This window comes from Clostridium sp. AF35-15 (genome assembly GCF_003477745.1).
In the GTDB taxonomy this organism is placed as follows: Bacteria; Bacillota; Clostridia; order Lachnospirales; family Lachnospiraceae; genus Otoolea; species Otoolea fessa.
The window spans coordinates 227,915-458,600 of sequence record NZ_QUDY01000001.1 but is presented as its reverse complement, the minus strand read 5'-3'; the positions used below and the strand labels follow the sequence as shown (position 1 = coordinate 458,600).

The window sequence follows — 230,686 nt, the reverse complement described above, 5'->3', positions numbered from 1 at the left end:
GGCTTCGCCCTGAAAGAGGACTACGCAGACGTTAAGAAACATGCGAACATGTTTGGCGCTGGTACTTCCTACATCAAGGATGTTCCGGATGATATCAACCTGATTCATATTGATGGCGCTATCTCTGATGGTCCGTTCGGTTCTTCAGGTGCTTCTGAGGCATTCCAGGCATCTGGCCACTGTGCAGTTCTGAATGGTATCTACAATGCCTGCGGCGTACGTATCCATGAGATCCCGGCACTTCCGGAGAAGGTAAAAGCTGGTCTGGATGCAATCGCAAAGGGCGAGAAACCGTACGAGCCGAAGAAATACTTCCTTGGTTCCGATATGTATGAGGAACTGGAGAACATCAAAGAGAATCCGGTACAGGTAGGAACCCAGAGCTTCTACGTATCCTTGGATGATCCGACAGCTGAGCGTCCGTTCTAATCCGATTCGGAAGAGGAATGCGTGGCTGCACATGAAGCGGGCAGCTGCGGCAAGGCGTATCGCGTGATTGTAAATAAGAATTAAATAAAAGCTGCTGCGAACCTGCAGAATCTATGTTTAGAGAGGTAGGTTTTGCAGCGGCTTTTTTGTGTAATAGGAAATTCCTTGGAATTCCCTATTACGCAAAAAGGCACTAACGTGCCGATGATGCGCACTCGCGCGAAGATGTAGGTTGTCGCAAGCGACCGCGCTCGGCGCGAGAATGTGCCAAGACATATTCTTTGGTTATGGTGTATAATAAAAAGTATTAAAATTGGCTCCTGGAATTTTTACTTATTGATGGAGGACGGGATAAATGATTCTGGGAGAGGATAAATGGTTACTGTTCACGGGTAGGCACTTTTGGAACCGAAAGTGCCGTAAGAAAACGTGGTGGCAGCAGGAATTTGTGGTATTTAAATGCGAAGCCACGGCAAATTCCGTTACTGGGCACGTATGCGTGAACAGTAACGATAAATGCAGGAGAAAAGAAGGGAGGTCCGCCCTGTGAGCTATTTGGAAGATTTTGAGAAGACGCTGGCGGAGAAATGCCATCAGAACGAGCCGCCGTTCTGCCAGGCAGCCTGTCCGTTCCGGCTGGATATCAAGGGGCTGGAAGAAAAGTGGAAAAAGGGACGTTTCAACGCGGCGTACCGGACCTATCAGAATACGGTGGGATTTCCGGATATTGTGTCGAAGCTGTGCAGCCATCCGTGCGAGAAGGCATGTCTGCGTGCGAAGCTGGACGGGGGGATCGCGATGGGGCTTTTAGAGCGGGCGACTGTCGAGTACGCGAAGCGGAAAGCACCGAATGCGTATAACCTGCCGTCGAAAGGAAAAAAGATCGCGATCGTCGGAGGCGGTCTTTCGGGGCTTGGCTGTGCACTGCGTCTCTGCAATAAAAAGTACGAGGTAACGGTTTATGAGCGGGAAATGGTTCTGGGCGGTCAGGCGAGAAACCAGATGGATCCGGCGGAATTTGATGCGGAGATCGAGGCACAGTTCCAGTTTGAGGAATTTTCACGCCATCTCGGTGAAACGGTAACGGATCTGGAGGCACTCCGGGCGGACTATGATGCCGTGTATGTGGCAACTGGGGCAGATGGCGCGGACTTTGGTCTGGAAATGGACCCGGACGGCGCATTTGCAACCCGGACACCGGGCGTTTTCATTGGAGGTTCCCTGACAGGCGGCGACAGCATGAAGGCGCTGGCAGATGGGCTGGCGGTTTCGCTTGCGATCGAACGGTATCTGAAAACGGGCGGTATGAATGAGCCATTTCGAAAGGAAGGGACACTTTTAAATCTTCAAACGAATGGGATCGAGCGTGCCGATCGGGTGGTTCCGGCAAACGGGGAATCGTATACGGAGGAAGAGGCGATACAGGAGATCACGCGCTGCCAGAAGTGTTCGTGTGATGCTTGTATGCGTGCCTGTGATCTGATGCGCCTGCATGAGAAAACACCGCGCCGTTTGTATGAAGAAGTTTACATAACAATCCATCCCGGTACGTTATCGCGCGATGGTACGTGGGCGACCAGACTGATCAGCACCTGCGACCACTGCGGGCTTTGCAAGGAAGTCTGTCCGCAGCATATCGATTTCAGCCAGTTTCTGCTTGACAGTATGCGGGCAATGCAAAAAAAAGGCGCGATGCCGTGGCCATTCCACGATTTCTGGCTGCGCGACATGGCGTATGCCTCCGGAAAAGCGGGGCTTACGCGGAAACCGGAGAATGTTAAGAAGAGTTCCTATGCATTCTTTCCGGGATGCCAGCTCGCCGGTTCGGATCCGCGCTATGTGACGCGGACGTATGAGTGGCTGCGTTCCAAAAAGCCGGATGCGGCGATCTGGATGACCTGCTGCGGTGCGCCTGCCGAGTGGGCAGGCGAAGTGGACATCCACGCGGCACATCTGGAGGAAATGCGGCGGCAGTGGAGAGAGCTTGGCGAACCGACAGTGGTTTTAGCATGCCCGAACTGCCGGAAGATGTTTGAAGAATACCTGCCGGAGCTTCCGGTTGTCTTTCTGGCGGAAGTGATGGAAGAGTGGGGCGTGGAGAAAGATGCTGCTTTGGAACCGGACAATGCTGAAAAGGGTGAAATGGAAGCAGGAAGTACCCAGCAAGCGCAGTCGTATGCCTTGTTTGATCCCTGCGCCAGCCGCTATTACCCGGAATTGCAGGAGAGTGTACGCCATCTGGCGGATGCGGCGGGGATTACGTGGGAAAATCTGCCGTATGACGGGAAAAAGGCGCGCTGCTGCGGATACGGCGGACATATCGGGATTGCTTCTCCGAGCCACACAAGCTATATGACAACTTCCCGTGCAAAAGAGGAGGAACTGCCGTATGTGACCTACTGCGTCAACTGCCGGGAGTCCTTTGCCGGACAGGGCAAGGAGGCGGTTCATATCCTCGATCTGTTGTTTGGGTTAAATGGCGCGGGGCGCCCGGCGGCGACGGTGACGGAGCGCTGGCACAACCGCCTGGCGGCGAAACGGGAACTGCTTAAGACGTACTGGAATGAGACGATCGAAGAGGAAACACATATGAAATTAGAAGTTGAGAAGGAGCTGGAACGCAAATTGTCAGCGGGTCAGATTTTGATCGAAGATATGGAGCAGGTCATTGAACACTGTGAGCGGGAAGACCGCGGTATTATCGACCCGGAGACGGGACATCGGATCGGGCATCTGAAGATCCAGCATATGACCTACTGGGCAGAGTACGAGGTGCTGCCGGACGGCGGTTATAAGCTCTGGAATGGCTACAGCCACCGCATGAATCTGGAAGGAGAGTGATGAGTATGCCGACGATCGATGGAGGCGGAAGAGATCAGCGGATCAAAGAGGCGTTGGAGAAAAAAGTCATCTGCCGCCGGTGTCAGGTGGAGATGGTGCCGAAATCCACATTTTTTGACTATCTGGGGCACAATTTCCACACCGAGATCCTGTGCTGCCCGAAGTGCGGCGAGGTATATCTGCCGGAAGCGCTGGTAAAAGGGCGTATGGCGGATGTGGAGAGAGAGCTGGAAGATAAGTAGATATAAGTATGATTCATGAGAGATGCTTTTGGATCTGAAAAGGATAGGTGAGACAGGCTGGCTGCGGGGATTTGCCATGTGTGAACATGAGAACACAGCCCATCTGCGGCTGGCTTCATCATGGGAGAATTGCAATGAATTGAGATAAGGGGATGAAGGACGATGGTAATGAACTTACAGGACAGAGCCCTCCTGCCAGAAGAAATGCGCCATACATACAGTGTCTGTCCGGTCTGTTTAAAACGCATTCCGGCAAAGCGGGAAGAGCGGGACGGGCAGATATATCTGGTAAAAACCTGCCCGGATCACGGGACATTTTCCAGTATAATCTGGAGAAATAAGCGCAAGTTTGCCGACTGGCGCGGGGAACGTCCGGCGGTGGGAGAAAATGAAAATCTAAATTGCCCGGCGGGCTGCGGTTTGTGTGCGGAGCACAGACGCGCCACCTGCTGTACCTTGCTGGAGATCACAGCGCGGTGCAATATGAACTGTACCTTCTGTTTTGCGGAGCCGGACGGGACCAAGGATCCGTCCTTAGACATGGTAAAACGCTGGATCGACGACCTGACGGATCCGGGAAAGACACTTTTGCAGCTTTCCGGCGGGGAACCGACAGTGCGGGACGACCTGCCGGAGATCGTGGCGTATGCGAAGCAGGCGGGCTGTAAATATGTGCAGTTAAACAGCAACGGTCTGCGCCTGGCGGAGGACGAAGCATTTGTAAAGCGTCTGGCGGATGCGGGACTTTCGTTTGTATTTATGCAGTTTGACGGCGTGGACGATGCCGTATATGAAAAACTGCGGCGCCGCCCGATGCTGGAAGTGAAAAAACGGGCGATCGAGCAGTGCGGCCGGTATGGAATCGGCGTGACGCTTGTTCCGGTCATTGTTCCGGGCGTCAATACGGAGCAGATCGGGGACATCATCCGGTTTGCCATTCAGCGGTCGCCGTATGTGCGCGGCGTGCATTTCCAGCCGGTCAGCTATTTTGGACGTATCCCGGAGCTTCCGGCGGATGATGACCGCTATACGCTGGATGAGCTTCTGGAGGCGGTTGTCAGCCAGAGCGGCGGGCTTATCAAAGAGGAACAGATCGCGCCATCCTGCTGCGATCACCCGATGTGTGGGTTCCACGGGGATTTCATCGTGATGCCTGGGGATAAATTGATGCCGCTGACAAATTATAGTGGAAAAACCGAGACAGAACCGGAGGGCGAAGGCTGCTGCTGCGGTCCGGATCCGGCGGAGAAGAACCGTGAATTTGTCGGACGGCGCTGGGAACGGCGCGATCTGGAAGAGACGTGCTGTTGTGGAGAAAGTCAGCCGGAAAAAGAAAGCTGCTGCTGTGGCGGAACCCAGCCAGAACCAGAAAGCTGCTGCTGTGGCGGAACTCAGCCCGAACCAGAAAGCTGCTGCTGTGGCGAAACTCAACCAGAACCAGGAAACTGCGGTTGTGGCGGAACTCAGCCCGAACCAGAATCCTGCTGCTGTGGAGAGGAGTCGGTTGACATAACAAATATGGAGGACTTCTTAAAGCGTGCAAAAAGCCACGGCTTCACGATCACATCCATGGTGTTTCAGGATGCCGGAAATCTCGATATCGAGCGCCTGCGCCAGTGCAGCCTGCATGTGTATAAAGATGGGAAGAAGATTCCGTTCTGTGCATACTACTTGTCTCCGATGGAAAGAGGCAGATAATAGAAGCGCAGAAAGGAGAGGTGCAAAAAATGGATACAAATGAGAGCAGTCTCTGCCGGCCGGGCGGATTTGCGCTGACGAGGCAGATGTTCCAGTTTGCGGGAATTGAGATACCGGAGGCGGGAGCGGCAGAGACGGAGTCTACAGATCCTGCAGTGCCGTTTCGCGTCATCGACATCGGCTGCGGAACCGGCGGCACGATGCGATGGCTTTCTGAGCATTTCCCGGGCTGGCAGATTTCCGGATTGGATAAGAATCCGGATGTGCATGAACCTGGCTGGATAGAGACTGGATGTGCGGAGAAACTGCCATATCCAGATCAGACGGCAGATATCATTCTGATGGAATGCAGTTGTTCCAAAGCTGCGGAACCGGCGGCGGCGCTCCAGGAGGCGTACCGGGTGTTAAAGCCGGAGGGATGGCTTTTGATGAGCGATATGTATGCCCGGAAAAAAGAGCTTTTCTTAGACGGGATGCTGGGACGGCTGGAGTCCGCTAAAACAATCCGTGACCGGATAGCGGGTGCGGGTTTTGCACTTGCAAATATGCAGGATGTGTCTGGGACACTGGCGGAGTGGATTGGGCAGCAGATCTTTGATGGAAATCTGGAATCCGTCTGCGCGGCGCTGGGGGCGGAACGGAAGATTTTAAAAGAAGCGGGCTGCGGTTATTTTATTGCAGCGGCGCAGCCGTCCGGGTTATGGCGGACACTTTCGTATGTAAAGGAGAAAAGCCCATTTTATCAGAAGAAATTTACATCCGTCTGGGGACAGCTTGGGGAAATGGCAGGTTCCGATGTACGGCTTGCGCCGGATTCGTTTTCATGGGAGGATTTCCGGACACTGCCCCTCACAACCCCGGAGGAACTGAAAGCGGAGCCGGAAACATTTTTATGTGTTCCAGCCAAGGAGATCGCGCGGATCATCACGCTGAAAACCTCCGGCAGTACAGGGGCACCGAAGCGCCTGTTTTTTACCGAAGACGATCTGATGCAGACGGCGGATTTCTTTGAAACAGGGATGCAGTACATGGTAAAGCCGGGCGATCGGGTCACGGTTTATATGGAAGGACCGGGATTTTTTTCGATTGGAGGACTTTTAAAAGAAGGATTGGGGCGCATTCAGGTGGAGACGAAGGTTCATGGACTGATTCACGATATGGAAGCGGCAGCGCGGGACGGCGAGGGGGCAGACTGCCTGATCGGTGTCCCAAGCCAGATGTATGCGCTGGCAGCCCATGCGCCGGGACTTGGCCCGAAAACAGTGCTTTTAAGTGCTGATTATGTGCCGGTCAGCGTGCAGCGTTTTTTGGAAAAAACATGGAACTGCCGGGTCTTTACACACTGGGGGATGACGGAAACTGGTTACGGCGGCGGCGTACAGTGTGGGGCGCGCGCGGGTTACCATCTGCGGGACCGGGACCTTTTGATTGAGATTCTGGATCCGGAGACGGGACAGCCGGTTCCGGAAGGGCAATACGGCGAGCTGGTTCTGACAACGCTTCGGCGGCGGGGAATGCCGCTTGTGCGCTATCGGACCGGCGATCTGGGGCGGATGATTGCAGAACCGTGTGCCTGCGGATGTTTAAAGCCCAGACTTGATAAGGTTGAGGGACGGCTGGATGACAGCGTCCGGCTGTCCGGCGGAAAAGTACTTTCCATGCACATATTAGATGAGCTTTTATTTGCCCTGGATGAGGTGGAAGATTTTCAGGCATCTTACAATGCGGCGCAGAAGCATCTGACGGTGGCTGTTATGAAGAAAGCGGGTTATGCAGATGCGGTAGGAAGCAGAGTGAAAAATGTCAAAGCAGCATTAACGGAATACTTTGGGAACTGCCTGACCGTCTCAGTGATAGAAAAAGAAATTTCCCCCTATATCGGTTCGGGAAAAAGGCGGCTGATCATCGAGGAAAAATGAAAAATGAGTGGTAAAATTCAATATCATGAAAAACTTGACGATAAGTTTTAATTGCAGTATCATAAAATTAAAAATAATCGAGAAATTTTGAAAAAAATTAGTAAAATTTGACAAGAACAAGGAGAAGAAAATGAACATAGCGATTGCATCAGAGACAGAGGAGATCGACGGACTGGTACCGGCGACTTTTAAGGAGAGTCCGTTTTTGATGATTATTGACGCGGACAAGAACCAGATTTTCCATGTCTATGGAAAACAGGATCCGGACAATCTGGTATTTGCGAAGAAGGTGGTAGAACATGACTGTGAGGCAGTCATCTGCGGACCGATCGAGAAAGAGCCGTTTGAGATACTGGTAAAGGCGGGCGTGACCCGTTATCTGGGAAGCGGGCATACGGTTCAGAAGGCATATAGCTATATGAACCGTTATAAACTGGAGCTGATCCGCGACTACATCGGCGGACCGGGACCATTTGGACACAGCCATGATTTCAGCTGCGAGTGTGGGGAAGAAGAGGAGCACGAGCACTAGGAAAGGACAGAATGCGGACGATTTATTTGATCCGGCATGGAAAGCCGGAATTTCCAGATGAACAGAAATACTGCATCGGACGGACAGATTTGCCGCTTTCAGAAGAAGGGCGGACACAGATTCGGGCGCTGGGGGAGACATTTGCGGGACGCAGAATTGAAAAAATTTATACCAGCCCGTTAAAGCGCTGCCGGGAGTCAGCTGCGATCCTGCAGGAAGTGATTGACAGAAGTATTCCGATCGAGGTCATGGATGGACTGGCGGAGATCGACATGGGGGAATGGGATGGTCACTCCTTCGATGAAATCCGGGAACAGTTTCCGGCGGAGTATGCGGCACGTGGGGCAGATATGTACGATTTCCGACCGCCGCAGGGAGAGAGCTTTGCGGACTGTGCAAGGCGCGCCAGGACAACCTGGAATGAACTCCGGATGAAGAGCCGGGGCGATATTCTGGTGATCGGGCACGCGGGCTGGTTCCGGACATTGATCTGCGGCTGGGAGAAGCGGAAAAAGGCAGAACTTCTGCAGATTCCCTTTGGCTACGGACAGGTGTATGAAAAAAAGGATTTTGTATTTGATGCTCTGATCTCGGCGGCGGGGCGATCCTCGCGGATGGGGGATTTCAAACCGCTCATGAAGCTTGGCACTCAGACGGTCCTGGAACGTGAGATACAGACGCTGAGGGCGTGCGGTGTACATGAAATCACGATCATTACCGGACGCCGGGCGGAAGATATACGCGCGGCGGCTGTGGGAACGGGAATCCATTTCATCCACAATCCGGCGTATGCGGAGACGAAAATGTTTGATTCCGTCTGTCTGGGGCTTTCCTATTATAAGGAAAAGCGGAAAACGGCAGGAAAAGAGACGCTGGATGGCATTTTCTTTTTCCCGGTGGATGTGCCACTGTTTACGCCATTTACGCTGGAATATGAAAAATACCGGTTCGCGGAGGGCGATGGGGATGTCTATCTCCCGGAATATGAGAAAACACCGGGGCATCCGCTTCTGATCCGTGCAGATGTGATCGAAAAACTGCTGCAGCATGACGGAACGATGGGGCTTAAAGGCGCCTGTGAACAGCCGGAAATCCGCCGGATTCCCCTGGATGTGCCGGATCCGGGCTGTGCGTTTGATGCGGATACACAGGAAGAGTTTCAGAAATTGCGTGATTGGGAGAGAAAACGTCCTATCCCGGACAGAGAGGAGTGTGAACGTCTGCTTGCATGGTTTCACACGCCGGAGGCGACGGTGCGCCATAGCCGGGCGGTTGCGGAGCTGGCCGTGGAATTGGCAGATAGAGTTCTAAAGCATAGGTCGGAAACGTATGTGGAGATGACATACAAAAGTCCTCCAATCGATAAACACAAAATCTACGCGGCGGCGCTTCTTCATGACATCGCCAAAGCATACCCCGAACATCCAGAGACAGGGGCGGGATGGCTGCGGCTTCTGGGACATACCGGGATCGCGGATATTGTTGCGGATCATATGGATCTGCCGGAAGAAAAGCTGGGATATCTGAACGAAAGCCTGATCGTGTACCTGGCGGACAAGCAGGTACAGGGAGAACGGCGTGTAACGATCGAAGAACGGTTTGCGGCAAAACGGGAGAAATTTAAGGATAATCCGGAGGCGCTGGCGGGTGTGGAACGGCGGTATCAGCTGGCAAAGCGTGCGGAGGCATTACTGTAAAAAGGAAAAGAGGAAAATCATATGAAATTAATGAAAACAACCGAGGCAGTCGGACAGGTACTCTGCCATGACATGACGCAGATTATTCCGGACGTGACGAAGGACGCCGTATTCCGCAAGGGACATATCGTGCGTGAGGAGGACATCCCGGTACTGCTTTCGATTGGAAAAGATCATATTTATGTCTGGGAAAAGGACGATACAAAATATCATGAGGATGAGGCGGCGGACATTCTGCGCGGCATCTGCCAGAATGAGTATATGCGTGCAACCGATCCGAAGGAAGGCAAGATTGAGCTGATTGCGGAGTCGGACGGTCTGTTTCAGGTCGATGAAGAACGCCTCTTAAAGGTCAACAGCCTGCCGGAGATGATGATCGCGACCCGCCGGACGAATTTCCCGGTAAAAAAAGGTGATAAGTTAGCCGGAACCCGTGTGATCCCGCTGGTAATTGAAAAAGAAAAAATGAAAGAGGCGAAGAAGGTAGCGGGTTCAGAGCCGCTGTTAAAGCTGCTTCCGTATAAAAATAAGAAAGCAGGCATTGTGACGACCGGAAATGAAGTGTTCTATGGACGGATTGAGGATAAATTTGGCCCGGTCATCCGGGAAAAGCTTCAGGAATTTGGTGTGGAAGTTCTGGGACAGAAGATTATAGGGGACAATCCGGATAAAATCACGGAGGCAATCCAGGAATGGCTGGATCAGGGCGCCGATTTTGTTGTCTGTACCGGCGGCATGAGCGTCGATCCGGATGATACGACACCGAGCGCGATCAAGCAGACCGGAGCGGAGGTTGTCTCCTACGGCGCGCCGGTACTTCCGGGAGCGATGTTCTTGTTGGCATATACGAAGGACGGAAAGCCGATCATGGGACTTCCGGGCTGCGTGATGTATGCGAAGAGGACCATCTTTGATCTGGTGCTGCCGCGTGTGATGGCAGATGTGCCAGTGACAAAAGCGGATCTGGCGAAAATGGGCGCAGGTGGTCTGTGCTTAAATTGTCCAACCTGTATTTTCCCGAACTGCGGTTTTGGTAAATAATCGAGCCAGAGAGAGGCGATGAGGAAGCAACCGCGATGGCACAACTGCGAAATGAGAAATGGATGGCTCATGCAGTATAAAAGAGAGGAAGTGCGTGATATGAATCTGTATGGGGAGATTCTGAAAAAACTGGAAGGGACGCCGTGTCTGGCGCTCGAGAGAAGCTTTGTGGGAGAAGAGGGAAATCTCACAGATATGCGCTGTGAACTGAAAGAAGGCGCAGAGGCGTCGGAGATTGGAAAAGAAGCCCTGACACAGGGGCAGCCGGTCTGTGGGCGCGCCGGAAGCAGTTGGAATGTGGCGGAACCATTTTTCCCGAAAGAGCGCCTGATTATTCTCGGAGGCGGCCATGTGGCTCTTCCAGTGGCAGAATTTGGCGCGCGCGTCGGATTCCTGGTAACTGTGGTGGACGACCGCCTTTCCTTCGCGAATCCGGGACGATTCCCGATGGCAGAGAAGGTGATTTGTGATGACTTTGGGCATGCGATCAAAGAACTCAAGATTCAGGAGAGCGACTATATCTGTATCGTTACGCGCGGACACCGCCACGATGCGGACTGCCTGCGGATGATTGGAAAAGGAAAAGAACCGGCGTATCTCGGCATGATTGGTTCGAGACGCCGCGTCGGTATCGTGAAACAGGAGCTTCTGGAAGAAGGTTACGATCCAGAGCGGATGAGCCGTTTAAAGAGCCCGATCGGTTTAAAGATCGGCGGTGTGACACCGGAGGAGATCGCGATCTCGATTCTGGCGGAGATCATACAGGTAAAGCGCATGGATCGGGAAGACAAACGTGTGAAAAACCGTTCCGATCTGGATTTTGATGTGCTGAAACGCCTGGCAGAGGAGCCGGATGAGCCGAAAGCAGTGGTCACGGTGATTGAATCAAAGGGTTCCTCCCCGCGCGGGGCAGGCGCGAAGATGATTGTCTACCGGGACGGACGGATTCTCGGCAGCATCGGCGGCGGCTGCAGCGAGGCGGCCGTGCTGGGCGAGGCACGTTCTCTGATCGGAAGCGGCAGGTACAAAGTAGTTCATGTAGATCTGACCGGCGAGGCGGCGGAAGATGAAGGAATGGTCTGCGGCGGCATTATGGATGTGCTGGTGGAAGACTTTGCCACGGATCGGGAACCGTGTGACCGGTAAGGAAACCGAAGCACCGGTGTATTTGGATACAAAATTTCAAATAAATGAAAAATAAAAAGATAAAAATAAAATATATGAAAAATCATCATAATAATTTCACGAAAATAGACGGAAGGGTTTGGAAAGAACAACTGGAAAATTCATAAGAATAAAGGGAAAATGCAGAAAAAAGCCACGTTATTTTTTGGTGCACATAATGACCATGTGCATTCAATAAGAATCATTGTAAAGATTGACAAAAAAAGTGCCACGTGCTACTATTTGATTAGCAAATATCATTATAATTTTTCAAAAATAACGGAAGGGTAAAAACCACATTGCTATGGCGTAAGGAATCGAAACGAGGAGGATGCCGGAAACATGTGCGTGAAATGAGGGAGAAACCAAGATATGAGAAAAACGTGGGCACTTGTAATGGCAGCAGCGATGGCGGCAGCATCCCTGACCGCATGTTCATCCAGCAAACCGGCTGAGACAGCAGCACCGGAAACGGAGGCAGAGGCAGCTGAGACAGAAGAGACCGAAGCAGAAGCAGAGGCAACCGGCGACCAGCAGGAGATTCTGGTAGCGGCAGCAGCCAGCCTTCAGTACGTTATGGAAGACAAGATTCAGCCGGCATTTGAGAAAGAGAATCCGGACATCAAGCTGAGCTTTACCTTTGACAGTTCAGGAAAGCTGCAGACCCAGATCGAAGAGGGCGCGGATGCAGACGTATTCTTCTCCGCAGCGATGAAGCAGATGAACGCGCTGGAGGACGAGGGACTGGTTGATGCAGATTCTGTCGTAGAGCTTCTGGAAAATAAGATCGCCCTGATCGTTCCGAAGGATTCCACACTGGGAATTACCGGTTTTGAGGATATCACAAAGGCAGAGAAGATTGCACTCGGCGATCCGGAGAGTGTTCCGGTTGGACAGTACGCCAAGGAAGCCTTTGAGAACCTGGGTATGTGGGATGATGTAGAGGCTAAGACAAGCTTTGGTACCAACGTAACCGAGGTTTTAAGCTGGGTAGCAGCCGGAAGCGCAGATGCAGGTATCGTATACCTGACCGATGCAACCACCAGCGATCAGTTTGACCAGGTAAAGGTTATCGGATATGCACCGGAAGGAAGCGTATCGAAGGTTATCTATCCGGTTGGTGTTGTAAGCGCAAGCACAAAGAAAGATGCAGCACAGAAGTTTGTAGATTATCTGGGAACCGATGATGCGCTCTCCTTCTTTGCGGAGTATGGCTTCACAGCAAATAAATAAGCCGGGAGCGATGACTGTCTGGGATATGCAGCTGACTGGGTGAATAGAAAGCAGGACAGCGAAGGACAGACAGTGAACCATGTATGGAATAAAATCCGCCGCAGAATGCAGGGTCCGTTGAAAACCAGGTGTTCTGCGGCAGTTTTTATCTCAGTCGAGAAGACTCCCACCTCTTTAGGTGGCGAATAATAGCAAATTTGTCTCAGTGGGAGTTGGGTCTCACGGACGTTCGACTTGATTCATAGGAAAGGAGGGGAAGAAAGATGGACTGGTCTCCGATATGGATATCGATGAAAACAGCAACGCTGTCGATCATTAGTACGTTTTTTCTGGGAGTCTGGATGGCGCGGCTGGTGGTATCGGCACGCTCTGAGAAAGTGAAAATGGTGCTGGACGGCATCCTGACGCTTCCGATGGTCCTGCCGCCGACGGTAGCAGGCTTCTTCCTGCTGATGATTTTTGGTGTAAAACGACCGCTCGGACAGCTGTTTCTGGAATTGTTTGGCGTCAAGATTGTATTTTCATGGGTGGCAACGGTGATCGCGGCGGTGGCGATCTCATTTCCGCTTATGTACCGGGCAGCGCGCGGCGCGTTTGAACAGGTCGATGTGACGATTATCTATGCGGCTCGGACGCTGGGATTTTCCGAAAGCCGTATTTTCTGGAAGGTGATTCTGCCGTCGGCGATGCCGGGCGTCCTCAGCGGCGCGATCCTTGCCTTTGCGAGAGGACTGGGCGAGTTCGGTGCGACCGCGATGCTGGCGGGCAATATCGCCGGAAAGACGCAGACACTGCCGCTTGCCATCTATTCACAGGTGGCGGCTGGAAAAATGTCGATGGCATACCAGTATGTGTGGATCATCGTGGTGATTTCCTTCCTGGTCGTCGTGCTGATGAATGTGCTGTCGCGGCGGGATATGCGCGGACGCAGCAATCATAAAAAGAAAGATAACAGTGTGGAAGCGGGCGGTCAGGATGCAAAGGTTTCGGTGGAACTGTTTGCGGACGGGGAAGCGGATGCACAGAAGGGAGGCGCGCGATGAGCCTGCAGGCGGCAATCAAAAAGAGATTTTCCGGCTTTTCGCTGGACGTATCGCTTAATACCGATGGCGGCGTCATGGGCATTCTCGGCGCTTCCGGAAGCGGCAAGAGCATGACGCTCAAGTGTATCGCCGGAATTGAGACGCCGGACGAAGGGCGGATCGTGTTAAACGGCAGGGTGCTCTTTGATTCGGAAAAGCACATCAACCTGCCGCCGCAGAAGCGGAAAGTCGGTTATTTATTCCAAAATTATGCATTGTTTCCGAATATGACCGTAGAAACCAACATTGCAGCGGGGCTTTCGGGCAGCAAGGAGGAAAAACAGGAGGCAGTTGCCCGCATGATCCGTCTCTTTAAATTAGAAGGGCTTGAAAAAAGGTATCCGTCCCAGCTTTCCGGCGGACAGCAGCAGCGTGTGGCGCTGGCGCGCATTCTCGTCTATGAGCCGGATGTGATCATGCTGGATGAACCATTTTCGGCGCTTGATTATTATCTGAAGGAACAACTGCAGTTCCAGGTGCGCGAGGTACTCCGCGGGTACACGGGCGATGTGCTGATGGTCAGCCACAGCCGGGACGAGGTCTATCGGTTCTGCGAGAAGAGCATCATCTTAAACCGCGGACAGGTGGCGATGAAGGGAGAGACGCGGGCGATTTTCCAGAAACCGGAAAATGTCACTGCGGCACGCCTGACAGGCTGTAAAAACTTTAGCCGGATCCGGCGGATCGGCGAATATGAGGTGGAGGCGCTCGACTGGGGACTCACGTTTCAGACCGAAGAAGCGGTTGCCGCGGAGCATGCCTATATCGGCATCCGGGCGCATCAGTTTTATCCGGCGCGCGGCAGTGCGAATGAATTTACGTGCGAGTGGGGGGACACACTCTGCCAGCCATTTGAGTGGGATGTTTTGCTGCGTCCGGTGGAAAATGCAGGGGCAGCGGGTGACAAAGAAAATGCACTGGAACGCGAGGTGATCTGGTGGAAGGTAGACTATAAGCAGAGTGATTCACTAAACCAGTATCAGCGCGGAGACCGCGTCCGGCTGGGAATTGCACCGGGAGATATCATGCTTTTAAAAGAAGGCTAGAATGATAGAAAAGGGGATATGTATGGCAGATGGGAAAACAGGCGCGATCATCCTGGCGGCAGGGCGGTCGGCGCACATGGAAGAATTAAAGCCGATGCTCCGGATGGGGCAGACCACGATGATACAGAGGGAGATCGACACGATCCGGCAGGCGGGGATCTCGCCGATCGTCGTCGTGACCGGGTATCAGGCAGATGTGCTGGAACGTCATATTTCACACCGTGGTGCGGTCTGTATCCGAAACAAGCGGTATGAGACATCGCAGATGTACGGCTCAATCTGCATGGGACTGCGCCATATCCAGAAAAAAGCCGATCGGGTGCTGTTGTTCCCTGCCGACGTGCCGATGATCACGGCGGACACAATCGAGAAGATGGCGCAGGCGCCCGGAAGCATGGCAGTACCGGTCTGTCAGGGAAAAAAAGGACACCCGGTCATGCTGTCGAAGGAAGTGTTTGGACATATCTTAACGTACCGGGGTGGAAAAGGACTCCGCGGCGCAATGGATGCGTGGGGCGAAGGTGTCCGGGAGATCGAGGTTGAAGATCCGGGTGTTTTACTGGACACCAACACGAAAATGGACTACGAATCGCTGCTTGCCTACGAAAAAGACAGGCAGAAGCGCGGGGAGCTGGCATTTCGGGCGTCGATTTCGCTGAGCCGCGAGGAAGAATGCTTCAGCGCGCTGACGGCGGATTTTCTGGAGGCAGTTGCTGAGAGTGGTTCAATGCTCGGTGCCTGTCAGATCCGGGATATTTCTTACAGCAAGGGCTGGAAAATGCTCAAGATCGCGGAGGCGCAGCTGGGAATCCAGTTTTTAGAGCGCCAGATGGGCGGAAGCAAGGGCGGATTTTCTGTGCTGACGCCGGAGGGAAAGGTGTTTTTAGAAAAATTCCGCCGGATGGAAGCAGCAGTGCAGGCGGCAGCAGAAGCAGCGTTTGAGAAAATCTTTCTGGAGCCGGAAGAAGAGGAAAAGGAGGATACAGATGGAAGAGAAATTAACGCATTTTGATGAAAAGGGAAATGCGATCATGGTAGATGTAACCGAAAAGAAGATTACCAGCCGGACGGCGACGGCATCTGGCAAGATTCACGTCAATGAAGCAGTCATGAAGGCGGTTCTGGAGGGAACGGTTGCCAAGGGCGATGTGCTGGGGGTGGCGCGTGTGGCGGGAATCATGGCGGTGAAGCAGACCGCGCATCTGATCCCGATGTGCCACACACTTCTCATCACGAAATGCAGCGTGGATTTTGAGGTAGATGAAAAAGAGCTGACGATCAAGGCATTTTGTACTGCGAAGCTGGAAGGAAAGACCGGCGTCGAGATGGAGGCGCTGACCGGCGTCAGCGTGGCGCTTCTGACCATTTATGATATGTGCAAGGCGATCGACAAGCGGATGGAGATCGGAGAGATACATCTCGATGCAAAATCGGGAGGAAAGAGCGGGGAATTTGTGCGATGATAGACGGATACGGCAGAACGATCGACTACGTACGGATCTCCGTGACCGACCGATGCAACCTGCGCTGTGTGTACTGTATGCCGGAGGAAGGCGTCAGCAGCATTTCCCATGAAGAGATCCTGCGGTTTGGTGAGATCGAGCGGGTCTGCCAGATTCTGGCAGAGAACGGCATTCAGAAAATCAAGCTGACCGGCGGCGAACCGCTGGTGCGCCGGAGACTGCCGGAGTTAGCAGCAGCGTTAAAACAGATTCCGGGAATCAAGAGCCTGACGATCACGACGAACGGTGTTTTATTAGAAGAAATGTACGATGCGCTGGCGGATGCAGGGGTTGATTCAGTCACGATCAGCCTGGATACACTGGATGCGTCGGTGTACCGACAGCTCACACGCCGGGATGAGATCGAAGCGGTCAGACGCGGTCTTTGGACGGCGATCCAGAAAGGCAGGATGCAGATCAAGATAAACTGTGTGCCGGTGCTTGGGATCGAGGAGCAAAAGCTTTTAGAGGTGGCGGAACTGGCGAAAAACCATAATGTGCACGTGCGTTTCATCGAAATGATGCCGATCGGCATGGGGACGCAGTTTGCCTTTGTGAAAGAAGATGCGTTGAAGCATGCGCTGGAAGAGGCATTTGGAACCTTTACCCCGTGCGGGGACGTGGCAGGAAATGGCCCGTGCCATTATTTCGCAGTCCCTGGCTTTCAGGGACGGATCGGTTTTATCAGCGCGGTCAGCCATAAATTCTGTTCCGAATGCAATCGGATCCGGCTGACCTCAGAAGGATTCTTAAAGACCTGTCTCCAGTATGACAATGGGGTAGAATTAAAGACCATTCTGCGCGGCGGCGGTACCGATGAAGACCTGCGCCGGGCGATCGGACAGGCGCTTGCGGAAAAGCCGAAGGGACATAGTTTTGAGAAAAAGACGGAATTTACGGATCGGGAACACCGGGGAATGTCCCAGATAGGCGGATAAGCAGGGTGTTTGTGAGGATTATGATTATGGTTTCTGCGGTGAAAGTGTGAGCCGGCGGAATGTTACAAGTGAAATATCGTATATGAAATATGAAATCGGAAAATTTATGGATAAAGAAAAGGGGAAACAATCATGGGAAAAGTAATCGCAACGTGTACCAGTGAAATCAAAGGTGTTCAGAAGAAAAATGTCCATCAGGTCTGTCTTATCGAGGACTATGGAATCGAGGGTGACGCCCATGCGGGCAAATGGCACCGTCAGGTCAGCCTTCTTTCATATGACCGGATTCAGGAATTCCGCGCGCGCGGTGCAAAGGTCGAGGACGGCGCATTCGGCGAAAATCTGGTCGTGGAAGGAATCGATTTCAAGACGCTCCCGATCGGGACAAAATTTAAATGCAACGATGTCGTGCTGGAATTGACACAGATCGGAAAAGAATGCCACCATGGGTGTGCGATCTTCCAGGCGATGGGCGACTGCATCATGCCGCGCGAGGGCGTATTTACAAAGGTGCTGCACGGCGGCGTGATCAAAGAGGGAGATAATCTGGAGATTCTGGAAGAAGCGTAGGAAAGAGATCAAAGAGAGGTGGGAAAACAATGAGAGCAGCAATTATTACATCCAGTGACTCCGGGTACGCGGGAAAACGGGAGGACGTGAGTGGTCCGGTAATCGCAGAAATGGTGAGAGAGGCTGGTTATGAGGTGGTCTGGCAGAAGGTGCTGCCGGACGACCAGGCGATGTTGGAAGAGGCGATGAAGGAGATCTGCGATGAGGGAAAGGCCGATCTGCTCTTAACAACGGGCGGAACGGGATTTTCTCCGCGCGACGTGATGCCGGAGGCGACGCTGGCGGTCGCGGAACGGATGGTTCCGGGTATCCCGGAGGCGATGCGGGCATACAGCTTACAATTTACAAAGCGGACGATGTTAAGCCGGGCGGCAAGTGGGATCCGTAAACGCACGCTGATCGTCAACCTGCCGGGCAGTCCGAAGGCAGTGCGGGAGTGTCTGGAGTACATTCTGCCGCAGCTGGATCATGGATTAAAAATCCTTTTGGGGCTTGATGGGGAGTGTGCTAGAAAGTAGGGAAAGCAGCAAAAACGAAGATGGAAAAACAGATATAATATATAAGACGATGTATGCTAATAGCGAGGACTTTCAAGTCCTCGCTATTTCAACGATGGTCAGCTTATTTGGGGCAGAATGGAATGACCACAAGAAATCTACTCCATTCAGTCATGAATGTTCCGTTCAGGAATTACTTACTCGATGCGGAGCATCCGATAGCCGATTCCGATGTGTGTTTGTATGTATTGCTGCCCGTCTTTTCCGCGTTCCAGCTTTTTGCGCAGGGTCGCCATGAACACCCGCAGAGAAGCGATATCGTTTTCCCAACTGCTGCCCCAAATCTGCTGCGTGATATAGGTGTGTGTCAGAACCTTACCAACATTTTTGGAGAGCAGGCACAGCAGCTTGTATTCGATGGGTGTCAGGTGCAGCTCTGTGCCGTCAAGATATGCGCAGCCTGCCGCATAGTCGATTTTCAGCGCACCATTCGTAAAAATCGGAGAATCCTGCACGGAGTCTGTTTTCATCATCGACAGTCTCCGCTGCGTCACCCGCAGTCGTGCCAACAGTTCGTCCACGGAAAAAGGCTTCGTTAGATAATCATCCGCCCCAGCATCCAGTGCCCCGATTTTATCGGAATCCTCTGTTCTGGCGCTGATCACAATGATCGGCATATTCGACCACGACCGGATTTTTTGGATGACTTCTACGCCGTCCATATCCGGCAGCCCCAGATCAAGCAGTACAATGTCCGGGTTGTGAGACAGCGCTTCCATCACGGCACTTGCGCCGTTTTGCGCCGAAAGATACCTATATTCGTGAGTTTTTAGTGTCATCGTTATTAAATTTCGCACCGGGGTATCATCTTCTACAACGAGGATGAGCGGCTTATTCATTTAAGTTCACCTCACTAAGTGGTATTGTAAAGGAAAAGATGCAGCCATGCGGCGAATTGTCTTTCAACGTCATTTCACCATGATGTGCATGGACAATAGTTTGACAGAGCGTAAGTCCAAGTCCAAGACTTCGGCGGCTGTCGCCAATTGGATTGCCCCCAGTAAAGAACATTTCAAAAACACGTTCCTTCAGTTCATTCGGAATACCGGGACCGTTATCGCTGACACATATTTCAGCCATATTTTCTCGCGGGATTGCCGTGATCCGGATGTTCGAGCCAACTGGAGTATATTTGACTGCGTTATTCACCAGATTGATGAGCACCTGCATGATGAGTCCTGCGTCCATCCGTGCCAGCAACAGTACGTCTCCGCAATCTACTGCGATGTGATGTTCTGCCGCTCTTCGGTCAATATGCCTGAGTGCTTCCGATATGATGTCATCCACGACCTGATCAGAAAGGTGCAGCTTTACGCTGCCGTCTACAATTTTCGTAATGGAAAGCAAGTTCTCAACCAGCCCCGTCAGCCATTGTGCATCGTCATAAATGTCCGTAAAAATCTGTTTCCGTGTCTGCTCATCCAACACGTCATAGCTGTGCAGCAGCGTATCTGCGTTGCCGGAAATCGAGGTCAGTGGTGTCCTGAGATCATGAGAAATCGAACGCAAAAGATTGGCGCGAAGCTGTTCGTTCTTTGCAAGAACGGCAGCTTCTTCCTTTTCTCTGGCATTTCGCAGGTTATCCAGCGCCAGAGAGCACTCGCCGAGGATGGAGAACAGAACGCTGGATGTAAATGCGTCAGGCTGCGTTTGCTTTTCCATCGGAATCCCGACAACACCGTAAATCTGCTGCCCGGTACGGATGGCAAGATACAGCCGTTTTGCTTTTGGAAAGTTTTGCGTCGTTGCTCCGGCGCGCTTGCGGTTTTGCCAGACCCATTGAACCACGTTCTGTTCCCGGTCGGTATCTGGGATGCTGTATGGACTACTTCCGTCAGCCGGATAAATGTTCCCATCCAGCAGAGCGTTGCCCTGTGCCGGGTAAATCAGAACGTCTCGCTGCATGAGCTTTTGTATCTGCGTCGCGGTCATCCGATAGACCTCCTCCGGCGTTTCCGCTTTTTGGAGCTGTCTGTTCATATCAAAAAGGAGCTTCGTGCGATAAGCGTCCCGTGCGGATAGCTGTGCGTGGGCTTTGAGCTTGGCCGCAAGTGTACTTGTCAAAAGTGCAGCCGCGAACATGACGGCAAAGGTTATCGGGTATTTGCTGCCATAGGCTGCCAAAGACAGCCGGGGTTCCGTCAGAAAATAATTGAACAGGAGGACACTCAAAAAAGCGGACAGCACACCGCAGGTATATCCGCTGGTAAAAGTGGAAGTCAGAAGCACACCCAGCAGGTAAACCATGATGATATTGTCATTTGCAAAGCTGAGCCGCAGAAAGATCCATCCGATGACCGTCGTAACTGCCAGAATTCCGATGGTCAGAAGTAGTTCCCGGGCGGTCGGAAACGCCGGGCGGATAGTAAGCGGCTGATTTCTGCGGCAGTTCTTATAGGCTTCCACATCCGGAATAATATAAATATCTACCTCTGGTGCAAGCGTAATGAGCTGTTCTGTCAGCGTCGATTCGCTCCAGAAATGCAGCCGCTGTACGCCGCTTCGCCCAATCACAATTTTGGTCACATCAGAGAGCCGCACATATTCCGCGATCTGTGTCGCCACATCTTCACCATGCGTTGTGACAATTTCTGCGCCAAGCTGCTGCCCCAGACGCATATTCGCCTGCAAACGGACGGTATCTTCCGCGTTCATATCAGCGTCTCCGGGGGTCTGCACGTAGAGTGCGGTAAGACTGGCGCAAAATGCCTGTGCCATTTTCCCCGCCATTCGTACAATGCGTTCATTGGATGGAGACGAGGACAGGCACACAAGAATATGTTCTTTTGGTATTTCGCTTCCTTTATTCTGCACATTTTCACCCCCTCTTAAACAATATTATAGCACCAAAATGTGGAGGTTTCTACTGCGCCCAATCGGATTCGTTGTCCGGAAAAGAAATTTGCTCTGAATCATAGATCACGATTTCTACATGGGCATGACTATTGCGAAACTGAGAAAATGTTTCCTCAAGTTCGTCAGGAGAAATATTTCCGACCAGATGCACGCACGGTTCAGCCTGCTGTTGTTCAGACGATTCTTTGATGCGCTTCTGATTTTCGTCCAGAAAGCGATCCAGCCGTTTCATCAAAACCCAGCCGAACAGGAACATTAGCGCCGTCCCAGCGATCAAAACGCTATCTTCCATATACCCTCACCGTCCATTCAGATTCGGAAGCACTTTTGCAGCGCTTTGTATTCGCCCAACGCTAAAATCGTTATTTCCCCGGACAGCACCGTATCCGGCGTAATGGAAGCGTCGATTTTTCCTGAATGTTTGATGCCGAGAATGTTAATGCCATACTTTCTGCGAATATCCAGTTCACCAACACTTTTGCCGATCCACCCGGCCGGAACTTCTACTTCAAAAATGGCGTGCTGCTCGTCGATCTCTATGTAGTCGAAAATATGGTCGGCAGTGTATCGGATCGCTGCCCATTTTGCCACCTGTTTTTCCGGGTAGACTACCTGGTCGGCACCGTTGCGAAGCAGAAACTTTGCCTGCACATCACGCTCGGCACGCGACACCACGCACTTCGCCCCCAGCTCTTTCAGCAGCGAGGTGGTTTCCAGCGAGTTCTGAAAGTTACCGCTGATGGTTACGATGCAGACATCAAAATTTCCGATGCCAAGAGAGCGAAGAAACTCCGCGTTTGTACTGTCGCCAATTTGTGCATTGGTGACATATGGCAGCACATCATTGATTCGTTCCTCGTTTGTATCGACCGCCATGACCTGATGCCCCAGCTGAGAAAGCTGTACTGCAATATGCCGTCCGAAGCGGCCTGTGCCAATCAATAGAATGTTTTTCATGTGAAAAGACTCCTTATCCAATCGTGATTTTTTCCTGCGGCAGCTTTGCATTCCCCACTTTTTTGCTGGAAAATGTCGCATAAATAAGGGTAAGACCGCCGACTCTGCCCAGATACATGAGCGTGATCAACACCATTTGCGATGGAATGTGCAGCTGCGGTGTAATACCAAGTGTCAATCCCACCGTCCCGACCGCCGATGCCGTTTCATACAGGCAGGCAGACAGCGGAAGATTCTCATATGCGCTGATAAAGACAGCACCGCCAAAGAACAGCATCAAGTACATTGTCAGAATGGTCGCGGCGGTCTTGACGGCGCTGCAATCGACTCTGCGTCCGAAAAATCGGGCACTATCGCGCTGGCGGAAGGTTGCAGTGGCATTGGCAAGCAGAACCGCCAGTGTCGTTGTTTTCATACCGCCTGCTGTAGAACCTGGAGAACCGCCGATCAGCATCAAAAGGATCATTACGCCCTGTGATGCACCGGACATCGTGGAAAGATTTACCGTGTTGAAGCCCGCTGTCCTCGGCGTGACAGACTGAAAAAAGGATGCCAGCAGCCGGTTTCCGGCGGGAAGCGCGGAAAAGTCTGAAAAGAAGAAAAACATAGCAGGCAGAAAAATTAAAAAACCTGTCGTGACCAGAATCACCTTGCTCTGCATTCGGTAGCGATGAAACCGCCACTTGTTTTCAAAGATGTCATCCCACGTCAGAAATCCAATACCGCCGATCACGATCAGCAGCATAATCGTGATATTGATTACCGGGCTGTCCGCGTAGCCGGTAAGAGATGGATAGTGGTTGCTTTCTGTCCCAAGAATGTCAAACCCGGCGTTGCAAAAAGCGGATATGGAATGAAATACCGCCATCCAGATGCCGCGCCATCCATAGTCCCGGCAGAATACCGGCAGCACGGCAAGCGCTCCCAGAAGCTCAATCAGAAACGTCCCTCGCAGGATGAAGCGTGTCAGACGGACGATTCCGCCGACCTTTGGTGCTGAAATTGCATCCTGCATGGTGCTGCGCTGCATCAGAGAAATTTTTCGCCCGGACAACAGCGCAAACGATGCTGCTACGGTTACGACACCAAGACCACCAATTTGGATCAGTGCCAGAATAACCGCCTGCCCAAAGGTTGACCAGTAGCAGCCTGTATCCTGTACTACAAGCCCTGTCACGCAGACGGCAGAGGTCGCAGTAAACAGCGTTTCATTGAATGGAGTAATATTCTCTCCAGTCGTGGAGATCGGCAGCATCAGCAGTAGCGCTCCGAGTAGAATGACCCCGGCAAACCCTAATGTGATAATTTGAAAAGACGAAAGGCGGCGCTTTCGACGAATAATCTCTTCCGGCATAAAGGCAACTCCTTATTTCTGTGATGGTCATATTATACAGCTGGAGATTTTAAGAGCGGATAAGGGAGATTTAACGATGTATTAAGATTGAATAAAGATGAGGAGATGGCTTATTTCAATCGCTTTATTTGCGGAAGTGGACAATTTCAAAGAAAATAGCAAGGAGGATATGAACGATAAAATAAGGCGCCTGATCAAAGTGGGCTGCGAAGGTTGAGGGAGGAATTACGATGAAAACCCGGAAAAGTGCGCCGAGATATGAGTAGGATGCTGGAAAATATGTGTTTTTGGTTGTATACTGTGTATGTGAATAAAATCGGGGGAGTAACTATCAGAAAAGTTCGCTCGGAATCGTCTGGAAAAATTTCGGGTAAACGGAGAGGAGAAAGAGAGGGTAGAAGTTTATGAAACTGGGATTTATTGGAACGGGAATCATTACGACGTCCGTCGTGACTGGATTCTGCGAGAGCGGAATGGAGAATCTGCAGATCGTTGTATCGCCGAGAAATAAAGAACGGGCGCAGATGCTGCATGAGAAATACCCGGAGATCGTGTCGGTCGCGGCGGATAACCAGGAAGTTGTGGACCGGTCGGACTGGGTCTTTGCGGCGCTCCTTCCGAAGGCGGCGGAAGATATCTTAAAACCGCTTCATATCGGACCGGAGAAGAAGTTTATCAATCTGGTTGCAACGCTGAGCTTAAAGCGCATCGAGGAAATGTTTGGACAGAGAGAGATTCTGGCGGATGTTGTGCCTCTGACTTTCGCGGCGAACCGCTTCGGACCGGTGGTGATTTACCCGGATATCCCGGAGGTAGTCGATCTGATGAGTCACGTCGGCAAGCCGGTTCCGGTCGATACGCCGAAGCAGATCGCGATCCTTAGGAGCACGACGGGCCTGATGAGCGCTTACTATATGCTTCTGACCGTCATTATCCAGTGGTGTGAGAGAAACGGGCTGGATGAGCCATCCGCACGGGCATACATCACCGAATTTACTGGGGCGCTGTCCCGCAAGGCAGCGACGTGGGACGGGGATCTGGAAGACCTTGCCAGAGAAATGACACCGGGAGGACTGAACTGGATGGCGCTGACGCATCTGGAGGAAAAGGATGCGTATACGCCTTGGACGGAGATTCTGGGGTCGATTTTGGAGAAGGTTATAAAAGAATAGAGTCGAGGTGGAAAAACTCGGGGCGCACATTTCTCACGCCCCGAGTTTTTCTTTTAATTAAAGTGTGAGTATTCTAAAAAAGTAGTTGCTTTTTTTAAGAAGGAATGATAGTATATAGAAAACACTTTAGTGCGCTACCATGATAGCAAGATAAACAAAAGTGATGGGAGCTATAACAGCAGGATATAGACGAGCGGGTGATTGTCCGGCAGATTTTGTTGAGGCAGGGCGGTTGCGGCGGCAGTTGAGAGGAGATAGAGCATGAATTTAGAGATTCAGAGCCTTCGGAGGGCGGAGGCGGCGACGCTTCGCCTGAGAGGTCTTTATGAGAGCTATGGATACCGCAAGTACCGGATGGGGCGGTTTGAGGAATATAGTTTGTATGCAGCGAATAAAAGTTTCCTGCTGGGGGAAAATGTGCCGACATTTACGGATCTGGACGGACGCTTGATGGCTCTCAAGCCGGACGTGACGCTGAGCATCGCGAAGAACACCAAGGCAGATAAAAATACGTGCGAGAAGGTCTATTATCTGGAGAGTGTGTATCGTGAGAGCAAGGAAAGCCACACTTACAAAGAGATCAGCCAGATGGGACTGGAGTGCATGGGCGGCGTGGATGACTGCGTGATCGCGGAGGTGCTGGCGCTGGCGCTCAAGAGTCTGGCGGATTTTGAGACGGACTATGTGCTCAAGATTTCTAACATGGATTTCGTGGTGGGACTGATGGAAGAGCTTCCGGTCAATGCCGAACAGAAAGATATCATTTTAGGGCTGATCCGGACGAAAAACCGCAGCGGATTGGAAAAATTGTGCGCGGATCTGGCACTGCTGGAGGGCGATACAGAGAAATTGATGAAGGTTTCCGGGCTGTACGGAGAGTTTGGGCGGGTGCTGGCAGAGGCAGGTGCGATCGCGGATACGCCGAAAATGAAGGAGGCGGTTGCCCTGTTATCCCGCCTGTATGAGGTTCTGGAGGCGATGGGACTGGGCGGACAGCTTGACAAGGTGCGGCTGGATTTCTCGATGATCAATGACATTGAATATTATAACGGTATTATTTTCCAGGGATTCTTAGATGGTCTGGCACGCCAGGTTCTTTCCGGCGGCCAGTACGACGGTATGATGGCAAAATTAGGAAAGAAAGCCGATGCGATCGGATTTGCCATCTATTTGAAAGAGCTGGAGCGCCTGCCGGAAAAGAGCATCCGCTACGATGTCGATGCGCTGGTACTCTATGAGCCGGATGTCGATGTAGTGCGCCTGTGCCAGGCGGTTGAAAGCCTGCGCCGTCAGGGACTGCGCGTGCGGGTGGAGAAAGCTGTGCCGGAGGATCTGCGTTACTGCTATCTGTACCGGTATGACGGACGTCTTTCCCTGGAAGAGGACCGGGAAACTGCCTTTCAGGAGAATGGAAAGGAGGGCGCGAGATGTTAAACATAGCACTGCCAAAGGGAAGACTGGGCGATCAGGTGTATGAGCTTCTGGCGTCGGTCGGATATGACTGCAAGAGTATTTACGACGAAAATAGAAAACTGGTGTTTGAGAACCCACAGACGGGTGTCCGCTACCTGCTCGTAAAGCCGAGTGATGTGGCAATATACGTCGAGCACCATGCGGCAGACGTCGGAATCGTCGGAAAAGACATTCTGATGGAGAGCAACCCGGATGTATACGAGCTTCTCGATCTGGGACTTGGAAAATGCCGGATGTGCGTGGCTGGAAAAGAGGATTACGTCGAGGACAAAGACCGACCGGTGCGCGTGGCAACGAAATTTACGAATATTGCGAAAGAGCATTACGCGAAGCTGGGACGCGATATTGACATTATTAAATTAAACGGAAGCATTGAGCTGGCGCCGATTCTGGGACTTTCGGACGTCATCGTGGATATTGTCGAGTCGGGCAGCACGATCCGTGAAAATCACCTGAAAGTGCTGGAAGAGTTCCTGCCGATCAGCGCCCGTTTCATCGCCAACAAGAGCAGCTTTGAGTTTAAAAACAAGCAGATCACCGAGATGGCGGAGAAGCTGAAGGGCGCGGTGGAAGCACACCAGAAGAAAAAGGAACAGGAAAAGAAAGAAAAAGAAGCAAAAGAGAAAGCGCAGAAAGAAACCGCAGCAGAATATAAAAAGGAGGCGTAGGCAGATATGAGCCGTTTTTTGAGCAAAGCAAGCGAATCACTTCTTCCGTATACACCGGGTGAGCAGCCGCAGGGACGGAAATTTATCAAGCTGAACACAAACGAATGCCCGTATCCGCCGAGTCCGAAGGTTGCGGAGGCGATTCTGGCGGGGTATGAGGAAAATTCTTCTAAAATTATGCCGCTGGAACTTGCAAATTTACGCCTTTATTCGGATCCGGAAGAGCGCGTCCTCATCGAGGCGATTGCCGACCACTACGGCGTGGGAACAAACCAGGTCATCGCGGGCAATGGTTCCGACGAGATTTTAGGTTTTGCATTCCGGGCATTCTGCGACCAGAACGCGCCGCTGCAGTTCGCAGATCTGACATATGGCTTTTATCCGGCACTCTGCGGGCTCTATGGAATCCCGTTCAAGGTAGTTCCGCTGGAGGAAGATTTTACCTTAAATATCGAACCGTATAAAAATTGCGGAAATAATGTGATCATCGCCAATCCAAATGCCCCGACAGGCATGAACCTGCCGCTTTCTGCGATTGAGGAAGTAGCGGCGTCCAACCCGGACCGCGTTGTGATGGTGGATGAGGCGTATGTGGATTTCGGCGGCGAATCGTGTGTATCACTGCTTCCGAAATACGAAAATCTGGTGATTATCCAGACCTTTTCCAAATCCCGCAGCTTAGCCGGCGCGCGCGTCGGATTTGCGATCGCAAACCCGGAACTTATCGCGGATATGAACCGGATCAAATACAGTTTTAACCCGTACAACGTCAACCGCCTGTCGATTCTGGCTGGCGCGGCGGCGATGCGCGACTGGGACTACACGAAAGAATGTACCGGGCGCATCTGCAAAACGCGTGAAAAAACGACCGAGGCGCTCCGGGCACTTGGATTTACTGTGCTGGATTCGAAGACCAACTTCATTTTTGCCAAGAGCGGCGATATGCCGGGAAAAGTCTATTTTGACGGACTGCGCGAGGCAGGAATCCTGGTAAGACGCTGGGACAGTGAGCGGATCAAGGATTATGTCCGCATTTCCATCGGATCCGAGGAAGAGATGGAAACGTTTGTTGAGGAGACGAAGAAGCTGGTGGAAGCGGCGAGAAGTGCAGTTGTAAGATAGGCCGGAATTCAATAGGTTCACGCATTTACTGTGGGAACCGTATGAAAATGCTGGCAGCATGGTTTTTGTAGATGGGGCAGCTGTGAATAAGAAAGGAAGGCTGGCAAAAATGTCAAGAGAACGCAAGATTTCATTAGAACGAAACACGGCAGAGACGAAAATCAGCCTGTCGATTGATTTAGATGGAACGGGAAAATATCAGGTCGATACGGGCTGCGGATTTTTAAACCATATGCTGGAGCTCTTTGCCAGACATGGACGGTTTGATCTCACATTGAAATGTGACGGAGATACGCAGGTCGATTACCATCATACGACAGAGGACATCGGAATCGCCATGGGACAGGCAATTTTAGAGGCGCTGGGTGATAAAAAGGGCATCCGCCGTTATGGCAGTTTCCTGCTTCCGATGGATGAAACACTGGTAATGACGGCGCTCGATTTAAGCGGACGTTCCTATCTGGTCATGGATGTAGAGATCCCGACCGAAAAAGTGGGCGATTTTGATACCGAGCTTGTAAAGGAATTTATGATTGCACTGTCCTCCAACAGCCGGATGACGCTGCATTTTAAAATGTTCCACGGCGAAAACAGCCACCATATCATCGAGGCGATGTTCAAGGGACTGGGACGCGCGCTCGGCGAGGCGGTGTCGATTGACAAGAGATACCGGGACGAGATTCCATCGACAAAAGGGGTATTATGATCTAAGATAAAAGTAAGTATAACAAATCTATTTAATAGGTTTATAATGATTCAGCGGGTTCCTGCGTTGACTGCGGGAACATACATGAATTGATATAGGAGGCTGCAAATGATAACAATTATTGATTACGGCGTGGGAAACCTGTTTTCCCTCAGTTCCTCCCTCAGTTACCTGGGACTGGAAAATAAAGTCAGCCGCGATCCGGAAGATTTAAGAAAAGCGGATCACATCATTTTACCGGGCGTCGGCGCGTATGGTGATGCGATTGCGAAACTGCGCGGATCCGGAATGGCAGAGCCGCTGCTGGATGAAGCAAAAGCAGGCAAACCGATCATGGGAATCTGCCTCGGAATGCAGCTTCTCTTTGATAAAAGCTATGAATACGGCGAGCATCAGGGTCTGGGACTGATTCCGGGCGTGATGGCAGACTTAAAAGAAGACATTCCGGCAAACCTAAAAGTGCCGCACATGGGTTGGAACAGCCTGCATCTGACGGAAAAAGGAAAGGAGCATCCGCTGTTTAAATACAGCAAAGAGGGCGATTACGTCTACTTTGTCCACAGCTTCTATGGAAAAGATTGTGATGAGAGTCTGCTGGCAACCTCGGAGTACGGCATTCCGGTCACGGCGTCCGCGGCAAATGAAAATGTCATGGGCTGCCAGTTTCATCCGGAGAAGAGCGGGGAAGTGGGACTGCGGATTCTGAAGGCGTTTTCGGAGATATAATTAATAGAAAAACAAGAAAGGTAACTGTTTTTTCAGGCTTGTAGATTGGATTTAAACAGTTATGGAGAGGAAACGGACATGGAGCTATTTCCGGCGATTGATTTGCGGGACGGCAAGGCGGTGCGCCTGGTGCAGGGCGATTATAACCAGATGACAGTATTCAGCGACCGGCCGGAGAAGGTGGCGCTGGGATTCAAGGAGCAGGGCGCGAAAAACCTGCACGTGGTCGATCTGGACGGCGCGAAAGACGCGGCGCTGGCAAATTTTGACACGATAGAGAAGCTGATTAAGACAACGGGATTATTTGTAGAAGTCGGCGGCGGCATCCGCAACGAGGCATCCATCGACAAATACCTGTCGCTCGGAGCCGGACGCGTGATTCTCGGCACGGTGGCGGTCACAAATTATCCATTTGTCGAAGAAATGGTCCGCAAATACGGCGATAAAATTGCAGTCGGTGTGGACGCGAAGGATGGTTTTGTGGCGACTCACGGGTGGCTTGAGACGAGCGAGGTAAGAGGCGTTGACTTCTGCCGCCGCCTGCGCGATACGGGAGTGAAAACGGTCATTTACACCGATATTTCCCGCGATGGAAAGATGCAGGGAACGAACCTGGAGCTTTATAAAGAATTATCGCAGATTGAAGGGCTGGATATCGTGGCGTCCGGTGGAATCAGCAGCCTCAAGGAGATTGAGATCTTGAAAAATGAGGTGTATGGTGCGATTTTAGGAAAAGCGCTGTATCTGGGTGCGATTGATTTAAAGGAAGCACTGAAATATTCCGTTTAGGAGAAGCGCCGTATAAAAAGCGGCAAAAAAATCATTCGAATCATTCGAAGCGTTCGAATGAATAATCAGAAAAAGAAATCAGGAGGGAACGGCATGATTTCAAAACGTATTATTCCATGTCTGGATGTAAAGAACGGGCGTGTCGTGAAAGGCGTCAACTTCGAGGGAATCCAGGATGTGGCGGATCCGGTCGAGATGGCAGAATTTTACAACCAGAGCGGCGCGGACGAGCTGGTATTTTATGATATTACGGCAAGTGTAGAAGGAAGAAAAATCTTTACCGACATCCTGACTGAGGCGGCAAAACGGGTTTTCATCCCGCTGACGGTCGGCGGCGGCATCAGCACGCTGGATGATTTCGACCGCGTTTTAAAATGCGGCGCGGACAAGGTCAGCGTCAACAGCGGCGCGATCAAAAATCCGGAGCTTATTACCGAGGCGGCACACCGCTACGGCGATCAGTGTGTGGTGCTTTCGATGGATGTTAAACGTGTTGGAGACGAATACCACGTATTTAAGCAGGGCGGGCGTGTCGATACAGGCATTGATGCGCTGGAATGGGCAGAATCCGGCGTCAGACGCGGCGCAGGCGAGCTGGTGGTCAACAGTATCGATACGGACGGTGTGAAGCAGGGATTTGATATTCCGATGCTTTTGGAGATCGCGAAGCGTGTCGATGTGCCGATTATTGCATCGGGAGGCGCGGGAAAGAAAGAAGACTTCTTAGACCTTTTCCAGTATCCGCAGATCGACGCGGGACTGGCGGCGAGTATTTTCCACCGGAAAGAAGTGAATATTAAGGAATTGAAACAGTATCTGGCGGAGAATGGGGTGGAGATGCGGTTGATCTAAATCGCATAGATGCCCTAAAAGTTAGAGGGCGGTGCTTTTTCGTGAGAGGGACGGAAAACAGGCATCCAGAAACTTCCGAAAAACGCTTTCGCTCTTGCGCCTACGCAGCGGTGCTAAGTTCGAAAAGACCTCACTACGCACCGGCGTATGCGATGTTTTCTACAGTTTTTGGATGCCTGTTCTCCTGTGGATCGCGAAGGAGAGCGTCGGCGCTGCGCTGATCGTACGAAAACATGAGCCAGCAGGCAATTTTTAATGGGATTTTGCGCGTGACTGTGAAGGTACTGAACAGTTACGATGTAATTAAAATTTTATGTGGTAAGGCAGGATAAAAATATGAGTGAGAATATCAACGAGATTGCAGGCGTAGAGCCGTCGTTTAAGATTGATGAGTTAAAGTTTAATGAGAAAGGTCTGATTCCGGCGATTGTGCAGGATCATTATAGCAAGAAGGTTCTGATGATGGCTTGGATGAATAGGGAGAGTCTGGAGATCAGCCTTCGGGAGAAGAAAACCTGTTTTTACAGCCGCAGCCGTCAGGAGCTCTGGAGAAAGGGTGAGACGAGCGGGAATGTGCAGCATATTTCCAGTATTTATGCGGACTGCGATAAGGACACCTTGATTGTCGAGGTGGTCAAGGAAGGTCCGGCGTGCCATACGGGCGCAGAGAGCTGCTTCTTTGAGCCGGTTTACCAGAACGAGGAGATCACGCCGTTTTCCTATGAGGGACTTTACGACCTCATTATGGGACGTAAGACGAATCCGAAGGAAGGAAGCTACACGACGTATCTGTTTGATAAAGGTCTGGACAAGATTCTGAAGAAAGTCGGCGAGGAGTGTACCGAGGTTATCATCGCGGCAGCGAAGAAAGACAAGGACGAAACGATCTACGAGCTGGCAGATCTGTGTTACCATGCCATGGTTCTGATGGCAGACGCGGGCATCAGTGTAGAGGATGTGACGAAAGAGCTGGCGAAGCGGCATGTGGTGGATCATAAGGTGAAGCAGGAGTATATGCGGTAGAAAGCTCTTTTAAGTTTTTGGAGAGTGACGAATATAGTAGAAGGTAAGAATGGGCTATTGCGGATGCAGGTGTTTGCAATAGCCTATTTTTATACGAAAATTATATATATTAAGTGTATGGAATGCCTGGAGAATCAGGTTAAAAATAGGAGTGCAGAAGGAAAAAATGAAATTTGTGAAACAGCAAATGACAACAGATGCTGTTTCGCAAAATATAAGAAAAATGATATGGTCCTTTTTAATGATATGTGCACTCAATTTTAAATTTACAATGTAAAAAACATAGTTTTTACGAGAATGGACGTAAATAAGAATCAAATTTTGAGCACATTGAGAATCAAATTAAGTTTAAGTCTTGACGAAGTGGATGGTAGATGCTATACTAGACGTGGATTTAAGGAGGGAGATTCTCAGATGGCACAGTCGGCTGAAAAAAATATAAAGGAAAGAAGTTCACTGTATCCCATGTTTTCTATTAAAGAAATAGTGGATTTCATTAATGAAATTGTAAAAATCGGTGGAAAGCGTGTATCTATCAATACTATTGCAAGTGTTCTTGGATTTAGCGTGAAGACAAATTCCTTTCGGGCAAAGATTAGTACTGCAAAGCAGTTTGGATTGATTCGAGGTTCAAATGGAGCGGTTGAACTGACAGAACTTGCCAAGCGGATTGTCTATCCGGTTAATGAATTAGATACCAGACGCGCTATCGTAGAAAGCTTTTTATCGGCTCCGCTATATCGTAAGATCGTGGAAAGATATGAAAACCAGGCCCTTCCTAGTCAAGATAAGCTTAGTAATATACTTCTTTTAGAATACAATCTAACGAAAAGCGCTAAGGATATTGCCGCTGCGAAATTCATTGAAAATGCAGAGCAGGTAGGAATACTGAAAAACGGCATTATTCTTTTGGAATCAGATGAGAATGATATTGACTCCTTTGAGGATGAAAGTTCTTCTAAAGATTCTAAAGAGGTTAGTGAAAATAGTACCGCTGAATCCAAAGAGGAAGTTCTGACGTCGATGGAGCCGTCGGCGTATTGTTTTACAATACCAACACTTTCTGGTTCTGTGGCAAAGGTTATCATTCCCCAGAATGTGACCGAAAAAGATTTAGATTTCATCACACTTTACATTGAAAACATGTTACCCACTTTTATTTCCAACTTAAAAGAAGAGTTGGAAAAATAAAAGCAGACCACCCATAGGTGTTCTGCCTCTTGAATCTGTGTTGCAGCACAAATTCTGCCGACGAGTATGCCGGGATACGTATTTACATTTTTAAATGTATCATACTTTGTCGGGGATTTCAAGAGGAACCTTCAAAAAAGGAGGTGACCGCCTTATGGATAAGGAATATGTCTTAGTATATACTCCATATATTACTCGTAAGGGCGTGCGCATCTGGGCTTCACAATATGGCCTCAAGGTGTTCTGCCTGCGAATCCCTCGCGAAAAGTATCGCGGCTAATTGATGATCAAGATTCTATTCCGGCATAGAATCTTGATTTTTTTTGTAATTGAGAGAGACGGATAGAGTAATTATGAAACATAAAATCAATAAAATAACGGAAAAATCACAAAAATGTTGATATAAAAATCAGAAATTTGTATATTATATAAAAAGGAGATACAAAACATGTTGGTGCAATTTAAAATGAAAAACGTTCTTTCCTTTAAAGAAGAAACGATTTTTGATATGACAGCAATCAGCGCTTATAAAGAGCACCGTCGAACCTGATTGATATAGATACCAAGGAAAAATTCCTGCGGGTAGCAGCTATTTATGGCGCCAATGCCAGCGGAAAGTCCAATTTCGTGTGGGCACTACAGCTTTTTCGGCGGATTGTTTCCCAATCTTTGAACAATGTTGATGACGGAGCTGAGTCCGTACTCAAAAAATGCAGTAAACCATTTTCTTTTGAAGAGAACAAAGGTAATTCAGAATTTGAGATTGTACAGATTCTGCGGGACGAGGAGTATCAGTATGGGTTTGAGTACAATTCTGAGAAGATCGTGATGGAATGGCTGTACAGAAAGAGTTTAAAGACAAACCGTAAAGTGACGATTTTTGAGAGGACGATGCAAAAAGTAAATTTAGGGGTGTACGTTAGAAAAAAATGTGAAGCTTATAAAGATCAAATTCCACCAGAGACATTATTGTTATCTTTCTTTAATAAACTCAAGTTAAAAACAGATATTTTTAAAACGGTTTATTCAGGAATTACAGATGTACTGGTTTTTATGTCGGATGACTATGAAGATACAAGGTTTTTAGATGCTCTTTTACCTAAGGTAATTGATGGAAAAAAGGAAAAGTTATTAGAGTTTCTTACCGCAATAGATATTGGAATAAAGGATATTACTTATAAAGAAAAAGAAACGCTGTTTTTTACATTTCATAAAGGGGCGGATGGGGAATTATATCCTTTGAATTTATACGATGAGTCAGAAGGTACAATCAAGAGTATCATGCTTTTTATCCATGCACATATGGCAATTATCAATGATTATGTACTGGTGATGGATGAGCTAAATGTAAAATTACATCCATTGTTGTTAAAATTTTTTATTGATTTATTTTATGATAACAATTCAATGGCTCAGCTGATTTATACTACACATGATACGACATTAATGGATAAAAAATTATTCCGAAGGGACCAGATTTGGTTTGTACAGAAAGACGAGCTGGGACATTCGGAATTATGTGCGCTTTCGGACTTTAAGGTGCGTTCCGATGCATCATTTGAAAAGGATTATCTGGCGGGGGTATATGGAGGAATTCCATTTCTTAAGGAGTTTTCCTTGAAAGAAGGTGAGTAAGAAGAGTATGTGTCAGCTGTGTAATGGCAACCGCATGGTTTTATAAGGCAGAATTAGTGCGGTATTATGGCAATTTTCTTGTGTTTTCTGTATGGAAATGTTACAATTAAATTGGAGAGCATTTCATTTTACAGTTACAAGGGGGAGTTATTATGAAACGTTTTAAAAAGTTTGGAACCGCGCTTTTATCCTGTATGATGCTGACGGCATCTTTCACAACAGTCTCAAATATGACGATGATTACAGCTGAGGCGCATCAGGGACGAACCGATGCACAAGGCGGTCATCATGACTACAAGAATAAGAGCGGTCTGGGAAGTTATCATTATCATTGTGGCGGCCATGAGGCACATCTTCATCCAAATGGAGTCTGCCCGTATAAGAATGGGGCTGTTTCGAATGGAAATACGTCCGGTCAGACGCAGACTCAGACACAGGCACAGTCCGCAGGTAATCAGAATCAGGTAGCGGAACAGATGAACATGTATCAGCCGGTGTTTGATGCAAATTATTATTATATGAATAATCCAGATTTGCAGTCGGTCGTTGGCTTAGATTCGCAAAAGTTATTTGAGCATTTTTATACGTGCGGTATGGCAGAAGGACGCAGGGCATCGGAGAATTTCGATGTCAGTGTATATAAGGCAAATAACCCGGATTTGGCGGCAGTGTTTGGAGACGATTTGAAGGCTTACTATACACATTATGTGCAGAGTGGGCAGTTGGAGAACCGGGTTTGCAAATAAAAATAGGTGATGGAAGAGAAAAGCCATGCGGTTATGTAATAAAGCCGCATGGCTTTCTATTTTCGCTTTTCTAAAACCAACTTCCGCATCCTTTGTTTCATGGAAGACCAAAACGGGGGCGGGAAAACTGTCCTGTTCTAGAGTTTAGAGAAAGCTGAAAGCATATCTATAAAAGTTAAATGTCCATGTTTCTCTTCACCGTGATACTTTCCGGTATGAAAAACATTTAAAGCATATATGGTTAAACCTATTTTTTTCATGGCATTGGCCTCCGAGGTAATATTTATAAATCTGTAATTTGTAAATGCTAACAAGCCAATTATAGAACTTATGTTCTGCAATGTCAACTGAGTTCGCTATCAGTCCGATATGTATTTCTAAGTAAATGTAGAATTTTGCCTTTGTACCCTTTATTTTAAATCAACTCCCGCAAGAAAAAAGCAATCTGCGATCCTCGATTTACCATATACTCCAGCACCGTCTGAGTCTTCAAAGCCAGTTCCACATCGTTCCTGAAATCCATGCGATGACGTGATACAAAAAGACCGACGTACTCTTCCATATAATACAAGGTTTGCTGATAAAGCGGTAACCGGCAGTCAGGATCACGCGTGACCAGTTTATACATCCAGTCGATTCCGTTTTCAATGTAAGGTTCCCGCCCAACGGTATAGAGCAGCCGGGAAATCGCATAGAACAGGGATTTGAGACTTCCTGATTTGTCGATAAAATCGTCAAAGAAAGCCGCTTTTCCTTCTGGAAGGAAGGCGCATCGGTGAACGCCGGATCTCCAGGGAGAATTGCCAAATAAATAGCTGATAATCACTTTGTCCAGTCCATACGGATGGCGGTCATCAAAAGAAACCTGTGGTTTGCTGCTTAATGCAAGAAGGTAAGGTTTCAGTAATTCCCATATATTCCAGAAAGCATCCGTTTTTCCACAGATATCTTGAATTCGAATAAGTTCGGTAATCAGATATTTTGAGTTATCATTCCGAATCAAATCTGCAGATTTGAAAAATGCATCGATCAGACCTGCCTGTTCTGCCTGCTCACAATGGAGCAGAACATCTGCCAGCCAGGAAACATAGTTTAATGTATATCCAGAAAGTTCCCTGCGTTCGGTGCGCAAATCCCTGTTATTTGTAAAAACAAGTTCCATGACAAGATCTTTCGTTGCATCCGCGAATTTAAATGCCTCTGCTGCTTGGGGAGAGATCAAGGAAAGAAGCGTGAAAATTGTTATATTCTGGAGCTTGGAAAAATCAAAGTCGGTTATATCAACTGAGTCTTTCGCAAGCGCACGGGCAATCACATCCTCATTCCGCTTGAAAAAGTCATCGCTGGAAAATGACTCATTTTTCAAAAGCGCGTCTTCATAAGAATCGGCGAGGAGTGAAAACAGATACAGGAAATGCCATGCAGCATTCTGGCTGTGCACCCAGATGGTTGACGCGATTCCGTTCACGATACGGCTGTTATAACTCCAGTCATTCAGTGCCAATTTAAGAAGCAGGCACAGAGGATTTTCGTCATTTATGGCTTTTATATTATCTTCATTGCTTAAAAGAACCAGTCCAACGGCAATCGCATCGATTCCATTTCCAGCCTGAACGATTTCAAAGTGAGAAGCGTGTGCAAATAAATCAGCAATAGAGAAAATGATACATTCGCATAATGTCCGATCTTCATGTGACAATGTTTCCTTAAAATCCCGAAGTAAAACAGCACTGGTGTAAGATGCGATCGCGGTAAAGCGGTCCACGATCACAGATATATCGTCGGAAGAGAGTTCCTCATTGCGAACTTCAGGGTCCATATATGCCCAGATTTCGTTCAGCTCTGAGCAAATGGTGCGGACATTCTCATACTTTTTATATTCCCGGAATTTAACATCATGGTGGAATTTATAATCGCTCCATAACTGTAAATCCATATATTTCAGATGAGGTTCATAGGCGGCGGCGCTCTTCTGGCTTAATGCTTTCATGTCTTCTGTAAAATCAGGGAGAACCGTACAGAGTGTCTGCCCGTGCTCATTTTCCCGAACATCAACAATTTCCTGATAATGTCGTAAATCCATCCGGTAATAGGCAAATTTGTCATTGGATGACCAGGTATCGATATCGGCAGTCGCTCGGTCAATCGCTTGATAAAGTGTTTGTTTTCGGAAATTGAAGGCTTCTGTTGAAAGACCGCTGGAATTTGTTTGATACGATAAAATAACTTCTTCCAGACGTTTTTTCCTGAAAGGAAGCCGGTTACTTTCTAGCCGTTCTTTTTCAAGAAGATCTTTTCCGGTCAACAAAAAGGAAGCTGAGGATTCGGCGGTAAAGCGGTATGAATCCAGATGAAACAGTTCTTTTGTACGCAGAAGCTCACAGGCAATCTCAAATAATTTATCTGGATAAGCTTCTGCGGCGCTGACGATCACGGAAGTTAACATAACATTGCGGGACTTCTGCAGGATATAGCGGCAATAATTAACAACAATAAGAGTTTCTGAATGCTCGATAACCATAAGAAGCCATTTTTCAAACCCCATCAAGAGACTAATCAGAAGATTTGGACCAACCGAAGTTCCGCGGTACATCTTCCAGAGTCGGTCAGATGCAATTTGTTCTACAGGTATATTGTTTACATAAATAGTAATGTTTGTACATTCCCCATAATCCTCATTTAAAGATGAATGTGCGTAGGAATTACCAGCTTGATTGCAAAAATCAATTAACCAATCAGTTACAAGATTTTGTTCGGCTTGCAGCAATGGGATAATTGGTGTTGCATAAGCGCTTGCGGTTTGATACCAAAAGTCCAGATGAGGATTTAAACCGAAATCTTCTTCAACATCAGGATGGGCGTAATGGGTACGAAGAGTCATATTGGAGTGAACCCACAATTTTGCCATCAGATGAAGCGCGATTTCAGGCATTGCAGCTGGAACCATTCCATAATGATAAATATCCGATACAGCACATTTTGCCAGGTCCGTATACATACGGGGAAGAGGAGGATGATTTTCATCGCCTGTTTTTTCATCTATTACCATTTGAAAAAGAGATTTTAAGGGTTCCTGAATCATCCATGCGGAATTTACCAATACATCCTGCAGCTTTTCTACCTGCCCTTTTTCAAAGGTATAACGCAGATCCTTGTCGTTGGCTATTTTTTGAAACAAAAATACCCCGATTTCTCCGGCCATGCGGGTGTTTTCTGATTTGGCATGAGCGAGGTGTTTGGTCCAGGAATCCAGTACCTCGATGATGATAGAGATCAGGCTTTCATCCCAAAGAATAGTCTCTTTTTGCTCCAGCAAAAATGCAAACAAAGCTTGCCAGGCATAGCCGGATGGCTTGGAAAGGCGAAACGGAATCAGATTTCCAGTACTCCAGTATTGCTCCCAGTTCTCTGCGGCGCGGCAGCAGGTGTTGATTAAAATTACAAGTTTTCGTAACAGCTCATAGTTGTTTGCAGCCATCTTTTGTGTCAGCTTTTGATAAACTACTTTTAAAGATTCCGTGCTGATAACCGTTAAGAGAATCTCATCTTTCCATATCCGCTCTATCTGTTCGCAGTCGAGAAGGTGGAAAATAAGCTCCTGATGCGTTGGAACAGCGGCAAAATCAGCCAGCCATCCGCGAAATAGCTTTCGGATGCGGAGAGAAGGGTGGAAATCGGCAAAAAACTGCTTATTCAGGGTACCATGCCGGTAGCGTTCAGTAAAAATATGACCGACAACCAACTCTTCAAATACATCATGGCTGTGCAAATATCTTCTGGCATCGTCGCTTTGGAACAGCACGCCGCTTTTTTCCAGTTCAGAAAGTGCCTCGGAATCATCCTCTGCGAGAATCTCATGATAATAAATCTCATTTCGAAGCATTTTCGTGGTCAAAGAAATAAGGGCCGTTTCCCTTCTGGTTGGCAGATTGTCCTTCCGCTTCCGGCTGTTACGGATGATATCATTCCAGATTTTTTCCTCAAATGCCTCACGGTTCAAAGAACGCATCGATTCATCCTCGAGGTTTTCCAGAGCCAGATATAAGCCCAGATAGAAAGGCGCACAGAGCAGATCCAGCAGCCGCTTATCCTGTGGCAGCTGAAAACCATAGGTATGGGATAGAGTGGACAGCTTATCTAGGTTAATTGGTTCGACCTGGTAGGTCTGAACCTTGCTGCCGTGTAATAGAGAGTTTTGAAAAGAATCCCGGTACGCGGTTCGGAGTGTCAAAATGATTTTCCATCCAGCGGCTATAAAGCGGTTCAGGATACCCTCAAACGTTTCCTGATATTCACAAATAAAAAACTTTTCGGCTGCATCGATATAGAGCACACGTGTGACAGCCATTTTGTATACATCGATCACTTCATCCAAATTTAATTCGCCATAACGCGTCAAAAAATTTAGTATATCATTCACATCCAGATCGGTGCTTTTAAAGGCAAGGAACGCGCAGTCACCTGTAAGTTCATTTGTAAGCTGTTTTACCAGAGCCGATTTTCCGGAACCGGCAGCTCCGTCAATGAGCAAAATGACCGCATCAGAATTTAGAAACGAGTTAAGGTCTAGTTGGATATGTTCCAGAGTAATATCGTTTTCTCTATATCTTACGCTGGTGTGAATGTGATCAAATATCTCTCTTTTATGTTTTACAAGATTTTCACAGCAGGTCTGTACGGCAGAGTCCACCTGAAAAAACACATTGCGGCAAATGGTAAGCTGCTTATCCTGCATCAACTGCGCTTCCAGATTGCTGGGACCCCGCCAGATAAGTTCAATGCCAAGCTCTTCAGCGGCTGCTTCCACCTTTTTCTGATAGGAGGGCCTGATATCGTCCTTTTTAGAACTGGGGGAAAATTCACGGCTGATATAGAAATAGAGTGTTGTAATACCCGGATATCTCTGTGCAGCTCCCTTGACAGCACCGATTAGTTCCTGTTCTTTGGAAGACATGGTAACACTGTCTGCATAGTATTTCGACTGGAAACCAATATAGCGATCGCCCACATGAATGGGATTTGTCTCAATATGGGGCTGGTTGAAGTAGCGGAAAATACCGTAGGGCTGCTGGAACTCATGGCAGAAGAGGTAGTATGTGAGGGATTCAAAGGCGTGTTGGGGATTGGTGGAGTATTTGTAGTTAAATGCGGTCCAGTTGACGGATGTTTGTGGGATCATGGGTGAGAGCCTCCTTTGGGTGGTGTGATAAGGGTATTGTAGCATAGGGGAGAGGGAAAGGGAAATGGGAAAAGCGGAGATTTGATGGAGTTATTGAAGGAATCAATGATTATGTGGATTTTCAAACAAGTAATATTGCGGATGTAGAAAAAGAATTTCATTGTGCAGTTGACGATTACCTTATATTTTGCAGTGAAGTTGGAAAGGAACCGGAAAGGGAATATAAAGGCATTTTTAATGTCAGGATTAAGCCAGAATTACATAAAAAACTGGCTTTTAAAGCGTTAGAAGATGGCGATTCTTTAAATAAAGCGGTAGAAAAAGCAATTGCTGTTTATTTATCGTATGGCAGAGCAAATGATATAAATAAAGATATAAAAAGAAGTTTATGTGTTGAAAAGGAGTATTGTAATGGCGGCTAATAAGAAAAATAATATTAATGTTGATAGACCAATAATTCAATCAAGTGGATACAATGGAAGTGAGCCTGTACGTATTTGTCCGAATTGTAATAAGCCAAAACCAATCAGCGAATTTGGTTTCCGTAAAATGGGAAATGGTCAAATTAGAAACCAGTCCTGGTGCAAAGACTGTAGATAAAGCGGGGTGAAAACTCCGCTTTTATCTTAAATTTAAGAATTTCCTAAACATTCCTTCCCACAAACTTCTATTGAATCCCCCCACAAACCGTAGTATAATAAACTAGACTTCGCATAGGCACAAATCCTCTAAAATCAGGGCGTGCCGGATGCGGACGCATGAAAGCGCGTTAAGAGGCGCAGAATAAGAATCAAAAGCACATGGAGTAAGCTGCCTGTGATCAATGTCATGGTCAGATGAAAGATGGAACATAGGATGGATCGAGATCGAATCCGGGCAGCCAGAAGGCGGCTCCGGGATGGCGAAGCATACCCATTGTGCACCTGAAAGCAGAGAAAATGCAAAGGAGAGTGCGATATGTGGTATGTGATCCAGACACAGACAGGCAGGGAACAGGAGCTGACAGAATGCATCGAACGCGTTTTGAAAGGAAATGGGTACCGCGCCTGTTTTGTGATTGAGCAGGAATGCGTCTGGCGCAATGCCGGGGAACTTTTGGAACACCAGAAACCGCTCTTTCCATCCTATGTTATCGCGGACACCGACACGCCGGAGGAATTCTTTCTGGCGTTAAAGCGGGTCCCGAAGCTTTCCAAACTCCTGCGGACGGACTGTGAATTCTGGGCGATCCGGGAGGAAGAGAAGAAACTGCTCTGCCAGATGATGGAGTTGGATGAATGTCTTGTCCGCCGCTCCTTTGTTACCCTTGACGAAGACGGCAACATCCTAACCGCCCAGGGACCATTATCCTTCTTCCTGGACAAGATTGTACGCAAGCGCATCCGTAAGCGGATCGTGACGGTGGAGGTTGAGCTTCTGGGAGAAAAGCGCAGGATAGAACTGGGAATCTGTCTGCCGGAAGATAAGTAAGATAAAGAGAAGGGACAGACTGTAAAAATAGAACCCTAAATTATAAAATTAAATAAAAAGGAAGGAACCAAAACACAAAAGCATGAATCAATTTGAGCAATACAAGCGCCTGATCAAGCTGGGATTTGCCCTGATATTGGTTGCGCTTCTGACAGGACTCTATGGCGTCATCTGGATCAATTGGTACAACAAGATTATCTGGGCGCCGTTCTTCCGCAGGGGTAACTGGATGATGATATTCATCTATGGACTCCTGCTTATTTTCTTTATGCAGCTGTACGGCGGATTTAAGATAGCGCTCCTGAAACGGGGCAATCTGATCTACTCGCAGATACTGGCGGTGGTAGTCACCAATATCATTACGTATTTCCAGATCAGCGTGCAGGATAAGAAATTCACGGCACCGGCGCCACTGGTGGTCAATCTGATAGGGGCGGTTGTCATCATCCTCGCGTGGACGATGACATTTCTCTGGCTGTACCGGGGCATGTTCCCGCCGAGAGAGCTGCTGCTGATCTCCGGCGATCACTCAGATTATCATTTGATTGAAAAAATGAATGCGCGGGAAGATAAATACATAATCAGCCAGATTGTCAGCTACCACGAAGAACCGGAACGCATCAAAGCGGAGATCGCCAAATACGACAGTGTGATTGTCGGAGATATACCGGCGCATGAGCGAAACTATATCATCAAATATTGTTTCGGCCAGAATATCCGGACATACAGCGTCCCGAAAATATCGGATATTTTACTTCGCAGTTCGGTGGAACTAAATCTGTTTGATTCGCCGCTGCTTTTATCGCGGAATAATCAGGGACTGCAGATTGAGCAGGAAATTATGAAACGGATCATCGACATCGTCGGATCACTCATCGGAATCGTTATCACGATTCCGATTTTTTTGATTGTAGGAATCTGTATTAAGATGACCGACGGCGGTCCGGTGATTTACCAGCAGACGCGCCTTACAAAAAACGGAAAGAAATTCCAGATATATAAATTTCGTACCATGGTGCAGAACGCGGAAGCAGATGGAAAGGCACGGCTGGCAAGCGAGGACGATCCGAGAATCCTGCCGATTGGCCGCCTCCTTCGTGCAACCCGCCTGGACGAGCTGCCGCAGATTTACAATATTCTGAAAGGCGATATGTCCATCGTGGGTCCGCGTCCGGAGCGCCCGGAGCTGGCGGCAGAGCTGGAAAAAGAGATTCCAGAATTTTCCTTCCGCCTGCAGGTCAAAGCCGGACTGACCGGTTATGCCCAGGTATATGGAAAATACAACACAACCCCTTATGACAAGCTGAAGCTGGATTTGACGTACATACGGAACTATTCCGTCCTGGAAGATCTGAAGCTGATTATCATGACGCCGAAGATCATGCTGATGAAAGAGAGTACGGAAGGGGTAAAAGAAGAACAGGAGCCGACAAACGGAAAATAAAACATGGAAAAACAAGCAGATATACGCATTTTGATTGCCTGTCATAAGCCAACATATGTGCCGAAAAATCCCCTTTTTTATCCGATGCAGGTGGGAACGGCTCTGACAGACCGGCGGCTGGAAGGAATGACATACCATGACAATGAGGGCGATAATATATCCGAAAAAAATCCAGATTATTGCGAACTGACAGCCCAGTACTGGGCGTGGAAACATTTGGATTGCGATTATTACGGATTTTTCCATTATCGCCGTTATCTGACCTTTCGCAACCTAAGCCCGGTGACTGCGAAAGGGAAAATAATAGGAAAACGTCATATCCCATATATAGAATTAGATTCCGTATGGGAAGATCTGACGCCATATTGGATCGAGGAAGACTGGATGTGCCGCCAGATCGAACAATACGATCTTCTGACCGTGTATCGCGAACGAATCAATACAACGGTTTACCGGCAATACTGTCAGTATCATGATGGAAACAATCTGGATCAGATGCTGGCACTTTTAAAACGGATTTATCCGGAATATGCAGATGCGGCGGACGCATATATGCATTCCAAAGAAATCTATTATATGAATATGTATATCATGAAAAAAGAGCTGTTCCAGAAATACATGGAATGGCTTTTTACGCTTTTAAGCGCCTTTGAAGCAGAGAGAAAAGAAGCAGACAGGCAGAAACAGGAGCCGAGACTGATTGGGTATCTGGCGGAGCGCCTGTTCGGCATCTTTTACTTATATCAGAGAAACAGGGGGGCGAAGTGTGCGGAACTTCCCTATCTGAAATTCTATCATACCGAACCGGGAAAGGAGGAAAGCACATCCAATATACGGGAATTCAGGCTAAAACCGACAAAAATCAAAATTAAAATAGACATGCGCAGATTAAACCGTTTGTTTCCGGCAGGAAGCCTGAGACGGGTTCTGTTGCGCGGGCTTTTTTTGAGATAAAAGCGAGAAGAGAGAAAGGAAAAACATATGAATTTGTTCTTAAGGCGATTGGGCGGATTTTATAAATACCGCTTTCTGATGCAGCAGCTTGTCACAAAAGACATTAAGCTGAAATACCGCAGAAGTTTTCTTGGATACCTTTGGAGTATTTTGAATCCGCTGATGGTTATGGTTATCATGGTAATCGTATTTTCCAATATGTTCCGGTCGGATATTACCAATTTCCCGGTATACCTGATTATCGGACAGACCCTTTATAACTTTATGAGTGAATCAACCACACAGGCGATTTTTTCCATCATTGGAAATGCGTCCCTGCTTAAAAAGACGTATGTACCGAAATATGTATTTACCGTCTCCAAAATCACAAGTTCCTTTGTAAATATGATATTTGCTCTGGGGGCACTTATTATCGTATTTATCGTGTGCCGGGTAGTCCCGAATGTATTCTTCCTGTTCATTCCGGTGATTCTTTTGCAGGAATATCTATTCTGCCTGGGACTGGGAATGCTGTTAGCACAGGGATGTGTATTCTTCCGTGATATCCAGCATATTTACAATGCAGTACTGACCGCATGGATGTACCTGACTCCATTATTTTATCCGATCACCCTGCTTCCGGAGGCACTGCGGAAACTGGTTATGACCCTGAATCCGATGTACTTCTATATCACGCAGTTCAGACAGATCGTTCTGGAATGCCGGATGCCAGATCCGTATCTGATCATCGCCGGATTCGTGGCAGCAGGTATCGCACTTCTGGTCGGAGTGGGCGCGTTCTTAAAGACGCAGGATAAATTTATCTTATATATCTAGGAGGCAGAAATGGCATCGGACAAAGATACAATCATAAAAGTAACCAATGCGGCGGTCCGTTTCAATATGGCTTCCGAGCGCATCGATAACTTAAAAGAATATTTTGTAAAACTGATCAAACGGGAGCTCATGTTTCAGGAATTCATGGCTCTGAAAGATATCAATTTTGAAGTAAAACGCGGGGAAGCGTGGGGCCTCATCGGAACCAATGGTTCCGGAAAATCAACCCTGTTAAAACTGATCTGCGGCATCCTGAAGCCGTACCGGGGTACGGTAGAGGTAAAGGGAAGTATCGCACCCTTGATCGAGCTGGGCGCCGGATTCGACGGCGAACTGACGGCGACGGAAAACATCTATCTGAATGGCGCCGTTCTCGGTTACAGCAAAGAATTCATGGATGCACACTACGATGAGATCGTCGAATTTGCAGAACTCAAAGACTTCATGAATATGCCGATCAAGAACTACTCCTCCGGTATGGCAGCCCGCCTGGGATTTGCTATCGCCACGATCGTGCAGCCGGAGATCCTGATCGTCGATGAGGTGCTGGCCGTCGGAGATGCGGCATTCCAGGAAAAATGCCAGGAGCGCATGCATCATATGCTGGAAAATGGAACGACACTTCTCTTTGTCTCCCATACGATGGCAACCGTGCGTCAGCTCTGCGACCATGCAATCTGGCTGAACAAGGGAAATGTGGTTATGCAGGGCGAGGCAGAGAGCGTCTGCGATGCTTATATGGAAAGCCTGAATCTGCCGGAAAACGCATAAAAATCCCGCAAAATGCTGTAGATGAAAGGAATGTAATATACATGGAAAAACAAGCAGGACAGAACCCGGATATCCGGATCTACGTGGTCTGCCACAAACCGGCCTATGTGCCGGAAAACCCATATTTATACCCGATTCAGGTAGGAACGGCACTCTCCGGAAAAAAACTTCCGGGGATGCTGCATGACGATGAGGGAGACAATATTTCCGAACGGAATAAGACATACTGTGAGCTGACGGCACAGTATTGGGCATGGAAAAACGAAGAGGCGGATTACTATGGATTTTTCCATTACCGCCGCTATCTGGCATTTGATCCGTCTCTGAACAAAGACGATGGATGGGGGAATATTGCCTATGACCGCATCTCAGAAGAAGCGATCGAGGAAATGAAACTTCAGCCGGAGATTATGCGCGATCTGATCACAAAATATGACGTGATCAGCGTCCGCGGACGCCGGTATCCGCGCATTAAGACAGAAGGAAAAACGATGGATGTGTACCATGAATATGGCATGGTTCCTTTCCAGCACCGGAAAGATCTGGATATTACCCTGCAGATTTTGAAAGAAAAATATCCGGCGTTTGCACAGACAGCAGATTCGTATATGCAGTCCGAAACCGCCCATGAGTGCAATATGTTCATTATGAAAAAAGAGATCTATAAAAATTACTGTGCATGGCTCTTTGATATCCTTTTTGAGGCAGAAAAGCGGATCGACAGTACCTGGTACAGTGTGGAAGAATACCGGGTGATGGGATATCTGGCAGAACGCCTTTGCGGCATCTACTATGAATGGCTGAAAACACAGCCGGGAATCCGGTCAGGAGAATTGCCGAAAACCCTGTTTAAAGAGACAGCGCCGAAAGCGGTTCTGGAGCCGGTTTATCCAGCAGGCGTGCCGATCGTATTGTCTGCCAACGATAAATTTTCACCGTATCTTGACATCATGATCCGCTCGGTGATCGCGAATGCCTCACCGGAGAGAGAGTATGACATCATTATTCTGTACAACGACATTTCTGAGAAAAATCAGCATCTGATTTCCATGGCAGCCAGGGACAAACAGAATATATCGATCCGTTTCATCCGGGTATGTGAATACTTCGATGCGGGCAAATTATTTGTCGATCAGCACTTGTCCGTAGAGACATATTACCGCCTGATTATTCCGGAGATTATGCCAAATTACCATAAGATCCTCTATCTGGACTGTGACATGGTGGCCGATCATGATGTGGCAGAATTGTATGATTTTGACTTGAAGGGAGCCGTGATTGGAGCGGCTAAAGATATCGATGTGGCAGGACAGCTGAATCTGAATCAGAACAACTGGCAGACCTATGCAACCGAGACATTGGGACTGGACAGTCCGTATGACTATTTCCAGGCAGGTGTCCTGATTCTTGATCTGGACGGACTCCGCAGGACGATGAGTTCAGAAGATATGATTCAGATGGCACTGACCCATTCCTATCGCTGTCACGATCAGGATATCCTGAACATCGTGTGCAAAAACAAAGTAACTTACCTGCCACAGCAGTGGAACACGCTGATGGACTGGCAGGAGATTGGACGCAGCCGTATGGATATTCTCAAGATGGCGCCGAGACAGCTCTATGAAGCATACACACAGGCGAGAAAACGCCCGTATCTGATCCATTTCGCTGGATACCAGAAACCTTGGGATGTGGTGGACTGTGATTTTGCGGAATATTTCTGGGAGTATGCGAAGCTGTCGCCGTATTATCCGATGATCCTGAGAAAAACGAAACGATGCCTGATGGATGAGAGAGAAGCGGAACTGTCAAGAATCGCAAGGATGGAGCAGAACGCGGGCATCCGGAAGATTGCCAATAAGGTGCTGCCGATTGGGAGTCGGAGGAGAGAGTGGGTTAAATCAATTTATAGAAAAACAAAGTAAGTTTCTAATAGTTGATTTCGCAAATGAGAAATAGCAGTAAGATTTTGTTATAAAAAGAGATGTTGGTTTCGGTAAAATGTTTCGGATGGAGCTATAGCAATAATAATGCCTAAGTCCTGTTTTAAATATTTTATAAAATGTATTTGTTGTGTGTGTTTAACAATGGTGGAGAAGGAATGAATATACGCTAAAAAGAAATGAATAAAAATTTATAGTTGAGCATGGAGAGATGATATGGTAAAAGTGTCAATTGTTGTTCCAATCTATAATACGGAAAATTATGTAGAGAGATGTTTGGATTCTTTGCTAAAACAAACACTTACAGATATAGAAATTATTTGTGTTAATGATGCATCTACAGATGCGTCATTAACAGTAGTAGAAAAAAAGGCGAATAATGATCGAAGAATTAAAATCATTAATCATAAACACAATTTTGGAACAGGGCAAGCTAGGAAACATGGCGTAGAGGTTGCAAATGGAGAATATATATTGTTTGTCGATAGTGATGATAGTTTAAAATCGAATGCATGTGAAGAATTATATAAAAAGATAAAAAAAGAAAAAGTGGATATTCTCCATTTTGGTACAAATATTATTCCGTCAAGAAACACATCAAAAACAATGGTTAATTGGGTTGAAAATTTCCTAACCCCATATCCTCATAATATATGTGGAAAAGATATATTGGAAAAGTGTTATGTTGAGGGAAAATTTGATTTTAATATAACAGATAAAATGTGGGATGCGGCTTTGTGTAAAAAGTCATTTTCTCAGCTAAGTGATCAAAAAATGATTGCAGCGGAGGACCAATATGCTTTTTTCATCATGGCATTTTATGCAAATTCCTATTTAGGGATACAAGAGGAGAAATATTATAATTATAATTTGGGAATTGGAATAACAGGTGGAGATATATTAGATTTGAAGCGGTTTGAAAATCGTTGTACAGGTGCGATAGTGGTACAGGAGGTTCAAGCCTTTTTAAAAAGAGAAAAGAAGATGGAAGAATACCAAACAATATTTCAAAGTTTTTCAAATAAAATATTGTGGGACTGCGTAGATTGTTGGATTAATAAATTAAAATCAGATGATTCGAGTGAAGGCTATAGAATTCTTTTAAAATACTGGGAGCCAAGTAAGATTGTATCTGCTATAGCTAGAACTAACTTTGAAAATGATGATTTTATACGAGAAAAGGCGGGAGTGTTTGGAGAGGAAAAAAAAGATACAGTAGGAATTTATTGCAGAGGAGTTGATTCGAAAATCAAACGAAAGATGGTCGAGAATCAAAAGAAATTTTTAGAAAAGAATGGTAACAAAGTCGTTTTATTAACTGATGAAAATTCATTATATAATGTTGAATCATTTATTTTAATTCCAGATGCGAGATTGGCTAATTGGGATAAATATGAGAGCAGAGCAGAAGAGATTAAGAAAATAATTCAAATGTATAATATTAAAATATGCTTGAATATGTCATCGGATATACATAATACGTGGTTAGATAAACTCTTGTTAAAATCATATGGTGTTATTTTGATGGAAATGAATATAAAGGATAATTTGTTGTTTGCTATAAAATTATTCTTTTTAAAATGTTGTGAAAAATTGGAAAAAGTTGTAGTGGGGGAAAAATAGGGTGAATGTGATGGAAGAACTGGTCAGTGTAATTATTCCTGTATATAAAGTGGAAAAATATCTGGAAAGATGTGTTGAATCTGTACAAAAACAAACGTTTCAAAATTTGGAGATCATATTGGTAGATGATGGTTCGCCAGATTTATGTGGAGCTATGTGCGATGAGATGGCTAAAACAGATCCTAGAATAAAGGTGATACATAAAAATAACGGAGGATTATCAGATGCAAGGAATGTAGGAATCGAAATGGCATCTGGTAATTATATTGTATTTGTTGATAGTGATGATTGGTTGGACTTAGATATGATAGCTCTATTATATCGAGTGTTAAAAAAATATAATGCAGATATTGCAGAGTGTAGTTATAGGAATATTTGCACTGACAGAATTGAAGAAGAAACAAATTGTTCGGCGAAAGTGGTAGAGGGAGATAGAATTCTAGCGTTGGAGGCGATGCTTGATTGGAGATGGTTTAAGCCTGTAGCGTGGAATAAATTATATAAAAGAGACGTTTTGGGAGATATACGTTATCCAAAGGGAAAATTACATGAGGACGAATATACAACATATAAATATTTTTATAATGCAAATAAGTTGGTTTATGTAGATGTTTCTAAATATAATTATGATAGAAGACGAGAAGATAGTATTACAGGAAAAAAATTTAGAGAAGATAATTTAGATGCATGTTGGGCTTTTAGAGAACGGATGGAATTTTTTTATAAGAACAACTTGGCTGAATTGTATTTGAAGATGAACAATATATATTGTTGGTATGTATTGGAAAGTTTACATAAATGTTATTTAAATAATATTTCGGGAGAAAAATTAAAACTCCTTTTAAAACAGGTAAAAAAAGATGTTGTCTTTTTGAGTGATAAAGAAGTAAATGAAGAGTATTTAAATGCTTTTAAATTAATAAGTGAAAAAGGGTTGAAAAAGTATGAAAAAACATATAGAAAACAAAATGAAAAAGGTTAGTATAGTGGTACCCATTTATAATAGCGAAAAATATTTGGGATATTGTATAAATTCAATATTGAGTCAAACATATACGAATATTGAGGTGATATTAGTAAATGATGGTTCAAAAGATGACTCTATAAATATTTGCAATAATTATGCAGAGATAGATCCAAGAGTAAAAGTAATAGATATTCAAAATTCTGGAGTGAGTCATGCAAGAAACATTGGAATTGAAAATGCAACGGGATATTATTTGCAGTTTGTTGATTCAGATGATGTTATAGCGAATAATATGGTGGAGAAATTGGTTCGCGCAATGGAAGTCTATCAAATGGATGTTGTTTTTTGCGGAGCAAAGATAATTACATTAAAAAATAATATGCCACAAGATATAAAAATATGTAGTTCTGAGGGGATGGGAAAACAATGTGTTTTGAGCAGAAAGATATTTTTTGAAAATATAGCCTATCTTTTATGGAAAACAGCTATGTTGGAAGGTCCGTGGAATAAATTATATAAAAGAGAAATTATAGTAAATAAAGGAATAAAATTTCCAGAAGAAATAACATTAGGAGAAGATTTCCTATTTAATATGAATTATTATGAAAATATTAATGGGGCAGTGTTCCTTGAAGAAAAATTATATTATTATATTCAAGCGAATTCTTGTGCTTTAACGAAGATAAAACGGTTAGATATATTTGAAAATCAAATAATGCTAATAGAGGAATTTGAAAAGCTTTTAAAACGTAATATAGCATTATCGGACAATGAAAAAATTCATATTTCTGAATACACAATTGCAAAAGTGATACAATGCTTAAAAGCTTTTACAAGTAATAATAACCTTACAAAAGACGAAATTAAAAATTTTATATCCATTATTGTAAATAATGAAAAAGTGAGGACGTCATTTCAATATGCAAAATATATCGAACCAGAGTACGAGTGGTTACGGGAGAGTTATAAGTTTTGCGATGTGAATTTGATTTATGAAAAAATATTTTCTGAGTTTGATGGATGCTTGAATGATATTGACAAGGAACAAGTGAAAAATCCGGGGATAATTAACAGAACTTTGATTTTTGTACTAGATGAAATGATGAAAATTTATTCGACAAGAAAATTAGAAATGGTGAGAAATAGTTTGGTGGATTTTGGGATAAAGGCAACAGTTAATAAAAGTATAAAATATCATAATAAAAGGAATCAAGGATGAATAAAAAAGTAGAAAAATTAATTATAGGCACAAAAAATCAGTTATCAGTGGAGAGGGGGAGAGTGAACGTTTATGAAGGATAGCAGAAACATTTCTGGTGAGGCATTTATGAATATGCTGGAGAAAGAGATAGATGATCAGCAGAGAAATGTTGCATTTGATATAAAAGAATATACGATTGAGATCATCGTTCAAAAGTATCTGAATGGTTTGGAAAAAGATGAGAATGAGTTTTTTGTGCCGGAATATCAGCGTGAGTTTGTATGGGATGAAAACAGGCAATCTCGTTTTATAGAGTCTTTGATGATAGGATTGCCAATTCCGTATATATTTTTGGCCGAGACTTCGGAGGGGCGTTATGAAATTGTTGATGGATCGCAGAGAATTCGAACGTTGGCAGCATATATCAATGATAATTTAAAAATCAGAGGGCTTGAAAAAGTACCGGATTTGAATAATTTAAAGTTTACAGACTTAAGTATATCCCGTCAGAGAAAATTTAAAAATATTTCTTTAAAAATGATTGTCTTATCAGAACGCACAACGGATGAAACGAAAAATGATATTTTCGAACGGATTAACCGGGGCAGTGATTTGTTGAAAGATATGGAATATCGAAAAGGAATTTATACTGGAAAATTTAACGACTTCATTTGTCAATTAGCTGCGGATGAAAGATTTAAAAAATTGACACCAATTGCAAAATGGTTGGAAAAACGCCAGGAAGGGGAAGAACTTTTGCTGCGTTTCTTTGCCTTTTCCGAATGGTATCCAAAGTATAGTGATTCAAAAGGAATATCGAAACAATTAGACGAGTATATGCGAGATAAAAATGCTTCTTTTGATGATACAATGAAAAAAGAAATGCAGCATCGATTTGAAATTACCATGGACTTTGTAGAAAAATATTATCCCTATGGTTTTGCAAAAAATGAGAAAGCACGGCAGGTGGCAAGACCATATTTTGAGGCATTGTCAGTTGGTGCATATCTGGCATTAAAAGATAAAGAAAATTTGTCTGTTTCAAAGGAAAAAGCAAAATTATTGCTGACAGATGATAAATTTATTACTTCTGTTTCCGGAAGATATCAAACACATAGAGCAAAAACAATTCGAACGAGAATTGATTATATAAAAGAAGGATTGTTAAAATATGGGGAAGCAGTTGATTGCCGCAAGGAATGATTTAGAAAGTCGTTTCAATGATATGGATTTAATGATACGAATCCTAGAACTGGATGAGAATAAAAAGATTGAAAATCAGCTTCTTTTGAAATCATCGTTACTTTTGATGGTGTACAATGCGATTGAGGGAACGATGAGTAATTTGCTGACAGAATTATTTGATAGTGTTTGCGAAAAAAAGCTTCCGGTTGATAAATTACCGGAAGCTTTTCAAAATTTAATTTATAAATATCATCTAAAACGTATTGGTTCTAAAGAGAATGAATTAAAGAAATTATATGAGAGTGAAAAAGAAAAAATATGCGAAATTAGTTATCTGGAGTTGAGCAGATATTTGAAATTGTTTTCAGGTAATTTAGATGCAAGAGAGATTCGAAAAATTTCTGAAAATATAGGAATACAGATTGTAAATAAAGAATCAGACAAATTTCTTTTGATAGTAAAAAATAAGAGAAATAGTTTGGCGCATGGAGAGAAAACATTTGTAAATGCGAGCCAAGATATTACGTTAGATGAGATAAAGAAAAATATAAACTCGGTTAAAAATTATATGGAATATATAATAGAAGAGTATGAAAAATTTATAGATAAAATATTGAAAAGCAATATTAAACAGCAATGAAAATACATATATGAATTTTTGATGAGTATAGAAATGGATTATTTACGGAGGAAAAATGGAAACTACCCTTATTATTATGGCGGCAGGTATCGGTTCCCGCTTCGGAACCGGTATCAAGCAGTTAGCCAAGATGGCTCCCAATGGGGAGATTATTATGGATTTTTCGATTTACGATGCGAAAGAAGCGGGATTTACAAAAGTTGTCTTTGTAATTCGAAAGGCTATCGAGGCAGAGTTTAAAGAAGTGATTGGAGATCGCTTATCAAAAGTCATGCCGGTAGAGTATGTATATCAGGAACTGGAAGATTTGCCGGGAGGTTATCAGGTTCCGGAAGGACGTGTAAAACCATGGGGAACAGGACAGGCGATCCTGGCTTGTAAGGATGTTGTGAAGGAGCCATTTGTGATTATTAATGCAGATGATTACTATGGGAAAGAAGCATTTGTAAAACTTCATGATTTCCTAGTTTCAGGAAATGCAGATAAAGATAAGATAAATCTTGCGATGGCAGGATTTTCCTTAAAAAATACTTTGAGTGAGAATGGAACTGTTACGAGAGGCATTTGTGTAGCAGATAAAGATGGATATCTGGAGAAAGTTATCGAGACAACGGGAATTCAGAGCGCAAATGGGAAGATTCAGTGTGATAATGAAGAAGTTAGTAGATGGGTTACATTAGATACGATGGTATCTATGAATATGTGGGCCGGATATCCGGACTTCCTTCAGTATATAGATGAGGGATTTTCTGGATTCTTAGATAAACTGAATGACAATCCACAGAAAAAGGAATATCTGCTTCCGAATATTGTGGCGGAGTTATTGGAGAAGAGAGCTGCGTCGGTAAAGGTTTTAGGTACATCTGATAGGTGGATTGGGATTACATATAAGGAAGATATTGAACCGGCACAGAAAGGTTTTTCATTAATGATAGAGAAGGACCTGTATCCGGTAAACTTATGGAAGTAATTTTAAATCCAAGAAAAAAATTAGCAAGTAGTTTTTACAAAATCATATATGTCTTTTTGACTATCTTTTTATATCTTCTTAAATGTCCGCAAAGCCTTATTTTATAGGCTCTACGGGCATTTTGCTTTTGTGGTAAACCTCACATATCTAGGTCTATCTTCTTATATTTTCGCTATCAAGCGTGGTTAAAATCGTGGTAAATACTTCTTATGCGATTAGACGCTGAACCTCTGATTTTGCGGTATCTATGGACGCATGAGCATACCAGTTCATTGTGATACTGATGTTTGAATGTCCCATGATATACTGTAAATCTTTCGGGTTCATGTTCTTGCTTGCCAGTCTTGTGCAGAACGTATGGCGTAGCGTATGTGGTGTGATATGTGGCAAGGGGTTATCCTTGTGGTGTTTGTTATATTTCTTTACCATACGGACAAATAAGGCGTTGTAATCAATCGCAACTTTAGGATTGCCTTTCGGATTGACGAACAGAAAATCTTTGTATCCGTCTATCTCTATCAGTTTCCCCTTTGTGCGTTTCCTTATGACCCGTTGAAATGCCTGTATCGTTTCTCTGCTTAATGGCACTTGCCTTGTTCCACTCTTTGTCTTAGGCGTTTCAATATAATAGCCCTGTTCCTTGCTCTTTAATAACTGGTGGTCGATAACCACAACCTCATTCTTGAAATCAATATCGGCTACTGTCAGTCCGCACAGTTCCGAGATACGAAGTCCTGTCTTTAACAGTATCAGCACATCATCATAATACTTGTGATACACGTTATCCGTCTTGATGAATGACAGTAAGGCTTGTTCCTGTTCCTCTGTCAATGCTACTTTCTCTTTGGTATCATTTTCTATGATTTCACTTAACTTGAAATTAAAAGGGTTTTTCCTTACACAATCGTCTTGTATGGCGATATAGAATGACGCTTTTAACGAGCGTTTATGGTTGTTAATAGTGTTATAGGAAAAGCCTTTGTCTTTCATGCGTAACGCCCATTCTTTAGCGTCAGAGGGTTTTATCGTATCAATGCTCCTAGCACCTAACTTGTCCTCTTTCAATAACCGCATGAGTTGTTCCCGTTGTTTCTGTGTGCTTTTCTTCACATTTGCCCTCTGTGCGTTCTGTTTGGCGTAGAGTTGGCAAAGCGTCATTTTCTTGCCTGTGCTGTCGATACCGTCCTCAATATCCCGTCTTATCTGCTGTTCCAGTTCACGAAGTGAGGGTTTTTCCCGTTTTCCCTTTGGTGTCGGGTCTGTGGGTGTCAATCTCCAAGCATACACATATTTTGTGTTTCCAAATGCGTCTACATATTTATATAAGTATTTTCCGTCTGTTCGTTGGCTCTCTCCAGTATGCAGGATACGTTCTTTACTATCCCGTCTTTTTTCTTTCATGGTGTCTGCTCCTTTCCTTGTTGGAAAGAGCCTTGATATGACTTGTATTCATCATAACACATACAAGGCTCATTTGCATTAGATTGCGTCCAATTTATCAATGACCTTTTCAAACTGTCGGCGTTTAATCTGTATGCGGTTGCCATTCATAATGAGCCAGCCAGCGTCCTTGTTTTCCTCTGCCAAGCGTCTTAACTTGTTTTCTCCGATACGGAAATACTTTGACGCTTCTTCAATGGTAAGGGTGTATTTTTCCCATACGGGAATATCGTTGTTATTCATCAGATACCCCCTTTCCCATGTTTCGTGTCATACTGGATATAGGGGATAAGGTCGGTGCGGTCTATCCTCTGTAAGTGGGCGGTTAATTTACTGGAAAGGGAACTGCTGTATCTTGCCCTGTCAAGCATAGTTCCCACTTTTTCCAGTCCACCTAATGCATCATGTTCTTCTAAGAAATAAAAACTTTTGACAGCAGAAATCACGCCACCCTCTGTGAGCCATTGCTGTGTTTCCTCAAGGGAATTATGTAGTTTCGGTACTTGCAGTTTCAAGACTTCCACAGCCCCTAAAAATCGTTCCCAAAACCGACACGTTTTCCATCTGCTCTTATTACTTTCATTTCTGTTTGGCACGACAAAGCGTAGGTTGTTTGCCAATAGCCCGAAAGCCAGTTCCCCAAGTTCCAGCGGTCTGTCTTTGAATGTCATGGCAAAAACATGAGCCTTATCATCACGCAGTTGCATTTCTGTCCGTTTCCAACTGCCGACTTCATCAAGTGTCTTATTATGTTTTGAACAGACTTCCTTATCCTTATCATAAAAGCGGTAGGATAATCCCGATTTACCAGCACCGATATAAACAGTCTTTGCGGTGTCGAAATCATCAAACTTGCTTTCGTCAAAGTGGTAGCCCTCACTATTAGAAATAAATTCCTCTTTTTCGCATTTCTTCTTTATCTGCTCTATGGTAAAGAATGGCTTTTCGTTCTTATCATCAATGGCAATATCAAGTCTTGTGAAATGAAAGTTATCCAGTCCGTATCTTCGCTCACAGCGTCGAAACATATCCCCAAAGGTATAATTCCTACTGTCGAGAATACGGAAAATATCATCACAACCTCTGCCAGTCATAACAAGATAACAGCCTAGCCCCTGTGGGTTATCCTCTGTCTTTCTTGCGTCCCCCGATACATAAATATCTCCAATCTGCCAGCGTGCTTGATAAGTCTTGAATTTTATCATTGCTGGATAAACATTGAAAATGTCAGTCGGTAAATCTAAAATGTGCATGATTATATCTTCAGCGGTTGCCGTTTCAAATACAATGCTGATGTAATCAATCTTAACGGATAAATTTTTGTGTGTAGTTATAGTGCATTGCTCCTTTCGTATGCCCCGTTTTTTGCGGGTAAAAATCGTGTTTTTTCCTTTATTTATCACAGTTTCTAGGTACTATGACATGTATACGCAGGGCGGTGTTACATATACGCCCTCTGCGAACGCCTTTAGGCGTTCCTTTTCCAAAAGGAACTGTCTGTCCGAACACGTCTGGGGGACGTGCCCCGTCCAGCCAGCCCCTTTTGGAAACCACTATTTTCGGTCTGATAGTCCATGCTTATTCATGCTATCAAAGTGAAAATGTATCTTCTCTATGCTTACTCAAGCGTGTGATTGACCTTATCGTGCTTAATCACTCTATCTGATACGATAATAACGCCATTAGAATTACTTGTCAAGAAGTTTTTGTTGACTTTTAGATGTAGATTAAGTATGATATGCTTATAAATACCAAGAAAAGCAACGAAAGGAGCGGTTATACTAAGTTATGGAGCATTACGAAAAGAAAATCAGTTTCTTAGGAGAGAACATACAGACCATAAGAAAACACAGAGGAATGAAACAACAGGAACTTGCGGATAAAATCGGTATCAATATGCAGAGCCTTTCCAAGATTGAACGAGGTGTGAATTTTCCTACCTTCGATACATTAGAAAAGATAATGGACGTGCTGGGTGTAATGCCCAATGAATTATTATCGGGAGAATGGAAGTATGTTAATCAATCCGAAAAGGAAGTCTGCCAGTTTTTAAGAATTGAAGAACGATTAAATGCAGAACTAAAACATGGACATTATGACAACTTCTTTGACAGCGAGGAAGAATGGCTGGAATATGAGTTGGAAAAGTTACGGGAATATATTACCGACTACATCAACGGGAAAAGTATTGTAGCGTCCGACCTTTATCCAATCAAAGAATTTATCCAGCATTTGAAGTTTCAAAAACTGTTAGACCGCTATGATGATTTATACAGCATGGATATGTTCGGGGAAAGCATAGAGGGACATAAATATAGGACACCTTATCAAGTCGTAAAAATGATAAACCCCAATTCAAAAGAAGATATGGAATTATTACGGGAAGTATTGAAAAATAACCATTTTGATGATGAGGACGAATAACTTTTTCCCTCTTTGTAGAAGATACAGCAAACAAAAAGCCCAGTAAAGAGTGCAAAGCACCACCAATGGTGGCAAGGCTCTTGACAGGGCTTTTTCTTTTCTGTGGAGGGTAATCAAGAGGAAGAAAAGATAAAATTTGATTTGTGGTAAATCGGATAATATCAATGAAATTGTCACGGTACAAATTTGGGCTATATAAGGAATAGTAACTGGAAGATTGTAGGGTAATCAAAAAGGCGTGTATTTTAAATCAGAGATACACGTCTTTGAAATGAATGAAATTCAATGAATTTTATTCATTGACAATCGTTCATTCACGAGATATAATTTTAGTGAAAGGAGTTGATTACATGAATATTACGAAACAAAAATCACAAAAGACTTTTGATAAGCAAGCTGCCGATTATGATACAAATATTCAGGGGGAACATGCTCGAAAACTCTATAAGCCGATTATAGAAAATTTAAAAAATAAGAATATACATTCTATATTAGATTTAGGTTGTGGAACGGGTGCGTTACTTAAAGAAATAAAAGAATTAAATATAGCAGAACAACTATTTGGAATAGATATATCTCCCAATATGCTTGAAATTGCAAAAAATAAACTAGGAAATGATGCAACACTTATCTTAGGCGACTCTGAGAGATTACCTTTTGAAGATAGTTCTTTTGACGCCATTGTATGTAATGACTCATTTCATCATTATCCACAACCAGATATTGTAGAGAAAGAAGTGTCTAGGTGTTTAAAGCAAAATGGAGTTTTCATTATCGGTGATTGTTGGCAACCAATCGGAGCAAGACAGATAATGAATTACTATATGAAACACAGCAATAGTGGAGATGTAAAGATTTATTCAAAAAAGGAAATGTTGTTATTATTATCAAAAGACTTCCACGAAATTGAATGGAAATCTTTTGGCACAAGATCTTGTTTAATTATAGCATACAATAATTAAACCGCAAGAAAGGAAAGAAAACAATGCGTATTTCAAAAGAACCAGAGGAACGTAAACAAGAAATTTTAGAAACAGCCATTAAATTATTTAGTGTAAATGGGTTTGAAAAAACTTCAATATCAGACATAGCAAAAGAAATTGGAATAGCACAAGGATTATGTTATAGATATTTCCCATCAAAAGATGTACTTTTTCAGTCTGCTATCAATGAATATTCAAATATTTTAGTCGCCAATATGACAAAAAATATAAATATAAAAAAGGATAGTTTAAAAGATATTTTGCGGAAGATGATACTTTTTGCAGAACAAGAAGATGATACATATTATCCAGTTTTTCATAATAACCAAAATAAAAATTTCCATAATTTATTAACATTGAATGTATGTGAAAAACTTTTTCCTATTGTATCTGAAATTATTGAAAGAGCAAATTACACAAATGAAATACAAGTCAATGATGTTGAAATGTATGCCAGTTTTTGCATATATGGACAACTAGGAATTATTTTAAATACCGATATATCAATTAAAGAAAAGAGTTCACGGATAAAGGCATTTTTTAGGGACTTGTTTAGGCTTTAAATCTTCCCCTGCCAAAAGGCAGGGAATATTTAAATAAATTAAATGAATAATTTTCATTCAATAGGAGGAATTAAAATGAACAAAAATATTGATTTTGTAAACGGAAACACAAAAAAATGTTTACTTGAAATGACTGTTCCTATGATAATAGCTATGTTTTTAAATATGGCATATAATCTCGTAGACAGTCTTTGGATTGGAAATTTGTTAGGTGAGCAGGCATACGCAGCGTTAACAAACTCGACACCTATTATTTTAATCTTAACTTCAATTGGTATGGGAGCAACAAACGGGTTAGCCATTCTATTATCACAGGTAATTGGTGCGAAAAATGAGCAAAAGAAAAAGAATATTATAGTTACTTCTTTTTTTGTATCTATAATTCTTTCAGTGTTTATGACAATTGTGTTGGAGATTTTTTTAGAGCCTATTTTGATAGTTTTAAATACACCGACTGAAATTTTTGATATGGCAAAAAATTACTTATCTATATATGCTTTGGGATATGTAGCAGTTTATTTGTATTTATACTTTACAGCCATTTTAAGAAGTTTTGGCAATACTATGTTTCAAGCAGTTGCAATGCTTGTGTCTACTTTATTGAATGCTATTTTAGATCCTATTTTCATTAACATAATTGGATTTCACGGAGCGGCAATCGCAACCTTAATATCACAGATTATTTGTTTGGCGTTTATGTGCATTTATATTTATCGTAAAAAATTATTTAACCTTTCACTATCTGATTTTGATACAAAAGAGATTATGCCGTTTGTAAAAAATGCTGTGCCGTCTGTCATTCAACAAAGTATTCCTGCTATTAGTACAACATTTTTAACTGCTATTGTTAGTACTTATAGTATTTCTGCTATTGCTGGCTACGGAGTTGCTGGAAAATTAGAAATGATATTATTTTATCCTGCTATGGCTCTTAATATGGTGTTGACTTCAATCGTAGGGCAATGTATTGGAGCACAACGTATCGACAGAGCAAAGAATTATCTGAAATTGGCGTTAAAATATGGTATTGTTGTTTCAAGTGTATTATCAGCAGTTGTTATTTTCTTCTCTAAACAGTTGGCAAAATTGTTTGTTTCCAACGTAGCTGTAACAAATGTTGTCAGCCATTATTTTTTAATTGTTAGTATCGGTTATGTTCTTTACACTATTACTAGTTGCTACTTAGGTACTTTAAATGGTATAGGAAAACCAACAAAAAGTATGATACTAATGATATTCTACTATATTATTATTCGTATTCCTTTTGCCTATCTATTATCTTGGCTGGCAGAAAATTTAAATGGTGTTTGGATAGCGATTTTAATCAGTCACATAGTCGCCTGCATTATAACTATTTTAACAAGTAATCAAATTATTAAGCGGTTATATGGAAAACTTTATGATAGGACTAAAAAAGCAAGATATAAAAGCATTGAAAGTAACTGCTGTGGAAAGTTTTAGGAATAATCTTATACGATTATGCACTACCTAACAGCATTTTATCAACAACTAAATATTTTACAATATTAAAAGTTCGTACAGACGGTATATTTTGTACGGACTTTTTTCTTGTTCTTCTTTTTGTATTTTCCAAAGATATAGACGGTATCTCCGTTTATATATTTCAGCGTATGCGGAAAGGAGGTGAGATTATGAACCCATCTTCTTTCGAGCATATCGTTAGAATACAGTTTAATGCTTTGATGATGACTGTTATTAAATGCACAGTAAAAAACAGAAACAGACAGTTTGCAAGACGTTCTAAGCGTGAAGTTTTATTCTGTGAATTATCAGATACGAAAAATGTTGAATGTGTAACTAAGGATAACTATTCTTGTGATTACATTTCGTTTGAAGTCTTGAATTTTACAATTCAAATATCAAATGAGAAACTTGCTGTTGCTTTATATAAGTTATCGAATAAAGAGCGTGATGTAATTCTATTACGCTATTTTCAAAGTATGAGCGACCAAGAAATAGCCGAATTATATCATGTATCACGTTCTGCTATTTATCGCAGAAGAAGTAACGGATTGAAGAAACTAAAAACAGTATTGAAAGAAAGGAATTGAACCAATGAAAAAAGAATATGGCTACCCTACATTAAAAGTAATATGTCAAGCGTCTGCTGGAAATGAAACTGCCATAAGAGAGATTTTGAAGTTTTATGACGCTTATATATGTAAATTATGCTTGCGTCCGTTTTACCACTCTGAAAGTGGTAAAATCATTATGCAGGTTGATGAAGAATTAAAAGGTCAAATCCATACAGAAATGATGAAAGCAATCTTGAAATTTGAAATCAGAGTAAAATAATCATACTACATGAATGAAAAACGGGAGATACACAGATATTTGTGCTATCTCCCATGTTGTTTTTGTGTCATATCAAGGCTCATTCAATCGTGGTAAATTCGTGGTAAAATGAATAGTTTTCTATACTTCAAAATGTTTGAAAGTATAGTGTTTATGCGGATAATCAAAAATCAGATATAAAATTTATGTTTAAATAATTTAATCTATTTATTTTCAGTGACAAAAAGGATGTCACTGTTTTTTATTTTAGCAGAGATCCATTGTTTTATGATATCTGTAGAAGCAATAAAAATGGGCATAAGGAGCGGAGAGGATGGAAAAGTACGATAAGATAATTATTGGTGCAGGGTTATATGGACTTTATTCTGCATTATTTTGTGCAAAAAGAGGGCAGCACGTCATCGTTTTGGAGTGCGACCCGACTCCTTTTAGGAGAGCAACCTATATTAATCAGGCACGAGTTCATCAAGGATATCATTATCCCAGATCAATTTCAACCGCGATGAAGTCGGCAGGATATTTTGAACGGTTTAATAAGGATTATGCTTTCTGTGTGAATAAGCAGTTTGATCAGATATACGCAACATCTAGCCAATATTCCTGGTCGGACGGTAAGCAGTTCAAGGCTTTTTGCAAAGCAGCGAATATTCCCTGCGAAGAATTGAATCCCGGAAATTATTTTAAAGAAGGTATGTGTGATGGGGTATTTCGGACTCGGGAATATACATACGATGCTATGATATTAAAGGATTATCTCCTGGAAGAGTTGAAAAAATTTCCTGGTCACGTAGAAATAAAATATGGTGTGAATATTATCAGCATTGAAAAACTTCAAGATGCTTATGTTATTAATACAGATACTAAAGAGAGATATAAATCAGGATTTGTATTAAATGCGACATATGCGGGAACCAATCAGATCCTTGATATGGTTGGATTTGAAAAGTTTAGTATAAAATACGAGTTGTGCGAGATCATTCTTTGCGATGTGAATGATAAATTGAAGGATATAGGATTTACAGTAATGGATGGTCCGTTCTTCTCCATTATGCCGTTTGGTAAGACAGGTTTTCATTCGCTTACGTCTGTAACCTTTACACCGCATACCACAAGTTATGATGCGGTTCCTATATTTGAGTGTCAGGAGAGAAGTGGCGGTTACTGTTCTACGTTCCATCTGGGAAATTGTAATGACTGTTTGGCCAAACCGGTAACGGCATTTCCGTACATGGCAAATTTGGCACGTAAATATATGTTGGATGATTATGGATTTGAATATAGAAGCTCATTGTTTTCAATGAAACCGATTCTGATGAGCTCAGAAATTGATGATTCAAGACCTACCGTTATTCGAAAATACTCCGAAAAACCAACTTTTGTTGGGGTTTTGTCGGGGAAGATAAATACAGTATATGATTTAGATGAGGTGCTTAGTGATGATGAATAAAGAGAAGAATTTTGCATCTGCCGTTATTTATGTGCATAATGCAGAAAATAGAATTGAAAATTTTTTGAATATGATAATTAAAACGATGGAGGATAATTTTGAGCATTCTGAAATTATCTGTGTGAATGATGCTTCGGAGGATCGTTCTTTAAATATTATTAAGGAAACAAGTAAAAAGGCATCTAATACAAGTGTATCAGTTGTGAATATGAGCTATTTTCATGGATTGGAACTTGCAATGAATGCGGGGGTGGATCTTTCAATCGGTGATTTTGTGTTCGAGTTTGATAATACGTTCCTCGATTTTGAACCAAGGGTGATTATGGAAATTTATCGCCATTCTCTGGAAGGATTTGACATTGTAAGCGCTTCCCCAGACAGAAAGGAAAGGTTTACTTCGAAACTCTTTTATAAAGTTTTTAACCATTATACGACATTAAATTATAAGATGGGAACGGAGAGTTTTTGTGTACTGAGCAGACGTGTTATTAACCGAATCAGCTCAATGAATAAAACAGTACCGTACCGGAAAGCGATTTATGCAAATAGTGGATTAAAAACAGACAATATCAAATATCAGACAATCGAATCGGGAAAACAGGCTTTTGATAAAGAGGAAAAAGGATATCGTTCAGGGCTTGCGATTGATACATTGATATTATTTACAGAGATGGGATATAGTTTTTCGAAGATTATGACAGCATTAATGATGCTTATGTCATTATTTATGAGTGTTTATTCGGTTGTGATTTATGCAACGGCAAATCCAGTTGCAGGATGGACGACGACGGTTCTGTTCCTTTCGGTTGCGTTCTTTGGACTTTTCGGAATCCTGACCATTGTTATTAAATATTTACAGTTGATCGTAGAACTGGTTTTCAAACGCAAACATTATAGTTTTGAGGGAATAGAAAAATTGACGAAATAGGAGAATGAAATGAAGGCACTAGTGGGATATACGGGCTTTGTAGGAAGCAATATTTATGATGCAGCAGGTAAGGAAATTGACTCGGTTTATAATTCGAAAAATATAGAGGATGCGTATGGGACATATCCGGATTTATTGATTTATGCGGGGCTTAGAGCTGAAAAGTATCTGGCGAATAATGCACCGGAAAAAGATATGGAGTTAATTTATCAGGCGGAGGAGAATATAAAGAAGATCAGTCCCAAAAAATTGGTACTTATATCTACGATAGATGTATTTAAGACACCAAAAGCGGTTGATGAGGATTCTGTCATTGACACAGAAAATCTTCATGCTTATGGATACAATCGATACCAATTAGAACTCTGGGTTAGAAAAAATTATCCGGATGCTTTGATTATCAGGCTTCCGGGGCTTTTTGGAAAGAATATTAAAAAGAATTTTATCTATGATTTTATGAATGTGATTCCGTTCATGTTAAAAAAAGAAAAAATTGAAGAATTAGCACAGCGTGATCCAGAATTAACAAAATTTTATGTTTTGCAGGAAAATGGTTTTTATAAGGTGAATGTTCTAGAGAAAGATAAGGCAATGCTGAAAGAAAAGTTTAGACAGCTCGGATTTTCGGCACTTAACTTCACAGACAGTCGAAGCAGATATCAGTTCTATAATCTGGGAAATCTTTGGAGAGATATTAATATTGCACTTTCAAAAGGAATAAAATTATGGCATCCAGCCACGGAACCGGTATCAGCTGGAGAAGTTTATGAATATCTTACAGGAGAAAAATTTACTAACGAACTGGGTAGTGTACCGGCGGATTATGATTATAGAACCATCTATGACAGAACATATGGAGGAAGTAACGGATATATTATTAGAAAGAAAAGAGTGTTGAAACAGATCTGGGAGTTTATACATGTATATGCTTAAATTTTACAATATTTCTGAAAGGTTCAAACAGGAGATAAATGAATCAAAATATAAACGTTGGATTTTAGAGAATAAAGGAATGCTGTTAATATCCATCTTGATTGCTATATTTTTGACCATATTAACATATCCGGGAATTATGTATTCAGATTCATATGCGAGAATAGGTGTGACATCTGAACTGAAAACTGCCATTCATGCATTTAATGTTGGAAATGTATCTATGACAAATTTAGCTTCTTGGCTCACGATTACGCCTTCATTTTTCATTTTGCTTTCTGAACAGATTGTCGGAAGTGTTGTTTTGTATACGTTTGTTCAGTGTTTTTTATTGTTCCTCTCGACATATATAATGGGTGATGGTTTAACAAATGAGGGACATAGAAGATGGAACCGGCTCTGTATTACATTAAATCCGGTCTTATGGGCTTTTGGAGTTTATTATGAGGCAAGCGTTGGTTGTGTAACGGCAATTATGGGTATATTGCTGTTAGTATGGAAATGGGACTCTTTAAGTAGTTACTTTGACAAAATCATTACTATAGTATTACTGATATTTTCATCATATGTTTGTCTTGGATATAGGGCTAATGCATTTACAATAATTCCTATATTAATTTTAATAGTAATTCTAAAGGAACGAAAAGTAATTAAGTCTACAATGATAATTTGTTCAATATGCATTGGTACTATTATGGCATTGGCTGTTCCTAAAGCATTGAATATTGATACTATGTCATCATATGCAGGATCATTAATTTGGGAAATGGTATCTACTATCCAGTCGATGGATGAAGAAAAACAGAGCCAATACATTACATATTTAGATGATGTATTTGGGAAAGAAGCGACAGCTACGGCTGTAGCTAATAATTCATATACTGGAGAATATTCTTCGATTAATGATATTTGGTGGGGAAATCCTTTTAATACGGAAGATGTTTCAAAATCGGAAAATACAAAAAAGGTTTTAAGCAAATATATACATTTATGGATATCAGAGCCTAAGGATTGTCTAAAAGTAAAATGGAACTTTATTTCTCATAGCCTTGGTATAAATCAACCTCTTAGGATGGCTGAGTATGACTATAACAGAGATAATAGTATGAGCCAGTTTGGATACAATGATTGTAAACAACGCTTGGCATATGTGGATTTCTTTCTAGCATTTATGAATTTTATGATTATTTTTAGAATTCCATGGTTGATGTTCACAGTTGCGTTAGTGTTAATATTAATTTGGAGATTTAAGTGTGGGGGAAAGAAAGAAAATATAAATATATATGAGGCAAGTTTTGGCATCGCTGTATTTTATTATGGTGCTTATATTTTAAATACACAATCATTTGAATTTAGGTATTACTTTCCGTCTTGGTTATTATTGTTCCTTATTATTTTTTCGCTCTCTGCTGATTTGTGTTTTAGAAATAAAATTTTAAAGAAAATTATGATATGCTTGTTACCAATATTAGCAATTGTTTCATTCTGTGGAACATATGGTGAATACACTAAAGTCGGGGATAATATAGTGAAAAATATAACGAAGGAGGGAACTCTGCTTTGTGAAAATGGAAAGAATTATGTTTATTATTTAGATGGAAAACTATATTTTGTTAATTTGCCTGGAGCAGATGAAATATACACATATTTTCTTCATTATTTTCCTCTGGATGGAGATATGATAAATAGTGATTTCAAATACGAATTAATAAAGATAGCTACATCATTTTGGAAAAATTCGGTAGCTGTGATGGATATGCCAAAACAGGAAGTGGAAAAGATTGAATTTGGACAATATTATGGGGATACTCGTTTCTGGGAAAGAACGATTGAAACTAGTTCATTCATATCAAGACCGAAAATGTTATATCTTTCTGATTACACAGATAATGACTGGAATTGTGGTTATAGTAATTTGGAAAATTGCTTTTTAATAAATAATTTGGACTTAGAAAATTATTATATTAAAGGAAAGGAATTGCAACTCCAAGATGGAAGTGTCACAAGAATAACAGATGTTGAGGAAGTTGCAGGATATATCAGAATATATACAGACGAAAAACTTGATGATGTATCAGTAAGGGAATATCAGGTGATAGAATAATGAAGTTATCAATATCAAATATAGGCTGGTTAAGTAAACAGGACAGTCGTGTTTATGAAATGATGAAAAAATATGGTTTTTCCGGATTAGAAATTGCCCCGACTAGAATTTTCCCGGAGAATCCTTATGACCATTTAAAAGAGGCGGGAGAATGGGCAAAAAAAATAAAGGAACAGTATGGTTTCGTTGTACCGTCAATGCAGTCCATTTGGTATGGAAGGCAAGAAAAAATATTTGGTACGCAAGAGGAGTTTAATGCACTTGTGACATATACGAAAAAAGCGATAGATTTTGCATCCGTTATCGGATGCAAGAATCTTGTTTTCGGCTGCCCGCGAAATCGTAATTTACCGGATGGCGCTGATTCTGCGAAAGGTGTGGAATTCTTTAAGATCTTAGGTGATTATGCTGCATCCAGAGAAACTGTGATTGGAATGGAAGCAAATCCTATTATCTACAATACAAACTATATCAATGATACCAGAGCAGCGATTGAACTGATTCGAAAAGTAAATTCGGATGGTTTTAAGCTCAATCTGGATGTTGGAACAATGATTTATAATCAGGAAGATATAGATGAACTTGTTGGAAATGTAGGTTTAATCAACCATGTTCATATCAGTGAACCGGGGCTTAAGCCGATCGAAAGTAGGGAAATTCATAGTAAGCTTAAAGATATCTTGTTGTCTGAAGGATATATGGGCTTTGTGTCTATTGAAATGGGGAAAGTTGACAATGCGGAAATACTTGAAGAAACAACAAAATATATTGCGGAGGTGTATAGAGTATGATGAGAACTTGCGTTCGGGGGGGGGGGCAGATGGCGCTGTCTAAGTAAAAATCAAGCATTTACAGGACTGTTTTATGTTGGAATCATCCTTATGGTAATTATGGTATCAATAATAAAGTTTCGAGGCGGTGAAATCAATTACCTGGATTCAGATGCAACTTGGCATACATTATTGACGATGCAAGCATATGACGAGACACCTATTAGTCAACATAAATTTTTGCCGATAGTCAGCTTAGGAGGAGTGGACAATAAGGGGATTTCATGGGGCGCAACAATACCGGATAAAGAAGGAAATTTTTATTATACTTCATTTTCGCCTGCTGGATTTGTATTGCCATATTTATTTATAAAAGTATTTAGATTGCCGATAAACGAAAAGAGTTTGTACTATTTCAATACACTATTATTTGCGATATCTGCAGTTTTGTGGGCTTTTTTTTTGAAGACGATTTATAAATCAGAAAAGTGGAGAAGGCATATTATTTGTATTGGAGTATTAACATATATCTTTTCTCCAGAACTATTTCATGGAATGGGAATTGTATATTGGCATCAATCTATAATGCAGGTAATGTTAATAGCACAATTTTTAACATACTATCAATATAAAACTAAAAACTCTAAGAAAGGTAAAATCGCTTTTTATTTAATTACACTAATTATCCCATATATCGAATGGACGGGATATGTGGCTAATTTAGGATTTGCTCTTTTTGAACTTGGTTCAGATTGGAAGTTCGATCTTAAAAGAGCTTGGAAGAATGCGATTGTGATTGGAGCCATCACAGCTGCGTCATTTGGATTGTTTACTGTACATTATTTGAGTGTAGTAGCTGCATCAGATTTCTTTCTTGCTTTAAAAAATAGATTTTTTGCAAGAAATATTGCTTCGAGTACATTATTAACGGATGTATTTGGTAGTTATTTAAAGTCATTTTTGTTGTTATGGATTTTGCTATTCTTTTTAATAATATGGAATATTATTAAAAATGAAAAAATTGAATTGAAGAATAAATGCATCTTATTTGTTTTGGCTTTTCCACTTTTGGAAAATGTTGTTATGAAAGAACATGCATTGTCATATTCTTATGACAGAATGAAGATGGTATTTATATTATCTTATCTGATCTGTGAGTTGGTGGCTCAAATACTGGTTAGCTATGAGAAACGAAATAAAGCAGCATTTATAATTATTGCTATAGTCACAGTTATTTGCTGTTTTGGAAATTTGAATTATTATAGGAAAGATTCAAAATATATTTGGGATATTACTTATAGAGAAACAAACAAAAAAATTTCTGAATATATTAATCAAAACTATTGGAATAGTGTATTGACAACAAATGCTTCAGTTAGAGGATATTTAAATTTATTATTTAACAGGGGAATTTATGAATGGGGAGACATTGATTCGGTTAGAGATATTGCATTGCAAAAAGGAAAACGCTATGCAATCGAATTGAAAACTCTGGATGCTCCAGGAAATATGTATCAATTAACAGGTGCAATAGTATATGATGTCGCTGTTGATAAGTTTATTTATATTAAGCTTAGAAATGATGGGACAATAGTGGAATTAAATAATGATGTTGAGGAATATAACTTGGCAGATTTGACAGATGAAAATTGGACCTCTGGATATTCAAATGTAGGTAATGTATTGCTTTTTTATTATGAAGAAGAATTATTGAATAATTTACGAAACGGAACATTCGTTTCTACTGGAGAGAGGCAATTTACTATTCAGGATATTAAATACGATAGTCAATGGATTGAAGTTACCGTTGAAGGCGATGCATCATCGTGTAAATATCCGGCATACATTTCGATACAATAAAGAAATAGATTACTTCAAAGTAAAATGCGACAGAATAATATGATGAAATTAAATTGTACTAAGAAGGACTGTTCGTACAGATGAGGTAGACAATCTAAATAGTATGGTTAATAAGATCACAAAAAATAAAAAAACAAAGTAGGAAAAGAAAAATGATATTTGAAAAACAAAAAGGTATTCCTAAATTTGAGTGTATGGAATATCAAAAAAAAACAAAAGATTATGTTGTCCTAATTCCGATTATCAATGAAGGAGAGCGGATTTCCAAAGAATTAAAGAGAGCGAAAAAATATCAAGTGTCAGAGTATGCAGATATTGTAATTTGTGATGGTGGTTCAACTGATGGTTGTACGGAAGAAAAGAATCTGAGAAGCCTGGATGTTAATACTCTTCTTGTGAAAATGGATGTAGGAAAACAGGGAGCTCAGCTCAGAATGGGATTTTGGTGGGCGCTAAAGCGGGGATACAAAGGGATTATTACAATTGATGGAAATAATAAAGATAGCATAGAAGATGTTCCTCGTTTTATAGAGAAATTAAAGGAAGGCTATGATCTTATTCAAGGCTCAAGATTTGTAAAAGGCGGCAAAGCGATTAACACGCCTTTTATTCGGACAGTATCTGTAAAATTAATCCATGCCCCAATTATTTCGCTCACAGCGCATCAGAAGTTTACAGATACTACGAATGCCTATAGAGCGTATTCTGCAAGGTATCTTACGGACAAGCGGGTGCAGCCGTTAAGAGACATTTTTATGACCTACGAACTTTTGGCATATCTTTCAGTACGTGCTACACAGATAGGAATGAAAGCTTGTGAGATACCGGTGACCAGAGCATATCCTAAGACAGGAAAAACTCCTACGAAGATTAGTTTCTTTAAGGGCAATAGTGAATTAATAAAAATTTTGATTGCAAATGCTAGAGGAGTATATAAACCAAAGTACAAGAAGATTAATAATTAAAAAAATATTGTGTTCCATTTTCGCTTGTGTCACATGTACATTATGATATTTCTTAAAAAAGATGCGAAAAGTGAGTAAGGAATAGCTTGAGGAGAGATATGAATACAGTGCTCATAATCATGGCTGCTGGCATCGGTTCCCGCTTCGGAACCGGCATCAAGCAGCTTGCAAAGATGGCTCCCAATGGGGGGATTATTATGGATTTTTCGATTTACGATGCGAAAGCGGCTGGATTTACTAAAGTTGTTTTTGTGATTCGAAAAGCAATCGAAGCGGAATTTAAAGAAGTGATTGGAAATCGCTTATCGAAAGTTATGCCAGTAGAGTATGTCTATCAGGAATTAGAAGATTTGCCGGATGGATATAAGGTTCCTGCAGGACGCGTGAAACCGTGGGGGACTGGACAGGCAATTTTAGCTTGCAAGAATGTAGTAAAAGAGCCATTTGTGATTATTAATGCAGATGATTATTATGGAAAAGAAGCATTTATAAAGCTTCATGATTTCTTGATTTCCGAGAATGAGAATAAAGAGAAGATGAACCTTGCCATGGCTGGATTTTCTTTGAAGAACACGCTGAGTGAGAACGGAGCTGTAACTAGAGGTGTCTGTGTGGCAGATGCAAATGGATATCTGGAGAAAGTGATTGAGACAACGGGAATTCAGATAGTGGATGGAAAAATACAGTGCGATAATGCGGAAGTCAGCAAATGGATTACATCAGATGCAATGGTATCTATGAATATGTGGGCGGGATATCCGGATTTTTTGCGGTATATAGATGAAGGATTTGCCAGATTCCTTGATACATTAGGGGAAAATTCAGAGAAGAAAGAATATCTTCTCCCGAATATTGTGGCGGAATTGCTGGAAAAGAATTTGGCGGCTGTAAAAGTCCTGAATACATCGGATAGATGGATTGGTATTACATATAAGGAAGATATAGAACCGGCACAGGAGAAGTTTCGATTTATGATGAAATCTGGCATATATCCGATGCAGTTATGGGAGTAGTAATGTATAAAAAATTAAGAAGGTTTAGATTATGAATTTTTTTGAGAAGTTGAAATTATTAAAAAAGAATAATGCTACTGAAATGAATTACAAGATGTTATTTCAAAACATTATAAAGGGTATATATCTGTCCGTATTTTTGATAATAATTTTAATTTGTGTTTTTTTCCCTAAGATTGAATATGCAAATAAATCTCTTTGTGCGAATTTTTTGTCGCCATGGGTGCTAATGTTTTTGGGAACGATTTTTTTTGCTGTAGTATATACTGTGGCAAATTGTTTTAACTTTAAAAACAGTAAAAAAACTATGATAGTCGTTTCGATACTGTTTTTCTTTTTGAACCTTTTTTGTGTGTATAATTATTATTTTTATACAGGGTGGGATTCTTCCGAATTAATAAATTTTTCTAATTCATATATACACCATCAAAATGCAAATGATTATCAATGGTATTTTTCAAGATACCCTAATAACCTGTTTTTGGCAGAAATTTTCTCTATAATCCGATTTGTGGCACATAATATAGGATTCCATGATTATGAATATTTTGCTATTTTGACAGTTCAATGTTTTTTAAATGCCGTAACAGGCTATTTATTATTTCATATAATTAAGTATTTATTTGATGATACAAAAATTTCGCTGTTTGGGTATGTTGTTTATGTTCTTTTGGCTGGAATATCTCCATGGATTTCTATACCGTATTCGGATTCTATGGCATTGATATTTCCTACGTTGATTTTATATCTTTATATTCATAATAAAAAGAAGAATTCTATGTTAGTGTGGTTCTTCATAGGTCTTTGTTCAACGGTGGGATATAAAATAAAACCTCAAACATTTATCGTTTTTATTGCAGTTATTTTAGTTGAAACATTTTGCGTTGCAGGAAAGAGAGAATTGAAAAAAAGTTTCTTGAATGATTTGATTGCTATTTTTGGCGCTTTCATGGGGCTGTGTATAATTAAAGTTGGAATTTCGGCGATGAATTTTCCGGTTGATAAAAACATGTCTTTTGGAATTGCACATTATTTTATGATGGGTATGAATCCTGCTGATATGGGAAATTTTTCTGATAAGGATGTTGAATTTTCTGCATCATTTTCAACTTGTGCAGAAAGAAACGCAGCAGATTTGTATGTGGCAATTAATCGTATTAAAAATATGCATGTACTAGGCTTGGTGCAGCAATTTGCGCGAAAAATATTATCCAATTATTATAATGGTACATTTAGCTGGGCTGCAGAAGGTGGATTCTTTTTGGAAGTATTTCCTCCGAAAGCGACACCAATATGTGAGTTTTTGCGTGGTTTGTATTATACGGGACAATATGGAGACATCGGAAAATACTATATTTTATGGTCAAATTTTGAACAGATGATATGGTTGACAATTATATTTTTAAATGTGTTTGCATGGCATGCAACTAAAAACAATCGTGTATGTGTGATTATGTTAAGCATCTTAGGGCTGACACTGTTTGAATTAATTTTCGAAGCACGTGCAAGATATTTATTCACATATATTCCACTATATATTATATTGTCTCTCTATGGATTCCAATATATAAGATCAAGATTAAATACTTTTAGAGAACGATATAAAAGATCGGAAAGGTAAAATTTAAAATGAATACCATATTATACATTATTATTCCTTGTTACAATGAGGAAACAGTTCTTCCAATTACATCAAAGATGTTTTTGGATAAGCTGACTTCTTTGATTCAGTCTAATACGATTTCTAACAGCAGCCGTATCCTTTTTGTGAATGATGGAAGTAAGGATAAGACATGGGAAATCATTTGCAATCTGGCAAAACAAGATGAACATTTTATAGGAATCTCTCAGAGCCGTAACCGAGGCCATCAAAATGCGGTTCTTGCGGGTTTGATGGAAGCGAAAGATAAATGTGATATTACAATTTCCATTGATTGTGATGGTCAGGATGATATTAATGCTATGGACGAGATGGTGGAGCAGTATAAGCAGGGATGTGAAATTGTCTATGGCGTCAGAAGTAAACGTGATACAGATACATTTTTTAAACGTTTTACAGCAGAAGGATTTTATAAACTTTTAAACTGGATGGGTGCGGAGGTTGTCTATAATCATGCGGATTATCGCCTTGTCTCAAGTCGGGTGTTAAAGGAGTTTGCTAATTTCAAGGAGGTAAATCTTTTTTTGCGTGGGATGTTTCCGCTGGTTGGCTTTAAGAGCACAAGTGTTTATTATGAGCGTCATGAAAGAATTGCAGGAGAAAGCCATTATCCATTGACGAAAATGTTGAGCCTTGCGTTTGATGGTATTACGAGCTTGAGCATAAAACCTATTCGAATTATTACAGCGCTTGGTACGGTGATTGCAGGACTCAGTTTTCTTGGAGTTATTTGGTCGATCGTGATGCGTTTCATGGGAAATGTAGTTGCCGGATGGTCGAGCATGACATGTATTATTTGCTTGATTGGCGGAGTGCAGCTGGTTTGTCTAGGGATTTTAGGTGAATATATCGGAAAGATTTATATGGAAGTCAAGCATCGGCCGAGATATATTATTAGTGAACGGACAGAAGTAAAAGATACTTCTAATTCACATAAGAAGGTTCACTATTAAGTCTGGGGGGTGCCTGAATGGAGAGACAGGAAATGGAAGGAAAGCAGCGCAGGAAGGCTCTTCTGGTTACCCATGTCAGCGGCTTTGTCCCGCAGTTTGAGATGAACAATGTCCATATTTTACAGAAAATGGGATACGAGGTTCATTATGCCTCAAATTTTCATACGCCGTCCTATGGAACGGATAATCACCGTCTGGATGGAACCGGGATTATCTGTCACCAGATTGATTTTGTACGGAGTCCGTTTGATAAGCGGAATTTTCAGGTGTACCGTCAGATGGTTGAGCTGATGCGCCGGGAAAATTTTTCGCTGGTGCACTGCCACACACCGATGGGAGGTGTGATGGCGCGCCTGGCGGCCCATGCGACGGGGACTGGCCCGGTGATTTATACGGCGCATGGATTCCATTTTTTTAAAGGGGCGTCGTGGAAGAACTGGCTGTTTTATTATCCGATGGAAAAGTTTTTATCGAGGTATACGGATCAGCAGATCTGTATTAACCGAGAGGATTATGAACTTGCGAAACGGAAATTCCATGCGAGGTATGTGGATTATGTGCCGGGTGTGGGGATAGAGGAAGATAATTTTTTTAAAATGGGGGAAAAGGAACGTCAAAAGAAGAGAGAGAGTCTGGGCGTGCCGCCGGGACGGGTAGTGCTTTTGACGTCCGGGGAGATGATTCCGAGGAAAAATCAGGAAGTGCTGTTTCGGATGCTGGCGAAGCTGAAGGATTCGGAAAAGGAGTCAGTTTTATCGTTGGAACGAAATGAAACGGCAGATGAGCAGGAGGATGCTGGAACAGGCAGGCGAGTTGAGAGATGCAGCTATGAACGGCTGCATCTTTTATTATGCGGACATGGCGAATTGAAGGAGTATTTGCAGGATCTGGCAGCGCAGCTTGGGATAGCGGATCATATATCATTTTTGGGTTATAGGGAAGATATGGCGGAGATTTTTGGTGCTTCGGATATCTTCCTTTTTCCGTCTTTCCAGGAAGGACTGCCGCGTGCGATGCTGGAGGCGATGGCGAGCGGACTGCCGGTGGTTTGTTCGGAGATCCGGGGCAATACGGACCTGATGGGAGAGGAGTGGACTTTATCTGAGGATGGAAGCCAGAAAATCTGTCCGGGCGGAATGATGATTGAGAAGATGCAGGATGAAGAAGTCTGGGCGCGGGCACTTTTGTATATGCTGGAACATATGGATGAATGGGACCGGATGGGCGAGGTGTGCAGAAAGCGAAGCCGTCTGTTTGGCCTGGATGCAGTGGGGGAAAAGATGGAGAAGATTTACAAGAGACTGCTGGGAAGAGAGTCGGAGAGAGGATAAAGGAGTCATGAAGGAGAAGATGGTATTTGCGCCAGCCAGCGTATTGTTTTTATTGTTTGTTTTTTTGAAACAGTTTTATCTATTTCCTTCGGGAGGAATGGGAGCGGCGGATGTTTGTCTGCTGCTCTCTTTTTTTATTTTACTGGCTGGATGCTTGAAAAAGAAGGAACGAATCGGACGGGTTCGGGAAGATGGTTTTTTCTATGTGTTTTTGCTGTTTGTGATAGGGATTAATGCATATTATGGTATACGGCTGGGGCGGAATGAGTTTTTCCGGTATACGTTTTTCTGGATTTATAATGCCTGTGCGATATGGACGTTTCGGAAGCTGGTGGATCAGGAGAATGAAACGTTTTTATTGTGGATGAACCGGGTGGTGAAGGTAAATATCGTTTTGCAGCTTCTGGTATATGCATCGGGCCATGGACGGATTTTTCATGAATACTGGGGCGCGGTGCGGTACCAGGGAACGTTTAATGATCCGAATCAGCTGGCGTTTTTCTTATTTATGATGGTGCTGCTTTTGTACCTGTACCGGTGTCGGTTCGGCGATCGGAGCTTTCTTATTTTTTACTTGCTGGCTTTACCGGTGCTGGCGGCATCGAAATCGACGGGAATTCTGCTGGGCTTTCTGGTTTTTACCTTGCTGGCAGGAGCGCATGCACTCTATCTGGAGGGATGCAGGAGAAAGGTTCCGTCGAAGGTGTGGATCGTGGGAATCTGTGGTGGATTTCTTTTGTTGGGCGTGTTTTTGTGGTGGATATGGCCAGCGGCGGATTTCGATGTGAAGACCGTGGATTACAATATGCTGACCCGGATTCAGGAGAAGATCTGGAAAGTTGCACATGGCGGACTTTTGGGACTGTTTCTGGATCGCGGCATGGAGAAGCTGGTGCTTTACCCACAATACCTGTTATACGGCGCAGGCGAGGGCGGATTTGACCGTTTCACGCTGACCAGCCAGATCAATGAGATTCATTGCTGCCTGTTCAGTGTATTATTCTGCTATGGAATAATCCCGACGGTTTTCCTACTTATCTGGCTGGTCCGGAATCTGCGGTATATGAATGCGGCGATGATGTGTGCGGTGGCAGGGATTTTGGCGGAGAGTTTCTTTTTGGTGAATTACCGGCAGCCGATGTTTTGGATGATTTTGGTGTATGGGAGTGTGATAAGGGAGAAGGAGAGTGAAGGTAGGCTTTTTTCTTAACAAATGTGGTTAGGAAAAAAATTTACATTTGGAAATATTTAAAATTTGCTGCTCCTAGTTGATTTTTTTTGAGGATTGAAATTAGCAATAAACTTAAAACAACTCAAAAACTTGATTTTTAACATTGACTAAGTTAAAATGAAAGAAATTGAGTTAAAAGGGGAATGGGAAATATGCTTACAAGCGTATTCGGGATTTCTATAAAATATGAAGCATGGAATCATCAGGATTCTTTGCCTGTTTATATTGCGGGAAGTTATAATTTTCACACAGCATATATTGGAAACAGACGCTGTATAATGCTTACTCCGACAGAAGAACTTGCCACACTTCCGGCATTGAAAAAACAGATTACAAAAATACAGCAGATTGATAATGTACCAGTCGTATTTGAACTTGCGTCGGTATCTAATTATCGAAGAAAAAGCCTTATAGAAAATAATATACCGTTTATTACTGATAAGCAGGTCTTTCTTCCTTTCATCGGGACAATGCTTTCTGATGAGAAAGAACCCCAAAAGCTGACAGGTAAGTTTGTTTGCTCAACACAGCAGTTGTTTTTGTTTTATCTGTATAGTAAGAAAAAACGATTGTATATTTCAGAAGCCGGAAAAGTGCTTCCATTTACAGCAATGACCTTGACCAGAGCAGTAAAGCAGTTGGAAGCGACGGATTTGTTTCTTGTAGCAAAAGACGGTGTCAACAAGTTTATTGAGTCAAAATATAACAGAGATGAATTATTTGAAAAAGCAAAAGTATATTTGACAACACCTGTCCGCAAAGCAGGATATATAGATAAGACGCAAGTTACAGAAAATATGGTCTTTGCAGGGGGGACGGCACTTTCTGAAAAAACAATGCTAAATCCAAGCCGAGTTGCTACCTATGCAATCAGTGAGAGGGATTATGATAAAACTTTGCTGACCGATGAATTGATAGACCCGGATAAGCAGGTAAGACTTGAATTATGGGCATACAACCCGAAACAATTTTCAGAGGATAACAGTGCTGACGATATTTCCATTGTTTTATCTTTTGGAGATACAAACGATGAGAGAATTGAAGAAGCAGTAGATGAATTGCAGGAAAGAAGGTTGAAGGAGTAATGGTCAGCGGATTTACAAAATTTAAGGAAAGATTTCAGGGTTTTGAAAATCAATATGTTATCATCGGCGGGACAGCTTGTGATTTGATTATGGAAAATGAAGAATTACCGTTTCGTGCTACAAAAGATGTAGATATTGTATTGATTGTCGAATCCATAACAGCGGAGTTCGGCAGGCAGTTCTGGGAGTATGTCAAGGAAGCAGGATATGAGCATTTGAATAAAAGTACCGGAAATACACAGTTTTATCGTTTCACATCTCCGAAAAGCAAAGAATATCCATATATGATAGAAATATTTTCCAGAAATCCGGATTTTGTTATATTGGAAGATGATGCAGTTCTCACACCGCTTCCGATAGACGATGAAATCTCCAGCTTGTCGGCAATCCTTTTAAATGAAGCGTATTATGAATTGCTAAAAACCGGACAATTGATGGTTGATGGCATTCCGGTATTAAGTCCGACTTGTCTGATACCATTTAAGGCGAAAGCGTGGCTGGATTTAAAGGAACGCAAGCTGAATGGAGAGCAGGTTGACAGCAAAAATATAAAGAAACATAAAAATGATGTGTTCCGATTAGCACAGTTAATCACAGCCAATACAAGGCAAGTTCTCAGTCCGGAAATAGCAGAGGATATGAAAAAGTTCTTATCTGAAATAGCTGATGAAACAGTGGATTTAAAGTCCTTGGGTATAAGAGGAACAGATAAGAAGAAAATGACAGATATGTTGTACCAGTGTTATGGGTTGAAGGATAATACATAGTAAAAGTGTTCTTGAAGATTTTGGACTCGCCCTGAGAGGGGAGGGTGCGGACATTTTCTTGGACAGGTTAAACAGCCAATCCAAGTCTACGTCTGTACTCCATAGGACTCATGTATCCTAATGGAGTATTAATAAGGTATTGTGTCCAAATTGAGAGTTTGTTTTGGGGAATGCTTGAAGCTGACGGGATATTCTTGTTTAAATTGTCGTTGTATGTTATAAATAAATCACAAGTATAACAACACGTAACAAGGAGAAAACCAACATGTACGATTATTTAATAGTAGGCGCCGGTCTCTACGGTGCCGTATTCGCCCATGAGGCGAAGAAAGCGGGCAAGAAGGTTCTGGTGATTGACCGCCGCCCGAATATTGCAGGAAATGTGTATACAGAGCCGATGGAGGGCATCCAGGTTCACAAGTATGGCGCGCATATTTTCCACACGAATAATAAGGAAGTCTGGAATTATGTAAATCAGTTCGCGGAGTTTAACCGTTTTACGAACTCTCCGGTGGCGAATTACCACGGCGAGCTGTATTCCCTGCCGTTTAATATGTACACCTTCAACAAGATGTGGGGTGTCGTGACTCCGCAGGAGGCAGCGGCGAAGATCGAGGAACAGCGCAAGGCAGCAGGCATCACCGAGCCGAAGAACCTGGAAGAGCAGGCGATCAGCCTGGTTGGTACGGATATTTATGAGAAGCTGATCAAGGGATATACACAGAAGCAGTGGGGAAGAGAGTGCAAGGATCTTCCGTCCTTTATCATCAAGCGTCTTCCGGTTCGTCTGACCTTTGACAACAACTATTTTAACGCCCTGTATCAGGGAATCCCGGTTGGCGGCTATACGAAGATGGTTGCCAATATGCTGGACGGCATCGAGGTTCGCCTGGAAGAGGATTATTTTGAGAATAAGGCTGATTGGGATGCGATGGCAAAGAAAGTAGTTTACACCGGCGCGATCGATGCGTATTTTGAGTATTCGCTGGGCGTTCTGGAGTATCGTTCTGTGCGCTTTGATACCGAAGTGCTGGATATCCCGAATTTCCAGGGCAATGCGGCAGTGAACTATACAGATGCGGAGACTCCGTGGACGCGTATTATCGAGCATAAATGGTTTGAGTTTGGCAAGGATGCGGATGGCAATGATCTGCCAAAGACGGTTATCAGCCGTGAGTACAGTTCTGAGTGGAAGTTAGGCGATGAGCCGTATTATCCGGTCAATGATGCGAAGAATGGTGCGCTGTATGAGAAGTACAAAGAGCTGGCCAAGAAGGAAGAGAAGGTAATCTTTGGCGGACGTCTGGGCGAGTATAAGTATTATGATATGGATGCGGTGATTGCTTCGGCGTTGGAGCTGGTGAAGAAAGAGCTGTAGGAGAATTTTTGATTTTTATTCGGATCGGCGGATGGTTTCGGAATCATGGATTAGATGGGAAGCTACCTGCTGATTCAGATAAAATGGTGAAATGAAAATTGCAAAATTTAGTATTTCAAAAATAAGGCATAATAAAACATCTTGAATACAGAAAAAAGATATGCTATAGTAAAAATAGGAAAGCCAGAGACATACGGCCTGCCGAAATGAAACAGTTAATCTCTTATGAGACCAGCCGCCCCTATTGCAGTAGTGGCGGCTATTTTCTTCTCGTGAAGATTGTATAACACAATCCTACGAGAGCGACAATGAATATTCCAGACTGAATTAAATCCGAATATGTAATATACATTGTTATCGCCCTCCTTTCTGTCATTGGTATGACGAGATGCTGGAGGGGAAGCCCTCCAAAAGTAGGGGCAGGCCGCCTTTCATATGCTCTGACTTTCCATAATTTTAATTTATCATAATTATAATGTGAGATCAATAAAAAAACACATCTAAACTGTGCAAATGATACTTTTGAAAATGCACAAACTATGCACGTCATTGATTCGGCATCAATTTCTCCAAATCCTCCATCATTCTCCCCAAATCCCGTTCCACCACCTCATACACCAGCACATCCGGCTTATTTTCGTTCAAAAATTCCGGCTCGAATGCCTGCCAGTGGTAAAAATCGGTATACGCAAAGTATTTTGGCAGTCCGACCAGCAGGGCGGTGCCGAAGGAGTCGCGGTAGATCGTGATGCGTCGCGGGTCGGGCGCCTGGTCTGCTGAGATGTGGGCGATGTTGCCATCGTCGGAGGCACTGTCGTAGTGGATGGTTACATTGTTTCGGTAACCGGATACATCTGCTTTGGTATCGTCGCACATGGATTCTGGCATGTGGAACAGGTTTGCCAGATCGCCCGGATCGCGTGGCTCATAGGTGACAGTGACGTCCTCGATCGGCGTGGAGGTGCCGCCAGCGGCATCGATGATCTGCCCGGAGACGAGAAATCCGGCAGCATCGTTCCAGTGGGTGTCGGTTTTGAAATACCACTGATAGTCCCGGCGGTTTTTGAGCTCCGGGTATGGATTGACAACTGGGACATTTGTGTGTATTTCCAGATAATCGAGCAGTTCACTGCGGCGGGTAGGTCCGTCCGGTGCGGTGAAGCCATCCGGGAGGAATTCGCTGCATACGCCTTCTTTATTGGGAGCACACAGGAAGATAAATTCGGTGCCTTTTTCTTTCCAGGCGTCGTGGACGGTCTGGAGTTTGTGTGCCAGCATCTGGAGTTCCCCGGCGGAAAAACGGTTGGTGCCGAGGAAGTCCTCGACAGAGCTTCCGAGCGTGTAAAAGTACCAGCCATCTTTTCCGGTGATGACGTCCTGCGAGTCTCCGAACTGGAATAAGGAGAGGTTTAAGCGGGCGTTCAGGCTTAAGAAGCGGTTGCGGAACGCCGCGTGGTCGTTGATCCAGTCCTCAACACCGGATGGAAAGGTATCGATGGTTTCCAGCGACAGAGTTGGAAATGCCGCCAGACTGCGGTTTTCGCCGGTGCCCTCATCGGCTGTGGTTTTCAGGATAGGAAACAGCAGGTTGGGGGAGAGGATGCAGGCGAAGAAGACTGCGATCATGATATGAGTGCGTTTCATAGGATAAAGTCCTCAATTCATAAATTTTTATTCATTTCTTGAATTTTCCGTAGTGTTTATGGTTTCATTGATAGCATTTTCGGAAGATTCGCCGTTTACCTCTTTTTGAATAGTAGCTTCTTCCGGTATATTTGTTTTTTTCAGTTCATCGTCCTTTTTCGGCTTTTCAGCCGCTTCGGAAGCATCGGTTTCTTCTATTATTTCTGCGTCCTCCACCGCCTTCTCCGTCGTTTTCTCCACCAAATCAAACGTTACCTGCGCCTTAAACAGATCCCCATCGATATACAAACTAAACTGCCCGTTCTGCAATTCCGTCAGATCTTTGGCGATCGATAGTCCCAGCCCGCTTCCCTCGGTGGTGCGGGCGACGTCGCCGCGCACGAAACGTTCGGTCAGCTCGTCGGCACGGATGTTGAGCGGATTGGCAGATATATTTTTGATGGTGAAGACTGCCTGGCCAGCAGTACCGGTTTCTGGATTTCCGGGAACGCGGGCGAGGTCTACGTAGACGCGGCTGCCCTCCATCGCATATTTGCAGACATTGTTGTACAGGTTTTCAAGTACGCGCCACAGGCGGCGTCCATCGGCGCGGATCATCAGCGGTTCCCGCGGGGCATTGATGATGAGCTGCAGATGTCTGGCATCCAGTTTTTCTTCAAATTCGCCGTTGGTCTGAAATGCCATCTGGACGAGGTCAATGTCGGTAAATTCAAGCTTCACATTGCCGGAGCTTGCCTTGGATGCCTCGACGAGGTCTTCAATCAGTGTTTTGAGACGCTGTGATTTCTGGTCGAGCACATCAAGATAGGCGTTGATCCGCGCATCTTCAATATGTTCCCGTTTCATTAGGTTTACATAATTTATAATCGAGGTCAGCGGCGTTTTGATGTCGTGCGAAACGTTGGTAATCAGGTTGGTTTTGAGGCGTTCGCTCTTCATTTTCTCCTGAAGGGCGGTTTCAAGACCGGAACTGATGTTGTTGAGTCCCTCTGCCAGCGTGAGCTCCGGACCGTCAAATTCATCGAGATCAAGCTGATAGCTGGTCTCCCCGGCGGAGAGCTGGCGGACGGCATCGCGGATGGATTCCTGTTCGCTTGCCTGCCGGAACAGTATGTAAAAGATCCACAGGTTAAACAGCAGAAATACCAGCACAGTCAGACCTGTCAGCAGGTAAACAACGTATAAATTTGCATACACGCGGTCCCAGAAATACCAGGCAAGGCTGATAAGCGCTGTGTTGATTGCAAGATAGAGAACAAATCCGATGCCTAGGCGGCTGCGGAAGTTCTGCCGTGTTTTGAGGATCAACATTTTCTTCTGAATCCGGCAGATCAGGCTGGAGGTCCACAGGGTACCGGCGCGGTAGCGGCGCAGGAGGCTGAAAAAGAGCAGCAGTCCGCCCAGATACAGGACCAGCGCCTGCAGGCTGTGATCGGAGAAGTACCAATACTGCGATGGAATGACCAGATGCAGGATGCGGATGAGAATCAGGTCGCTTACAACCAGGGCGATCGCGGTCATGGCGGCAAAAAAGACGATGCCGGTTTCAGTGCCGCTCTTGTCGAAGCCGTGCAGCGTCACGTCGAAGCTGCGGTAACTCTGGTAGCCGGACACCCGGAACAGAAACAGGAAGCTTAAAAGCAGTCCGATCGTTGCAAAGATTGTCAGTGCAAATCCGGTCAGATACAGGTGCTGCCGGTGCAGGTATGCGGTATGCGTGCGCGCGTAAAGGTCAGTGACTGGATAATTTGTATCGATTCCGATCAGCAGATAATAGTCGCTGCCGGTGTACGGGTTATTGGATGCCAGTGCGGAAATGCTGCTGAGCGGGATCGCTTTCATGTTGGTGTCGTAGAAAACGGAATTGCCCGGCAGGTACGCGTAGCGCCCGTATTCCTTGACATTTTCCGGTGTCAGGGAATCGGTGTTTGTAAACTGGGTTGTTTCGCTCTGATCCGAATCTGGCTCCGTGTACTGGATTTTAAAATGCAGGTTGGATGGATTGGCGACGAAACGGTTATACACTGTGTAATAACGATGCAGTGTGTCCATGATCTCGACCGCTGCATCCTCCAATGTGCTGCGCTTCCGGCTGGCAGAACGGTAGCTGTAGATCCGCTGCGGCTCTTGAACCGACCATTCGACGTAGCCTTCGCGGCTCTTGACGCCGTCTGCCGGTTCAGAAACCTTCTGGCAGTTAAAGTCGTCGTCGAGCTGGTACCCCATGGATTCCAGATAGGAAATCAGGGAGGACAGGGAGAAATTTTCGGTCTCGCTTGGTCCAAAGGTCATTTTGAGCATCCGGCGCGAGAGGTCGATCGAGCTGTCGGCACCGAAGACGTCCTGATATTCCATATATAGGAAGATATCGTTCAGATCGTTATTAAATTGTGTGTTAAATTCCGCGGTGTCCTCATAAGGAACCGAGCCAATGCCGGTCAGCCCCAGCCCGAAATTTCCATTGATATACATGAGGCTGATACCGATGAGTCCCAGAATCAGGAAAAACAGATGCGCGAGGCTGGCGATCCATTTCTGGATCTGCATCGGAATATGTGAGAGTTTTGTCATAAATTTTGCAACTCCTAACTTCTGTTAGATGGATGATTCACATTTTTACTGCTTCTCAATTTTATATCCAACACCCCAGACAACCTTCAGATAGCGCGGCTCCCTCGGGTTAATTTCGATCTTTTCGCGGATATGGCGGATATGAACCGCAACTGTATTGTCCGCGCCGATCGCCTCCTCATTCCAGATCGCCTCGTAGATCTGGTCGATGGAGAAGACTTTTCCGGCGTTTTTAACGAGCAGAAGCAGGATGTTGTACTCGATCGGTGTCAGCTTGATGAGTTCGCCGTCCACGGTTACTTCCTTATTTTCATCGTTGATCTGCAAGCCGCCGCATTTGAATACGTGGTTGCCCATCTGATTGTTCATATTTCCCAGCTGCGTGTAGCGGCGGAGCTGCGATTTCACGCGGGCGACCAGTTCCAGTGGGTTAAACGGCTTCGTGATATAATCATCTGCCCCGATATTTAAGCCCAGAATCTTGTCCGCATCCTCAGACTTCGCGGAAAGAATAATGATCGGGATGCTGCTGGTTTCACGCACCTTCAGCGTCGTCCGGATGCCATCTAACCCTGGCATCATAACGTCCAGAATCATCAAATTCACGGTGTGCGTTTTCAAAAGCTCCAGCGCCTCTGCGCCGTCATACGCCTTGATAACCTCAAATCCCTCACCGGTTAAGTATATGTCAATCGCTTCTACGATCTGTTTATCATCGTCACATACAAGAATACTCTGCATAGCAACTCCTCCTTTTAATAGGGTAATATATAGATAATATAGTATACAAATTTCTGTATAGATACAATAAAGATACCTATGTCTTATAATTATACAACGAAAAAGAAAACCGCGGTATCCTAATTTTTATGTATTTCAAGTGATGCGTATTTCAGGAGAAGAGCCGCCCTCAATCTGTAGGAAACATCACTCGCGCCGGCACTTAGCGAGGTTTTTTCAAGCTTAGTGTCCGCTGCAGCGAGTGCAAGAGCGAGAGCGTTTTCCGGAAGATTGGGGGCGGCTCTTCTCTGTCCGGGTTGCGTCTTCTCACCAGAATCCTGCCGTTCATTTACAAGTTACCCTTGACAAACCCCACATTCTCCGCTACACTCTAAATTAATTTGAATATCAAACCATTTGAAATTAAAACTATCTTTTATAGAAGAAGCGGAGTTAAACGAGAAAATGACAGCTAGAATCATTGGAATTGGCGCGTATGCGCCGGAGCAGGTTGTGACGAATCAGGATTTGACGAAATTTCTTGATACAAATGATGCCTGGATCCGGGAACGGACGGGTATTGGAGCCAGACATGTCTCGACGAGCGAGGGAACCTCGGCGTTGGCGACAGAGGCGGCGAAGCGCGCGATCGCGGACGCGGGCATTTCTCCGGAGGAGATTGAGATCGTGATCGTGGCGACGTCTTCCCCGGATCGGGCGTTCCCGAGTGCGGCGGCGGATGTACAGGGAGCCATCGGGGCGAAACATGCGGTGGCGTTTGACATCACGGCGGCATGTTCCGGATTTATTTACGCCTTACATATTGTGCAGGGATTTATTCAGGCGGGCATCTATAAGACGGCGCTGATCATCGGTGCGGAGACACTGAGCAAGGTGTTAGACTGGACGGACCGCAGTTCCTGCATCCTGTTTGGCGATGGCGCGGGCGCGGCGGTTGTCCGAGCGGACGAGACGGGTGTGGTGAAGACGCTGGTCGGCAGCGACGGAACGAAGAACGACGTTCTGTACTGCCAGGCGAGAAGTCTTGAAAACTGCCTGACGGGCGGCAAGCCGGAGCTTGGTTTTATGCAGATGGACGGTCAGGAAGTCTTCAAGTTTGCGGTGAAGAAGGTACCGGAGATTGTGAATGCGATTCTGGAGGAGACCGGAACGGACCGCGAGGCGGTACAGCATTATCTGCTGCATCAGGCGAATATCCGGATTCTGGAAGCGGCATCGCGCCGTCTGAAGGTTCCGATGGACAAGATTCCGGTCAATATCGAGCGCTACGGCAATACGTCGGCGGCTTCGATTCCGATTCTCCTGGATGAAATGCACCGGGACGGACGCTTAAAACGTGGCGATACGCTGGTGATGGCAGGTTTTGGCGCGGGTCTTACCTGGGGCGCGGCATTGATGACCTGGTAGGTGCCTGGAGAAGCAAAAAATATATAGCAAAACTAATGTACATTATCCCATTTTTTGATAAAATATAAGAACAGTGATTGCATTTTTGCGGTCACAAAAAGAAAATTCATTTAAAAAGGAGATTGAAACGATGTTAGAGAAAATGAAAGAAATTATTGCAGAGCAGCTGAGCGTAGACGCAGATTCCATTACCGAGGCTTCCTCTTTCAAGGATGATCTGGGTGCTGATTCTCTGGATCTGTTTGAGCTGGTTATGGCTCTGGAGGACGAGTACTCCGTAGAGATCCCGGCTGAGGATCTGCAGAACCTGGCAACGGTAGGCGATGTTATGAACTACTTAAAAGAAAAAGGTGTAGAGGCATAATGAAAACAAAGATCACAGAAATGTTGGGGATTGAATACCCGATTATTCAGGGCGGCATGGCATGGGTGGCAGAACATCATCTGGCAGCAGCCGTTTCTGAAGCTGGCGGTCTGGGCTTAATTGGCGGCGCCAATGCACCAGGTGAGGTTGTCCGCGAGGAGATCCGCAAGGCGAGAGAGCTGACAAAGAAGCCGTTTGGTGTCAATGTCATGCTGATGAGCCCGTATGCGGATGACGTGGCAAAGGTAGTTGTGGAAGAAGGCATCAAGGTCGTAACGACCGGCGCCGGTATTCCAGGCAAATACATGGGCATGTGGAAGGAAGCCGGCATTAAGGTAATTCCGGTTGTCGCTTCGGTTGCACAGGCACGTCTGATGGAGAAGAGCGGCGCAGATGCAGTCGTTGCAGAAGGCATGGAGTCCGGCGGACACATTGGCGAGGCGACGACGATGACGCTCGTTCCGCAGGTGGTTGATGCGGTTTCGATTCCGGTGATTGCAGCCGGAGGTATCGCAGATGGACGCGGCATTGCGGCGGCATTTATGCTGGGCGCAGAGGCGGTCCAGATGGGAACCCGCTTCGTCGTATCGAAGGAATCTATCGTAAGCCAGGCTTACAAGGACAGAGTCATCAAGGCGAAGGACATTGATTCGACCGTAACCGGTATGAGTCACGGACATCCGATCCGCTGTCTTAGAAATAAGATGACGAGAGAGTATCTGAAGCTGGAAAAAGAGGGACGCCCGTTCGAGGAACTGGAGTATTTAACACTTGGAACGCTTCGGAAGGCAGTCATGGAAGGTGACGTGGACAACGGAACCGTGATGGCTGGACAGATTGCAGGTATGGTGAAGAAAGAGCAGACCTGTAAGGAAATGATTGAAGAAATGATGGCCCAGGCGGAGGCGCTTTTGGGCAGAAAGTAGAGAGTGAGTGTAACGCTATGAGCAAAATTGCATTTATTTTTCCGGGTCAGGGCGCACAGACCACTGGCATGGGACAGGATTTTTATCAGGAAACGGAAACGGGACGCGAGATGTTTGAGAAAGCAAGCGAGATCCTTGGGTTTTCAATGACCGATCTTTGCTTTGATCCGGCGCAGACGGACCGTCTGAATATCACGGAGTATACGCAGCCGGCGATGGTAACCGCCAGCCTTGCGATGATGCGTGTATTCATGGAACGTACCGGAATCCGCCCGGATGTGGCTGCGGGCCTGAGCCTGGGAGAATATCCTGCAATGGCGGCTGCAGGCGTTATGTCTGACGAAGATGCCATCCGTACCGTGCGGCAGAGAGGTATCCTGATGCAGGGCGAAGTCCCGGTTGGTCAGGGCGCCATGTCTGCCGTACTGGCGATGGATGCAGAGAAGATCGAAGAGGTGATCGCGCCGATCGAGGGCGTGCAGATTGCCAACTATAACTGCCCGGGACAGATTGTTATCTCTGGTAAGACAGAGGCGGTTGCCGAGGCAGGAGAGAAATTGAAGGAAGCGGGCGCAAAACGCGTTCTTCCGTTAAAGGTAAGCGGACCGTTCCATTCCAAGATGTTAGTGGGAGCTGGCGAGAAGCTTGGAAAGGTACTCGATACCGTTGAGATTCATACACCGGAGATTCCGTATATTGCGAATGTGACGGCAGATTATGTGACCGATGCAGCCGATGTAAAGCCGCTTCTGATGAAGCAGGTTTCTTCCTCCGTCCGCTGGGAGCAGACGATCCGGAAGATGTTAGCAGATGGTGTGGACACATTTATTGAGATCGGACCGGGTAAGACCCTGACTGGTTTCATGCGTAAAATCGACAAAAACGCGAAGGCGTTCAATATAGAGAAACTGGAAGATATCGACAAAGTAAAGGAGGCGCTTGGATGTTAAATGGAAAAGTAGCAGTTGTGACAGGTGCCAGCCGCGGAATTGGCCGTCAGATCGCTATTTCGATGGCGAAAGAGGGCGCTGTGGTGATCGTCAATTATAATGGCTCTGCGGCAAAAGCAGAGGATGTCGTAAAGGAAATTACCGAGGCGGGCGGACAGGCGGAAGCCGTTCAGTGCAACGTTTCGGATTACAGCGCGGCGGAGGTGTTCTTAAAGGACATTATCAGCCGCTATAAGAGAATTGATATTTTAGTCAACAACGCGGGCATTACCCGTGACAATCTTCTGATGAAGATGAGTGAGGAAGAGTTTGACGCCGTCATCGATACGAACTTAAAGGGCGCATTTAACTGCATTAAGCACGTATCCCGCCAGATGTTAAAGCAGAAGGGCGGACGCATCATCAATATTTCCTCTGTTTCCGGCGTGATGGGAAATGCGGGACAGGCAAATTACTGTGCGTCCAAGGCGGGCGTGATCGGACTGACCAAATCCGTGGCAAGGGAGATTGGAAGCCGTGGTATCACGGTCAACGCGATTGCACCGGGATTTATTGATACGGAAATGACCGCCGTTCTTCCGGACGATGTGAAGAAGGCGATGGGCGAGCAGATTCCGTTAAAACGTTTCGGTACGACCGAGGATGTAGCGCAGGCAGCCGTATTTCTGGCTTCTGACCGCGCAGCTTACATCACAGGACAGGTTCTGTGCGTGGACGGCGGAATGGCGATGTAGGGAAAAGGTGCTTTACAGATAGGCACTTTTGGAACCGAAAGTGGCGTACGATAACGTAGTGGCAGCAGATTTTGCCGATTTGGAATGCGAAGCATCGGCAAAATCGTGTCGCAGTTTGCACAACGTGTGAACTGTGACGATAGAAAGGCAGGTTTTTAGATGGGAAATAAGACACGTGTAGTAGTAACCGGTCTGGGAGCGATCACTCCGATTGGAAATGACGTAGCAAGCTTCTGGCAGGGATTAAAGGATAAAAAAGTCGGTATCGCGCCGATCACATATTTTGATACAACCGATTATAAGGCAAAGCTGGCAGGCGAGGTGAAGGATTTTGATCCGAAGAAATACATGGATCCGAAGGCAGCGAGACGTATGGAGCCGTTTTCCCAGTATGCGGTAGCGGCAGCCGGTGAGGCGATTGCACAGGCGGGTCTGGATATGGAAAAAGAGGATCCGTTCCGCGTGGGAACCAGCATCGGTTCCGGTATCGGAAGCTTACAGGCGATGGAACGTGAGCACAAAAAAATGCTGGAAAAAGGACCGAACCGTGTGAACCCGCTGCTCGTTCCGATGATGATCAGCAACATGGCAGTCGGTAATGTGGCAATGCATTATGGTTTAAAGGGCAAATCCATCAACGTGGTAACTGCCTGTGCGACCGGTACGAACTCTATCGGTGAGGCGTTCCGCTCGATCCAGTACGGCGAGGCAGACGTGATGGTAGCCGGTGGTACCGAGTCTGCGATCACACCGCTCGGTATGGCAGGTTTCGCGGCTCTGACGGCTCTTTCTACCAATGATGACCCGGAGACGGCATCCCGTCCGTTTGATAAGGACCGCGATGGTTTTGTCATGGGCGAGGGCGCTGGTATCGTAGTTCTGGAGTCCTTAGAGCACGCGCAGAAGCGCGGCGCAAAGATTCTGGCAGAGGTAGTCGGCTACGGCGGAAGCAACGATGCATTCCACATCACTTCCCCGGCAGAGGATGGAAGCGGCGCAGCGTATGCGATGGAGATGGCGCTCAAGGATGCAGGTATCGCACCGGAGAAGATTGATTACATCAATGCACATGGAACCAGTACACACCATAACGATCTCTTCGAGACGATGGCAGTGAAAAAAGCGCTGGGCGACCACGCTTACAAGGTAAAAATTAACTCCACTAAGTCGATGATTGGACATCTTTTAGGTGCAGCGGGCGGTGTTGAGTTTATCGCCTGCGTGAAATCCATTGAGGATGGATTTGTACACGCAACCGCAGGTTTAAAAGAGGCAGGCGAGGGCTGCGATCTGGATTACACGATGGGCGAGGGTGTTCCGATGGATATCCACTATGCCCTGACCAACTCCCTGGGATTTGGTGGTGTCAATGCCAGCCTGGTAATCAAGAAATTTGAGGACTAAATATAATTTGAGGACGTTTTTGTGTGGATGATTGAATGATTGGAAGCAGCGCACTGGAGCTGGCGGAAGAGACTTGCAGCATACAAAAAGGATGTCTGGGAAAGCGAAAGAGGTAACTGAAATTATGATGGGAATTAAAGAGATCCAGGAGATCATCCCGCACCGTCATCCGTTTCTTTTGATCGACTGTATCGAGGAAGTGACACCGGGCGAGGGCGCGGTTGGATATAAAAATGTAACATACAACGAGCCGTGGTTTGCAGGTCATTTTCCGCAGGAGCCGGTCATGCCGGGCGTCCTGATCGTGGAGGCGCTGGCGCAGGTCGGCGCGGTTGCGATTTTAAGTGAAGAAGGAAATAAGGGCAGGACGGCATATTTCGGGGCAATCAACAACGCAAAATTCAAGAAAAAGGTAGTTCCGGGCGACAAGTTAAAGCTGGAGTGCCATATCATCAAGAGAAAAGGACCGGTCGGCATCGGAAGTGCGACGGCAACCGTCGATGGCAAGCTGGCTGTTTCCGCAGAGCTGACGTTTATGATTGGCTAATAAGTGAGGTTGAATAAGAGATGTTTAAAAATCTGTTTAAGAAATCGTATACTTCGATCAATACAAACGACCACGGTTCTGCCGGCGTAAGCCGTGCGGAGAGTGCGAAAGCAGATAAAAGGGCGGCAGAGGCAGCACAGGAAAAACCGGAGAAGATTCCGAGCCGTCCGACGGCGATGACGCCGGAAAGTCTGCGTTCTTTATGGCGTAAGTGTAATAAATGTGAGAAACCGATTCTGGTGCAGGATGTCAAGGACAACCTGTATGTGTGCCCGCGCTGCGGCGGATATTTCCGGATGCATGCGTACCGCCGGATTGAGATGCTGATCGATGAAGGTACCTTTGAAGAGTGGGATAAGGAGATGTCTGTGGTCAATCCGCTTGCATTTCCGGGCTATGAGGGCAAGGTTGAGGCAGCCAGAGAGAAAACCGAGTTAAATGAGGCGGTTGTCACTGGTAAGGGAAAGATTCACGGTTATGAGACTGTGATCGCGGTCTGCGACTCCCGTTTCCTGATGAGCAGCATGGGTCACAACATGGGAGAGAAGATTGCCCGTGCGGTAGAGCGTGCGACCGAGGAACGGCTTCCGGTTATCATCTACGCGGCCTCCGGCGGCGCGAGAATGCAGGAGGGCATGATCTCCCTGATGCAGATGGCGAAAACTTCCGCAGCCTTAAAACGTCATTCCGAGGCGGGACTTCTCTACATAAGCTTTATGACGGATCCGACCACCGGCGGCGTAACGGCAAGCTTTGCGTCCCTGGGCGATATCATCCTGGCAGAGCCGGGAGCGCTGATTGGATTTGCGGGTCCGCGTGTCATCGAGCAGACGATCGGCCAGAAGCTCCCGGAGGGCTTCCAGAGAGCCGAGTTCCAGCTGACACACGGTTTTGTGGATCAGATCGTGGAAAGAAAAGATCAGAAGCGTGTTCTGGGACAGATTTTGAAGCTTCACAGCCAGGAGCATGGCTGGGAGAAATGGAACGACGAGGCGGAGAACCACACAGAAGCGGCATCTGCATCCAGGGCAGAAAAAGCAGCTTCTGTGGAGGAAGGCAAGTTAAAGAGCCGGAAAGCACCGTTCTCCGGTATCATGCGCCAGAAGACCTTAAATAAGATCGCAGGTCGAGAGAGAGACGCCTGGGAGGCAGTACGCCAGTCCCGTAGCGCCGGACGTCTGAACGCCAGCGATTATATCCGGATCCTGTTTGACGATTTTACCGAGTTCCACGGCGACCGGTATTATGGCGATGATATGGCGGTCATCGGCGGTGTGGCATCTTTCTATGGAATGCCGGTCACGGTCATTGGACAGGAGAGAGGTAAATCCCCGAAAGACAGCATGAAGCACAACTTCGGCATGCCGTCTCCGGAAGGATACAGAAAGGCGCTCCGTCTGATGAAACAGGCGGCGAAATTTAACCGTCCGATCATCTGTTTTGTCGATACGCCAGGTGCATTCCCGGGTATGGAGGCAGAGGAGAGAGGCCAGGGCGAGGCGATTGCCCGCAACCTCTTTGAGATGTCGGATATGAAGGTGCCGATTCTGGCGATTATCACCGGTCAGGGCGGCAGCGGCGGCGCACTGGCGCTGGCGGTTTCCAACGAGGTATGGATGATGGAGAATGCGACCTACTCGATCCTTTCTCCGGAGGGCTTTGCTTCGATTCTGTGGAAAGATGCCAAGAGAGCCAGCGAGGCGGCGAAGGTCATGAAGATGACGGCAGAGGATCTGTATGAGCTTGGCATGATCGAGCGCATTATCTGCGAGGATGAGCCGGCAACCGATGACAACATCGAGGAGATCGGACGCATCATCGACCGCCATATGCGCGAGTTCTTCCAGTCCTGCGCGGAAAAGACACCGGATGAGATCGCGGAGCAGCGGTATGAACGTTTTAGAAAAATCTAAAAAATAGATATTGAAAGGGGGTTGCCGCGCGGCGGTCCCCTTTGTGAATATAGGAGATCGTATGAGTACAATTTTATCACAGTTAAAACCGCTGAAAATTGGTGATCTGACGGCGAAGCTTCCGATCATCCAGGGCGGTATGGGGGTTGGCATCAGCCTGTCCTCGCTGGCAGGAGCCGTGGCGGGGGCTGGCGGCATCGGCATTATTTCCACTGCCCAGATCGGTTTCCGGGAGCCGGATTTTGCCGAACATCCGCAGGAGGCGAACCTGCGCGCGATCGGTTCAGAGTTGCAGAAGGCGCGCGCGATCGCGAAGGGCGGCATCGTGGGCTTTAATATCATGGTGGCAACGAAAAACTATGCGGAGTACGTTAAAACGGCGGTCAAGGCGGGCGCTGACCTGATCATATCGGGCGCAGGACTTCCTGTTTCCCTGCCGGAGTATGTGAAAGGGACGGCGACGAAGATTGCGCCGATCGTTTCCTCCGTTAAGGCGGCGACGGTCATCTGTCGGATGTGGGACCGCAAGTACCAGACCGCACCGGATCTGGTGGTCGTTGAGGGACCTCTGGCGGGCGGACATCTGGGATTTGACCGTGAGAAGCTGACCGAGCTGGAGGTAGACACGCCGCACGCAGCCGAGACATTCCATCAGGCGGAATATGACGAGGAAGTGCGGGGAATTATCGCGCTGGTTAAAAAATACGCGCAGAAATATGGCAAATCGATTCCGGTTGTGACGGCTGGCGGCATCTACGACCATGCGGATGTGATGCACCAGATGGAGCTTGGCGCGGACGGCGTGCAGGTGGCAACCCGTTTTGTGACAACCGAGGAATGCGATGCACCGATGGCATATAAGCAGGCATATCTGGATGCGAAGGAAGAGGACATCGTGATTGTCAAAAGTCCGGTCGGCATGCCGGGACGTGCGATCAAGAATGCGTTCTTAAAAGAACTGGAAAAAGGAAGACAGGCAGTGACACACTGTTACCAGTGTCTGGAACACTGTGATCCGGCGAAGATCCCATACTGCATCACGCAGGCACTCGTCAATGCCGCCCGCGGTGATGAAGATCATGCGTTGATTTTCTGCGGCGGAAACGCGTGGAGAGCAGAGAAAATCGAGACGGTTGAGGGCGTGATGCGGGCGCTGTGCGAAGGGTAGGATAGATCTTGGCACCATAGATTTTGGCAGAGTTCAGGGATAAGCCAAGATGAAACTTGCAAATAGTTTGATATAAGATGCAAAAATATAAAAAGAGGGTTTGCAAAATGCAGCCCTCTTTTTATATTTATCTTAAAAATCATCCCCTAAAACGATTCAAACAAGCATAAATTTCCTGCACGCGCGGCATTGCCAGTCCCATGACCGCATATGAAGCATCGCTGAACACAGAGAGCCCGTCTGCTTCATAGGCTTTTAAGAGTGTGGCAACCGTTTCCTGTACGGTGCAGCGCTCCAGAAGCCCTTTTTCCAGGCAGTAGCGCACCATCTGGGCGAGTGCGGCGGTCTGCTCGCTGTCGGCAAGCTGTTCGACGAAGCGCAGATCGACCGGCTCTTTGGCAACCTGGAAAGAGTGTTTGTCGTGGACACGGACTTTGATACGCGTGTTCCGGTCGGAATTTCGGTCAGCTTCGCGGCGTCCTCCGCGACCGCGTTCAAAGCGTCCTGCATCGGAGGCGCTGCCGCCGCGATTGCCAAACCGTCCAGAACGACCGCTGTTTTCGCCCTCTTCCTGAGATTCACCGCCTGCTTCTGCGCGGCTGTCGCCAAAATTCAGTGCCATCGCGCCCACAGCCCGTCCTGTTCCGTCAGCCGCCAGCTTCCGCCCAGCCGTCGGGAGCTTGAACCCAGGAGCCTGGATGGCGGGTTTGGAAACTTCCTGTTCGCAGGCATTTTTTACCATCTCCGTGATATCAAACGGGCGGTATGCATCCATCTGGATGATAGTGTCTGCGATGAAGAAGTAGGCACCGGAGCTTCCAGCTACGAGGACGGTGGAGATGCCTGCCTGCTTGTAGAGATCGCGGGCGCGTTCGATGAACGGGGTGATCGGCTCTTTATCGCGGCTGACGATGCGCTGCATCAGGTCGTCCCGCAGCATGAAGTTGGTAGCGGAGGTGTCCTCATCGATCAGGAAAGCGCGGGTTCCCGCTTCAATGCTTTCGATCACGGCTGCCGCCTGGGAGGTACTGCCGCTGGCATCGGCGGTGGAAAAGCAGGTGGTGTCTTTTTTGTTCGGCAGATCCCGGATAAAGAGGGAAATATCAACGTGGTTGATGCTGCGTCCATCCTCGGCGCGCAGCTTGACTGCGGTTTCATCGGTGATGACATATTCACGTCCATCCCCTGGAATATGGTTGTAGACGCCGGATTCCAGCGCTTTTAGCAGTGTGGATTTGCCGTGGTAGCCGCCGCCCACGATCAGGGTGATGCCGCGGTGGATTGCCATGCCGGAGATCGGACCGTGTCCCGGAAGATTCAGAGTGATTCTTAAGGAATCCGGGGAATGGAACGCCACACTGCCCTTCATCGGACGGTCGGAGACGCCGGTTTCACGCGGCAGGATTGAGCCGTCTGCAACGAAGGAGACGAGATCTAAGCGTTTCAGCTCATTGCGGATAAATTGCTGGTCGTCTGCCAGCGTGATGCGGTTTTTGATTTCGGCGTTGTTCTGGCGGCGGTAGAAAAAGACGTTTTCGACACAGCCTGGAAGAAAATCAAAGAAAATCCGGATCAGTTCACCTGAGTTGATGGTGCGCCCGAATGCCGGGAAACCAACCTCAAAACGGGCTGTAATCTCATTTCTCCCGATCTCGCAGGCGGTCCGGGAGAGAACCTCCTGACCGGGACGGCTGGTGGCGATCAGACCGCTTTTTCCAGAACCTTTTGCCTTGAAAGAAAGACGTCCGATCTCACGGGAAAAACAGCGGAGCAGGTAATCTTCGAGCGCCGTTTTTTTCCACGGCGTATCAAAGAGCTCTGCCGGGAATCCGGCTTTCGTATGGCGGATCTGGACACTGACCTTGGAAGGGGAAGCAAATGGGTCACCCTGTACATGGTCGATGGATAAAATATACGTATTAAAATCATAAGCGCCGCGCACATCCTTGTAAGCCGGGTAGCTTTTGTGATCGATGGAGGTGAGGAGACGCTTTAAATCTGCGGATTGTTTCATTCTGAATACCTCGTTTTCATAATATTAAATCATATTTCAATGTCTTCACGGTTTTTGGCAGGAGAATCCATATAAAATGACCTTTTTCAAAGAATGTCTGTCATGTGAAGGAGATGATAGTTCTTATTTTAAAGATCCAAATTCTGAAATGCAAGCGGAATGGACGAAAAGAAATGATATAATTGTATTTATTTATGGTGTATGTTTAGCGTCTTTTTATACTTGTCTGAGTATAAAATGTTCTGAGCGCACCATATGACAGCAGGGAGGTAGATGCATGTTAAATGCACTCTGGGCGTTTATGATGCTTACGGGGCTTGGCTGGGCGACGGTGCATGGGACGCTGGGGGCGGTGACGGAGGGAATGCTTGCAGCGGCGGGGGATGCAGTTTCGCTGGGAATCACGATGCTGGGGGTGATGGCGTTCTGGACGGGAATTTTGGAGATCGGACGGCGGGCGGGGCTGATTGAGCAGTTGTCGGCGGGGATGCGGCCGGTGCTTCATTTCCTCTTTCCACGCATTCCAGCGGGTCATCCGGCGCTTTCTTCGATGGCCGCCAATATGATTGCCAATATGCTGGGGCTTGGCTGGGCGGCGACCCCGGCGGGGCTTACGGCGATGAAGGAGCTGGAAGAACTGGAGGAGGAACGGAGAGCGGCGGGGGATCCGGCGGCGGTCACACAGGGAACGGCGAGCGATGAAATGTGTACGTTTCTGGTCGTAAATATTTCATCGCTGCAGCTCATTCCTATCAATATGATTGCCTACCGGAGCCAGTACGGATCGGCGCACCCGCTGGCCGTGGCCGGTCCGGCGTTCCTGGCGACCTGTGTCAGCACGCTGGCAGGAGTGGCGGTGTGCCGCGTGATGTGCAGGAGAAAGCAATATAAATCAATAAAAAAGGGTAGCTGGAAATAGAAAACGTAATTTGGCGTCATGTAGGGGAAAAATTTCACACAAAAAACAAATTTATCCCCTATAATGCCCTTGTTAAAATAAGGGGCTCTGGAAACAGATCCATTATCATAGAACGCGGATTCAAACCATACATATAAAACAAGTATAGACACGGGAGCCGTCGAATGCGCTGCATTAATTACCTCTCTGAATACCTGGTTCCGGTTGTTTTGTTTTATATCGTTGGGTTTGCGGTGCTTCAGAAACGCCCGGTTTTTGATGATTTTATCGAAGGGGCGCTTGCGGGGCTTAAAACGGTGGCTGGAATCCTGCCGACGCTGGTGGGACTGATGGCGGCGGTCGGCGTGCTTCGGACCTCCGGTTTTCTCGATTTCCTCTCCGGGGTGCTGGCGGGACCGGCGGCATTTCTGCATATACCGGCACAGGTGGTTCCACTGCTTCTGGTGCGTCTGGTGTCCAGTTCGGCGGCGACGGGGCTGCTCTTAGATATTTTTAAAACGTATGGACCCGATTCGCGGCTCGGCATGATGGTGTCGGTTCTTGAGAGCTGCACGGAGACGGTTTTTTATACGATGAGTGTCTACTATCTGACCGTGCGGATCTCAAAGACGCGATGGACGCTTGCGGGGGCGCTGATTGCAACGTTCGCGGGGCTTGTGGCGAGTATCTTATGTAGTGCCATGGTAACTGTTCACGGGTAGGAATTTTCTGAACTGAAAATTCCATACGATACAGTTCTGGCTGCAGATTTTGCCGGTTTGGAATGCGAAGCATCGGCAAATTCCGTTACTGGGTACGTGTGCGTGAACAGTAACAAGTGCCATGTTATAAGAGAAGATGTAAGAAATTTGCTAGTTGTCTTGCCGCACAGAATATTGTATAATCGGTAGGGTAAATTGCCGTTTTGCGCGCTGAAACCAAGGATGAGAGGGAAAACTGTGGGAAATTATGAGACGCTGAATGAGCTTCTGGTGACGCTGTTCCGCGATGTGATGGACATAGAACAGAAGGTAATCATTACGCCGGAGTTTAAAGACATCACGAATAACGATATGCATGTGATCGAAGCGATCGGGATTGGTGAACCGAAAAATATGTCATCGATTGCCAGAGAACTGTCCGTTACGGTGGGAACGCTCACGATTGCCATGAACAGCCTGGTCAAAAAAGGCTATGTGGAACGAAGCCGGGGACTCGAGGATCGGCGGGTCGTATATATTTCTCTTTCAGAGCGGGGCAGAAAAGCGTATGGGCATCACGCCCGGTTCCACCGGGAGATGATCGAGAGCCTGACAAGCGATCTGTCGGAAGATGAGATGCAGACGTTGGTAAAGGCGCTGATGAAGCTGAATCAGTGGTTTAGGAGTAAGGATGGGCAGCGGTAAAAAGAATGGATGTAGTCTGCACTGGATGGAAACAGGTGTGAAAGACAAAAACGGTTGCGAAAACCGTGAAGCAACTGCTGCGAGGAGAATACAAGGAGGTACATTATGAAGAAATTTATGGTAATGGCAGCTGGTCTTATGATGGCAGCTGTTCTGGGCGCATGTGCGCCGACGGCAAGAAATACAGGAGAAACCAGCGAACATGGAACTGCCCCGGCAGGTGCGGCGCAGCAGGAGACTGTAGACGGCGTGGCTGAGAAAGAAAGCATGGTGGTAACGGATGCAGATCCGACGGTAACCGTTTGCGTATATTCTGTAAAATCTGATAAGAGCGGCTTAAAACAGAATATGGATGGCATTGACGGCGATGAGCTGGATGCACAGGAACTGCTTGATAAGATGGCAGAGGTGGGCGTCATTGAAGAGGGAATCACCGTGGATAAATTTGAGCAGAAGGACGGCGCCCTGACGCTGGATCTCTCCTCCTTAAAGGAGTCCTCTGACAAGCTGGTTGTCATGGCCATTGCCAATACATTTATCCAGAACTACGAGGCAAAGACGCTGGAGTTGAGCGTAGCAGGCGAGAAGATCGGCGACGGTCCGATGAGCTTTGAGAAGAATTACAAGAAAGTAAACTAAAGCATGAAAATGCGAAAAGAGCGGGATCCCTGAAGTCTGCGGATGCATACAGGGAGATACCGCTCTTTTTCTCTTATACGTGCAATTTCTCCGTCATCAGCCATGTTTGAAAATACGGTTTGATGACCCGGAAGGAAGCGCCGTCCATGTTCAGGATGAACTGGTGGAAGCTCTTGGCGTTGAATTTGTTTCCAAGTACCTCCTCGGCTTCCTGGCGCATGGTCAGGATTTCCAGATAGCCGATATAGTATTTCAGGTAATTGCCCGGATTATCAATGATTGCCAGGTATATCTCGCGCGCGGATTCCGGATCCGTAAATCCGTAGGAATTTTCCAGATAACTGGTGGTTGTGGCGAGATCCCAGCCATCATAGTGGATGCAGATGTCGAGAAGCGCGTACAGCCCGTAGCTGCTGGCTTCGCTGCAGCGCATCAGCGGTTTGACCGCTTCCGGCAGTCCGTTGTCGAAGGAGTAGGCGTACAGTTCGCTGTAGAGTCCCCAGCCTTCGTTGTAGCCGCCGCAGGCAAGAAGCCGCCGTACCGGAACCGGCTCCCGGTCATTGAAATAAGCCGACTGGTAGAGATGCCCCGGATAGCCCTCGTGCGCCAGCATGGTGTAGAGGTTCTGCTCAGTGCTTGCTTTTTCGTTGATGTAAATGGTGTTGGAACCGTCGGAATCGATCGGCGGTACGAGGAAAAACGCCGGGGACAGGGAAGATTCCAGCGCTTCCGGGACGTATTTGATCGCGTAGGAGGTATCTGTAAGCGCCGGGAAATCATCCTGAATCTGCGTCTGTAAATTCTGAAGGATCTCATCCGGATCGGAGAGTGTGATGGCAGAGTCGGTCATCTGCCGGACGAGTTCCGGATGTTCCTTTAAGCGGACGCGGATTTCGGATAAATCTGCCTGCATCTGCTTCTCAATCCGCGTTTTGAGCGCATCGACCGAAGAATCTGTGCCGGTCAGCGCCGCCGCAAGATAGGCATAATACTCCCTGCCGTGTTCGTAGGTGCTAAGTCCTCCTGCCTCCGGATGGGAGCCCTTGAGCGATTCCAGTGCTTTAGAGAGGTTTGTATATGCCGGGATAAAGTGTTCCTTTAAAATGGTCAGATGTTTTGCTTTGTAGGACGCCTTTTCTGCATTGCTTAAGCCCTCAACCGCATTTAAGCGGGAGGCAAATGTTTCCGTCAGCAGGCTGTTTTCCGGGCGGATGAGGTAGCTTTTACAGGATTTTAAAATCCGGTCGATGGTGTCGTCGGACGGTGCGAGACCGGCGTCTGCCTGCGCCTGTTCATACGTTGCGAGCTGCTTGTAATATGTGTCGATCTGCGAAAGCAGTGCCAGGTAATGGTCGATGTCGGCACGGTTGTAAAATGTATATTCGGCTAATAAGGTCGGAAGTTCCGCCTGCGTGCCGATCAGGGCGCTTAACGGCTGATTGTAGAGTTCCAGTCCCTTCGAGCCGGCTTCCGTCTCCAGTGTGTCCTTCATCATCCGGTAGGTGAAGAGCTGGTCGGAGGTCAAGAGAGAGGTATCGAAGGAAGAAAGTTCCTCAAGAATGGCCGCGTTTTCCTCGGAATCTTTTTGAAGCTGTTCCAGGGAATATTCTGGAAATTTCATCTCCGGTTCGGTGATACCGTAATTTTCCGGATTCCGGACAAGAAAATGAAGGGAGAGCGGATCATCCTGCACGCTTTCTTGAAACTGGTGTGCGAGAAACGCATCAAAACGCGCCTGTTCGCTGGCAGCATCGGACGATGCATTGGAAGGAGAACCAGTCTGCCCGGAAGCGGCGTAGGATTCGGCGGGGGTTCCTGAGCCGGAAGAACCAGCGCATCCGGAGAGCGCCAGGGCAGCAGCTGCAGCGATCGCGAGCGCTGTGCGCGGCAGGGGCGGGAAGGAAAAGCGTTTCTGCATAATATAATACCTCCAAAACAAATATATATGTCTGCAAGTATACCATACTTGACAAAGGGATGCAAAACAGATAGACTTAATCTATATATTTATATATGAAGAAAAGGCAGAGAAAAGAAGGTGGCTTGCCTTTAATCGCAGATGGAAAACCATGGGCGGTTAGAGGCTTTTTTTGTGAAGAACACAATTTAAAGCGCAATTTTAATAAGGAGGGCATGATAAATGTGTCAGAACTGTAAGAAACCTTACTATATAACAACTGCGATTGCCTATACATCGGGCAAACCGCATATCGGAAATACCTATGAGATCGTGCTGGCGGACAGCATTGCGCGCTACAAGAGGGCGCAGGGCTACGATGTGCGTTTCCAGACGGGCACCGATGAGCATGGTCAGAAGATCGAGTTAAAGGCAGATGAGGCTGGCATCACGCCGAAGCAGTTTGTCGATAACGTGGCGGGTGAGATCAAGACGATCTGGGATCTGATGAATACATCCTACGACAAATTTATCCGCACCACTGACGAGGATCATGAGGCGCAGGTAAAGAAGATTTTCAAGAAGCTCTATGATCAGGGCGATATTTACAAGAGCTGCTACGAGGGACTTTACTGTACCCCGTGCGAGTCCTTCTGGACCCAGTCCCAGGTCGTAGACGGCAAATGCCCGGACTGCGGACGTCCGGTACAGCCGGCGAAGGAAGAGGCATATTTCTTCCGTATGAGCAAATATGCGCAGAGACTCATCGATTATATCAATGAGCACCCGGAGTTCATCCAGCCGGTTTCCCGTAAAAATGAGATGATGAACAACTTCCTGCTTCCGGGCCTGCAGGATCTGTGTGTTTCCCGTACTTCCTTTAAATGGGGGATTCCGGTTGATTTCGACCCGAAGCACGTTGTATATGTATGGCTGGATGCACTGACCAACTATATCACTGGTCTTGGATATGACTGCGATGGCGAGAGCGGCGAGCTGTTCAAGAAATACTGGCCGGCAGACCTGCATCTGATTGGTAAGGATATTATCCGTTTCCATACCATTTACTGGCCGATCTTTTTGATGGCACTCGACCTGCCGCTTCCAAAGCAGGTATTTGGTCATCCGTGGCTGTTACAGGGCGACGGCAAGATGAGTAAATCCAAGGGAAATGTGATTTACGCCGATACACTGGTTGATTTCTTTGGCGTGGATGCAGTCCGCTACTTCGTTCTGCATGAGATGCCGTTTGAGAACGATGGCGTTATTACCTGGGAGCTGATGGTAGAGAGACTGAACTCGGATCTGGCAAATATCCTCGGCAACCTCGTAAAGAGAACGGTATCGATGACGAACCAGTACTTTGGCGGCGTGGTAGCCGACAAGGGCGTGACGGAGCCGGTGGACGAGGATCTGAAGAAGGTAGTGCTGGAAGCAGTCCGCAAGGTTGATGAGAAGATGGATAAGCTGCGCGTTGCCGATGCGATCACCGAGATCTTCAATATTTTCCGCCGCAGCAACAAATACATTGACGAGACAACCCCGTGGATTCTGGCAAAGGAAGAGGACAAGCAGGATCGTCTTGCAACGGTTCTCTACAACCTGGTTGAGTCTATCACGATTGGTGCGTCCCTGCTTGAATCCTTCATGCCGGAGACCTCGGAGAAGATCTTAAAAGAATTAAATACCGTAAAACGTGAACTGCCACAGATGGATGCATTTGGCCGTTATCCGTCCGGAAATAAGGTGACTGAGGAGCCGGAGGTTCTCTTTGCCCGCCTGAAACTCGACGATGTGATGAAGAAAGTCAAAGTTATCCAGGAAGAGCAGAAGAAGGCAGTTGCTGCAAAGGCAGAGCCGGAGAAGGAAGAGGACGAGAAAGCCGAGGGCATCGATATCGAGCCGAAAGCAGAGATTACCTACGATGATTTTGCAAAACTGCAGTTCCAGGTTGGCGTGATCCTCTCCTGCGAGGCTGTTCCGAAGTCCAAGAAGCTTCTCTGCTCCCAGGTTCAGGTCGGAAGCCAGGTACGTCAGATTGTCAGCGGAATCAAACATTCTTATTCTCCGGAGGAGATGGTAGGTAAGAGAGTTATGGTTGTGACAAACCTGAAACCGGCGAAGCTGGCAGGTATCCTGTCTGAGGGCATGATTCTCTGTGCAGAGGATGCAGAAGGCAAGCTGTCTCTGATGACCACCGAGAAGGATATGCCGGCGGGCGCAGAAATCTGCTAATATCAGATGTGAGATGACTCCCATCTTGCAGCAAGAATATTGAGACATTCTTGAATGGAAATGGAGAAATATAAGTTATATGATATTTGACACACACGCCCATTATGATGATGAGGCATTTGATGAGGACCGGGAGGCGCTACTTTCCGGTCTGGCAGCAGGCGGGATCGGAACGGTTGTCAATGTGGGTGCCGATATGGAGAGCACAAAGACCACCATTGAACTGACGAAGAGATATCCCTTTATCTACGGCGCGGCCGGTGTTCATCCCAGCAGCACGGCAGAGCTTGACGAGGAAAAATTTGCCGAACTCCGTGTATTGGCACAGTCGGATAAGATTGTTGCAATCGGAGAGATTGGTCTGGATTATTACTGGGAAGAGCCGGATCATGAGACACAGAAAAAATGGTTCCACCGCCAATTAAATCTGGCGCGGGAATTAAAACTTCCAGTCATCATCCACAGCCGCGACGCGGCGAAGGATACGCTCGATATCATGAAGGAAGAGCACTCCGGGGAGATAGGCGGTGTGATTCATTGCTTCTCCTATGGAAAAGAGATGGCGGCAGAGTATTTAAAGATGGGCTTTTACTTAGGCATCGGCGGCGTACTGACCTTCAAGAACGCGAAAAAGCTTCTGGAAGTAGCCGAGATGGCGCCGCTCGACCGTCTGGTACTCGAAACCGACTGCCCCTACCTCGCTCCGGTTCCCAACCGCGGCAAACGCAACTCCTCACTGAACCTGCCATATGTGGCGGAAAAGCTGGCAGAAATCAAGAAATGTACACCGGAAGAGATCGTCCGTGCGACTGAAGAGAATGCGCGGAGGCTGTACCGGTTAATGTAAAGAAGAGAGGAGGAATCTGGCTGGGTGGTGTCTCGGTCAGGTTCCGGACTCCGGGAAAGGATTTTCGGAATGGATCTTGGAAACCCGAAGAATACAATCGAAGTAATACAGAAATACAATTTTGCTTTCCAGAAAAAATTCGGTCAGAATTTTCTGATTGATACGCACGTGCTGGACAAGATTATCTCAGCGGCGGGCATGACCAAGGAGGACACCGTCCTGGAAGTCGGTCCTGGCATCGGTACGATGACACAGCGCCTTTCACAGGCGGCAGGACAGGTCATCGCCGTGGAGATCGATACAAACCTGATTCCGATCTTAAAAGATACGCTTCAGGATTGCGAAAATGTAACCGTTATCAACGAAGATATTTTAAAGATTGACATAAAAAAACTGGCGGAAGAGAAAGGCGGCGGACGTCCGGTTAAGGTCGTGGCGAACCTGCCGTACTACATCACGACCCCGATCATCATGGGGCTGTTTGAGAGCGGCGCGCCGATCGACAACATTACGGTTATGGTGCAGAAAGAGGTCGCAGACCGGATGCAGGTAGGTCCGGGCTCGAAGGATTACGGCGCCCTGTCGCTGGCGGTTCAGTATTATGCCGAGCCGTACATCGTGGCAAATGTGCCGCCGAACTGCTTCATTCCGCGTCCGAATGTCGGCTCAGCGGTCATCCGCCTGACCCGCCATGCGAAGCCGCCGGTGGAGGTAAAGGATAAAGATTTAATGTTCCGCCTCATCCGCGCGTCCTTCAACCAGCGCCGGAAAACCCTGCAGAACGGGCTTTCCAACGCGCAGGATCTCTCCTTTAGCAAGGAAGAGATCGCAGCCGCAATCGAGTCGCTGGGACTTTCCCCGTCCGTGCGCGGCGAGACGCTGACGCTGGCGCAGTTTGCAGCGCTTTCGGATGTGCTTGGGAAATAGAAATTGGATAAGAGAAATATAAAAAAGTCCCATCCTTATGCAGATTCAAATCTGAAAGGATGGGACTTTTTGAATTTTTTGCTTTTTTAAAATTATTCCGACAATAAAATCCGGTCATTATCCAGCGCGTGGCCTGCGCCGGTCTTGAAGCGGGCGATCAGATCCTCGACAGTCATGGAAGCGCGCTCTGCGCCGCCGACGTCGAGCACGATATTTCCGTTTGCCATCATGAGCGTGCGGTTTCCGAGCTCCAGAGCCTGGTTCATATTGTGGGTGATCATCAGGCAGGTGATTTTCTCCTCAGCAACGATATTTTTCGTCAGCTCCAGTACTTTTTCAGCTGTTCCCGGATCGAGGGCGGCAGTGTGCTCATCGAGCAGCAGAAGCTTCGGCGTGATGAGGGTTGCCATGAGCAGGGTGAGCGCCTGGCGCTGACCGCCGGAGAGAAGTCCGACCGGCTGGGTCATCCGGTCTTCAAGCCCCATATTTAAGAGGGAGAGGCGTTCGCGGAACGCATCCTTATCTTTCTTGGAAATGCGGGAAAATGGCGATTTCCCCTTTGCGGTCCGCAGATAGGCGAGGGCAAGATTTTCTTCGATCGTCATGCCCGGCGCCGTTCCCTTTAACGGGTCCTGGAAGAGGCGGCCGACCATCAGGCTGCGCTTGTGCTCCGGCATATAGGTGATGTCCTCGCCGTCCAGCTCGATAAAGCCGTCATCGACGTAGAAGCTGCCGGCAATCGCATTGAACAGGGTCGATTTTCCGGCGCCGTTGGAACCGATGATTGTCACGAAATCGCCGTGATCCAGATGCAGGGACAGCCCGGAGAGCGCCTGTTTGGCGTTGACAGTTCCCGGATTAAAGGTTTTTGATATCGACTGAATATTTAACATGCTCCGTGTCCTCCCTTCCGGCGTGCCGCTGTATTTTTACGTGTCTGGAATGCCGCCCATTTCCGGATCGTCGGAAATGCGATTGCCAGCGCTACGATCACAGCGGTGATCAGTTTCAGCCCCTGTACAGGCATGATTTTTGTATACAGGACGATAGCGTAGATAAAACGGTAAATAATCGAACCGATGACGGTGGCGATGACACCTCTTGCCACGCCGCGGCGTCCGAGGACGGTTTCACCGATGATCAGGCAGGCAAGACCGATCACGACGATACCCGTGCCGCCGTTGATGTCGGCGGTATTCTGGTACTGACCGACCATTGCGCCGGAGAGTGCGGTCAGCGCATTGGCGATGCATAAGCCGACCGTAATGGTAAATGTCGGGTTGATCGAGGAGGCGCGCACCATGTCAATGTTGTTGCCGGTTGCCCGGATGGAGAGTCCCAGACGGGTACCGAGAAAATAGACGAGCAGTGCGCCCGCAAGCACAGTTACGCAGATTGCCAGAAGTGCTTCATACCAGTCACCCCCGATACCGGTTTTCTGAAGCAGGGAAAAGATGGTCTCTGTCTTTAAAAGACTCACGTTGGCACTCCAGCCCATTACCATCAGATTGATGGTGTAGAGTCCCATATTGGTGATGATACCGGCGAGAATGGACGGCACGCCGAGACGGGTCTGCTGAAATGCGGTAACAAATCCGGCGCAGATGCCTGCAAGCATGGCAGCCGGAACCGCGAGGAATGGATGCCCTGCCGCAGCCATTGTGACGGATACCGCTGTGCCGAGGACGAAACAGCCGTCCGTCGTCATATCCGCGATGTCCAGTATGCGGAAACTCAAGAACAGCGCCATCGGCACCAGCGCATACAGAAATCCCAGTTCCAGAGCGGTTTGTAAAATATGAAGCATGGGAAATTACCTCCGTAGAATGATTTGTACTCCCAGAGCGTTCATAAGGCAGATGCGCCAGCCGCGTGGTAAGCGGGGGATGCGGCTGGCGTCTGGTCTGTCTTACGGTTCTGAGAGTACATGAAAGTCAGTCAAATGAAAATCAAAGTGCCGCCGGATGAGGGGTATTAGTCCTCGGTGGTCGTAACCTCTACAACATCGCCAAAATCTTTGAATACAGCTGTGTCGATATTCAGGGCTTTGGCAGTCTCGGTATTTACGGTTACGATGCCGCCTTCTGCGGTGTAGTAGTCTTCCATGCCGTCCATGCCTTCGGTGATTGCCTGATAAGCAAGGTCAGCGGTCTGTGTACCAAGAGCCGTGTAGTTGACGCCGCAGGTGGCAAATGCACCATTGCGGACGAAGGAATCAGCGCCGGCATAGTGCGGGATGCCTGCATCGGCCAGATCCTTGAAGATAGCCAGCTCAGCTGCCATGATGACATTGTCGGTAGGAGTGAAGACAGCGTCTACTTTGTCAGCAACCAGGGAGGAAGCAGCGGTAATTACTTCGTCGTTGGTATTTGCAGTCTGCTCGGTGTAGGAGATGCCTTTTTCGTCTAAGTATGCCTTTGCATCCGCGATCGGTTTGGTTGAGTTTGCCTCGGATAAGGAATATAAAAGCCCCACATTTTTAACATCTGGGTTTGCGGCAAAAATCATATCCATGATTTTCTCGGCGTTCAGCGCATCGCTGGTACCGGTTACATAGTCGATGCCGGTCAGCTCAGCGGCTTCCGGATCGGAAACAGCGGCGTAGACAACCGGTGTCTGGGTCTGCTGTGCGGATACGGTCGCTACCTGTGCAGCCAGGGTCGCAATCGGGATGATGGCGTCAACACCGTCAGCAACCGCCTGATCACCAATCTGCTTTAAGGTTGTCTGGTCATTCTGGCCGGAGTACAGCTCGTAGTGAATGGTTACATTGTTATCCTCGGCGATTTTATCTAACTCTGCCTCGACTGCATTTGCAATCTCATCAAGGGAAGCGTGGTCGAGCTGTTTGACAATCGCTACATTATAAATTTCTTTGTCCGCGGAAGCTTCCTGAGAGGTTTCAGCGGTGGTGTCTGCTTCGGAAGCGTTGCTGGATGTGCTGGAAGAGCATCCTGCGGTTGTCAGTGTCAGGGCTGCGGTGCATCCAAGTGCAAATAATTTTTTCAGATTCTTTTTCATAGTCATTTTCTCCATTCTTTATTCTTATTTTGATATTTGTTTTGGATGGCAGATGTATCAGTCTGCCTTGCCGGAGCAGAGTAAAGAATGTGTCTGGAAAGAAGATTCTCTTTGGTTTGGCGCCGCGCGCCGTGATGAAAGATTTTACTGAGAATGTTTCCAGAAACTAAAAAACGCCTCTGTCCCCATACATGGGACAAAAGCGTAAACTTCTGCGATACCACCCAAATTGACATTTGTGAAAATGTCCACTCGCTTACACGTACCATCATACGTGCCCCGATGGATAACGGGTGGGGTCCCGTCAGCCCCTACTGAAACAATCGTTCAAGGCTGCCCTCGGAAGTCCATTCACTGACGGTAAGGCGTTCCGTTTCCACCATCCGGAACTCTCTGTGGCGATACATAGGTCAGATACTCCTCTTCCTCATCGGTTTATCTGTGTTCTTCGTTACATGCATTATAAACACACCCAAAAGGATTTGTCAACCATCAAAATCAAAAAGATGCAGGAAAATGAAAAAGAGTCGGTTTTTCCATTGTTTACGGAAAATTTGGAGATGAAGATGTGGACGCTGGCTGTGCGGCAGGAACAGCAAGTTGAAAAAGTTTTTGAAAAAATTTAGAAAAGTAGAAAAAAATAGTTGACATTTAAAAGACTCTCTAGTATAATAACTCATGTCGCTGAACAAGAGCGAACATGAGAATCACAGGATTCCTCAGGATTCCTCAGGATGCCCAGATAGCTCAGTTGGTAGAGCAGAGGACTGAAAATCCTCGTGTCACTGGTTCGATTCCGGTTCTGGGCATTACAATTTCATAATTTATCATGCGGGTGTAGTTCAATGGTAGAACACCAGCCTTCCAAGCTGGATACGTGGGTTCGATTCCCATCACCCGCTTTTTTGTTGTTTAAAATTAAGAAAGCCCCCAGAGTTGCCGCTCTGGGGGCTTTCTTGTTTCATAGGAAATTACGTCCTATGAAACAAAAAACGCTCCGCGAGGATGTGCACTCGCGCGAAGCAGGAACATGTCGCAAGCGACCGCGCGAGACGCCCGGATGTGCCAAGGCACATTCTTTTTTATCAGATGCTATAAAAAACCAGAAAATATACCGCCATCAGGACTGCTAGAAATCCCGCATTTGCAATCGTGAACCAGCGGAAGTAGATTCCTTTTTTCTCTGGGCAGGAGCGGACGATATATTTGTAAGAAATAAGACTCGCCATGGATGCGATCAGGGTGCCGAGACCGCCGAGGTTAGTTCCGATCAGAAGGGAAACTCCTTTTTCGGTAAATCCGGACAACAGGATGGCGGCCGGAACGTTGCTGATTACCTGGCTGGCCAGAACGGAGACTATCACTTCGTGTCCCGTGATCATACTGGAAAGCAGGGAGCTTACCGCAGGAATGTGTTTCAGATTCCCGATGAAGATGAAGAATCCGATAAAAGTCAGGATGAGAGAGTAATCCACCTGACAGAAGATCTTCGGGTCTGCCAGACAGCCAATCGCCAGAATGCAGATAAACAGGATTGGAAGCGGCAGAAGACCGGCTACGGTGCAAAGGCACAGGAAAAACATTCCCAGACAGCAGAAAAGGCAGCGTTTAGGAAAGGTCTCATCGGAGGTTGTATCTCTACCGGCTGTATCTAGTGAGATAGTCTCCCTTGGTGTAAACATTGTGACGAGCAGCAGCAAAACCAATGAAAGCAGCGAAAATGGACCGATGCTCCGGATAAATGTATCAAGTGAAAGCTCAAAGTGGGAATACAGATACAGGTTCTGGGGATTCCCCACCGGAGTTGTCATGCTGCCGAGATTGGCTGCCAGTGTCTGGCAGACGACAACCGGAACGATCCGGTCTTTGCGGTTTACCATCCGCAGTAGTTCCAGAGCAAATGGAACGAAGGTAATTAAGGCCACATCGTTGGTGATCAGCATGCTGGAAAAGAAACACAGAAGAATCAGAAGCTGTTCCAGCTGCCTGAGTGAATGGATTCGAAGCAGCAGTAATTCCCCGAGCTGTCGAAAGAAACCGATGTTTTGGAGGCCTGTGGTTGCTGTCATCAGGCCAAAGAGCAGGATCAGTGTGTGCAGATCCAGATATTTCAGGTATCCGGCGGACGGTGGTATGATAAACATGGAAAGGACAGCCAGAGCCAGGGCGATGGTTAAAACGGTATCCTTTTTGAGAAAAGAACTTACTTTTTGTATCATGGTAAAATACTCCCTTGAAAAGAAAAAGTGTAACTGTGACCAGTAACGAAAATAGCGGAAACCCTCATGAAAATGAAAAGGTTTCCGCTATAAAATAAAAAGAGCGCGAGACGGGACTCGAACCCGCGGCCTCGACCTTGGCAAGGTCGCGCTCCACCAACTGAGCCACTCGCGCATTTCTGAAGCATCGCTTCAACGAGTTATATAATATCATAGGTCGGTTGATTTGGCAAGCGTTTTTTTAAAAAAAATCAAAAAATATAGAAAATTCATTACTGTTCACGGGTAGGCACGTTTGAAACCGGGAGAACCGTATGAAAACGATCAAGTTTCCATATTTTCCACTGGATGTGTTCCCGCGGTCTGCACAAACCCGATGATCTGTCCGGACAGGAGTACCGTGAGGATGGAATATACCATGCGGTTTAACGGAATGTAGCTCAGTGAAAGCACCAGTACAGCAAAATCGGACAGGAGGTAGATCCACTGGATTTTGATGTGCGTCACGTGGGAAAGGCTCATCGCAAGCGCATCGTCCCCGCCCGGGGCACCGCCGATCCGCACGCAGAGCCCGGCACCGACGCCGACGAAGACCGCGCCGAGCAGGGATGCGGTAAGCGGCATATCGGCAAGCTGCGGCCACAGGGGCGGAAACTGCTCACAGATCCGGTAAGACAGGGAGAAGCTGGCGCTGGAAAGAATGGAGTAGGCGATGAACTGCCGCCCCAGAAGTTTCCATCCCATCGCGTAGCAGGCGAGGTTCATGATGAAGCCGGACACGGATGGGGAGATATGGAACCAGTGATCAAGCAGAAGCGTCATTCCTAAGACACCGCCCTCGGTGACACCGGAAAAGGAATGGACATGGTACAGGCCAAATGCCAGAAATGCACTTCCCAACAGTGCAATCAGGCAGGATTTTAGTTTTAAATCGAGGGAATGGAATAATTTCAGCAAAATAACAGGCTCCTTACAAATGATAGTGTTGTTAATGGTTTCTCTATTTTAGTATGGAAACAAATTTGTGTCAAGAATAGACAAAAATGTGGGATGTGCGTATACTGGAAGATAGGAAGACGGAAAGGGGAATGAAAACATGGTAGAAAATCATCCGGACATCCGGAAGCAGGAATACCGCGGAATTGCTTGCCTGGTGCTGTCTGCGTTCTGTTTTGCGCTGATGAGTATGTTTGTACATTTGGCGGGCGATCTGCCGTCGATGCAGAAGAGTTTTTTTCGCAATCTTGTGGCGGCGCTGGCAGCGGTTGTTTTGCTTTTGCGGGCGGGAGAGCCGTTTCGTATCCGCAGGGAAAATCTGCCGTATTTTCTGATGCGGTCAATTTTCGGCACGATGGGAGTGCTGTGTAACTTTTATGCGGTGGATCATCTGGTGCTGGCGGACGCATCGATTCTAAATAAAATGTCGCCGTTTTTTACAGTGCTGTTCAGCTGGCTGATCTTAAAGGAAAAAGTTATGCCAATTCAGCTTTCGCTGATCTTCGGTGCGTTTCTCGGCAGTATATTCGTGGTAAAGCCGACATTCTCCAATCTGGCACTTGTGCCGTCGCTGCTGGGCTTTTTCGGCGGCATCTGCGCGGGCGCGGCGTACACGATGGTGCGGAAACTGGGAGAGGCAGGAGAAAAGGGACCGGTGATCGTGCTGTTTTTCTCGGTATTTTCCTGTGTGGTTGTGCTGCCGTGGCTGATTTTTGACTATCATCCGATGACCTGGCAGCAGATGGGGATCCTGCTTTTGGCGGGCTGCGCGGCGGCGGGCGGACAGTTTGCGATCACGGCGGCATACCGCTATGCCCCGGCGAGCCGTATTTCCATCTACGATTATTCGCAGCTGATCTTCTCGACGATGCTCGGTTTCTTTATCTTCGGGCAGGTGCCGGACGGCTGGAGTTTCCTCGGATATGGAATTATCTGCCTGATGGCAATTTTCATGTTTGTATATAATAACCGGAAAAGAAAGAATACTCAAAAGCAGGCACTTTTGGAATCGAAAGAGCCGTCAGATGTAATAAAAATGTAAGGGAAAGTATCCGCCGATATGGTTTACAAGCGATGCCAAATTATATATACTGAAGATAAAGTCGGAGTGGTTTTCGTGTCCAGAAACGTGAATTTCAGGAACAAAAGCTGGGTTGCCGACACAGTTCGAAAATGGGTTATAGATAGGGCAGAAAGTTATATAGGGAAATACGACATAAGCCCGGCAGCAGACAGGAGGAAACAGGGATGAAAAAATTAGCAACCGCACTTGTGAGTGCAGCAGCCATTATGACGATGTCAACAACCGCATTTGCAGCCGAAAATCCGGCGGAGGTATTTGACCGGGTGATGGAGAAGAACAATACGATTCAGTCCGCGGAGATTCAGAGCGGCGTCCATTCGGTCATACTTGCAAAGGATGTCATTCCGGACGGTCAGATGAAAGTTGATATGGCGATGCATGCAGAGATGGATATGCAGGATACCACCGATCTCAAGTACCTGGCACAGGTCGCTTCCTCGATTCTGGGACAGGACAGCTATTCACAGGTTTTTTATACGGACGGCTACTATTACGTAGATGCCAACGGTGTCAAACTGAAATACCCGATGCCATTAGAGCAGATCATATCCTCCGTCCAGACCGGAGTCAACACCAGCAATATGGAATCCAGCTATATGAAGGGCATTTCCTTAAACGAGGTCAATGGAAAACGTGTGCTGGCATATGAGGCAAATCCAAAGAAGCTAAACAAGAACGTCAAAGAAGCCCTCGGAACCGTGATGAACACACTCGGCACCGATGTCAATCTGGACATGAACATCCAGGAAATGAAAGGCGCTTACGTGCTGGATGACAACGATTACATTATCTATATGACAAACTATATCGTATACAACATGGAAGTCCTCGACCAGCCAATGACCTGCATTACTCTGATGGAGACCGAAGTCCAGAACCCGGGCGAGCCGGTCGTAGTGACCCTTCCATCCACGGATGGCTATGAAGACTTAATTGGTTTATACGATGGAGTCATTGAAAGCGAAGTAGAATAAAAAAACAGACAAAAACAAAAATAGACAATCAAAAGCCAGCGTTCCAATTATCGATTGTACGCATCCCACGCCAGCTGTCCGGCTGGGGCGGACATTTTTGTCCGATCCAGACGAACAGATGTAGCGAAAGCAAGCGAACAATGATAATTGGAGACGCAGGCGGCGCAGATTCCCGGACGCCTCTTTCCGCATCACGACAATCAATCAATCTATCTATTACTGCATCTCATCCTCAATCATCCGATATCCAATCCCGATCTCCGTAAACACATACTGCGGTTCCGCCGGATTCTGCTCCAGTTTCCTTCGAATATGTGCCATATTTACGCGCAGAATACTGTTATCATCGTCCGCATAGGGACCCCAGATATTCGAAATAATCGTATCATACGTCATGACTCTGCCGGAATTCTGCGCCAGCAGGGAGATAATCTTAAACTCGATCTGCGTCAGATGGACATCCCTTCCATCAACCGATACCAGATGTTTTTCAAAATCGATCGTCAGTCCCTTTGCATGGAATGGGCGCTTATAAAGCGGAGAAGCTGTGTTTAAGCGGTTGCTGTGGCGCAGGGCAGTCCGGATGCGCGCGAGAAGCTCGGAGGTGCCGATCGGCTTGGTCAGATAATCATCCGCGCCGAGGTCGAGCGCACGTACCTTTTCCTGTTCCTGCGTGCGGGCGGAGAGGACGATGATCGGGACGCTGGACCAGGTGCGGACCTGGCGGATGATCTCCATGCCGTCCATGTCTGGAAGCCCCAGGTCGAGGAGAATCAGATCCGGGCACTGGGACGTGATGATCGGAAGAGCTTCTTTTCCCGTGTGTGCGGTGGAAATGCGGTAATCCTGTGCGGACAGGGAAGTGGAGATGAAGTCGCAGATGTTTTTTTCATCTTCTACTAATAAAATAGAAAGTTTATGTGTCATGTTATTTGTCCTCCTTTGGAAGGGTAAAGTAAAATTCGGCACCGTGCGTGTGGTTGATTGCCTTGATTTCGCCGCCGTGGGCGAGAATGATCGTTTTACAGATGGAAAGCCCGATTCCCATGCCCTTTCGTCCATCCGGCGAAGTGCTGGTCGTGGAAGAAGAGCCGTCAAAGATGGTTGCCAGCTTCTCCGGCGGGATGCCGACGCCGTAATCGCGCACGTGGAAAATCGCATAGTCGGAAAGTGATTCCACATAGCACTCGATCGGCTCGGTGCTTTCAGCATGGACAACGGCATTTTCCAGCAGGTTGATGAGAACCTGTTCGATGAGGACGGCGTCCATCGGGACCATCAGGAATTCCTCCGGCACGCGCACATGGATATTGGCGTCTGGAAGTCTCTTTTTTAAGCGGATCATCGCCTCGGAGAGAACTTCCTCGACTGGTTCCGAGGTCTTAGTTACCTTTGCCGTCTCATTGTTGATACGCGTGACGGAGAGCAGGTTTTCAACCATGTTTAAGAGCCAGTTGGAATCCTCAAGAATATGGCGCACCAGCGCATTTTTCTCAACCTCCGGGAGGCTGCTGCCATTTTCCAGATATACGGTACTGGAACCGATGATGCTGGTAAGCGGGGTGCGGAGGTCATGGGAGATTGCCCGCAGCAGGTTCGCCCGCATCTTTTCTTTTTCCGCTTCCATCAGCATCTTTTCACGTTCTGCCAGCACGCGCGCCTGTGTTTTCATGTTGCTTGTGATGGCGCTTGTAATGCTGGAAATTGAAAACATTGCCACGAAGGTAATCGGATAGCCGGCCATCGTGAAATCCAGCGCGAAATACGGATACGTGAACAGAAAATTGACGCAGACAACGCCGACAAAGGAGGAGAACAGGCCGAAGCTGTATCCGTCTGTAAAACGCGCTACCAAAAAGACCGCCAGAATGTAGGTTAGCGCGATGTTGGCAGTCGGATTTTTGAGCGCATGAAAAAAGCAGAACGCGATGATCGTGGCGGTACCCATGAAAAACAGGGTAAGTCCCCAGCTCTGTATGTATGTCGGAAGCGCACAGAATTTTTCAACGATCGGGCGGGTCCGGAACCAATTTTTTAAGGCGTCAATTTTGTGTGGATGTGTTTTGCCACCATTGGAAATGCTGGTGTCCGGAGAGTTGGGTTCGGCTGAACCTTGAAGGCTGCTGGCTGATTCTGTTTTCAGGAAAGTTTCATTGGAAGTTCCAGAAACAGAAGATTTACTTGAATGTTTCATTTAAATAAAGAAAGTCTCCTTTCAAAAAATTCATATGGATGCTTCTATTATACAATGTTTCTTCTGAAAAATAGAGAGGAAGACTGTTAAAAAGTTGAAAAAATCGTGAAAATTTGGGATAAAAACAGTAACACAATTATTGAGAATCTGGCTGGATAAGGGTGATTTCATTGCATTTTCAGCGTCAGTGTGTTAAACTCCAAACAGTCTCCCGATTGAGGGAAGCAGGCTGACCCGCCTGTTAGAGAGTGACAAACGGGCTGCCGGAGTGCAGGGCGAAAGGAATGAAAATAAGATGAAAAAATTAGGAAGAAATGATCTGTGCTGGTGTGGAAGTGGAAAGAAGTACAAACATTGCCATGAGGCATTTGATGAGAAGCTGATGGAGGCGGCGGATGCCGGACACCAGATTCCGGATCACGACATGATCAAGACCCCGGAGCAGATCGAGGGGATCCGCGAGAGCTGCAAGATCAATGTGGCAGTTCTGGATTATGTGGCTGAGCATATCAAGGCTGGCGTCACAACCGAGGAGATCGATCAGTGGGTATATAATGAGACGACCCGCATGGGCGGAATCCCGGCGCCGCTTGGCTATGAAGGATTCCCGAAGAGCGTGTGCACATCCATCAATGCTCAGGTCTGCCACGGCATTCCGTCAGCAGATGTCGTATTAAAGGATGGCGATATCATCAACGTGGATGTTTCGACCATTTATCACGGCTATTATGCGGATTCTTCCCGTATGTTCTGCATCGGAAATGTCAGCCCGGAACATAAAAAACTGGTGGATGTTGTCAAAGAGTGCGTGGAATTAGGTCTGGAGCAGGTAAAACCGTGGGGCTTCATGGGCGATATGGCGGAAGCGGTCCAGAAGCATGCGGAAGAAAATGGCTATTCTGTGGTTCGTGAGATCGGCGGTCACGGCGTTGGCATCGAGTTCCATGAGGACCCGTGGGTTGGATATATTGGTCAGAGAGGCACCGGCATGATGTTTGCACCGGGCATGATGTTCACGATCGAGCCGATGATCAACGAGGGAACCGAGGAAGTATTCGTGGACGGCGATGACGACTGGAGTGTATACACGAAGGATGGAAAAGCATCCGCCCAGTGGGAGATTCAGGTGCTGGTAACCGAGGATGGCCATGAGGTGCTTTCCTGGTAGTTTGCAGAGTACATAAAAAGAGACGGCGTCAAACCGTCTCTTTTTTGTACCCAAGGTGGGTGTTCTTCACAGCCGAAGGGGGATAAAAGACTGCGAAGAAATATCTATATAAAGGAAATTGTTGTTAGTCGAGCCAGATAACGATTGCGCGCATCTTGTAGTGTCATCTGCCTCATTGATGTTATGCCATTATAATACTGGATAATTGTGTCCATATTTTGACCAATATCTAAAATAAATCTAAACGAGTATTACATAATTCGAAACTTTTTCGGAACTGTTTATGAGGCTGGCGCGCTTGAATTTTTCTTGTCGATTTCTTGGATGGGGTATATAATAAATCTGGTGATTAAAGGGGTGCGGCCTGACTGGATAGAAACCGCGTCCAGAACAAAGCAATTAAGAAGAAAGTGGCAGGAATTATATGGAAAATTTTTTATTTGCACTTAATACAGTCCTTCCGTTTCTGCTCTATATCGCATTTGGATATGGAGTCAGGATGTCGGGGCTGGCGGATGAGGATTTTATGAAGCGCCTGAATAAAGTGATCTTTCAGGCATTCTTTCCGATTCTGATGTTTAACAACCTGTATTCCATTCCGGAGGGAATGACATTAAATCTGCGTCTGGTGGCAGTCGCCATTATCAGCGTGCTGCTTTTGCAGGCGGTTCTGCTTGCTGTGGTTCCGCGTCTGGTAAAGGAAAATGAGCGGCGCGGCGTTATCATCCAGGCGATTTACCGCAGCAATTTCGTCCTGTTCGGCATTCCGCTGGCAACCAGCGTGTTCGGTGAGGAGGGAACACTGCTGGCGACGATGATGGTGGCGATCGTGATTCCGGTCTACAACATAACGGCGGTCGTGATTCTGGAATTGTTCCGGGGCGGCAAGGTCCCGGTTTCTGTTTTGATTAAGAATATCCTGAAAAATCCGATGATCCGCGGCGCGCTCCTGGGCTTTATCTTCCATATGTTAGGGATTAAACTTCCGGTTTCCGTGGAAGGACCGATCAAGCAGTTTGCCAATCTGACAACGCCGCTGGCACTGTTCGTACTGGGCGGAACGCTGCATTTCAATGCGATCGGCGGCAATCTGAAATATGTGGTTCCGTCGATGACCGTCAAGATGGTGATCCTGCCGGCAGTGATTCTGGCGGTTGCGACGCTGCTCGGCTTTTCCGGTGTGGAACGTTTTGTTTACTTTGAAATGTACGCGACTCCGGTTGCGACGGCGTCCTATGCGATGGCGCAGAACATGGGCGGCGACGGCGAGCTGGCGGGACAGTTTGTCGTGTTGAGCACGGTCGCCTCGGTTGTGACGATCTTTTTGTGGGTCTATTTCCTTAATTCGATCGGGTGGCTCGCATAAAAATAAATATATAATAGGGGACTGCCAGACAGTGGTTTGTGGAAGAGCAACAATTGTCTGGCAGCTTTTTTTGTGGAAACAAACACTGTTTTTCATGAGAACCGAAATTTTTTTTCATAAATTAAGATGTATGTATAATCTTTTCAAAATTAAAACATTTAATAGACAAAACTGATTGAAAAAGTTATAATAGTATACAAATGCGAGAAAACTTATTTATTTTCCATGTGCTTTTGATGCTTCGAATCAGCGAATTGTATGGAATGGGAGGATGTGAAACATAATAAGGATATTGCATTATTGTTGAAAAAAATTAGGGGAAAAGGTGGTGGTTCAATGATCAAGGAGACGATCCAGGCGGTCGAGGACGCAGAGGCGAAGGCATCGGAACTGGTCGCGCAGGCTTCGGAGGATGCACGCCGCGTTAAGGCGGAGGCGGAGGCAGAAGCGGATCGAATGCTCGCAGATGCACAGAAAAGGGGGAAAGAAGCAGCTGTGAAGCAGGAAGAAGAACTGACTCTCAGAGGGGAGGAGTACGTAAAACAGGCACTGGCAGAAGCCGAGGCGGAGTGTCAGACGCTCAGAGAGACGGCGGACAGACGGAAACCGGAGGTGGTTGACCGGCTCATAGCGGAACTGGTCTAGTGAATGGAGGGATGTAGATATGGCAGTATTGCAGATGCAAAAGCTATGTATCTGTGCCCTGAAGAAGGACCGTAAGTCCCTGATGGAGTTTCTGCAGGCTGCCGGAGTGATGGAGCTCTCTGCGGAGGCGGAGCCGGACGAGGTATTTAAGCGGACGGACACGCTGGAGGATCGGCAGAAGTTTGAGCGAAATGCGGCGACGGCGGATCGCGCATTGGAAGTGCTTGCCGCGGTGGTTCCGGAGGAAACATCGATGCTTGCTGGGCTTGCCGGAAAGCCGCTTGCAAAGGCAGGCGCGTACCGGGAGACGGAGGCGAACGCAGAGGCGCTTTTAGGTCAGGCGGAACGCATTTTGAACCTGCAAAAGCAGATCACGGAGGAAAAGACTGCGGCGCTTAGACTGCTGGCGGAGGCGGAAAGCCTGAAACCGTGGCAGAAGCTGGAGATTCCACTTGCGTATCAGGAGACGAAACGGTGTGCTATCTTAGCTGGCGCGGTCGGCGGAGGCGCTTATACGCAGGAAGAAATTTACGCTTCGGTGGCAAAACAGGAGCCGCAGCTTGAAAAATGGGAGCTGGAGGTTGTCGGAAGCGATGCCGACCAGACCTGCATTGCGGTAATTTGCCTGAAAGAGGACGAGGAGAAGCTGGAGACAGCACTCCGGTCGATTGGATTTGCCCGTCCGGCGCGTCCGGTGGAGGAAGTTCCGGCAGCTTACGCTAAGAAACTCAAAGCGCAGGCGGCAGAGCATGAGGGACGCGCGGCAGCGACGGAAGAAGAACTGAAACAGTGCGCTCCGGCGAGGGAAGATTTGAAATTGTTATCCGACTATTACCGCCTGAGGGCACAGAAGTATGAGGCGCTCGGCGAGATCTTACAGTCGGAAAAAACGTGTATGATCACGGGATTTATCCCGAAGCGCGATGCGAAAGGACTGGAGGAGAAGCTGAATAGCCGGTTTGAACTTGCAGTGGAAAGTTCGGATGTGCCGGAGGATGAGGAAGCACCGGTGCTTCTCTCCAACGGAACCTTCGCGGCGTCGGCGGAGGGCGTGACCGCGTCCTTTGGCTTACCGGCGAAGGGGGAGATGGACCCGACCGGCATCATGGCAGCGTGCTATGTATTTTTGTTTGGTCTGATGCTTTCAGATGCGGCATACGGATTTATTGTATTTTTGATGTGCTTCCTGGCACTTAAGAAATTTCCAAGGATGGAAGAAAACCTGCGGAAATCACTGCGGCTCTTTATGTACTGCGGACTTTCGACCCTGTTCTGGGGCGTCATGTTCGGCGGTTATTTCGGAGATGCGGTGGACATCGTGAGCCGGACGTATTTTGGACATACGGTGACGATACCGGCGCTCTGGTTTGTCCCGCTAAATGACCCGATGAAGCTTTTGGTTTATTCGATGTTATTTGGCGTGATTCACTTATTCCTGGGGCTGGGACTGAAAGGATATATGCTCTTAAAGGATGGCAAGGTTGTGGATTTTATCTGCGACGTGGTACTCTGGTACCTCCTGCTTCTGGGGCTGATCCTGATGCTGCTTCCGACGGAACTGTTTGGTTCCATCGCGCAGATGAATATCGTATTCCCGCCGGTGCTTAATTCGCTGGCAAAGGGAATGGCGATCGTGGGCGCGCTGGGAATTCTGGTGATGTCGGCGCGCGACAAGAAGAATCCGATCCTGCGGCTGGCGCTTGGCGCATATGATTTGTATAATATTACCGGATGGGTGTCGGATGTGCTTTCCTATTCGCGCCTTCTGGCGCTCGGACTGGCAACCGGCGTTATCGCATCGGTTATCAACCAGATGGGAAGTATGGTTGGAAATAATGTATTTGGCGTTATTGTATTTATACTGGTATTCTGCTTCGGACACCTGTTTAACCTGGCGATCAACCTGCTCGGCGCGTATGTGCATACCTGCCGTCTGCAGTACGTCGAGTTTTTCGGAAAGTTCTATGAGGGTGGCGGAAAGGCGTTCCGTCCGTTTAAGCAGATAACAAAATACGTGGAAATCAAGGAGGATTAAATATGAGCGGAATTGTATTTGCATTGTTGGGAGTTGCAGTGGCGGTTATTCTTGCAGGTATGGGTTCAGCCTACGGCGTAGGCGTGGCAGGTCAGGCAGCAGCCGGAGTCGTAACCGAGGATCCGGATAAATTCGCGAAGGTGCTTCTGCTCCAGCTGCTTCCGGGTACCCAGGGTATCTACGGTCTGCTGGTTGGTTTCATCGCTCTTTCTAAGATTGGTCTTCTTGGCGGCGGCGCTGACATGAGCATGTCGATCTCCCAGGGACTCTTATATCTGGCAGCATGCCTTCCGATCGGCGTGGTTGGCCTGGTATCGGCGAGACATCAGGGAAGAACGTCGGTTGCTTCCATCGGTATCGTAGCGAAGAAACCGGAACAGTTTGGTAAAGCGATGCTGTTCCCGGCGATGGTTGAGACCTATGCGATTCTGGCACTTCTGGTTTCGATTCTGGCAATCAATGCACTGTAATCTGGCACGGCGGAAAGAATCAAAATCAGTTAAGGAGTGAAGCGTATGAATGGATTAGATAAGATTATTGCTCAGATCCTTGACGATGCAAAGCAGGAATCGCTTGCGATTCAGGAAAAAGCAGCCGGTGAAGCGGAGACGACCCTTGCGGCAGCCGGTGAAAAGGTAAAAAAGCTGGAGGAAGAGCAGGCGAAATCGGCGGCGCAGCGTGAAAAAAGCTATGAGGAACGGCTTCGTTCTTCGGCGGCGCTAAAGAAGCGCCAGGCGATCCTTGCGGCAAAGCAGGCGATCATCGAGGAAATGCTTGCGGCGGCACACAGGGAGCTGCTGGCAAAGCCGGATGAGGCGTATTTTGCATGGATGGAGCAGCTTCTTTCCCGGTTCGTGACGGATCGGGCAGGAGAAATCTATGTTTCAAAACGTGATTTAGAGCGGATGCCGGATGATTTTCCGGCAAAGATAGAGAAGGCGGCGCAGGAAAAAGGCGGAAGCCTGGTACTGAAAAAAGAACCGAGGGAGATCGACGGGGGCTTTGTTCTGGTGTACGGCGGCGTCGAGGAAAATTGTTCTGCCGGGGCGTTGTTTGCGTCGCAGCGGGATGAGCTGGCGGACAAGGTACATGCGATGCTGTTTGGATAACGGCGGGAGAAGGTAAGGAGGGCTTATATGTCTGATACAAAATATGCCTACGCGGTCGCCCGGATCCGGGCACTGGAAAATGGGCTTTTTTCCTCCGCACAGATTGAACAGCTGCTGTCCGTAAAAAGCTACGAGGGGGCGCTGCGTTTCCTGACCGAACACGGCTGGGGGGATGCAGATACACCGCTCAGCGCGGAGGCGATCCTGACCCGGGAGAAGACGAAAACCTGGGAGACGGTCCGCGACCTTTTGAAGGGCGACGACGCGATCCTGGCAGTGCTTTCCTACGGGGATCTCTACCACAATTTAAAGGCGGCGATCAAGGATGCGGCGGCGCCGGGCAGCCACGGCAATGTCTATTTTGACGACTGCGAGGTGGACGGCGTGCGGATGGCGAAGATCGTGGCGGAGAAGGACTGGCAGGCGCTTCCGGCACATATGCGGGAGGCGGCGAAGGAAGCCAGCGAGACATTTCTGCACACGAGCGACGGGCAGCTCTGCGATATCATCGTTGACCGGGCGGCGCTCGCAGCTATCTATGAGTGCGGAAAGAATGCGTCCGACGCGATCATCCGCGATTATGCCGAGACGACGGTCGCGGTGGCGGATATCAAGATAGCGGTGCGATCCCAGAAGACAGGAAAACATCTGGATTTTATGCGGCGCGCGATGACACCGTGCGATAGCTTGAATATCGAGCGCCTGTCACAGGCAGCTCTTGGCGGCGCCGGCGCGATCTGCGAGTATCTGGAAGGAACCCGCTATGCGGGCGGCGCGCAGGCATTAAAGGAATCGCCGTCGGCGTTTGAGCGGTGGTGTGACAATCAGTTGATCGAGACGATCAAGCCGCAGAAATACAACCCGTTTACGGCGGGACCGCTGGTTGCCTATGTGCTGGCGAAGGAAAATGAGATTAAAACGGTCCGTATCATCCTGACCGCCCGTCTGAACGGTCTTGAGGAGGAACAGATTCGAGAAAGGATAAGGGAGATGTATGTATAAGGTTGCAGTAGTCGGAGATTACGACAGCATCTACGGATTTGCGGCGCTGGGACTGGAGACATTTCCGGTGTCCGATGTAAAAGAGACGGAGAAAGTATTTCTGGAACTGGCTTCTGGTTCCTACGCGGTGATCTATATCACCGAGGCGGCGGCTGCCGGGATTGAGACAGCCATCGACCGCTACCGGGAACAGCCGCTTCCGTCCGTGATCCTGATTCCGGGGATTTCCGGGAATACGGGAAAAGGCGTGGAGTCGGTCAAGCATTCGGTGGAACAGGCAGTTGGATCGGATATTCTGTTTGGAGATGCATGATAGAAAGGTGGGTGAAACCTTCCAATGAGCAAAGGAACGATAAAGAAGGTAGCAGGACCGCTGGTTATCGCCAGCGGGATGCGGGATGCCAATATGTTTGACGTCGTCCGCGTTAGCGACGAACGTCTGATTGGCGAGATCATAGAGATTCACGGAGATGAAGCGTCGATTCAGGTATATGAGGAGACTTCCGGTTTAGGACCTGGCGAGCCGGTAGAGTCGATGGATGTGCCGCTTTCGGTTGAACTGGGACCGGGACTCCTGACGAGTATCTACGATGGAATCCAGCGGCCGCTGGACGATATCATGAAGGAGACGGGCAGCAACAACTTAAAGCGCGGCGTTGAGGTTCCGTCTTTAAAGCGTGATAAGAAATGGCAGTTTGTGCCGACCGTGAAAGCGGGCGACAGCGTGGAAGCAGGCGACATCATCGGTACCGTGCAGGAGACGCTGATCATTGAGCATAAGATTATGGTGCCGTATGGTGTAAAAGGTACCGTCAAAGAGATCAAGAGCGGTGAATTTACGGTGGAGGAAACTGTAGCGGTCATTGAGACGGAAAACGGCGAAAAAGAGCTTACAATGATGCAGAAATGGCCGGTTCGGCGCGGACGTCCGTACCAGACGAAGCTGCCGCCGGTAAAACCGCTGATCACCGGACAGCGTGTCGTTGACGCATTCTTCCCGATCGCCAAGGGCGGCGTGGCAGCCGTGCCGGGACCGTTCGGAAGCGGCAAGACCGTCATCCAGCACCAGCTGGCGAAATGGGCGGAAGCGGACATTGTTGTTTACATCGGCTGCGGTGAGCGCGGCAACGAGATGACGGATGTTTTAAATGAGTTTCCGGAGTTAAAGGATCCAAAGACCGGGCACTCCCTGATGCAGCGGACCGTGCTGATTGCCAATACTTCGGATATGCCGGTAGCAGCCCGCGAGGCATCGATTTACACGGGTATCACGATCGCAGAGTATTTCCGCGACATGGGCTATTCGGTGGCACTGATGGCGGATTCCACCTCCCGATGGGCGGAGGCGCTGCGAGAGATGTCGGGACGTCTGGAAGAGATGCCGGGCGAGGAAGGTTATCCGGCCTACTTAGGAAGCCGTCTGGCACAGTTCTATGAGCGTGCCGGTCATGTTATCTGCCTTGGCAGGGACGGACGCGAGGGCGCCCTGTCCGCAATCGGAGCCGTATCCCCGCCAGGCGGCGATATTTCCGAGCCGGTTTCCCAGGCGACGCTGCGTATCGTCAAGGTATTCTGGGGACTCGATTCAGCGCTGGCATACAAGCGCCATTTCCCGGCGATCAACTGGCTGACCAGCTATTCCCTGTATGTGGACAATCTGGGAAAATGGTTTGATGAGAATGTATCGGATGAGTGGATGAGCTGCCGCCAGGGTCTTATGAGCCTTCTGCAGGAAGAGGCAGAGCTGGAGGAGATCGTAAAGATGGTCGGCATGGATGCATTGTCCCCGATCGACCGCCTGAAAATGGAAGCGGCGCGCTCGATCCGTGAGGATTTCCTGCATCAGAACTCCTTCCATGAGATTGACACGTATACACCATTGCAGAAACAGTTCCGCATGATGAAGCTGGTGCTGGCGTTCTATGAGCAGTCGAAGAAAGCGCTGGAAGGCGGCGCTTCCATCCAGAATCTCATCAAGATGCCGGTGCGCGAGCAGATCGGACGTTTTAAATATACGAAAGCAGAAGACGTGGAGAAAGAGTATCAGGCGGTCCTCGATGAACTTGCGAAAGAGGTTGCCGATGCGGCTGGAAAGGGGGCATTCTAAATGCCGAAAGAATATAGAACCATACAGGAGGTTGCAGGTCCTCTGATGCTGGTGCAGGGCGTGGAAAATGTTACCTATGACGAGTTGGGTGAGATCGAGCTGGCGAGCGGCGAAAAGAGACGCTGCAAGGTGCTGGAGATCGACGGCGGCAATGCGCTGGTACAGCTTTTTGAGAGTTCCACGGGTATCAACCTTTCAAATAGTAAGGTGCGTTTTTTAGGCAGAACGATGGAACTTGGCGTATCGGAGGATATGCTGGGACGCGTCTTTGACGGTCTGGGCAATCCAATCGACGGCGGTCCGGAGATCCTGCCGGAGGAACGCCGCGATATCAATGGTCTGCCGATGAACCCGGCGGCGAGAAGCTATCCGCAGGAGTTTATCCAGACGGGTGTTTCCGCGATCGATGGTCTGAATACACTGGTTCGCGGTCAGAAATTGCCGATTTTCTCGGCGTCCGGTCTGCCGCATGCGAATCTGGCAGCCCAGATTGCGAGACAGGCGAAGGTGCGCGGCACGGACGAACCGTTTGCCGTTGTCTTCGCGGCGATGGGTATCACCTTTGAGGAAGCGCATTTCTTTACCGAGAGCTTTAAGGAGACGGGCGCGATCGACCGTACAGTCCTGTTTATCAACCTGGCAAACGATCCGGCGGTTGAGCGTATCGCGACCCCGCGTATGGCGCTGACGGCTGCCGAGTATCTGGCATTTGAGAAAAATATGCACGTTCTCGTTATCCTGACGGATATCACAAACTACGCGGATGCGCTGCGAGAGATTTCGGCTGCCCGCAAGGAAGTTCCGGGACGTCGTGGTTATCCGGGTTATATGTACACGGATCTTGCATCCCTGTATGAGAGAGCCGGACGCCAGAGAGGCAAGAATGGTTCGATCACGATGATTCCGATCTTAACCATGCCGGAGGATGACAAGACGCACCCGATTCCGGACTTAACCGGATATATTACCGAGGGACAGATTATCTTAAGCCGTGATCTGTACCGCAAGGGCATCACACCGCCGATTGACGTACTTCCGTCGCTGTCCCGTCTGAAAGATAAGGGAATTGGCGAGGGCAAGACGCGTGCCGACCATTCGAACACCTTAAACCAGCTCTTTGCGGCGTATGCGCGCGGCAAGGAAGCAAAGGAACTCATGGTGATCCTGGGCGAGGCGGCATTGTCCGATGTTGACTTAATCTATGCAAAATTTGCGGACGCCTTTGAAAAAGAATATGTTTCCCAGGGCTACAATACGGACCGCGATATCGAGGAGACGCTGCGGATTGGCTGGAAACTGCTTTCCATCCTGCCGAGAAGCGAGCTGAAACGTATCGATGAGAAGTATCTGGATCTGTATTATGGGAAAGAGTAAAAATGCCTGTGCATGGCGGATGCGCTTGAAAACGAAAGTGGCGTGTCATAACGCGGCTGCGGGAGCTGGCGGATCTGTCGTGACAAAGTGATTGCAGGAGAGAGGTGGTACGCATGGCATCGACACAGGTCAACCCGACCCGAATGGAGCTTACGAGGCTGAAAAAGAAGCTGGCGACAGCCACGCGGGGACATAAACTGCTGAAGGATAAGCGGGATGAGCTGATGCGCCAGTTCCTGGATCTGGTCCGGGAAAATATGGCGCTGCGCCAGAAAGTGGAGGCGGGCATCCGGAGTGCGAATGTGAATTTCGTCATCGCTAAAGCCGGGATGTCCGAGCAGGCGTTAAATACCGCGCTTGCCGCGCCGAAACAGGCGGTTTATCTGGAAGCAGACAAGAAAAACGTAATGAGCGTCGATATTCCGGTGTTCCATTATAAGACCCGGACGGCGGATGAGAACGATATTTACTCGTATGGATTTGCGTTTACTTCGAGCGATCTGGACGGGGCAGTCAAGTCGCTGGCGGACATTCTGCCGGATATGCTGCGGCTGTCCGAGACAGAGAAAGCCTGCCAGCTCATGGCTGCCGAGATCGAGAAAACGCGCCGGAGAGTCAATGCGCTGGAACACGTAATTATTCCGGAGGCGCGCAAAAATATCAAATATATTACGATGAAGCTGGATGAAAATGAGAGAAGCACGCAGATCCGCCTGATGAAGGTAAAGGATATGATGCTGGAGGAGAAGCATCATTATAAGGAGAAGCGGGAGCTTTGTTCGTGATGATGAAAATGCCTCTTCTGGCGGCTTTAGGGCTGTCAGGGGAGGCTTTTTGCACATAGTTGTGAAAATGACGGGACGAGCCCACGAGGTTCGAACCGCCCTTTCGATATACCTTTGTTCGCTTGCTTTCACTACAGATGTTCGCCCATGACGGACTGCGTCCGTCCTGTTCGGACACCTGTGTTCAAGATGCGTACAAAGATATATGAAAGGCGGTTCGGACCTCGCGGGCTCGTCCCTGTGTATTGGAAAAATAAAAGAGACAGAAAAAAGTAAAGTATTTATTGGAAATATTTGGTAGAATAGGAGGAAATGAGGGGAGGAATTTTGCATGGCAAAGCAGGTACAGAGGGCGATCGGCTGGGTGGCAGCATTTCTTTTGGCGGTGGGGATGTTGTTCCTGCCGGTTTCGAAGGCGTATGCGGGTCCGGTATCGGGCGGCAGTCCTGGAAGTGGAGAGATGAGAGGTGTCTGGGTTTCGTATCTGGACTGGAATGGATGGGCGAAGGATGAGGCTGGATATAAGAAAGCGATGGATCAGACACTGGACCTCTGTGTACAGAAGGGGTTAAATGCGGTTTTCCTACAGGTTCGCCCGGATGGAGATGCGATGTATCCGTCACAGTATTTCCCGTGGTCGAAATTTGCCTCTGGAAAACAGGGAAAGAATCCGGGGTATGATCCGCTGGCATATGCGGTGCAGGCGGCGCATCAGCGGGGCTTGCAGCTTCATGCGTGGATCAATCCGTACCGGATCACGGGGTATCTGAACCGTTATTCGGATCTGTGTGCGTCAAATCCGGCGATCGCGTGGGCGAAGGACGGGGACAGTTCGAATGACCGGTGGGTATTGTGCCAGAATGGTGAGTATTATTACAATCCGGCGATTCCGCAGGTGCGCCAGCTGATTATTGACGGTGTGAAAGAGATCGTGACGAATTATGAGGTGGACGGCATCCATTTTGATGATTATTTCTATCCGAATCTCGATGACAGCAAGGCGGAAACATGGTTTGATTATCCAGAGTACCAGGCGGGCGGCACATCGCTGAGTGTGGCGGCGTGGAGACGGAATAATGTCAATGAGCTGGTAAGGGGCGTTTATAGTGCGGTCAAGTCGATCCGTCCGCAGGCATTGTTCGGTATCAGCCCGGAGGGATATTTACAGAACCTCCGAAAAGATACCCGCCAGTTTACAGATGTGGATGCGTGGATGACCCAGAGCGGCTATGTGGATTACCTGATGCCGCAGATTTACTGGGGATTTGAGGCGAAGCAGAACGGCCAGGCAGCGGGCTATGCGTTTGCAAACTGCCTGAATGAGTGGGTGACGCTGAAAAAGAAGGGCAATGTGAAGCTGTATGTCGGTCTGGCGCTCTATAAGACCGGAACAGATGCAGTGGACGGCAACGAGGTGCCGGAGTGGCAGCGGTATTATGATATCATGAAGCGCGAGGTGCAGGCTGGACGGGCAACCGGACAGGTGAGCGGTTACTGCTTCTATGATTTATCGTCCCTGACGCGTGCGGCGGCAGCGGAGGAAGTGGCGAATGTGACGGCGCTGTTCCATTAAGTGCTCCCAGATAGTTACTGTTCACGCATACGTGCCCAGTAACGGAATTTGCCGTGGCTTCGCATTTAAATACGGCAAATTCCTGCTGCCACCACGTTTTCTTACGGCACTTTCGGTTCCCAAAGTGCCTACCCGTGAACGGTAACCATGATACCTTGTTGGGGAAATGGAAACCCCTGTGGATGATTGCAACCACAGGGGTTCTGTGCTATACTGGACATACGATTGCAGTAAAAATGTTGTTGTTTACATAATGTTCAGATGGCAGCAAATATACGGACGAGGAGAGGGAAGATGAAAAAAACAGCACTTGTCATTATGGCAGCCGGAATCGGAAGCCGTTTTGGCGGAGGGATCAAACAGCTGGAGCCGGTGGGTCCGAATGGGGAGATCATTATGGATTACTCTATCCATGACGCGCTGGAAGCTGGATTTGACCGGATTATCTTTGTGATCCGTCATGATTTGGAGGAGGACTTCAAAGAAGTGATCGGGAACCGGATTGAGAAGATTGCGCCGGTGACATACGCATTCCAGGAGCTTTCGGATGTACCGGAGGGATTCAGTGTCCCGGCAGACCGGAAAAAACCGTGGGGAACTGGACAGGCGATTTTGAGCATTCGCGGACTGGTCGAAGAGCCATTTCTGGTGATCAATGCGGATGATTATTATGGAAAAGAAGTGTTCCGAAAGATTCATACATACATGGTGGAACAGATGGACGTGAACGCACCGGTGTATGATATCTGCATGGGCGGCTTTATTCTGGCAAATACGCTCAGCGAGAACGGCGGCGTGACACGCGGCGTCTGTGAGGTGGGCGAGGGAGAGATTTTAAAACGCGTAACCGAAACCTACAATATCCAGAAGACAGCGGACGGCATGACGGCGACGGACAAAGAGGGGAATCCGGTTTCGGTTCAGGAGAACCAGCATGTATCGATGAATATGTGGGGACTCACACCGGGCTTTGTGGAGGAGCTGGAAAAAGGATTTCCAGAGTTTCTTGCGGGGCTGAAAGAGGGCGACGTGAAGTCGGAGTACCTGCTTCCGACGATTATCGATCAGATGATCCACGACGGGCGCGCAAGGGTGAAACTTCTGGAGACGCACGACTGCTGGTTTGGTGTGACCTACCGTGAGGATAAGGAGAGCGTGACGGAGTCGATCCGGGCGCTGATCCGTGAGGGCGTGTACCCGGAAAAACTGTTTTGATAATTTGAGGAACAGTTGATTCGGCTGTGCAGAGGATAACGTGAAAAACGGTACGTGAGAATAACATGATACGCATAAATCCTGCATAGGATACCATGTAAGCCTTGAATTAAGGGGGAATGGCAGTCCGATGCAGGATTTTGCATATTTTAAGAGTCTTTATCCGGCTGCATGTAAGCAGATGCAGCTTTGCGTGGAAGCGGTCTGTGATGAGCTGGAGTATGAGGGGAGTCCCATCTATGATGAATATCCGGATCGGATCTTTCTGGAAAAACTGACAAAACGGGCACTGGAAAAATGGCAGAAGGTTTATCCGGCTGGAACGGAAAGGACGGATACACTGACGACCTATATAAAGGCGGCGGACGTGGGCACCGTATCCACAGAAGAAGGAACGGCGATGGTGGAAAATTCCCTGAAAATAGATTCTCCTGGTGGAGAAAGAGAAGAGAATCTGGCGGGAACCAGCATACAGCCGCATCTTCCTGGAAATGATGTATGGTATGGACCACTTCGGGGCGAACAGAAGGGCGGAAACGCTGGATATATGGTGTGGGAGGCGGATGAGCCGAATCTGACCGCGCAGGAGCGCCGTCCATGGAGTCCGCCGCCGGGACCGCGCCCGGGAGGACCGGGAAATCCGTGGGGACCGCCGCCTCCGCCGCCGGGACCGCGCCCGGGAGGACCAGGAAATCCGTGGGGACCGCCGCCCCCGCCGCCGGGACCGCGCCCGGGAGGACCGGGAAATCCGTGGGGACCGCCGCCCCCGCCGCCGGGACCGCGCCCGGGAGGACCGGGAAATCCGTGGGGACCGCCGCCTCCGCCGCCGGGACCGCGTCCGGGGAGACCGGGGAATCCGTGGGGAGCGCCGCTTCAGGATTTTCTTCAGGTTTTATTAATGAATGAGCTGCAGGAGCGAAGACGGTGTCGGAAGTGCTGAAATGGCAATTTTCAGGTGTGAATTTTCTGAATTAAAATGCGGTAACATCCAGGTGTGACAACGAATTTTACCGATTTGGAAAAAGAACAATCGGGTTACTGGGCACGTATGCGTGAACAGTAACACAATTGGAGTTCTTACAAATCATAGAAATTCTGGAATTTGGAGCCTGCTTGTGTTATACTGAAACAAAGGCTGCCGCCGGGACAGATGGGTGCCTGCGGCAGTTTTTGGCGTGCATGACAAAACGGAAACAGTTCGGCGGGTAGATTTTCCTGTACCTGTGAAGATACGGAACTGGTATGGTGGAGCGATAAAAGGAATTGATTTGATATATGAAGAAAAACTTGAAAAAGATACTGATTTTACTGATCTTATTTGTGCTGGCAGCAGCCGGTTATTTTACCTGGTCCTGGATGCAGCTGCGGGAGGATGGGGCAGTCTATACCTCGATTGAGGACGCGAACCTTCCAGTCGCTTATGTGAATATTCTGGGACGGCGGATGAACGAGCTGGACGGTTTCGTGGAGGACAGCCAGAAAGCGGCTGGACGCGGGGATCTGACGCTGCTTCCGGCAGACCGGAAACTGTCGGTGACGATCGACAAGCTGGACTCCCAGATTACGGGGATGCAGTATGAGATCCGCAGTCTGGACGGCGAACGTCTGGTAGAACGGACAACGCTTGACCACTGGGAACAGTCAGGGGAAGAGGTTTCTGCGGAGCTTCCGATCCAGAACCTTCTGACGGAGGAAAGCGAATACCGCTTAACGATTGCGATCGCGACGGAAAAGCACCCGGCGATCTATTTTTACACGCGCGTGATGTGGCAGCAGGAGAGCCGTGTGCAGGAGATGGTCGATCTGGCGGTGTCCTTTTCTGAAAAGACGTTTGATTATGATTCAGCGAGGGAGCTGACGACCTATCTGGAGACGGATCCGAATGCGGATAACAGTTCGTTGGGACATGTGACGTTAAAAAGCGATTTCAGCCAGCTGACCTGGAAAGGGCTTTCGATGGAGCGGGTCAGCGAACCGGAAATTCATCTGCGGGAGCTGCAGGGCATCATTGGGACGATCGATTTAAAGTATGTTGTAAGTGAGATGAAGGATGGCAAGGCGGCTGCTTATTACGATGTGATCGAGAGCTTCACGATGAAGCTGGGCGCACAGCGCATCTACATGATGAATTATGACCGCCGCGCGGACCAGATTTTTACGGGGGAGAGCAGCGCCTATTCTGGCGACCGGATTCAGCTGGGGGTTTCGGATGCGGAGGATCTGCAGTCGATGCAGGATGAAGCGGGGAAATACCGTGCCTTTGTGGCAAACCGGGCGCTCTGGATTTATGATACAGGAAAAAAAGAGAGCACAAAGGTATTTGCGTTCCGCAAGAGCGAGAATGATACGAGGGTCAATTATGATACCTACGGAATCAAGATTCTGGATGTGAGCGAGGCAGGCCAGATTGATTTTGCCGTGTACGGCTATATGAGCCGCGGTAACCACGAGGGAACGACGGGAATCGCGCTATACCGCTATGAGACTGCGGGAAATGCCCTGACAGAGCGGCTGTATCTGCCGGCATCGACCGATTACGGCAACCTGCGCCAGGATATCAACCAGCTGTGCTACTTAAGCGGCGGGCAGACGCTGTATGTGCTGATGAACCATGCGGTTTACAGTGTCGATCTGACGGGAAAAGAGTACATGGTGGTGGCAGATGGCCTGACGGAGGAAAATTTTGCAGTCAGCACGGATGCCTCTCGGATTGCGTGGCAGGATGGGGCGGATATTTACCGTTCGACCAAGCTGCATGTCATGAATCTGGAGACAGGCAAGAAGGATGAGATTTCCTTCCCGGATCAGACCGTGATCCGGCTGATCGGATTTGTCGGAACCGACTTAGTCTACGGGCTTGCCCATCCGAACGAGCAGCTTACGATGGATGGACGCGTGACGGGGCTTCCGCTGTATGCGGTCGAGATCGTCGGCAGCAATATGGAGATGGAGACCCGCTATGAGAAGCCGGGTGTCAGCCTGGTGGATGTGCGGATTCAGGACAGCCGGGTTCATCTGTCACGGATGCGCCAGATAGGAAGCGGCTATCAGCCGATGGACGAGGACACGCTGGTCTGTAATGAGGAAGTGTCGAAAGATCCACTGGATGGAATCGCTACGTTAAATGACAGTGCAAAGGGGCGTCTCTACTGCGTCAAGCTGGATGCAGGCAAGACGGCACGGAGCACGAAGGTGCATGTTCCGAAGCAGGTGGCAGCAGAAGAAAATGATGTGATTGTGCTTCAGAACAATGGCGCGGCTGCACAGCGGATTTACAGTGCCTACAGCGAGGGACGCTTGAAAGGCTCATATGCGGAATTTTCCAGCGCGGTGCAGGCAGCTTACGATGGCATGGGACTCGTAACGGATGAAAATGACCGGGTTGTCTGGGTGAGAGCAAACCGGAGCGACGCGAAGACGATCCGCGACGTTCAGAATATGGCGGGAACCGTCAGCCGCTATCTGTCGGATATGGCGGACGGAAAGACGACCTCTTCGGATGGCACAGAGTTAATCGACGCACGCGGGCTGACGCTGAACCAGATTCTCTACTTTGTCTACGCGGGCATGCCGGTGGTGGCATATCTGGGAGACGGAAGCTATGGTCTGATCTGTGGATACGACGCGTACAACATCTCCTGTCTCTGGTATCCGGGCACGGAATTTGCCTACACGGATAAGATGGGACTCAACGATGCAGCGGCATTTTTCGAGGGAAACGGAGGCAATGATTTCATTTGTTTCCTTTCCAATTAAGGGAAAAACGGAAATTACTGTTCACGGGTAGGCACTTTTGGAACCGAAAGTGCCGTAAGAAAACGTGGTGGCAGCAGGAATTTACCGTATTAAAATACGAAGCCACGGCAAATTCCATTACTGGGCACATATGCGTGAACAGTAATAAACGGAAAGCCAGTGCTTTACAAATTGAGATGTTATGATATAATCATGTAGATAACGTGATATAAATTTAAGAAAATATTAAAGATTTGAGGCGCCGTCTGGCGCGTGTAAGTATCGTAAGATAATAGATTTTGAGGTGCAGAATGGAACAATTTATTATGAAGGGCGGAAATCCGCTGGTAGGCGAAGTGACTATCAGCGGAGCGAAGAATGCGGCGCTGGGAATCTTGGCGGCATCGATTCTGACTGACGAGGATGTTTTAATAGAAAATCTGCCGGACGTGCGTGATATCAACGTGTTTCTGGAGGCTGTTTCGGAGATTGGCGCGATGGTAGACCGGATTGACCGGCACACTGTCCGCATCAATGCGAAGGGGATTCATGCGATCCATGTGGATGACGAGTACATCCGCCGGATCCGAGCTTCCTACTATTTTATTGGCGCCCTGCTTGGCAAGTACAAAAGCGCACAGGTTCCGCTTCCGGGCGGATGCAACATCGGCAGCCGTCCGATCGACCAGCATTTAAAGGGCTTCCGTGCCCTCGGTGCGAAGGTGCAGGTGGAAAATGGCGCGGTGCTCGCACATGCGATTGATTTAGTTGGTACCCATATTTATCTGGATATGGTGTCGGTCGGCGCGACGATCAATATCATGATGGCAGCGACGCTGGCAGAGGGCGAGACGATCATCGAGAATCCGGCGAAAGAACCGCATGTCGTCGATGTGGCGAACTTCTTAAACAGCATGGGAGCCAATGTCAAGGGTGCCGGAACCGACGTGATCCGCATCCGCGGCGTCCACAAGCTGCATGGAACCGAATATTCGATCATCCCGGACCAGATCGAGGCAGGTACATTTATGTGTGCGGCAGCGATCACCCGCGGCGACGTGATGGTACAGAATGTCATTCCGAAGCATCTGGAAGCAATTTCTGCGAAGCTTATCGAGATGGGCTGTGAGGTGACGGAGTTTGATGAGGCGGTTCGTGTTGTGGGACGCCCGAGTCATGTGCATACCGATATCAAGACACTTCCGTATCCGGGATTTCCGACTGATATGCAGCCGCAGATCACTGTGACACTGGCACTGGCAGAGGGAACCAGTGTAGTGACTGAGAGTATTTTTGAAAACCGTTTTAAATATGTGGACGAACTTGCCCGCATGGGTGGACGCATCAAGGTAGAGGGCAATACCGCGATCATTACCGGCGTGAAGAAGCTGACCGGAGCACAGGTGGAGGCACCAGATCTGCGCGCAGGCGCTGCCCTGGTCATTGCGGGGCTGGCAGCGGAAGGATATACGACTGTCGATGAGATCGGTTATATCCAGAGAGGCTATGAGCATTTTGAGAAGAAGCTGCAGGGACTTGGCGCGGTGATCGAGAAAGTCGATTCTGAGAAAGAGGCGCAGAAGTTCAGACTCAAAGTGGGCTGATAAAAAAGAATGCGGTGTCACATATTGCTTGACAGACACCGCGGAGTATGTTATCGTACTGTTGAAACTTTTAACAATTAAAAAGTTCGTATATATCCCTTATTCAGAGTGATGGAGATACAAAGGATCTATGAAGTCACGGCAACCCCGTTACATGGGACTGAAAATTGGTCTCAGCAGGGAACGGAAGGTGCCAGCCTGAGCGAGGAACCGGGAGATCGGTTTATCGAGCAATAAGAGGATTTGATCGAGATAATCAAGTCCGTGTTGCTGCGGACTTTTTTTATGTCTTACGACAAACTTATCAAAGGAGGAAATATGGAGAGATTACTTTTTACATCTGAATCAGTAACCGAAGGACATCCGGATAAAATGTGTGATCAGATTTCCGATGCGATTCTGGACGCGCTCTTAGAGCAGGATCCGATGAGCCGTGTGGCTTGTGAGACGGCGACGACAACCGGTCTGGTTATGGTTATGGGCGAGATCACAACGAAAGGCTATGTGGATATCCAGAAGGTAGTCCGCAATACCGTCCGTGAGATCGGTTATGACCGTGCGAAATACGGTTTTGACTGTGATACCTGCGGCGTGATCGTGGCACTGGACGAGCAGTCCCCGGATATCGCGATGGGAGTTGATAAAGCGCTGGAAGCAAAAGAGAACAAGATGACCGACGAGGAGCTGGAGGCAATCGGTGCCGGCGATCAGGGTATGATGTTTGGTTATGCGACCAACGAAACGGATGAATATATGCCATATCCGATTTATCTGGCACACAAACTGGCACGCCAGCTGACCAAGGTCCGCAAAGACGGAACCCTGCGCTACCTGCGCCCGGACGGCAAGACACAGGTAACCGTAGAGTACGATGAGAACGGCAAACCATCCCGTCTGGATGCAGTGGTTCTTTCCACCCAGCATGACGAGGAAGTAACCCAGGAGCAGATCCATAAGGATATTAAAAAATATGTATTTGACGAGATTCTGCCGGCAGAGATGGTTGATGAGAATACAAAATTCTTTATCAATCCGACCGGACGTTTCGTTATCGGCGGTCCGCATGGAGACAGCGGTCTGACCGGACGTAAGATCATTGTGGACACCTACGGCGGCATGGCGCGTCACGGCGGCGGCGCATTCTCCGGAAAAGACTGCACAAAAGTGGATCGTTCTGCTGCATACGCAGCCCGCTATGTTGCGAAAAACATCGTAGCAGCTGGACTGGCAGACAGATGTGAGATTCAGCTTTCCTATGCGATCGGTGTTGCACAGCCGACCTCCATCATGGTAGATACATTCGGAACCAGCAAGTTGCGTGAGGATCAGCTGGTTGAGATGATCCGCAAGCACTTTGACCTGCGTCCGGCTGGCATCATCAAGATGCTTGACCTGCGCCGCCCGATCTACAAACAGACGGCTGCATACGGACATTTCGGCCGCGACGATCTGGATCTTCCGTGGGAGAAGCTGGATAAGGTGGATGAATTAAAGGCGTATCTGTAAGAGTAGGAAACGCTGCTGGGATATCTGCCCGTAAAAAATCATAAGATCAGAACGAGGGGGCTGCCGCTTTTGCGGCAGTCTCTTTTATTATACAAAAAGGCACATGCTTTTTTATTTATAATACTTTTAGAGACGTAATCTGCAAAATATGATACACTATTTGTGGAAGATATCAGGAGCAAAAGCGCAGAAGTCCGACGCAGTTTTGCGGGAGGATTTTTGTAGGGGCAATCTGGTATCAGACCGGGCAATGACTGGAGGAAATAGGATGAAGATACGCACACGTCTGGCGATTGCTTTTGTGACGATTACGGTCGTTCCGATTGTGCTCATATTTGTGGCGGCGTTCGGACTCGTAAACTATCAGGAGCATCTGTTTCAGAAAACATACGGGCTGTCGGAGCAGATCGATCTGCTCTCCGGCAATCAGACACAGGTGTTTAACCGGCTGACGCAGGGAATCCAGGAGGAGATCCGCGAGGCAGTCGGGGAAAATACAGATTTATTTGAAGAACCGGCTTATTTGAACAAGGTCAATGAAGAACTGCGCGATAAATATTCGTATCTGGTCATCCGCAAGGGCAAGAACATCACATTCTGCGGAAGCGAGGATGGACGCGAGCTCTGCGAACGGCTGGCGCCGTACGGTGATCAGGGAAGTATGGCAGGCAGTATTTACATGGATGGCGAGGAACAGCATCTGGTCAAACAGATCGATTTCCGGTTTTCAGATGATTCACAGGGCAGTGTGTTCATCGTGACGAACGTCGGGGATTATGTGCCGGAGATCAAGGCGCTGCTCGGAGAGATGCTGCTTCTCGGCGTGCTGATCATCAGTTTTATGGGCGGTCTGCTGATCATGTGGATCTACCGTTCTCTGCTGCGTCCGCTGCACAAGCTGCAGGAGGCGACCAAGCAGATCCGGGATGGAAATCTGGACTTTACGCTCGATGTGGATGATGAAGATGAGATCGGAATGCTCTGCCAGGATTTTGAGGAGATGCGTCTGCGTCTCAAGGAATCGCAGGAAGAAAAACTCCAGTACGACAAGGAGAGCAAAGAGCTGATCAGCAATATTTCCCATGATCTGAAGACTCCGATCACGGCGATCAAGGGGTATGTGGAAGGCATTCAGGATGGCGTGGCTTCTTCACCTGAGAAATTGAATAAATATATTCGGACGATTTATAATAAAGCAAACGATATGGATCGACTGATTGACGAGCTGACGTTCTATTCGAAGATTGATACGAACAAGATTCCGTACAACTTTTCAAAGATCAATGTGGCGGAATATTTTGGTGATTGTGTTGAGGAAGTTGGTCTGGATATGGAGACGCGCGGCATCGAGCTGGGATATTTCAACTATGTGGACGAGGATGTGGTCGTGATCGCGGACGCGGAGCAGATGAAGCGAGTGATCAACAACATTATCGGAAATTCGCTCAAATATCTGGACAAGAAAAAGGGTATTTTAAATATCCGCATCAAGGATGACGGCGATTTTATCCAGGTCATCATCGAGGACAACGGAAAGGGAATCGCGGCGAAAGATCTGCCGTATATTTTCGACCGTTTCTACCGGACGGACTCGTCGAGAAATTCGTCCAAGGGTGGCAGCGGCATCGGGCTTTCGATCGTAAAGAAGATTATCGAAGATCACGGCGGACGCATCTGGGCGACCAGCAAGGAAGGCATCGGAACGGAGATCCATTTCGTTTTGCGCAAGTATGTCGGGGCATAGTGGCAAGTATGTCGGGGCATAGTGATTTGAAGTTTGGTCGTTTAAATAAAAACAGCAGGAGGAATTCACAGATGAGCAGAATATTAATCGTAGAAGACGAGGAGAGTATTGCAGAGCTGGAAAAAGACTATCTGGAGCTTTCTGGTTTTGAGGTTGAGATAGAAAATAATGGAGAAACGGGACTGAAACGCGGCATGGAGGAAGATTTTGACCTTCTGATTCTTGATCTGATGCTGCCAGGGGTCGATGGCTTCGAGATCTGCAAGAAGATCCGGGAAGTAAAAAACACACCGATCATCATGGTATCTGCGAAAAAGGACGATATTGACAAGATCCGCGGTCTGGGACTGGGCGCGGACGATTATATCACGAAACCATTCAGTCCGAGCGAGATGGTGGCGCGTGTCAAGGCGCATCTGGCGCGTTATGAGCGCCTGATCGGCAGCGGTATGCCGGAAAACGAGATCATCGAGATCCGGGGACTCAAGATTGATAAGACTGCCCGCCGCGTTTACATCAACGGCGAGGAGAAGAACTTCACGACGAAGGAATTTGACCTGCTGACCTTTTTAGCACAGAACCCGAACCATGTATTTACCAAGGAAGAACTCTTCCGCGAGATCTGGGATATGGAGTCGTTGGGAGATATCGCGACGGTTACCGTGCATATTAAGAAGATCCGTGAGAAGATCGAGTTCAACACGGCGAAACCGCAGTATATTGAGACGATATGGGGCGTTGGATACCGGTTTAAAGTCTGATGACTGGATAAGCCACATAAAAACGACCCTTGGGAAACGCAAACAGGAGCGCTTTCCAAGGGCCGTTTTATATTTCATAGGAAATTGCGTCCTATGAAATATAAAATGCTCCGCGAGGATGCGCACTCGCGCGAAGCAGAAACATGTCGCAAGCGACCGCGCGAGACGCCCGAATGTGCCAAGGCACATTCGTTTTTATTCCAACAGGATTTGGTTTGCCCGCTTCAGATCGTTTTCGTCCGGGATACGGATGCCGGACAGGGAATAGGGAATGCCAAGCGTTTCCCATTTATAGATGCCGAGCGTGTGGTAGGGGAGAATTTCTACCTTTTCCACATTTGAAAGTGTGTCCAGAAATGCACGGATTCCATGCAGGTTGGCTGGATCATCGGTAATGCCGGGGACTAAAACATGCCGGACCCACATGGGCTTATGAATCTGGTCTAAAAACCGGGCAAAGGAAAGAATGGATTCGTTGGAGTGCCCAGTCAGAAGACGATGTTTTTCTGGATCGATGTGTTTCAGATCCAGAATAACAAGATCGGTGTGCTCTAAAAGCGTGGTCAGGCGGGAAAAGAAAGGTTCGGCGGTGGTAAATGGCTGTCCCGCGGTGTCCAGTGTGGTGTGAATGTGCTGTTCTTTGGCAAGCTGGAAAAATTCACACAAAAAGTCAGCTTGAAGGAGCGGTTCTCCGCCGCTGACGGTGATGCCGCCGCCCCCGCGCCAGTAACTCCGGTAGCGGAGTGCCTGGCGAAGAAGTGCTTCCGGGGTGATTTCCTGCGAACCGGTGTGTTTAGATGGACAAGAAACACCTTCGGAAAGAGCGGATGCGCCGGAAGTGCGGGTGGAGGCGTCCGGGAGGGAAAGTCCCTTTGGCAGTACCCATGTATCCGGATTGTGGCAGTAGCGGCAGCGCATGAGACAGCCCTGCATGAATACCACGAAGCGGACACCGGGACCGTCTACGGAGCTGAAGGTATCGATGGAATGAATATAACCGGTATGCATCGTTACAGCACCTCATGGCAGGTACGGGCGATCACGTCGAGCTGCTGTTCTCTGGTCAGATTGATAAATTTAACGGCATATCCGGAAACACGGATGGTGAAGTTGGCATATTCCGGTTTTTCCGGGTGTTCCATCGCGTCTTTCAGTTTTTCGATTCCAAAGACATTTACATTTAAATGATGCGCGCCCTGATCAAAATATCCGTCCAGGACGTGAACCAGGTTGTTTTTCCGCTCTGTCTCGGAGTGACCGAGCGCCCCCGGTGCAATCGTTTCTGTGTTGGAGATGCCGTCGAGCGCATATTCATATGGAAGCTTTGCGACCGAGTTTAAAGAAGCGAGCAGACCGTTCTGCTCTGCGCCGTAGGAAGGAGTTGCGCCTGGGGCAAACGGGGTGAATGCCGGCCGTCCGTCCGGAAGTGCGCCGGTTGCCTTGCCATATACAACATTGGAGGTAATCGTGAGGATGGAGGTGGTTGCCTCGGAATTCTGGTAGGTGTGGTATTTTTTTACTTTATGTAAAAAGGTTTTTAACAGCCATACGGCAATCTCATCGGCGCGGTCGTCATCATTTCCGTAGCGTGGGAAATCGCCCTCTGTCTCAAACTTGCGGGCGATGCCGTATTCATCACGGATGACCTTCACTTTTGCATACCGGATCGCGGAGAGAGAATCGACCACGTGGGAGAAATCGGCGATTCCGGTGGCAAAGGTACGCCGGACATCCGTGTCGATCAACGCCATCTCAGCGGATTCATAGTAATATTTATCGTGCATATAGTGAATCAAATTGAGGATATTCACATAAATGCCCGCCAGCCAGTCCAGCATCTGATCGTATTTATGCATGACTTCCTGATAATCGAGGTATTCGGATGTGATCGGCGTATACGCCGGACCAACCTGCATCGGGCGTCCGTCTTTGGTAGTGTATTTCTCGTCTCTGCCTCCGTTGATGGAATAGAGAAGGCATTTGGCAAGATTGGCACGGGCACCGAACAACTGCATTTCCTTGCCTGTCTGGGTGGCGGAGACGCAGCAGCAGATACTGTAGTCATCCCCCCAGATCGGACGCATGACATCGTCGTTTTCATACTGGATCGAGGATGTGTTGATGGAGATTTTGGCAGCATATTTCTTAAATGCCTCTGGCAGGCGGGAAGAGTAAAGGACGGTCAGGTTTGGTTCCGGGGACGGTCCCATATTTTCCAGCGTATGTAAAAAGCGGAAATCGTTTTTCGTTACCATCGGACGCCCGTCTTGTCCCAGACCGGCAACCTCCAGCGTTGCCCAGACCGGATCGCCGGAGAAAAGTTGGTTGTAGGATGGAATCCGGGCAAATTTTACCATGCGGAATTTCATTGTCATATGGTCGATTAATTCCTGTGCCTCGGCTTCGGTCAGTGTTTTTTCTGTTAAATCCCGGTTGATGTAGATATCAAGGAAGGTGGAAACGCGTCCGACACTCATGGCGGCACCGTTCTGGGTCTTAACGGCAGCGAGGTAACCGAAGTAGAGCCACTGGACGGCTTCTTTGGCATTGGAAGCCGGACGGGAGATATCAAAACCATAGATGGCAGCCATCTCCTGAATGCCCTTTAGAGCGCGGATCTGCTCGGCGAGCTCTTCCCGCTGGCGGATGATGTCATCAAACATGGCACCATTTCCGCAGCGTTCCAGATCCTTTTTCTTTTCCTGAATTAGGAAATCAATTCCGTACAGGGCGATCCGGCGGTAGTCGCCTACGATTCGGCCGCGTCCGTAGGTATCCGGAAGCCCGGTGACAATATGGCAGTGGCGGGCGGCTTTCATTTCCGGGGTATATGCATCGAAGACGGCCTGGTTGTGGGTTTTGTGGTATTCGGTAAAGATTTTATGAAATTTTGGATTGACATGGTAGCCGTAGGTTTTGGCGGCTTCCTCCGCCATCTTGATTCCGCCGAATGGCATAAATGCCCGCTTGAGTGGTTTGTCGGTCTGAAGTCCGACGATGCGTTCCAGATCTTTAAGCTCCGGATCGATATATCCCGGACCGTAGGCGGTCAGGCTGGATACGATTTCAGTTTCGCATTCGAGCACACCGCCCTTTTCGTGCTCTTCCTTCTGAAGCTTTTGAAGGCGTTCCCAGAGCAGATGAGTGGCACTGGTCGGGGCAGCGAGAAAGCTTTCATCGCCATCATATTGCGTATAGTTGTTCTGGATGAAATCGCGGACGTTCACTTCGTCGGTCCATTTGGAGCCCAGAAAATCTCTCCAGGCCGTTTGGAAGATAGGTGTGTTTTGGAATGTTTGATACATAGCAGACATGTGTTTCCCTCCTGGTTGAAAAATTTCGATCCCAGCAGAGACAGTGAGAGTGAAAAAAAGTAAAAAAAATACCCACGGTCTGTGCTGTGACGCCCAGACGGTCGGCAATTTCCAGTCATACTTCATGTGGTTAATCCACTTATCCGTCAGTTGTATGACTGCTATGTTTAAGATATATCAGAACCGAAGAGGAATGTCAAGCTATATTTTGGGGAAGAGGTAACGGTTCAAATCCGTAGCTGTTCATAGTAACAAAAAGAGTGCCGGAAAGAGTGGACATTTGGCAAATGACTTGATAAAATGAGTAAAGTTTTAGGGCAGATGGGAATGAAAAAGGGATAAAAAGTTGCTGGGCACGATGCTTGAACAGTAATGATGAAACCTGAATTTGACAGAAATGACAGAAGTGAGGAAGAAAATGCTGGAAAAATTTTGTGTCGGGCTGGTGCGGATTTTGTTGGGAGGAATTCTTTTTTTCCTGACACTGCTCAGCGCGGTTGTGACCTGCCGGGTCTATGGAGGTTCTGAGATTGTACAGTATGGAAGGGACAGTCTGTTTCTGCACCTGTTTTTTGGTGCGGGTGTGATTGGACTGACGGTGTTTTACAGGCGGAGAAAGGAACGAAAGTGCCGGAAGAACCAGTGGCTTCTTTTAGCGGCTGCTGCCTATCTTTTTTGGATTCTCCTTGTCCCGTCCTGGGGCGGTTCTGACTCCCATCAGTGTATGGCGTCCGCGCAGGGACTTCTGCAGGGCGATTTCAGCGCCTGGGAGCCGGTGGCGTATTCATATGGGACAGCGGAAGGACCGCTTGGGTATGCGTACACTTACCCGTCTCAGAACGGGCTGATTCTCTATATGGCAGTGCTGGCATTTTTCTTTGGAGATGCGGCGTATGTAGTTTTCCAGATTTTAAATATCGGATTTTTTATTCTGGGAATCGTGAGCCTGCAGCGGATGATGGTCTGGGGAAACGAAAGGTGCAGCTTGCTTTTGTGGATGGCGTGCTGTCTGCCATTTTCTTTCTATATCCTCTTCGTGTACGGCACGATGCCAGGATTTGGACTTTCGTGTCTGGCGATGGAACGTCTGGTGCGGTATGTGGAAGAGGGGCGGGGAAGAGACTTCTGGATTGGCGCGGCAGCAGTAGCGGCGGCGGTGATCCTCAAGTCGAATTATGAGATTGTGCTGGTGGCGCTGTTTTTGTATCTGGCATCCTCGGGAGTCTTTCGAAGGAAAGCACGCCTGCTGGTGGCAGCGGTGCTTCTGATTACAGTGTATGTGATTGGAAACCGGGGGATTCAAACAGGAATTTCTTCTGTGACCGGACGCACGGTATCGGACGGTGCGCCGATGATTGCCTGGGTGCAGATGGGACTGGAGGAGAGCAAACGTGGACCGGGCTGGTACAATGGCTATCAGGTAAAACTCTTTCAGAAGGCAGATGGGGATGCGGATCTGGCGGCCGCATGGGCGCAGGCAGATTTGCGGAAAACGATTTCAGATATGGCAGAGGAACCGGCGAAAGCCGCTGATTTCTTTGTTCGGAAGATCGAGTCAATCTGGGCGGAACCGACCTTTCAGAGTCTCTGGATCCAGGAGGTGGGAAATACCTCCTGGGCGGAGGGAAGCCCGCCATGGGAGCTTTTCAAGGAAGAAGGGGGTCTGAACCGGCTCTATGTTTTTGCGGCGAATCTGGTGCAGACGTTTGTGTATGCGATGGCATGTGTATGGGTGATTGCCGGGATGAGTGCCAAAGGAAGCCGAAGTAAGCATGTCCTGATGAACCGAACATGGGAAAAGAGGATAGAAGCAGAAAAGGCAGAAAAAACTGTGAAAGCTGTGAAAAAACAGGGAATGGAAACGGTCTGGGAGAGGCAGGAACGTGGAGAAACGGACAGATGGGGGATGCTGCTTCCGGGAATCGTGTTTATTGGGGGATTCCTGTTCCATCTGGTCTGGGAGGCAAAGGGGCAGTATTCGGTGGTGTATTTTATGCTGCTGCTGCCGTATGCGTATCTGGGGATGGAAAGAGTGGCGGATGTATTTTTAGATGTGACAGGTGCCGGGAAAGAATGATGTTTTGAGATAAAAAAGATACTGGGAACAGCCTGAAATAAGCCGTTTTCAGTATCTTTTTTATGGTTTAAAAGAGCTATGATTTCTAAAAATCCATTAAAAATTGCAATGATAAATCCGCTCCGCCGCCTGATAGAACACAGTTTCCCAGTATTTTTCCGGAATCAGCCGTTTCGTAATTTCGATGTAATCTTCATAGTTGGCGAGCGGCCAGTCGGTGCCGAACATGAGCTTATCATAGTCGCGGATGTAGGCAAGCCAGGTTTTCAGGGTGCTGATATACCCGCTCTGCTCTTCCAGAAACTCCGGAATGTCAAATTTGCCCTCTAAAAGCCCAGAGAGGTCGGCGGCGACATTTTCATTTTTCTCGACAACGGCGGCGGCATCCATCAGCCACGGGTTGCCGAAGTGGCACATGACGAACTGGACATCCGGATGGCGGACGGCGGCTTCATCGAGGGTCAGCGGATGGCTGTATTTGATGAATGCTTTGGAACCGGCGGTCTGTCCGGTGTGGATGGCAACCGGCTTTTTATACGCCTTGGCGAGGTCGTAGATCGGTTCGAAGCGCTCGTCGGTAACGTAGATGGAATCATATCCCGGATAGAGTTTGATGCCGACGCATGTATTCCGTTTTAAGTTTTCTTCGACAAGATCGCATGTCTTCTGAATCTTTTCCGGCGTCAGTTTTCGTGCTTCGACGCCGACGCAATAGCGCAGAAAATCCGGGTATGTGTGATTATCCGGGTGAACGCCGCGGTTTCCCATGACGATGCCGCCGACGATATTATATTTCTGAAAGCATTCCCGCAGATGCTCTTCGTTATTGATATGACCGGCTTCGATGGCAATCTCATCGAAATGCGGGTAACCGGGACAAAAGTGCAAATGTGAATCAATGATTTTCATAATGATAACAGGCGCCTGTATCAAAAACCTTTTGGAAAAAGAACGGCGCTGTCCTCCTTTCTGCTGTGATGTATGTCTGGAAGTTTTGAGAAAATCCGGTGCAACAAAACTTCGGGTGTATATAAATAAGAAATGCAGTGACAGTCCGGCAGGTTCATAGAGCATGCAGCAACTGTATGAAATCAACTGTTAGTGTAGTCCCAAATGGGGTGGATGTCAAATTTTTCTCCATCTGTTTGACATCCACACTATGATCTGGTATAGTGATAGCTATGCGTATTGCAAAGGGGCAAACTGCCTCTTTCTTTTTTTGTAAATATTCCGGAAGAATGCAAAAAAGATAACTAATATGATATATGAAATGTATCTCCGGAATGTGCAGACCGTTAATCAGACAATGAAAGGAATAGAATGGAAACAATCAGATTTGAAGATTTAGAGTTAGATGCAAAGATCATGCGTGCGATCACCGATATGGGGTTCGAGGCGGCTTCTCCGATTCAGGGACAGGCGATTCCGCTGGAACTGCAGGGACTGGATATCATCGGACAGGCACAGACCGGTACCGGTAAGACGGCTGCGTTTGGTATTCCGCTGTTACAGAAGATCGATCCGAAGAATAAGAAGCCGCAGGCGATCATTCTCTGCCCGACCCGTGAACTTGCCATCCAGGTATCTGAGGAGATCCGCCGCCTGGCAAAATACATGCACGGTGTCAAGGTTCTGCCGATCTACGGCGGACAGGAGATCGGACGTCAGATCCGTTCCCTCAAGGATGGTGTGCAGGTTATCATCGGTACGCCGGGGCGTGTGATGGATCACATGCGCCGCAAAACCGTCAAGATGGATCAGATCCACACGGTTGTCCTCGACGAGGCGGACGAGATGCTGAACATGGGCTTTTTAGAGGATATGGAAACCATCTTAAGCGCACTGCCGGAGGAGAGACAGACGCTGATGTTCTCAGCGACGATGCCGCAGGCGATTCAGCGGATCGCGACGAACTTCCAGAAAGATCCGCAGATTGTGCGCGTGGTCAAGAAAGAGCTGACCGTTCCGAAGGTAACCCAGTATTATTATGAAGTAAAACCGAAGAATAAGCTGGAGGTTATGTGCCGTCTGCTGGATCTCTATGATCCGAAGCTCTCAGTGGTATTTTGCAACACGAAAAAGCAGGTCGATGAGCTGGTACAGGGCTTACAGGGACGCGGTTATTTTGCAGAAGGACTTCACGGCGATCTGAAACAGGAGCAGCGTGACCGTGTCATGCGTGCATTCCGTACCGGACGGACGGACATTCTGGTGGCAACGGATGTGGCAGCCCGCGGTATCGACGTCGATGATGTTGAGGCGGTATTCAACTATGATGTACCGCAGGATGACGAGTATTATGTACATCGCATCGGACGTACCGGCCGTGCCGGACGCGAGGGCAAGGCGTTTAACCTCGTAGTCGGCAAAGAGGTTTACAAGCTGCGCGAGATCCAGCGCTACTGCAAGACCCGCATCATTCCGCAGGCGATTCCGTCTCTGGACGATGTGACCTCCATCAAGGCAGATAAGATTCTCGACCAGGTGGGCGAGGTGCTGCAGGACAGCGATCTGAGCAAGGTGATCGATATTGTAGAAAAACGTGTGCTGGAAGAGGACTACACGACGCTCGATCTGGCAGCAGCGCTGCTCAAAATGATGATGGGCGAAGAGGGCGAGGAGCTCTTAGAGGAGAACCGCCCGCTGCGTGAGCTGGAGGATCTCGAGGATGAGAGCCGCCGCAGCCGTGGTGGAAGAAACGGCAGAGGAAGCCGTGGCAGAAATGAGGACGTAGCGCGTCTCTTCATCAACATCGGAAAGAACCAGGGCATCCGTCCGGGCGATATCCTCGGTGCGATCGCCGGAGAATCCGGCATGCCGGGACGTATGGTCGGAAGTATTGATATGTTCGATAATTACACATTCGTCGAGGTGCCGAGAGAGCATGCGGACGTTGTACTGCAGGCGATGCGCGGTGCGAAGATCAAGGGCAAGAACGTGCATATGGAGAAGGCGAACCGGAAGTAAAGAGCATATTGAAATTATATTTGGCATATGCTATAATGCCATTAGGCGAAAAGACAAAAGTGTTCAAAGTGGCACAAAAACAAATCCCTCAGGTGCGGGCACACCTGAGGGATTTTATTCCATTTGGGCGAGGTGGCTTAAGCCTCTGGCTGACTACCTAACGATGTCCGTCCAACCACTTGCATATGTAATAGGCGATTACACTTGCCACGACGGACACAAGAAAAGACAGAAATATATTCAAAATGGCACACCCCCTTTCTGCACCTGTCTAGGGGTGGTAGCTGTATTAGTATATCATAAAGATAAAATTATAAAAAGTCATCTTTGAGATGTTTTGTTTGTCTCAAAGATGACTTTTTATCTTAATAACTTTAAAATTTGCTCTTACAGCTCCGCCGTAATAAAAATATCATAAATCGCTTTCACAGCCGCCTCGAAATCTGCGTTCTTCACGCCGATGATGATGTTGAGTTCACTGGAACCCTGGTCGATCATCTTGACGTTGATGCGGGCGTGTGCCAGAGCGGAGAAGATGCGTCCGGCAGTGCCGCGGGTGGACTTCATGCCGCGTCCTACGACGGCGATGAGTGCTAAATCGGACTCAAGCTCGATGGAATCCGGCTGTACCGCGCGGTGGATGTTGGAGATAACGAACTGCTCATGCTGTTCGAATTCGGACTGGTGTACGAAGATGGTCATCGTGTCGATTCCGGACGGCATATGCTCGAAGGAAATACCGCAGTCCTCGAAGACACCCAGAACTTTTCTCCCAAACCCAATTTCGGAGTTCATCATCGCTTTCTCGATGGTAACAGAGCAGAAACCAGTCTTTCCGGCGATACCGGTGATGGTGTATTTCGGCTTCCGGCAGGTATTCTCGACGATGAGTGTACCCGGATCCTCCGGCTTGTTGGTGTTGCGGATGTTGATCGGGATGCCCTCGCGGCGTACCGGGAAGATGGCATCCTCATGAAGGACGCTGGCACCCATGTAAGCCAGTTCACGCAGTTCTTTGTAGGTGATGGTCTCGATCGGAACCGGATTTTCCACGATGCGCGGGTCGGTTACCAGGAAACCGGATACATCGGTCCAGTTCTCGTAGAGGTCTGCGTGAATCGCGCGGGCTACGATGGAGCCAGTGATATCCGAACCACCGCGGGAGAAGGTGTGTATCGTGCCGTCCGGATTGGACCCGTAGAAGCCTGGGATGACGGCGCGCTCAGTGTGCGCGAGGCGTTCGGACAGCTCTTCATTGGTTTTCTCGGACAGGAATGTACCATTCTCGTCAAAGAAGATTACCTCGGCTGCATCGATGAACTCATAGCCCAGGTAATGGGACATGATGATACCGTTTAAATACTCACCGCGGGAAGCTGCGTAATCGCTGCCTTTTTTTGCGATAAAGTTTTCCTCGATGGTCTTGAACTCATAATCGAGGTTTAAATTCAACTCCAGACCGTCGATGATCTGCTCATAGCGCTCTTTGATGGCGGAGAGAAGCTTGCCGTAGCTTGCGCCGGTGGAAGCTGCCTCGTAGCAGGCATAGAGCATATCGGTTACTTTGGTGTCATTTTTGTTGCGTTTGCCCGGAGCAGACGGTACAACGTAGCGTCTGGATTTATCAGCACGGATAATATCTCCGACTTTTTTGAACTGTTTTGCGCTGGCGAGGGAACTTCCGCCAAACTTTACTACTTTCTTCATGATGTTCTTTGTTCCTTCCTAAAGTAAATATTGGGTTAATTCAGTTTCTGGATCTTCGGAAAATACTGGAACAGTACCTTGGCAACCAGTTTGTCGCGCTTGACGTATTTGTGCGTCCAGCGGCGGGCGTCGTTGGAATAGTTCCGGTTGTCGCCCAGCATGAAATAGCAGCCATCCGGCACTTCGTAGTGCTGCGGTTCCTCCGGTTCCATCGGTTCATGCAGATACGGTTCGTCGAGCGGTGTATCGGAACCATTTAAGTATACCTTGCCGTCTACGATGTCGATCGTGTCGCCCGGCATACCAATGATACGTTTGACATAGTACGTTTTGATGCCTTTCGCTTCATCATCCGGATAAATGAAAATGGCGATGTCACCCCGCTGCGGATCTCCGAATTTGTAGCTTAACCGTGAGCCGATGACGCGGTCGCCAGCCATGATGGTCGTTTCCATCGAGCTGGTCGGGACTTCGCTGTTGGCGATGATGAAATGGTTGACGCAGAATGCGATAATAGCGGCGGCAACCAGAACCTGAATCCAGCTTATGACCTCGTCCTTGAGATTGAAGCCTTCCTTGCGGCTCTTGCCCTTCTTGGATTTTGCGGCATTTCCGGTACCTGAAGCGTTGTTGTTCTCTTCGGGCGTATCTTCCAAATCGTGTTCCGAAGAGTTCTGGCCTGGCTGGTTGATGCCGATTTTTCCGGCGCGGAGTTCATCGAGCATCTCATCCAGTTCCTGATCGGAACGCCCGGAGAAATTGCTTCGGGACGAAATATGGTCTCTATCTTGATCTTCCATATATATCTCCTCTCTCTGCTGTTGCTGTCTGTGTGACGTTATCTTATGGCACTTTCAGTTCCAAAGGTGTCTGCTACGGCAGTAACGTTTGTGCAACGCATGAGCAGTAATAGGCTACTGTAAATGGTAACCTTCTGACATAATAGTGTATATGAGATGCCTTGATTTATCAAGTTTTTTCACGAAATTTCGGGAAAATTCATAAATGTTTTGAAGTGTATGATTGTATTATTGGGCGCGGGATGCTAAAATGAAGCTAAAACCAAAAACCACAAAGGAACGCAAGGGGGCGTATGTATGGATAAAACATTATACGATCTGATGGACTGGGCTGGAATTGAAGAAATTGTCTATTCGGAAGCGGCAAACCCGCACCGGATGCTGGGAGCCCATATGACGCCGGAGGGAATGCTGGTACAGGCGTTTATTCCGACGGCGCGCGATATTACGGTCAAACTTTCGGCAACCGGCAAGCAGTACCAGATGGAGATGGCGGACGAGACTGGCTTTTTTGCGGCGCTGATTCCGCGCAAGACTCTGGCGGATTATACCCTCCTTGTGTTTTATGATAATGGTACGTTAAGCGAGATACACGATCCGTATTCCTTTGCACCGCAGTTTACGGAATCGGATTTGAAGAAATTCGAGGCGGGCGTCCACTACAGCATTTATAATAAGATGGGCGCGCATCCGATGACGGTCAAAGGTGTGAGCGGCGTCTATTTTGCAGTCTGGGCGCCGGAAGCGATGCGCGTGAGTGTCGTCGGTGATTTCAACCTGTGGGATGGCAGACGCAGCCAGATGCGGCGGTTGGGAGATTCGGGCGTGTTTGAGATTTTTATCCCGGAGCTAAAAAAGGGCGCTGTTTATAAATATGAAATTAAGTTCAAGAACGGCGACCCGGCGCTGAAGGCGGATCCGTATGCGAACTATGCGGAACTTAGACCGAACACGGCATCCATCGTCTGGGATCTGGACGAATATAAATGGAACGATCAGGACTGGATGAAGAAACGGGCGGCGCTCGACACGAAGACGGCGCCGATGTCGATCTATGAGGTGCATCTCGGTTCCTGGATGCGAAAACCGACCGAGGTGGATAAGAGAGGACGCGAGATTGTCGGATCAGAGTTTTACAATTACCGTGAGATCGCGGTCAAGCTGGCGGAATATGTGAAGGAAATGGGGTATACCCATGTGGAACTTCTGCCGGTCATGGAACATCCGCTGGATGCTTCGTGGGGCTATCAGGTGACGGGATATTACGCACCGACCAGCCGCTTCGGCACACCGGATGATTTCATGTATTTTATGGATTACCTGCACGGACAGGGGATTGGCGTTATCCTTGACTGGGTTCCGGCACATTTCCCACGTGATGCATGGGGCATGGCGCAGTTTGACGGAAGCTGCCTCTATGAGCACAAGGATCCGAGACAGGGGGCGCATCCGCACTGGGGTACGCTGATCTACAACTACGGCAGACCGGGGGTTTCAAACTTCCTGATTGCGAATGCGATGTTCTGGGCGGACCGCTATCACGCGGACGGCATCCGGTTTGATGCGGTGGCGTCGATGCTGTATCTGGATTATGGCAAGAATCCGGGTGAATGGATTGCCAATATGTACGGCGGTCATGAGAATCTGGAGGCGGTCGAGTTCTTAAAGCATCTGAACTCTGTCTTCAGGGGACGCAAGGACGGCGCGATTCTGATTGCCGAGGAATCGACGGCATGGCCGAAGGTTACCGGTGACGTGAAGAACGGCGGTCTTGGCTTTGATTATAAATGGAACATGGGCTGGATGAACGATTTTCTGGGCTATATGGAGCAGGATCCATATTTCCGGTGCCACCACTACAATGAACTGACCTTCAGCATGATTTACGCCTACAGTGAAAATTTCGTCCTCGTTTTCTCACATGACGAGGTGGTTCACGGAAAAGGTTCCCTGGTCAATAAGATGCCGGGACAGACGTTTGAGGACAAGTTTGCGAACCTGCGGGCGGCATACGGTTTTATGATGGGACATCCGGGCAAGAAACTCCTCTTCATGGGACAGGATTTCGCCCAGATGGATGAGTGGAATGAGAATGCATCGATCGAGTGGGAGCTGCTGCAGTATCCGATCCACAGCCAGATGAAGGAGTATGTGAAGGAGTTAAATCACTTTTATACCAGCCATCCGGCACTCTATCAGAAAGATTATCAGACGGAAGGCTTCGAGTGGATCAACTGCATGGATGCAGCGGACAATATCATTGCATTTCTCCGGCGCGGCGCGGATGAGACACTGCTCTTTGTCTGCAACTTTGCCCCGCAGCTGCATGAGAAGCTGACGGTCGGCGTACCGTTTAAGGGAAAATACAAAGAGATTTTCAACAGCGATGCGGAGAAGTTCGGCGGAAGCGGAAAGGTCAATCCGCGTATGAAGTCCTCGAAGGCAGAGGAATGTGATGGAAAGGAAAATTCCATCACGATCCAGCTGGCGCCGCTTGGCATCAGCGTCTTCAACTGCACGCCGACGGAGCCGGAGAAGAAAGAAAAACCGGCGAAGGCGAAAAAGACGACCCACAGCACTAAGAGTGTAAAAGAAAAGGCTGAAACCGATCTCCAGAGCATGATGGCGGATGCAGCGGCGGCATTCAATGGAAAAGCCGGGGGGACAGCTGCTGCGGCAGCAGAACGCCTGGCGGGTATTTCAGATAAGCTGGCAGAGGCGAAGGCGGGGCTTTCCTCCAAGATTATCAGTCTGTCCTCGATTGCGAGACGACAGGCGGGATTGGAAGAAGGTCTGGATAAAAAGGTGGGAAAAGAGTAAGTACAGGAAGGAATGAAATAGATGGCAACAGCGGCAGAGCTGACAGGCGAGGAGATCGCGGCGGTAGCAGAGTCACTATCGGATCCGGCAAATTTGAACGTGGATACGATGGCTGCGATCATGCACCGGATTGGCCCGGGGCTTATGGCATTGGGACAGAAGGTACTGGTGGCGCTCATCATTTTCCTGATTGGACGTAAGGTCATTTCGATGATCGAGAAGATGCTGTCCCGCTCGATGGAGCATGCCGGTATGGATGTGGGTGTGACTCGTTTCCTGCGGGCGCTGACCCAGTTTGTGATGAATGTCTTCCTGCTTTTTATGATTGCAGGGCAGCTTGGCATGGACAGCGCCTCGATTGTGGCGGTTCTTGGCGCGGCAGGTCTTGCGCTGAGTTTGGCGCTCCAGCAGAGTCTTGGAAACTTTGCGGGCGGACTCTTGATTTTAATTATGAAACCGTTCCGGGTGGGGGATTATATCATTTCCCCGTCCGGGGAGGGAAGGGTTTCGATGGTCGGGCTGGTTTACACGACTATCCTGACAACCGATAATAAAGCAATTACCATCCCGAATGGCACCCTTTCAAACTCAACCGTGACCAACGTGACGGCGATGGACAAGCGGATGCTGGAACTCAAGGTCGGTATCGCCTATGAGGCAGATATCCGGACGGCAAAGGCAGTGTTAGAGCGCGTTTACAGGGAACATCCGATGGTGAAGAAGGACGAGGACATCAAGGTATTTGTGGACAGCCTGGGCGACAGCAGCGTGGTGCTTGGTATCCGGGGCTGGGTAGAGACGTCCGATTACTGGCAGACGAGATGGGACATTCTGGAACGGATCAAGCTGTCATTTGACGAGGCGGGCATCGAAATTCCATACAACAAGATGGATGTACATTTGAAACAGTAGCAATCGTTTAAACAGTATAAGCAATATAGACAGAGGAACAACCATGATTGACAGAGCGGCAAAATTCGCAGAACAGGCGCATAAGGGCGCACACCGGAAGGGAACCAGAATTCCGTATATCGTTCATCCGCTGGAGACGGCGCTGATTGCGTCGATGCTGACGAACGATGAGGAGATACTGGCAGCGGCACTTCTGCATGATACGATCGAGGACACGGGTGTGACCTACGAGGATTTGAAACAGGAGTTTGGCACCCGGGTTGCGGATCTGGTCGCGGCGGAGAGCGAGGATAAGTCCAAAACCTGGATTGAGCGCAAGGGGCACACGCTGGAACATCTGAAAACAGCGAGTCCGGCGGAGAAGATCCTGACGATGGCGGACAAGCTGAGCAATATCCGCAGCATGGCGCGTGACTATCTGTTGGTCGGGGAGGAGCTCTGGCAGCGGTTTAATATGAAGGACAGAGAGAAACAGGCGTGGTATTACACGTCGATGATAGACCTTTTAAAGGACTTGAATGAGACACCGGAATATCAGGAATATGTGCGTCTCTGCGGCAAGGTATTTGGCGGGATCGCAGGGTGTTGTAGTTTACAAAATATATGAACGGCAGCATAAAAACAACATAGGATGACAATGAGAAACTGCAGCAGCCAGTCAGAAAGAATGGCTGTCGGAGAAGGATGGTAGGTTCTGAGATTTTGCGGAAACGGAAAGGTCATTCAGTTCAGTAAAAGGGGAAGAGACATGATTTTAAAAGATATTTGGATGGATGTAAAAGCGGTTCAGGAGCGAGATCCGGCTGCGAGAAATGCATTGGAGGTACTACTTTTATATCAGGGCGTACATGCCCTGATCTGGCACCGGGTGGCGCACTGGTTTTATGAGCACCATATGTTTTTCATTGCGCGCCTGATTTCACAGGTGGCACGTTTCTTTACATTGATTGAGATTCATCCGGGTGCACAGCTCGGACACGGTATTCTGATTGACCACGGCTGCGGCGTTGTCATCGGTGAGACGGCGGTGGTCGGCGACAACTGTACGATTTACCAGGGTGTGACGCTGGGCGGTGTCGGAACACAGAAGGGTAAACGTCATCCGACGCTGGGAAATAATGTGACGGTCGGTTCCGGCGCAAAGATTCTCGGTTCTTTCGAGGTCGGTGATAACTGTTCCGTAGCGGCAAATGCGGTTCTGCTCCGCCCGCTCGAGGAAAATACCACGGCTGTCGGCATTCCGGCGCGTCCGGTCAAGAAGGACGGCGTGGCGCTGCCGAAGAAGCAGAAGATGATCATCGGCGAGGACGATCAGCGTATTTTAGAGCAGATCGACGCGCTCCGGAAAGAGCTTCAGGAACTTAGAGAAGAGTCGGCAAACCTGCGGAAGGAACTGGAGGCAGTGCGGGCAGGACAGGAGAAAGCCTGACACAAAATTATTCATAACGCCCCTTTCGGCTGCATAAATTTCTTTGAGAGAAATGCGTGCGGTTTGGAAAGGGGCGTTTTTTATGATAGAGCTGATCAAAAAAGAGATACATATGAATCGGCAGAGGGGGACGGCGGTGTCGCAGCTGACGCTGGATGATGATTTTATTGTGCCGGATGCGCTGGATGATGCGGTGCAGATACTGCTGTCAGACGGGGAAGTTCAGATAGAAAATTCACGGATTCAGGGAGAAAAGGTGCTGATCCGGGGAAAGCTTGTGTTCCGGGTGCTGTACCGCCGGGAGTCGGGCGGGCTGCAGGCGATGGGCGGGGAGATTCCATTTGAGGAAACGGTCAATGTGCCGGAGCTTTCGGAGCGCGACTATACGCAGATCGTATGGAATATCGAAGATTTGAATATTACCATGATTCATTCGCGCAAGCTGAGCGCCAAAGCGGTGCTGACGCTTACGGTGCGGGCGGAAAGCCGCGTCGATGCGCAGGCTGCCGCGGACGTCGAGACGGACGATGCGGGGCTGCAAGTCCTGAAGAGAAGCGTTCCGGCAGCGACGCTTGCAGTGCGGCGCAAAGATATCTACCGGGTCCGGGAGGAAGTAAGCGTATCGGCAAATAAGCCGAATATTGAGACGATTCTCTGGCAGGAGATGCGTCTTCGGGATGTTTCGGTGCGCCCGTTGGATGGAAAACTGCATCTGGACGGTGAATTGTCGGTGTTCCTGATTTACAGCGGCGAGGGCGAGCACACGCCGGTTCAGTGGTTGGAGGAGAGTATTCCGTTTTCCGGTGAAGTGGAACTCTCGGAGGCGGTGGAGGAGATGATCCCGGCGGTCGGGGTCCGGATTCTTCATGCAGAGGCGGACAAAAAGCCGGACAGCGATGGGGAGATGCGCGAAGTGGAAGTGGAGGCGGTGCTGGAGCTGGACATCCGACTTTATAAAGAAGAATCAGTGGAACTTTTAAGCGATCTCTATTCGACCGGCTGCGAGGTCGTGAGCGAGCAGGGGGAGGTGTGCTTTGACCGGCTTTTGACGCGCAACAGCTGCAAAATGCGGGTGGGCGGAAGCGTTTCTTTTCAGAAACCGGATCGAATTCTGCAGATTTGCCACAGCAGTGGGATTGTCCGGCTGGATGAGAGCCGCCCGTCAGAAAACGGTCTGGCGATCGAGGGAGTGCTGGAAGTCAGTCTCCTGTATCTGACGGATGATGACGCGGCGCCGGTCGGGGCAATTTCTGAGGTTCTGCCATTTTCCGGCACGGTCGAGGCGGAGGGGATCCGGGAAGACTGCGTCTGGCAGTTGAATCTGGGGCTGGAACAGCTCGGCGCGGTGATGCTGGGTGGCGGTGAGGCGGAGGTCAAGGCGCAGCTCACGGTGGAACTGCTTGTATTCCAGCCGATGCAGGAAGCGGTGGTTACATCCGTGCAGACACAGCCGTTCGATTTAAAGCGCTGGGAGCAGCAGCCAGGGATTGTGGGTTATATTGTGCAGCCGGGGGATTCTCTGTGGAAAATTGCAAAAAAATTCCACACGACGGTGGATCAGGTGCGGGAAATGAATGAAATCGACGGGGAGGAAGCCGGTGCAGGGGAGCGGCTGCTTCTGATCAAAGAGGTAACGGCGGGTAACTGTTCATAGGTAGGAATTTTAGAGAGAAAAAATCGTTTCTGTTCACGGGTGGGCACTTTTGGGACCGAAAGTGCCGTAAGAAAACGTGGTGGCAGCAGGAATTTGCCGTATTGAAATTCGAAGCCACGGCAAATTCCGTTACTGGACACGTATGCGTGTACAGTAACAAAAAATCCAGCCGGAATGGTTGCATTTGGGGGAAAACTTTATATACTATTATTGTAACGGTTCAATATCTTCACAGTTACAAGCAAAAATCCATGCAGATTTGACTTTGACAAAGGATTTTCGCCTTGTAAGCCAGGAAAACGCATCCGGCCGGTGCTTGATGATAGATCCGGGGAAGGAGTTTCCCGAACCGGGCGGTGCCCGTGCATTGCAAGGCGCGGCGCCGTTTACATAGGGCATCCGGATGCGTTTTCCTGTGTACTGAGAAATTTTTGTCGGGAGTGCGAACCATAAAGGCAGGATGAGGCATGAATTATACATATCTTTTGCGCTGCGCGGACGGAACCTTGTACTGCGGGTGGACGAACCATCTGGCAGCGCGGGTGGCGGCACACAATGCCGGGAAAGGTGCAAAATACACGAAAACCCGCCGTCCGGTAGTGCTGGCATACTATGAAGAATATGCGACGCGCAGCGAGGCGATGCGCCGGGAGGCAGCGCTCAAGAAACTGACCAAAAAGGAAAAAGAGGCGATGGCAGCGCTGGGACGGACGGAGCTTCCGGTGGATGACGAGACGTAGATATATCGCGCCGGGGCAGATTATGTACGAAGAATTGGTACAAACAATAGCGGTAAAGGCAAGAAACAGCAGTAGAAATTGGTAACTGTTCAGTAGGTCTGCACATTTACTGTGCTGACCGTACGAAAACATGGGTCAGCAGGCAAAAATCCTATTGCCGTAGGCAATTTTTAATGGATTTTTGCGCGTGACTGTGAAGGTACTGAACAGTTACAGAAATTGAAAGATAGAGAGAAAACAGGAGCGGATAGGTACAGTGAGAAAAAGTAGAAGAAACAAAGGATGTATAGTGATGGCAACAGTCCTTCTGGCAGCGCTGCTTGGCGGCTGTTCGTTTCTATCGAAGGAGGCAGACGCGACGGAGGTTTCCAGCAAGGCGGAAACGGAAAGTCCGGGTGCCACACAGGAGTCGGAGACTGAGACAGCTGAGACAGAGGAGACACAGGAGAGCCATGAGGCTGCCGAAGACGAAGAAAGCGGGGAAGAGGAAACCGAGGACCATTTCGTGGAAAAGAAGATCGTGGTGGCAACGGATATGCACTATTTTGCCGAGAAACTGGCAGGAAACCGCTGTGATTCCTTTGTCGGAATGGCGAGGGGCGGAGACGGGCGCGTGCTGGAGTACGGCTGGGAGGTCATGGACGCCTTTCTCGATGATATGAAGAAGGAAGATCCAGACCTCCTGATTCTGAGCGGAGATCTGACGCTGGACGGAGAGAAAGCGAGCCATGAGGAACTGGCAGAACTTCTGGAAGGACTCAGCGAGGCGGGAATTGAGGTCGCGGTTATACCGGGAAACCACGATATCAATAACCCGGATGCCCGCCGCTATACGGCGGATGGAGCGGAAAAGGTGGAGTCCATCACAGCGGACGAGTTCCGGGATATCTATGCTGATTTTGGCTATGTAGCGGCGGACAGCCGGGATCCGGCATCGCTGAGTTATCTTTATAAGATAGACAGTGCAAACTGGGTGCTGATGCTGGATTCCTGTCAGTATGAACCGAAAAATGAGGTCGGCGGCATGATCCGCCGGGAAACGTATGAGTGGATGGAGCCGATTCTGGAAGAGGCGGAGCGGGAAGGCGCCCGCGTGATATCCGTCAGCCATCATAACCTGCTGGATGAGAGCGGAGTGAGCCGGACCTTTTATGACAACTGTACGATCGAGCACAACGAGGAACTGGTGCGGATGCTGTCGGATCATGGCGTGCGCCTGCACTTGAGCGGACATCTGCATATCCAGCATTATAAGGAAGACGAGGACACGGGCATCTATGAGGTTGTGACGGGTTCCATGGTGATGGCTCCGTGCCATTACGGGATTGTCCGCATCTGGAACGACGGGACCTACCAGTATAATGCGAAACCTGTCGATGTGGACGGCTGGGCGATACGCCACTCGTACCACAACCGAGATCTGGCAGATTTTACGGCTTATTCGGAGTCGATCCTGCGTCGGGCGGCAATCCGCGATGCAATTCGGGATCTGAATCGCCATATCGAGGATCGCCATGCATTTTTTACGGACGAGAAGAAACAGGAAATGGCTTCGTACTACGCGGATCTGTGCGTGAATTATTATGAAGGACGGATGTATCAGATCGAGGAAGCCGCAAAGGAAAATCCAGTGCTGGAAGATTGGAACAAGATCGGCTATGTCAGCGAACTGAGCGATTTTTTGCAGAATATCCTGGAGGACGAGGCGAAGGACTACGGGCATCTGAAGATTCCGAGCGTACATTAAATAAAAATGGAGGTACCAGGAGGCATGGGAGAGACAAAAAAACAGCGTTCGCCGCTGACAACGCTCTGCTACATTGAAAAAGACGATTCATATCTGATGCTGCACCGCATTAAGAAGAAACAGGATGTGAATGAAGGAAAATGGATTGGCGTCGGCGGACATTTTGAGGAGAATGAAAGCCCGGAGAACTGCCTGCTGCGCGAAGTGAAGGAGGAGACAGGGCTGACTCTGACTTCCTGGCGCTTCCGCGGAATCGTGACGTTTATCGCGAAAGGCTGGCCGACGGAATATATGTGCCTGTACACGGCGGATGGATTTGAGGGAACGCTTCGCGAATGTGACGAGGGCGAGCTTGCCTGGGTGGCGAAAAAGGATGTATCGGCTCTGCGGCTCTGGGACGGCGATCGGATCTTTTTGAAGCTTCTGATTGAAAGGGATACGTTTTTTTCATTGAAATTGTCATATGATGGGGACGAGCTGATAGAAACTGAGCTGGACGGGGTAAAAATTACATACAAATAAGCACGCAACTGCGGGTTGGTTGGGGAACGAGGGTTCTGCAGTGCGTGCTCATGAGGAATAATCAATATATGGGAACCGATTTTGGGGAAAATCGGGGTGGTTGGCTATGCCAGAAAGATAAGAAGATGAATTATTTTCTCTTGTTCCTTATCTTTAACTTGATTATATATCATTCATCGTATATAATCAAATATAAATAAGAAGATAATTATTATAAATTTTTTGTTATAGAATCACAAGTGGACAAAAGTGCCGGAAACCCTGTAGATAAAGGGGAAAGAATGGAACAGAATGAGAATGTTCACGGGCGGGAAGTTTCGGGATGAAATATCCCGCAGGATGCAGCGATGAGAAAAAGCAGGGTACATAGGAGGAAACATGTTCGACGGAAAAGAGTATGTATACGCGGTCTACGAGGAAAAGAGTTTTTCGAAGGCGGCGCAGAAACTGTATATTACGCAGCCGGCGTTAAGCACGGCGATCAAGAAGGTGGAGAAAAAGATAGGAACTCCGATTTTTGACCGGAGCACCTCTCCGATCGGACTGACGCCGGGCGGTGAAGTTTATATCGACGCGATCGAAAAGCTGTTTGCGCTGGAACAGAACACGCTCAATCAACTGAATAACTTAAATGGGCTTCTGGCGGGCAAGCTGTCGGTTGGCGGAACGATCTTTTTTACCTCGTTTGTACTTCCGGGCGTGTTGAGCGAGTTTTCCCATCGGTATCCGCAGATCAAGATTGATCTGCAGGAGGGCACGACCACACAGCTGACCGATAAGCTGGTTGCCGAGGAACTGGATCTTCTGATCGATAACTCGGAACTGGATGACAAAAATTATGAAAAGTATTATTATAGCACGGAGAGAATTATTCTGGCTGTTCCGAAGAGTTTTCCGATCAATGAGGAGCTGACCCAGTATCAGCTTACCGCGGAAGATATCCGGGCAGGACGCCACAGTCAGGCGGAGTTCCCGGTACTGCCGCTGCCGCTCTTAAAGAGTACTCCGTTTATCTTCGTCAAAGAGGAAAACAGTATTTACAAGCGCAGCATGAAGATGTGCAGCCGCCAGAATTATTCGCCGAATATTATCATGAAACCGGACCAGGTTGTCTCTGCGTTCAACATGGCAGGACGGGGCGTGGGCGCGACCTTCATCCCGGATGGCCTGATCGTCAATCTTCCATATGAAGTGCCGCTGTGCTTTTACAAGATGAATGAAGAGCTGGCGGTCCGTTACGTTTATTTGTACAAGAAGAGAAATAAATACCTCACGAAGGCGATGGAGGAGTTTATCCGCGTGGCAGTCGGCGACGAGGCGTTCCAGAAGGTACGGGAGCAACGGGAGAAAGAGAATCAGGAGAAGAAAGGTTCGGATAAGAAGGGGGATAAATAATGCGAAGAGGAGAACGTGCGATTGAGTCGAAAGACGGGCAGAAAGCCATTTTGGAACACTGCCGGGTGTGTAGTCTCGCCTTTTCCGGGGATGAATACCCGTATGTGATCCCGTTAAATTATGGTTTTGTGTGGAACGAAGACCAGGAGATGCCGGTGCTGTATTTCCACGGCGCTCCGGTGGGAACGAAGATTGAGCATATGGAGCGCGACAACCGGGTGGCATTCTGTGTGCAGAATGAAAAAGAGATAAAGATTCTGGAACCGGCATGCAGAAGCACGATGATTTATGAGAGTGTCTGCGGGACTGGACGGTTATCCCGTGTGGCTGCTCCTGGGGAGAAAGGAGAGGCACTGACAAGGATCATGCAGCAGTATGACCCGGAGGGCGGACCGTATGAGTTTGCTCCGGAGGTAGCGGCGAGAACCACCGTCCTCTGCCTGCGTGTGGAAACTCTGACAGGTAAGAGCAATGCGCCGAAACCGGAGCAGCCATGAAACAGTTAAGACAGATGTCGATTCTGGTGCGGGGGGCACAGCTTCTGCTGCTGGTCCTCGCACTTTTTCTGGTTGTATGGCTGGTGCCGGATGCAGGGAAAAAGCATGCATCCGGGACGGAAGCTTCGGAAGCTGAGACAGATGGCGGCGATGTGGCGGAGAATGAAAAAAATAGAGCCGCCGGGAATCTGGAGGAGGATGAATCATCCGCCGGGGAAGTGATACAGGATGATGCAGATGAGAACGCTTCGGATGGAGAAACGGCTTTAAAGCGCCGGACTTCCCGGAAACAGCTGTATAAAAGAAAAAAAGAGCCCCAGAAGGCACAGGAAGAGACAGTTTATATGCCGCCGACCATCTGGCTGGCGACGGATCTTCACTATCAGTCCCCGCAGATGACAGATTTCCAGTCGGCGTTTGATACCTATACGATGGGAAATGATGGGACGATCGTGCCGTATCTGGATGAGATTACGGAGGCATTTCTGGAGGAGGTGCGGACGGCGCATCCATCGGCACTGGTTTTGAGCGGAGATCTCTCCCAGAATGGTGAGAAAGCAAACCATGAAGCGCTTGCAGAGAAGCTAGAGCGGGTGCAGGCAGCGGGAATTCCGGTGCTGGTGATTCCGGGCAACCATGATATTAACCACCCGTGGGCGGCAACGTATTTTGATGATCAGGTATCCCCGGCAGAGGGAACAAGTTCGGAAGAGTTTTACCAGATTTACCATAAGTTTGGCTATGATCAGGCGGTGTCCCGGGCTTCGGATTCGCTGAGTTATGTTTACCGCCTGGATGAAAAATATTGGCTGATGATGCTGGACAGCTGCATGTGTGAACCGGTCCATGAGACGGGCGGAAAGCTAAGCGAAGAGACGGTTGCGTGGATGAAAACACAGCTGGAGGAGGCGAAAAAACAGGGTGTGACGGTCATTCCGGTTTCACACCACAATCTGCTGGATGAGAGTACACTCTATCCGGAGGAATGCACGATTGAAAATACGAAAGAAGTGACCGCGCTTCTGGAAGCATATGGAGTTCCGGTGTATTTGAGCGGGCATCTGCATTTGCAGAGAATCAAGAAGCATACGTCAAATCTGAATACACCGGGCGGATATGGAATCCGGGAGATAGTGACTTCTCCGCTTCCGATGGCGCCGTGCCAGTACAGTATCCTAAACTGGCAGACGGATGGCAGTCTGTCCTACCATACAAAAAAGGTAGACATAGCAGGCTGGGCGCAGCGCTACGGGGAAGAAGACGAGAATCTTCTCAATTTTGATGCTTATGCGGATCAGTTTCTGGTAGATGTGATTTCGAAACAGGCGTTTAAGGCGCTGCAGTCGGCATCAAAGGATATCAAAGAAGAGATGGCAAGGCTCTATGCCGATATGAACCGTGATTATTGTTCGGGCACGAAGATTGATGTGGCAAAGATCAGAAAAAGCGAGGCATATCAGTACTGGATCCGTTATAGCGGCAATGATTTCTGGCTGGCAAGGCTGCAGGCGATCCTGCACGATGCCCGGACGGACAACACGGTGCTGGAGCTGAAAGCGGGTGTGGATTTCCCGCTGCCGGGGGAGACGATAGAAAACCCGGAGAATGCAGAAAAAGAGGAAACTGTCGGAGCAGATGCGGGCAGTCCGGCAGAGGAGATACAGAAAAAGGAGGAATCATATGGACTACGAGGGAATTGTATACAGACCGCCGAGTGAGGCGCGCAGCCTGATCATTCAGGTGACGATCGGATGTGCACACAACACCTGCGGCTTTTGCAATATGTATAAAGAAAAGAAGTTCCGGATCCGGAGCCTGGCGGAGATTCTGGCAGATTTGACGGAGGTTTCGCACAATCCGTATGCGCCGTATATCGAGAAGGTATTTTTGGCGGACGGCGATGCGCTGGTTATGAAAACAGAGGATCTTCTGGTAATTCTGGATGCGATCCACCGCCTGTATCCGGGCGTGAAGCGGGTGGCTTCCTACGGAACGGCACAGGATATTTTGCGGAAATCGGAAGAAGAGCTGATCCGCCTGCGCGAGGCGGGACTCGGAATCGTCTATGTGGGCGCGGAATCCGGCGACAATGAGATTTTAAAATATATCAATAAAGGCGTGACGGCGGAACAGACCATTGAGGCAGGGCAGAAGCTGAAACGCTGCGGCATCGCGACCTCAGTGACGCTGATTTCGGGGCTTGGCGGACGCAGCAAGGTGGAAGAACATGCCCTGTCCTGTGCGAAGCTCATCACGGCGATGAACCCGGAGTACGCATCCTTCCTGACGCTGCGCCTGTACGAGGGCACGCCGATGTATGCAGATGTCGTGGAAGGGCGGTTCCAGCGGATAACCCCGGATGAAATTGTGGATGAAATGGAAATTTTCCTGAAAAATGTGGATTCTCCGGGCACTGTATTCCGGACGAACCATGCGTCGAACTACGTGATTCTGGCGGGAACCTTAAACGGGGATATCCCGGCCATGCTTAAAAAACTGGAGGAGGCAAAGAGAACGCATCATTACCGGAAATTCCGGGAGACTGGCGATCTCTTATAAGTAGGTATGATTTATCTGATTTTTGCGATTCTTTTCAGCGCGTCCCTGGCGCTGGCGCTGCGGATCAGTGAGACGTTCAGCGATAACCGATATGGGATTTTGGTTGGAAATTATGTGACCTGCCTGGTGGTGGCATTTATTCTGCTTCCAGATAAAAATATCTTTGCGGCAGGCAGCCGGACGGCGGTTCTCACGGGAATCGTGAATGGATTTTTGTTTACAGGAAATCTGGTTCTGATGCAGAAATGCATCCGTGAAAATGGGGCAGTTCTGTCGTCGGCATTTGCGAAGCTTGGTATCGTGATTCCGGTCACGGCGAGTATCCTGTTTTTAGGTGAGATCCCGACGCTGTTCCAGCTGGTGGGAATTGTGCTGGTTATTGTGGCGATCTGGGTCATCAACAGCGAGGGGGACCGCGGCTGCGGACGCAGACGGAGGATGGGTTCGGCGGGACTTCTGCTCGTTTTATTTGTCGTCAGCGGTATGGCAGACGGGATGTCCAAGGTAACGGAGAGGATCGGCGAGAGACGGTTTGATGCGCTGTTTCTGTTCTATACGTTCCTGACCGCACTGGTTCTGACTGTGGTTCTGGCATTTCTCGAGCAGCAGAGAACCCGCCGCAAGATTGGAAAGATGGACTTTTTGAGTGGTGTGGCAGTCGGATTTCCAAACTATTTTTCAACCTCGCTGCTGCTGGCGAGTGTGTCGAGACTGCCGGCGTTTATCGTGTATCCGAGCTTTAGTGTCGGCACGATCCTAGTGGTCAGCTTTGTGAGCGTGCTGGTGCTCGGGGATCCAATCAGCCGGAGACAGATTGGGGGATGCGGGATTATTTTGGTGGCATTGGCGCTGCTGAATCTTTAGAATTTTCCGTTTCGGATGCTGCGCTCATAATAAAAGATATACTGTTGCATTACCCCTGCGTATCCTTTATAGCTTCCAAAAAAATCCTGGATAATAGTAGTGTACAGGCGGCTTTTTGGAAGGCGGCGGTAGCGGATGGGATGTTTGGGAAGGTATTCTTTGGTCAGGATCTGTTCGATCCAGGTATCGACGGGGAAGGCGTCGATGTGGTGGAGTCCGAAGAGGCAGACGCAGTTGGCGACCTTGGGACCGATGCCATAGAGGCTGGTAAGTGCGGTCATGGCTTCGTCCGGCGGCAGGGCTGCGAGGGATTCTAAGGATACGGTTCCGGCGAGGACATCCTGGATGAGGCGGTGGATGTATTTGGCGCGGTAGCCGAGTTTTAAGGCTAATAGGTCGTCCAGGCTGGCAGATGCCAGTTCTTCGGGCGAGGGAAAAGAATAGTAGGTGCGGATAGAACCGTCGGACAGGGCGGCGGTTCTCTTCGCACCGTATTTTTTTGCCAGGGTCTCGACGGCTTCGCGGATCTTTGGGATGGTTTTCTGCTGGGAGATCAGGAAGGTGATCATCATTTCCCAGAGATCCTGACGGAGAATCCGGATGCCGGAACCGGCGTCTGCCGCCGCCGCGAGGTAGGCATCGTCTGCGCGGATGGAGGCGATGAAAGAGCCGTAATCGGTGCCGAGATCGAAGTATTGTTTCCAAAAAGGAAGCGCTTCGTCCGGGCAGTCGAAGAAGAAACCGTCCGGCGTCCCGGAAATTTCCAGATAGTGCGTCCCGCTGATGAGTGACCAGATCCCCGGTTTTTCCGGAACCGGAAGCATACGGAAACATTGACCGGAGGCGGCGATCTGTGCGAGGTTCAGGTTCAGGCAGGAGATGATGTGGGAGTTGGGAAAATTGTGCTTTTCGATTGCAGGCAGGTTTGTTGTATGTGTGTTCATGGCAGGGCATCCTCTTTTTTTTAAATATTTTTTGCTTATATCAATGGAATATCAAGTTATAAAACCTTGAATCATAAAGTATCAAATCATGTAATTCTTATGAGACGTATCATAGCATAGAAGACCTTTGACTGCAAACGGTTACCTTTTATCAGAAAGAGAATTGCATCAGAATTGCATCAGAGCGTAAAAAAATCTTGCGAAAGACGCGCTACTTAGGTATGATGTATATATGTGCGCACTCGCGCGAAGAGGAATCATGTCGCAAGCAACCGCGCTCGGCGCGAGAATGTGCCAGAGCACATGCTTTGTTCTATGGCAGGAGGGGAGACGGATGTTTTTTATCGGTGGCATCAGTTCCGGCGTGAAGCCGCTGGAGTACCTGAAAACAGTGATCTGCGGGCGCTGCGGCGCTTATGGGCGGTATCAGGTGTACATGACCTATATGTATTTTAGTTTCTTTTTTATCCCGATTTTTAAATGGAACCGGCGCTTTTTCGTAGAAATGTCGTGCTGCGGTGCGGTCTATGAGCTGGATCCGGAGGTAGGAAAGAGGCTGCTTCGGGGCGAGGAGGTCGAGATCACGGAAAGCGATCTGACACTTCGGCAGGATGGAAATGGAAATCCGTGGACGGGAAGTGATGCATCACACCGTCATAAGGTCTGTCCGTCCTGTGGATTTGAGACGGATGAGGATTTTTCGTACTGTCCAAAGTGCGGCAAACCGCTGTAAGGCGGGGAAATACAGACGGATACCGCTAAAAGAGTGATGGCGGCTGTGGAAGCACGGGACGGTTACAAAAATTTGATACAGCGCAGATTTTGGCGCAAAAAAGAAAGAGAGGCAGACAATATGTTAGAAGCTGGTATCAAGGGAAGACAGGAAGTTATGGTTACGGATGAAAATTCCGCAGCAGCAGTGGGAAGCGGTCTGTTACCGGTGTTTGCAACTCCGGCGATGGTTGCACTGATGGAGAAAACCGCGTGGATGAGCGTGGCTCCGTACTTAAACGACGGTGAGGGAACCGTTGGTACAAAGCTGGAAATTGCCCATAATGCAGCGACCCCGGTCGGCATGCAGGTTTGGTGTGAGAGTGAGCTGGTAGAAGTAGACGGCAGACGTCTCGTATTTAAGGTAGAGGCATTTGACGCGAAAGGTTCCATCGGCGGCGGCACACATGAGCGTTTCATCATCAAAAATGAGAAATTCTTAGCAAAAGCACAGAGCAAGAAAGAAAACTAAAGGTTGCGAAGAGAGCACAGCCGGCTGAAAGCGCTGCGAGTATCGTATGCGGGATACTTTTGGCTGGCTGTTGTTTCGTGTAATAGGAAATTCCTTGAAATTTCTTATTACACAAAAAGGCACTAACGTGCCAATGATGCGCACTCGCGCGAAGCAGAAACATGTCGCAAGCGACCGCGCTCGGCGCGAGAATGTGCCAAGGCACATTCTTTTTCATTATAGAAGGGAATTAATTCGTTTGAAAATCACATATATTCATCACAGCTCGTTTTCAGTTGAGCTTGAAAATGCCGTGATTCTGTTTGATTATTTTAAGGGAACTCTCCCGGAGTTCCCGGCAGGGAAGCCCCTCTTTATCTTTGCGAGCCATTTCCATGCCGATCATTATGCTCCGGTAATCTTTCAGCTGGGAGAGAAACGGGAAAATGTTTTTTATATTCTCTCAAAAGAGATTGGGAAAAAGATACCAGAGGAATATCGTAAACGATATAAAGACAGGATACGGCTGGTAAAGGCAGGAGAAAGATTTTGCCTGAATATTTCTGAAGAAAGCCTTATCGTCGAGACGTTCCATTCCACCGACGAAGGCGTCGCCTTCTGGCTCTCCTGCGAAGGAAAGGAGATTTATCACGCCGGTGACTTAAATAACTGGTGGTGGGAAGGCGAAGATATGGCATGGAACCGGAATATGGCGGCTTCTTATAAACAGGAGATGAAAAAGCTTTCCGGGCGCACGGCGGATCTGGCATTTATCCCGGTCGATCCGAGGCAGGAGCAGTGGTTTTATCTGGGCGCTGCCGGTTTTATGGAGCAGGCGGACGCAAAATGGATTTTCCCGATGCATTTCTGGGAAGATTATACGATTATACCAAAATTAATCGAACATCCATCCAGTGAAGGCTGGCGGGATCGGATTGTAGAGATTCACAAGGAAGGAGAGGAGTTTATTCGATGAAATTTACATTTGCACACAACAATTTCAATGTCATCGATCTGGACAAGTCACTGAAATTTTATGAGGAAGCACTGGGACTTAAGGAGGTACGCCGCAAGGAGGCGGCAGACGGAAGCTTTATCCTTGTTTATCTGGGCGACGCCACGACCAGCTACCAGCTGGAGCTGACCTGGCTGCGCGACTGGGAGAAGGACTCCTACAACCTGGGCGACAATGAGTTCCATCTGGCATTTGAGACGGAAGACATGGAGGCGGCACATGCCAAACATAAGGAAATGGGATGCATCTGTTTTGAAAATCCGGCGATGGGTATTTATTTCATTAACGATCCGGATGGATACTGGCTGGAGATCGTGCCGGCGAAGAGGAGTTAAGGGCTGAGTTTGTCTGAAAAAATGTTTTGACGTGATTGTGAAGGTACTGAACAGTTACGTTTTAACATATGAGTTAAAAAGGGGTTAGAATGGTAAAAATAATTAAAAACGGAAGAGTCATCGATCCGGAGAGCAGATTCGACGGAAGGGCAGATTTGTGGATTGAAAATGGAAAAATCCAGAAAATCGTGAAAAAAGATACAAAATCAGAATCAGATGAGGCATCTGACGCACCGTTCATCCCGGCGGATGCCGAGGTGCTGGATGCAGAAGGGCTGATCGTCGCGCCGGGACTGGTGGATGTCCACGTGCATTTCCGCGATCCGGGTCTGACCTACAAGGAGGACATCGAGACGGGCGCGGCGGCTGCGAAGGCGGGCGGCTTTACGACGGTGGTCTGTATGGCAAACACGAAACCGGTTGCCGATACGCCGGAGATTGTCCGGTATATTCTGGAAAAGGGTGCGAAAACGGGAATCCACGTGGAAACCTGCGCGGCAGTCTCGAAGGGATTTCAAGGAAAAGAACTGACCGATATGGAGTCCCTCAAAGAGGCGGGTGCGATCGGATTTACGGATGACGGAATCCCGCTGATGAGCGAAAAATTGGTCAAAGAGGCGATGGAGACGGCGAAACGTCTCAATGTGCCGCTCAGCTTCCATGAGGAGGATCCGGCATTTATTTTCAACAACGGCATCAACCGCGGTCCGGTGTCCGAGCAGCTGGGAATCGGTGGTTCCCCGGCGCTGGCGGAGGATTCGATGGTGGCGCGCGACTGCATGATCGCGCTTCACACGGGCGCAGATGTGGATATCCAGCACATCAGTTCCCGTAATGCGGTGCAGATGGTCGGGCTGGCGAAAAAGCTGGGCGCGCATGTCTGGGCGGAGGTGACACCGCATCATTTTACACTGGACGAGACGGCGGTTCTGGAGTACGGAACACTGGCGAAAATGAATCCGCCGCTGCGGAGTGCTGCGGATCGCGAGGCGTTGATTGAAGCAATCAAGGACGGCACGATTGATATGATTGCGACGGATCATGCACCGCACAGCGCCGAGGAGAAGGAAAAACCGCTGACCGAGGCACCGAGCGGCATCATCGGGCTGGAAACCTCCCTGCCATTGGCGGTTACCAGGCTGGTAAAAGCTGGTCACATTGATTATCTGACTCTGTTTGAGAAAATGTGCCTGAATCCGGCGAAGCTGTACCGGATGAAGGAGGCGGGACGCATCCGCGAGGGCGGCGCGGCGGATCTGGTTCTTTTTGACGACCAGACACCATATACCGTAGAAAAATTCCATTCCAAGGCGTCTAACTCCCCGTTTGTGGGAGTGAAGCTCTATGGAAAGGTTCACTATACCATCTGCAGCGGTGAGACAGTATATCGGGCAGAATAGGAGGAAACGAAGCGATGAAGACAATGTTAAAACGCGGCGCAGGCGTACTGATGCCGATTTTCAGCCTGCCGTCGCCGTATGGAATCGGTACGTTCGGACGGGCGGCGTATGAGTTTATTGATCAGTTAAAACGCGGACGCCAGACGTACTGGCAGGTGCTTCCGATGGGACCGACCTGCTACGGGGACAGCCCGTACCAGTCCTACTCTGCATTTGCGGGAAATCCGTATTTTATTGATCTGGATACGCTGAAAGACGAGAAACTTCTGACCCAGGATGAGATAGACGCCTGCTGGTGGTGCGACAAGCAGGATCAGGTCAAATATGACGCGCTGTATTATTACCGTTTTCCGCTTCTGCGCAAGGCGTATGAGCGGAGCAGCCATAAGGAAAGTGAGGAATATCAGGCATTTCTGGAAGAAAATGAAGAATGGCTGGACGACTATGCGCTCTATATGGCAGTCAAGGGTAAATATGAAGGAAAAGGCTGGATGGACTGGGACGAGGACATCCGGTTCCGCCGTCCGGAGGCGCTTTCGGCATGCCGCGAAGAGCTGGCAGAAGAAATAAATTACTGGAAGTTCTTACAGTTTAAGTTTTTTGAACAGTGGAAAAAATTAAAACAGTATGCAAAAGAAAAAGAACTTCAGATCGTCGGTGATATTCCGATTTACGTGGCGCTCGACAGCGCGGATGTCTGGAGCCACCCGGAGCTGTTCCAGCTCGACGAGGAAAATCTGACGCCGCTCAAGGTATCGGGTGTGCCGCCGGATGCATTTTCAGAGGATGGACAGCTCTGGGGCAACCCGCTTTACGACTGGGAGAAAATGAAACAAACCGATTTCGCCTGGTGGCGAAGCCGGATGAAAGCGTCCGCGAAGCTCTACGATGCGGTGCGGATCGACCATTTCATCGGCGTGGTGCAGTATTATGCAATCCCGTATGGCGCTGTGACTGCGAAAGACGGCGAGTGGGAGAAAGGTCCGGGCAAAAAGCTGACCGACGCACTTGACGAGGCGGCAGGCGAGACGAAGATCATCGCGGAGGATCTTGGTGTCTTCTGTCAGGAGGTCAAGGATCTGCTGGCAGAGACGGGCTATCCGGGCATGAAGATCATTGAGTTTGCGTTCAGTGGCGACCGTTTCAACGAGCATCTGCCGCACTGCTATGACCCGAACTCCGTAGTCTACGGTGGAACGCACGACAATGAGACGCTGGCGGGGTATTTCAAACCGGAAAAACGTCAGTGGTGGGAGCTTCAGTACATTGCCGATTACCTCGGTGCAGCACACCAGAGTGAGGTGGTAGACCGCGTGTTCCGCGCGGCATACGGTTCAGTCGCGAGCGTTGCCATTTTCCAGATGCAGGATGTGTTGAAGCTCGATAACTGGGCGCGCATGAATACGCCGGGAACCCTCGGGGAAAACTGGCGCTGGCGTCTGGTTCCGGGGCAGTTTACGGATGAGCGGGCAGATTATTTGTCCTGGCTGGTGGATACGTTCGGAAGATTTTAGTTTTTGGCGTATTTAAATGCGAAGCCACGGCAAATTCCGTTACTGGGCACGTATGCGTGAACAGTAACTTGGTTTTTGTCGGATGGGAATAAAAACCCGTAAAATGCTTGCAAATTCGGGAAAAACCTGTAAAATATACATGGATTGCACCCGCCCGGGGCAAAGATGCACCTGGGGAGTATGAACGATTTGAACAGTATGAAAGGAAATTGCCATGATTAGTACAAGCAATGTAACACTGCGAGTAGGAAAGAAGGCGTTATTTGAGGACGTAAGCATTAAATTTATTGAGGGAAACTGCTACGGACTCATCGGTGCCAACGGTGCCGGAAAGTCTACCTTTTTACGAATCCTGTCCGGACAGCTGGAACCGACCAATGGTGAGGTTATCATCACACCGGGACAGAGACTTTCATTCTTACAGCAGGATCACTTTAAATATGACGCATATCCGGTACTTGATACCGTTATTATGGGAAATGCGAGACTCTACGAGATCATGAAAGAGAAGGAAGCTATCTACATGAAGGAAGACTTCTCCGAGGAGGACGGCGTCAAGGCTGCCGAGCTGGAGGGCGAGTTCGCCACGATGAACGGCTGGGAGGCAGAGTCCGACGCGGCGAACCTTTTAAATGGTCTGGGAATCGAGACGGATCTCCACTACAAACAGATGGCAGATCTGACCGGTGCCCAGAAGGTCAAAGTTCTTCTGGCACAGGCACTGTTCGGAAACCCGGACATCCTGCTTCTCGACGAGCCGACAAACCACTTGGATCTCGATGCGATCGCATGGCTCGAGGAGTTCTTGATCAACTTTGAGAATACGGTTATCGTGGTATCCCATGACCGTTACTTCTTAAATAAAGTCTGCACCCAGATCGCAGATATCGACTATGGCAAGATTCAGCTCTATGCCGGAAACTACGATTTCTGGTACGAGTCCAGCCAGCTGATGATCAAGCAGATGAAGGAAGCCAACAAGAAGAAGGAAGAGAAGATCAAGGAGCTGCAGGAGTTCATCCAGCGATTTTCTGCCAATGCTTCCAAGTCTAAGCAGGCAACCTCCAGAAAACGTGCTCTGGAGAAGATTGAGTTAGATGAGATCAAACCGTCCAGCCGTAAGTACCCGTATATCGACTTCCGTCCGGAACGTGAGATCGGTAATGAGGTATTAAGCGTAGAGAACCTGTCTAAGACTATCGATGGTGTGAAGGTTCTTGATAATATTTCCTTCATTCTCGGACGCGAGGACAAGGTAGCATTTGTAGGACCGAACGAGCAGGCAAAGACCGTTCTCTTCAAGATTCTTTCCGGCGAGATGGAGCCGGATGAGGGATCCTATAAATGGGGTCTGACCACCAGTCAGGCATATTTCCCGAAGGACAATTCGAAAGAGTTCGATAACGACGACACGATCGTAGACTGGCTGACCCAGTACTCTCCGGTTAAGGATGTGACCTATGTCCGCGGATTCTTAGGACGTATGCTGTTTGCCGGTGAGGACGGCGTGAAGAAGGTCCGCGTTCTTTCTGGTGGTGAGAAGGTGCGCTGCATGCTTTCTAAGATGATGATCTCCGGTTCCAATGTCCTGATTCTGGACGAGCCGACCGACCATCTGGATATGGAGTCCATTACCGCTCTGAACAACGGTATGATCAAGTTCCCGGGCGTGCTGTTATTCTCCTCCCGTGACCACCAGATCGTTGAGACGACCGCAAACCGTATCATGGAAATCGTAAACGGCAAGCTGATCGATAAGATTACTACTTACGATGAGTATCTGGCAAACGATGAGATGGCGAGAAAACGTCAGGTATTTACTGTTACGGATAGTGAGGAAGAGGACGACTAAGAGCTGGAATCAAAGTGATTTAGGATAATAAGCGAGAATCCTCGGTTATTCAATTGCCGAGATGAAAGCACAAAAGTCTGAAAGATAAAAGACAGCCCCAGACGCTGCATGTGAGCGATGCCTGGAGCTGTCTTTTGCACATCTATGGTGTCAATGTCCCGTTTTTGGCGTGATCAATCCTTCTTATGGCGTGATTCCAGATAAACCAGGTAATTGATGTATTCGATCAACTGCTTTTTCGTGGAAGTCTGGAATGATGAGATACGCCCATTGACCTCTCCATAGGTGACATTTTTAAGAAATGGTTTCGCCATTTCGGGCGGATTCTTCGGGTAGGAGGTTCGACCGAGAATATAATCGGCGCTGACCTGGTAATAATCCGCCAGTTTTATCAGATGCCGAAGAGGCAGATCCGTCCGGTTTGTTTCATAGCGGGAATAGATTTGCTGAGTTGTACCCAGCAGACTGGAAATTTCCGCCTGCGTTTTTCCTTTGTCCTCCCGTAAATCACGGAGCCGGTCACCAGCAGCAATCATTTAAAGCACCTCCCGCATACATCAAATATTTGTGAAAACAATCTATCATACAAGTATGCGCAGAACTAAAAGATACAATTAACTGGTGTAGAAACAGTAAAAAATACATTTATAAAAATGTAAACAAAAAAGAATATCCGCTCTATGGAATAAAACGGCAGCCGGGTTTTTGTTTTACTGTTTACAGTCTGCCCGAATTGGTTTAAAATAAAAGGAAATAGGCAATTCTGCTTTGAATGAAAACGGGCAGAATTGTGGATAAGAAACAGAAAGCGAGGACAATTTTCATGAGTCAGAAGCCAGTTCTGGTGATCATGGCGGCTGGTATGGGCAGCCGGTACGGCGGCTTGAAGCAGATTGATCCGGTCGATCGGGAAGGAGATCTGATCATCGATTTTTCGATCTTCGACGCAGTCGAGGCTGGATTCGAAAAGGTCGTATTTATTATCAAGAAATCGATTGAGAAAGAGTTTAAGGAACATATCGGAAACCGCATGGAAAAGCACGTGCAGGTGGAGTATGTGTATCAGGAAAATGACCGCCTTCCGGATGGATTTGAGGTTCCAGAGGGACGCGTCAAACCGTGGGGAACCGGTCATGCGATTCTCTGCTGCAGCGAGGTGATCGACGGACCGTTTGCGGTGATCAACGCGGATGATTACTATGGAAAATCGGCATTCAAGGCGATCTATGATCGTCTGGCATCCTGCGGTGATGATGACAAATATCAGTATGCGATGGTTGCCTATCATCTCTACAACACATTGACGGAAAATGGGCATGTGGCGCGCGGCGTCTGTACGGTGGATGCGGATGGACATCTGGCAGATATCCACGAGAGAACGCGCATCGAGAAGCACGGCGATCAGGCGGAATATACCGAGGATGACGGCGCAACCTGGGAGCAGCTGGGGGAGGATACGCTTGTATCGATGAACCTCTGGGGCTTTACTTCCAGCATCTTAAAGGAGTTAAAGGCGCGTTTTGTTCCATTTTTGGAGAAAAATCTGTCGGTAAATCCACTCAAATGTGAGTATTTCCTCCCGTTTGTGGTGGATGAACTTCTGAAAGAGGGGAAAGCCGAGGTGACCGTATTAAAGAGCGTGGACCGCTGGTACGGCGTGACCTACAAGGAAGATAAGAAGATGGTGACAGACGCGATCCAGGGGATGAAGGACGGCGGTCTGTATCCGAAAAAACTTTGGGAAGAGTAAGAATGAAGAGATAGGTATTAGGAAGGAAAAATGGGTATGAGCAAGTTGATGAAAAGCCTGCCGTTTCGGCTGGTGCTGGGTGTAGCGATCGGTATTATTGCCGGTCTTATAGCAAATGAAAGTTTTATGAATCTCGTTGTGACGTTGAATTATATTTTTGGGCAGATTATTTCGTTCTGTGTACCGCTGATCGTCATCGGCTTTATTGCCCCGTCGATCACGAAGCTTGGAAAGAATGCCTCCAGATTGCTTGGAGTAGCGCTGATTCTGGCGTATACATCGTCTCTTGGCGCGGCGCTGTTTTCGATGGCAGCCGGATATACGCTGATTCCGCATATGTCGATTCAGTCGGCAGTCGATGGACTGCGCAGCCTGCCGGAGGTTGTCTTTAAACTGGACATTCCGCCGATCATGGGCGTCATGAGTGCGCTGGTATTTTCCGTTATGATTGGTCTGGCAGCGACCTGGACCAAGGCGGTGACGGTAACGAAACTCTTAGACGAGTTCCAGAAGATCGTTCTGGAGATTGTACAGAAGATTGTCATTCCGATTCTTCCGGTTTACATCGCATTTACGTTCTGTTCCCTGGCATATGAGGGAACTATCACAAAACAGGCTCCGATCTTCATTTCGGTTATCCTGATTGTTATGGCAGGCCACTATATCTGGATGGCGCTGTTGTATACACTGGCAGGTATTTACTCTGGCCGTGACCCGAGAGGCGTTATCAAGCATTATGGTCCGGCATATCTGACGGCAGTCGGTACGATGTCTTCTGCGGCGACCCTGGCAGTGGCGCTCAGCTGTGCCAAAAAGGCAGAGCCGCTTCGTGACGATATGGTTGATTTCGGTATTCCGCTGTTTGCGAATATCCATCTGTGCGGTTCGGTTCTGACCGAGGTATTCTTTGTCATGACGGTATCCAAGATTTTGTACGGCGCCCTCCCGGATATGATGACGATGGTTCTGTTCTGTGTTCTTTTAGGTGTATTTGCCGTAGGTGCACCGGGTGTTCCGGGCGGTACGGTTATGGCGTCTCTGGGACTGATCACCGGTGTCCTCGGTTTCGATGCGACCGGAACGGCGCTAATGCTGACGATCTTTGCGCTTCAGGACAGTTTTGGTACTGCCTGCAACGTAACGGGCGATGGCGCGCTGACCCTGATGCTGACGGGATATGTGGAGAAACATGGGATTAAACATCAGGATTTACACGTAGATTTATAAAAATGAGAGAGGTGGGGCAGGCAGCAGCCGCCCCGAAACAGGTCTGTGAATGCGCCGCTGGCTCTTCGCACTATCGTTGTCCGCTTGCTTTCACTACACTTGTTCGTCTGTGTCGGACTTGCGTCCGCCCCATTCGGACAAGCGTGTTCAAGATGCGTACAACTGATAGGCGAAAGCCTGCTCTGCATCCACAGACCAGTTTCGGAGCGTCTGCCACCTGCCTGCTGTCTTTTTATGTATCGGAAAAACCTTATTTGATAAAAAGGAGAGATAGAATGAAAAAAATGATTTCCTGGAACGTAAACGGCTTGCGGGCGTGTGTGGGAAAGGGATTTCTGGATGTATTTCATGAGCTGGATGCGGATATTTTCTGTATTCAGGAGAGCAAGCTGCAGGAAGGGCAGATTGATCTGGAGCTTCCGGGGTATTATCAGTATTGGAGCTATGCGGAGAAGAAGGGATATTCGGGAACAGCGTTGTTTTCGAAGGAGGAGCCGCTTAGCGTGAGCTACGGTCTGGGTATTGAGGAGCACGATCATGAAGGGCGCGTCATTACGGCGGAGTACCCGGATTATTATGTGGTGACCTGCTATACGCCGAACTCCCAGAATGAGTTGGCGAGACTTCCGTACCGGATGCAGTGGGAGGATGATTTCCGCCAGTTTTTGAAGAAGCTGGAGGAGAAAAAGCCGGTCATTTTCTGTGGGGATCTGAATGTGGCACACACGGAGATTGACCTGAAAAATCCAAAGACGAACCGGAAAAATGCCGGATTTACGGATGAGGAGAGAAGCAAGTTTACGGAGCTTCTGGACTCTGGATATATCGACACGTACCGCTATTTTTACCCGGATAAAGAGGGCGTTTATTCCTGGTGGTCGTACCGGTTTAAGGCGCGCGAGAAGAATGCTGGGTGGCGGATTGATTATTTCTGTGTTTCCAAGAGCCTGAAGGACCGGCTGGCGGGCACACAGATTCATACGGAGATACTGGGTTCGGATCACTGCCCGGTAGAATTACAGATAAAGGATCGGGATGAGGCATGAATTTACTGACAGCAGAACATCTGAAAAAATCATATACGGAACGGCTGCTTTTTGATGACGTGGCATTTTCCATCGGTGAAGGTGATAAGATTGGTCTCATCGGCATCAACGGAACCGGAAAATCTACTCTTCTAAAGATTGTAGCCGGTCTGGAAGAGCCGGATGAGGGTACGGTAGTAAAGGGACGAAATCTCTATATCCGTTATCTGCCTCAGAATCCGGAGTTTGAAGCGGGACGGACCGTCTTAGACTGCGTGATCCGGGAAAATATGGCGCATGAGCACGCCTGGGATCTCGAGGGCGATGCGAAATCCATGCTGAATAAGCTTGGAATCACCGATTATAGTGCCAAGGTGGAGACACTTTCGGGCGGACAGAGAAAGCGCGTTGCCCTCGCAGCGGTGCTGTTATCGACGGCGGATCTGTTGATTTTAGACGAGCCGACGAACCATCTGGACAGTGCGATGGCGGACTGGCTGGAAGAGTACCTGAAAAAATTCCGCGGCGCGCTTCTGATGATCACGCACGACCGGTATTTCCTTGATAACGTGACGAACCGCATCGTCGAACTGGACAAGGGAAAGCTGTACAGTTATCAGTCCGGCTATGAGGGCTATCTGGAATTAAAGGCAGAGCGCGAGGCGATGGCGGTGAGCTCGGAGCAGAAACGCCAGAATATCCTGCGGACGGAGCTGGCGTGGATCCGACGCGGCGCACAGGCACGCAGCACGAAGCAGAAAGGGCGTATTCAGCGCTTCGAGGCGTTGAGTGCGGTGGAAGCGCCGAAAGTAGATGGAAATGTGGAGATGAGCTCGATTTCCAGCCGTCTCGGACGAACCACGGTCGAGGCACACCATCTTCATAAGGCGTATGGTGACCGCCTCCTGATCGATGATTTTTCCTATATCTTCTTGAAGGATGACCGCATCGGCATCATCGGACCGAACGGCAGCGGCAAATCGACGCTGATGAAGATGATTACCGGCTGGGTGAAACCGGATTCGGGCGAGGCGATCATCGGCCAGACCGTAAAAATGGGTTATTTTTCACAGGAAAACGAAGATATGGATCAGTCGATGCGCGTGATCGACTACATTAAAAATGTGGCAGAGTACGTGCGGACGGCGGACGGGCTGGTATCGGCATTCCAGATGTTGGAACGGTTCCTGTTCCCGTCCCATATGCAGTACACGCTGATCGGCAAGCTATCGGGCGGCGAGCGGCGCAGACTCTATCTGCTCCATATCCTGATGGGCGCGCCAAACGTCCTTCTGCTCGACGAGCCGACCAACGACCTGGATATCGGCACGCTGACGATTCTGGAGGATTATCTTGATCATTTCCAGGGGATCGTGATTACGGTATCGCATGACCGGTATTTCCTTGACCGCGTAGTGCGCCGGATCTTCGCCTTTGAGGGCGGCGGCGCGATTCGTCAGTATGAGGGTGGCTATACCGACTATCAGGCAGCCTGCGGGGAACGCATAGCGGCAGAGATGGAGGAATCCGGTCAGGAACACGGCAGAGGCCAGAAGACCGGAGGCGCTTCTGGTGCGGGAACGTCAGATGCAGCGGAGACGGCAAAGGATAAAAACCGCGGTCGCCAGCGCGAGAAAAAGCTCAAATTCAGCTATATGGAGCAGAAAGAGTGGGAGACGATCGAGGATGATATCGCGGCGCTGGAAGAGGCAATCGCGGATCTGGAGCAGCAGATGCAGGACTCTGCCCGCGATTATACGGCTCTGAACGGCATCATAAAGGAAAAAGAGGAAAAAGAAGCTCTTTTGGAAGAAAAGATGGACCGCTGGATGTATCTGAACGATCTGGCGGAAAAAATAGAAGCGCAGGCAGCTGCTCACAAGTAGGCACTTTTGGAACCGAAAGTGCCGTATGAAAACGTGGAGGTGGCGGATTTTGCCGATTTGGAATGCGAAGCATCGGCAAAATCCTGTTACAGTCTGCATATGTGTGGACTGTAACAGGCGCAGGCGGCTGCTCACAAATAGGCACTTTTGGAACCGAAAGTGCCGTATGAAAACGTGGAGGGGATACAGGTGAAAGCAGAAAAAATCGTGAGACAGAAGATAAGAACCCCTGATTTTACACCGGGAATCAAGCGGACAGAGACGGGAATGCACTTGTGCGTCGAGGCACCGGGGACATTCTGCCATCTGGCAATTTATGAGACAGGTAAAAAACAGGGTGTTCGGATCCCATTTTCCCCGGAAGAACGGGTGGGGGATCTCTGGATGATGGAGCTTGCGGGCGATGATTTTTCGGGACTGGAATACACGATCGAGACTGAGCAGGGGGAGCTGCCGGATCCGTGCGGGCGCATCTATACAGGACATGAGCGCTGGGGCGATCTAAAAGCGGCGCTCCGTCCGGTGCGCTGCCGTTTCCCGGAAGAAACGTATGACTGGGAAATGGATCAGCCGCTGAAACATCCGTATGATGAGACGATCCTGTACCGGCTGCATGTGCGCGGATTTACCCGTCATACTTCTTCCGGCACCGGGGAGCGGGGAACGTTCCGTGCGCTGACGGAGAAAATTCCCTATTTAAAGGAATTGGGTATCACAGCAGTTGAATTAATGATGCCGAATGAATTTCAGGAAGTGATGATGGAGGATGGGGCAGACGGGAATCCGTATGCGACTGGGACACCGACCGGACGGCTCAATTACTGGGGCTATGGGGCGGGATACCTGTTTGCGCCGAAAGCTTCGTACACATCCGGGAAAGAGAAAGAACCGGAGCGGGAATTTAAGGATCTGGTGAAAGAATTTCATAAAAATGATATTGAAGTGCTGGTTGAGCTTTATTTTACCGGCGAGGAGAGCGCGGCACTGGCGCAGGAGGCGGTTCGTTTCTGGGTTTACGAGTATCATGTGGATGGCGTGCACCTGTCCGGGTTTGCGCCGGCCGAACTGCTGGCGTCGGATCCGCTGTTAGCTGATACGAAGCTATTAGCTGGTTCCTGGGATGGCGTGCGTGTGCCAAAAACGGCAGCGGCACCGAAGCTGCGGGAGCGCCGCTGGCATCTGGGCGAGTACAATGAAGGATTTTTGATCGATATGCGCCGGGTATTAAAGGGCGATGAGGATCAGGTCGGCCGTCTCATTTACCAGACACGCCGGAATCCGGACGCGTATGGCGTGATCAACTATATGGCGGCGACAAATGGCTTTACGATGATGGATATGGTTTCCTGTGAGCAGAAGCACAACGAAGCGAACGGGGAGAATAACCGGGACGGAAGCGATTATAATTATACGTGGAACTGTGGCGTCGAGGGCACGACGCGGAAAAAGAAGATTGTGCAGATGCGGAAAAAACAGCTCCGCAACGCATTTTTGCTGCTCTTTCTGAGCCAGGGAACGCCGATGTTTTTAGCGGGCGATGAGTTCGGCAATTCCCAGAACGGCAACAATAATGCTTACTGTCAGGACAATGAGATTTCCTGGCTCAACTGGCATCAGCTGGAGACAAACCGGGATATTTACGAATTTGTAAAATATATGATAGCGTTCCGCAAAGCGCATCCAGTGTTCCATCTGCCGGTGGAGCCGAAAAATATTGATTACCTCGTCTGCGGACACCCGGATGTTTCCTACCACGGCGTCAAAACATGGTGCCCGGAGTTTGAAAACTTCCGCCGCCAGCTCGGCATTCTCTACTGCGGCGAGTACGGGCGAAGAGCGGACGGCACCAGCGATGACTATTTCTTTGTCGCCTACAATATGCACTGGGAGCCGCATGAATTTGATCTTCCGAAACTTCCGAAGGGAATGCAGTGGACTCTGTGCATCAACACAGACGACGCAGACAATAACGGAATCTGTCCGCCAGAAAGCCTGGAGGCAGGGCAGGAGCCGCAGGAAGAGCTTCGCCAGTATATGGTTCCGCCGCGGAGTATTCTGGTATTTCGCGGCTTTAAGCCAATTTCCGGTCCGGCATCCGAAAAGGATGGCAAAAAAGCTGGGAAAGTGGTAAAATCGGTAAAACGGCAGAATGTCAGAAAAGAACCGGCAAAGGAAGCGGAGACTGTGGTTGCGGCAGCGCGCGAACTGTAAGAACGGAATTGAAAGAGGATAAAGCAAGTTGAAAAAGAAACTTTTTAGAGGGCTGGCAGCCGCCCTGTGTGCTGCCATGATGGCAGGGAGCGCGGCGCTTCCGGCATATGCGGCGGGTCCGTCACGGGAGTCGGTTCCCTATGCGGATTCCTATGCCTCCTATCAGTGGGCTTTTTTAAATACAGGTGAACTGCGTCTGGTGCCGAGCCATACGGCGGCAGTGGATGCAGCGATTGGGGCGATTACCGGCAGCCCGGCGCTCTCAGCAGATGGAACGGTCCGTTCTCTGGAAGGAATCGATATGAATATTGTCCCGGCATGGAAGAAATATGACGCGAAAAGTGGAAAACGTCAGGTGATTGTGGCGCTGATTGATACAGGGGTTGACATAACTCACCCGGAGCTTAGCGGTTCGATCTGGACGAATACGGGGGAAATTCCGGGCGATGGCATTGACAATGACGGAAATGGTTATATCGATGACGTTTACGGCTGGAATTTCTATGATAATAATGCCCAGGTATTTACCGGGACGGATGACAATCATGGTACCCACTCGGCGGGCACGATCGCGGCGGCGAGAAATGGAGTCGGAACGGTTGGAATCTGCGATCCGGCGTATGTGAAGATCATGGTGATCAAGACGCTTGGAACATCGTCCGGTGTCGGAACCGTCAGCAACGTGGTTAAGGCGATCCGGTATGCGCAGGCGAATGGCGCGTCGATCTGCAATCTGAGCTTTGGCACGATGAAATATAGCGAGGAGCTGTATCAGGCGATCAAGGATTCGGGGATGCTGTTTATTGTAGCGGCTGGAAACGGCGACGCCTCCGGCAATGGCTACAGCATCGATGAGCAGCCGATGTACCCGGCAAGCTTTGAACTGGACAATATCATTTCCGTGGCAAACCTGCGCTTTGACGGTCAGCTCGACCGTGCGTCCAATTACGGGGTGAGAAGCGTGGATCTGGCAGCGCCGGGCAATTATATCCTGAGCACGATCACGGGCAATGACTATGCCTACATGAGCGGCACATCGATGGCGGCGCCGATGGTGACCGGAACGGCGGCAATGCTGTACTCCTGCGATGCGTCCCTGTCGCTTATGGATGTGAGAAACCGTATTCTGCAGTCGGCGCGGCCGCTTGAGAGTCTGTCCGGCAAGGTGGCAACCGGAGGTATGCTGGATGCCGGGGCGGCAATGCCGTAGATGGGAAGTTACTGTTCGCAGGTAGGCACTTTTGGAACCGAAAGTGCCGTAAGAAAACGTGGTGGCAGCAGGAATTTGCCGTATTTAAATGCGAAGCCACGGCAAATTCCGTTACTGGGCACGTATGCGTGAACAGTAACGATGGGAAAAACGAAAAGAAAGATTGTTAAAAAAATATTGAAATTCTTGTTTGTATATGATACCATGAACGGGTGAGATAATTGCCCCGCAGATTCATATGTTTATATGTATGAAGACGGAGTAATTACCATGATTTCTTCGGGGCAGGGCGAAATTCCCTACCGGCGGTATAGTCCGCGAACCGCGATGGCGGCCGATTCGGTGAGATTCCGAAACCGACAGTATAGTCTGGATGAGAGAAGAGGCAGGAGTCAGAGAGTGTACCGCTTGAGCGTAAGCAGGCTGGTGTACATCGGCTAAGTTGCGATTTATTATCCCAGGTCCCGAACAACCTGGGATTTTTTAGTTTTACAAATGCAGCTAGTCCGGCACTTGATTCATACTCCTCCTTCGGAGAAATGAGTTTTAAAACCGAAAGGAGATTTAAGATGAAGACAGGAAAATGGAGTATTCAAAAATTGATTTATACGGCGATGCTGGCAGCGGTTGCTGGCGTGCTGATGTCATTGGAATTTTCGGTTCCGATGATGCCGCCGTTTTATAAGGTGGATTTCAGTGATGTACCGTCTGTGATTGCCGTGTTTCTGATGGGACCGGTATCCGGTATCTGTGTAGAAGTCATCAAGCTGTTAATCAAGCTGATTACTGTCGGAACTAACACGATGTACGTCGGTGAGCTGGCCAACCTGATTGCGGCGTTCCTGTTCGTATGGCCGCTGTGGTTCCTCTATCAGAAGCTGGGCGCTAACCGTAAGGCAGCTGTAGAAGCACTTCTGCTCAGTATCGTGATCCGCACCGCGTGTGCATGCTTTATCAATGCGAACATTACGCTTCCGTTATATGCGAAAGCGATGAGCCTGCCGCTGGATGAAGTGATCCGCATGGTAGCGTCGGTCAACCCGGCGATCAAAGACCTGAATGGATTTATCATCCTGGCGACGATCCCATTCAACGTATTGAAAGTGGGACTCAACTATATCGTTGGACAGCTTTTGTTTGTACGCCTGCGTGCGGCGAAGATTGTGCCGAAAGCAGTATAAAATGAAATAAGAGGAATGGTTTGACGGATTTGGCTGTTTGCTGTGAAACGGCAGAACCATTTCATAGAAAGGATTGTCGGGAAACCGCTGGGAAAGCTGCCTGGGGGAAGAATCCCGGACAATCCTTTTTTGTTTGATGGAACGTGCAAAGACATATCTGTTTTTATAAGAGGAGGAGATACTATGATACGTAACTATAGAGATTTGACAAGATGGGAAATGGAGCAGGTGGACCGTGAGAACACGATTGTCCTGATTCCGCTCGGGGCGCTGGAACAGCACGGCAATCAGGCACCACTGGGAACGGATGATATTATCGCGGAGGCGATGAGTCAGGAGATCAAAAAGGCACTGGAGGCAGAGGGGGAAGAAGACTTCCCGATGCTGCTGTTTCCGGTGATTCCGGTGGGCTTAAGTACAGAGCATAAGAATTTCTGCGGTTCGGTCACAGTCCGGCCGGACACTTACTATCATCTCTTATATGATATATGCGTCAGCCTGGCGCATCACGGTTTTAAGAAGCTGGCTTTTTTGGTATGCCATGGTGGGAATGCGCCGATTGCGCAGGTTTTAAGCCGGGAACTTCGGAGTGAGCTGGGGATTGCACCGTTTATCCTTTCATCGGGGGCATTTGGTCATCCGGATGTAAAAGCAACGATTTCAAAGGGGAATATCTGGGATTTCCACGGTGGAGAGATGGAGACATCGATGGTAATGGCGGTCGATGAGAGTCTTGTGAAGCTGGAACTTTCGGAAGCGGGAGAGCCGACGGCGTTTGAGAAGACCCGCGCCCTGAAGCCATACGGTCCGGTTTCGATCGGCTGGGTGTCGGAGGACTGGAAAACAAAAGACGGATCGCCGATTGGAATTGGAGGAGATCCGTCTGGTGCAAGCGCCGAGAAGGGGCGAATTATATTAGAGACGAGTGCGCGGGAACTGGTCCCGGGGCTGTTAGATATCCGGGATTGGAATGAATAGGAATCAAACTTAAAAATGGGGTGTCTATGTCATCCGAATACCAGTGTTATTTACCAGATTCCCAGCGTCCGGATGCACCGCATGGTAATACCAGTCCGGTGCGGGTAACCGGAAGTCCCAGCTCGTCCGATTTCACTGTGCCGCCGTGGGTGGAGGCAACTTCGGTTGAGAGCATATAGGTCAGGACGGACGGCGCCAGCCCGGTGGTGTAGGAGTTGATGAGGAAGAAGAGCGGGTTGTCCGATAACAGTTTCGTACAGAGCTGCACGAACGGGTAAATCGAAGTTTCGATCTTCCAGATCTCGCCTTTCGGTCCGCGGCCGTAGGACGGCGGGTCCATGATGATTCCGTCGTAATGGTTGCCGCGGCGGATCTCACGCTCAACAAATTTCACACAGTCATCGACGATCCAGCGGATGGGTGCATTTTCCAGCCCGGAGGAACGGGAGTTTTCCTTCGCCCAGGCTACCATGCCCTTGGAGGCGTCCACATGGGTCACGCTGGCGCCGGCTGCGGCTGCCGCCAGGGTAGCGCCGCCTGTGTAGGCAAAGAGGTTTAAAACCTTGATTGGGCGTCCGGCATTGCGGATGCGGTCACCGAACCAGTCCCAGTTTGCCGCCTGTTCCGGGAAGAGACCTGTGTGCTTGAAGCTGAACGGTTTTAAGTTAAAGGTCAGTTCTTTGTAATGGATCGACCACTGCTCCGGCAGGTCGAAAAATTCCCATTCGCCGCCGCCCTTGGAGCTTCTGTGGTAGTGTCCGTTCATCTTTTTCCAGCCGCGGTGTGTCTTGGGGGTGTTCCAGATAACCTGCGGGTCCGGGCGAACCAGAAGATAGTCGCCCCACCGCTCCAGTTTCTCTCCTTCGGAGCAGTCAATCACTTCATAATCGTTCCATCCATCTGCAATCCACATAAAATTTTATCCTTTCAAAAAAATGAGGCGCAAACCCCGGAAAAGGGTATCTGCCGCCTTTATAATCGGTGTTATCCATAAGCCATTTCTAACCAAAACGCAGTCTGTCTGACCGGAAAAAACGGTTCAGTTGAAATGCATACCTAATTATATCGGTCATTGATTGGCGTGTCAAACCTTTTGAACGGCTTCCTGCCAAAAAAGTAAATAAATTGAAAGATAAATCTCCTTGAAGATTCCTACATCTCCTGTTAAAATGTATATTAGGTAAATGATAGATTGCACGTATCTGGAACAAAACAAGGCGTTATAAGCATCTGATGCAGTCTCCACACGACGGGAAGTGTGCGAATGCGCAGCAGGTGGGAGAATAGACGTTATCAATCGTGAACTGGGAGGGCTTGTATATGAAGAAACAGAAACTGGCAGTCTGCGTCCTTTCCGCAGCGCTGATGATAGGGGCGGCGACCCTGACATCTTACGCGGCAGAAGGCTGGCAGCAGTCTGGAAACAGCTGGATATATGTGGACAACAATGGTAATAAGGTGACGAATACCTGGAAGAAGGGCGCAGACAATCTCTGGCGCTATCTCGATTCCCAGGGCAACATCGCGTCGAACTGCTGGGTGGACGACGAATACTTTGTCGAGAGTACCGGCATCATGGCGACTGACAAGTGGCTGAAACTGCCGAAGCGCAATCCGGCATGGAACGAGACTTCCGCTACGACGGTCTGGTACTATTTCTCCACCAGCGGAAAGATGGTATCCGACGGCTGGTCCAAGATCGGCGGCAAGTACTATTACTTCGACGGTGATGGAGCGATGCAGACGGGCTGGGTGGATGATGACACCTACTACACGAATGCAGATGGTGTCATGCAGATCGGCTGGGCATATCTGGAAGATCCGGATGATACCAAAAAGGACGATGATGAAGTGAAACCCGGCGACGATGATGAGGATCATCATTGGTACTACTTTCAGAGTTCAGGAAAGAAATATGTGCCTTCTTTAGGCGGCGCTAAATATAAACAGTATAAGATTGACGGAACCTACTACTGCTTCGACGAAAACGGAGCGATGCAGACCGGCTGGGTCGATATGGGAAATTCCTCTGGATTTGCAAATTACCGTTATTATCAGAGCAACGGTCAGGTACAGACTGGCTGGCTCTCCACGACTCCGCCGGAGGATGATGATTACAATCTGGATCTCGGCAGCGATGTACAGTGGTATTATTTTTCAAGCAACGGCGAGCCGAAGGTGGGTCCGAAGATTTCTGACGCTTCGACGAGCAACCTGGTTCGCATCAACAATATTACCTACTTATTTAATGAGAAGGGCAACCCGGTCTATGGTCTGAGACGTCTGGAGGTAGGAACGAGCGGTCAGTATGCCTGCTATTTCTTCGGCGCGGACAAGGCGACCAGCTCAGTCGTAAAAGGCAAGGGAAATGTAGTAGAGGGCGACGGAACGACCGGACAGTTCTATTTCGCTGACAGCGGCAACAAGGCTGGACGCGGCTACTCAGGTGTGGAGGATGGATTCCTGTACTACATGGGTAAGCTTCAGAAGGCAGACAGCGGTACCAAGTATGAAGTCATTGAAGTCAATGACAAAAACTATCTGGTAACGACGAGCGGCAAGGTAGTGAAATCCAGCACCGTGAAGGATGCGAACGGCACAAAGTTTAAGACAAGCTCTGCGGGTGTTGTCACAGAGGTGGACGGCACAAGCGACGATGGCAGCGACGAGGCTAGAACCCCGGTGGAACCGACGTATTGGGAGGATTAATTAAAAAAGCTGGGAGTCTTCTCGACTGAGATAAAATTTCTGCATGGAAATATATTCTTGTGGATAAACAGGAGTTTCTTCTATATATAAGGTGTAATTACCCACCGGAAGAAGAAACTCCTGTTTTTTCTTGAAAAATATAGATTTTTTCTTAAAAAAACACTTGCATTTCCCAGAAAGCTGTGTTATTATAACGAAGCTGTGGCATGATAGCGATGAAACGAGAGGTTGCTGCTTATGATAAGCAGGTTATTCCGCGGAGCGAATGTCAAGTTAGGAAACTGGCGACAAGTCACTGTACAAGAATAGAGTATCCTGAAGACAAATGACGGATTTGGTGTGTGGACTGCGAGGACACACACGGGTATGTGTACAGTCACCGCTTGTCGTGCTTAATAGTACGAAAAGGAGGCGACTTTTTTTATGGCAAGTCAAGTAATGAGAATCACACTGAAAGCTTATGATCATCAGCTGGTAGATACATCCGCTGCAAAAATCATTGAGACTGTAAAGAAAAACGGATCAAAGGTGAGTGGACCGGTGCCGCTGCCAACTAAGAAAGAGGTAGTAACCATTCTGCGAGCAGTTCATAAGTACAAAGATTCCAGAGAGCAGTTCGAGCAGAGAACTCATAAGAGACTCATCGATATCATTGCTCCGAGCCAGAAGACAGTTGATGCACTGCAGAGACTGGAAATGCCGGCTGGCGTGTCCATCAACGTAAAGATGAAAAACAAATAATTAAGAATCCTATACTAGTTTAGATAGAGACATCTGGACAGTTCTAGGATGAACGCGGGAGTTTGACGAACGCGTTCCGCTGTAGAAAAACAGGAGGTCAGATTAATGAAGAAAGCGATTTTAGCTACCAAAGTCGGAATGACTCAAATCTTCAACGAAGACGGAGTTTTAACTCCAGTAACCGTTCTTCAGGCTGGACCGTGTGTTGTTACACAGGTTAAGACAGAAGAGAACGATGGCTACAAAGCAGTACAGGTTGGTTTTGTAGACAAGAGAGAAAAACTTGTGACAAAGCCGGTTAAGGGTCATTTTGACAAGGCAGGCGTTGCTTACAAGAGATATGTAAGAGAGTTCCGCTTAGAGAATGCTGAAGAGTATTCTGTAAAAGACGAAATCAAGGCAGACATCTTCGCAGCAGGCGATAAAATTGATGCAACTGCTATTTCCAAAGGTAAAGGTTTCCAGGGTGCCATCAAGAGACACGGCCAGCACAGAGGACCGATGGCTCACGGTTCCAAGTTCCATCGTCATCAGGGTTCCAACGGTTCTGCAACCACACCGGGACGCGTATTTAAGGGCAAAGGAATGCCGGGTCACATGGGCAGCGTAAAAGTAACTGTTCAGAACCTGGAGGTTGTTAAGGTTGATACTGAGAACAACTTACTCCTTGTTAAAGGCTCTGTACCGGGACCGAAGAAATCCTTAGTAACAATCAAAGAGACAGTAAAGGTCGCTAGATAAGGCTTTTACGGGAAAGGAGGAACATACAGATGGCAAACGTATCTGTTTTCAATTTAGAAGGCAACGAAGTTGGCACATTAGAACTGAATGATGCTGTATTCGGTGTAGAAGTAAATGAACATCTGGTTCACATGGCAGTTGTAGCACAGCTTGCTAACAAACGTCAGGGAACTCAGAAAGCAAAAACCCGTTCCGAAGTTTCCGGCGGTGGTAAGAAACCGTGGAGACAGAAAGGTACCGGACATGCAAGACAGGGTTCAACAAGAGCTCCGCAGTGGACGGGCGGCGGCGTAGTATTCGCTCCGACACCACGTGATTACACAATCCGTTTAAATAAGAAAGAGAAGAGAGCTGCTCTTAAATCTGCTCTGACAAGCCGTGTAAACGAGAACAAGTTCATCGTAGTTGAGGCTATGAACTTCGACGAGATCAAGACAAAGAAATTTGTTGAGGTTATGAACAACCTGAAAGTAAACAAAGCTTTAGTTGTTCTGGATGAGGCTTGTGACAAGGCTGTATTATCCGCTAGAAACGTGGCAGACGTTAAGACTGCTTCCGTAAGCACCATCAACGTTTACGATATCCTGAAATACAACACAGTAGTAGCAACCAAGGCTGCTGTAGCTTCTATCGAGGAGGTATATGCATAATGGCAAACGTACAGTACTATGACGTAATCCTCAAACCGGTTGTAACTGAGAAGAGTATGAATGCTATGACAGACAAGAAATACACCTTCCTGGTACACACCGAGGCAAACAAAACTATGATCAAAGAAGCCGTTGAGAAGATGTTCCCGGGCACCAAAGTTAAGAGTGTCAACACCATGAACATGGACGGCAAGACAAAGAGAAGAGGCATGACATTCGGTAAGACAGCTGCAACAAAGAAAGCTATCGTTCAGCTGACCGAGGACAGCAAAGAGATCGAGATCTTCGCTGGTTTATAATTCATCCTCAATAGACAATTATACGACGAACACTATGTCGTGAAAAACATGAAGAAACGCCAGGAGGCGTTGAACGAAAGGAGTCAAAGTCATGGGAATTAAATCTTACAGCCCATATACACCTTCCAGAAGACATATGACCGGCTCTGATTTCTCTGAGATTACAAAATCCACACCGGAGAAATCCTTAGTAGTTTCTTTAAAGAAGAACGCAGGTCGTAACAACCAGGGTAAAATCACCGTTCGTCACAGAGGCGGCGGTTCCAGAAGAAAATATAGAATCATCGACTTCAAGAGAAATGCAAAAGACGGTATCGCAGCAACCGTACTTGGTATCGAGTACGATCCGAACCGTACAGCAAACATCGCTCTGATCTGCTACGCAGACGGCGAGAAAGCTTATATCCTTGCTCCGGCTGGTTTACAGGTTGGACAGAAGGTTATGAGCGGTGCAGAGGCTGAGGCAAAAGTTGGTAACTGCTTACCGCTTTCTGAAATCCCGGTTGGTGCACAGATTCACAACATCGAGCTTCTTCCGGGCAAGGGTGGTCAGCTGGTTCGTTCCGCTGGTAACTCTGCTCAGTTAATGGCTAAAGAAGGCAAATATGCAACCCTTAGATTACCGTCCGGAGAGATGAGAATGGTTCCGATCAGCTGCCGCGCTACTATCGGTGTAGTTGGCAACGGCGACCACAACCTGATCAATATCGGTAAGGCTGGTAGAAAACGTCACATGGGTATTCGTCCGACTGTCCGCGGTTCTGTTATGAACCCGAATGACCATCCGCATGGTGGTGGTGAGGGCAAGACCAGTATCGGTCGTCCAGGTCCTTGCACACCTTGGGGCAAACCGGCACTCGGCCTGAAGACCAGAAAGAAAAACAAACAGTCTAATAAGTTAATCGTAAGAAGAAGAAACGGTAAACAGTAATAGGAGGTATACTAATGGGTCGTTCATTAAAAAAAGGACCATTTGCAGATGCTCATCTTTTAAAGAAAGTAGATGAGATGAACGCAGCAGGACAGAAACAGGTTATCAAAACCTGGTCCCGCCGTTCCACAATCTTCCCGCAGATGGTTGGACATACAATCGCAGTTCACGATGGTAGAAAACATGTTCCGGTATACGTGACAGAGGACATGGTTGGACATAAACTCGGTGAGTTCGTAGCCACTAGAACTTACAGAGGCCACGGAAAAGACGAGAAGAAAGCAGGACGTAAGTAAGTTACGCTTGAAAGGAGGTTTCACCAATGGCTAAAGGACATAGATCCCAGATTAAAAGAGAAAGAAATGCTAATAAGGATACGAGACCGTCGGCTAAGCTGTCTTACGCCAGAGTATCCGTTCAGAAAGCATGCTTCGTATTAGATGCCATCAGAGGCAAAGATGTGAAGACAGCGCTTGGTATTGTAACATACAATCCTAGATATGCTTCTACTTTAATTAAAAAATTACTCGAGTCTGCTGTTGCTAACGCAGAGAACAACAACCAGATGAATCCGGAGAACCTGTACGTTGCAGAATGCTTCGCTAACAAGGGACCGACAATGAAGAGAGTAAAACCGAGAGCACAGGGCCGCGCTTACAGAATCGAAAAGAGAATGAGCCACATCACAATCGTGCTTGATGAGAAATAAGAGGAGGCAATTATGGGACAGAAAGTTAATCCGCACGGCTTAAGAGTCGGTGTTATTAAAGACTGGGATTCCAGATGGTATGCGGAAGCTGATTTTGCAGATAACCTGGTAGAGGATCACAAAATCAGAACCTTCCTTAAGAAGAAATTATACAGCGCCGGTGTTTCCAAAATCGAAATCGAGCGCGCTTCTGATAAAGTAAAAATCATTCTTTACACTGCTAAACCGGGCGTTGTTATCGGTAAGGGCGGCGCAGAGATCGAGAAGACAAAAGCTCAGGTTCAGAAATTAACTGACAAGAAAGTTTTTGTAGACATCAAAGAAGTTAAGAGACCAGACAGAGACGCTCAGCTCGTTGCAGAGAATATCGCTCAGCAGCTTGAGAACCGTATTTCCTTCCGTCGTGCGATGAAGTCCGCTATGGGCAGAACCATGAAGGCTGGAGCTAAGGGTATCAAGGCTTCCGTATCCGGACGTCTTGGCGGTGCTGATATGGCTCGTACAGAGTTCTACAGCGAGGGCACTATCCCGCTTCAGACATTAAGAGCAGATATTGACTACGGTTTCGCTGAGGCAAACACAACATACGGCAAGACCGGTGTTAAGGTTTGGATCTACAAAGGCGAGGTACTTCCTGCGAAAGGAAATAAGGAAGGGAGCGATAAATAATGTTAATGCCGAAAAGAGTAAAGCGTCGTAAACAGTTCCGTGGTACCATGGCCGGCAAGGCGCTTAGAGGAAATGTAATCAACTACGGTGAGTACGGTTTAGTCGCTACAGAACCGTGCTGGATCAAATCCAACCAGATCGAGGCAGCCCGTGTTGCCATGACCCGTTACATCAAACGTGGTGGTAAAGTTTGGATTAAGATTTTCCCGGATAAACCAGTAACTGCTAAACCGGCTGAGACTCGTATGGGTTCCGGTAAAGGCGCACTTGAGTACTGGGTAGCAGTAGTAAAACCAGGCCGCGTAATGTTCGAGATCGCGGGTGTACCAGAGGAGACAGCGAGAGAAGCGCTTCGTCTTGCTATGCACAAACTTCCGTGCAAGTGCAAGATTGCTTCTAAAGCAGATTTAGAAGGCGGTGATAACAGTGAAAATTAATAAGTATGTAGAAGATTTAAAAGCTAAGACATCTGCAGAATTAAACGAAGAATTAGTAGCTGCTAAGAAGGAACTCTTCAACTTAAGATTCCAGAACGCTACCAACCAGCTGGATAATACAAGCAGAATTAAAGAAGTTCGCAGAAACATCGCTCGTATTCAGACTGTTATTACAGAGAAAGCGAACTAATTATCATAGATTCCTAAAATAGGAAAGGAGATATCTACCGTGGAAAGAAATCTTAGAAAAACACGTACCGGTAAGGTAGTAAGCAACAAGATGGACAAAACAATCGTAGTTGCTATCGAAAACCACGTAAAACATCCTTTAATCGGTAAGATTGTTAAGAGAACTTATAAATTAAAAGCACACGACGAGAACAACGAGTGCGGTATCGGTGATACTGTAAAGGTAATGGAAACAAGACCGTTATCCAAGGATAAGAGATGGAGACTCGTCGAAATTATCGAGAAAGCGAGATAATTTCTAAATCAGAAAGGAGTATTGGGCATGATTCAGCAGGAGACCAGATTAAAGGTTGCCGACAATACCGGTGCGAAAGAATTACTCTGTATCCGCGTTATGGGCGGCTCTACTAGAAGATATGCAAATATTGGCGATGTAATCGTTGCCAGCGTTAAAGATGCAACACCAGGCGGTGTTGTAAAGAAAGGCGATGTAGTGAAGGCCGTTGTTGTACGTACCGTTAAGGGCGCACGCCGTAAAGATGGTTCCTACATCAAATTTGATGAGAACGCAGCCGTTATCATCAAAGACGACAAGAACCCGAGAGGAACCCGTATTTTTGGGCCGGTTGCCAGAGAGCTTCGTGAGAAACAGTTTATGAAGATTGTTTCCCTGGCTCCGGAAGTACTGTAGGAGGTGTCAGCTGTGCATAAAATTAAAAAAGGCGACCTGGTAAAGGTTATCACAGGTAAAGACAAAGACAAAACCGGAAAAGTTCTTTCCGTTAATGTAAAGAAGAATACAGTCCTGGTTGAGGGATGCAACATGGTAACAAAGCATACCAAACCGTCTGCAGCTAATCAGCAGGGCGGCATCATCCATCAGGAAGGCGCGCTTGACATTTCCAACGTTATGCTGGTAGTGGATGGCAAGGCTACGAGAGTTGGCTTCAAAGTAGAAGACGGCAAGAAAGTCCGTGTTGCTAAGGCAACAGGTAAAGTAATTGACTAATACAGAGAGGAGGAACGTTAAAATTGGCTAGATTAAAAGAAATGTATCAGAGCGAAATCGTAGACGCTATGATCAAAAAATTCGGATATAAAAATATCATGGAAGTGCCGAAGCTGGACAAGATTGTTATCAACATGGGCGTTGGCGAGGCAAAAGAAAATGCTAAAGTTCTGGACTCTGCTGTAAGAGATATGGAAATCATCACTGGCCAGAAGGCAGTTCTTACAAAAGCGAAAAAATCAGTCGCTAACTTCAAACTTAGAGAGGGTATGGCTATCGGCTGTAAAGTTACCCTGCGTGGCGAGAAGATGTATGAGTTCGCTGATCGTCTGATCAACCTGGCTCTTCCGCGAGTAAGAGACTTCCGCGGTGTAAATCCGAACGCATTTGACGGCAGAGGCAACTACGCTCTGGGTATCAAAGAGCAGCTTATCTTCCCGGAGATCGAGTACGATAAAGTAGATAAGGTAAGAGGTATGGATATCATCTTCGTTACCACTGCTAAGACCGACGAAGAAGCACGTGAGCTGTTAACTCAGTTCAACATGCCATTTGCTAAATAATAGGAGGATTTATCATGGCTAAAACTTCAATGAAGATTAAACAGCAGCGTCCGGCAAAATTCTCCACCAGAGAATATAACCGCTGCAGAATCTGCGGTCGTCCGCATGCATATTTAAGAAAATACGGCATCTGCAGAGTTTGCTTCCGTGAATTAGCTTACAAGGGCGAAATTCCGGGCGTAAAGAAAGCAAGCTGGTAGGCATTGAGCACTTGATGAGGTAGTTTCGAATCTAGTGCGAAAGCCCGTCCCGAGACTTAGTGAGTCAGAGTCGAAGACGATAGACGAGCTTAGTCGAGTGGACGATGCCTATATTATAGAGGACACATCCTAGTGTTCCCAAAACCCACCGAAACCCACTTACAGTAAGTGGTAGTCAAATTATAAGGAGGCACACTCAAAATGACAATGAGCGATCCGATTGCAGATATGCTTACAAGAATCCGTAATGCTAACACTGCAAAACATGATACAGTAGATGTTCCGTCTTCCAAGATGAAATTAGCAATCGCTGACATCCTGGTAAAGGAAGGTTTCATCAAGAAATATGACGTTGTTGAGGACGGCAATTTCAAGACTATCCGTATTACCTTAAAGTACGGTAAAGACAAAAACGAGAAAATCATCTCCGGCATCAAGAGAATTTCCAAACCGGGTCTGCGTATCTACGCAAACAAGGAAGATATGCCGAAGGTACTGGGCGGTTTAGGTGTAGCTATCATCTCCACCAACCAGGGCGTTATCACTGACAAGCAGGCAAGAGAACTCGGCGTAGGCGGAGAAGTTCTTGCATTTGTTTGGTAAGCCGAAAGCATCATCATCGGTTTAGACAAGGTATAGATACAACTGAAAACAGAGAAGCCTTAGCGGCTTCTCCGAAAATCTAAGTAGGAGGTAAAAGGCATGTCACGTATCGGAAGAATGCCAGTTGCGATTCCGGCGGGCGTAACCGTAACAATCGCAGAGAACAATTTAGTGACTGTAAAAGGTCCGAAGGGAACTCTTGAGAGAGAACTCCCGGTTGAGATGAACATCAAAGAAGAGGATGGTCATATCGTAGTTACCAGACCGAACGACTTAAAGAAAATGAAATCTTTACACGGTCTGACAAGAACCTTAATTAACAACATGATTCATGGTGTAACAGAAGGCTATGAGAAAGTCCTGGAAGTTAACGGTGTTGGTTACAGAGCAGCGAAGCAGGGCAAGAAACTGGTTCTCAGCCTTGGTTACTCCCATCCGGTAGAGATGGAAGATCCGGAAGGCATTGAGACTGTTCTGGAAGGACAGAACAAGATCACTGTTAAAGGTATCAGCAAAGAAAAAGTTGGCCAGTATGCAGCTGAGATTCGGGATAAGAGAAGACCTGAGCCGTACAAGGGCAAAGGTATTAAGTATGCCGATGAGGTTATCAGACGTAAAGTTGGTAAGACTGGTAAGAAATAATTAAGGAGAGTGTGAAGATGGTTAGCAAACAGTCAAGAAGCGAAATTCGCGTTAAAAAACACGTTAGATTACGCAACCGTTTTTCTGGCACAGCCGAGAGACCGCGTTTAGCAGTGTTTAGAAGTAATAATCATATGTATGCTCAGATCATTGATGATACAGTTGGAAAAACTTTAGTAGCAGCTTCCACTGCCGAGAAGGAAGTTAAAGCTGAACTGGAGAAGACGAACGATGTTGCAGCAGCAGCTCACGTTGGAACTGTAATCGCTAAGAGAGCGCTTGAAAAAGGTATTAAAGAAGTTGTCTTCGATAGAGGCGGATTTATTTACCACGGAAAAGTTCAGGCATTAGCAGATGCAGCCCGCGAGGCTGGTCTGGAATTCTAGTAGGAAGGAGAACATACACATGAAACGTACAAAAATTGATGCCAACCAGTTCGAGTTAGAGGATACTGTAGTGGCAATCAAACGTGTATCCAAGACCGTTAAGGGCGGACGTACAATGCGTTTTTCCGCTTTAGTAGTAGTTGGAGATAAAAACGGCCACGTTGGTGCTGGTATGGGAAAAGCTGCTGAGGTTCCGGAAGCAATCCGCAAGGGCAAAGAGGCAGCTGCCAGAAACCTGATGGAGGTTCCGTTCGATGAGAACAATAGCATCCCGCACGATTTCCTCGGCAAATTCGGAAGCGCTAACGTACTTCTGAAGAAGGCTCCGGAAGGTACCGGTATTATCGCTGGTGGTCCGGCTCGTGCCGTACTGGATCTGGCTGGTTACAAGAACATCCGTACAAAATCCCTTGGTTCCAACAACAAGGCAAACGTAGTTCTTGCTACCCTGGCAGGCTTAGGTTCTTTAAAGACTCCGGAAGAGGTTGCAAAACTTCGCGGTAAGTCTGTAGAAGAAATTCTGAACTAATAGGAGGAGATAAAAATGGCAGAGAAATTAAAAATCACATTGGTTAAGTCTCCTATTGGCGCTATCCCGAAGCAGAAAGCAACGGTTGCAGCTCTTGGTTTAAACAAGACTGGCAAGACAGTTGAGCAGCCGGACAACGCCGCTATCAGAGGCATGATCCAGAATGTTAGACATTTAGTTAAAGTAGAGGAAATCTAAGATATTTGCAAGGAGGTGCAGTCATGGATTTATCCAATTTAAAGCCGGCGGTAGGCTCTAAGCACAGCGACAGCTTCAGAAGAGGTCGTGGTCACGCATCAGGCAACGGTAAGACTGCTGGTAAGGGACATAAGGGACAGAAAGCTCGTTCCGGCGCTCCGAGACCAGGATTTGAAGGCGGTCAGATGCCGTTATATAGACGTCTCCCGAAGAGAGGCTTCACAAACAGAAATTCTAAGACCATCGTTGGTATCAACGTAAGCGCTCTTGAGAGATTCGAGAACGACACAGTTGTTACGGTTGAAACATTAATCGAAGCAGGCATCGTAAAGAACCCGCGTGACGGCGTTAAGATCCTCGGCAATGGCGAGCTGACCAAAAAGCTGAACGTAAAGGTTGATGCGGTAAGTGAAGGCGCGAAAGCTAAGATCGAGGCCGTTGGCGGAACCTGCGAGGTGATCTAATATGTTAAAAACGCTCCAGAATGCATTTAAGATAAAAGAGGTCAGAGAAAAACTCCTCTATACGTTCTTTATGCTGGTTGTGACCCGTATCGGATCGCAGCTGCCGATTCCCGGAGTTAATACAACATTTTTCCAGGAACTGTTTACAAGACAGTCCAATGATGCGTTTGGTTTCTTCAATACGATTACCGGCGGTTCGTTCACGAACATGTCGGTATTCGCATTGAGTATTACCCCGTACATCACTTCTTCCATTATCATGCAGCTTCTGACAATTGCAATTCCGAAATTAGAGGAAATGCAGCAGGAGGGCGAGGACGGAAGAAAGAAGATTGCGGAATATACGCGTTACCTTACGGTTGCACTGGCGCTGATGCAGTCCGTCGCTATGGCGATCGGTTTCGGCGGCAAGGGACTTTTAGTTGAGTTTACTGCCCTGAATGTGATTGTCGCTATTGTGACAATGACAGCCGGAAGTGCCATGCTGATGTGGATCGGTGAGCGAATCACCGAGAACGGCGTCGGAAACGGTATTTCTATCGTGCTTCTGTTCAATATCATTTCAACCATGCCAAGCGATATGATTACGCTCTATGAGCGTTTCCTGCAGGGCAAGATCGTGGCGGTTGCAGTTGTAACAGCCGTGATTATCGTAGCGGTTATCGTAGCGATGGTTGTATTTGTTATCATTTTACAGGATGCAGAGCGGAGAATTCCGGTTCAGTATTCTAAAAAGATGCAGGGACGTAAGATGGTTGGCGGTCAGTCCACAAGCATCCCGTTAAAAGTAAATACAGCAGGTGTTATTCCTGTTATCTTTGCTTCATCCCTGATGTCTTTCCCGGTGGTAATTGCTGGATTTTTCCAGGTTAATTATGACACCATCGGAGGAAAGATTCTTCTGGCTCTGAATTCCAGCTCCTGGTTTAATCCGGAGCGTCCGGCTTATTCAGTTGGCTTAATTGTCTACATCGCGTTGATTATTGTGTTTGCGTATTTCTACACATCCATAACATTCAACCCGCTTGAGGTGGCAAACAACATGAAGAAATCCGGCGGTTTCATCCCGGGCATTCGTCCAGGAAAGCCAACATCCGATTATTTGGATGGAATTCTGGAGTATATTATACTGATTGGTGCTTGCGGACTTATTATTGTCTGCCTGGTTCCGATCATTGTCTCTGGACTGTTCTCAGTGAGCCGTCTCTCCTTTGGAGGTACTTCTCTTATCATTATCGTAGGTGTAGTACTTGAGACAATCAAAGCAGTCGAATCACAGATGCTGGTTCGCAACTATAAAGGATTCTTAAACGACTAAGATAACTCGCTTTCTGGGCGGGAGCTCTCTTTCTTAACGGCTGGAGGTGGCCGGAGACAGCTCCTGCCTGGAGGCGATTCTGTTGTATATAGGGAGATTGTACCATTATGAAGATTGTTATGTTAGGAGCACCGGGAGCCGGTAAAGGAACACAGGCTGATAAAATTGCAGAGAAATATAACATTCCGCACATTTCAACCGGAGATATTTTCCGCTCTAATATCAAAGCGGGTACAGAGCTGGGAAAAAAAGCAAAATCGTTCATCGATCAGGGATTGCTGGTGCCGGATGAAGTAACGATCGGCATGCTTCTTGATCGTATTCACGAAGTAGATTGCGAGAATGGCTATATCCTGGACGGATTTCCAAGAACGATTCCGCAGGCAGAGAGCCTGACAGCAGCACTGGAAGAAAACGGAGAGGCAATTGATTTCGCTCTCGATGTAGAAGTGCCGGATGCGAATATTGTAAATCGTATGGCAGGCCGTCGTGCATGCTTAAAGTGCGGCGCTACGTATCATACAGAGTTTGCAGCACCGAAAAAAGAAGGAATCTGCGATAAATGTGGTTCTGAACTGGTTCTTCGCGACGATGATAAGCCGGAGACCGTACAGAAACGTCTGGAAGTATATCATGAGCAGACACATCCTCTGATTGACTACTATAAGAAAAAAGGTGTTCTGCATGCGATAGACGGTACACTGTCTATGGAAACCGTGTTTAAAAACATTGTTGACATTTTGGGAGCATAAAAGATGGCAGTGACGATAAAATCTCCCAGGGAGATAGAACTCATGCGTGAGGCTGGCAGAATCCTTGCCAAAACTCACGAGGAACTGGCGAAGAACCTTCGTCCGGGAATGTCCACCTGGGACATTGATCATATGGGAGAGGAAATCATCCGAAGCTACGGCTGCATTCCCTCATTCAAAAATTACAATGGCTATCCTGCCTCCATCTGCGTCTCTGTCAATGATGAGGTTGTCCATGGAATTCCTCATAAGGAACATTTCCTTGATGAGGGTGATATTGTCAGTCTGGATGCAGGTGTTATCTATAAAGGATATCACTCGGATGCAGCCCGGACTTATGGCATCGGCCAGATCGACGATGATGCAAAAAAACTGATTGAAGTTACCAGACAGAGCTTTTTTGAGGGGATTAAATTTGCCAAAGCTGGCAATCATCTCAATGACATCTCTGCAGCCATTCAGAAATATGCTGAAAGCTTCGGCTTTGGTGTTGTCAGAGATCTGGTAGGCCATGGAATCGGTTCCCATCTGCATGAGGATCCGGAGATTCCGAATTTTGCAAGAAAAAGAAAAGGAATTCTCTTACAGCCCGGCATGACGCTCGCGATCGAGCCGATGATCACCGAGGGCAGCTACGAAGTAGTCTGGCTCGATGATGACTGGACCGTCATGACGGAAGACGGCGGCTGGGCTGCCCATTATGAAAATACGATTCTAATTACAGAAAATGAGCCTGAGATTCTGTCGTTATAGATAGAAAATAGGAAAGAACCTTTTGTGAAATTCGAAGCGTTGATTTGGCTGGCTTCAGCTGGCTGCCACTGGTTATTTCTCCAAACAGGTTGCACTTTGTGAAATGGACAAAAATCGTTTGTTTCAGACAAACCTGCATGTTTTTTGGATGTTTCAGGCAAAGTGGGAGAAATGGCAGCGTATCTGCTGGAGCTACGTCAATCAGCAGCGATGTTTTTTAGAAAGTGTCTGTCTAAGCAGAAACGGAGATCAGAATGACGGAATATGGAATGGCCTGTCTGGTTCGCTCGCTGGCGGGGCATGACAAAGGCAATTATTATATCATAGTCAGAGAAGATGCACACTATGTGTATCTGGCAGACGGACGCACCAAAACTGCCGCCAAGCCGAAACGCAAGAAGAGAAAGCACGTGCAGTTTTCCCACAAGCGGGATGAGGCGCTGGCAGCCCAGTTTGCGGACGGCGCGGCAGTCCAGGATGAAGCGATCCGCTATTTCATTCAGAAATCATTGCAGGGAGGTATATAGAATGTCGAAAGCAGATGTAATTGAGATTGAGGGCGTAGTAGCAGAGAAACTGCCGAACGCTATGTTTAAGGTAGAACTGGAAAACGGACACATCGTACTTGCTACGATCAGCGGAAAACTCCGTATGAACTACATCCGTATTCTGCCGGGCGATAAGGTTACAATGGAAATGTCGCCATACGATCTCTCTAAGGGAAGAATCATTTGGAGAGATAAATAAAGACCAATTCATTTTTCTCAATAAAAATATTGAGAGAAGTGTAAATTTCGCTTGCATTATAGGATTTTAAATGTTATAATGCTTTAGCGAACTTTGTTGAAGCATCAGGTAAGATCCGCCCTTTTGTCCTCTCACGGCAGAGGGATGGAACGAGTCTGTTGTACCTGTAAGTCCGACACAGGACTGCAATAGGTTATAAAAAATTGTATGTCCGAGATTGGACGGACTATTACGGAAAGGAGAATTGCTGTGAAGGTTAGATCATCGGTTAAACCAATTTGCGAAAAGTGCAAGATCATCAAGAGAAAAGGCAGTATCAGAGTAATCTGTGAGAATCCGAAGCACAAACAAAGACAGGGCTAATTTGATTTAGCATCTATTTTTTCGCGCGGCTTTCTATTATGAACCACTCGGATGAGTTGTTCAGTAGTTTAAGCAAATTTATACATTATCAACGAAGAAGTAAGAAAAACTAATGGAGGTGTACTACACACATGGCTCGTATTTCAGGTGTCGATTTACCAAGAGAGAAACGCGTAGAGATCGGCTTGACTTACATCTACGGTATCGGTAGAGCAAGTGCAGCCCGTATCCTGGCCGAAGCTGAAGTTAATCCTGACACTCGTGTTAAGGACTTAACTGACGATGAAGTTAAGAAGCTTGCGGCAATCATCGCTGACAGTCAGGTGGTTGAGGGTGATCTGAGAAGAGAGATCGCTATGAACATCAAGAGACTGCAGGAGATTGGATGCTACAGAGGCATCCGTCATAGAAAGAGCCTTCCGGTTCGTGGTCAGAAGACAAAGACCAACGCAAGAACTCGTAAGGGTCCGAGAAAGACAGTAGCAAACAAGAAGAAATAATTAAGTAACAAGGAAACTGAATCAGGTTAGGTTTAGCAACAGGATTCAATATTTGAGAAAGTAGGTTAGTTTAAAATGGCTAAAAAAGTGTCCACTGGCAAGAAAGTGACAAAAAAGCGTGCAAAGAAAAACGTTGAACGCGGACAGGCGCACATCCAGTCATCTTTTAATAACACAATCGTTACTTTAACAGATGCACAGGGTAATGCCTTATCATGGGCAAGTGCAGGCGGTCTGGGATTTAGAGGTTCAAGGAAATCTACTCCATATGCAGCTCAGATGGCTGCAGAAACTGCAACGAAGGCAGCTCTTATCCATGGCTTAAAGTCTGTAGACGTTATGGTAAAAGGTCCGGGATCAGGTCGTGAAGCAGCAATCCGTGCTCTTCAGGCATGTGGTCTGGAAGTAACAAGCATTAAGGACGTAACTCCGGTTCCGCATAACGGATGCCGTCCGCCGAAACGTAGAAGAGTCTAATTAGGAGGTGCAAGTAAAGTGGCAGTAGATAGAGTTCCTGTACTTAAAAGATGTAGATCTCTTGACCTTGATCCGGTTTATTTAGGAATCGACAAGAAATCAACGAGAAAATTAACGAGAGCCAACAGAAAGATGAGCGAGTATGCACTCCAGCTGAGAGAGAAGCAGAAAGCAAAATTCATCTACGGTGTGTTAGAGAAACCGTTTAGAAATTACTATGCAAAAGCATCCAGAATGAATGGTCAGGTCGGTGCTAACCTGATGATCCTTCTGGAGTGCAGACTGGATAATGTATTATTCAGAATGGGCTTTGGCCGTACAAGAAAAGAGACACGTCAGATCGTAGATCACAAGCACGTTCTCGTAAACGGCAAGAGCGTAAACATCCCGTCCTACTTAGTTAAGGCTGGCGATGTAATCGAGATCAAAGAGAAGTACAAATCTTCACAGAGATATAAAGATATCGCTGAGGTAACCGGCGGAAGAATGGTACCGGCATGGCTGGAAGTTGACGCTGAGAACCTGAAAGGTACTGTTAAAGAGTTACCGAGCAGAGACGAAATTGACGTTCCTGTAAACGAAGTGCTTATCGTCGAGCTGTACTCCAAATAATAAGAAGTATTACTATTATGTTAGTCCAGAATCTCCCATGTATCTGCTTTGGCAGCTGCTTGGGAGATTCCGAGACTACAAGAGTATGGCAGACCCTCAAAAATGTTCCCAAAAGGAGGGGCTATCGTGTTCGATTTTAAAAAACCAAAAATTGAAATTGCTGAGATTTCCGAAGACAAAAGATATGGCAAATTTGTGGTTGAACCGCTGGAAAGAGGCTATGGTACCACATTAGGCAATTCTTTAAGAAGAATTATGCTTTCCTCTTTGCCTGGTGCAGCAGTAAGTCAAGTGAAAATCGACGGCGTTTTGCATGAGTTCAGTTCTATCCCTGGTGTAAAAGAGGATGTAACTGAAATTATCATGAACATCAAGAGTCTGGCGATCAAAAACAGCAGCGAGACGAATGAGCCGAAGACGGCTTATATCGAGTTCGAGGGCGAAGGCGTCATCACAGCAGCTGACATTCACGCTGATTCTGACATTGAGATTTTGAATCCGGACCAGGTCATCGCTACATTAAGCGGCGGCGCGGACAGCAAATTCTACATGGAGCTGACGATCACGAAGGGCCGCGGCTACATCAGCGCAGATAAGAACAAGAGTGAAGATCTTCCGATCGGAGTTCTGGCTGTTGATTCTATCTACACACCGGTGGAGCGTGTCAATATGACCGTTGAGAACACCCGTGTGGGTCAGGTGACAGATTATGATAAGCTGACATTAGATGTATACACAAATGGAACGCTGGCACCAGACGAAGCTGTCAGCCTGGCAGCAAAGGTTCTGAGCGAGCATCTGAACCTCTTTATTGACCTTTCCGAGAATGCCAAGACCGCAGAGGTTATGGTAGAGAAGGAAGACAACGAGATAGAGAAAGTGCTTGAGATGAACATCGACGAGCTGGAGTTATCCGTTCGTTCTTACAACTGTTTAAAGAGAGCCGGAATCAATACAGTGGAGGAGCTGTGCAACCGCACACCGGAAGATATGATGAAAGTCAGAAATCTGGGTCGCAAATCCCTGGAAGAGGTTCTTGCAAAACTGAAAGAATTAGGCCTGCAGCTCAACCCGAGCGAAGAGGCTTAAGATACCGCGTGGGTGGACGTGCTTTGCAGTACGTCCCTTTCATGCAGATACGGGGACGGGTAAGTCCGAATGGCACAGGTCCCTGCATAACCATCAAACAATTATATTTTATATAGCAGACATTCAGTAAGTCCAAAGGGCATGAGTGCCGGCTTCCGCAAATGGAGGAGAAAGAATCATGGCAGGATATAGAAAACTTGGAAGAACTTCCAGTCAGAGAAAAGCAATGCTGCGCAGCCTGGTAACCGCACTGTTATTCAACGGCAAGATCGTTACCACTGAGGCAAGAGCAAAAGAAGTGAAGAAGATCGCTGAGGGTCTGATCGCTCTGGCAGTAAAAGAGAAAGATAACTTCGAGACCGTTAAAGTTACCGCTAAGGTAGCTCGCAAAGACGAGAACGGCAAGAGAGTAAAAGAAGTTGTTGACGGCAAGAAAGTTACCGTTTACGACGAAGTAGAGAAAGAGATCAAGAAAGATAAAGCTTCCAGACTTCACGCTAGAAGACAGATGCTGAAGGTTCTCTACGATGTAACAGACGTTCCGACTGCAAGAGCAGGCAAGAAGAAAAACACTAAGAAGGTAGATATGCCGGCTAAGCTGTTTGATGAGCTTGCACCGAAGTACGCTAACCGCAATGGTGGTTACAGCCGTATCGTTAAGATCGGTCAGCGTAAGGGCGACGGCGCTATGGAAGTTCTGTTAGAGCTGGTATAATTTAGATAGATTCGTTTGTTTAAGTTGTATCAAATCTTCGTTTTTTTACGCAAGTTTTGAATCATAAGATGATTTTATACTCCCGGTTTGGGAGACAGAGAAATCTGTCTTCTGAACCGGGTTTTTTGACGTTAGAATGGAATTTTTCAGGTTTTCCATTTACCTTGAGAAAAAGTCAGGGTTTTAATAACACTTGAATGAAAAAAATAGAAAGAATGGCGCAAAAATAGCAGACTGAATTTTACGGTTTTCCGCATACTAGGATTAAACGATTTTATCGAACAAGTTCTTGGATTCAAACAGAGTGTACATCTGCATTTCGTTGAGATTCGCCGCAGTGCGGAATCTACGGAACGGGGGAGGTACATAAGAGTAGAAGGAGGAAAAACCGTGCGAAAAAACTCTGGTATGTGGAAAACAATAAGTCGGAAGGAAAAACTTCGCCGTGTTCTGCTGATAATCTTTGGTGCGGGGGTCATTGCGCTTGCCGGTGTGTCTTATCAATATGTGAAGAACGCGGTTCCCGACCGCATCAATGTGGTGGTGGATCGGCAGGAGCAAGTTCGCTTTGGGCTGCCGTTTCGGGCATTGCTGGAAAGTGAGAGCGAGGAGGTGGTTCTAAACGGCAGCTCTAAAATTCCGTCCGACCAGATCCATCTGCAGCTCAACCAGCCCTTTTCCATCTATTCTGAACAGGAGGGAACGTACCGTTTAAGTCTCAAACTCTTTGGAATATGGAAATTAAAGGATATCGAGGTAGATGTGTCGGACGTCCAGTACGCGGTTCCCTGTGGGCTGCCGGTGGGTATTTACATGAAATCCGATGGACTGATGGTGATTGGAACCGGAAGGGTGACGGCACAGACGGGGGAAGTGATAGATCCGGCGGACGGGATCCTGCGTTCTGGAGATTATATCGAGGCAATCAACGGGACGCCGGCGACGGACAAGAAAGATATGATACGGGCGGTCAAGGAAGCGGGAAATATGGCTCTGACACTTTCAGTGCGCCGCGAGGGAGAGACGATGGATGTACAGATGACGCCGGTACAGACGCAGGAGGGAGACTATAAGCTTGGGCTGTGGATCCGCGACGATACGCAGGGCATCGGTACGATGACCTATGTATGTGCTAACGGCGCGTTTGGAGCGCTGGGACACGGTATCAGCGACGGCGACACGGGACTTCTGGTGCAGACCTCCGGCGGCGAACTATACGATACGGAGATTCTGGGCGTGGAGAAGGGAAGTTTCGGAAAGCCGGGCGTGATGTCGGGCGTTATTTACTATGGAAATCAGTCGCGGCTGGGAAGTGTGGAGGCCAATACGGATCAGGGTATTTTCGGGATGGCAAATCCGCGCTTTTTAAGCCGGGTAAAGAACCCTGCAATTCCGATCGGTTACCGTCAGGAGGTCAAAAAAGGCCGTGCCTGCATCCGCAGCAGCGTGTCCGGGGAATTGAAAGACTACGAGATTGAGATTCAGAAAATAGACCACTCCTCCAACCGCCACAACAAGGACATGGTCATTCGCGTAACCGATCCGGAACTTCTGTCCCTGACCGGCGGGATCGTCCAGGGCATGAGCGGCAGCCCCATCATCCAGAACGGAAAACTCATCGGAGCAGTCACGCACGTTTTTATTCAGGATTCGACGCGAGGGTATGGGATTCTGGTGGAGAATATGCTGGGACATTGAATCTGGATGCAAAGTAACTGTTTACAAGTGGGAATTTTCTGAACTTAAAATTCCATATGATACAGTTCTGGCAGCAGATTTTGCCGATTTTGAATACGCAGCATCGGCAAAATCCTGTTGCTGGGCACACGTGTGTGAACAGTAACATGCAAAGTACAAAGTTTTTGCTCTCTTTATTGACAGGATATAAAAAAAGCGTATATAATAGAGCAAATTACATATTTGGCAAAACAGTTGAAAAGCTGCGACGCAAAGCTATAGGGCCTGTAAAATGGCAGCCAGTTGCATTAACACGATAACAGAGTATGTTATAGTTGTATGGCTATGGCGTAACTCTGTTTTTTTATAGGAATTTATCGAAACTTGATCTGCAAAGATGGAATTTTCATGTTCAGAAACCGGTCGTGGAGGCTTTTTAATTGCGTGTATTTTGTGTGTCTTTCGACCGGAATCGGTAAAACGTGGTGATAAGGGATCGTTAGATAGGCGTATGGCGGCTGGGCGGTAGAAGGTTTATAGCGGAATCTTAACAGATACGGTTAGCTACAATACATGCTTATATATAGTTTGCATCTTGTGTAATTTATTTTGCATCAAAAGAATTGATAGACAAAATGAGCGTTGAGTGTCGAACTGCGCGATCAAAACGAGTTGAAACTTGTTAAAAAAAGAATTTATAATTATTTTAATCATCACAGGTGCCGAGGAGGAGAATATTATGGCAGAAATGAAGATTGCGATCGCAGAGGATAATCGTCAGGCATTGGATATGCTTGGAAATATACTGGAAAGTGATAAGGAGATTCAGGTGGTCGGAAAAGCGGAAAACGGAACCGATGCCTATAATATGATCGTAAAGACAAAGCCGGATATTGTATTTCTGGACGTAGTGATGCCGGGAATGGATGGAATTTCGGTTATGGAGCGCATCAAGACAAATCAAGACTGTTCAGCTGACACTTCCTTTGTTATGATTACAGCTGCGAGCAGCGAGAATCTGACAGCGGATGCTTTTCGGATGGGCGCCTGTTATTACATAGTAAAGCCATTTTCGAAGGAGGCGGTTTTAGACAAGGTACATCGCCTGAAGAATTACAGGAACCGCGCTTCGACCCTGGCGGGCAACCGGAAGGTGGAGCCGTATATGGTGTCGGCGGAATATGAAAGACAGAATCTGGAGAGCGATGTGACGCAGATTCTGCATGAGATTGGGATTCCGGCTCATATTAAGGGATATCAGTACCTGCGGGATGCGATTATTTTGTCAGTCAGTGATAAAGAAATGCTCGGTTCTGTGACGAAAATCCTGTACCCGACCATCGCCAAGAAGCGCCAGACCACTTCAAGCCGTGTCGAGCGGGCAATCCGCCACGCGATTGAGGTCGCATGGAGCCGCGGCAAGATGGACACGATCAACGATCTATTTGGATATACCGTCAGCACAGGGAAAGGAAAGCCGACCAATTCGGAATTTATCGCATTGATTGTTGATAAGATTTGCCTGGATTATAAGCGGGATGTATAAAATCGTGCGGTGCTTTTTGGAGCCGAAAGTGCTGTAAGCCTTTTTAACACGATTGTAACACATTTATGAAAGTGACTGATTGCATGGGTAAATGTGTGTATGATAAGATAAAGGGGAAATAAAAGATGCAGGACTGAAAAACTGCCCCTGTATAAAACAGCTGGACAGAGAGGTCAGGAAAGCAGCTAAAAGAACGGAGAATTGCCTATGAAAAAAAAAGTACCGGCGTACAATGGAACCCTGCGGGATCACACGATTATGTGTCCGTATTGTATCAGTGAATGTTCAGGAATCCGCATCTTTGGAAAGCGTATCAAATCGATCGCCTTCTCAACGGATGTGGCAATCATCAAAAATATCAACGCGGATGCGATCATCGCAGTTTATCCGTTTACTCCGCAGGCAGCTATCTCACAGTCGATCATCAGCATCTCGGATGTGCCGGTGTTTGTCGGGGTCGGCGGCGGTCTGACCGGAGGAAAGCGTTCCGTCCGTCTGGCGCTTCAGGCAGAACATCAGGGAGCCTACGGTGTAGTGGTCAATGCGCCGATCGCGGATGAGGTCATCACGGAGATCAAGCGGGTGGTTGACATTCCGGTCATTGCGACGATTGCTTCGGTTCACACGGATGTCCGCCGCAAACTGGAGGCGGGAGCCGATATTTTAAATGTATCAGGCGCTGCCGCCACCGCATCGATGGTAGCCGAGATCCGGAAGGAGTATCCGGACGTTGCCATTATCGCGACCGGAGGACCGACTAACGAATCGATTTTGGAGACGATCGAGGCAGGAGCCAATGCGATCACGTACACGCCGCCGTCCAACGGCGAGCTGTTTGCGCGGACGATGAAGAAATACAGGGAGATCAATCCCTGATTATACAAAAGCCGGGGCCGAAGAGAAAACATAATTTTCTTTTCGGCTCCGGCTTTTATTTTTGTTTCATAGGAAATTGCGTCCTATGAAACAAAAAAACGCTCCGCGAGGATGCGCACTCGCGCGAAGCAGAAACATGTCGCAAGCGACCGCGCTCGGCGCGAGAATGTGCCAAGGCACATTCTTTTTCATGCGGTAAAATTTATAATTCATCCGGTACTATGCAAAATATCCAATTCAGAAAATACAGTCTGCAAATCGGAACTATTTGTCATATATTTCCCGATTTTTTTCTCTGTCGCCTACTTTCTAATTCCCTGATTCTATTGTATAATAATTTTAATAGGGTGCCAGATCGCGAGCGGGCACGGTTGGGAGGTAGTAGCTATGAAGAATATTCTGTTTATTGCATCGGAGGCGGTTCCATTTATCAAAACAGGAGGTTTGGCAGACGTTGTCGGATCCCTTCCAAAATGTTTTGATAAGCAGTATTTTGATGTGCGTGTCATGATCCCGAAGTATCTGTGCATCAAAGAGTCATTCCGCAATGAAATGAAGTATGTGAACCATTTTTATATGGATTATCTGGGACAGAACCGGTATGTGGGCATCCTGGAATATGAATATGAGGGCGTGACCTTCTATTTTATTGATAATGAGAGTTATTTCTGGGGTGATCGCCCGTATGGGGACTGGTATTACGATCTGGAGAAGTTTTCTTTCTTCTGCAAGGCGGCTCTCTCATCCCTGCCGGTGATCGGCTTCAAGCCGGATGTCATCCACTGCCACGACTGGCAGACGGGACTTATCCCGGTGCATCTCAAGGACAAATTCCACGGCGGCGAGTTCTTCCGGGATATCAAGTCCGTCATGACGATCCACAACCTGAAATTCCAGGGTGTGTGGGATGTGAAGACAATCCAGCATTTCTCTGAGCTGCCGGACTACTATTTTACACCGGATAAGCTGGAAGCTTACAAAGACGGCAATATGTTAAAAGGCGGCATCGTATACGCGGATGCGATCACGACGGTCAGCAACACCTACGCGGAGGAGATTAAGACTCCGTTCTACGGCGAGGGACTGGACGGTCTGATGCGTGCGAGAAGCAACAGTCTGCGCGGTATCTTAAATGGTATTGATTACGATGAATTTAATCCGGAGACAGATAAACGGATCGTACAAAATTATAACGCAAAGACATTCCGCAAGGAGAAATCCAAGAATAAAAAGGCGCTGCAGGCGGAGCTGGGACTGGCGCAGGACGAGAAAAAGTTCATGATCGGTATCGTCTCCCGTCTGACCGACCAGAAGGGACTTGACCTGGTACAGTGTGTGATGGATGAGATCTGTACGGAAGATGTACAGCTGGTTGTGCTGGGAACCGGAGATGAACGGTATGAAAATATGTTCCGCCACTATGACTGGAAGTACAATGATCGTGTTTCCGCTAATATTTATTATTCGGAAGATATGTCGCATAAGGTATATGCAGCCTGTGACGCATTCCTGATGCCGTCGCTGTTTGAACCATGTGGGCTGAGCCAGCTCATGGCGCTTCACTACGGAACCGTGCCGATCGTGCGTGAGACGGGTGGCCTCAAGGATACTGTATGGCCATACAATGAATACGATGGAACCGGAACAGGATTTTCCTTTGCTAACTACAATGCACATGAGATGCTCGACTGCATCCGCTATGCAAAATACATCTATTATAATAAGAAGCGCGAGTGGAACAAGATCGTAGACCGCGGCATGGCGGCTGATTTTTCCTGGCAGACATCGGCTGGAAAATATCAGGAATTGTATGACTGGCTGATAGGATATTAATGACGGACCGAGTGATTTAGGACAGTGGCATATGTGTGGAAGAAAACAGAGGAATTAAGATAGTACAGGAGAGAAACATGACTTTTTTTCAGGAATTGACATCAAACCAGACGCTGATGACCGGCGTGACCGGGTGGGTGGTCGCCCAGGTGCTCAAGACGATTCTGGACATCGGGCTGAACCATTCGTTCAACCCGGAGCGTCTGATTGGCTCCGGCGGTATGCCGAGTTCCCACTCATCCACTGTATGTTCGCTGGCAACGGCGGCGGCGCTGCGGTATGGAGTGGGAAGCTTTGAATTTTCCATCAGCTTTATTCTGGCGATGGTTGTTATGTATGACGCGATCGGTGTCCGGCAGGAGACAGGAAAGCAGGCAAGAGTTCTGAACCGCCTGCTTTTCGATGATTTCCTCAAGCTGGACGGCGTGGTATTACAGGAAAAATTGAAGGAATACGTGGGGCATACGCCGATACAGGTAGCAGCAGGCGCGATTTTAGGCATTTTGATTGCATTTATTCTCGATCCGATGTTCATATAACGAACATCGGATCTTTTCATTTTGGCTGATAGATGGTATAAATATAGGGATAACGTGTATTTAAGCGTTAAATGAAACTGAGGAAATGAGAACAGAACAATGGAACAGAGAAGAGACATAGAAAATATCAAACCAGCCTGCCGGTTAATTCTGGCGAGTGCGTCTCCGCGCCGCAGGGAGCTTTTGGAGCGGATTGGGCTGAAACCGGAGATTCATCCGAGCACTTTGGAGGAAAATCCGCTCTGTACGGAACCGGCGCAGGTTGTGATGGAACTGGCGGGACAGAAGGCGCGCGATGTGATGGCGCAGGTGCGTGAGGAGGCGCGGACGACGGGAACCCTATTTTCCGGGATTATCATTGGTTCCGATACCGTTGTCAGTGTGGATGACGAGATTTTAGGAAAACCGGCGGATCGGGATGAGGCGCTTGAGATGATCGGACGGATCCAGGGGCGCAGCCACCGTGTATACACGGGCGTGGCGATCCTGACTGAGGATCGGGAGAGCTGCTTTGCGGTTGAGACGCGGGTGGATGTATATCCGATGAGCGATGCGGAGATCGAGGCGTATGTAGACTGCGGCGAGTCGATGGACAAGGCGGGTGCATACGGCATTCAGGGAAGTTTTGCCGCGCATATCCGCGGAATCGATGGTTCTTACACGAATGTGATGGGGCTGCCGGTCGGAAGGCTCTATCAGGAATTGAAGCGGATCTGCCCGGAGAAGATAGAAGATCTGCTCAAGCATACGGTCTGAGGTGGATGGCTGATGGAAAGAAAGTTACTGTTCACGGGTAGGCACTTTTGGAACCGAAAGTGCCGTAAGAAAACGTGGTGGCAGACCGTGAACCAGAGTGGAAGGATTGACAGAACGCAGCGCTGCTGGTCATATGTGTGAACAGTATTCAAGTCGAACGTCCGTGAGACTTGGCGCGTGATTCTGGTCAGCGTAAGCTGACATATTCTTTACAGAATCACTGCGCATCCTCGCGGAGCGTTTATCTCAGTCGGAGACCCAACTCCCACTGAGACAAATTTGCTATTACTCACCACCTGAAGAGGTGGGAGTCTTCTCGACTGAGATAAATCAGCCGCTCAGAGAGAATATGTGACAGGAATTGCTAAAATATGCAGGAGAAAGGGAGTATCCATGCAGAAACAGAAAAGGAAGACAAACCATATCCACCGGGCGGCGTGTGCCCTGCTTGCGGGGCTGGCGCTCAGCCTGGGGCTTTTGACTGGATGCGGCTCGGACGGCAGCACGATCGTGGTGGGAAAGAAGAATGAAAAGGGTTATTCCCGCGCGGAAGTGATGGTGATTGCCATGACGGAGAAAAAACGCTATGAGGAGGTCTGTACGGATCAGATCTGGGGCGTTTCAGTTGGAGAAAAGGGCGATGATTTTGAAACGTATCTAAAAAAACAGATCCGTTCGTTTATGGATGAGCTGAAAATCATGAACCTGCTGGCAGCCGATCGGGGGATTTCCCTGACTTCAGAGGAGCGGGCGGCGATGGACCGGGCAGCAGCCGAGTATTTTGGGCGTCTGCCGCAGTCGGCGATTGACTCGATGGGCGTGACAGAGGCGGATGTCCAGCATATCTATGAGGATTATGGTCTGGCGGAGAAGCTGGCGGGACAGCTCACGGACAATGTGGCGCTGGAGGTCAGCGACAGTGAGGCAAAGGTGATCCATGTCAGTCAGATAAAGACATCGGATGAGAGCGAGGCAGACGCCTTCCAGCGGGCGGCATCGCAGGAAGATGCCGATTTCCAGTCCTGTGCCGAGGAGGCGGGGCTGACGGTGAGTGACCGGGTGCTGGGGCGCGGTGATGAGTCGGATGCCTATGAGAAAGAGGCATTTTCCCTTGCCGAGGGCACAGTCAGCCAGGTGATCCATGCGGACGACGCGTACTATGTGCTCAAATGTACGGACGATTATGACGAGGACGAGACGGCGGCGCGCAAGGAGCGCATCTACGAGGAGCGGAAAAAACGCGCCTTTCAGGAGATCTACGACCGGTTCAGCAATACGATCTCCGTTTCTTACAGCAGCGGGCTCTGGGACAGTCTGGATCTGACCTCGGAGTTCGAGAAAAATGACGCGGATTTCTTTGAGATTTACGCGGAATATGCGATCAAATAGGTAGTCTGTACCTGGGGCGGGCAGACAAAAGTAAACTTATTTTTAAAAAAGGATAACAATTCGGAACAACCGCTTGACTACCGGGGAAAATTCTTCTACAATGAACGGTAATGTCCGGTCAGGCGGACATACTGTGGAGGAAAAATACATGAATATCATAAAAGCGGTCAATCTTGTATTTGATTATATAAGACGCGATGAAGAGGGGCAGGTAGAGGAAGTAAAGCGCGCCCTGGATCATGTGAATCTGGAGATTGAGAAAGGCAGCTTTGTGGCGATCCTGGGACACAATGGTTCCGGCAAGTCCACATTTGCCAAGCAGATCAATGGCATTCTGAGCCCGACCGACGGTACGCTTTTTGTATCGGAGATGGATACGAGGGACGAGGCGCATCTGTGGGATATCCGCAAAAATGCGGGCATGGTCTTTCAGAACCCGGATAACCAGATCATAGGAAATATAGTGGAAGAGGACGTCGGATTCGGTCCGGAAAATATCGGAGTTCCGACCGAGGAGATCTGGAAGCGAGTGGATGAGAGCTTAAAGGCAGTCGGGATGACGATGTACCGCAAGCAGTCCCCGAACCATCTGTCCGGCGGACAGAAGCAGCGTGTGGCGATCGCGGGCGTCATGGCGATGAAACCAGAATGTATCGTGCTCGATGAGCCGACGGCGATGCTCGATCCGAACGGACGCAAGGAGGTTATCCGCACCGTCCATGAGTTAAACCGGGTGGAAGGAATCACGATGGTGCTGATCACCCATTATATGGAAGAGGTGGTCGATGCAGACCGCGTGATCGTCATGGATGACGGTCATATCGTGATGGACGGCACGCCGAAGGAGATTTTCTCCCGCGTGGAGGAACTAAAACAATACCGGATGGATGTGCCGCAGGTGACGGAGCTTGCGTGGGAGCTTAAGAAAAAGGGAATTCCGCTTCCAGATGGAATCCTTCGTAAATCGGAGCTTCTGGACGCACTGGTACCGCTTTTGAAAGAGGAATAGAGATGGCAATACAGGTAGAAGATTTGTGCTACACCTACGGCGAGGGCACGGCGTTAGAGCGCCAGGCATTAAAGCACGTGAGTTTTGAGATTCAGGACGGCGAATTTGTCGGTCTGATTGGTCACACTGGATCGGGAAAATCAACCCTGATCCAGCATTTAAACGGTCTGATCAAGCCGACCAGCGGCGACATTAAGTATCAGGGTGTCAGCATTTACAGCCAGGGTTATAAATTAAAGGATCTGCGGAGTAAAGTGGGGCTGGTGTTCCAGTATCCGGAGTACCAGCTCTTTGAGGCAGATATTTTTACAGACGTCTGTTTCGGACCGAAAAATCTGGGGCTTCCGCAGGAAGAGGTGGAAAAACGTGCCCGCCATGCCTTAAAGCTGGTCGGCATGGATGAAAAATTTTATAAGCAGTCCCCGTTTGAACTTTCCGGCGGACAGAAACGCCGCGTCGCGATCGCGGGTGTACTGGCGATGCGTCCGGAGATGATGATCCTCGACGAGCCGACGGCGGGACTCGATCCGCAGGGGCGCGATGAGATTTTAGGTCAGATCGAGCGCCTGAACCGGGAGCACGGGCTGACGATTTTGGTGGTTTCCCACAGCATGGAGGACATGGCGCGCTACGTGGACCGCATCATGGTCATGAACGACGGCGTGAAGATGTTTGACGATACGCCGAAGGAGGTATTCCGCCATTACAAGGAGTTAGAGGCGATCGGTCTTGCCGCGCCGCAGATCACTTATGTGGTGCAGGGACTTCGGGAGCGCGGGATTCTGATCGACGACACGATCACGACGGTAGAAGAGGCGCGGGAGGCGATTCTGGCGCTGTATAACAAGCGGAGGGAGAAACAATGATACGGGATATCACAATCGGACAGTATTATCCGGTCGAATCAGTGGTTCACCGGCTGGATCCGCGTACCAAGCTGTTTGGAACGCTGATCTACATTATTTCATTATTTTTCGCGGACAACCTGCTCTGCTATGCAGTGGCAACCGTATTTCTGGCGATGGCGGTCCGCACCTCACGCGTACCATTTAAATTTATTGTGCGGGGACTTAGGGCGATCGTGTTCCTGTTACTTATCAGTATCAGCTTTAACCTGTTTTTGACGAGCGGACGGGTTATTTTCCAGATTGGATTTTTAAAAGTGACGCATGAGGGCTTGCGGCTGGCAGTTTTCATGGGTCTGCGCCTGATGTATCTGGTGATTGGTTCCTCTGTCATGACGCTGACGACGACCCCGAACCAGCTTACGGACGGCTTGGAGCGGAGTCTGGGATGCTTGAACCGTCTCCATGTGCCGGTGCATGAGATCTCGATGATGATGTCGATCGCGCTGCGCTTTATCCCGATTCTGATTGAGGAGACGGATAAGATCATGAAGGCACAGATGGCGAGAGGCGCTGATTTTGAATCTGGCAATCTCGTACAGCGGGCAAAGAGCATGATCCCGATTCTGGTACCACTTTTCGTATCGGCGTTCCGCCGCGCGACGGATCTGGCGATGGCGATGGAGGCGCGCTGCTACCGGGGCGGAAGTGGGCGCACGAAGATGAAGCCGCTGCATTATGAGAGGAGAGACCGGATTACCTACTTGATTCTTCTGGCTTATCTGGGAATTGTGATTGTACTGCGGATCGTTTTTTAGCGAAAAAGGGGTTACTGTCCGCGGGTAGGCACTTTTGGAACCGAAAGAGAGGTGCATAGGCTGTGCAAGCTGTGTGCCTCTTGATTTTTGTATTTTGGTTAGTTAGAGCTAACATAAGGTGGAATGGAGAACAACAGAAGGAGGACTTCAATGGAATTAAAACAGCTTGAATATTTTATGGTTGCCTGTGAAAAAGGTAGTTTTAATCAGGCAGCAGAATGCCTATACACATCCCAACCGAATGTCAGCAAGGTGATCGGGATGCTGGAACAGGAGCTGGGGCGTGCGTTATTTGAGCGGACAAGCAGAGGGCTCAGGGTTACCCCATATGGAGAAACGGTCCGGGAGTATGCACACAATATTTTAAATCATGTGAGTCTTATTAACTCGCTGGCAGAAGATACGCAGGAACGGAAATTTACCGTTTCTACCTACCCGAGCAACATGATTGCGAGGCTTCTGACAGATTTTTATAAGAAATATGGCTGCGAGTGCCAGATTTCCCACCGGGAAGGCAGTGTGGAGGAGATTAGTGATCAGGTATCCCAGGGAATTTCGGAGTTGGGGATTGTGTATGTAGCACAGAAACAGGTTCCGGCATTCCGGCATATTTTGTCCCACAAAAAATTGTCTTTTCAGGAACTGGATGTCAAACCTGCCTGTGTTTATGTGGGACCAAATCATCCGCGTTATGAGGATGAGAGTATCGATTTTACCGAGCTTCCGCAGTTAAAATTCGTCAGCGGAATCCGGGATTTTTTCTCAATGGAGCATCATTTAAACCATGTGAGCCTGGGAGCGATCAGCACGGATATGCTGAATACGGTTGTACATACCAATAGCGATCATATGACAATGAATCTCCTGATGCAGAGCGATATCTGCAGCCTGGGAATTGATTTTTTATATGAGGATTATAAACAATATCCAATCCGTAATCTGAAGATCCGGAATAGTGAACCATTTCTGGTAATCGGATATATTTACCAGAATGAAGAAAAGCTGAGTGCGGAGGCAGCGTGGTTTTTAGAACATTTCAAAAAAATGCTTTAATTGTTTAGATATAACAAATCGTTATAGCAATCCCCCTGTAAAACGATAGTGGTTAGTTGTGCGTAACTATGTTATCCTTTTATCTGCCGGTAAAAACGAATTGTTTTAACAAAGTAGATAAAAGAGATGCAGGCTTTCAAACCTGCGTCAGGCATAACAGGAGGACATATATGAAAAAAAGTAAAAGACTCATAGCGGCAGCTGGTGTTCTTTCCGTGGCTGTCTTGGCTGGATGTGGCGGAAACGCTTCAAACAGTACAGAAGGGACAAAATCAGAGCAGAGTGCATCGGCAGAGAGCACGAAGGATGAACTGGTATTTGTTAATTATCGGGATATCCGTGATCTGAATCCACATCTGTATGCAGGTGAAATGTATGCACAGGAAATGCTCTACGAGACCTTAGTCAATATTACAGAAAATGGGTATGAGGGCTGCCTGGCAGAGAGCTGGGATATCAGTGAAGATGGAAAGACCTACACGTTCCACATCCGTGATGGAGTGAAATTTTCGGACGGAGAGGTGTGTGACGCCAACGCGATCAAGGCAAACTTTGATGCAATCATTGAAAACAAAGATCGTCACACCTGGCTGGAAATGATGAATCTTCTGGTTGGGGTTTCGGCTCCGGATGATAAAACCTTTGTGATCGAACTGTCGGAGCCGTACTATCCTCTGCTGACAGAGTTGGGAGTTACCCGTCCGTTTGCAATGATTTCTCCGAAGGCGATGAAGGACGGAAGCACAAAGGATGGCGTAAACGAATACATTGGAACAGGTCCATATGTCCTGACCGATTTTGTGACAGATGAGTATGCAGTATTTGAAGCAAACGAAAACTATTGGGGGGAGCAGCCGTCCATCAAAAAGATTACGGTAAAAGTAATACCGGATAATCAGACGCGTATCATGGCACTGGAAAAAGGGGAAATTGATCTGATTTTCGGTAAAAATATGATTGATGCGGATGCAATTAACCAGTATACGGGAAATGACAATTTTACGGTTGCGTTATCGGATCCGACCTCGACCCGGCAGATTGTACTGAATACAACCCGTGATATTCTGGATGAGAAGGAAGTGCGTAAGGCACTTCAGCATGCGACAAACAAAGCAGCGATTTCAGAAGGTATTTTTTATGGTCTGGAACAGCCGGCGGATACACTGTTTGCATCTACCGTTCCTTACTGCGATATCAATCTGCCCCCATATGAGTATGATGTGGAAGAAGCAACGAAGATGCTGGAGGAAGCAGGCTGGACGTTGGCTGGAGACGGCGTACGTGAAAAAGACGGCCAGAAAATGGAACTGGAGCTGCTTTATAACAGCGATAGTGTGACGGAAAAAGCGATTGCGGAGTACCTCCAGAGCGAATACCAGAAGCTGGGTGTCTCCCTGAACATTCATGGAGAGGAAGAACAGTCTTACCGTGATAGTATGAAGGCTGGAAACTTTGACATGGTATTTAATATCTGCTGGGGAACTCCGTATGACCCGCAGTCCTCCCTGGCGGCGATGCGCGCTCCGGTTTATGGAGATTTTGCGGCACAGCAGGGACTGGAAGATAAGGCAGATATCGATGATGCGATTACAGAGATCCTGGTTTCCACGGATGAAGAGCGCCGTCAGGAGCTGTATACATTTGTGCTGACCCGTCTGCATGAGGATGCGGTCTATATTCCGCTTACTTATGAGTGCAATAAGGCAATCTACCGTTCGGATCTGCAGGGCTTCCATTTTACGCAGACTCAGTATGAGGTTCCGTTCGCTGATTTCTATTTTGGAGAGAAGAAATAAAGGAAAAATAAATGAAACAATATATCATAAAACGAATCCTGTCGGCAATTCCGCTTCTTATTATCATTTCGTTTGTGTGTTTTGTGTTTATTAACCTGATACCATCCGATCCGGCGGAGGTGGCACTGCGCATCCGCCAGGTACCGATTATTACAGAAGAAGCGGTGGCACAGGTAAGGGCGGAACTTGGATTGGACAAACCATATCTGATACGATATATTTCCTGGCTGGCTGACTGTCTGAGGGGAGATTTTGGAATCAGTTACGTCAATCCGAGCCGTACAGTTGCGGGCGAACTGATGCGCTGTTTTCCGGCGACTCTGCAGCTTGCGGGTGTATCGTTTGTGATGGTTCTGGTACTGAGCATTCCGATTGGAGTGCTCTGTGCCGTTTATAAGGATGGTGTGTTTGACCGCATCATGCGGGCGATTGTTTTTATGACAACGGCGATGCCTGCATACTGGGTAGGGCTTCTTCTGATCTGGCTGGTTTCGATCAAGCTGGATCTGCTTCCAACGAGCGGAAGCGGGAGCTTTAAACACCTGATTCTGCCATCGTTTACGGTATCATTGAGTTATATATCGACGTATATCCGCCTGATCCGCAATAATATGTTGGAAAACATGAAACAGGATTATGTTCTCTATGCCAATGTGAGAGGCATTCCAAACCGGCAGATTCTTCTTAAACACATTTTGAAAAATTCGATGCATACTTGTATTGTAGCGATCGGAATGAGCATACCGCAGCTGATTTCCGGAACGATCGTCGTTGAGAATGTATTTGCCTGGCCGGGGCTTGGGACACTCTGTATCAGCTCGATTTTTAACCGGGATTATCCGGTGATCCAGACGTATGTGCTATTGATCGGAGTACTATTTGTCGGATTTAATTTATTATTTGATATTCTTCAGACAATTTCAGATCCGCGTCTTAGAAAGGAGAGTCATTGATGGTAGGACGATTGATTCGAAACCGGGCGGCCGTTGGAACGATTGGTCTGGTGCTTATCGTGGCGCTCATAGGGATCTTTGCACCGTTTATCGCACCGAATGATCCGTATGCACCGGATATTTTAAATAAATTTGCCGGATTCAGCCAGCAGTATCCACTTGGTACCGATAATCTGGGACGGTGTATTTTGTCGAGAATGATTTATGGAATCCGTCCGACGCTGGGGCTGGCAGTCCTGACCATGCTTGGAACGATTGGCCTGGGAGCGTTGATGGGACTTTTGGCAGGTTATTTCCGCGGGATCGTGGAAGAGGTGATCATGCGAACCGTCGATGTAATGCTTTCATTTCCGAGCCAGATCATGGTGTTTGCAGTGGTAGCCCTGTTGGGAATCAGCGTGCAGAATGTAATTCTGGCCAATGTGTTTATTAAATGGGCCTGGTATGCGCGGATGATCCGGACAGGTGTTATGCAGTATCGTGACCGGAACTTTGTGCGCTTTTCACGATGTATAGGAACACCAGAATCTTTTATATTATTTCGCCATCTTGTACCGTCAATTGCGGCAGATCTGGCAGTTTTATCCTCTCTGGATGTCGGATGGGCGATTATCAATATTTCAACCCTCTCATTTCTGGGACTGGGTGTACAGGCACCGACACCGGAATGGGGAGCGATGCTGAGCGAGGCGAAGAATGTCCTCACCAGCAATCCGGTACAGATGCTGGTTCCGGGAATTGCGGTGGTAATTCTGGTAGCAGCGTTTAACCTGATGGGAGATGCCCTGCGGGATGTGCTGGATCCGAAGGAGGTGCAGAAATGAGCCTGAATCATGAGCGGGTGCAGCCGATTCTGCGGGTGGATGGACTGAATGTAGAACTGAAAATCAGAAATAAACAGAAAAAATTGGTCGAGAATGTAAGCTTTGAGGTAGAGCCGGGGCAGTGCCTGGGTATTCTGGGAGAATCCGGAAGCGGAAAAAGCATGACGGTAAAAGCAATTCTGGGACTTCTGGACCGCCAGTTCCGGATAGAAGGACAGGCATGGTTTGAGGGAAAGGATCTATGCCGGGCAGGACGGGATGAACTGCGGCGGCTGCGTGGGCAGAAGATAGGCATGGTTCTCCAGAATCCGATGACCTGCTTTGATCCACTTTACCGGATTGGAAGCCAGATGGCCGAGACCTTTGCAGCCCATACAGATTGGGATCGGGCAAAGATCCGGGAGATTTCCCTGGAAGTATTGGAAAAAATGAGAATTCATAATCCGGAGGAAGTGCTGGGGCAGTATCCACACCAGCTTTCCGGAGGAATGCTTCAGAGAATCATGATTGGGCTGGCACTGGCGATGAAGCCGGCACTTCTGGTGGCAGATGAACCGACAACGGCAATCGATGCCATCACCCAGGCTGAAATTTTGAAGGAATTTCAGCGGATCAAGGAAGAAAGTCATACGGCGATGATATTTATCTCCCATGATTTGGGGGCGGTTTCGAAGATTGCGGACGAGATCGTCGTGATGAATGGAGGAAAACTGGTCGAACAGGGCGATTTTGAACATATCTTAAGGCATGCAAAGGATCCGTATACACGGATGCTTGCAGAGACACGGCGCTCGGTCATGGAGCGCTACCGGCTTTGCCTGGATAATCAGGAGGAATTATGCTTGAATTAAAAGATATATGTGTCAGCTTCCGGAGTGAGCGTCAGGATAAATTGTTTGGAACCTCCAGGGACCAGGTGCTGTTTGACGTATCTTTGCAGGTGGAAAAGGGAAGCTGCCTGGGGATCTTAGGAGAAACCGGAAGCGGAAAATCGACGGTTGGACGTGTCCTTTGCGGACTTTTAAAACCGGATTCCGGGCAGGTGCTTCTGGATGGGGAGGAGATTTATCGAAACCGTCAGGGGAGAAAGAATCTGCAGAAGAAAATCAGTATTGTTTTTCAGGATTATACAACCTCGGCGAACCCGCGTTTCCGTATACGGGATATTCTGGCGGAGGGACAGCGGGCAGCAGCACGTAAAAAGGGAATCCGGAAGCTTTCAAGAGAGAAAATAAAAAAAGGTGCCGGAGAGCTGATGGAGATGGTGGGACTAAGTGCAGATTTTCTGGATCGATATCCCCATGAATTGTCCGGCGGTCAGCTCCAGCGAGTCTGCATTGCCCGGGCGGTAGCCTGCGAACCGGAGATAATTCTGTTCGATGAGGCGATTTCATCTTTGGATGCACATACGCAGGTGCAGGTTATGGAGCTGCTTATAGATTTAAAGGAGAAACTGAATCTGACGTATGTATTTATTACGCATGATTTGACGTCGGTTACCTATCTGTGCGATGAGGTGCTGTTTTTATACCGCGGACATATCACAGAATGCCGTCCGGTCCGGGAGCTGGGAAAGACAACGGATGAATATGCGCGCAGGCTGCTGCAGGCGATCGTTTAGATGGAATTGAGTAAAAGGAGCAGAAAAGTTCTCAGAACAGGAAATAGAACATGAAAATATATGAAACGAAGGTGGAGGCAGGCACGAAGCAGTGGCTGAAAATTCCGGTGGATGAGGAATGCAGCCTGAAAGCGGCGGCTTTCTGTGGTTCAAGACCGGGAAAACGGTTGATTGTTACAGCGGGGGTACATGGCTGTGAGTACATAGGAATTCTGGCAGTTTCCCGTCTGATTCAGGAACTGGATCCGAGGCAGATGAAGGGAGAGGTTGTATTTCTTCCGATTGCTAATGAAGGTGGATTTTATAAGGAAATCAAGCAGCTGGTACCGGAGGATGGTGTCAATTTAAATCGGGCATTTCCGGGAACGGAAATGGGAAGCCGGTCAGCGAAGATAGCAGCAGCTGTGGAAACGTATCTGTATCCAGATGCGGACTTCCTCGTGGATCTCCATAGTGGAGATATTCACGAGATGGTAGTTCCGTTTGCCTTTTTTCCGGTGGCAGCAGGCGAGACGGTAGAAAAAAAGGCGGCTGCAGCGGCAAGAGCGATGTCTTTGTCGTGGAGAGTGGCATCAACGGCGAAAAATGGTCTGTACAGCTGGGCAGCGCAGAAAGGAATCCCGGCTCTTCTACTAGAACGGGGCGGACTGGGGCGTTGGACAGAAAGGGAAGTGGATGCATATCGGATAAATCTGTATGAACTGTTGGTTCACCTGGATATTTTGCCAGAAAGTATTCTGGAATCAGTCAAAGGAATGAATTTAAAAGATTCAGAAAGCTCCCCGGAATCAGAGGTGCTTCCGTCCGGGAAAATAGAGCAAAAGGAGATTCGGACCATGCGCTATCTGGAGGCACCGGGAAATGGATTCTGGTATCCGGCTATCCGGGAAGGAAGCTGCCTGAAAAAAGGAGATTTACTGGGAGAAATCCGGCGGCTTGACGGCAGCCTGATGTATCGTTATGAATCAGAGCTTGACGGTATGGTCTTTTACTATACCTTGTCACTGGGGGTAAGTGAGGGAGAACCGCTGGTAGCATATGGCGAATGCTAAGAAAAAAGCATCTTTGGATGAAAGGATCCAAAGGTGCTTTTTGCATAGGAAAAGACGGTCAATGAAAAAATATCTGTCAAAGAAAGGGGATTATATGGTATGATAAATAGCAGAAAATAGATTTTTGAGGATAAATAACAGAAATAGAGGAATATATATGAGACGAATTAAGCTAGTGGTTTCCTATGACGGAACTGCCTACTGCGGGTGGCAGCTCCAACCCAACGGAGTGACCATTGAGGAGGTGCTGAATCAGGCACTTTCTTCTCTTTTAAAAGAGGATATCCAGGTCATCGGGGCCAGCCGGACGGATTCCGGAGTCCACGCCATGGGAAATGTGGCAGTTTTTGATACAGAAAGCCGGATTCCAGGGGATAAGATCTGTTTTGCATTGAACCAGCGTCTGCCGGACGATGTGCGGATCCAGGCATCGGAGGAGGTGCCGCTTACCTTCCATCCACGCAAGGCAAACTGCGTGAAAACCTATGAATACAAGATTTTAAACCGCAAGATCGATATGCCGCTGCAGCGCTTATACAGCTATTTCTGCTATTTCAATCTGGATTTAGAGAAAATGCAGAAAGCGGCATCCTATCTCATCGGCGAGCACGATTTTAAGAGCTTTTGTACGGTGCGGACCCAGGCGGAGGAGACGGTGCGGACCATCTACAGCTTAGATATCACCAAGGTAAATGACCTTATTACCATCCGGATCAGCGGCAGCGGCTTTCTCTACAACATGGTCCGCATCATCGCCGGGACGCTGGTTAAGATCGGCATGGGCGTTTACCCGCCGGAGAAGATGGAGGAGATTCTGGAGGAGAAAAACCGAGCGGCAGCAGGTCCTACGATCCCAGCACGCGGGCTGACGCTCGTAAGCCTGGAGTATGAAAAAGAGCTGGCACCGTACCTGGAGGGCGAAAATAAGCACTGGCACTATGTGCTCGATCAGAGAAATGTCCCGGAGAAAGGGCTTGCATACCTCACGATCGAGCGCTGTGAGCCGGAAGAGCTTGACGGCGTGCTGCGCCGCGTGATCCATCAGGCATACCGAAACGGCGCGAAACGGGTGTTTGTGCGGGATACGTTTGGAGAAGAGGGGAGCATCTGCGGATATTACCGGCTGAGACGGCAGCCGGAGACGGAAGAAGGCTGGCTGGAAGCCGTCTACGAGGGTGAACATCGGTGAGCATGAGTAGAACATTTGATTATCTGGTCTGTTTCAGCGTCTATTCGCTGATTATCCTGATTATAGGAAAATCATCGTTCGGTGAGAGCGATTCGATAGGGAAATTTTTTATCGGAGAACGGAAATGCGGGTTCTGGCGGCTGTTTTCCACCTTCGTCGGGACCTGGGTGTCCGCTGCGACCATTCTGGGATACACGGGCAATGTTTTTGAAAATGGAACCTCCGTGATCGCTGTGACGGTTATCCCGTGGTTCATCGGCGCGGGGCTGCTGTATCTCATCAGCGGCCGTATCTATGACTGCGACATGCTCACGATCCCGCAGTTTATCGGGGAGCGCTACCATTCCCGCTTTCTGCGTACCTGCTGTGCGCTGCTGCTCTCGGGCGGTTACGTTTTTTATCTGGTGATCCAGATCAAGGGATTTGGAATTGCGGCGGCGACGCTTTTAAATATCGATTATAAAGTTGCAATTTTTTTGGTTTATCTGTTTATTCTGTATTCTACCTTTGGAGGATTCAATTCGGTTACCAAGACGGATGGCGGAAACCTTATCATGCTCACGATCAGTATAGTGGTTGTCTATTTTGTCGTGGTCGGAGGAATAGAGGGAAGCGGATTTCTGACAAACGCGGAGGTGTTCAGCCGAAATGCGGCGGGCAGCGGGACGGACAGTTTTGGAAATCTGATGAAAGATTACAGCCTTACCATGTACCTCACGATGTTTTTTGGCTGGGGTATGGGGCTGGCAGCGAACCCACAGTATCTGATCCGGATTGTGGCGGCAAAGAGCCGTGAGACGGCGCGGAAAGTCCTGATCTGTTCGCTGGTGTTCTTGACATTTTTTTATTTCTGCCTGACCCAGATCGGTCTGGGGCTTCGGATCCTGTTTCCTTATCTGTCCTATTACTTCGGATCAGACGATATTTTTGTCTACGCAATTAATTATTTGCTCCGATCACGGTTCAGCGGATTTTTCTTAATCAGCGTGATCGGCGCGTGCATGTCGACGGCGAACTCGCAGCTGCTTCTGATTGGCTCGATGATGTCCTACGATGTGGCGGCGCAGTATGGAAAATGGAAGAAAACAGAGGACCGTATCCTGGGGCTGACGCAGCTCTTTATCTTTCTCGGCGGAACGCTGGCGCTTCTGCTCTCCTTAAATCCACCGTCCAACAGCCTGTTTTTCGGCGCGGATATCTGGGGATTGTTTTCAGCAATTCTGACGCCACTTCTCTACGGTACGCTTTATTATAAGCGGGCAACGAGGACGGGCGCATGGGCGGCATTTGTGACAGGGGTAACCGGGACGGTGCTGCTTCAGCCACGCGAGCTGCCGGTTTACTGGGGGTTTCCGGTGACGCTGTGTTCGACCCTGGTTTTTGTCCTTGTCCCGGTGCTGGAGAGTATATGGAAAAAACGTGCTTGCTAAAGGCGGGCATTTGGAAACATGAAGCTGTCAGACAACAGCGAGAAGGAGGCGAAAACGAGCGATGAATAAATGGCTGAAACGTCTTTCAAATTGGTTTTTCCAGATTGAAAATGAGGTCATGATTCCCTTTGTTCTGGTGGGAATCCTTGTCATCGGAAGTTTCAGCGTGATTTCCTATTATAATGGCTACACGATGCAGAAAAACAGTGAGATGGAGCTGGCGGATACGCTGTTTGAGGATGTAAACCGCGATCTGCACTTTCTGGAAAAGCGTCTGCCGGAGGAGGAGATCGCGGAAAAATACCGGAATTTTGAGCGCGGGCGGATCCGGATTCTGGATCGTGACGGTGAGGAGATCACGGCTGGAACCCGTTGGGAAAACACATCGGTACTGGCAGTCAGCAAGGGGGACAATCCATTTGGCTGGCGGCTGGAGTACCGGATGAATGAGAGAATATTCGGGGAACGCATCTTAGAGCAGCAGAGCTATCTGGTAGTCGGCGCCATCGCGTCGCTGATTCTCATCTGCCAGGCAAGCATTTTCATTTCCCATAGTATCACGCGCCCCATCCGCAGGATGAGCCATACCTGTAAGGAAATTGAGGAAAACAAGGGCAGTTATCAGAAATACCGGTTTGAGGCGGTCAGCCGCCACGACGAGATCGGACAGCTGGCGGTTACCTTTGAGGGGCTGCTCAAAAACATGGATAATTACACGAAAATGGAATATACCAGCCGGATGGCAGCGACGCTGGCGCATGAGATCAAGAACCCGATCGCGGGCATCCGCTCCGGCATTCAGCTTTTAAAGGGCAGGACGGTCAAGGACGGCGATAAAATGCTCTGTGACAGCATGATCCATGAGATCGACCGTGTCACGGCGCTGATCATGAACCTTCTGACTTTGTCAATCCGGCGTGAATCACCGAAAACGGAGATTTCTGTGACCGGTGTTTTAAAGGAGATCGGAATGATCTATGCGAAAGGACCGGACAGCCGCCGCGCATCGCTTTTTGTGGAGGCAGAAGAGGGACTGAGGGCGTGTCTCAATGAAAATGAGTTTCGCCAGATCATTCACAACCTGATCAGCAACAGCCTGAGGGCGCTGGTACCGGACCGCGAGGGACAGATTAAGCTTATGGCAGCCGCGCAGGAGAAAGAAGTGATTGTGACGGTGCAGGACAACGGAAAAGGCATGACGGAGGAAGAAGTCTCCAAGGCGCTGGAACCATTTTATACAAAGAGCATCAACGGAACCGGGCTTGGGCTCTCAATCGTGAGCCGACTGGTGGAGTCAAATGGAGGAACGATGGAGATCGTGAGCAAGCCGGGGGTAGGGACAGACGTGGTTTTAAAATTTCCGGGGAAAATGGTATAGTGTGACCATTTAATGAGGTATTTCACGAATTTAGTATTTAGAGTATAATGTTATGAAACAGGGAGGAGGATGCACATGGATCGAATTTTGATTGTGGACGATGAATTTCTGATTCGCTATACACTGGAGGAAGGACTGAAAGACAGGGGATATGACGCCTATTCAGCCGCAACCGTCGAGGAAGGGCTGGAGTTTGTCAGGAAATATCATCCGGGTGTGCTCCTTCTCGACAATCTCCTCGAAAACAGTGTCGGGATGGATGAGATTGTCAATTTCAAAAATGCAGATGAGGAACTGCAGGTCATCATGATGACGGCGTACGGTTCCGTCTCCCAGGCGGTTGAGGCGACGAAGCGCGGTGCATATGATTATATTTTAAAGCCGTTTGATGTGGATGAGATCGATATGCTGATCAAGCGGTGTCTGGAGCAGAAGCGCAACCGGGATTCACTCGTCTTCCTGAAAGGCGATGTGCCGCAGTTTTTAGGTGTCAGTGAGGCAGCTGCCCGGATCCGGCACCTTATTCAGGTGCTTGGGGAAAATTTGTCGGTCAATGTACTCCTGCGCGGGGAGACGGGAACGGGCAAGGAAGTTGTGGCGCGGCAGATTCATGCGAACAGCGCCCGCAAGGATAACCTGATGGTACGCATTAACTGCGGTGCGATTCCGGAAAATCTGATGGAGAGCGAGCTCTTTGGCTACGAGCGCGGCGCGTTTGCGGGGGCGCTCAAGACGAAAAAGGGCTTGATTGAGCTGGCGGACGGCGGTACGGTCTTTTTGGACGAGATCGGCGAATTGCCGATGGCGATGCAGACGAAACTTCTGACCTTCCTGGATGACCGGAAATTTAAGCGGATCGGCGCGCTGGAGGACACGGCGGTCGATGTTCGGATCATTGCGGCGACGAACAGAAATCTCGAGGAGGCGATCAAGGCGGGGCAATTCCGGGAGGATCTGTTCTACCGGCTGAATGTCATGCAGATCGAGATTCCGCCGCTTCGTGACCGGCGCGAGGATATCCCGGTGCTCTGTGACTATTACCTTGACTATTATAATAAAGCCTTTGCCCGCAATATCGAAAAAGTGGATCCGGATTTCATGCGGGAGCTGCTCTTGTACGACTGGAAAGGCAATGTCAGGGAGCTTAAAAATATTTTTGAGCGTTGTTTTCTCTTCAGCCAGGGAAATATCCTGGAAAAACACGTGGAGTTGGCGCCGGTCGAGCGGGAGGCAAGGCCGGAGAGCGGGGACTGCATCTATCTGAAAGATTTGAAAAAAGGACCGATCGACCTCGAGCAGGAGGTCGCGGCGCTGGAGAAACGATATATGTCGGAGGCGTTGAAACTTTCCGGCAATAACCTGACGCGGGCGGCGGCACTGCTCGGCGTCACCCGGTTCTCAATGAAACGGAAGATGGAGCGGGAAGACGGGGAGAAGTAGAAAAAGCAGAAAAACTGTATCAGGAGGAAGGACGAAAATGGTTGTCTGGTAAACCGGGTGCAGGAATGAATGGTAAAAGAGTGCAAAAAATCACATCGTGCAAAAACGCACGCCTAAAACGTGCGTTTTTGCACGATTTTTGTATATAAATTAAATTATTTTAAAAAATATTAAAATTATGATTGAAAAATACATAAAAGTCAGATAAAATATCATTAGAAGCAAAAAAACAAGGGGAACATACAAAAAACATCTCATCTTAAAAATAGTTTCCGATGGTTGTTGAAAACAGACAGAAGAAACGCTAAGCCGCAAAAATGAGATGTGTGAGCTAAGAAAGGGAGGAATGAACCATGTTTTATGTCGATTTAAACAGTGATTTAGGTGAG

General features: G+C 47.9%; 218 protein-coding genes, 3 tRNA genes, 4 riboswitches and 1 other annotated feature (2 of these 226 cut by a window edge). Of the genes, 190 read left to right on the top strand and 31 right to left on the bottom strand.

What is annotated here, in order from left to right:
- The 17 genes from DWZ76_RS02210 to DWZ76_RS02130 all read left to right on the top strand — a co-directional run.
- Nucleotides 1-429 carry the final stretch of a molybdopterin cofactor-binding domain-containing protein gene (locus DWZ76_RS02210; protein WP_022359117.1) on the top strand. The gene continues 2,493 nt to the left of window position 1, outside the view, so the window shows 429 of its 2,922 coding nt (coding positions 2,494-2,922); the start codon falls outside the window, past its left edge; it ends in the stop codon at nucleotides 427-429.
- 546 nt (nucleotides 430-975) lie between these two features.
- On the top strand, nucleotides 976-3,270 hold the full coding sequence (locus tag DWZ76_RS02205) for a pyridine nucleotide-disulfide oxidoreductase/dicluster-binding protein (RefSeq protein WP_182431253.1): 2,295 nt from the start codon (nucleotides 976-978) through the stop codon (nucleotides 3,268-3,270).
- Between the two features lie 5 nt (nucleotides 3,271-3,275).
- Entirely contained in the window at nucleotides 3,276-3,512 is a 237-nt protein-coding gene (locus DWZ76_RS02200; RefSeq protein WP_022360474.1) for a DVU_1557 family redox protein, read from the top strand.
- Between the two features lie 162 nt (nucleotides 3,513-3,674).
- Entirely contained in the window at nucleotides 3,675-5,210 is a 1,536-nt protein-coding gene (trsS, locus tag DWZ76_RS02195) for a radical SAM (seleno)protein TrsS (RefSeq protein WP_118471677.1), read from the top strand.
- Nucleotides 5,211-5,239: 29 nt separating this feature from the next.
- Nucleotides 5,240-7,129, top strand: a complete 1,890-nt coding sequence (locus tag DWZ76_RS02190) for a DVU_1553 family AMP-dependent CoA ligase (protein WP_118471675.1) — start codon at nucleotides 5,240-5,242, stop codon at nucleotides 7,127-7,129.
- Between the two features lie 130 nt (nucleotides 7,130-7,259).
- A complete protein-coding gene (locus tag DWZ76_RS02185; RefSeq protein ID WP_022360477.1) occupies nucleotides 7,260-7,661 on the top strand; it encodes a NifB/NifX family molybdenum-iron cluster-binding protein in 402 nt (133 codons plus the stop codon).
- 11 nt (nucleotides 7,662-7,672) lie between these two features.
- A complete protein-coding gene (locus DWZ76_RS02180; RefSeq protein ID WP_118471673.1) occupies nucleotides 7,673-9,358 on the top strand; it encodes a DVU_1551 family NTP transferase in 1,686 nt (561 codons plus the stop codon).
- Between the two features lie 21 nt (nucleotides 9,359-9,379).
- Nucleotides 9,380-10,399, top strand: a complete 1,020-nt coding sequence (locus DWZ76_RS02175; RefSeq protein WP_117796811.1) for a molybdopterin-binding protein — start codon at nucleotides 9,380-9,382, stop codon at nucleotides 10,397-10,399.
- 69 nt (nucleotides 10,400-10,468) lie between these two features.
- Nucleotides 10,469-11,545, top strand: coding sequence for an XdhC/CoxI family protein (locus DWZ76_RS02170; protein ID WP_182426660.1), 1,077 nt, complete (start codon nucleotides 10,469-10,471; stop codon nucleotides 11,543-11,545).
- 390 nt (nucleotides 11,546-11,935) lie between these two features.
- Nucleotides 11,936-12,796, top strand: coding sequence for a molybdate ABC transporter substrate-binding protein (gene modA / locus DWZ76_RS02165; protein WP_118468947.1), 861 nt, complete (start codon nucleotides 11,936-11,938; stop codon nucleotides 12,794-12,796).
- Nucleotides 12,797-13,059: 263 nt separating this feature from the next.
- Nucleotides 13,060-13,839 (top strand): molybdate ABC transporter permease subunit, encoded by a 780-nt coding sequence (modB, locus tag DWZ76_RS02160; protein ID WP_118471669.1) that lies wholly within the window; start codon nucleotides 13,060-13,062, stop codon nucleotides 13,837-13,839.
- Entirely contained in the window at nucleotides 13,836-14,924 is a 1,089-nt protein-coding gene (locus DWZ76_RS02155) for a sulfate/molybdate ABC transporter ATP-binding protein (protein WP_118471667.1), read from the top strand. The genes modB and DWZ76_RS02155 overlap by 4 nt, the downstream gene beginning before the upstream one ends.
- Before the next feature lies 1 nt (nucleotide 14,925).
- On the top strand, nucleotides 14,926-15,936 hold the full coding sequence (locus tag DWZ76_RS02150; RefSeq protein ID WP_118471665.1) for an NTP transferase domain-containing protein: 1,011 nt from the start codon (nucleotides 14,926-14,928) through the stop codon (nucleotides 15,934-15,936).
- Complete coding sequence (gene moaC, locus DWZ76_RS02145) at nucleotides 15,911-16,387, top strand: cyclic pyranopterin monophosphate synthase MoaC (RefSeq protein WP_118471663.1); 477 nt, start codon at nucleotides 15,911-15,913, stop codon at nucleotides 16,385-16,387. The genes DWZ76_RS02150 and moaC overlap by 26 nt, the downstream gene beginning before the upstream one ends.
- Nucleotides 16,384-17,364 carry a GTP 3',8-cyclase MoaA gene (gene moaA / locus DWZ76_RS02140; protein ID WP_118471661.1) on the top strand — a complete coding sequence of 327 codons (981 nt, stop codon included), beginning with the start codon at nucleotides 16,384-16,386 and terminating at the stop codon, nucleotides 17,362-17,364. The genes moaC and moaA overlap by 4 nt, the downstream gene beginning before the upstream one ends.
- Before the next feature lie 132 nt (nucleotides 17,365-17,496).
- Complete coding sequence (locus DWZ76_RS02135) at nucleotides 17,497-17,934, top strand: MOSC domain-containing protein (RefSeq protein ID WP_022360487.1); 438 nt, start codon at nucleotides 17,497-17,499, stop codon at nucleotides 17,932-17,934.
- Nucleotides 17,935-17,963: 29 nt separating this feature from the next.
- Nucleotides 17,964-18,452, top strand: coding sequence for a MogA/MoaB family molybdenum cofactor biosynthesis protein (locus DWZ76_RS02130; protein ID WP_117796574.1), 489 nt, complete (start codon nucleotides 17,964-17,966; stop codon nucleotides 18,450-18,452).
- A 176-nt stretch (nucleotides 18,453-18,628) separates the two neighbouring features.
- Here the strand turns inward: DWZ76_RS02130 and DWZ76_RS02125 are convergent, their stop codons facing one another.
- The 5 genes from DWZ76_RS02125 to DWZ76_RS02105 are packed head-to-tail and all read right to left on the bottom strand — an operon-like array spanning nucleotide 18,629 to nucleotide 23,658.
- Nucleotides 18,629-19,330, bottom strand: coding sequence for a response regulator transcription factor (locus DWZ76_RS02125; RefSeq protein ID WP_022360489.1), 702 nt, complete (start codon nucleotides 19,328-19,330; stop codon nucleotides 18,629-18,631).
- Nucleotides 19,323-21,305: a DUF4118 domain-containing protein gene (locus DWZ76_RS02120; RefSeq protein WP_118471659.1), complete on the bottom strand. Its 1,983-nt coding sequence runs from the start codon at nucleotides 21,303-21,305 to the stop codon at nucleotides 19,323-19,325. The genes DWZ76_RS02125 and DWZ76_RS02120 overlap by 8 nt, the downstream gene beginning before the upstream one ends.
- A 49-nt stretch (nucleotides 21,306-21,354) precedes the next feature.
- A complete protein-coding gene (locus DWZ76_RS02115; RefSeq protein ID WP_147353121.1) occupies nucleotides 21,355-21,639 on the bottom strand; it encodes a hypothetical protein in 285 nt (94 codons plus the stop codon).
- A gap of 17 nt (nucleotides 21,640-21,656) precedes the next feature.
- The gene (locus DWZ76_RS02110; protein WP_022360492.1) at nucleotides 21,657-22,304 is read right to left on the bottom strand and encodes a TrkA family potassium uptake protein; all 648 of its coding nucleotides are present in this window, start codon (nucleotides 22,302-22,304) and stop codon (nucleotides 21,657-21,659) included.
- 13 nt (nucleotides 22,305-22,317) lie between these two features.
- Nucleotides 22,318-23,658: a potassium transporter TrkG gene (locus DWZ76_RS02105; RefSeq protein ID WP_118471655.1), complete on the bottom strand. Its 1,341-nt coding sequence runs from the start codon at nucleotides 23,656-23,658 to the stop codon at nucleotides 22,318-22,320.
- Between the two features lie 404 nt (nucleotides 23,659-24,062).
- Between DWZ76_RS02105 and DWZ76_RS02095 the strand changes: the two genes are divergently transcribed.
- The 13 genes from DWZ76_RS02095 (at nucleotide 24,063) to DWZ76_RS02035 (ending at nucleotide 35,761) form a co-directional block, all read left to right on the top strand.
- Nucleotides 24,063-24,830, top strand: a complete 768-nt coding sequence (locus DWZ76_RS02095) for an NAD(P)-binding domain-containing protein (RefSeq protein WP_118471651.1) — start codon at nucleotides 24,063-24,065, stop codon at nucleotides 24,828-24,830.
- Between the two features lie 261 nt (nucleotides 24,831-25,091).
- Nucleotides 25,092-26,264: an ATP phosphoribosyltransferase regulatory subunit gene (locus tag DWZ76_RS02090; RefSeq protein WP_118471649.1), complete on the top strand. Its 1,173-nt coding sequence runs from the start codon at nucleotides 25,092-25,094 to the stop codon at nucleotides 26,262-26,264.
- The gene (gene hisG, locus DWZ76_RS02085) at nucleotides 26,258-26,971 is read left to right on the top strand and encodes an ATP phosphoribosyltransferase (RefSeq protein ID WP_118471647.1); all 714 of its coding nucleotides are present in this window, start codon (nucleotides 26,258-26,260) and stop codon (nucleotides 26,969-26,971) included. Before DWZ76_RS02090 ends, hisG begins: the two co-directional genes overlap by 7 nt.
- Nucleotides 26,972-26,977: 6 nt before the next feature.
- Nucleotides 26,978-28,093, top strand: a complete 1,116-nt coding sequence (gene hisC / locus DWZ76_RS02080) for a histidinol-phosphate transaminase (protein WP_118468925.1) — start codon at nucleotides 26,978-26,980, stop codon at nucleotides 28,091-28,093.
- A gap of 109 nt (nucleotides 28,094-28,202) precedes the next feature.
- Nucleotides 28,203-28,799 carry an imidazoleglycerol-phosphate dehydratase HisB gene (hisB, locus tag DWZ76_RS02075; protein WP_118471793.1) on the top strand — a complete coding sequence of 199 codons (597 nt, stop codon included), beginning with the start codon at nucleotides 28,203-28,205 and terminating at the stop codon, nucleotides 28,797-28,799.
- Between the two features lie 108 nt (nucleotides 28,800-28,907).
- Nucleotides 28,908-29,525 (top strand): imidazole glycerol phosphate synthase subunit HisH, encoded by a 618-nt coding sequence (gene hisH / locus DWZ76_RS02070; RefSeq protein WP_118471645.1) that lies wholly within the window; start codon nucleotides 28,908-28,910, stop codon nucleotides 29,523-29,525.
- A gap of 78 nt (nucleotides 29,526-29,603) precedes the next feature.
- Nucleotides 29,604-30,314 carry a 1-(5-phosphoribosyl)-5-[(5-phosphoribosylamino)methylideneamino]imidazole-4-carboxamide isomerase gene (gene hisA, locus DWZ76_RS02065; protein WP_118471643.1) on the top strand — a complete coding sequence of 237 codons (711 nt, stop codon included), beginning with the start codon at nucleotides 29,604-29,606 and terminating at the stop codon, nucleotides 30,312-30,314.
- Nucleotides 30,315-30,407: 93 nt separating this feature from the next.
- Complete coding sequence (hisF, locus tag DWZ76_RS02060) at nucleotides 30,408-31,166, top strand: imidazole glycerol phosphate synthase subunit HisF (RefSeq protein WP_117796566.1); 759 nt, start codon at nucleotides 30,408-30,410, stop codon at nucleotides 31,164-31,166.
- Between the two features lie 336 nt (nucleotides 31,167-31,502).
- Complete coding sequence (gene hisIE / locus DWZ76_RS02055) at nucleotides 31,503-32,189, top strand: bifunctional phosphoribosyl-AMP cyclohydrolase/phosphoribosyl-ATP diphosphatase HisIE (protein WP_117796565.1); 687 nt, start codon at nucleotides 31,503-31,505, stop codon at nucleotides 32,187-32,189.
- A gap of 414 nt (nucleotides 32,190-32,603) precedes the next feature.
- On the top strand, nucleotides 32,604-33,380 hold the full coding sequence (locus tag DWZ76_RS02045) for a hypothetical protein (RefSeq protein WP_117796563.1): 777 nt from the start codon (nucleotides 32,604-32,606) through the stop codon (nucleotides 33,378-33,380).
- A gap of 154 nt (nucleotides 33,381-33,534) precedes the next feature.
- The gene (locus DWZ76_RS15380) at nucleotides 33,535-33,660 is read left to right on the top strand and encodes a hypothetical protein (RefSeq protein WP_270224331.1); all 126 of its coding nucleotides are present in this window, start codon (nucleotides 33,535-33,537) and stop codon (nucleotides 33,658-33,660) included.
- Nucleotides 33,661-33,926: 266 nt separating this feature from the next.
- Entirely contained in the window at nucleotides 33,927-35,015 is a 1,089-nt protein-coding gene (locus tag DWZ76_RS02040; RefSeq protein WP_347560915.1) for an ATP-binding protein, read from the top strand.
- A 152-nt stretch (nucleotides 35,016-35,167) separates the two neighbouring features.
- Nucleotides 35,168-35,761, top strand: coding sequence for a YHYH domain-containing protein (locus tag DWZ76_RS02035; protein WP_118471639.1), 594 nt, complete (start codon nucleotides 35,168-35,170; stop codon nucleotides 35,759-35,761).
- Nucleotides 35,762-35,898: 137 nt separating this feature from the next.
- Here the strand turns inward: DWZ76_RS02035 and DWZ76_RS15375 are convergent, their stop codons facing one another.
- Both DWZ76_RS15375 and DWZ76_RS14995 read right to left on the bottom strand, forming a co-directional pair.
- Nucleotides 35,899-36,021, bottom strand: coding sequence for a hypothetical protein (locus tag DWZ76_RS15375; protein ID WP_270224330.1), 123 nt, complete (start codon nucleotides 36,019-36,021; stop codon nucleotides 35,899-35,901).
- A 155-nt stretch (nucleotides 36,022-36,176) separates the two neighbouring features.
- Nucleotides 36,177-40,715: a hypothetical protein gene (locus DWZ76_RS14995; protein ID WP_182431250.1), complete on the bottom strand. Its 4,539-nt coding sequence runs from the start codon at nucleotides 40,713-40,715 to the stop codon at nucleotides 36,177-36,179.
- Between the two features lie 75 nt (nucleotides 40,716-40,790).
- Between DWZ76_RS14995 and DWZ76_RS14990 the strand changes: the two genes are divergently transcribed.
- The 15 genes from DWZ76_RS14990 (at nucleotide 40,791) to DWZ76_RS01960 (ending at nucleotide 54,924) form a co-directional block, all read left to right on the top strand.
- Complete coding sequence (locus tag DWZ76_RS14990; protein WP_182434327.1) at nucleotides 40,791-40,946, top strand: hypothetical protein; 156 nt, start codon at nucleotides 40,791-40,793, stop codon at nucleotides 40,944-40,946.
- A gap of 107 nt (nucleotides 40,947-41,053) precedes the next feature.
- Complete coding sequence (locus DWZ76_RS02025; RefSeq protein ID WP_243017750.1) at nucleotides 41,054-41,362, top strand: type II toxin-antitoxin system HicB family antitoxin; 309 nt, start codon at nucleotides 41,054-41,056, stop codon at nucleotides 41,360-41,362.
- The gene (locus DWZ76_RS02020; protein WP_117796560.1) at nucleotides 41,352-41,540 is read left to right on the top strand and encodes a hypothetical protein; all 189 of its coding nucleotides are present in this window, start codon (nucleotides 41,352-41,354) and stop codon (nucleotides 41,538-41,540) included. The genes DWZ76_RS02025 and DWZ76_RS02020 overlap by 11 nt, the downstream gene beginning before the upstream one ends.
- Nucleotides 41,541-41,897: 357 nt before the next feature.
- Nucleotides 41,898-42,410, top strand: coding sequence for a transcription termination/antitermination NusG family protein (locus tag DWZ76_RS02015; RefSeq protein WP_118471636.1), 513 nt, complete (start codon nucleotides 41,898-41,900; stop codon nucleotides 42,408-42,410).
- An 82-nt stretch (nucleotides 42,411-42,492) separates the two neighbouring features.
- Nucleotides 42,493-43,854: an exopolysaccharide biosynthesis polyprenyl glycosylphosphotransferase gene (locus DWZ76_RS02010; RefSeq protein ID WP_118471634.1), complete on the top strand. Its 1,362-nt coding sequence runs from the start codon at nucleotides 42,493-42,495 to the stop codon at nucleotides 43,852-43,854.
- A gap of 3 nt (nucleotides 43,855-43,857) precedes the next feature.
- The gene (locus tag DWZ76_RS02005) at nucleotides 43,858-44,808 is read left to right on the top strand and encodes a DUF4422 domain-containing protein (protein WP_118471632.1); all 951 of its coding nucleotides are present in this window, start codon (nucleotides 43,858-43,860) and stop codon (nucleotides 44,806-44,808) included.
- 27 nt (nucleotides 44,809-44,835) lie between these two features.
- Nucleotides 44,836-45,624, top strand: coding sequence for an ABC transporter permease (locus DWZ76_RS02000; RefSeq protein WP_118471630.1), 789 nt, complete (start codon nucleotides 44,836-44,838; stop codon nucleotides 45,622-45,624).
- 9 nt (nucleotides 45,625-45,633) lie between these two features.
- Complete coding sequence (locus DWZ76_RS01995) at nucleotides 45,634-46,395, top strand: ABC transporter ATP-binding protein (RefSeq protein ID WP_118471628.1); 762 nt, start codon at nucleotides 45,634-45,636, stop codon at nucleotides 46,393-46,395.
- 41 nt (nucleotides 46,396-46,436) lie between these two features.
- Entirely contained in the window at nucleotides 46,437-48,320 is a 1,884-nt protein-coding gene (locus tag DWZ76_RS01990; protein ID WP_118471626.1) for a DUF4422 domain-containing protein, read from the top strand.
- 234 nt (nucleotides 48,321-48,554) lie between these two features.
- Nucleotides 48,555-49,961 carry a glycosyltransferase family 2 protein gene (locus DWZ76_RS01985; RefSeq protein WP_118471624.1) on the top strand — a complete coding sequence of 469 codons (1,407 nt, stop codon included), beginning with the start codon at nucleotides 48,555-48,557 and terminating at the stop codon, nucleotides 49,959-49,961.
- Nucleotides 49,962-49,971: 10 nt separating this feature from the next.
- Nucleotides 49,972-50,943 (top strand): glycosyltransferase, encoded by a 972-nt coding sequence (locus DWZ76_RS01980; RefSeq protein ID WP_118471791.1) that lies wholly within the window; start codon nucleotides 49,972-49,974, stop codon nucleotides 50,941-50,943.
- The gene (locus tag DWZ76_RS01975; RefSeq protein ID WP_118471622.1) at nucleotides 50,906-52,147 is read left to right on the top strand and encodes a glycosyltransferase; all 1,242 of its coding nucleotides are present in this window, start codon (nucleotides 50,906-50,908) and stop codon (nucleotides 52,145-52,147) included. Before DWZ76_RS01980 ends, DWZ76_RS01975 begins: the two co-directional genes overlap by 38 nt.
- Before the next feature lie 72 nt (nucleotides 52,148-52,219).
- Entirely contained in the window at nucleotides 52,220-53,332 is a 1,113-nt protein-coding gene (locus tag DWZ76_RS01970) for a DUF262 domain-containing protein (protein WP_207663644.1), read from the top strand.
- Nucleotides 53,301-53,954, top strand: a complete 654-nt coding sequence (locus tag DWZ76_RS01965) for an MAE_28990/MAE_18760 family HEPN-like nuclease (RefSeq protein WP_118471620.1) — start codon at nucleotides 53,301-53,303, stop codon at nucleotides 53,952-53,954. The genes DWZ76_RS01970 and DWZ76_RS01965 overlap by 32 nt, the downstream gene beginning before the upstream one ends.
- A 55-nt stretch (nucleotides 53,955-54,009) precedes the next feature.
- Nucleotides 54,010-54,924: a sugar phosphate nucleotidyltransferase gene (locus DWZ76_RS01960; protein ID WP_118471618.1), complete on the top strand. Its 915-nt coding sequence runs from the start codon at nucleotides 54,010-54,012 to the stop codon at nucleotides 54,922-54,924.
- A 207-nt stretch (nucleotides 54,925-55,131) separates the two neighbouring features.
- Here DWZ76_RS01960 and DWZ76_RS01950 read toward each other — a convergent pair whose 3' ends face one another.
- The 3 genes from DWZ76_RS01950 to DWZ76_RS01940 all read right to left on the bottom strand — a co-directional run bounded on the left by DWZ76_RS01950 (nucleotide 55,132) and on the right by DWZ76_RS01940 (nucleotide 57,668).
- Nucleotides 55,132-56,325: a site-specific integrase gene (locus tag DWZ76_RS01950; protein WP_017143963.1), complete on the bottom strand. Its 1,194-nt coding sequence runs from the start codon at nucleotides 56,323-56,325 to the stop codon at nucleotides 55,132-55,134.
- 78 nt (nucleotides 56,326-56,403) lie between these two features.
- On the bottom strand, nucleotides 56,404-56,607 hold the full coding sequence (locus tag DWZ76_RS01945) for an excisionase (protein WP_002610247.1): 204 nt from the start codon (nucleotides 56,605-56,607) through the stop codon (nucleotides 56,404-56,406).
- Nucleotides 56,607-57,668, bottom strand: coding sequence for a replication initiation factor domain-containing protein (locus tag DWZ76_RS01940; protein WP_268885626.1), 1,062 nt, complete (start codon nucleotides 57,666-57,668; stop codon nucleotides 56,607-56,609). Before DWZ76_RS01940 ends, DWZ76_RS01945 begins: the two co-directional genes overlap by 1 nt.
- Before the next feature lie 484 nt (nucleotides 57,669-58,152).
- Between DWZ76_RS01940 and DWZ76_RS01935 the strand changes: the two genes are divergently transcribed.
- The 21 genes from DWZ76_RS01935 to glf all read left to right on the top strand — a co-directional run bounded on the left by DWZ76_RS01935 (nucleotide 58,153) and on the right by glf (nucleotide 81,075).
- Nucleotides 58,153-58,788 (top strand): helix-turn-helix transcriptional regulator, encoded by a 636-nt coding sequence (locus DWZ76_RS01935; protein ID WP_005946876.1) that lies wholly within the window; start codon nucleotides 58,153-58,155, stop codon nucleotides 58,786-58,788.
- 275 nt (nucleotides 58,789-59,063) lie between these two features.
- Nucleotides 59,064-59,750 (top strand): methyltransferase domain-containing protein, encoded by a 687-nt coding sequence (locus tag DWZ76_RS01930; RefSeq protein ID WP_223380606.1) that lies wholly within the window; start codon nucleotides 59,064-59,066, stop codon nucleotides 59,748-59,750.
- 23 nt (nucleotides 59,751-59,773) lie between these two features.
- Complete coding sequence (locus tag DWZ76_RS01925; protein WP_008728836.1) at nucleotides 59,774-60,334, top strand: TetR/AcrR family transcriptional regulator; 561 nt, start codon at nucleotides 59,774-59,776, stop codon at nucleotides 60,332-60,334.
- 75 nt (nucleotides 60,335-60,409) lie between these two features.
- Nucleotides 60,410-61,795 (top strand): MATE family efflux transporter, encoded by a 1,386-nt coding sequence (locus DWZ76_RS01920; RefSeq protein WP_008728838.1) that lies wholly within the window; start codon nucleotides 60,410-60,412, stop codon nucleotides 61,793-61,795.
- A gap of 191 nt (nucleotides 61,796-61,986) precedes the next feature.
- Nucleotides 61,987-62,406: a sigma-70 family RNA polymerase sigma factor gene (locus tag DWZ76_RS01915; RefSeq protein WP_008728841.1), complete on the top strand. Its 420-nt coding sequence runs from the start codon at nucleotides 61,987-61,989 to the stop codon at nucleotides 62,404-62,406.
- A gap of 4 nt (nucleotides 62,407-62,410) precedes the next feature.
- Nucleotides 62,411-62,650: a helix-turn-helix domain-containing protein gene (locus DWZ76_RS01910; RefSeq protein ID WP_005946862.1), complete on the top strand. Its 240-nt coding sequence runs from the start codon at nucleotides 62,411-62,413 to the stop codon at nucleotides 62,648-62,650.
- A gap of 313 nt (nucleotides 62,651-62,963) precedes the next feature.
- On the top strand, nucleotides 62,964-64,097 hold the full coding sequence (locus DWZ76_RS01905) for an FAD-dependent oxidoreductase (protein ID WP_118471616.1): 1,134 nt from the start codon (nucleotides 62,964-62,966) through the stop codon (nucleotides 64,095-64,097).
- Entirely contained in the window at nucleotides 64,087-65,025 is a 939-nt protein-coding gene (locus DWZ76_RS01900) for a glycosyltransferase (RefSeq protein ID WP_118471614.1), read from the top strand. Before DWZ76_RS01905 ends, DWZ76_RS01900 begins: the two co-directional genes overlap by 11 nt.
- Nucleotides 65,026-65,034: 9 nt before the next feature.
- On the top strand, nucleotides 65,035-65,958 hold the full coding sequence (locus tag DWZ76_RS01895; RefSeq protein ID WP_118471612.1) for a sugar nucleotide-binding protein: 924 nt from the start codon (nucleotides 65,035-65,037) through the stop codon (nucleotides 65,956-65,958).
- Nucleotides 65,945-68,062, top strand: coding sequence for a hypothetical protein (locus DWZ76_RS01890; RefSeq protein WP_118471610.1), 2,118 nt, complete (start codon nucleotides 65,945-65,947; stop codon nucleotides 68,060-68,062). Before DWZ76_RS01895 ends, DWZ76_RS01890 begins: the two co-directional genes overlap by 14 nt.
- The gene (locus DWZ76_RS01885) at nucleotides 68,062-68,853 is read left to right on the top strand and encodes a sugar phosphate isomerase/epimerase family protein (protein WP_118471608.1); all 792 of its coding nucleotides are present in this window, start codon (nucleotides 68,062-68,064) and stop codon (nucleotides 68,851-68,853) included. Before DWZ76_RS01890 ends, DWZ76_RS01885 begins: the two co-directional genes overlap by 1 nt.
- 90 nt (nucleotides 68,854-68,943) lie before the next feature.
- A complete protein-coding gene (locus tag DWZ76_RS01880) occupies nucleotides 68,944-70,692 on the top strand; it encodes a hypothetical protein (protein ID WP_118471606.1) in 1,749 nt (582 codons plus the stop codon).
- Between the two features lie 152 nt (nucleotides 70,693-70,844).
- Nucleotides 70,845-71,657 (top strand): glycosyltransferase family 2 protein, encoded by an 813-nt coding sequence (locus DWZ76_RS01875; RefSeq protein ID WP_118471604.1) that lies wholly within the window; start codon nucleotides 70,845-70,847, stop codon nucleotides 71,655-71,657.
- A 98-nt stretch (nucleotides 71,658-71,755) separates the two neighbouring features.
- Entirely contained in the window at nucleotides 71,756-72,670 is a 915-nt protein-coding gene (locus DWZ76_RS01870; RefSeq protein WP_118471602.1) for a sugar phosphate nucleotidyltransferase, read from the top strand.
- A 31-nt stretch (nucleotides 72,671-72,701) separates the two neighbouring features.
- Nucleotides 72,702-74,291 (top strand): hypothetical protein, encoded by a 1,590-nt coding sequence (locus tag DWZ76_RS01865; RefSeq protein ID WP_107000863.1) that lies wholly within the window; start codon nucleotides 72,702-72,704, stop codon nucleotides 74,289-74,291.
- Nucleotides 74,292-74,299: 8 nt separating this feature from the next.
- Nucleotides 74,300-75,283 (top strand): glycosyltransferase family 2 protein, encoded by a 984-nt coding sequence (locus DWZ76_RS01860; protein ID WP_107000862.1) that lies wholly within the window; start codon nucleotides 74,300-74,302, stop codon nucleotides 75,281-75,283.
- Between the two features lie 17 nt (nucleotides 75,284-75,300).
- A complete protein-coding gene (locus DWZ76_RS01855; RefSeq protein ID WP_118293319.1) occupies nucleotides 75,301-76,614 on the top strand; it encodes a glycosyltransferase family 4 protein in 1,314 nt (437 codons plus the stop codon).
- 7 nt (nucleotides 76,615-76,621) lie between these two features.
- On the top strand, nucleotides 76,622-77,824 hold the full coding sequence (locus DWZ76_RS01850) for a hypothetical protein (RefSeq protein ID WP_107000860.1): 1,203 nt from the start codon (nucleotides 76,622-76,624) through the stop codon (nucleotides 77,822-77,824).
- 173 nt (nucleotides 77,825-77,997) lie between these two features.
- Complete coding sequence (locus DWZ76_RS01845) at nucleotides 77,998-78,930, top strand: MarR family transcriptional regulator (RefSeq protein ID WP_118468890.1); 933 nt, start codon at nucleotides 77,998-78,000, stop codon at nucleotides 78,928-78,930.
- Nucleotides 78,930-79,697, top strand: coding sequence for a hypothetical protein (locus tag DWZ76_RS01840; RefSeq protein WP_118468888.1), 768 nt, complete (start codon nucleotides 78,930-78,932; stop codon nucleotides 79,695-79,697). The genes DWZ76_RS01845 and DWZ76_RS01840 overlap by 1 nt, the downstream gene beginning before the upstream one ends.
- A gap of 265 nt (nucleotides 79,698-79,962) precedes the next feature.
- Nucleotides 79,963-81,075: a UDP-galactopyranose mutase gene (gene glf, locus DWZ76_RS01835; RefSeq protein ID WP_107000857.1), complete on the top strand. Its 1,113-nt coding sequence runs from the start codon at nucleotides 79,963-79,965 to the stop codon at nucleotides 81,073-81,075.
- A 546-nt stretch (nucleotides 81,076-81,621) separates the two neighbouring features.
- Here the strand turns inward: glf and DWZ76_RS01830 are convergent.
- The 3 genes from DWZ76_RS01830 to DWZ76_RS01820 are packed head-to-tail and all read right to left on the bottom strand — an operon-like array spanning nucleotide 81,622 to nucleotide 86,031.
- Nucleotides 81,622-82,719, bottom strand: coding sequence for an alginate O-acetyltransferase (locus DWZ76_RS01830; protein WP_107000856.1), 1,098 nt, complete (start codon nucleotides 82,717-82,719; stop codon nucleotides 81,622-81,624).
- 27 nt (nucleotides 82,720-82,746) lie between these two features.
- A complete protein-coding gene (locus DWZ76_RS01825; protein ID WP_118471600.1) occupies nucleotides 82,747-85,290 on the bottom strand; it encodes a HAMP domain-containing sensor histidine kinase in 2,544 nt (847 codons plus the stop codon).
- 45 nt (nucleotides 85,291-85,335) lie between these two features.
- Nucleotides 85,336-86,031: a response regulator transcription factor gene (locus DWZ76_RS01820; RefSeq protein ID WP_022360531.1), complete on the bottom strand. Its 696-nt coding sequence runs from the start codon at nucleotides 86,029-86,031 to the stop codon at nucleotides 85,336-85,338.
- 444 nt (nucleotides 86,032-86,475) lie between these two features.
- Between DWZ76_RS01820 and DWZ76_RS01815 the strand changes: the two genes are divergently transcribed.
- The 9 genes from DWZ76_RS01815 to DWZ76_RS01775 all read left to right on the top strand — a co-directional run bounded on the left by DWZ76_RS01815 (nucleotide 86,476) and on the right by DWZ76_RS01775 (nucleotide 95,444).
- Nucleotides 86,476-87,438 carry a beta-ketoacyl-ACP synthase III gene (locus tag DWZ76_RS01815; RefSeq protein ID WP_107000854.1) on the top strand — a complete coding sequence of 321 codons (963 nt, stop codon included), beginning with the start codon at nucleotides 86,476-86,478 and terminating at the stop codon, nucleotides 87,436-87,438.
- Between the two features lie 130 nt (nucleotides 87,439-87,568).
- Nucleotides 87,569-87,802 carry an acyl carrier protein gene (gene acpP, locus DWZ76_RS01810; RefSeq protein WP_022360533.1) on the top strand — a complete coding sequence of 78 codons (234 nt, stop codon included), beginning with the start codon at nucleotides 87,569-87,571 and terminating at the stop codon, nucleotides 87,800-87,802.
- Nucleotides 87,802-88,728: an enoyl-[acyl-carrier-protein] reductase FabK gene (gene fabK / locus DWZ76_RS01805; protein ID WP_022360534.1), complete on the top strand. Its 927-nt coding sequence runs from the start codon at nucleotides 87,802-87,804 to the stop codon at nucleotides 88,726-88,728. Before acpP ends, fabK begins: the two co-directional genes overlap by 1 nt.
- Before the next feature lie 17 nt (nucleotides 88,729-88,745).
- Nucleotides 88,746-89,678, top strand: coding sequence for an ACP S-malonyltransferase (fabD, locus tag DWZ76_RS01800; RefSeq protein ID WP_022360535.1), 933 nt, complete (start codon nucleotides 88,746-88,748; stop codon nucleotides 89,676-89,678).
- Entirely contained in the window at nucleotides 89,672-90,412 is a 741-nt protein-coding gene (fabG, locus tag DWZ76_RS01795; RefSeq protein ID WP_118471598.1) for a 3-oxoacyl-[acyl-carrier-protein] reductase, read from the top strand. Before fabD ends, fabG begins: the two co-directional genes overlap by 7 nt.
- Before the next feature lie 159 nt (nucleotides 90,413-90,571).
- Nucleotides 90,572-91,816 (top strand): beta-ketoacyl-ACP synthase II, encoded by a 1,245-nt coding sequence (gene fabF, locus DWZ76_RS01790; RefSeq protein ID WP_107000851.1) that lies wholly within the window; start codon nucleotides 90,572-90,574, stop codon nucleotides 91,814-91,816.
- A 124-nt stretch (nucleotides 91,817-91,940) separates the two neighbouring features.
- Nucleotides 91,941-92,363, top strand: a complete 423-nt coding sequence (gene fabZ, locus DWZ76_RS01785; protein WP_022359380.1) for a 3-hydroxyacyl-ACP dehydratase FabZ — start codon at nucleotides 91,941-91,943, stop codon at nucleotides 92,361-92,363.
- A gap of 20 nt (nucleotides 92,364-92,383) precedes the next feature.
- Nucleotides 92,384-94,276, top strand: a complete 1,893-nt coding sequence (accD, locus tag DWZ76_RS01780) for an acetyl-CoA carboxylase, carboxyltransferase subunit beta (RefSeq protein WP_118468872.1) — start codon at nucleotides 92,384-92,386, stop codon at nucleotides 94,274-94,276.
- A gap of 61 nt (nucleotides 94,277-94,337) precedes the next feature.
- Nucleotides 94,338-95,444, top strand: coding sequence for a nitronate monooxygenase family protein (locus tag DWZ76_RS01775; RefSeq protein WP_107000849.1), 1,107 nt, complete (start codon nucleotides 94,338-94,340; stop codon nucleotides 95,442-95,444).
- A 139-nt stretch (nucleotides 95,445-95,583) separates the two neighbouring features.
- Here DWZ76_RS01775 and DWZ76_RS01770 read toward each other — a convergent pair whose 3' ends face one another.
- On the bottom strand, nucleotides 95,584-97,458 hold the full coding sequence (locus tag DWZ76_RS01770) for an ABC-ATPase domain-containing protein (protein ID WP_118471596.1): 1,875 nt from the start codon (nucleotides 97,456-97,458) through the stop codon (nucleotides 95,584-95,586).
- A 277-nt stretch (nucleotides 97,459-97,735) separates the two neighbouring features.
- On the opposite strand from DWZ76_RS01770, the gene DWZ76_RS01765 reads away from it, so the two are divergent.
- The 4 genes from DWZ76_RS01765 (at nucleotide 97,736) to DWZ76_RS01750 (ending at nucleotide 100,401) form a co-directional block, all read left to right on the top strand.
- Nucleotides 97,736-98,377, top strand: a complete 642-nt coding sequence (locus tag DWZ76_RS01765) for a nucleoside recognition domain-containing protein (protein WP_118471594.1) — start codon at nucleotides 97,736-97,738, stop codon at nucleotides 98,375-98,377.
- A gap of 164 nt (nucleotides 98,378-98,541) precedes the next feature.
- A complete protein-coding gene (locus tag DWZ76_RS01760) occupies nucleotides 98,542-99,078 on the top strand; it encodes a hypothetical protein (RefSeq protein ID WP_022359373.1) in 537 nt (178 codons plus the stop codon).
- Nucleotides 99,079-99,315: 237 nt separating this feature from the next.
- Complete coding sequence (locus DWZ76_RS01755) at nucleotides 99,316-99,762, top strand: MarR family transcriptional regulator (protein WP_022358468.1); 447 nt, start codon at nucleotides 99,316-99,318, stop codon at nucleotides 99,760-99,762.
- Between the two features lie 105 nt (nucleotides 99,763-99,867).
- Nucleotides 99,868-100,401 carry a GerMN domain-containing protein gene (locus tag DWZ76_RS01750; protein WP_022358467.1) on the top strand — a complete coding sequence of 178 codons (534 nt, stop codon included), beginning with the start codon at nucleotides 99,868-99,870 and terminating at the stop codon, nucleotides 100,399-100,401.
- A 73-nt stretch (nucleotides 100,402-100,474) separates the two neighbouring features.
- Here DWZ76_RS01750 and DWZ76_RS01745 read toward each other — a convergent pair whose 3' ends face one another.
- On the bottom strand, nucleotides 100,475-102,319 hold the full coding sequence (locus DWZ76_RS01745; RefSeq protein ID WP_118471592.1) for a DUF885 domain-containing protein: 1,845 nt from the start codon (nucleotides 102,317-102,319) through the stop codon (nucleotides 100,475-100,477).
- A gap of 222 nt (nucleotides 102,320-102,541) precedes the next feature.
- Here DWZ76_RS01745 and metG point away from each other — a divergent pair, with 222 nt between their 5' ends.
- The 3 genes from metG to rsmA all read left to right on the top strand — a co-directional run bounded on the left by metG (nucleotide 102,542) and on the right by rsmA (nucleotide 106,307).
- Nucleotides 102,542-104,533 carry a methionine--tRNA ligase gene (gene metG, locus DWZ76_RS01740; protein WP_118471590.1) on the top strand — a complete coding sequence of 664 codons (1,992 nt, stop codon included), beginning with the start codon at nucleotides 102,542-102,544 and terminating at the stop codon, nucleotides 104,531-104,533.
- Nucleotides 104,534-104,612: 79 nt separating this feature from the next.
- Nucleotides 104,613-105,380, top strand: a complete 768-nt coding sequence (locus DWZ76_RS01735) for a TatD family hydrolase (protein ID WP_118471588.1) — start codon at nucleotides 104,613-104,615, stop codon at nucleotides 105,378-105,380.
- Between the two features lie 69 nt (nucleotides 105,381-105,449).
- Nucleotides 105,450-106,307 (top strand): 16S rRNA (adenine(1518)-N(6)/adenine(1519)-N(6))-dimethyltransferase RsmA, encoded by an 858-nt coding sequence (gene rsmA, locus DWZ76_RS01730; protein WP_118471787.1) that lies wholly within the window; start codon nucleotides 105,450-105,452, stop codon nucleotides 106,305-106,307.
- A 92-nt stretch (nucleotides 106,308-106,399) separates the two neighbouring features.
- Here the strand turns inward: rsmA and DWZ76_RS01725 are convergent, their stop codons facing one another.
- The 3 genes from DWZ76_RS01725 to DWZ76_RS01715 form a co-directional block, all read right to left on the bottom strand.
- Nucleotides 106,400-107,200: an ATP-binding cassette domain-containing protein gene (locus DWZ76_RS01725; RefSeq protein WP_022358462.1), complete on the bottom strand. Its 801-nt coding sequence runs from the start codon at nucleotides 107,198-107,200 to the stop codon at nucleotides 106,400-106,402.
- Nucleotides 107,194-108,114 (bottom strand): ABC transporter permease, encoded by a 921-nt coding sequence (locus DWZ76_RS01720; RefSeq protein WP_118471586.1) that lies wholly within the window; start codon nucleotides 108,112-108,114, stop codon nucleotides 107,194-107,196. Before DWZ76_RS01720 ends, DWZ76_RS01725 begins: the two co-directional genes overlap by 7 nt.
- Nucleotides 108,115-108,281: 167 nt before the next feature.
- Nucleotides 108,282-109,328, bottom strand: a complete 1,047-nt coding sequence (locus DWZ76_RS01715; RefSeq protein ID WP_118471584.1) for an ABC transporter substrate-binding protein — start codon at nucleotides 109,326-109,328, stop codon at nucleotides 108,282-108,284.
- Nucleotides 109,329-109,517: 189 nt separating this feature from the next.
- Nucleotides 109,518-109,768: a binding site (T-box leader), on the bottom strand.
- A 296-nt stretch (nucleotides 109,769-110,064) separates the two neighbouring features.
- Between DWZ76_RS01715 and DWZ76_RS01710 the strand changes: the two genes are divergently transcribed.
- Together DWZ76_RS01710 and DWZ76_RS01705 are read left to right on the top strand one after the other, a co-directional pair.
- Nucleotides 110,065-110,137 (top strand) — tRNA-Phe (locus DWZ76_RS01710).
- A 22-nt stretch (nucleotides 110,138-110,159) separates the two neighbouring features.
- A tRNA-Gly gene (locus DWZ76_RS01705) sits at nucleotides 110,160-110,230 on the top strand.
- A gap of 183 nt (nucleotides 110,231-110,413) precedes the next feature.
- Here DWZ76_RS01705 and DWZ76_RS01700 read toward each other — a convergent pair.
- From DWZ76_RS01700 to DWZ76_RS01690, 3 genes are all read right to left on the bottom strand, one after another.
- On the bottom strand, nucleotides 110,414-111,547 hold the full coding sequence (locus DWZ76_RS01700; RefSeq protein WP_107000838.1) for an SLC13 family permease: 1,134 nt from the start codon (nucleotides 111,545-111,547) through the stop codon (nucleotides 110,414-110,416).
- A gap of 102 nt (nucleotides 111,548-111,649) precedes the next feature.
- A tRNA-Gly gene (locus DWZ76_RS01695) sits at nucleotides 111,650-111,722 on the bottom strand.
- 149 nt (nucleotides 111,723-111,871) lie between these two features.
- Entirely contained in the window at nucleotides 111,872-112,504 is a 633-nt protein-coding gene (locus DWZ76_RS01690) for a YitT family protein (protein WP_243017749.1), read from the bottom strand.
- Nucleotides 112,505-112,643: 139 nt separating this feature from the next.
- Here DWZ76_RS01690 and DWZ76_RS01685 point away from each other — a divergent pair, with 139 nt between their 5' ends.
- Nucleotides 112,644-113,585 carry a DMT family transporter gene (locus tag DWZ76_RS01685; RefSeq protein ID WP_118471582.1) on the top strand — a complete coding sequence of 314 codons (942 nt, stop codon included), beginning with the start codon at nucleotides 112,644-112,646 and terminating at the stop codon, nucleotides 113,583-113,585.
- A gap of 206 nt (nucleotides 113,586-113,791) precedes the next feature.
- Complete coding sequence (locus tag DWZ76_RS01675) at nucleotides 113,792-114,601, top strand: hypothetical protein (RefSeq protein ID WP_107000835.1); 810 nt, start codon at nucleotides 113,792-113,794, stop codon at nucleotides 114,599-114,601.
- 216 nt (nucleotides 114,602-114,817) lie between these two features.
- On the opposite strand, the gene DWZ76_RS01670 is transcribed toward DWZ76_RS01675, so the two are convergent.
- Together DWZ76_RS01670 and DWZ76_RS01665 are read right to left on the bottom strand one after the other, a co-directional pair.
- The gene (locus DWZ76_RS01670) at nucleotides 114,818-115,528 is read right to left on the bottom strand and encodes a response regulator transcription factor (RefSeq protein ID WP_118471578.1); all 711 of its coding nucleotides are present in this window, start codon (nucleotides 115,526-115,528) and stop codon (nucleotides 114,818-114,820) included.
- 1 nt (nucleotide 115,529) lies between these two features.
- A complete protein-coding gene (locus DWZ76_RS01665) occupies nucleotides 115,530-116,795 on the bottom strand; it encodes a DUF4118 domain-containing protein (protein WP_118471576.1) in 1,266 nt (421 codons plus the stop codon).
- 295 nt (nucleotides 116,796-117,090) lie between these two features.
- On the opposite strand from DWZ76_RS01665, the gene DWZ76_RS01660 reads away from it, so the two are divergent.
- From DWZ76_RS01660 to DWZ76_RS01570, 19 genes are all read left to right on the top strand, one after another.
- Nucleotides 117,091-117,963: a methionyl aminopeptidase gene (locus DWZ76_RS01660; RefSeq protein WP_118471574.1), complete on the top strand. Its 873-nt coding sequence runs from the start codon at nucleotides 117,091-117,093 to the stop codon at nucleotides 117,961-117,963.
- Between the two features lie 424 nt (nucleotides 117,964-118,387).
- Entirely contained in the window at nucleotides 118,388-119,329 is a 942-nt protein-coding gene (locus tag DWZ76_RS01655; protein ID WP_118471572.1) for an AEC family transporter, read from the top strand.
- Nucleotides 119,330-119,632: 303 nt separating this feature from the next.
- Nucleotides 119,633-119,974: a hypothetical protein gene (locus DWZ76_RS01650; protein WP_146143917.1), complete on the top strand. Its 342-nt coding sequence runs from the start codon at nucleotides 119,633-119,635 to the stop codon at nucleotides 119,972-119,974.
- A 19-nt stretch (nucleotides 119,975-119,993) separates the two neighbouring features.
- Nucleotides 119,994-122,009, top strand: coding sequence for a V-type ATP synthase subunit I (locus DWZ76_RS01645; protein ID WP_118471570.1), 2,016 nt, complete (start codon nucleotides 119,994-119,996; stop codon nucleotides 122,007-122,009).
- A gap of 2 nt (nucleotides 122,010-122,011) precedes the next feature.
- Complete coding sequence (locus DWZ76_RS01640; RefSeq protein ID WP_022358667.1) at nucleotides 122,012-122,479, top strand: V-type ATP synthase subunit K; 468 nt, start codon at nucleotides 122,012-122,014, stop codon at nucleotides 122,477-122,479.
- A gap of 45 nt (nucleotides 122,480-122,524) precedes the next feature.
- Nucleotides 122,525-123,118 carry a V-type ATP synthase subunit E gene (locus tag DWZ76_RS01635; RefSeq protein WP_107000828.1) on the top strand — a complete coding sequence of 198 codons (594 nt, stop codon included), beginning with the start codon at nucleotides 122,525-122,527 and terminating at the stop codon, nucleotides 123,116-123,118.
- A 27-nt stretch (nucleotides 123,119-123,145) separates the two neighbouring features.
- Nucleotides 123,146-124,120: a V-type ATPase subunit gene (locus DWZ76_RS01630; RefSeq protein WP_118471568.1), complete on the top strand. Its 975-nt coding sequence runs from the start codon at nucleotides 123,146-123,148 to the stop codon at nucleotides 124,118-124,120.
- Nucleotides 124,113-124,433, top strand: coding sequence for a V-type ATP synthase subunit F (locus DWZ76_RS01625; protein WP_022358664.1), 321 nt, complete (start codon nucleotides 124,113-124,115; stop codon nucleotides 124,431-124,433). The genes DWZ76_RS01630 and DWZ76_RS01625 overlap by 8 nt, the downstream gene beginning before the upstream one ends.
- Nucleotides 124,434-124,457: 24 nt before the next feature.
- The gene (locus tag DWZ76_RS01620; protein ID WP_107000825.1) at nucleotides 124,458-126,227 is read left to right on the top strand and encodes a V-type ATP synthase subunit A; all 1,770 of its coding nucleotides are present in this window, start codon (nucleotides 124,458-124,460) and stop codon (nucleotides 126,225-126,227) included.
- Nucleotides 126,228-127,601 (top strand): V-type ATP synthase subunit B, encoded by a 1,374-nt coding sequence (locus tag DWZ76_RS01615; RefSeq protein ID WP_022358662.1) that lies wholly within the window; start codon nucleotides 126,228-126,230, stop codon nucleotides 127,599-127,601.
- A 113-nt stretch (nucleotides 127,602-127,714) separates the two neighbouring features.
- Entirely contained in the window at nucleotides 127,715-128,386 is a 672-nt protein-coding gene (locus tag DWZ76_RS01610; protein WP_022358661.1) for a V-type ATP synthase subunit D, read from the top strand.
- 331 nt (nucleotides 128,387-128,717) lie between these two features.
- Nucleotides 128,718-129,959: a family 10 glycosylhydrolase gene (locus tag DWZ76_RS01605; protein WP_118471566.1), complete on the top strand. Its 1,242-nt coding sequence runs from the start codon at nucleotides 128,718-128,720 to the stop codon at nucleotides 129,957-129,959.
- 294 nt (nucleotides 129,960-130,253) lie between these two features.
- Complete coding sequence (locus DWZ76_RS01600) at nucleotides 130,254-131,174, top strand: NTP transferase domain-containing protein (RefSeq protein ID WP_022358659.1); 921 nt, start codon at nucleotides 130,254-130,256, stop codon at nucleotides 131,172-131,174.
- 130 nt (nucleotides 131,175-131,304) lie between these two features.
- Entirely contained in the window at nucleotides 131,305-132,114 is an 810-nt protein-coding gene (locus tag DWZ76_RS14985; protein ID WP_182431248.1) for a hypothetical protein, read from the top strand.
- A gap of 335 nt (nucleotides 132,115-132,449) precedes the next feature.
- Nucleotides 132,450-134,930: a hypothetical protein gene (locus tag DWZ76_RS01590; RefSeq protein ID WP_118471564.1), complete on the top strand. Its 2,481-nt coding sequence runs from the start codon at nucleotides 132,450-132,452 to the stop codon at nucleotides 134,928-134,930.
- Between the two features lie 290 nt (nucleotides 134,931-135,220).
- Nucleotides 135,221-136,513: a UDP-N-acetylglucosamine 1-carboxyvinyltransferase gene (locus DWZ76_RS01585; protein ID WP_022359474.1), complete on the top strand. Its 1,293-nt coding sequence runs from the start codon at nucleotides 135,221-135,223 to the stop codon at nucleotides 136,511-136,513.
- Between the two features lie 96 nt (nucleotides 136,514-136,609).
- A riboswitch (SAM riboswitch) is annotated at nucleotides 136,610-136,753 on the top strand.
- A gap of 78 nt (nucleotides 136,754-136,831) precedes the next feature.
- Nucleotides 136,832-138,019, top strand: coding sequence for a methionine adenosyltransferase (gene metK / locus DWZ76_RS01580; RefSeq protein ID WP_022359473.1), 1,188 nt, complete (start codon nucleotides 136,832-136,834; stop codon nucleotides 138,017-138,019).
- A gap of 268 nt (nucleotides 138,020-138,287) precedes the next feature.
- The gene (locus tag DWZ76_RS01575) at nucleotides 138,288-139,763 is read left to right on the top strand and encodes a HAMP domain-containing sensor histidine kinase (protein WP_117796521.1); all 1,476 of its coding nucleotides are present in this window, start codon (nucleotides 138,288-138,290) and stop codon (nucleotides 139,761-139,763) included.
- 71 nt (nucleotides 139,764-139,834) lie between these two features.
- Nucleotides 139,835-140,524 carry a response regulator transcription factor gene (locus tag DWZ76_RS01570; protein WP_022359471.1) on the top strand — a complete coding sequence of 230 codons (690 nt, stop codon included), beginning with the start codon at nucleotides 139,835-139,837 and terminating at the stop codon, nucleotides 140,522-140,524.
- 195 nt (nucleotides 140,525-140,719) lie between these two features.
- On the opposite strand, the gene DWZ76_RS01565 is transcribed toward DWZ76_RS01570, so the two are convergent.
- Both DWZ76_RS01565 and pflB read right to left on the bottom strand, forming a co-directional pair.
- The gene (locus DWZ76_RS01565) at nucleotides 140,720-141,532 is read right to left on the bottom strand and encodes a radical SAM protein (RefSeq protein WP_118471562.1); all 813 of its coding nucleotides are present in this window, start codon (nucleotides 141,530-141,532) and stop codon (nucleotides 140,720-140,722) included.
- A 2-nt stretch (nucleotides 141,533-141,534) separates the two neighbouring features.
- Nucleotides 141,535-143,829 carry a formate C-acetyltransferase gene (gene pflB / locus DWZ76_RS01560; protein WP_118471783.1) on the bottom strand — a complete coding sequence of 765 codons (2,295 nt, stop codon included), beginning with the start codon at nucleotides 143,827-143,829 and terminating at the stop codon, nucleotides 141,535-141,537.
- A 93-nt stretch (nucleotides 143,830-143,922) separates the two neighbouring features.
- Nucleotides 143,923-144,002: riboswitch (ZMP/ZTP riboswitch) on the bottom strand.
- Between the two features lie 254 nt (nucleotides 144,003-144,256).
- Between pflB and DWZ76_RS01555 the strand changes: the two genes are divergently transcribed.
- Complete coding sequence (locus tag DWZ76_RS01555) at nucleotides 144,257-145,915, top strand: hypothetical protein (RefSeq protein ID WP_118471560.1); 1,659 nt, start codon at nucleotides 144,257-144,259, stop codon at nucleotides 145,913-145,915.
- 96 nt (nucleotides 145,916-146,011) lie between these two features.
- Here DWZ76_RS01555 and DWZ76_RS01550 read toward each other — a convergent pair whose 3' ends face one another.
- Nucleotides 146,012-146,824 (bottom strand): amidohydrolase family protein, encoded by an 813-nt coding sequence (locus DWZ76_RS01550; protein WP_022359467.1) that lies wholly within the window; start codon nucleotides 146,822-146,824, stop codon nucleotides 146,012-146,014.
- 411 nt (nucleotides 146,825-147,235) lie between these two features.
- On the opposite strand from DWZ76_RS01550, the gene DWZ76_RS01545 reads away from it, so the two are divergent.
- A complete protein-coding gene (locus DWZ76_RS01545; RefSeq protein ID WP_107000818.1) occupies nucleotides 147,236-148,882 on the top strand; it encodes a DEAD/DEAH box helicase in 1,647 nt (548 codons plus the stop codon).
- 387 nt (nucleotides 148,883-149,269) lie between these two features.
- Here DWZ76_RS01545 and DWZ76_RS01535 read toward each other — a convergent pair whose 3' ends face one another.
- A complete protein-coding gene (locus DWZ76_RS01535) occupies nucleotides 149,270-150,589 on the bottom strand; it encodes an aspartate kinase (protein ID WP_107000817.1) in 1,320 nt (439 codons plus the stop codon).
- A 35-nt stretch (nucleotides 150,590-150,624) separates the two neighbouring features.
- The gene (gene lepB, locus DWZ76_RS01530) at nucleotides 150,625-151,137 is read right to left on the bottom strand and encodes a signal peptidase I (RefSeq protein WP_227589452.1); all 513 of its coding nucleotides are present in this window, start codon (nucleotides 151,135-151,137) and stop codon (nucleotides 150,625-150,627) included.
- Between the two features lie 549 nt (nucleotides 151,138-151,686).
- Between lepB and glgB the strand changes: the two genes are divergently transcribed.
- The 13 genes from glgB to DWZ76_RS01465 all read left to right on the top strand — a co-directional run bounded on the left by glgB (nucleotide 151,687) and on the right by DWZ76_RS01465 (nucleotide 166,528).
- Complete coding sequence (gene glgB, locus DWZ76_RS01525) at nucleotides 151,687-154,209, top strand: 1,4-alpha-glucan branching protein GlgB (RefSeq protein ID WP_227589443.1); 2,523 nt, start codon at nucleotides 151,687-151,689, stop codon at nucleotides 154,207-154,209.
- Between the two features lie 21 nt (nucleotides 154,210-154,230).
- A complete protein-coding gene (locus tag DWZ76_RS01520) occupies nucleotides 154,231-155,121 on the top strand; it encodes a mechanosensitive ion channel family protein (RefSeq protein WP_118469049.1) in 891 nt (296 codons plus the stop codon).
- Between the two features lie 43 nt (nucleotides 155,122-155,164).
- Nucleotides 155,165-155,728, top strand: coding sequence for an HD domain-containing protein (locus DWZ76_RS01515; protein ID WP_118469051.1), 564 nt, complete (start codon nucleotides 155,165-155,167; stop codon nucleotides 155,726-155,728).
- Nucleotides 155,729-155,869: 141 nt separating this feature from the next.
- Complete coding sequence (gene cysE, locus DWZ76_RS01510) at nucleotides 155,870-156,550, top strand: serine O-acetyltransferase (RefSeq protein ID WP_022359459.1); 681 nt, start codon at nucleotides 155,870-155,872, stop codon at nucleotides 156,548-156,550.
- Nucleotides 156,551-156,632: 82 nt separating this feature from the next.
- Nucleotides 156,633-158,204, top strand: a complete 1,572-nt coding sequence (locus DWZ76_RS01505; protein ID WP_118471558.1) for an SPOCS domain-containing protein — start codon at nucleotides 156,633-156,635, stop codon at nucleotides 158,202-158,204.
- A 467-nt stretch (nucleotides 158,205-158,671) separates the two neighbouring features.
- Entirely contained in the window at nucleotides 158,672-158,944 is a 273-nt protein-coding gene (locus DWZ76_RS01500) for a GIY-YIG nuclease family protein (protein WP_118469055.1), read from the top strand.
- Between the two features lie 292 nt (nucleotides 158,945-159,236).
- A complete protein-coding gene (locus DWZ76_RS01495; protein WP_107000812.1) occupies nucleotides 159,237-160,691 on the top strand; it encodes a metallophosphoesterase in 1,455 nt (484 codons plus the stop codon).
- 24 nt (nucleotides 160,692-160,715) lie between these two features.
- Complete coding sequence (locus DWZ76_RS01490; RefSeq protein WP_107000811.1) at nucleotides 160,716-161,213, top strand: 8-oxo-dGTP diphosphatase; 498 nt, start codon at nucleotides 160,716-160,718, stop codon at nucleotides 161,211-161,213.
- Nucleotides 161,214-161,591: 378 nt separating this feature from the next.
- Nucleotides 161,592-162,608 carry a LysR family transcriptional regulator gene (locus tag DWZ76_RS01485; RefSeq protein WP_022359453.1) on the top strand — a complete coding sequence of 339 codons (1,017 nt, stop codon included), beginning with the start codon at nucleotides 161,592-161,594 and terminating at the stop codon, nucleotides 162,606-162,608.
- Nucleotides 162,608-163,105, top strand: coding sequence for a pyridoxamine 5'-phosphate oxidase family protein (locus tag DWZ76_RS01480; protein ID WP_107000809.1), 498 nt, complete (start codon nucleotides 162,608-162,610; stop codon nucleotides 163,103-163,105). Before DWZ76_RS01485 ends, DWZ76_RS01480 begins: the two co-directional genes overlap by 1 nt.
- Complete coding sequence (locus DWZ76_RS01475) at nucleotides 163,102-164,823, top strand: metallophosphoesterase (protein ID WP_107000808.1); 1,722 nt, start codon at nucleotides 163,102-163,104, stop codon at nucleotides 164,821-164,823. The genes DWZ76_RS01480 and DWZ76_RS01475 overlap by 4 nt, the downstream gene beginning before the upstream one ends.
- Nucleotides 164,786-165,664, top strand: a complete 879-nt coding sequence (locus DWZ76_RS01470) for a radical SAM protein (RefSeq protein ID WP_117796508.1) — start codon at nucleotides 164,786-164,788, stop codon at nucleotides 165,662-165,664. The genes DWZ76_RS01475 and DWZ76_RS01470 overlap by 38 nt, the downstream gene beginning before the upstream one ends.
- Nucleotides 165,665-165,670: 6 nt before the next feature.
- Nucleotides 165,671-166,528 carry an EamA family transporter gene (locus DWZ76_RS01465; RefSeq protein WP_107000806.1) on the top strand — a complete coding sequence of 286 codons (858 nt, stop codon included), beginning with the start codon at nucleotides 165,671-165,673 and terminating at the stop codon, nucleotides 166,526-166,528.
- Here the strand turns inward: DWZ76_RS01465 and DWZ76_RS01460 are convergent.
- Nucleotides 166,525-167,472, bottom strand: coding sequence for a DNA glycosylase (locus tag DWZ76_RS01460; protein ID WP_118471556.1), 948 nt, complete (start codon nucleotides 167,470-167,472; stop codon nucleotides 166,525-166,527). The two genes, DWZ76_RS01465 and DWZ76_RS01460, sit on opposite strands and share 4 nt — an antisense overlap.
- A gap of 334 nt (nucleotides 167,473-167,806) precedes the next feature.
- Here DWZ76_RS01460 and DWZ76_RS01455 point away from each other — a divergent pair, with 334 nt between their 5' ends.
- The 7 genes from DWZ76_RS01455 (at nucleotide 167,807) to DWZ76_RS01425 (ending at nucleotide 174,810) form a co-directional block, all read left to right on the top strand.
- Complete coding sequence (locus DWZ76_RS01455) at nucleotides 167,807-168,205, top strand: zinc ribbon domain-containing protein (RefSeq protein ID WP_022360594.1); 399 nt, start codon at nucleotides 167,807-167,809, stop codon at nucleotides 168,203-168,205.
- Between the two features lie 120 nt (nucleotides 168,206-168,325).
- Nucleotides 168,326-168,715, top strand: coding sequence for a thioesterase family protein (locus DWZ76_RS01450; protein WP_022360593.1), 390 nt, complete (start codon nucleotides 168,326-168,328; stop codon nucleotides 168,713-168,715).
- Nucleotides 168,716-168,953: 238 nt separating this feature from the next.
- Complete coding sequence (locus DWZ76_RS01445) at nucleotides 168,954-169,670, top strand: MBL fold metallo-hydrolase (protein WP_107000804.1); 717 nt, start codon at nucleotides 168,954-168,956, stop codon at nucleotides 169,668-169,670.
- Nucleotides 169,667-170,044: a VOC family protein gene (locus DWZ76_RS01440; RefSeq protein ID WP_107000803.1), complete on the top strand. Its 378-nt coding sequence runs from the start codon at nucleotides 169,667-169,669 to the stop codon at nucleotides 170,042-170,044. Before DWZ76_RS01445 ends, DWZ76_RS01440 begins: the two co-directional genes overlap by 4 nt.
- A gap of 89 nt (nucleotides 170,045-170,133) precedes the next feature.
- Complete coding sequence (locus tag DWZ76_RS01435) at nucleotides 170,134-171,444, top strand: dihydroorotase (protein WP_107000802.1); 1,311 nt, start codon at nucleotides 170,134-170,136, stop codon at nucleotides 171,442-171,444.
- 14 nt (nucleotides 171,445-171,458) lie between these two features.
- Nucleotides 171,459-172,958 carry a 4-alpha-glucanotransferase gene (malQ, locus tag DWZ76_RS01430; protein WP_118471554.1) on the top strand — a complete coding sequence of 500 codons (1,500 nt, stop codon included), beginning with the start codon at nucleotides 171,459-171,461 and terminating at the stop codon, nucleotides 172,956-172,958.
- A gap of 214 nt (nucleotides 172,959-173,172) precedes the next feature.
- Nucleotides 173,173-174,810 (top strand): ATP-binding cassette domain-containing protein, encoded by a 1,638-nt coding sequence (locus DWZ76_RS01425; protein ID WP_022360588.1) that lies wholly within the window; start codon nucleotides 173,173-173,175, stop codon nucleotides 174,808-174,810.
- A 173-nt stretch (nucleotides 174,811-174,983) separates the two neighbouring features.
- Here the strand turns inward: DWZ76_RS01425 and DWZ76_RS01420 are convergent, their stop codons facing one another.
- Nucleotides 174,984-175,346 carry a helix-turn-helix transcriptional regulator gene (locus DWZ76_RS01420; protein ID WP_022360587.1) on the bottom strand — a complete coding sequence of 121 codons (363 nt, stop codon included), beginning with the start codon at nucleotides 175,344-175,346 and terminating at the stop codon, nucleotides 174,984-174,986.
- Nucleotides 175,347-175,633: 287 nt separating this feature from the next.
- On the opposite strand from DWZ76_RS01420, the gene DWZ76_RS01415 reads away from it, so the two are divergent.
- The 8 genes from DWZ76_RS01415 to DWZ76_RS01380 all read left to right on the top strand — a co-directional run bounded on the left by DWZ76_RS01415 (nucleotide 175,634) and on the right by DWZ76_RS01380 (nucleotide 186,278).
- Complete coding sequence (locus DWZ76_RS01415) at nucleotides 175,634-176,560, top strand: sugar phosphate nucleotidyltransferase (protein WP_107001017.1); 927 nt, start codon at nucleotides 175,634-175,636, stop codon at nucleotides 176,558-176,560.
- A 36-nt stretch (nucleotides 176,561-176,596) separates the two neighbouring features.
- Nucleotides 176,597-177,787 carry a dicarboxylate/amino acid:cation symporter gene (locus DWZ76_RS01410; RefSeq protein ID WP_117796583.1) on the top strand — a complete coding sequence of 397 codons (1,191 nt, stop codon included), beginning with the start codon at nucleotides 176,597-176,599 and terminating at the stop codon, nucleotides 177,785-177,787.
- Nucleotides 177,788-178,062: 275 nt separating this feature from the next.
- The gene (locus tag DWZ76_RS01405; RefSeq protein WP_118471552.1) at nucleotides 178,063-178,833 is read left to right on the top strand and encodes an exodeoxyribonuclease III; all 771 of its coding nucleotides are present in this window, start codon (nucleotides 178,063-178,065) and stop codon (nucleotides 178,831-178,833) included.
- Nucleotides 178,830-180,698: an ABC-F family ATP-binding cassette domain-containing protein gene (locus DWZ76_RS01400; protein WP_118471550.1), complete on the top strand. Its 1,869-nt coding sequence runs from the start codon at nucleotides 178,830-178,832 to the stop codon at nucleotides 180,696-180,698. Before DWZ76_RS01405 ends, DWZ76_RS01400 begins: the two co-directional genes overlap by 4 nt.
- 189 nt (nucleotides 180,699-180,887) lie before the next feature.
- A complete protein-coding gene (locus tag DWZ76_RS01395) occupies nucleotides 180,888-182,909 on the top strand; it encodes an alpha amylase C-terminal domain-containing protein (protein WP_243017748.1) in 2,022 nt (673 codons plus the stop codon).
- Between the two features lie 28 nt (nucleotides 182,910-182,937).
- A complete protein-coding gene (locus DWZ76_RS01390) occupies nucleotides 182,938-184,119 on the top strand; it encodes a S8 family peptidase (RefSeq protein WP_243017747.1) in 1,182 nt (393 codons plus the stop codon).
- Between the two features lie 271 nt (nucleotides 184,120-184,390).
- Nucleotides 184,391-184,508, top strand: a riboswitch (FMN riboswitch).
- A gap of 180 nt (nucleotides 184,509-184,688) precedes the next feature.
- The gene (locus DWZ76_RS01385; RefSeq protein ID WP_022360580.1) at nucleotides 184,689-185,300 is read left to right on the top strand and encodes an ECF transporter S component; all 612 of its coding nucleotides are present in this window, start codon (nucleotides 184,689-184,691) and stop codon (nucleotides 185,298-185,300) included.
- Between the two features lie 183 nt (nucleotides 185,301-185,483).
- Entirely contained in the window at nucleotides 185,484-186,278 is a 795-nt protein-coding gene (locus DWZ76_RS01380; protein WP_107000797.1) for a creatininase family protein, read from the top strand.
- Nucleotides 186,279-186,324: 46 nt separating this feature from the next.
- On the opposite strand, the gene DWZ76_RS01375 is transcribed toward DWZ76_RS01380, so the two are convergent.
- Nucleotides 186,325-187,191 carry a class I SAM-dependent methyltransferase gene (locus DWZ76_RS01375; protein WP_117796499.1) on the bottom strand — a complete coding sequence of 289 codons (867 nt, stop codon included), beginning with the start codon at nucleotides 187,189-187,191 and terminating at the stop codon, nucleotides 186,325-186,327.
- A gap of 407 nt (nucleotides 187,192-187,598) precedes the next feature.
- On the opposite strand from DWZ76_RS01375, the gene DWZ76_RS01370 reads away from it, so the two are divergent.
- The 55 genes from DWZ76_RS01370 to DWZ76_RS01095 all read left to right on the top strand — a co-directional run.
- Nucleotides 187,599-188,987, top strand: a complete 1,389-nt coding sequence (locus DWZ76_RS01370) for a cell wall-binding protein (RefSeq protein WP_118471548.1) — start codon at nucleotides 187,599-187,601, stop codon at nucleotides 188,985-188,987.
- Between the two features lie 423 nt (nucleotides 188,988-189,410).
- A complete protein-coding gene (rpsJ, locus tag DWZ76_RS01365) occupies nucleotides 189,411-189,728 on the top strand; it encodes a 30S ribosomal protein S10 (protein ID WP_022360576.1) in 318 nt (105 codons plus the stop codon).
- A gap of 105 nt (nucleotides 189,729-189,833) precedes the next feature.
- A complete protein-coding gene (gene rplC, locus DWZ76_RS01360) occupies nucleotides 189,834-190,469 on the top strand; it encodes a 50S ribosomal protein L3 (protein WP_022360575.1) in 636 nt (211 codons plus the stop codon).
- A gap of 29 nt (nucleotides 190,470-190,498) precedes the next feature.
- Nucleotides 190,499-191,119 carry a 50S ribosomal protein L4 gene (gene rplD / locus DWZ76_RS01355; RefSeq protein WP_022360574.1) on the top strand — a complete coding sequence of 207 codons (621 nt, stop codon included), beginning with the start codon at nucleotides 190,499-190,501 and terminating at the stop codon, nucleotides 191,117-191,119.
- On the top strand, nucleotides 191,119-191,418 hold the full coding sequence (gene rplW, locus DWZ76_RS01350; RefSeq protein WP_022360573.1) for a 50S ribosomal protein L23: 300 nt from the start codon (nucleotides 191,119-191,121) through the stop codon (nucleotides 191,416-191,418). Before rplD ends, rplW begins: the two co-directional genes overlap by 1 nt.
- A 91-nt stretch (nucleotides 191,419-191,509) precedes the next feature.
- A complete protein-coding gene (gene rplB / locus DWZ76_RS01345) occupies nucleotides 191,510-192,349 on the top strand; it encodes a 50S ribosomal protein L2 (RefSeq protein WP_022360572.1) in 840 nt (279 codons plus the stop codon).
- Between the two features lie 14 nt (nucleotides 192,350-192,363).
- Nucleotides 192,364-192,645 carry a 30S ribosomal protein S19 gene (gene rpsS, locus DWZ76_RS01340; protein ID WP_022360571.1) on the top strand — a complete coding sequence of 94 codons (282 nt, stop codon included), beginning with the start codon at nucleotides 192,364-192,366 and terminating at the stop codon, nucleotides 192,643-192,645.
- 26 nt (nucleotides 192,646-192,671) lie between these two features.
- Complete coding sequence (gene rplV, locus DWZ76_RS01335; protein ID WP_022360570.1) at nucleotides 192,672-193,058, top strand: 50S ribosomal protein L22; 387 nt, start codon at nucleotides 192,672-192,674, stop codon at nucleotides 193,056-193,058.
- A 12-nt stretch (nucleotides 193,059-193,070) separates the two neighbouring features.
- Nucleotides 193,071-193,727 (top strand): 30S ribosomal protein S3, encoded by a 657-nt coding sequence (rpsC, locus tag DWZ76_RS01330; RefSeq protein ID WP_022360569.1) that lies wholly within the window; start codon nucleotides 193,071-193,073, stop codon nucleotides 193,725-193,727.
- Nucleotides 193,727-194,164, top strand: a complete 438-nt coding sequence (rplP, locus tag DWZ76_RS01325; protein ID WP_022360568.1) for a 50S ribosomal protein L16 — start codon at nucleotides 193,727-193,729, stop codon at nucleotides 194,162-194,164. Before rpsC ends, rplP begins: the two co-directional genes overlap by 1 nt.
- Nucleotides 194,154-194,354 (top strand): 50S ribosomal protein L29, encoded by a 201-nt coding sequence (gene rpmC, locus DWZ76_RS01320; protein WP_022360567.1) that lies wholly within the window; start codon nucleotides 194,154-194,156, stop codon nucleotides 194,352-194,354. Before rplP ends, rpmC begins: the two co-directional genes overlap by 11 nt.
- A gap of 39 nt (nucleotides 194,355-194,393) precedes the next feature.
- Complete coding sequence (gene rpsQ, locus DWZ76_RS01315; protein WP_107000794.1) at nucleotides 194,394-194,648, top strand: 30S ribosomal protein S17; 255 nt, start codon at nucleotides 194,394-194,396, stop codon at nucleotides 194,646-194,648.
- 27 nt (nucleotides 194,649-194,675) lie between these two features.
- The gene (gene rplN / locus DWZ76_RS01310) at nucleotides 194,676-195,044 is read left to right on the top strand and encodes a 50S ribosomal protein L14 (protein ID WP_022360565.1); all 369 of its coding nucleotides are present in this window, start codon (nucleotides 194,676-194,678) and stop codon (nucleotides 195,042-195,044) included.
- A 12-nt stretch (nucleotides 195,045-195,056) separates the two neighbouring features.
- Nucleotides 195,057-195,362 carry a 50S ribosomal protein L24 gene (rplX, locus tag DWZ76_RS01305; protein ID WP_022360564.1) on the top strand — a complete coding sequence of 102 codons (306 nt, stop codon included), beginning with the start codon at nucleotides 195,057-195,059 and terminating at the stop codon, nucleotides 195,360-195,362.
- A 23-nt stretch (nucleotides 195,363-195,385) separates the two neighbouring features.
- A complete protein-coding gene (rplE, locus tag DWZ76_RS01300; RefSeq protein WP_022360563.1) occupies nucleotides 195,386-195,925 on the top strand; it encodes a 50S ribosomal protein L5 in 540 nt (179 codons plus the stop codon).
- A gap of 14 nt (nucleotides 195,926-195,939) precedes the next feature.
- Nucleotides 195,940-196,125 (top strand): type Z 30S ribosomal protein S14, encoded by a 186-nt coding sequence (locus DWZ76_RS01295; RefSeq protein WP_022345134.1) that lies wholly within the window; start codon nucleotides 195,940-195,942, stop codon nucleotides 196,123-196,125.
- A 201-nt stretch (nucleotides 196,126-196,326) separates the two neighbouring features.
- On the top strand, nucleotides 196,327-196,728 hold the full coding sequence (gene rpsH, locus DWZ76_RS01290; protein WP_022360562.1) for a 30S ribosomal protein S8: 402 nt from the start codon (nucleotides 196,327-196,329) through the stop codon (nucleotides 196,726-196,728).
- A 99-nt stretch (nucleotides 196,729-196,827) separates the two neighbouring features.
- Complete coding sequence (rplF, locus tag DWZ76_RS01285; protein ID WP_022360561.1) at nucleotides 196,828-197,370, top strand: 50S ribosomal protein L6; 543 nt, start codon at nucleotides 196,828-196,830, stop codon at nucleotides 197,368-197,370.
- 17 nt (nucleotides 197,371-197,387) lie between these two features.
- Nucleotides 197,388-197,756 carry a 50S ribosomal protein L18 gene (gene rplR / locus DWZ76_RS01280; protein ID WP_022360560.1) on the top strand — a complete coding sequence of 123 codons (369 nt, stop codon included), beginning with the start codon at nucleotides 197,388-197,390 and terminating at the stop codon, nucleotides 197,754-197,756.
- A gap of 19 nt (nucleotides 197,757-197,775) precedes the next feature.
- Nucleotides 197,776-198,285: a 30S ribosomal protein S5 gene (rpsE, locus tag DWZ76_RS01275; protein ID WP_022360559.1), complete on the top strand. Its 510-nt coding sequence runs from the start codon at nucleotides 197,776-197,778 to the stop codon at nucleotides 198,283-198,285.
- Nucleotides 198,286-198,300: 15 nt separating this feature from the next.
- Nucleotides 198,301-198,483, top strand: a complete 183-nt coding sequence (gene rpmD, locus DWZ76_RS01270) for a 50S ribosomal protein L30 (RefSeq protein ID WP_022360558.1) — start codon at nucleotides 198,301-198,303, stop codon at nucleotides 198,481-198,483.
- A 23-nt stretch (nucleotides 198,484-198,506) separates the two neighbouring features.
- Nucleotides 198,507-198,947, top strand: a complete 441-nt coding sequence (rplO, locus tag DWZ76_RS01265) for a 50S ribosomal protein L15 (RefSeq protein ID WP_022360557.1) — start codon at nucleotides 198,507-198,509, stop codon at nucleotides 198,945-198,947.
- A gap of 1 nt (nucleotide 198,948) precedes the next feature.
- Nucleotides 198,949-200,265, top strand: a complete 1,317-nt coding sequence (gene secY / locus DWZ76_RS01260; protein WP_107000793.1) for a preprotein translocase subunit SecY — start codon at nucleotides 198,949-198,951, stop codon at nucleotides 200,263-200,265.
- 107 nt (nucleotides 200,266-200,372) lie between these two features.
- Nucleotides 200,373-201,017, top strand: a complete 645-nt coding sequence (locus tag DWZ76_RS01255) for an adenylate kinase (protein ID WP_118471546.1) — start codon at nucleotides 200,373-200,375, stop codon at nucleotides 201,015-201,017.
- 3 nt (nucleotides 201,018-201,020) lie between these two features.
- Complete coding sequence (map, locus tag DWZ76_RS01250; protein ID WP_118471544.1) at nucleotides 201,021-201,770, top strand: type I methionyl aminopeptidase; 750 nt, start codon at nucleotides 201,021-201,023, stop codon at nucleotides 201,768-201,770.
- Nucleotides 201,771-202,024: 254 nt separating this feature from the next.
- On the top strand, nucleotides 202,025-202,297 hold the full coding sequence (locus tag DWZ76_RS01245) for a KOW domain-containing RNA-binding protein (RefSeq protein ID WP_118471542.1): 273 nt from the start codon (nucleotides 202,025-202,027) through the stop codon (nucleotides 202,295-202,297).
- Nucleotide 202,298: 1 nt separating this feature from the next.
- Nucleotides 202,299-202,517 (top strand): translation initiation factor IF-1, encoded by a 219-nt coding sequence (gene infA / locus DWZ76_RS01240; protein WP_022360552.1) that lies wholly within the window; start codon nucleotides 202,299-202,301, stop codon nucleotides 202,515-202,517.
- A gap of 249 nt (nucleotides 202,518-202,766) precedes the next feature.
- The gene (gene rpmJ, locus DWZ76_RS01235; RefSeq protein WP_003497809.1) at nucleotides 202,767-202,880 is read left to right on the top strand and encodes a 50S ribosomal protein L36; all 114 of its coding nucleotides are present in this window, start codon (nucleotides 202,767-202,769) and stop codon (nucleotides 202,878-202,880) included.
- Between the two features lie 131 nt (nucleotides 202,881-203,011).
- Nucleotides 203,012-203,380: a 30S ribosomal protein S13 gene (gene rpsM, locus DWZ76_RS01230; protein WP_022360551.1), complete on the top strand. Its 369-nt coding sequence runs from the start codon at nucleotides 203,012-203,014 to the stop codon at nucleotides 203,378-203,380.
- 75 nt (nucleotides 203,381-203,455) lie between these two features.
- Nucleotides 203,456-203,857: a 30S ribosomal protein S11 gene (rpsK, locus tag DWZ76_RS01225; protein WP_118471540.1), complete on the top strand. Its 402-nt coding sequence runs from the start codon at nucleotides 203,456-203,458 to the stop codon at nucleotides 203,855-203,857.
- A gap of 18 nt (nucleotides 203,858-203,875) precedes the next feature.
- Nucleotides 203,876-204,469, top strand: coding sequence for a 30S ribosomal protein S4 (gene rpsD / locus DWZ76_RS01220; RefSeq protein WP_107000789.1), 594 nt, complete (start codon nucleotides 203,876-203,878; stop codon nucleotides 204,467-204,469).
- A gap of 126 nt (nucleotides 204,470-204,595) precedes the next feature.
- Entirely contained in the window at nucleotides 204,596-205,558 is a 963-nt protein-coding gene (locus DWZ76_RS01215; RefSeq protein ID WP_118471538.1) for a DNA-directed RNA polymerase subunit alpha, read from the top strand.
- A 178-nt stretch (nucleotides 205,559-205,736) separates the two neighbouring features.
- Entirely contained in the window at nucleotides 205,737-206,273 is a 537-nt protein-coding gene (locus DWZ76_RS01210; protein WP_022360547.1) for a L17 family ribosomal protein, read from the top strand.
- Between the two features lie 390 nt (nucleotides 206,274-206,663).
- A complete protein-coding gene (gene spoIVB, locus DWZ76_RS01205) occupies nucleotides 206,664-207,971 on the top strand; it encodes a SpoIVB peptidase (RefSeq protein ID WP_333549068.1) in 1,308 nt (435 codons plus the stop codon).
- 214 nt (nucleotides 207,972-208,185) lie between these two features.
- A riboswitch (cyclic di-GMP riboswitch) is annotated at nucleotides 208,186-208,261 on the top strand.
- 428 nt (nucleotides 208,262-208,689) lie between these two features.
- The gene (gene spo0A, locus DWZ76_RS01195) at nucleotides 208,690-209,496 is read left to right on the top strand and encodes a sporulation transcription factor Spo0A (protein ID WP_117796494.1); all 807 of its coding nucleotides are present in this window, start codon (nucleotides 208,690-208,692) and stop codon (nucleotides 209,494-209,496) included.
- Between the two features lie 207 nt (nucleotides 209,497-209,703).
- Nucleotides 209,704-210,372, top strand: coding sequence for a hydrolase (locus DWZ76_RS01190; protein ID WP_117796493.1), 669 nt, complete (start codon nucleotides 209,704-209,706; stop codon nucleotides 210,370-210,372).
- Nucleotides 210,373-210,759: 387 nt separating this feature from the next.
- On the top strand, nucleotides 210,760-212,205 hold the full coding sequence (gene glgA / locus DWZ76_RS01185) for a glycogen synthase GlgA (RefSeq protein WP_118471534.1): 1,446 nt from the start codon (nucleotides 210,760-210,762) through the stop codon (nucleotides 212,203-212,205).
- 77 nt (nucleotides 212,206-212,282) lie between these two features.
- Nucleotides 212,283-212,744 carry a divergent PAP2 family protein gene (locus DWZ76_RS01180; protein ID WP_117796491.1) on the top strand — a complete coding sequence of 154 codons (462 nt, stop codon included), beginning with the start codon at nucleotides 212,283-212,285 and terminating at the stop codon, nucleotides 212,742-212,744.
- A 99-nt stretch (nucleotides 212,745-212,843) separates the two neighbouring features.
- Complete coding sequence (locus DWZ76_RS01175) at nucleotides 212,844-213,500, top strand: Maf family protein (protein ID WP_118471532.1); 657 nt, start codon at nucleotides 212,844-212,846, stop codon at nucleotides 213,498-213,500.
- Between the two features lie 393 nt (nucleotides 213,501-213,893).
- The gene (locus DWZ76_RS01170) at nucleotides 213,894-214,889 is read left to right on the top strand and encodes a peptidylprolyl isomerase (protein WP_118471530.1); all 996 of its coding nucleotides are present in this window, start codon (nucleotides 213,894-213,896) and stop codon (nucleotides 214,887-214,889) included.
- A 148-nt stretch (nucleotides 214,890-215,037) separates the two neighbouring features.
- Complete coding sequence (locus DWZ76_RS01165) at nucleotides 215,038-215,898, top strand: energy-coupling factor transporter ATPase (protein ID WP_107001012.1); 861 nt, start codon at nucleotides 215,038-215,040, stop codon at nucleotides 215,896-215,898.
- Between the two features lie 2 nt (nucleotides 215,899-215,900).
- Nucleotides 215,901-216,764, top strand: coding sequence for an energy-coupling factor transporter ATPase (locus tag DWZ76_RS01160; protein WP_118471528.1), 864 nt, complete (start codon nucleotides 215,901-215,903; stop codon nucleotides 216,762-216,764).
- Nucleotides 216,761-217,561, top strand: a complete 801-nt coding sequence (locus DWZ76_RS01155; protein WP_118471526.1) for an energy-coupling factor transporter transmembrane component T — start codon at nucleotides 216,761-216,763, stop codon at nucleotides 217,559-217,561. The genes DWZ76_RS01160 and DWZ76_RS01155 overlap by 4 nt, the downstream gene beginning before the upstream one ends.
- A gap of 150 nt (nucleotides 217,562-217,711) precedes the next feature.
- Entirely contained in the window at nucleotides 217,712-218,614 is a 903-nt protein-coding gene (locus tag DWZ76_RS01150) for a LysR family transcriptional regulator (protein WP_107000780.1), read from the top strand.
- A 170-nt stretch (nucleotides 218,615-218,784) separates the two neighbouring features.
- Nucleotides 218,785-220,410, top strand: a complete 1,626-nt coding sequence (gene nikA / locus DWZ76_RS01145; protein WP_118471524.1) for a nickel ABC transporter substrate-binding protein — start codon at nucleotides 218,785-218,787, stop codon at nucleotides 220,408-220,410.
- Nucleotides 220,411-220,421: 11 nt separating this feature from the next.
- Nucleotides 220,422-221,363, top strand: a complete 942-nt coding sequence (gene opp1B / locus DWZ76_RS01140; RefSeq protein ID WP_118471522.1) for a nickel/cobalt ABC transporter permease — start codon at nucleotides 220,422-220,424, stop codon at nucleotides 221,361-221,363.
- Nucleotides 221,363-222,187 carry a nickel/cobalt ABC transporter permease gene (opp1C, locus tag DWZ76_RS01135; RefSeq protein ID WP_118471520.1) on the top strand — a complete coding sequence of 275 codons (825 nt, stop codon included), beginning with the start codon at nucleotides 221,363-221,365 and terminating at the stop codon, nucleotides 222,185-222,187. The genes opp1B and opp1C overlap by 1 nt, the downstream gene beginning before the upstream one ends.
- Nucleotides 222,184-223,038 (top strand): ABC transporter ATP-binding protein, encoded by an 855-nt coding sequence (locus DWZ76_RS01130; protein WP_107000777.1) that lies wholly within the window; start codon nucleotides 222,184-222,186, stop codon nucleotides 223,036-223,038. Before opp1C ends, DWZ76_RS01130 begins: the two co-directional genes overlap by 4 nt.
- A complete protein-coding gene (locus DWZ76_RS01125; RefSeq protein WP_107000776.1) occupies nucleotides 223,026-223,808 on the top strand; it encodes a dipeptide/oligopeptide/nickel ABC transporter ATP-binding protein in 783 nt (260 codons plus the stop codon). Before DWZ76_RS01130 ends, DWZ76_RS01125 begins: the two co-directional genes overlap by 13 nt.
- A 50-nt stretch (nucleotides 223,809-223,858) precedes the next feature.
- Nucleotides 223,859-224,860 carry a succinylglutamate desuccinylase/aspartoacylase family protein gene (locus DWZ76_RS01120; RefSeq protein WP_118471518.1) on the top strand — a complete coding sequence of 334 codons (1,002 nt, stop codon included), beginning with the start codon at nucleotides 223,859-223,861 and terminating at the stop codon, nucleotides 224,858-224,860.
- 157 nt (nucleotides 224,861-225,017) lie between these two features.
- Nucleotides 225,018-226,049 (top strand): tRNA pseudouridine(38-40) synthase TruA, encoded by a 1,032-nt coding sequence (truA, locus tag DWZ76_RS01115; RefSeq protein ID WP_107000774.1) that lies wholly within the window; start codon nucleotides 225,018-225,020, stop codon nucleotides 226,047-226,049.
- A gap of 2 nt (nucleotides 226,050-226,051) precedes the next feature.
- Entirely contained in the window at nucleotides 226,052-227,479 is a 1,428-nt protein-coding gene (locus tag DWZ76_RS01110) for a sodium:solute symporter family protein (RefSeq protein WP_107000773.1), read from the top strand.
- Between the two features lie 61 nt (nucleotides 227,480-227,540).
- Nucleotides 227,541-228,857 carry a HAMP domain-containing sensor histidine kinase gene (locus DWZ76_RS01105; protein ID WP_107000772.1) on the top strand — a complete coding sequence of 439 codons (1,317 nt, stop codon included), beginning with the start codon at nucleotides 227,541-227,543 and terminating at the stop codon, nucleotides 228,855-228,857.
- Between the two features lie 75 nt (nucleotides 228,858-228,932).
- A complete protein-coding gene (locus DWZ76_RS01100) occupies nucleotides 228,933-230,297 on the top strand; it encodes a sigma-54 dependent transcriptional regulator (RefSeq protein WP_107000771.1) in 1,365 nt (454 codons plus the stop codon).
- A gap of 353 nt (nucleotides 230,298-230,650) precedes the next feature.
- Nucleotides 230,651-230,686: the 5' portion of a 5-oxoprolinase subunit PxpA gene (locus DWZ76_RS01095; RefSeq protein WP_022358636.1), read on the top strand. It continues 726 nt past the right edge of the window; 36 of the gene's 762 nt are visible here — the first part of the coding sequence; the start codon lies at nucleotides 230,651-230,653; its stop codon lies off the right edge, out of view.

What these genes read in the sequence shown, in the direction of transcription:
- DWZ76_RS02200 (WP_022360474.1), top strand. Translation starts at nt 3,276, where the DNA reads ATGCCGACGATCGATGGAGGCGGAAGAGATCAGCGGATCAAAGAGGCG.
- trsS (WP_118471677.1), top strand. Translation starts at nt 3,675, where the DNA reads ATGGTAATGAACTTACAGGACAGAGCCCTCCTGCCAGAAGAAATGCGC.
- DWZ76_RS02190 (WP_118471675.1), top strand. Translation starts at nt 5,240, where the DNA reads ATGGATACAAATGAGAGCAGTCTCTGCCGGCCGGGCGGATTTGCGCTG.
- DWZ76_RS02185 (WP_022360477.1), top strand. Translation starts at nt 7,260, where the DNA reads ATGAACATAGCGATTGCATCAGAGACAGAGGAGATCGACGGACTGGTA.
- DWZ76_RS02180 (WP_118471673.1), top strand. Translation starts at nt 7,673, where the DNA reads ATGCGGACGATTTATTTGATCCGGCATGGAAAGCCGGAATTTCCAGAT.
- DWZ76_RS02175 (WP_117796811.1), top strand. Translation starts at nt 9,380, where the DNA reads ATGAAATTAATGAAAACAACCGAGGCAGTCGGACAGGTACTCTGCCAT.
- DWZ76_RS02170 (WP_182426660.1), top strand. Translation starts at nt 10,469, where the DNA reads ATGCAGTATAAAAGAGAGGAAGTGCGTGATATGAATCTGTATGGGGAG.
- modA (WP_118468947.1), top strand. Translation starts at nt 11,936, where the DNA reads ATGAGAAAAACGTGGGCACTTGTAATGGCAGCAGCGATGGCGGCAGCA.
- modB (WP_118471669.1), top strand. Translation starts at nt 13,060, where the DNA reads ATGGACTGGTCTCCGATATGGATATCGATGAAAACAGCAACGCTGTCG.
- DWZ76_RS02155 (WP_118471667.1), top strand. Translation starts at nt 13,836, where the DNA reads ATGAGCCTGCAGGCGGCAATCAAAAAGAGATTTTCCGGCTTTTCGCTG.
- DWZ76_RS02150 (WP_118471665.1), top strand. Translation starts at nt 14,926, where the DNA reads ATGATAGAAAAGGGGATATGTATGGCAGATGGGAAAACAGGCGCGATC.
- moaC (WP_118471663.1), top strand. Translation starts at nt 15,911, where the DNA reads ATGGAAGAGAAATTAACGCATTTTGATGAAAAGGGAAATGCGATCATG.
- moaA (WP_118471661.1), top strand. Translation starts at nt 16,384, where the DNA reads ATGATAGACGGATACGGCAGAACGATCGACTACGTACGGATCTCCGTG.
- DWZ76_RS02135 (WP_022360487.1), top strand. Translation starts at nt 17,497, where the DNA reads ATGGGAAAAGTAATCGCAACGTGTACCAGTGAAATCAAAGGTGTTCAG.
- DWZ76_RS02130 (WP_117796574.1), top strand. Translation starts at nt 17,964, where the DNA reads ATGAGAGCAGCAATTATTACATCCAGTGACTCCGGGTACGCGGGAAAA.
- DWZ76_RS02125 (WP_022360489.1), bottom strand. Translation starts at nt 19,330, where the DNA reads ATGAATAAGCCGCTCATCCTCGTTGTAGAAGATGATACCCCGGTGCGA.
- DWZ76_RS02115 (WP_147353121.1), bottom strand. Translation starts at nt 21,639, where the DNA reads ATGGAAGATAGCGTTTTGATCGCTGGGACGGCGCTAATGTTCCTGTTC.
- DWZ76_RS02110 (WP_022360492.1), bottom strand. Translation starts at nt 22,304, where the DNA reads ATGAAAAACATTCTATTGATTGGCACAGGCCGCTTCGGACGGCATATT.
- DWZ76_RS02105 (WP_118471655.1), bottom strand. Translation starts at nt 23,658, where the DNA reads ATGCCGGAAGAGATTATTCGTCGAAAGCGCCGCCTTTCGTCTTTTCAA.
- DWZ76_RS02095 (WP_118471651.1), top strand. Translation starts at nt 24,063, where the DNA reads ATGAAACTGGGATTTATTGGAACGGGAATCATTACGACGTCCGTCGTG.
- DWZ76_RS02090 (WP_118471649.1), top strand. Translation starts at nt 25,092, where the DNA reads ATGAATTTAGAGATTCAGAGCCTTCGGAGGGCGGAGGCGGCGACGCTT.
- hisG (WP_118471647.1), top strand. Translation starts at nt 26,258, where the DNA reads ATGTTAAACATAGCACTGCCAAAGGGAAGACTGGGCGATCAGGTGTAT.
- hisC (WP_118468925.1), top strand. Translation starts at nt 26,978, where the DNA reads ATGAGCCGTTTTTTGAGCAAAGCAAGCGAATCACTTCTTCCGTATACA.
- hisB (WP_118471793.1), top strand. Translation starts at nt 28,203, where the DNA reads ATGTCAAGAGAACGCAAGATTTCATTAGAACGAAACACGGCAGAGACG.
- hisH (WP_118471645.1), top strand. Translation starts at nt 28,908, where the DNA reads ATGATAACAATTATTGATTACGGCGTGGGAAACCTGTTTTCCCTCAGT.
- hisA (WP_118471643.1), top strand. Translation starts at nt 29,604, where the DNA reads ATGGAGCTATTTCCGGCGATTGATTTGCGGGACGGCAAGGCGGTGCGC.
- hisF (WP_117796566.1), top strand. Translation starts at nt 30,408, where the DNA reads ATGATTTCAAAACGTATTATTCCATGTCTGGATGTAAAGAACGGGCGT.
- hisIE (WP_117796565.1), top strand. Translation starts at nt 31,503, where the DNA reads ATGAGTGAGAATATCAACGAGATTGCAGGCGTAGAGCCGTCGTTTAAG.
- DWZ76_RS02045 (WP_117796563.1), top strand. Translation starts at nt 32,604, where the DNA reads ATGGCACAGTCGGCTGAAAAAAATATAAAGGAAAGAAGTTCACTGTAT.
- DWZ76_RS15380 (WP_270224331.1), top strand. Translation starts at nt 33,535, where the DNA reads ATGGATAAGGAATATGTCTTAGTATATACTCCATATATTACTCGTAAG.
- DWZ76_RS02035 (WP_118471639.1), top strand. Translation starts at nt 35,168, where the DNA reads ATGAAACGTTTTAAAAAGTTTGGAACCGCGCTTTTATCCTGTATGATG.
- DWZ76_RS15375 (WP_270224330.1), bottom strand. Translation starts at nt 36,021, where the DNA reads ATGAAAAAAATAGGTTTAACCATATATGCTTTAAATGTTTTTCATACC.
- DWZ76_RS14995 (WP_182431250.1), bottom strand. Translation starts at nt 40,715, where the DNA reads ATGTCTTCCAAAGAACAGGAACTAATCGGTGCTGTCAAGGGAGCTGCA.
- DWZ76_RS14990 (WP_182434327.1), top strand. Translation starts at nt 40,791, where the DNA reads ATGGGGCTGGTTGAAGTAGCGGAAAATACCGTAGGGCTGCTGGAACTC.
- DWZ76_RS02020 (WP_117796560.1), top strand. Translation starts at nt 41,352, where the DNA reads ATGGCGGCTAATAAGAAAAATAATATTAATGTTGATAGACCAATAATT.
- DWZ76_RS02015 (WP_118471636.1), top strand. Translation starts at nt 41,898, where the DNA reads ATGTGGTATGTGATCCAGACACAGACAGGCAGGGAACAGGAGCTGACA.
- DWZ76_RS02010 (WP_118471634.1), top strand. Translation starts at nt 42,493, where the DNA reads ATGAATCAATTTGAGCAATACAAGCGCCTGATCAAGCTGGGATTTGCC.
- DWZ76_RS02005 (WP_118471632.1), top strand. Translation starts at nt 43,858, where the DNA reads ATGGAAAAACAAGCAGATATACGCATTTTGATTGCCTGTCATAAGCCA.
- DWZ76_RS02000 (WP_118471630.1), top strand. Translation starts at nt 44,836, where the DNA reads ATGAATTTGTTCTTAAGGCGATTGGGCGGATTTTATAAATACCGCTTT.
- DWZ76_RS01995 (WP_118471628.1), top strand. Translation starts at nt 45,634, where the DNA reads ATGGCATCGGACAAAGATACAATCATAAAAGTAACCAATGCGGCGGTC.
- DWZ76_RS01990 (WP_118471626.1), top strand. Translation starts at nt 46,437, where the DNA reads ATGGAAAAACAAGCAGGACAGAACCCGGATATCCGGATCTACGTGGTC.
- DWZ76_RS01985 (WP_118471624.1), top strand. Translation starts at nt 48,555, where the DNA reads ATGGTAAAAGTGTCAATTGTTGTTCCAATCTATAATACGGAAAATTAT.
- DWZ76_RS01980 (WP_118471791.1), top strand. Translation starts at nt 49,972, where the DNA reads ATGGAAGAACTGGTCAGTGTAATTATTCCTGTATATAAAGTGGAAAAA.
- DWZ76_RS01975 (WP_118471622.1), top strand. Translation starts at nt 50,906, where the DNA reads ATGAAAAAACATATAGAAAACAAAATGAAAAAGGTTAGTATAGTGGTA.
- DWZ76_RS01970 (WP_207663644.1), top strand. Translation starts at nt 52,220, where the DNA reads ATGAAGGATAGCAGAAACATTTCTGGTGAGGCATTTATGAATATGCTG.
- DWZ76_RS01965 (WP_118471620.1), top strand. Translation starts at nt 53,301, where the DNA reads ATGGGGAAGCAGTTGATTGCCGCAAGGAATGATTTAGAAAGTCGTTTC.
- DWZ76_RS01960 (WP_118471618.1), top strand. Translation starts at nt 54,010, where the DNA reads ATGGAAACTACCCTTATTATTATGGCGGCAGGTATCGGTTCCCGCTTC.
- DWZ76_RS01950 (WP_017143963.1), bottom strand. Translation starts at nt 56,325, where the DNA reads ATGAAAGAAAAAAGACGGGATAGTAAAGAACGTATCCTGCATACTGGA.
- DWZ76_RS01945 (WP_002610247.1), bottom strand. Translation starts at nt 56,607, where the DNA reads ATGAATAACAACGATATTCCCGTATGGGAAAAATACACCCTTACCATT.
- DWZ76_RS01935 (WP_005946876.1), top strand. Translation starts at nt 58,153, where the DNA reads ATGGAGCATTACGAAAAGAAAATCAGTTTCTTAGGAGAGAACATACAG.
- DWZ76_RS01930 (WP_223380606.1), top strand. Translation starts at nt 59,064, where the DNA reads ATGAAATTCAATGAATTTTATTCATTGACAATCGTTCATTCACGAGAT.
- DWZ76_RS01925 (WP_008728836.1), top strand. Translation starts at nt 59,774, where the DNA reads ATGCGTATTTCAAAAGAACCAGAGGAACGTAAACAAGAAATTTTAGAA.
- DWZ76_RS01920 (WP_008728838.1), top strand. Translation starts at nt 60,410, where the DNA reads ATGAACAAAAATATTGATTTTGTAAACGGAAACACAAAAAAATGTTTA.
- DWZ76_RS01915 (WP_008728841.1), top strand. Translation starts at nt 61,987, where the DNA reads ATGAACCCATCTTCTTTCGAGCATATCGTTAGAATACAGTTTAATGCT.
- DWZ76_RS01910 (WP_005946862.1), top strand. Translation starts at nt 62,411, where the DNA reads ATGAAAAAAGAATATGGCTACCCTACATTAAAAGTAATATGTCAAGCG.
- DWZ76_RS01905 (WP_118471616.1), top strand. Translation starts at nt 62,964, where the DNA reads ATGGAAAAGTACGATAAGATAATTATTGGTGCAGGGTTATATGGACTT.
- DWZ76_RS01900 (WP_118471614.1), top strand. Translation starts at nt 64,087, where the DNA reads ATGATGAATAAAGAGAAGAATTTTGCATCTGCCGTTATTTATGTGCAT.
- DWZ76_RS01895 (WP_118471612.1), top strand. Translation starts at nt 65,035, where the DNA reads ATGAAGGCACTAGTGGGATATACGGGCTTTGTAGGAAGCAATATTTAT.
- DWZ76_RS01890 (WP_118471610.1), top strand. Translation starts at nt 65,945, where the DNA reads ATGTATATGCTTAAATTTTACAATATTTCTGAAAGGTTCAAACAGGAG.
- DWZ76_RS01885 (WP_118471608.1), top strand. Translation starts at nt 68,062, where the DNA reads ATGAAGTTATCAATATCAAATATAGGCTGGTTAAGTAAACAGGACAGT.
- DWZ76_RS01880 (WP_118471606.1), top strand. Translation starts at nt 68,944, where the DNA reads ATGGTAATTATGGTATCAATAATAAAGTTTCGAGGCGGTGAAATCAAT.
- DWZ76_RS01875 (WP_118471604.1), top strand. Translation starts at nt 70,845, where the DNA reads ATGATATTTGAAAAACAAAAAGGTATTCCTAAATTTGAGTGTATGGAA.
- DWZ76_RS01870 (WP_118471602.1), top strand. Translation starts at nt 71,756, where the DNA reads ATGAATACAGTGCTCATAATCATGGCTGCTGGCATCGGTTCCCGCTTC.
- DWZ76_RS01865 (WP_107000863.1), top strand. Translation starts at nt 72,702, where the DNA reads ATGAATTTTTTTGAGAAGTTGAAATTATTAAAAAAGAATAATGCTACT.
- DWZ76_RS01860 (WP_107000862.1), top strand. Translation starts at nt 74,300, where the DNA reads ATGAATACCATATTATACATTATTATTCCTTGTTACAATGAGGAAACA.
- DWZ76_RS01855 (WP_118293319.1), top strand. Translation starts at nt 75,301, where the DNA reads ATGGAGAGACAGGAAATGGAAGGAAAGCAGCGCAGGAAGGCTCTTCTG.
- DWZ76_RS01850 (WP_107000860.1), top strand. Translation starts at nt 76,622, where the DNA reads ATGAAGGAGAAGATGGTATTTGCGCCAGCCAGCGTATTGTTTTTATTG.
- DWZ76_RS01845 (WP_118468890.1), top strand. Translation starts at nt 77,998, where the DNA reads ATGCTTACAAGCGTATTCGGGATTTCTATAAAATATGAAGCATGGAAT.
- DWZ76_RS01840 (WP_118468888.1), top strand. Translation starts at nt 78,930, where the DNA reads ATGGTCAGCGGATTTACAAAATTTAAGGAAAGATTTCAGGGTTTTGAA.
- glf (WP_107000857.1), top strand. Translation starts at nt 79,963, where the DNA reads ATGTACGATTATTTAATAGTAGGCGCCGGTCTCTACGGTGCCGTATTC.
- DWZ76_RS01830 (WP_107000856.1), bottom strand. Translation starts at nt 82,719, where the DNA reads ATGAAACGCACTCATATCATGATCGCAGTCTTCTTCGCCTGCATCCTC.
- DWZ76_RS01825 (WP_118471600.1), bottom strand. Translation starts at nt 85,290, where the DNA reads ATGACAAAACTCTCACATATTCCGATGCAGATCCAGAAATGGATCGCC.
- DWZ76_RS01820 (WP_022360531.1), bottom strand. Translation starts at nt 86,031, where the DNA reads ATGCAGAGTATTCTTGTATGTGACGATGATAAACAGATCGTAGAAGCG.
- DWZ76_RS01815 (WP_107000854.1), top strand. Translation starts at nt 86,476, where the DNA reads ATGACAGCTAGAATCATTGGAATTGGCGCGTATGCGCCGGAGCAGGTT.
- acpP (WP_022360533.1), top strand. Translation starts at nt 87,569, where the DNA reads ATGTTAGAGAAAATGAAAGAAATTATTGCAGAGCAGCTGAGCGTAGAC.
- fabK (WP_022360534.1), top strand. Translation starts at nt 87,802, where the DNA reads ATGAAAACAAAGATCACAGAAATGTTGGGGATTGAATACCCGATTATT.
- fabD (WP_022360535.1), top strand. Translation starts at nt 88,746, where the DNA reads ATGAGCAAAATTGCATTTATTTTTCCGGGTCAGGGCGCACAGACCACT.
- fabG (WP_118471598.1), top strand. Translation starts at nt 89,672, where the DNA reads ATGTTAAATGGAAAAGTAGCAGTTGTGACAGGTGCCAGCCGCGGAATT.
- fabF (WP_107000851.1), top strand. Translation starts at nt 90,572, where the DNA reads ATGGGAAATAAGACACGTGTAGTAGTAACCGGTCTGGGAGCGATCACT.
- fabZ (WP_022359380.1), top strand. Translation starts at nt 91,941, where the DNA reads ATGATGGGAATTAAAGAGATCCAGGAGATCATCCCGCACCGTCATCCG.
- accD (WP_118468872.1), top strand. Translation starts at nt 92,384, where the DNA reads ATGTTTAAAAATCTGTTTAAGAAATCGTATACTTCGATCAATACAAAC.
- DWZ76_RS01775 (WP_107000849.1), top strand. Translation starts at nt 94,338, where the DNA reads ATGAGTACAATTTTATCACAGTTAAAACCGCTGAAAATTGGTGATCTG.
- DWZ76_RS01770 (WP_118471596.1), bottom strand. Translation starts at nt 97,458, where the DNA reads ATGAAACAATCCGCAGATTTAAAGCGTCTCCTCACCTCCATCGATCAC.
- DWZ76_RS01765 (WP_118471594.1), top strand. Translation starts at nt 97,736, where the DNA reads ATGTTAAATGCACTCTGGGCGTTTATGATGCTTACGGGGCTTGGCTGG.
- DWZ76_RS01760 (WP_022359373.1), top strand. Translation starts at nt 98,542, where the DNA reads ATGCGCTGCATTAATTACCTCTCTGAATACCTGGTTCCGGTTGTTTTG.
- DWZ76_RS01750 (WP_022358467.1), top strand. Translation starts at nt 99,868, where the DNA reads ATGAAGAAATTTATGGTAATGGCAGCTGGTCTTATGATGGCAGCTGTT.
- DWZ76_RS01745 (WP_118471592.1), bottom strand. Translation starts at nt 102,319, where the DNA reads ATGCAGAAACGCTTTTCCTTCCCGCCCCTGCCGCGCACAGCGCTCGCG.
- metG (WP_118471590.1), top strand. Translation starts at nt 102,542, where the DNA reads ATGTGTCAGAACTGTAAGAAACCTTACTATATAACAACTGCGATTGCC.
- DWZ76_RS01735 (WP_118471588.1), top strand. Translation starts at nt 104,613, where the DNA reads ATGATATTTGACACACACGCCCATTATGATGATGAGGCATTTGATGAG.
- rsmA (WP_118471787.1), top strand. Translation starts at nt 105,450, where the DNA reads ATGGATCTTGGAAACCCGAAGAATACAATCGAAGTAATACAGAAATAC.
- DWZ76_RS01725 (WP_022358462.1), bottom strand. Translation starts at nt 107,200, where the DNA reads ATGTTAAATATTCAGTCGATATCAAAAACCTTTAATCCGGGAACTGTC.
- DWZ76_RS01720 (WP_118471586.1), bottom strand. Translation starts at nt 108,114, where the DNA reads ATGCTTCATATTTTACAAACCGCTCTGGAACTGGGATTTCTGTATGCG.
- DWZ76_RS01715 (WP_118471584.1), bottom strand. Translation starts at nt 109,328, where the DNA reads ATGAAAAAGAATCTGAAAAAATTATTTGCACTTGGATGCACCGCAGCC.
- DWZ76_RS01700 (WP_107000838.1), bottom strand. Translation starts at nt 111,547, where the DNA reads ATGATACAAAAAGTAAGTTCTTTTCTCAAAAAGGATACCGTTTTAACC.
- DWZ76_RS01685 (WP_118471582.1), top strand. Translation starts at nt 112,644, where the DNA reads ATGGTAGAAAATCATCCGGACATCCGGAAGCAGGAATACCGCGGAATT.
- DWZ76_RS01675 (WP_107000835.1), top strand. Translation starts at nt 113,792, where the DNA reads ATGAAAAAATTAGCAACCGCACTTGTGAGTGCAGCAGCCATTATGACG.
- DWZ76_RS01670 (WP_118471578.1), bottom strand. Translation starts at nt 115,528, where the DNA reads ATGACACATAAACTTTCTATTTTATTAGTAGAAGATGAAAAAAACATC.
- DWZ76_RS01665 (WP_118471576.1), bottom strand. Translation starts at nt 116,795, where the DNA reads ATGAAACATTCAAGTAAATCTTCTGTTTCTGGAACTTCCAATGAAACT.
- DWZ76_RS01660 (WP_118471574.1), top strand. Translation starts at nt 117,091, where the DNA reads ATGAAAAAATTAGGAAGAAATGATCTGTGCTGGTGTGGAAGTGGAAAG.
- DWZ76_RS01655 (WP_118471572.1), top strand. Translation starts at nt 118,388, where the DNA reads ATGGAAAATTTTTTATTTGCACTTAATACAGTCCTTCCGTTTCTGCTC.
- DWZ76_RS01645 (WP_118471570.1), top strand. Translation starts at nt 119,994, where the DNA reads ATGGCAGTATTGCAGATGCAAAAGCTATGTATCTGTGCCCTGAAGAAG.
- DWZ76_RS01640 (WP_022358667.1), top strand. Translation starts at nt 122,012, where the DNA reads ATGAGCGGAATTGTATTTGCATTGTTGGGAGTTGCAGTGGCGGTTATT.
- DWZ76_RS01635 (WP_107000828.1), top strand. Translation starts at nt 122,525, where the DNA reads ATGAATGGATTAGATAAGATTATTGCTCAGATCCTTGACGATGCAAAG.
- DWZ76_RS01630 (WP_118471568.1), top strand. Translation starts at nt 123,146, where the DNA reads ATGTCTGATACAAAATATGCCTACGCGGTCGCCCGGATCCGGGCACTG.
- DWZ76_RS01625 (WP_022358664.1), top strand. Translation starts at nt 124,113, where the DNA reads ATGTATAAGGTTGCAGTAGTCGGAGATTACGACAGCATCTACGGATTT.
- DWZ76_RS01620 (WP_107000825.1), top strand. Translation starts at nt 124,458, where the DNA reads ATGAGCAAAGGAACGATAAAGAAGGTAGCAGGACCGCTGGTTATCGCC.
- DWZ76_RS01615 (WP_022358662.1), top strand. Translation starts at nt 126,228, where the DNA reads ATGCCGAAAGAATATAGAACCATACAGGAGGTTGCAGGTCCTCTGATG.
- DWZ76_RS01610 (WP_022358661.1), top strand. Translation starts at nt 127,715, where the DNA reads ATGGCATCGACACAGGTCAACCCGACCCGAATGGAGCTTACGAGGCTG.
- DWZ76_RS01605 (WP_118471566.1), top strand. Translation starts at nt 128,718, where the DNA reads ATGGCAAAGCAGGTACAGAGGGCGATCGGCTGGGTGGCAGCATTTCTT.
- DWZ76_RS01600 (WP_022358659.1), top strand. Translation starts at nt 130,254, where the DNA reads ATGAAAAAAACAGCACTTGTCATTATGGCAGCCGGAATCGGAAGCCGT.
- DWZ76_RS14985 (WP_182431248.1), top strand. Translation starts at nt 131,305, where the DNA reads ATGCAGGATTTTGCATATTTTAAGAGTCTTTATCCGGCTGCATGTAAG.
- DWZ76_RS01590 (WP_118471564.1), top strand. Translation starts at nt 132,450, where the DNA reads ATGAAGAAAAACTTGAAAAAGATACTGATTTTACTGATCTTATTTGTG.
- DWZ76_RS01585 (WP_022359474.1), top strand. Translation starts at nt 135,221, where the DNA reads ATGGAACAATTTATTATGAAGGGCGGAAATCCGCTGGTAGGCGAAGTG.
- metK (WP_022359473.1), top strand. Translation starts at nt 136,832, where the DNA reads ATGGAGAGATTACTTTTTACATCTGAATCAGTAACCGAAGGACATCCG.
- DWZ76_RS01575 (WP_117796521.1), top strand. Translation starts at nt 138,288, where the DNA reads ATGAAGATACGCACACGTCTGGCGATTGCTTTTGTGACGATTACGGTC.
- DWZ76_RS01570 (WP_022359471.1), top strand. Translation starts at nt 139,835, where the DNA reads ATGAGCAGAATATTAATCGTAGAAGACGAGGAGAGTATTGCAGAGCTG.
- DWZ76_RS01565 (WP_118471562.1), bottom strand. Translation starts at nt 141,532, where the DNA reads ATGCATACCGGTTATATTCATTCCATCGATACCTTCAGCTCCGTAGAC.
- pflB (WP_118471783.1), bottom strand. Translation starts at nt 143,829, where the DNA reads ATGTATCAAACATTCCAAAACACACCTATCTTCCAAACGGCCTGGAGA.
- DWZ76_RS01555 (WP_118471560.1), top strand. Translation starts at nt 144,257, where the DNA reads ATGCTGGAAAAATTTTGTGTCGGGCTGGTGCGGATTTTGTTGGGAGGA.
- DWZ76_RS01550 (WP_022359467.1), bottom strand. Translation starts at nt 146,824, where the DNA reads ATGAAAATCATTGATTCACATTTGCACTTTTGTCCCGGTTACCCGCAT.
- DWZ76_RS01545 (WP_107000818.1), top strand. Translation starts at nt 147,236, where the DNA reads ATGGAAACAATCAGATTTGAAGATTTAGAGTTAGATGCAAAGATCATG.
- DWZ76_RS01535 (WP_107000817.1), bottom strand. Translation starts at nt 150,589, where the DNA reads ATGAAGAAAGTAGTAAAGTTTGGCGGAAGTTCCCTCGCCAGCGCAAAA.
- glgB (WP_227589443.1), top strand. Translation starts at nt 151,687, where the DNA reads ATGGATAAAACATTATACGATCTGATGGACTGGGCTGGAATTGAAGAA.
- DWZ76_RS01520 (WP_118469049.1), top strand. Translation starts at nt 154,231, where the DNA reads ATGGCAACAGCGGCAGAGCTGACAGGCGAGGAGATCGCGGCGGTAGCA.
- DWZ76_RS01515 (WP_118469051.1), top strand. Translation starts at nt 155,165, where the DNA reads ATGATTGACAGAGCGGCAAAATTCGCAGAACAGGCGCATAAGGGCGCA.
- cysE (WP_022359459.1), top strand. Translation starts at nt 155,870, where the DNA reads ATGATTTTAAAAGATATTTGGATGGATGTAAAAGCGGTTCAGGAGCGA.
- DWZ76_RS01505 (WP_118471558.1), top strand. Translation starts at nt 156,633, where the DNA reads ATGATAGAGCTGATCAAAAAAGAGATACATATGAATCGGCAGAGGGGG.
- DWZ76_RS01500 (WP_118469055.1), top strand. Translation starts at nt 158,672, where the DNA reads ATGAATTATACATATCTTTTGCGCTGCGCGGACGGAACCTTGTACTGC.
- DWZ76_RS01495 (WP_107000812.1), top strand. Translation starts at nt 159,237, where the DNA reads ATGGCAACAGTCCTTCTGGCAGCGCTGCTTGGCGGCTGTTCGTTTCTA.
- DWZ76_RS01490 (WP_107000811.1), top strand. Translation starts at nt 160,716, where the DNA reads ATGGGAGAGACAAAAAAACAGCGTTCGCCGCTGACAACGCTCTGCTAC.
- DWZ76_RS01485 (WP_022359453.1), top strand. Translation starts at nt 161,592, where the DNA reads ATGTTCGACGGAAAAGAGTATGTATACGCGGTCTACGAGGAAAAGAGT.
- DWZ76_RS01480 (WP_107000809.1), top strand. Translation starts at nt 162,608, where the DNA reads ATGCGAAGAGGAGAACGTGCGATTGAGTCGAAAGACGGGCAGAAAGCC.
- DWZ76_RS01475 (WP_107000808.1), top strand. Translation starts at nt 163,102, where the DNA reads ATGAAACAGTTAAGACAGATGTCGATTCTGGTGCGGGGGGCACAGCTT.
- DWZ76_RS01470 (WP_117796508.1), top strand. Translation starts at nt 164,786, where the DNA reads ATGGACTACGAGGGAATTGTATACAGACCGCCGAGTGAGGCGCGCAGC.
- DWZ76_RS01465 (WP_107000806.1), top strand. Translation starts at nt 165,671, where the DNA reads ATGATTTATCTGATTTTTGCGATTCTTTTCAGCGCGTCCCTGGCGCTG.
- DWZ76_RS01460 (WP_118471556.1), bottom strand. Translation starts at nt 167,472, where the DNA reads ATGAACACACATACAACAAACCTGCCTGCAATCGAAAAGCACAATTTT.
- DWZ76_RS01455 (WP_022360594.1), top strand. Translation starts at nt 167,807, where the DNA reads ATGTTTTTTATCGGTGGCATCAGTTCCGGCGTGAAGCCGCTGGAGTAC.
- DWZ76_RS01450 (WP_022360593.1), top strand. Translation starts at nt 168,326, where the DNA reads ATGTTAGAAGCTGGTATCAAGGGAAGACAGGAAGTTATGGTTACGGAT.
- DWZ76_RS01440 (WP_107000803.1), top strand. Translation starts at nt 169,667, where the DNA reads ATGAAATTTACATTTGCACACAACAATTTCAATGTCATCGATCTGGAC.
- DWZ76_RS01435 (WP_107000802.1), top strand. Translation starts at nt 170,134, where the DNA reads ATGGTAAAAATAATTAAAAACGGAAGAGTCATCGATCCGGAGAGCAGA.
- malQ (WP_118471554.1), top strand. Translation starts at nt 171,459, where the DNA reads ATGAAGACAATGTTAAAACGCGGCGCAGGCGTACTGATGCCGATTTTC.
- DWZ76_RS01425 (WP_022360588.1), top strand. Translation starts at nt 173,173, where the DNA reads ATGATTAGTACAAGCAATGTAACACTGCGAGTAGGAAAGAAGGCGTTA.
- DWZ76_RS01420 (WP_022360587.1), bottom strand. Translation starts at nt 175,346, where the DNA reads ATGATTGCTGCTGGTGACCGGCTCCGTGATTTACGGGAGGACAAAGGA.
- DWZ76_RS01415 (WP_107001017.1), top strand. Translation starts at nt 175,634, where the DNA reads ATGAGTCAGAAGCCAGTTCTGGTGATCATGGCGGCTGGTATGGGCAGC.
- DWZ76_RS01410 (WP_117796583.1), top strand. Translation starts at nt 176,597, where the DNA reads ATGAGCAAGTTGATGAAAAGCCTGCCGTTTCGGCTGGTGCTGGGTGTA.
- DWZ76_RS01405 (WP_118471552.1), top strand. Translation starts at nt 178,063, where the DNA reads ATGAAAAAAATGATTTCCTGGAACGTAAACGGCTTGCGGGCGTGTGTG.
- DWZ76_RS01400 (WP_118471550.1), top strand. Translation starts at nt 178,830, where the DNA reads ATGAATTTACTGACAGCAGAACATCTGAAAAAATCATATACGGAACGG.
- DWZ76_RS01385 (WP_022360580.1), top strand. Translation starts at nt 184,689, where the DNA reads ATGAAGACAGGAAAATGGAGTATTCAAAAATTGATTTATACGGCGATG.
- DWZ76_RS01380 (WP_107000797.1), top strand. Translation starts at nt 185,484, where the DNA reads ATGATACGTAACTATAGAGATTTGACAAGATGGGAAATGGAGCAGGTG.
- DWZ76_RS01375 (WP_117796499.1), bottom strand. Translation starts at nt 187,191, where the DNA reads ATGTGGATTGCAGATGGATGGAACGATTATGAAGTGATTGACTGCTCC.
- DWZ76_RS01370 (WP_118471548.1), top strand. Translation starts at nt 187,599, where the DNA reads ATGAAGAAACAGAAACTGGCAGTCTGCGTCCTTTCCGCAGCGCTGATG.
- rpsJ (WP_022360576.1), top strand. Translation starts at nt 189,411, where the DNA reads ATGGCAAGTCAAGTAATGAGAATCACACTGAAAGCTTATGATCATCAG.
- rplC (WP_022360575.1), top strand. Translation starts at nt 189,834, where the DNA reads ATGAAGAAAGCGATTTTAGCTACCAAAGTCGGAATGACTCAAATCTTC.
- rplD (WP_022360574.1), top strand. Translation starts at nt 190,499, where the DNA reads ATGGCAAACGTATCTGTTTTCAATTTAGAAGGCAACGAAGTTGGCACA.
- rplW (WP_022360573.1), top strand. Translation starts at nt 191,119, where the DNA reads ATGGCAAACGTACAGTACTATGACGTAATCCTCAAACCGGTTGTAACT.
- rplB (WP_022360572.1), top strand. Translation starts at nt 191,510, where the DNA reads ATGGGAATTAAATCTTACAGCCCATATACACCTTCCAGAAGACATATG.
- rpsS (WP_022360571.1), top strand. Translation starts at nt 192,364, where the DNA reads ATGGGTCGTTCATTAAAAAAAGGACCATTTGCAGATGCTCATCTTTTA.
- rplV (WP_022360570.1), top strand. Translation starts at nt 192,672, where the DNA reads ATGGCTAAAGGACATAGATCCCAGATTAAAAGAGAAAGAAATGCTAAT.
- rpsC (WP_022360569.1), top strand. Translation starts at nt 193,071, where the DNA reads ATGGGACAGAAAGTTAATCCGCACGGCTTAAGAGTCGGTGTTATTAAA.
- rplP (WP_022360568.1), top strand. Translation starts at nt 193,727, where the DNA reads ATGTTAATGCCGAAAAGAGTAAAGCGTCGTAAACAGTTCCGTGGTACC.
- rplN (WP_022360565.1), top strand. Translation starts at nt 194,676, where the DNA reads ATGATTCAGCAGGAGACCAGATTAAAGGTTGCCGACAATACCGGTGCG.
- DWZ76_RS01295 (WP_022345134.1), top strand. Translation starts at nt 195,940, where the DNA reads ATGGCTAAAACTTCAATGAAGATTAAACAGCAGCGTCCGGCAAAATTC.
- rpsH (WP_022360562.1), top strand. Translation starts at nt 196,327, where the DNA reads ATGACAATGAGCGATCCGATTGCAGATATGCTTACAAGAATCCGTAAT.
- rplF (WP_022360561.1), top strand. Translation starts at nt 196,828, where the DNA reads ATGTCACGTATCGGAAGAATGCCAGTTGCGATTCCGGCGGGCGTAACC.
- rplR (WP_022360560.1), top strand. Translation starts at nt 197,388, where the DNA reads ATGGTTAGCAAACAGTCAAGAAGCGAAATTCGCGTTAAAAAACACGTT.
- rpsE (WP_022360559.1), top strand. Translation starts at nt 197,776, where the DNA reads ATGAAACGTACAAAAATTGATGCCAACCAGTTCGAGTTAGAGGATACT.
- rpmD (WP_022360558.1), top strand. Translation starts at nt 198,301, where the DNA reads ATGGCAGAGAAATTAAAAATCACATTGGTTAAGTCTCCTATTGGCGCT.
- rplO (WP_022360557.1), top strand. Translation starts at nt 198,507, where the DNA reads ATGGATTTATCCAATTTAAAGCCGGCGGTAGGCTCTAAGCACAGCGAC.
- secY (WP_107000793.1), top strand. Translation starts at nt 198,949, where the DNA reads ATGTTAAAAACGCTCCAGAATGCATTTAAGATAAAAGAGGTCAGAGAA.
- DWZ76_RS01255 (WP_118471546.1), top strand. Translation starts at nt 200,373, where the DNA reads ATGAAGATTGTTATGTTAGGAGCACCGGGAGCCGGTAAAGGAACACAG.
- map (WP_118471544.1), top strand. Translation starts at nt 201,021, where the DNA reads ATGGCAGTGACGATAAAATCTCCCAGGGAGATAGAACTCATGCGTGAG.
- DWZ76_RS01245 (WP_118471542.1), top strand. Translation starts at nt 202,025, where the DNA reads ATGACGGAATATGGAATGGCCTGTCTGGTTCGCTCGCTGGCGGGGCAT.
- infA (WP_022360552.1), top strand. Translation starts at nt 202,299, where the DNA reads ATGTCGAAAGCAGATGTAATTGAGATTGAGGGCGTAGTAGCAGAGAAA.
- rpsM (WP_022360551.1), top strand. Translation starts at nt 203,012, where the DNA reads ATGGCTCGTATTTCAGGTGTCGATTTACCAAGAGAGAAACGCGTAGAG.
- rpsK (WP_118471540.1), top strand. Translation starts at nt 203,456, where the DNA reads ATGGCTAAAAAAGTGTCCACTGGCAAGAAAGTGACAAAAAAGCGTGCA.
- DWZ76_RS01210 (WP_022360547.1), top strand. Translation starts at nt 205,737, where the DNA reads ATGGCAGGATATAGAAAACTTGGAAGAACTTCCAGTCAGAGAAAAGCA.
- spo0A (WP_117796494.1), top strand. Translation starts at nt 208,690, where the DNA reads ATGGCAGAAATGAAGATTGCGATCGCAGAGGATAATCGTCAGGCATTG.
- DWZ76_RS01190 (WP_117796493.1), top strand. Translation starts at nt 209,704, where the DNA reads ATGAAAAAAAAAGTACCGGCGTACAATGGAACCCTGCGGGATCACACG.
- glgA (WP_118471534.1), top strand. Translation starts at nt 210,760, where the DNA reads ATGAAGAATATTCTGTTTATTGCATCGGAGGCGGTTCCATTTATCAAA.
- DWZ76_RS01180 (WP_117796491.1), top strand. Translation starts at nt 212,283, where the DNA reads ATGACTTTTTTTCAGGAATTGACATCAAACCAGACGCTGATGACCGGC.
- DWZ76_RS01175 (WP_118471532.1), top strand. Translation starts at nt 212,844, where the DNA reads ATGGAACAGAGAAGAGACATAGAAAATATCAAACCAGCCTGCCGGTTA.
- DWZ76_RS01170 (WP_118471530.1), top strand. Translation starts at nt 213,894, where the DNA reads ATGCAGAAACAGAAAAGGAAGACAAACCATATCCACCGGGCGGCGTGT.
- DWZ76_RS01165 (WP_107001012.1), top strand. Translation starts at nt 215,038, where the DNA reads ATGAATATCATAAAAGCGGTCAATCTTGTATTTGATTATATAAGACGC.
- DWZ76_RS01160 (WP_118471528.1), top strand. Translation starts at nt 215,901, where the DNA reads ATGGCAATACAGGTAGAAGATTTGTGCTACACCTACGGCGAGGGCACG.
- DWZ76_RS01155 (WP_118471526.1), top strand. Translation starts at nt 216,761, where the DNA reads ATGATACGGGATATCACAATCGGACAGTATTATCCGGTCGAATCAGTG.
- DWZ76_RS01150 (WP_107000780.1), top strand. Translation starts at nt 217,712, where the DNA reads ATGGAATTAAAACAGCTTGAATATTTTATGGTTGCCTGTGAAAAAGGT.
- nikA (WP_118471524.1), top strand. Translation starts at nt 218,785, where the DNA reads ATGAAAAAAAGTAAAAGACTCATAGCGGCAGCTGGTGTTCTTTCCGTG.
- opp1B (WP_118471522.1), top strand. Translation starts at nt 220,422, where the DNA reads ATGAAACAATATATCATAAAACGAATCCTGTCGGCAATTCCGCTTCTT.
- opp1C (WP_118471520.1), top strand. Translation starts at nt 221,363, where the DNA reads ATGGTAGGACGATTGATTCGAAACCGGGCGGCCGTTGGAACGATTGGT.
- DWZ76_RS01130 (WP_107000777.1), top strand. Translation starts at nt 222,184, where the DNA reads ATGAGCCTGAATCATGAGCGGGTGCAGCCGATTCTGCGGGTGGATGGA.
- DWZ76_RS01125 (WP_107000776.1), top strand. Translation starts at nt 223,026, where the DNA reads ATGCTTGAATTAAAAGATATATGTGTCAGCTTCCGGAGTGAGCGTCAG.
- DWZ76_RS01120 (WP_118471518.1), top strand. Translation starts at nt 223,859, where the DNA reads ATGAAAATATATGAAACGAAGGTGGAGGCAGGCACGAAGCAGTGGCTG.
- truA (WP_107000774.1), top strand. Translation starts at nt 225,018, where the DNA reads ATGAGACGAATTAAGCTAGTGGTTTCCTATGACGGAACTGCCTACTGC.
- DWZ76_RS01110 (WP_107000773.1), top strand. Translation starts at nt 226,052, where the DNA reads ATGAGTAGAACATTTGATTATCTGGTCTGTTTCAGCGTCTATTCGCTG.
- DWZ76_RS01105 (WP_107000772.1), top strand. Translation starts at nt 227,541, where the DNA reads ATGAATAAATGGCTGAAACGTCTTTCAAATTGGTTTTTCCAGATTGAA.
- DWZ76_RS01100 (WP_107000771.1), top strand. Translation starts at nt 228,933, where the DNA reads ATGGATCGAATTTTGATTGTGGACGATGAATTTCTGATTCGCTATACA.